The organism is Citrobacter sp. MGH106, from assembly GCF_001037495.1.
In the GTDB taxonomy this organism is placed as follows: Bacteria; Pseudomonadota; Gammaproteobacteria; order Enterobacterales; family Enterobacteriaceae; genus Citrobacter; species Citrobacter murliniae.
This window is the reverse complement of sequence record NZ_KQ089822.1, coordinates 3,852,352-4,083,037: the sequence shown is the minus strand read 5'-3', so window position 1 is coordinate 4,083,037 and position 230,686 is coordinate 3,852,352. Positions and strand designations below refer to the sequence as shown.

General features: G+C 50.6%; 208 protein-coding genes, 5 tRNA genes, 3 rRNA genes and 2 pseudogenes (2 of these 218 running past the window's edge). 116 read left to right on the top strand and 102 right to left on the bottom strand.

Going from position 1 to position 230,686, the window contains the following annotated elements; genetic code table 11:
• From phnL to SK36_RS18980, 12 genes are all read right to left on the bottom strand, one after another.
• Positions 1–172, bottom strand: the start of a protein-coding gene (phnL, locus tag SK36_RS19035) for a phosphonate C-P lyase system protein PhnL (RefSeq protein ID WP_045438722.1). 509 nt of this gene lie to the left of the window's left edge; the window shows 172 of its 681 coding nt (coding positions 1–172); it begins with the start codon at positions 170–172; its stop codon lies beyond the left edge, outside the window.
• Between the two features lie 9 nt (positions 173–181).
• Positions 182–940 carry a phosphonate C-P lyase system protein PhnK gene (phnK, locus tag SK36_RS19030; RefSeq protein WP_048222381.1) on the bottom strand — a complete coding sequence of 253 codons (759 nt, stop codon included), beginning with the start codon at positions 938–940 and terminating at the stop codon, positions 182–184.
• Positions 937–1,728 carry an alpha-D-ribose 1-methylphosphonate 5-phosphate C-P-lyase PhnJ gene (gene phnJ / locus SK36_RS19025; protein WP_231593097.1) on the bottom strand — a complete coding sequence of 264 codons (792 nt, stop codon included), beginning with the start codon at positions 1,726–1,728 and terminating at the stop codon, positions 937–939. Before phnJ ends, phnK begins: the two co-directional genes overlap by 4 nt.
• Before the next feature lie 46 nt (positions 1,729–1,774).
• On the bottom strand, positions 1,775–2,842 hold the full coding sequence (locus SK36_RS19020; protein ID WP_048222378.1) for a carbon-phosphorus lyase complex subunit: 1,068 nt from the start codon (positions 2,840–2,842) through the stop codon (positions 1,775–1,777).
• Positions 2,842–3,426: a phosphonate C-P lyase system protein PhnH gene (gene phnH / locus SK36_RS19015; RefSeq protein WP_045438734.1), complete on the bottom strand. Its 585-nt coding sequence runs from the start codon at positions 3,424–3,426 to the stop codon at positions 2,842–2,844. Before phnH ends, SK36_RS19020 begins: the two co-directional genes overlap by 1 nt.
• A complete protein-coding gene (gene phnG, locus SK36_RS19010) occupies positions 3,423–3,875 on the bottom strand; it encodes a phosphonate C-P lyase system protein PhnG (protein ID WP_045438737.1) in 453 nt (150 codons plus the stop codon). Before phnG ends, phnH begins: the two co-directional genes overlap by 4 nt.
• A 4-nt stretch (positions 3,876–3,879) precedes the next feature.
• A complete protein-coding gene (gene phnF, locus SK36_RS19005; protein ID WP_045438740.1) occupies positions 3,880–4,605 on the bottom strand; it encodes a phosphonate metabolism transcriptional regulator PhnF in 726 nt (241 codons plus the stop codon).
• A gap of 20 nt (positions 4,606–4,625) precedes the next feature.
• A complete protein-coding gene (phnE, locus tag SK36_RS19000; RefSeq protein ID WP_045438742.1) occupies positions 4,626–5,405 on the bottom strand; it encodes a phosphonate ABC transporter, permease protein PhnE in 780 nt (259 codons plus the stop codon).
• A 95-nt stretch (positions 5,406–5,500) separates the two neighbouring features.
• Positions 5,501–6,517 (bottom strand): phosphonate ABC transporter substrate-binding protein, encoded by a 1,017-nt coding sequence (gene phnD / locus SK36_RS18995; protein ID WP_045438745.1) that lies wholly within the window; start codon positions 6,515–6,517, stop codon positions 5,501–5,503.
• 65 nt (positions 6,518–6,582) lie between these two features.
• Positions 6,583–7,371, bottom strand: a complete 789-nt coding sequence (phnC, locus tag SK36_RS18990) for a phosphonate ABC transporter ATP-binding protein (RefSeq protein WP_048222374.1) — start codon at positions 7,369–7,371, stop codon at positions 6,583–6,585.
• 132 nt (positions 7,372–7,503) lie between these two features.
• Positions 7,504–7,950, bottom strand: a complete 447-nt coding sequence (gene yjdN, locus SK36_RS18985) for a VOC family metalloprotein YjdN (protein WP_045438759.1) — start codon at positions 7,948–7,950, stop codon at positions 7,504–7,506.
• A gap of 79 nt (positions 7,951–8,029) precedes the next feature.
• Positions 8,030–8,365 carry a zinc ribbon domain-containing protein YjdM gene (locus SK36_RS18980; RefSeq protein WP_003031835.1) on the bottom strand — a complete coding sequence of 112 codons (336 nt, stop codon included), beginning with the start codon at positions 8,363–8,365 and terminating at the stop codon, positions 8,030–8,032.
• A gap of 553 nt (positions 8,366–8,918) precedes the next feature.
• On the opposite strand from SK36_RS18980, the gene crfC reads away from it, so the two are divergent.
• Positions 8,919–11,273, top strand: a complete 2,355-nt coding sequence (gene crfC / locus SK36_RS18975) for a clamp-binding protein CrfC (protein ID WP_045438762.1) — start codon at positions 8,919–8,921, stop codon at positions 11,271–11,273.
• The gene (locus SK36_RS18970) at positions 11,270–12,163 is read left to right on the top strand and encodes a diguanylate cyclase regulator RdcB family protein (protein ID WP_045438764.1); all 894 of its coding nucleotides are present in this window, start codon (positions 11,270–11,272) and stop codon (positions 12,161–12,163) included. Before crfC ends, SK36_RS18970 begins: the two co-directional genes overlap by 4 nt.
• Before the next feature lie 29 nt (positions 12,164–12,192).
• Here the strand turns inward: SK36_RS18970 and kdgT are convergent, their stop codons facing one another.
• Positions 12,193–13,191, bottom strand: coding sequence for a 2-keto-3-deoxygluconate transporter (gene kdgT / locus SK36_RS18965; RefSeq protein ID WP_045438773.1), 999 nt, complete (start codon positions 13,189–13,191; stop codon positions 12,193–12,195).
• A gap of 699 nt (positions 13,192–13,890) precedes the next feature.
• On the opposite strand from kdgT, the gene proP reads away from it, so the two are divergent.
• Complete coding sequence (gene proP, locus SK36_RS18960; RefSeq protein ID WP_045438776.1) at positions 13,891–15,393, top strand: glycine betaine/L-proline transporter ProP; 1,503 nt, start codon at positions 13,891–13,893, stop codon at positions 15,391–15,393.
• Between the two features lie 104 nt (positions 15,394–15,497).
• A complete protein-coding gene (gene pmrR, locus SK36_RS25290; RefSeq protein WP_003826741.1) occupies positions 15,498–15,587 on the top strand; it encodes an LpxT activity modulator PmrR in 90 nt (29 codons plus the stop codon).
• Here pmrR and pmrB read toward each other — a convergent pair.
• The 7 genes from pmrB to melR form a co-directional block, all read right to left on the bottom strand.
• A complete protein-coding gene (pmrB, locus tag SK36_RS18950) occupies positions 15,581–16,654 on the bottom strand; it encodes a two-component system sensor histidine kinase PmrB (RefSeq protein ID WP_167493969.1) in 1,074 nt (357 codons plus the stop codon). The two genes, pmrR and pmrB, sit on opposite strands and share 7 nt — an antisense overlap.
• A gap of 9 nt (positions 16,655–16,663) precedes the next feature.
• The gene (pmrA, locus tag SK36_RS18945; RefSeq protein ID WP_048222371.1) at positions 16,664–17,332 is read right to left on the bottom strand and encodes a two-component system response regulator PmrA; all 669 of its coding nucleotides are present in this window, start codon (positions 17,330–17,332) and stop codon (positions 16,664–16,666) included.
• A gap of 4 nt (positions 17,333–17,336) precedes the next feature.
• Entirely contained in the window at positions 17,337–18,974 is a 1,638-nt protein-coding gene (gene eptA / locus SK36_RS18940; protein WP_048222369.1) for a phosphoethanolamine transferase EptA, read from the bottom strand.
• Between the two features lie 147 nt (positions 18,975–19,121).
• Positions 19,122–20,459: an arginine/agmatine antiporter gene (gene adiC, locus SK36_RS18935; protein ID WP_045438795.1), complete on the bottom strand. Its 1,338-nt coding sequence runs from the start codon at positions 20,457–20,459 to the stop codon at positions 19,122–19,124.
• Between the two features lie 127 nt (positions 20,460–20,586).
• Positions 20,587–21,348, bottom strand: a complete 762-nt coding sequence (locus SK36_RS18930) for an AraC family transcriptional regulator (protein WP_048222366.1) — start codon at positions 21,346–21,348, stop codon at positions 20,587–20,589.
• Positions 21,349–21,668: 320 nt separating this feature from the next.
• Positions 21,669–23,936 carry an arginine decarboxylase gene (gene adiA / locus SK36_RS18925; protein ID WP_048222363.1) on the bottom strand — a complete coding sequence of 756 codons (2,268 nt, stop codon included), beginning with the start codon at positions 23,934–23,936 and terminating at the stop codon, positions 21,669–21,671.
• Between the two features lie 200 nt (positions 23,937–24,136).
• Positions 24,137–25,069 carry a transcriptional regulator MelR gene (gene melR, locus SK36_RS18920; RefSeq protein WP_045438806.1) on the bottom strand — a complete coding sequence of 311 codons (933 nt, stop codon included), beginning with the start codon at positions 25,067–25,069 and terminating at the stop codon, positions 24,137–24,139.
• Between the two features lie 268 nt (positions 25,070–25,337).
• Between melR and melA the strand changes: the two genes are divergently transcribed.
• The gene (gene melA, locus SK36_RS18915; protein WP_156184452.1) at positions 25,338–26,693 is read left to right on the top strand and encodes an alpha-galactosidase; all 1,356 of its coding nucleotides are present in this window, start codon (positions 25,338–25,340) and stop codon (positions 26,691–26,693) included.
• A 54-nt stretch (positions 26,694–26,747) separates the two neighbouring features.
• On the opposite strand, the gene SK36_RS18910 is transcribed toward melA, so the two are convergent.
• The 5 genes from SK36_RS18910 to SK36_RS18890 form a co-directional block, all read right to left on the bottom strand.
• The gene (locus SK36_RS18910; protein ID WP_048222358.1) at positions 26,748–27,380 is read right to left on the bottom strand and encodes a DUF2238 domain-containing protein; all 633 of its coding nucleotides are present in this window, start codon (positions 27,378–27,380) and stop codon (positions 26,748–26,750) included.
• 160 nt (positions 27,381–27,540) lie between these two features.
• Complete coding sequence (gene fumA, locus SK36_RS18905; RefSeq protein ID WP_045438812.1) at positions 27,541–29,187, bottom strand: class I fumarate hydratase FumA; 1,647 nt, start codon at positions 29,185–29,187, stop codon at positions 27,541–27,543.
• A 96-nt stretch (positions 29,188–29,283) separates the two neighbouring features.
• Entirely contained in the window at positions 29,284–30,624 is a 1,341-nt protein-coding gene (dcuB, locus tag SK36_RS18900; protein WP_045438818.1) for an anaerobic C4-dicarboxylate transporter DcuB, read from the bottom strand.
• Between the two features lie 750 nt (positions 30,625–31,374).
• Positions 31,375–32,094: a two-component system response regulator DcuR gene (dcuR, locus tag SK36_RS18895; protein WP_045438821.1), complete on the bottom strand. Its 720-nt coding sequence runs from the start codon at positions 32,092–32,094 to the stop codon at positions 31,375–31,377.
• Positions 32,091–33,722 carry a sensor histidine kinase gene (locus tag SK36_RS18890; protein WP_045438823.1) on the bottom strand — a complete coding sequence of 544 codons (1,632 nt, stop codon included), beginning with the start codon at positions 33,720–33,722 and terminating at the stop codon, positions 32,091–32,093. Before SK36_RS18890 ends, dcuR begins: the two co-directional genes overlap by 4 nt.
• 617 nt (positions 33,723–34,339) lie before the next feature.
• Here SK36_RS18890 and SK36_RS18880 point away from each other — a divergent pair.
• The 4 genes from SK36_RS18880 (at position 34,340) to rrf (ending at position 39,373) form a co-directional block, all read left to right on the top strand.
• Positions 34,340–35,881, top strand: a 16S ribosomal RNA gene (locus SK36_RS18880).
• Positions 35,882–35,966: 85 nt separating this feature from the next.
• Positions 35,967–36,042, top strand: a tRNA-Glu gene (locus SK36_RS18875).
• A gap of 217 nt (positions 36,043–36,259) precedes the next feature.
• Positions 36,260–39,166 (top strand): 23S ribosomal RNA (locus SK36_RS18870).
• Positions 39,167–39,257: 91 nt separating this feature from the next.
• Positions 39,258–39,373, top strand: a 5S ribosomal RNA gene (gene rrf, locus SK36_RS18865).
• The 16S, 23S and 5S rRNA genes sit together here with 1 tRNA gene alongside, the layout of an rRNA operon.
• A 397-nt stretch (positions 39,374–39,770) precedes the next feature.
• On the opposite strand, the gene SK36_RS18860 is transcribed toward rrf, so the two are convergent.
• From SK36_RS18860 to aspA, 6 genes are all read right to left on the bottom strand, one after another.
• A tRNA-Phe gene (locus SK36_RS18860) sits at positions 39,771–39,846 on the bottom strand.
• Positions 39,847–40,049: 203 nt separating this feature from the next.
• Positions 40,050–40,625, bottom strand: a complete 576-nt coding sequence (locus tag SK36_RS18855; RefSeq protein ID WP_048222352.1) for a transcriptional regulator — start codon at positions 40,623–40,625, stop codon at positions 40,050–40,052.
• A 35-nt stretch (positions 40,626–40,660) separates the two neighbouring features.
• Complete coding sequence (locus SK36_RS18850; protein WP_045438829.1) at positions 40,661–42,364, bottom strand: protein-disulfide reductase DsbD; 1,704 nt, start codon at positions 42,362–42,364, stop codon at positions 40,661–40,663.
• Positions 42,340–42,687, bottom strand: a complete 348-nt coding sequence (gene cutA, locus SK36_RS18845; RefSeq protein ID WP_045438833.1) for a divalent cation tolerance protein CutA — start codon at positions 42,685–42,687, stop codon at positions 42,340–42,342. Before cutA ends, SK36_RS18850 begins: the two co-directional genes overlap by 25 nt.
• 128 nt (positions 42,688–42,815) lie before the next feature.
• Positions 42,816–44,117: an anaerobic C4-dicarboxylate transporter gene (locus SK36_RS18840; RefSeq protein ID WP_045438837.1), complete on the bottom strand. Its 1,302-nt coding sequence runs from the start codon at positions 44,115–44,117 to the stop codon at positions 42,816–42,818.
• Between the two features lie 115 nt (positions 44,118–44,232).
• Entirely contained in the window at positions 44,233–45,669 is a 1,437-nt protein-coding gene (gene aspA, locus SK36_RS18835; protein ID WP_040232935.1) for an aspartate ammonia-lyase, read from the bottom strand.
• Between the two features lie 337 nt (positions 45,670–46,006).
• Here aspA and SK36_RS18830 point away from each other — a divergent pair, with 337 nt between their 5' ends.
• Positions 46,007–46,486, top strand: coding sequence for an FxsA family protein (locus SK36_RS18830; RefSeq protein WP_045438843.1), 480 nt, complete (start codon positions 46,007–46,009; stop codon positions 46,484–46,486).
• 32 nt (positions 46,487–46,518) lie between these two features.
• On the opposite strand, the gene yjeH is transcribed toward SK36_RS18830, so the two are convergent.
• Positions 46,519–47,766: an L-methionine/branched-chain amino acid transporter gene (gene yjeH, locus SK36_RS18825; protein WP_048222349.1), complete on the bottom strand. Its 1,248-nt coding sequence runs from the start codon at positions 47,764–47,766 to the stop codon at positions 46,519–46,521.
• Between the two features lie 278 nt (positions 47,767–48,044).
• Between yjeH and SK36_RS18820 the strand changes: the two genes are divergently transcribed.
• From SK36_RS18820 to SK36_RS18810, 3 genes are all read left to right on the top strand, one after another.
• Positions 48,045–48,338, top strand: a complete 294-nt coding sequence (locus SK36_RS18820; protein ID WP_000027827.1) for a co-chaperone GroES — start codon at positions 48,045–48,047, stop codon at positions 48,336–48,338.
• Positions 48,339–48,381: 43 nt separating this feature from the next.
• A complete protein-coding gene (groL, locus tag SK36_RS18815; protein WP_045438854.1) occupies positions 48,382–50,028 on the top strand; it encodes a chaperonin GroEL in 1,647 nt (548 codons plus the stop codon).
• Positions 50,029–50,280: 252 nt separating this feature from the next.
• A complete protein-coding gene (locus SK36_RS18810) occupies positions 50,281–50,634 on the top strand; it encodes a DUF4156 domain-containing protein (RefSeq protein WP_045438856.1) in 354 nt (117 codons plus the stop codon).
• A 99-nt stretch (positions 50,635–50,733) separates the two neighbouring features.
• Here SK36_RS18810 and epmB read toward each other — a convergent pair whose 3' ends face one another.
• Positions 50,734–51,762, bottom strand: coding sequence for an EF-P beta-lysylation protein EpmB (gene epmB / locus SK36_RS18805; RefSeq protein WP_045438859.1), 1,029 nt, complete (start codon positions 51,760–51,762; stop codon positions 50,734–50,736).
• A 41-nt stretch (positions 51,763–51,803) separates the two neighbouring features.
• Between epmB and efp the strand changes: the two genes are divergently transcribed.
• The 3 genes from efp to ecnB all read left to right on the top strand — a co-directional run bounded on the left by efp (position 51,804) and on the right by ecnB (position 52,816).
• Positions 51,804–52,370, top strand: a complete 567-nt coding sequence (gene efp, locus SK36_RS18800; protein WP_005120972.1) for an elongation factor P — start codon at positions 51,804–51,806, stop codon at positions 52,368–52,370.
• A gap of 57 nt (positions 52,371–52,427) precedes the next feature.
• The gene (gene ecnA, locus SK36_RS18795) at positions 52,428–52,562 is read left to right on the top strand and encodes a lipoprotein antitoxin entericidin A (RefSeq protein ID WP_045438864.1); all 135 of its coding nucleotides are present in this window, start codon (positions 52,428–52,430) and stop codon (positions 52,560–52,562) included.
• Between the two features lie 107 nt (positions 52,563–52,669).
• A complete protein-coding gene (ecnB, locus tag SK36_RS18790; protein ID WP_003025482.1) occupies positions 52,670–52,816 on the top strand; it encodes a lipoprotein toxin entericidin B in 147 nt (48 codons plus the stop codon).
• A gap of 30 nt (positions 52,817–52,846) precedes the next feature.
• On the opposite strand, the gene SK36_RS18785 is transcribed toward ecnB, so the two are convergent.
• Positions 52,847–53,446, bottom strand: a complete 600-nt coding sequence (locus tag SK36_RS18785; protein WP_045438869.1) for a helix-turn-helix transcriptional regulator — start codon at positions 53,444–53,446, stop codon at positions 52,847–52,849.
• A 256-nt stretch (positions 53,447–53,702) separates the two neighbouring features.
• Here SK36_RS18785 and sugE point away from each other — a divergent pair, with 256 nt between their 5' ends.
• On the top strand, positions 53,703–54,020 hold the full coding sequence (gene sugE / locus SK36_RS18780; protein WP_045438872.1) for a quaternary ammonium compound efflux SMR transporter SugE: 318 nt from the start codon (positions 53,703–53,705) through the stop codon (positions 54,018–54,020).
• Here the strand turns inward: sugE and SK36_RS18775 are convergent.
• Both SK36_RS18775 and blaCMY read right to left on the bottom strand, forming a co-directional pair.
• Positions 54,017–54,550, bottom strand: coding sequence for a lipocalin family protein (locus tag SK36_RS18775; protein ID WP_045438873.1), 534 nt, complete (start codon positions 54,548–54,550; stop codon positions 54,017–54,019). The genes sugE and SK36_RS18775 overlap by 4 nt on opposite strands.
• 94 nt (positions 54,551–54,644) lie before the next feature.
• On the bottom strand, positions 54,645–55,790 hold the full coding sequence (gene blaCMY / locus SK36_RS18770; protein ID WP_048222344.1) for a CMY-2 family class C beta-lactamase: 1,146 nt from the start codon (positions 55,788–55,790) through the stop codon (positions 54,645–54,647).
• Between the two features lie 134 nt (positions 55,791–55,924).
• Here blaCMY and ampR point away from each other — a divergent pair, with 134 nt between their 5' ends.
• Positions 55,925–56,797: a LysR family transcriptional regulator AmpR gene (gene ampR / locus SK36_RS18765; protein ID WP_370637011.1), complete on the top strand. Its 873-nt coding sequence runs from the start codon at positions 55,925–55,927 to the stop codon at positions 56,795–56,797.
• A gap of 41 nt (positions 56,798–56,838) precedes the next feature.
• Here the strand turns inward: ampR and frdD are convergent, their stop codons facing one another.
• From frdD to frdA, 4 genes are read right to left on the bottom strand one after another with little or no spacing between them, the layout of a single operon-like run.
• Positions 56,839–57,198: a fumarate reductase subunit FrdD gene (frdD, locus tag SK36_RS18760; RefSeq protein WP_045438887.1), complete on the bottom strand. Its 360-nt coding sequence runs from the start codon at positions 57,196–57,198 to the stop codon at positions 56,839–56,841.
• Between the two features lie 10 nt (positions 57,199–57,208).
• Entirely contained in the window at positions 57,209–57,604 is a 396-nt protein-coding gene (gene frdC / locus SK36_RS18755; RefSeq protein WP_045438890.1) for a fumarate reductase subunit FrdC, read from the bottom strand.
• A 10-nt stretch (positions 57,605–57,614) separates the two neighbouring features.
• On the bottom strand, positions 57,615–58,349 hold the full coding sequence (frdB, locus tag SK36_RS18750; RefSeq protein ID WP_045438893.1) for a fumarate reductase iron-sulfur protein: 735 nt from the start codon (positions 58,347–58,349) through the stop codon (positions 57,615–57,617).
• Positions 58,342–60,132, bottom strand: coding sequence for a fumarate reductase (quinol) flavoprotein subunit (frdA, locus tag SK36_RS18745; protein ID WP_045438896.1), 1,791 nt, complete (start codon positions 60,130–60,132; stop codon positions 58,342–58,344). Before frdA ends, frdB begins: the two co-directional genes overlap by 8 nt.
• Positions 60,133–60,455: 323 nt before the next feature.
• Here frdA and epmA point away from each other — a divergent pair, with 323 nt between their 5' ends.
• Positions 60,456–61,433: an elongation factor P--(R)-beta-lysine ligase gene (epmA, locus tag SK36_RS18740; protein ID WP_045438899.1), complete on the top strand. Its 978-nt coding sequence runs from the start codon at positions 60,456–60,458 to the stop codon at positions 61,431–61,433.
• 221 nt (positions 61,434–61,654) lie between these two features.
• The gene (yjeM, locus tag SK36_RS18735; RefSeq protein ID WP_045438901.1) at positions 61,655–63,157 is read left to right on the top strand and encodes a glutamate/gamma-aminobutyrate family transporter YjeM; all 1,503 of its coding nucleotides are present in this window, start codon (positions 61,655–61,657) and stop codon (positions 63,155–63,157) included.
• A 49-nt stretch (positions 63,158–63,206) separates the two neighbouring features.
• On the opposite strand, the gene mscM is transcribed toward yjeM, so the two are convergent.
• The 3 genes from mscM to rsgA form a co-directional block, all read right to left on the bottom strand.
• Positions 63,207–66,521: a miniconductance mechanosensitive channel MscM gene (mscM, locus tag SK36_RS18730; protein WP_048222338.1), complete on the bottom strand. Its 3,315-nt coding sequence runs from the start codon at positions 66,519–66,521 to the stop codon at positions 63,207–63,209.
• 17 nt (positions 66,522–66,538) lie between these two features.
• Positions 66,539–67,507, bottom strand: coding sequence for an archaetidylserine decarboxylase (gene asd / locus SK36_RS18725; protein WP_045438907.1), 969 nt, complete (start codon positions 67,505–67,507; stop codon positions 66,539–66,541).
• Between the two features lie 92 nt (positions 67,508–67,599).
• Positions 67,600–68,652 carry a small ribosomal subunit biogenesis GTPase RsgA gene (rsgA, locus tag SK36_RS18720; RefSeq protein ID WP_197086133.1) on the bottom strand — a complete coding sequence of 351 codons (1,053 nt, stop codon included), beginning with the start codon at positions 68,650–68,652 and terminating at the stop codon, positions 67,600–67,602.
• A 218-nt stretch (positions 68,653–68,870) separates the two neighbouring features.
• On the opposite strand from rsgA, the gene orn reads away from it, so the two are divergent.
• From orn to SK36_RS18700, 3 genes are all read left to right on the top strand, one after another.
• Entirely contained in the window at positions 68,871–69,416 is a 546-nt protein-coding gene (orn, locus tag SK36_RS18710) for an oligoribonuclease (protein WP_048222334.1), read from the top strand.
• A 199-nt stretch (positions 69,417–69,615) separates the two neighbouring features.
• Positions 69,616–69,691: transfer RNA gene (locus SK36_RS18705), tRNA-Gly, on the top strand.
• Positions 69,692–69,728: 37 nt separating this feature from the next.
• Positions 69,729–69,804, top strand: a tRNA-Gly gene (locus SK36_RS18700).
• A gap of 269 nt (positions 69,805–70,073) precedes the next feature.
• On the opposite strand, the gene queG is transcribed toward SK36_RS18700, so the two are convergent.
• Positions 70,074–71,213 carry a tRNA epoxyqueuosine(34) reductase QueG gene (gene queG / locus SK36_RS18695; RefSeq protein ID WP_045438931.1) on the bottom strand — a complete coding sequence of 380 codons (1,140 nt, stop codon included), beginning with the start codon at positions 71,211–71,213 and terminating at the stop codon, positions 70,074–70,076.
• Here queG and nnr point away from each other — a divergent pair.
• The 15 genes from nnr to SK36_RS18620 all read left to right on the top strand — a co-directional run bounded on the left by nnr (position 71,212) and on the right by SK36_RS18620 (position 88,873).
• Positions 71,212–72,759, top strand: a complete 1,548-nt coding sequence (nnr, locus tag SK36_RS18690) for a bifunctional ADP-dependent NAD(P)H-hydrate dehydratase/NAD(P)H-hydrate epimerase (protein WP_048222332.1) — start codon at positions 71,212–71,214, stop codon at positions 72,757–72,759. The genes queG and nnr overlap by 2 nt on opposite strands.
• Positions 72,731–73,192 (top strand): tRNA (adenosine(37)-N6)-threonylcarbamoyltransferase complex ATPase subunit type 1 TsaE, encoded by a 462-nt coding sequence (gene tsaE / locus SK36_RS18685; protein ID WP_045438937.1) that lies wholly within the window; start codon positions 72,731–72,733, stop codon positions 73,190–73,192. Before nnr ends, tsaE begins: the two co-directional genes overlap by 29 nt.
• Positions 73,193–73,208: 16 nt before the next feature.
• Entirely contained in the window at positions 73,209–74,537 is a 1,329-nt protein-coding gene (amiB, locus tag SK36_RS18680; RefSeq protein WP_048222329.1) for an N-acetylmuramoyl-L-alanine amidase AmiB, read from the top strand.
• Between the two features lie 9 nt (positions 74,538–74,546).
• Positions 74,547–76,409 carry a DNA mismatch repair endonuclease MutL gene (gene mutL, locus SK36_RS18675; RefSeq protein ID WP_048222327.1) on the top strand — a complete coding sequence of 621 codons (1,863 nt, stop codon included), beginning with the start codon at positions 74,547–74,549 and terminating at the stop codon, positions 76,407–76,409.
• Positions 76,402–77,352 (top strand): tRNA (adenosine(37)-N6)-dimethylallyltransferase MiaA, encoded by a 951-nt coding sequence (gene miaA, locus SK36_RS18670; protein ID WP_048222323.1) that lies wholly within the window; start codon positions 76,402–76,404, stop codon positions 77,350–77,352. The genes mutL and miaA overlap by 8 nt, the downstream gene beginning before the upstream one ends.
• Before the next feature lie 84 nt (positions 77,353–77,436).
• Complete coding sequence (gene hfq, locus SK36_RS18665) at positions 77,437–77,745, top strand: RNA chaperone Hfq (protein ID WP_045438949.1); 309 nt, start codon at positions 77,437–77,439, stop codon at positions 77,743–77,745.
• Positions 77,746–77,818: 73 nt separating this feature from the next.
• A complete protein-coding gene (hflX, locus tag SK36_RS18660; protein ID WP_045438953.1) occupies positions 77,819–79,099 on the top strand; it encodes a ribosome rescue GTPase HflX in 1,281 nt (426 codons plus the stop codon).
• A 126-nt stretch (positions 79,100–79,225) separates the two neighbouring features.
• On the top strand, positions 79,226–80,479 hold the full coding sequence (gene hflK, locus SK36_RS18655; RefSeq protein WP_048222322.1) for an FtsH protease activity modulator HflK: 1,254 nt from the start codon (positions 79,226–79,228) through the stop codon (positions 80,477–80,479).
• Positions 80,480–80,481: 2 nt separating this feature from the next.
• The gene (gene hflC / locus SK36_RS18650) at positions 80,482–81,486 is read left to right on the top strand and encodes a protease modulator HflC (RefSeq protein ID WP_045438957.1); all 1,005 of its coding nucleotides are present in this window, start codon (positions 80,482–80,484) and stop codon (positions 81,484–81,486) included.
• A gap of 81 nt (positions 81,487–81,567) precedes the next feature.
• Entirely contained in the window at positions 81,568–81,765 is a 198-nt protein-coding gene (locus tag SK36_RS18645) for a DUF2065 domain-containing protein (protein WP_003025602.1), read from the top strand.
• 102 nt (positions 81,766–81,867) lie between these two features.
• Positions 81,868–83,166 (top strand): adenylosuccinate synthase, encoded by a 1,299-nt coding sequence (gene purA / locus SK36_RS18640; RefSeq protein WP_045438961.1) that lies wholly within the window; start codon positions 81,868–81,870, stop codon positions 83,164–83,166.
• A gap of 232 nt (positions 83,167–83,398) precedes the next feature.
• Positions 83,399–83,824 (top strand): nitric oxide-sensing transcriptional repressor NsrR, encoded by a 426-nt coding sequence (nsrR, locus tag SK36_RS18635; RefSeq protein ID WP_045438964.1) that lies wholly within the window; start codon positions 83,399–83,401, stop codon positions 83,822–83,824.
• A 38-nt stretch (positions 83,825–83,862) separates the two neighbouring features.
• A complete protein-coding gene (gene rnr / locus SK36_RS18630; protein ID WP_045438967.1) occupies positions 83,863–86,325 on the top strand; it encodes a ribonuclease R in 2,463 nt (820 codons plus the stop codon).
• A gap of 72 nt (positions 86,326–86,397) precedes the next feature.
• Positions 86,398–87,129 (top strand): 23S rRNA (guanosine(2251)-2'-O)-methyltransferase RlmB, encoded by a 732-nt coding sequence (gene rlmB, locus SK36_RS18625; RefSeq protein ID WP_048222319.1) that lies wholly within the window; start codon positions 86,398–86,400, stop codon positions 87,127–87,129.
• A gap of 121 nt (positions 87,130–87,250) precedes the next feature.
• Positions 87,251–88,873, top strand: a complete 1,623-nt coding sequence (locus tag SK36_RS18620; RefSeq protein WP_045438971.1) for an isovaleryl-CoA dehydrogenase — start codon at positions 87,251–87,253, stop codon at positions 88,871–88,873.
• Positions 88,874–88,966: 93 nt separating this feature from the next.
• Here SK36_RS18620 and yjfN read toward each other — a convergent pair whose 3' ends face one another.
• Together yjfN and bsmA are read right to left on the bottom strand one after the other, a co-directional pair.
• Positions 88,967–89,242 (bottom strand): DUF1471 family protease activator YjfN, encoded by a 276-nt coding sequence (gene yjfN / locus SK36_RS18615; RefSeq protein ID WP_136345327.1) that lies wholly within the window; start codon positions 89,240–89,242, stop codon positions 88,967–88,969.
• A 147-nt stretch (positions 89,243–89,389) separates the two neighbouring features.
• Positions 89,390–89,719: a biofilm peroxide resistance protein BsmA gene (bsmA, locus tag SK36_RS18610; RefSeq protein WP_071828881.1), complete on the bottom strand. Its 330-nt coding sequence runs from the start codon at positions 89,717–89,719 to the stop codon at positions 89,390–89,392.
• Between the two features lie 181 nt (positions 89,720–89,900).
• On the opposite strand from bsmA, the gene yjfP reads away from it, so the two are divergent.
• On the top strand, positions 89,901–90,650 hold the full coding sequence (yjfP, locus tag SK36_RS18605) for an esterase (protein WP_048222316.1): 750 nt from the start codon (positions 89,901–89,903) through the stop codon (positions 90,648–90,650).
• Here the strand turns inward: yjfP and ulaR are convergent.
• Both ulaR and ulaG read right to left on the bottom strand, forming a co-directional pair.
• Positions 90,647–91,402: an HTH-type transcriptional regulator UlaR gene (ulaR, locus tag SK36_RS18600; RefSeq protein WP_045438991.1), complete on the bottom strand. Its 756-nt coding sequence runs from the start codon at positions 91,400–91,402 to the stop codon at positions 90,647–90,649. The two genes, yjfP and ulaR, sit on opposite strands and share 4 nt — an antisense overlap.
• A gap of 105 nt (positions 91,403–91,507) precedes the next feature.
• Positions 91,508–92,572, bottom strand: a complete 1,065-nt coding sequence (ulaG, locus tag SK36_RS18595) for an L-ascorbate 6-phosphate lactonase (RefSeq protein ID WP_045438994.1) — start codon at positions 92,570–92,572, stop codon at positions 91,508–91,510.
• A gap of 363 nt (positions 92,573–92,935) precedes the next feature.
• On the opposite strand from ulaG, the gene ulaA reads away from it, so the two are divergent.
• From ulaA to SK36_RS18565, 6 genes are read left to right on the top strand one after another with little or no spacing between them, the layout of a single operon-like run.
• A complete protein-coding gene (gene ulaA / locus SK36_RS18590; protein ID WP_045438997.1) occupies positions 92,936–94,333 on the top strand; it encodes a PTS ascorbate transporter subunit IIC in 1,398 nt (465 codons plus the stop codon).
• 15 nt (positions 94,334–94,348) lie between these two features.
• Positions 94,349–94,654, top strand: a complete 306-nt coding sequence (gene ulaB, locus SK36_RS18585) for a PTS ascorbate transporter subunit IIB (protein ID WP_045439008.1) — start codon at positions 94,349–94,351, stop codon at positions 94,652–94,654.
• Between the two features lie 9 nt (positions 94,655–94,663).
• Positions 94,664–95,131: a PTS ascorbate transporter subunit IIA gene (ulaC, locus tag SK36_RS18580; protein ID WP_045439010.1), complete on the top strand. Its 468-nt coding sequence runs from the start codon at positions 94,664–94,666 to the stop codon at positions 95,129–95,131.
• Between the two features lie 13 nt (positions 95,132–95,144).
• Complete coding sequence (gene ulaD, locus SK36_RS18575; protein WP_045439012.1) at positions 95,145–95,795, top strand: 3-keto-L-gulonate-6-phosphate decarboxylase UlaD; 651 nt, start codon at positions 95,145–95,147, stop codon at positions 95,793–95,795.
• A gap of 9 nt (positions 95,796–95,804) precedes the next feature.
• A complete protein-coding gene (locus SK36_RS18570) occupies positions 95,805–96,659 on the top strand; it encodes an L-ribulose-5-phosphate 3-epimerase (RefSeq protein ID WP_048222313.1) in 855 nt (284 codons plus the stop codon).
• Positions 96,659–97,345, top strand: coding sequence for an L-ribulose-5-phosphate 4-epimerase (locus SK36_RS18565; protein ID WP_048222311.1), 687 nt, complete (start codon positions 96,659–96,661; stop codon positions 97,343–97,345). The genes SK36_RS18570 and SK36_RS18565 overlap by 1 nt, the downstream gene beginning before the upstream one ends.
• 134 nt (positions 97,346–97,479) lie before the next feature.
• Here the strand turns inward: SK36_RS18565 and yjfY are convergent, their stop codons facing one another.
• Entirely contained in the window at positions 97,480–97,755 is a 276-nt protein-coding gene (gene yjfY, locus SK36_RS18560) for a DUF1471 family protein YjfY (RefSeq protein WP_045439020.1), read from the bottom strand.
• A 298-nt stretch (positions 97,756–98,053) separates the two neighbouring features.
• Between yjfY and SK36_RS18555 the strand changes: the two genes are divergently transcribed.
• The 6 genes from SK36_RS18555 (at position 98,054) to SK36_RS18530 (ending at position 101,508) form a co-directional block, all read left to right on the top strand.
• On the top strand, positions 98,054–98,818 hold the full coding sequence (locus SK36_RS18555; protein WP_045439023.1) for a TSUP family transporter: 765 nt from the start codon (positions 98,054–98,056) through the stop codon (positions 98,816–98,818).
• A 159-nt stretch (positions 98,819–98,977) separates the two neighbouring features.
• Entirely contained in the window at positions 98,978–99,373 is a 396-nt protein-coding gene (gene rpsF, locus SK36_RS18550) for a 30S ribosomal protein S6 (protein ID WP_006686337.1), read from the top strand.
• A gap of 6 nt (positions 99,374–99,379) precedes the next feature.
• A complete protein-coding gene (gene priB / locus SK36_RS18545) occupies positions 99,380–99,694 on the top strand; it encodes a primosomal replication protein N (RefSeq protein WP_006686338.1) in 315 nt (104 codons plus the stop codon).
• Positions 99,695–99,698: 4 nt separating this feature from the next.
• On the top strand, positions 99,699–99,926 hold the full coding sequence (rpsR, locus tag SK36_RS18540) for a 30S ribosomal protein S18 (RefSeq protein WP_000135199.1): 228 nt from the start codon (positions 99,699–99,701) through the stop codon (positions 99,924–99,926).
• Between the two features lie 41 nt (positions 99,927–99,967).
• Positions 99,968–100,417: a 50S ribosomal protein L9 gene (rplI, locus tag SK36_RS18535; RefSeq protein WP_003025676.1), complete on the top strand. Its 450-nt coding sequence runs from the start codon at positions 99,968–99,970 to the stop codon at positions 100,415–100,417.
• Between the two features lie 143 nt (positions 100,418–100,560).
• Positions 100,561–101,508 (top strand): DMT family transporter, encoded by a 948-nt coding sequence (locus SK36_RS18530; RefSeq protein WP_045439029.1) that lies wholly within the window; start codon positions 100,561–100,563, stop codon positions 101,506–101,508.
• 67 nt (positions 101,509–101,575) lie between these two features.
• On the opposite strand, the gene SK36_RS18525 is transcribed toward SK36_RS18530, so the two are convergent.
• A complete protein-coding gene (locus SK36_RS18525; protein ID WP_045439032.1) occupies positions 101,576–102,226 on the bottom strand; it encodes an OapA family protein in 651 nt (216 codons plus the stop codon).
• A 336-nt stretch (positions 102,227–102,562) separates the two neighbouring features.
• Between SK36_RS18525 and fklB the strand changes: the two genes are divergently transcribed.
• Both fklB and cycA read left to right on the top strand, forming a co-directional pair.
• Entirely contained in the window at positions 102,563–103,183 is a 621-nt protein-coding gene (fklB, locus tag SK36_RS18520; RefSeq protein ID WP_045449404.1) for a BamJ family beta-barrel-assembly machinery protein, read from the top strand.
• Between the two features lie 309 nt (positions 103,184–103,492).
• Entirely contained in the window at positions 103,493–104,902 is a 1,410-nt protein-coding gene (cycA, locus tag SK36_RS18515) for a D-serine/D-alanine/glycine transporter (protein WP_045439035.1), read from the top strand.
• A 63-nt stretch (positions 104,903–104,965) separates the two neighbouring features.
• On the opposite strand, the gene ytfE is transcribed toward cycA, so the two are convergent.
• Positions 104,966–105,628 (bottom strand): iron-sulfur cluster repair protein YtfE, encoded by a 663-nt coding sequence (gene ytfE / locus SK36_RS18510; protein WP_045439037.1) that lies wholly within the window; start codon positions 105,626–105,628, stop codon positions 104,966–104,968.
• A gap of 245 nt (positions 105,629–105,873) precedes the next feature.
• Here ytfE and SK36_RS18505 point away from each other — a divergent pair, with 245 nt between their 5' ends.
• Entirely contained in the window at positions 105,874–107,427 is a 1,554-nt protein-coding gene (locus SK36_RS18505) for a methyl-accepting chemotaxis protein (protein WP_045439045.1), read from the top strand.
• 63 nt (positions 107,428–107,490) lie between these two features.
• Here SK36_RS18505 and SK36_RS18500 read toward each other — a convergent pair whose 3' ends face one another.
• The 3 genes from SK36_RS18500 to SK36_RS18490 form a co-directional block, all read right to left on the bottom strand.
• Positions 107,491–108,456 (bottom strand): DMT family transporter, encoded by a 966-nt coding sequence (locus SK36_RS18500; protein ID WP_048222307.1) that lies wholly within the window; start codon positions 108,454–108,456, stop codon positions 107,491–107,493.
• A gap of 76 nt (positions 108,457–108,532) precedes the next feature.
• Positions 108,533–109,357: an AraC family transcriptional regulator gene (locus tag SK36_RS18495; protein WP_048222305.1), complete on the bottom strand. Its 825-nt coding sequence runs from the start codon at positions 109,355–109,357 to the stop codon at positions 108,533–108,535.
• Positions 109,358–109,437: 80 nt separating this feature from the next.
• The gene (locus SK36_RS18490) at positions 109,438–110,286 is read right to left on the bottom strand and encodes an SDR family oxidoreductase (protein WP_048222302.1); all 849 of its coding nucleotides are present in this window, start codon (positions 110,284–110,286) and stop codon (positions 109,438–109,440) included.
• Positions 110,287–110,375: 89 nt separating this feature from the next.
• Here SK36_RS18490 and SK36_RS18485 point away from each other — a divergent pair, with 89 nt between their 5' ends.
• Positions 110,376–110,756 carry a winged helix-turn-helix transcriptional regulator gene (locus tag SK36_RS18485; RefSeq protein ID WP_045439054.1) on the top strand — a complete coding sequence of 127 codons (381 nt, stop codon included), beginning with the start codon at positions 110,376–110,378 and terminating at the stop codon, positions 110,754–110,756.
• Between the two features lie 91 nt (positions 110,757–110,847).
• Here SK36_RS18485 and SK36_RS18480 read toward each other — a convergent pair whose 3' ends face one another.
• Positions 110,848–112,791 (bottom strand): bifunctional 2',3'-cyclic-nucleotide 2'-phosphodiesterase/3'-nucleotidase, encoded by a 1,944-nt coding sequence (locus tag SK36_RS18480; protein ID WP_048222299.1) that lies wholly within the window; start codon positions 112,789–112,791, stop codon positions 110,848–110,850.
• A 256-nt stretch (positions 112,792–113,047) separates the two neighbouring features.
• Here SK36_RS18480 and cysQ point away from each other — a divergent pair, with 256 nt between their 5' ends.
• Entirely contained in the window at positions 113,048–113,788 is a 741-nt protein-coding gene (gene cysQ / locus SK36_RS18475; protein ID WP_045439058.1) for a 3'(2'),5'-bisphosphate nucleotidase CysQ, read from the top strand.
• Here cysQ and SK36_RS18470 read toward each other — a convergent pair.
• Positions 113,778–114,335: a YtfJ family protein gene (locus SK36_RS18470; protein ID WP_045439061.1), complete on the bottom strand. Its 558-nt coding sequence runs from the start codon at positions 114,333–114,335 to the stop codon at positions 113,778–113,780. The genes cysQ and SK36_RS18470 overlap by 11 nt on opposite strands.
• 329 nt (positions 114,336–114,664) lie before the next feature.
• Between SK36_RS18470 and SK36_RS18465 the strand changes: the two genes are divergently transcribed.
• Complete coding sequence (locus SK36_RS18465) at positions 114,665–114,871, top strand: DUF1107 domain-containing protein (protein WP_041143739.1); 207 nt, start codon at positions 114,665–114,667, stop codon at positions 114,869–114,871.
• 85 nt (positions 114,872–114,956) lie between these two features.
• On the opposite strand, the gene SK36_RS18460 is transcribed toward SK36_RS18465, so the two are convergent.
• The gene (locus SK36_RS18460; RefSeq protein WP_045439075.1) at positions 114,957–116,294 is read right to left on the bottom strand and encodes a polyamine export protein PaeA; all 1,338 of its coding nucleotides are present in this window, start codon (positions 116,292–116,294) and stop codon (positions 114,957–114,959) included.
• A gap of 273 nt (positions 116,295–116,567) precedes the next feature.
• Positions 116,568–117,206: a peptide-methionine (S)-S-oxide reductase MsrA gene (gene msrA, locus SK36_RS18455; protein WP_045439078.1), complete on the bottom strand. Its 639-nt coding sequence runs from the start codon at positions 117,204–117,206 to the stop codon at positions 116,568–116,570.
• A gap of 212 nt (positions 117,207–117,418) precedes the next feature.
• Between msrA and tamA the strand changes: the two genes are divergently transcribed.
• Genes tamA through SK36_RS18440 form a run of 3 tightly spaced genes read left to right on the top strand, consistent with a single transcriptional unit; the run spans position 117,419 to position 123,272 of the window.
• Positions 117,419–119,152, top strand: coding sequence for an autotransporter assembly complex protein TamA (gene tamA / locus SK36_RS18450; RefSeq protein ID WP_048222294.1), 1,734 nt, complete (start codon positions 117,419–117,421; stop codon positions 119,150–119,152).
• On the top strand, positions 119,149–122,925 hold the full coding sequence (gene tamB, locus SK36_RS18445) for an autotransporter assembly complex protein TamB (protein WP_045439084.1): 3,777 nt from the start codon (positions 119,149–119,151) through the stop codon (positions 122,923–122,925). Before tamA ends, tamB begins: the two co-directional genes overlap by 4 nt.
• A gap of 2 nt (positions 122,926–122,927) precedes the next feature.
• Positions 122,928–123,272, top strand: coding sequence for a gamma-glutamylcyclotransferase family protein (locus SK36_RS18440; RefSeq protein WP_045439093.1), 345 nt, complete (start codon positions 122,928–122,930; stop codon positions 123,270–123,272).
• A gap of 43 nt (positions 123,273–123,315) precedes the next feature.
• On the opposite strand, the gene SK36_RS18435 is transcribed toward SK36_RS18440, so the two are convergent.
• From SK36_RS18435 to ppa, 3 genes are all read right to left on the bottom strand, one after another.
• Positions 123,316–125,325, bottom strand: a complete 2,010-nt coding sequence (locus SK36_RS18435) for a TonB-dependent receptor domain-containing protein (RefSeq protein WP_048222291.1) — start codon at positions 125,323–125,325, stop codon at positions 123,316–123,318.
• An 83-nt stretch (positions 125,326–125,408) separates the two neighbouring features.
• Positions 125,409–126,479, bottom strand: coding sequence for a 7-bladed beta-propeller protein YncE (gene yncE / locus SK36_RS18430; protein WP_048222289.1), 1,071 nt, complete (start codon positions 126,477–126,479; stop codon positions 125,409–125,411).
• Positions 126,480–126,688: 209 nt separating this feature from the next.
• A complete protein-coding gene (ppa, locus tag SK36_RS18425) occupies positions 126,689–127,219 on the bottom strand; it encodes an inorganic diphosphatase (protein WP_045439097.1) in 531 nt (176 codons plus the stop codon).
• Positions 127,220–127,529: 310 nt separating this feature from the next.
• Between ppa and ytfQ the strand changes: the two genes are divergently transcribed.
• From ytfQ to SK36_RS18400, 5 genes are all read left to right on the top strand, one after another.
• Entirely contained in the window at positions 127,530–128,486 is a 957-nt protein-coding gene (gene ytfQ / locus SK36_RS18420) for a galactofuranose ABC transporter substrate-binding protein YtfQ (protein WP_048222286.1), read from the top strand.
• 106 nt (positions 128,487–128,592) lie between these two features.
• The gene (ytfR, locus tag SK36_RS18415; RefSeq protein ID WP_048222284.1) at positions 128,593–130,095 is read left to right on the top strand and encodes a galactofuranose ABC transporter, ATP-binding protein YtfR; all 1,503 of its coding nucleotides are present in this window, start codon (positions 128,593–128,595) and stop codon (positions 130,093–130,095) included.
• A 13-nt stretch (positions 130,096–130,108) separates the two neighbouring features.
• The gene (gene ytfT, locus SK36_RS18410; RefSeq protein WP_045439107.1) at positions 130,109–131,131 is read left to right on the top strand and encodes a galactofuranose ABC transporter, ATP-binding protein YtfT; all 1,023 of its coding nucleotides are present in this window, start codon (positions 130,109–130,111) and stop codon (positions 131,129–131,131) included.
• Entirely contained in the window at positions 131,118–132,119 is a 1,002-nt protein-coding gene (yjfF, locus tag SK36_RS18405) for a galactofuranose ABC transporter, permease protein YjfF (protein ID WP_048222282.1), read from the top strand. The genes ytfT and yjfF overlap by 14 nt, the downstream gene beginning before the upstream one ends.
• A 103-nt stretch (positions 132,120–132,222) precedes the next feature.
• Positions 132,223–133,284 (top strand): methyl-accepting chemotaxis protein, encoded by a 1,062-nt coding sequence (locus tag SK36_RS18400; protein WP_075261802.1) that lies wholly within the window; start codon positions 132,223–132,225, stop codon positions 133,282–133,284.
• Between the two features lie 176 nt (positions 133,285–133,460).
• On the opposite strand, the gene fbp is transcribed toward SK36_RS18400, so the two are convergent.
• Positions 133,461–134,459: a class 1 fructose-bisphosphatase gene (fbp, locus tag SK36_RS18395; protein WP_045439113.1), complete on the bottom strand. Its 999-nt coding sequence runs from the start codon at positions 134,457–134,459 to the stop codon at positions 133,461–133,463.
• A gap of 175 nt (positions 134,460–134,634) precedes the next feature.
• On the opposite strand from fbp, the gene mpl reads away from it, so the two are divergent.
• Complete coding sequence (mpl, locus tag SK36_RS18390) at positions 134,635–136,014, top strand: UDP-N-acetylmuramate:L-alanyl-gamma-D-glutamyl-meso-diaminopimelate ligase (RefSeq protein WP_048222279.1); 1,380 nt, start codon at positions 134,635–134,637, stop codon at positions 136,012–136,014.
• 97 nt (positions 136,015–136,111) lie between these two features.
• On the opposite strand, the gene yjgA is transcribed toward mpl, so the two are convergent.
• Entirely contained in the window at positions 136,112–136,663 is a 552-nt protein-coding gene (gene yjgA, locus SK36_RS18385) for a ribosome biogenesis factor YjgA (RefSeq protein ID WP_045439118.1), read from the bottom strand.
• A gap of 93 nt (positions 136,664–136,756) precedes the next feature.
• Here yjgA and pmbA point away from each other — a divergent pair, with 93 nt between their 5' ends.
• The 11 genes from pmbA (at position 136,757) to SK36_RS18330 (ending at position 146,409) form a co-directional block, all read left to right on the top strand.
• On the top strand, positions 136,757–138,109 hold the full coding sequence (pmbA, locus tag SK36_RS18380; protein ID WP_045439120.1) for a metalloprotease PmbA: 1,353 nt from the start codon (positions 136,757–136,759) through the stop codon (positions 138,107–138,109).
• A gap of 160 nt (positions 138,110–138,269) precedes the next feature.
• Positions 138,270–138,656 carry a cytochrome b562 gene (gene cybC, locus SK36_RS18375; protein WP_045439122.1) on the top strand — a complete coding sequence of 129 codons (387 nt, stop codon included), beginning with the start codon at positions 138,270–138,272 and terminating at the stop codon, positions 138,654–138,656.
• 314 nt (positions 138,657–138,970) lie between these two features.
• Positions 138,971–139,309, top strand: coding sequence for a glycine dehydrogenase (locus SK36_RS18370; RefSeq protein ID WP_223306970.1), 339 nt, complete (start codon positions 138,971–138,973; stop codon positions 139,307–139,309).
• A 10-nt stretch (positions 139,310–139,319) separates the two neighbouring features.
• Positions 139,320–139,682 (top strand): SFCGS family glycine-rich protein, encoded by a 363-nt coding sequence (locus SK36_RS18365; protein ID WP_008786042.1) that lies wholly within the window; start codon positions 139,320–139,322, stop codon positions 139,680–139,682.
• Positions 139,683–139,684: 2 nt separating this feature from the next.
• The gene (locus tag SK36_RS18360; RefSeq protein ID WP_045439135.1) at positions 139,685–139,984 is read left to right on the top strand and encodes a DUF4312 family protein; all 300 of its coding nucleotides are present in this window, start codon (positions 139,685–139,687) and stop codon (positions 139,982–139,984) included.
• A gap of 22 nt (positions 139,985–140,006) precedes the next feature.
• Positions 140,007–140,783 carry a DUF4311 domain-containing protein gene (locus SK36_RS18355; protein WP_045439140.1) on the top strand — a complete coding sequence of 259 codons (777 nt, stop codon included), beginning with the start codon at positions 140,007–140,009 and terminating at the stop codon, positions 140,781–140,783.
• Between the two features lie 11 nt (positions 140,784–140,794).
• Positions 140,795–141,439, top strand: coding sequence for a DUF4310 family protein (locus SK36_RS18350; RefSeq protein WP_003830379.1), 645 nt, complete (start codon positions 140,795–140,797; stop codon positions 141,437–141,439).
• Positions 141,440–141,501: 62 nt separating this feature from the next.
• Positions 141,502–142,635, top strand: coding sequence for an amidohydrolase/deacetylase family metallohydrolase (locus SK36_RS18345; protein ID WP_048222276.1), 1,134 nt, complete (start codon positions 141,502–141,504; stop codon positions 142,633–142,635).
• Positions 142,619–143,737: a DgaE family pyridoxal phosphate-dependent ammonia lyase gene (locus tag SK36_RS18340; protein WP_048222274.1), complete on the top strand. Its 1,119-nt coding sequence runs from the start codon at positions 142,619–142,621 to the stop codon at positions 143,735–143,737. The genes SK36_RS18345 and SK36_RS18340 overlap by 17 nt, the downstream gene beginning before the upstream one ends.
• Complete coding sequence (dagF, locus tag SK36_RS18335; protein WP_048222271.1) at positions 143,734–144,474, top strand: 2-dehydro-3-deoxy-phosphogluconate aldolase; 741 nt, start codon at positions 143,734–143,736, stop codon at positions 144,472–144,474. The genes SK36_RS18340 and dagF overlap by 4 nt, the downstream gene beginning before the upstream one ends.
• A 21-nt stretch (positions 144,475–144,495) precedes the next feature.
• The gene (locus tag SK36_RS18330) at positions 144,496–146,409 is read left to right on the top strand and encodes a BglG family transcription antiterminator (protein WP_048222268.1); all 1,914 of its coding nucleotides are present in this window, start codon (positions 144,496–144,498) and stop codon (positions 146,407–146,409) included.
• Between the two features lie 34 nt (positions 146,410–146,443).
• Here SK36_RS18330 and nrdG read toward each other — a convergent pair whose 3' ends face one another.
• From nrdG to treR, 5 genes are all read right to left on the bottom strand, one after another.
• Positions 146,444–146,908 (bottom strand): anaerobic ribonucleoside-triphosphate reductase-activating protein, encoded by a 465-nt coding sequence (gene nrdG / locus SK36_RS18325; RefSeq protein ID WP_048222265.1) that lies wholly within the window; start codon positions 146,906–146,908, stop codon positions 146,444–146,446.
• Between the two features lie 105 nt (positions 146,909–147,013).
• Complete coding sequence (nrdD, locus tag SK36_RS18320; RefSeq protein WP_048222263.1) at positions 147,014–149,152, bottom strand: anaerobic ribonucleoside-triphosphate reductase; 2,139 nt, start codon at positions 149,150–149,152, stop codon at positions 147,014–147,016.
• Positions 149,153–149,560: 408 nt separating this feature from the next.
• Positions 149,561–151,213, bottom strand: coding sequence for an alpha,alpha-phosphotrehalase (gene treC, locus SK36_RS18315; RefSeq protein ID WP_048222260.1), 1,653 nt, complete (start codon positions 151,211–151,213; stop codon positions 149,561–149,563).
• 49 nt (positions 151,214–151,262) lie between these two features.
• Positions 151,263–152,681, bottom strand: coding sequence for a PTS trehalose transporter subunit IIBC (gene treB, locus SK36_RS18310; RefSeq protein WP_045439168.1), 1,419 nt, complete (start codon positions 152,679–152,681; stop codon positions 151,263–151,265).
• 110 nt (positions 152,682–152,791) lie between these two features.
• The gene (gene treR / locus SK36_RS18305) at positions 152,792–153,763 is read right to left on the bottom strand and encodes a trehalose operon repressor TreR (protein ID WP_255351280.1); all 972 of its coding nucleotides are present in this window, start codon (positions 153,761–153,763) and stop codon (positions 152,792–152,794) included.
• A gap of 156 nt (positions 153,764–153,919) precedes the next feature.
• On the opposite strand from treR, the gene mgtL reads away from it, so the two are divergent.
• From mgtL to SK36_RS18285, 5 genes are all read left to right on the top strand, one after another.
• A complete protein-coding gene (gene mgtL / locus SK36_RS25285; protein ID WP_404979418.1) occupies positions 153,920–154,009 on the top strand; it encodes a mgtA regulatory leader peptide MgtL in 90 nt (29 codons plus the stop codon).
• A 142-nt stretch (positions 154,010–154,151) separates the two neighbouring features.
• Positions 154,152–156,860, top strand: coding sequence for a magnesium-translocating P-type ATPase (gene mgtA / locus SK36_RS18300; RefSeq protein ID WP_045439174.1), 2,709 nt, complete (start codon positions 154,152–154,154; stop codon positions 156,858–156,860).
• A 377-nt stretch (positions 156,861–157,237) separates the two neighbouring features.
• Positions 157,238–158,215, top strand: a complete 978-nt coding sequence (locus SK36_RS18295) for a TRAP transporter substrate-binding protein (protein ID WP_045439178.1) — start codon at positions 157,238–157,240, stop codon at positions 158,213–158,215.
• A 62-nt stretch (positions 158,216–158,277) separates the two neighbouring features.
• The gene (locus SK36_RS18290) at positions 158,278–158,787 is read left to right on the top strand and encodes a TRAP transporter small permease (protein ID WP_045439181.1); all 510 of its coding nucleotides are present in this window, start codon (positions 158,278–158,280) and stop codon (positions 158,785–158,787) included.
• 30 nt (positions 158,788–158,817) lie between these two features.
• Positions 158,818–160,104: a TRAP transporter large permease gene (locus SK36_RS18285; RefSeq protein WP_045439183.1), complete on the top strand. Its 1,287-nt coding sequence runs from the start codon at positions 158,818–158,820 to the stop codon at positions 160,102–160,104.
• 52 nt (positions 160,105–160,156) lie between these two features.
• On the opposite strand, the gene ridA is transcribed toward SK36_RS18285, so the two are convergent.
• The 4 genes and pseudogenes from ridA to pyrL all read right to left on the bottom strand — a co-directional run bounded on the left by ridA (position 160,157) and on the right by pyrL (position 162,167).
• Complete coding sequence (gene ridA / locus SK36_RS18280) at positions 160,157–160,543, bottom strand: 2-iminobutanoate/2-iminopropanoate deaminase (protein ID WP_042321681.1); 387 nt, start codon at positions 160,541–160,543, stop codon at positions 160,157–160,159.
• 76 nt (positions 160,544–160,619) lie between these two features.
• A complete protein-coding gene (pyrI, locus tag SK36_RS18275; RefSeq protein ID WP_003025816.1) occupies positions 160,620–161,081 on the bottom strand; it encodes an aspartate carbamoyltransferase regulatory subunit in 462 nt (153 codons plus the stop codon).
• 12 nt (positions 161,082–161,093) lie between these two features.
• Positions 161,094–162,029 carry an aspartate carbamoyltransferase gene (gene pyrB / locus SK36_RS18270; RefSeq protein WP_048222256.1) on the bottom strand — a complete coding sequence of 312 codons (936 nt, stop codon included), beginning with the start codon at positions 162,027–162,029 and terminating at the stop codon, positions 161,094–161,096.
• 2 nt (positions 162,030–162,031) lie between these two features.
• Positions 162,032–162,167 (bottom strand): annotated as a pseudogene (gene pyrL / locus SK36_RS23995) (pyr operon leader peptide).
• On the opposite strand from pyrL, the gene SK36_RS24765 reads away from it, so the two are divergent.
• Positions 162,147–162,269: a hypothetical protein gene (locus SK36_RS24765; protein WP_136345326.1), complete on the top strand. Its 123-nt coding sequence runs from the start codon at positions 162,147–162,149 to the stop codon at positions 162,267–162,269. The pseudogene pyrL and the gene SK36_RS24765 sit on opposite strands and share 21 nt — an antisense overlap.
• On the opposite strand, the gene SK36_RS18265 is transcribed toward SK36_RS24765, so the two are convergent.
• The 5 genes from SK36_RS18265 to arcA all read right to left on the bottom strand — a co-directional run bounded on the left by SK36_RS18265 (position 162,266) and on the right by arcA (position 167,592).
• Positions 162,266–162,745 carry an arginine repressor gene (locus tag SK36_RS18265; RefSeq protein ID WP_048222253.1) on the bottom strand — a complete coding sequence of 160 codons (480 nt, stop codon included), beginning with the start codon at positions 162,743–162,745 and terminating at the stop codon, positions 162,266–162,268. The genes SK36_RS24765 and SK36_RS18265 overlap by 4 nt on opposite strands.
• 143 nt (positions 162,746–162,888) lie before the next feature.
• Positions 162,889–164,292 (bottom strand): YfcC family protein, encoded by a 1,404-nt coding sequence (locus SK36_RS18260; RefSeq protein WP_045439193.1) that lies wholly within the window; start codon positions 164,290–164,292, stop codon positions 162,889–162,891.
• A gap of 55 nt (positions 164,293–164,347) precedes the next feature.
• Complete coding sequence (gene argF / locus SK36_RS18255) at positions 164,348–165,352, bottom strand: ornithine carbamoyltransferase (protein WP_048222251.1); 1,005 nt, start codon at positions 165,350–165,352, stop codon at positions 164,348–164,350.
• A gap of 83 nt (positions 165,353–165,435) precedes the next feature.
• The gene (arcC, locus tag SK36_RS18250) at positions 165,436–166,362 is read right to left on the bottom strand and encodes a carbamate kinase (RefSeq protein ID WP_048222249.1); all 927 of its coding nucleotides are present in this window, start codon (positions 166,360–166,362) and stop codon (positions 165,436–165,438) included.
• A gap of 9 nt (positions 166,363–166,371) precedes the next feature.
• Positions 166,372–167,592: an arginine deiminase gene (arcA, locus tag SK36_RS18245; protein WP_048222247.1), complete on the bottom strand. Its 1,221-nt coding sequence runs from the start codon at positions 167,590–167,592 to the stop codon at positions 166,372–166,374.
• A gap of 671 nt (positions 167,593–168,263) precedes the next feature.
• Between arcA and SK36_RS18240 the strand changes: the two genes are divergently transcribed.
• Positions 168,264–168,716 carry a YhcH/YjgK/YiaL family protein gene (locus SK36_RS18240; RefSeq protein ID WP_045439205.1) on the top strand — a complete coding sequence of 151 codons (453 nt, stop codon included), beginning with the start codon at positions 168,264–168,266 and terminating at the stop codon, positions 168,714–168,716.
• Between the two features lie 55 nt (positions 168,717–168,771).
• Here SK36_RS18240 and argF (SK36_RS18235) read toward each other — a convergent pair whose 3' ends face one another.
• Positions 168,772–169,776 (bottom strand): ornithine carbamoyltransferase, encoded by a 1,005-nt coding sequence (gene argF, locus SK36_RS18235; RefSeq protein WP_045439209.1) that lies wholly within the window; start codon positions 169,774–169,776, stop codon positions 168,772–168,774.
• Positions 169,746–169,820: a hypothetical protein gene (locus SK36_RS25280; protein ID WP_404979420.1), complete on the bottom strand. Its 75-nt coding sequence runs from the start codon at positions 169,818–169,820 to the stop codon at positions 169,746–169,748. Before SK36_RS25280 ends, argF (SK36_RS18235) begins: the two co-directional genes overlap by 31 nt.
• A gap of 119 nt (positions 169,821–169,939) precedes the next feature.
• Here SK36_RS25280 and rraB point away from each other — a divergent pair, with 119 nt between their 5' ends.
• From rraB to SK36_RS18220, 3 genes are all read left to right on the top strand, one after another.
• Positions 169,940–170,365: a ribonuclease E inhibitor RraB gene (gene rraB / locus SK36_RS18230; RefSeq protein ID WP_045439213.1), complete on the top strand. Its 426-nt coding sequence runs from the start codon at positions 169,940–169,942 to the stop codon at positions 170,363–170,365.
• Positions 170,366–170,416: 51 nt separating this feature from the next.
• On the top strand, positions 170,417–171,190 hold the full coding sequence (gene miaE / locus SK36_RS18225) for a tRNA isopentenyl-2-thiomethyl-A-37 hydroxylase MiaE (RefSeq protein ID WP_045439216.1): 774 nt from the start codon (positions 170,417–170,419) through the stop codon (positions 171,188–171,190).
• 71 nt (positions 171,191–171,261) lie between these two features.
• The gene (locus SK36_RS18220) at positions 171,262–172,092 is read left to right on the top strand and encodes a hypothetical protein (protein ID WP_045439217.1); all 831 of its coding nucleotides are present in this window, start codon (positions 171,262–171,264) and stop codon (positions 172,090–172,092) included.
• A 3-nt stretch (positions 172,093–172,095) separates the two neighbouring features.
• Here the strand turns inward: SK36_RS18220 and SK36_RS18215 are convergent, their stop codons facing one another.
• The 4 genes from SK36_RS18215 to pepA all read right to left on the bottom strand — a co-directional run bounded on the left by SK36_RS18215 (position 172,096) and on the right by pepA (position 177,677).
• A complete protein-coding gene (locus SK36_RS18215) occupies positions 172,096–172,599 on the bottom strand; it encodes a GNAT family N-acetyltransferase (RefSeq protein WP_045439219.1) in 504 nt (167 codons plus the stop codon).
• 175 nt (positions 172,600–172,774) lie between these two features.
• Positions 172,775–175,630: a valine--tRNA ligase gene (locus tag SK36_RS18210; RefSeq protein WP_048222242.1), complete on the bottom strand. Its 2,856-nt coding sequence runs from the start codon at positions 175,628–175,630 to the stop codon at positions 172,775–172,777.
• Entirely contained in the window at positions 175,630–176,073 is a 444-nt protein-coding gene (gene holC / locus SK36_RS18205; protein WP_045439226.1) for a DNA polymerase III subunit chi, read from the bottom strand. Before holC ends, SK36_RS18210 begins: the two co-directional genes overlap by 1 nt.
• A gap of 92 nt (positions 176,074–176,165) precedes the next feature.
• Positions 176,166–177,677 (bottom strand): leucyl aminopeptidase, encoded by a 1,512-nt coding sequence (gene pepA / locus SK36_RS18200; protein ID WP_048222240.1) that lies wholly within the window; start codon positions 177,675–177,677, stop codon positions 176,166–176,168.
• A 153-nt stretch (positions 177,678–177,830) separates the two neighbouring features.
• Here pepA and SK36_RS25090 point away from each other — a divergent pair, with 153 nt between their 5' ends.
• From SK36_RS25090 to lptG, 3 genes are all read left to right on the top strand, one after another.
• A complete protein-coding gene (locus SK36_RS25090; RefSeq protein ID WP_223307023.1) occupies positions 177,831–177,881 on the top strand; it encodes a hypothetical protein in 51 nt (16 codons plus the stop codon).
• A 62-nt stretch (positions 177,882–177,943) separates the two neighbouring features.
• Complete coding sequence (lptF, locus tag SK36_RS18195; RefSeq protein ID WP_045439231.1) at positions 177,944–179,044, top strand: LPS export ABC transporter permease LptF; 1,101 nt, start codon at positions 177,944–177,946, stop codon at positions 179,042–179,044.
• Complete coding sequence (gene lptG, locus SK36_RS18190; protein ID WP_045439235.1) at positions 179,044–180,126, top strand: LPS export ABC transporter permease LptG; 1,083 nt, start codon at positions 179,044–179,046, stop codon at positions 180,124–180,126. The genes lptF and lptG overlap by 1 nt, the downstream gene beginning before the upstream one ends.
• 39 nt (positions 180,127–180,165) lie before the next feature.
• Here the strand turns inward: lptG and SK36_RS18185 are convergent, their stop codons facing one another.
• The 5 genes from SK36_RS18185 to idnD all read right to left on the bottom strand — a co-directional run bounded on the left by SK36_RS18185 (position 180,166) and on the right by idnD (position 186,009).
• Positions 180,166–181,668 carry a helicase HerA-like C-terminal domain-containing protein gene (locus SK36_RS18185; RefSeq protein WP_048222808.1) on the bottom strand — a complete coding sequence of 501 codons (1,503 nt, stop codon included), beginning with the start codon at positions 181,666–181,668 and terminating at the stop codon, positions 180,166–180,168.
• A 79-nt stretch (positions 181,669–181,747) separates the two neighbouring features.
• Positions 181,748–182,746 carry a DNA-binding transcriptional regulator IdnR gene (idnR, locus tag SK36_RS18180; RefSeq protein ID WP_045439240.1) on the bottom strand — a complete coding sequence of 333 codons (999 nt, stop codon included), beginning with the start codon at positions 182,744–182,746 and terminating at the stop codon, positions 181,748–181,750.
• 52 nt (positions 182,747–182,798) lie between these two features.
• Positions 182,799–184,118, bottom strand: a complete 1,320-nt coding sequence (idnT, locus tag SK36_RS18175; protein WP_048222237.1) for a gnt-II system L-idonate transporter — start codon at positions 184,116–184,118, stop codon at positions 182,799–182,801.
• Positions 184,119–184,189: 71 nt separating this feature from the next.
• Positions 184,190–184,954 (bottom strand): gluconate 5-dehydrogenase, encoded by a 765-nt coding sequence (idnO, locus tag SK36_RS18170; RefSeq protein WP_048222234.1) that lies wholly within the window; start codon positions 184,952–184,954, stop codon positions 184,190–184,192.
• A gap of 11 nt (positions 184,955–184,965) precedes the next feature.
• The gene (gene idnD / locus SK36_RS18165) at positions 184,966–186,009 is read right to left on the bottom strand and encodes an L-idonate 5-dehydrogenase (protein ID WP_045439253.1); all 1,044 of its coding nucleotides are present in this window, start codon (positions 186,007–186,009) and stop codon (positions 184,966–184,968) included.
• A 218-nt stretch (positions 186,010–186,227) separates the two neighbouring features.
• Here idnD and idnK point away from each other — a divergent pair, with 218 nt between their 5' ends.
• Positions 186,228–186,749 carry a gluconokinase gene (idnK, locus tag SK36_RS18160; RefSeq protein ID WP_048222231.1) on the top strand — a complete coding sequence of 174 codons (522 nt, stop codon included), beginning with the start codon at positions 186,228–186,230 and terminating at the stop codon, positions 186,747–186,749.
• Positions 186,750–186,780: 31 nt separating this feature from the next.
• Here idnK and ahr read toward each other — a convergent pair whose 3' ends face one another.
• Positions 186,781–187,800, bottom strand: coding sequence for an NADPH-dependent aldehyde reductase Ahr (ahr, locus tag SK36_RS18155; RefSeq protein ID WP_048222228.1), 1,020 nt, complete (start codon positions 187,798–187,800; stop codon positions 186,781–186,783).
• Positions 187,801–188,029: 229 nt separating this feature from the next.
• On the opposite strand from ahr, the gene SK36_RS18150 reads away from it, so the two are divergent.
• The 4 genes from SK36_RS18150 (at position 188,030) to SK36_RS18135 (ending at position 191,145) form a co-directional block, all read left to right on the top strand.
• Positions 188,030–188,114 (top strand) — tRNA-Leu (locus tag SK36_RS18150).
• 199 nt (positions 188,115–188,313) lie between these two features.
• Entirely contained in the window at positions 188,314–189,582 is a 1,269-nt protein-coding gene (locus tag SK36_RS18145) for a tyrosine-type recombinase/integrase (RefSeq protein ID WP_048222226.1), read from the top strand.
• Positions 189,583–189,605: 23 nt separating this feature from the next.
• A complete protein-coding gene (locus SK36_RS18140; protein WP_048222224.1) occupies positions 189,606–189,851 on the top strand; it encodes a ribbon-helix-helix domain-containing protein in 246 nt (81 codons plus the stop codon).
• A complete protein-coding gene (locus SK36_RS18135) occupies positions 189,841–191,145 on the top strand; it encodes a DNA cytosine methyltransferase (protein WP_048222221.1) in 1,305 nt (434 codons plus the stop codon). The genes SK36_RS18140 and SK36_RS18135 overlap by 11 nt, the downstream gene beginning before the upstream one ends.
• Here SK36_RS18135 and SK36_RS18130 read toward each other — a convergent pair.
• The 9 genes from SK36_RS18130 to SK36_RS18095 form a co-directional block, all read right to left on the bottom strand.
• A complete protein-coding gene (locus tag SK36_RS18130) occupies positions 191,134–192,426 on the bottom strand; it encodes a 5-methylcytosine restriction system specificity protein McrC (protein ID WP_048222219.1) in 1,293 nt (430 codons plus the stop codon). The two genes, SK36_RS18135 and SK36_RS18130, sit on opposite strands and share 12 nt — an antisense overlap.
• A complete protein-coding gene (locus tag SK36_RS18125) occupies positions 192,419–194,089 on the bottom strand; it encodes an McrB family protein (protein ID WP_156184451.1) in 1,671 nt (556 codons plus the stop codon). Before SK36_RS18125 ends, SK36_RS18130 begins: the two co-directional genes overlap by 8 nt.
• A 315-nt stretch (positions 194,090–194,404) precedes the next feature.
• Positions 194,405–196,327, bottom strand: coding sequence for a UvrD-helicase domain-containing protein (locus SK36_RS18120; RefSeq protein ID WP_048222213.1), 1,923 nt, complete (start codon positions 196,325–196,327; stop codon positions 194,405–194,407).
• A gap of 10 nt (positions 196,328–196,337) precedes the next feature.
• Positions 196,338–198,407, bottom strand: a complete 2,070-nt coding sequence (locus SK36_RS18115) for an ATP-dependent nuclease (protein ID WP_048222210.1) — start codon at positions 198,405–198,407, stop codon at positions 196,338–196,340.
• 82 nt (positions 198,408–198,489) lie between these two features.
• A complete protein-coding gene (locus tag SK36_RS18110) occupies positions 198,490–199,242 on the bottom strand; it encodes an HNH endonuclease (RefSeq protein WP_231593086.1) in 753 nt (250 codons plus the stop codon).
• A gap of 514 nt (positions 199,243–199,756) precedes the next feature.
• A complete protein-coding gene (locus SK36_RS18105) occupies positions 199,757–201,109 on the bottom strand; it encodes a DUF1173 family protein (protein ID WP_048222205.1) in 1,353 nt (450 codons plus the stop codon).
• A 129-nt stretch (positions 201,110–201,238) separates the two neighbouring features.
• Positions 201,239–201,661: a putative zinc ribbon protein gene (locus tag SK36_RS23985; protein WP_075261801.1), complete on the bottom strand. Its 423-nt coding sequence runs from the start codon at positions 201,659–201,661 to the stop codon at positions 201,239–201,241.
• An 82-nt stretch (positions 201,662–201,743) separates the two neighbouring features.
• Complete coding sequence (locus tag SK36_RS25085) at positions 201,744–202,409, bottom strand: YagK/YfjJ domain-containing protein (protein ID WP_231593085.1); 666 nt, start codon at positions 202,407–202,409, stop codon at positions 201,744–201,746.
• Positions 202,410–203,059: 650 nt separating this feature from the next.
• Positions 203,060–203,266 (bottom strand): helix-turn-helix transcriptional regulator, encoded by a 207-nt coding sequence (locus tag SK36_RS18095; RefSeq protein ID WP_048222199.1) that lies wholly within the window; start codon positions 203,264–203,266, stop codon positions 203,060–203,062.
• Positions 203,267–203,630: 364 nt separating this feature from the next.
• Between SK36_RS18095 and SK36_RS18090 the strand changes: the two genes are divergently transcribed.
• The 10 genes from SK36_RS18090 (at position 203,631) to SK36_RS18045 (ending at position 210,529) form a co-directional block, all read left to right on the top strand.
• Positions 203,631–204,842, top strand: coding sequence for a hypothetical protein (locus tag SK36_RS18090; RefSeq protein ID WP_048222197.1), 1,212 nt, complete (start codon positions 203,631–203,633; stop codon positions 204,840–204,842).
• Between the two features lie 373 nt (positions 204,843–205,215).
• Entirely contained in the window at positions 205,216–205,650 is a 435-nt protein-coding gene (locus SK36_RS18085; RefSeq protein ID WP_048222195.1) for a hypothetical protein, read from the top strand.
• A 19-nt stretch (positions 205,651–205,669) separates the two neighbouring features.
• Positions 205,670–206,473: a hypothetical protein gene (locus SK36_RS18080; RefSeq protein WP_048222193.1), complete on the top strand. Its 804-nt coding sequence runs from the start codon at positions 205,670–205,672 to the stop codon at positions 206,471–206,473.
• Between the two features lie 243 nt (positions 206,474–206,716).
• A complete protein-coding gene (locus tag SK36_RS18075; protein WP_048222191.1) occupies positions 206,717–207,166 on the top strand; it encodes a hypothetical protein in 450 nt (149 codons plus the stop codon).
• 71 nt (positions 207,167–207,237) lie between these two features.
• Positions 207,238–208,059, top strand: coding sequence for a DUF932 domain-containing protein (locus SK36_RS18070; RefSeq protein ID WP_048222189.1), 822 nt, complete (start codon positions 207,238–207,240; stop codon positions 208,057–208,059).
• Between the two features lie 69 nt (positions 208,060–208,128).
• Entirely contained in the window at positions 208,129–208,599 is a 471-nt protein-coding gene (gene radC / locus SK36_RS18065) for a RadC family protein (RefSeq protein WP_038636854.1), read from the top strand.
• An 8-nt stretch (positions 208,600–208,607) separates the two neighbouring features.
• Positions 208,608–208,829, top strand: a complete 222-nt coding sequence (locus SK36_RS18060; RefSeq protein WP_048222188.1) for a DUF987 family protein — start codon at positions 208,608–208,610, stop codon at positions 208,827–208,829.
• Between the two features lie 31 nt (positions 208,830–208,860).
• Positions 208,861–209,217 carry a type IV toxin-antitoxin system YeeU family antitoxin gene (locus tag SK36_RS18055; RefSeq protein WP_048222186.1) on the top strand — a complete coding sequence of 119 codons (357 nt, stop codon included), beginning with the start codon at positions 208,861–208,863 and terminating at the stop codon, positions 209,215–209,217.
• A 41-nt stretch (positions 209,218–209,258) separates the two neighbouring features.
• Positions 209,259–209,579, top strand: coding sequence for a TA system toxin CbtA family protein (locus tag SK36_RS18050; protein ID WP_048222184.1), 321 nt, complete (start codon positions 209,259–209,261; stop codon positions 209,577–209,579).
• Positions 209,580–209,692: 113 nt separating this feature from the next.
• A complete protein-coding gene (locus SK36_RS18045) occupies positions 209,693–210,529 on the top strand; it encodes a DUF4942 domain-containing protein (protein WP_048222183.1) in 837 nt (278 codons plus the stop codon).
• Between the two features lie 200 nt (positions 210,530–210,729).
• Here SK36_RS18045 and SK36_RS18040 read toward each other — a convergent pair whose 3' ends face one another.
• Entirely contained in the window at positions 210,730–211,602 is an 873-nt protein-coding gene (locus SK36_RS18040) for a phosphorothioated DNA-binding restriction endonuclease (RefSeq protein WP_082138890.1), read from the bottom strand.
• Positions 211,603–211,742: 140 nt separating this feature from the next.
• On the opposite strand from SK36_RS18040, the pseudogene SK36_RS18035 reads away from it, so the two are divergent.
• The 4 genes and pseudogenes from SK36_RS18035 to pdxY all read left to right on the top strand — a co-directional run bounded on the left by SK36_RS18035 (position 211,743) and on the right by pdxY (position 216,982).
• Positions 211,743–212,367, top strand: a pseudogene (locus SK36_RS18035) (HNH endonuclease).
• Positions 212,368–213,288: 921 nt separating this feature from the next.
• Complete coding sequence (locus SK36_RS18030; protein WP_045439318.1) at positions 213,289–214,659, top strand: tyrosine phenol-lyase; 1,371 nt, start codon at positions 213,289–213,291, stop codon at positions 214,657–214,659.
• 188 nt (positions 214,660–214,847) lie between these two features.
• Positions 214,848–216,113 carry an aromatic amino acid transporter gene (locus SK36_RS18025; RefSeq protein ID WP_045439321.1) on the top strand — a complete coding sequence of 422 codons (1,266 nt, stop codon included), beginning with the start codon at positions 214,848–214,850 and terminating at the stop codon, positions 216,111–216,113.
• Positions 216,114–216,124: 11 nt separating this feature from the next.
• Positions 216,125–216,982: a pyridoxal kinase PdxY gene (pdxY, locus tag SK36_RS18020; protein ID WP_048222178.1), complete on the top strand. Its 858-nt coding sequence runs from the start codon at positions 216,125–216,127 to the stop codon at positions 216,980–216,982.
• 458 nt (positions 216,983–217,440) lie between these two features.
• On the opposite strand, the gene SK36_RS18015 is transcribed toward pdxY, so the two are convergent.
• The gene (locus SK36_RS18015) at positions 217,441–218,994 is read right to left on the bottom strand and encodes an L-lactate permease (protein ID WP_048222176.1); all 1,554 of its coding nucleotides are present in this window, start codon (positions 218,992–218,994) and stop codon (positions 217,441–217,443) included.
• Between the two features lie 581 nt (positions 218,995–219,575).
• Here SK36_RS18015 and SK36_RS18010 point away from each other — a divergent pair.
• The 3 genes from SK36_RS18010 to SK36_RS18000 are packed head-to-tail and all read left to right on the top strand — an operon-like array spanning position 219,576 to position 222,421.
• A complete protein-coding gene (locus SK36_RS18010) occupies positions 219,576–220,295 on the top strand; it encodes a (Fe-S)-binding protein (RefSeq protein WP_048222174.1) in 720 nt (239 codons plus the stop codon).
• A 10-nt stretch (positions 220,296–220,305) separates the two neighbouring features.
• On the top strand, positions 220,306–221,733 hold the full coding sequence (locus tag SK36_RS18005) for a LutB/LldF family L-lactate oxidation iron-sulfur protein (protein ID WP_048222173.1): 1,428 nt from the start codon (positions 220,306–220,308) through the stop codon (positions 221,731–221,733).
• A complete protein-coding gene (locus tag SK36_RS18000) occupies positions 221,726–222,421 on the top strand; it encodes a LutC/YkgG family protein (RefSeq protein ID WP_048222170.1) in 696 nt (231 codons plus the stop codon). The genes SK36_RS18005 and SK36_RS18000 overlap by 8 nt, the downstream gene beginning before the upstream one ends.
• A gap of 52 nt (positions 222,422–222,473) precedes the next feature.
• On the opposite strand, the gene gntP is transcribed toward SK36_RS18000, so the two are convergent.
• Positions 222,474–223,817, bottom strand: coding sequence for a gluconate permease GntP (gene gntP / locus SK36_RS17995; RefSeq protein WP_038636883.1), 1,344 nt, complete (start codon positions 223,815–223,817; stop codon positions 222,474–222,476).
• A gap of 261 nt (positions 223,818–224,078) precedes the next feature.
• Between gntP and uxuA the strand changes: the two genes are divergently transcribed.
• From uxuA to SK36_RS17970, 4 genes are all read left to right on the top strand, one after another.
• Entirely contained in the window at positions 224,079–225,263 is a 1,185-nt protein-coding gene (gene uxuA, locus SK36_RS17990) for a mannonate dehydratase (protein WP_045439339.1), read from the top strand.
• Positions 225,264–225,346: 83 nt separating this feature from the next.
• Entirely contained in the window at positions 225,347–226,822 is a 1,476-nt protein-coding gene (locus SK36_RS17985; RefSeq protein WP_048222168.1) for a fructuronate reductase, read from the top strand.
• Positions 226,823–226,953: 131 nt separating this feature from the next.
• Positions 226,954–227,727 (top strand): Uxu operon transcriptional regulator, encoded by a 774-nt coding sequence (gene uxuR, locus SK36_RS17980; RefSeq protein WP_048222166.1) that lies wholly within the window; start codon positions 226,954–226,956, stop codon positions 227,725–227,727.
• A 1,043-nt stretch (positions 227,728–228,770) separates the two neighbouring features.
• The gene (locus SK36_RS17970; RefSeq protein ID WP_048222161.1) at positions 228,771–229,778 is read left to right on the top strand and encodes a porin; all 1,008 of its coding nucleotides are present in this window, start codon (positions 228,771–228,773) and stop codon (positions 229,776–229,778) included.
• 700 nt (positions 229,779–230,478) lie between these two features.
• Here SK36_RS17970 and SK36_RS17965 read toward each other — a convergent pair.
• Positions 230,479–230,686, bottom strand: partial view of a putative Se/S carrier protein gene (locus SK36_RS17965; RefSeq protein WP_045439354.1) — the 3' portion only. The gene runs 44 nt beyond the window's last position; 208 of the gene's 252 nt are visible here — the last part of the coding sequence; the start codon falls outside the window, past its right edge — the gene reads right to left on this strand; its stop codon occupies positions 230,479–230,481.

The window sequence follows — 230,686 nt, the reverse complement described above, 5'->3', positions numbered from 1 at the left end:
AGTTGGCGTACAGCGAGCGCAGCAGCGTTGATTTTCCGCTACCGGAATGGCCGTGCAGTACCACGCATTCCCCGTTTTTAACTTCCAGAGTGGCGTTTTGCAGCACCGGCAGACGTACACCGTTTTGCTGGTGGAGTACAAAAGTCTTACTGACATTTTCAACGCGAATCATGTTGGCCTCTTAATTCTGCAGTACGGACGACACCAGCAGTTGGGTATAGGGGTGATGTGGATCATCGAGCACGCGGTCAGTTAATCCACTTTCCACCACCTGACCTTGCTTCATCACCAGCAAACGGTCTGCCAGCAGACGCGCCACGCCTAAATCATGGGTGACAATCACCACAGCCAGATCCAGTTCCACCACCAGGCCGCGTAGCAGGTCCAGCAGTTTGGCCTGTACCGAGACGTCCAGCCCGCCGGTGGGTTCATCCATAAACACCAGTTTGGGATGGGTGACGAGGTTACGGGCGATCTGTAAACGTTGCTGCATGCCGCCGGAAAAGGTGGTCGGCAGGTCGTCAATACGTGAGGCGGGGATCTCGACCTCCTCCAGCCAGCGCATCGCGGTGGCTCGGATGTCACCATAATGGCGCGCGCCGGTAGCCATCAGGCGTTCGCCGATATTGCCACCCGCCGAAACCTGGCGGCGCAGACCGTCCATCGGATGCTGATGCACCACGCCCCATTCGGTACGCAGCAGGCGCCGGCGGTCGGCTTCACTCATGCCGTACAGCGAATGGTTCTGATACAAAATCTCACCGCTCTGCGGCGTCAGACGTGAGGAGATCGATTTCAGCAGCGTAGTTTTGCCGGAGCCGGACTCGCCGACGATGCCCAGCACTTCGCCAGGCCACAGGTCGAAAGAGACATCGCTGAAGCCCTTGCCCGGCGCGTAGAGGTGGGTCAGGTTGTTGACCGAAAGCAGCGGTTGCGTCATTTGCTGAGAGCCTCACTCTGTTGGCGGCAGTAATCGGTGTCGGAGCAGACAAACATCCGTTTGCCGGTGTCATCGAGCACCACTTCGTCGAGATAACTGTGGGTTGAACCGCAGATGGCGCAGGGCTCATCCCAGCTCTGCACCGTGAACGGGTGATCGTCAAAATCGAGGCTTTCCACCCTGGTATAGGGCGGAACGGCGTAGATCCGTTTTTCACGGCCTGCGCCAAACAGTTGCAGGGCTGGCATCATATCCATCTTCGGGTTGTCGAATTTTGGAATGGGTGATGGGTCCATCACGTAGCGCCCGTTAACCTTCACCGGATAGGCATAAGTGGTGGCGATATGGCCGAAGCGGGCGATATCTTCATACAGCTTCACCTGCATCACGCCGTACTCTTCCAGCGCGTGCATGGTGCGGGTTTCCGTTTCGCGAGGTTCGATAAAGCGCAGCGGCTCCGGGATCGGTACCTGAAAGATCAGGATCTGATCTTCAGTCAGGGGTGTTTCCGGGATCCGATGACGAGTCTGGATCAGCGTGGCGTCTTCTGTTCGCTCAGTGGTATTTACCCCAGTAATGCGTTTGAAGAAGTTGCGGATCGACACGGCGTTGGTAGTGTCATCTGCACCCTGGTCAATCACCTTCAGCACATCCGGCTCGCCAATCACGCTGGCAGTCAGTTGAATACCACCAGTTCCCCAGCCGTAGGGCATCGGCATTTCACGGCCGCCGAACGGCACCTGATAGCCGGGAATGGCGACCGCTTTCAAAATGGCGCGGCGGATCATGCGTTTGGTCTGCTCATCAAGATAAGCAAAGTTGTAACCGGAGAGGTTAGTGGTCACGAGAGGCCTCCTGTTGCAGACGTTTGAGCAGTTCCAGCTCGGCCTGGAAATCGACGTAATGGGGGAGCTTGAGGTGCGAAACAAAACCCGCCGCCTCGACATTATCCGCATGCGCCAGCACGAACTCTTCGTCCTGCGCGGGTCCCGTGACCGTTTCATCGTATTCGGGTGCCTGTAGGGCTCTGTCCACCAGTGCCATTGCCATCGCTTTACGTTCACTCATGCCGAACACCAGCCCGTAACCGCGGGTAAAATGGGGCGCTTCGTTCTCTGGCGCGACAAAACCGTTGACCATTTCGCATTCGGTCATCAACAGTTCGCCGACATTGACCGCAAATCCCAGCTCTTCCGGTACAGTTTCCAGTTCCACATAGCCGCTGCGGATCTCTGCCGCAAACGGATGGTTACGCCCGTAACCGCGTTGAGTGGAGTAGGCGAGTGCCAGCAGATAACCTTCATCACCACGCATTAGCTGTTGCAGGCGTGAGGCGCGTGAGCAGGGGTAAACTGGCGGTGTGCGGGTGATGTCATCGGGCGTTGCCCCGTTATCTTCTTCACGCTTTGCCAGTCCCTGGTTTGCCAGCAGAGAGAAGACGTGTGGGGAGGCCTCCTGTGCGCTATCAGCGGTTCGCAGTGGCGGCGTTTCGCCATTGGCCAGCAGGGTAAAATCCAGCAGGCGGTGGGTGTAGTCGTAAGTAGGGCCTAACAGCTGTCCACCGGGAATGTCCTTGTAGACGGCGGAGATACGGCGTTCCAGGCGCATCTCTGCACTGTTTAGCGGCTCGCTCACCGCCAGCTTTGCCAGCGTTGTGCGGTAGGCGCGCAGCAGAAAGATGGCTTCGACGTTATCACCACTGGCTTGTTTCAGTGCCAGCGCGGCCAGTTCACGGTCAGCAATCCCGCCCTCAGTCATCACGCGATCGACCGCCAGGTTCATCTGCTGTTCGATTTGCGTCACGCTCAGTTCGGCAATGTCATCATCGCCCCGGCGTCGGTTTTCTTGCAGTGCGTGGGCGTTGGCTATCGCCTTTTCACCCCCTTTGACGGCGACGTACATCAGCACACCTCCACATGGGTGGTTCGCGGAATAGCCAGCAACCGCTCGCCGCAGGTCAGGATCAGATCGACTCCCAACGGGAACGGGTGCGGGCGTTCGGTGAGTTCATGAATAATGCATTCAGGCAGTTGTGGCGCAATCATCCGTTCTTCTGCAATGCCCGCACCCGTCAGGCGCAGCATTCGGCCACCGCTTAAACCTGCGACCTGCACAATCAGGGTGGCACTGGTCTCTGGCGCAACGGCGGAGCCGGAGGAGAGTGCGTTTAGTTGTTCGCTGCTGATGCGTTCGTCGGCAACGGCAAATGCCGCCAGTTGTGGCTGATCCACCAGCGACGCGTTAGTGTGAAAACGCAGGTTCTGGCTGGCAATGTCATTATTCATGGAAGGTGCCAGCCAGACCGGTGTGTCGCCATCGACCAGTGTCAGTAACACGCTGGTGGTCGCGAGATTCAGCGGCTGCCAGCCGTGTTTCAGTTGATGCAAGGCGACAATCACCCCCGGTTCGCTCATTGCTTTCAGCAGACGACGAAAGCTTTGTTGCGCGTCCTGGACGGGTAGGTTAAAGGCTGTTTGTAAGGTCATGCGTTATCTCCGCGTACCAGCGTGAAGAAGTCGACCCGGCTGGCGTTAACTTCGGCACGGCGAGCGCTAATCAGTGCATCGCGTTCCGCTTCCAGCGGGGTAATAAGGGTTTCCATTAGGCTCTGGAAATGCGTCTGTTCCTGGAGCAGCGCGTCAATGACGGCGCACTGCTCAGCATGGTGTTTATTACGTCCGAGCAGATAGCTGTAGCCCAGCGTGCCGCTTTTAAGGCGTACTACTGCGCGGGTGAGCGTGGTGTCGCCAGCAAAGAAACGGTTGCCGGTGCCGCCCATACGGGCCTGAATCTGCATCAGTCCGGTTTCTGGTGCGCGGATCAGTTCATATTCCGGCGTCAGCTTCAGTGCCTGCAGACGCGCATTCAGGGTTTCAGCGTTGCTGTAAGCCAGCACGCGCATCCAGTGCTGGCGGGTGGCGATATCGACGTGCATTCAGTCAGTGCTCCATGGTGAATTCGATCATGTCGGCGCGGGTCAGGCTGACGGAGTATTCCGCTGCATGCTCTTCGCCATCACGGTGGTTCAGGGTACGCACGCACAGCAGCGGCGCCATGTTGGGGATTTCCAGTATCTTGCTCTCTTTGGCCTGCGCGCGGCGGGCGCTGATACGCGTCTGCGTGCGCTGTAATGTCAGACCAGATTGCTCGCGCAGATAGTCGTGCAATGAGCCGCTGTTAAAGCCCTGCAACAGCGGCCAGAGGGTGAGGTCGGAAAAGTAGTGGTCAATCTGACACAGAGCGATACCGTTCACCCGGCGCAGGGTGCGCAGATGAATGACGTTGTCGCCCTCTTTGACGCTCAATGCGTCGGCAATGTGGCTGGACGCCGGGCGCAGCACCGCCAGCAGTTTTTCGCTGGTAGGGTGGCTACCCTGGTCCAGCAGGTTCTGGCTGAAGCGCGCCTGAGCATTGAGTGGGTAATCGAACGGGCGCATCAGCACCAGTACGCCCACGCCCTGACGACGCTGCACCCAGCCGCGTTCAACCAGTTGGTCGATGGCACGGCGCAATGTATGGCGGTTCACCTCGTAGCGCGCGGCAAGCTGATGCTCCGCGGGAAGGTAGTCGCCGCAGCGATAATGTTGACGAAGCTCCTGCTCAAGTCTCGCGGCAATCTCCTGATAACGCGTCGGATAACTGGTCGGATGTGTAGACAAGTGCATAGCAATCAATGCCTCGCTAATCAGATAAAGTGCTTACGTAAACGCTGGGAGAGGAAATCCAGCAGGCTGACGGTGACGATGATTAACACCATCAGGGCGCAGGTTTGCTGGAACTGAAAGCCGCGAATCGCCTCCCATAGCGTTACGCCGATCCCGCCTGCGCCGACCATCCCAACCACCGTGGCGGAGCGGACGTTGGACTCAAAACGGTACAGCGAGTAGGAGATGAGTAGCGGCATGACCTGCGGCAGAACGCCGTAGAGGATCTCTTCAATCTTGTTAGCACCGGTAGCGCGAATCCCTTCTACCGGACCGGGTTCAATGGCTTCTACTGCTTCGGAAAGCAGCTTGGAGAGCACCCCGGTGGTATGGATGAACAGCGCCATGACGCCTGCAAACGGACCCAGGCCGACGGCGACGACAAACAGCATGGCGAAGACCATTTCGTTGATGGCGCGACAGGCGTCCATCGCCCTTCGCATCGGCTGGTAAATCCACCACGGCACGAGGTTATCGGCGCACATCAGGCCAAAAGGAATCGATAAAACAACAGCGAGGGCGGTACCCCAGACGGCGATTTGCAGAGTGACGGCCATTTCGCCCAAATAGTCCCGCCACTGGCTGAAGTCCGGCGGGAAGAAGTCGGCGGCGAAAGTCGCCATATTGCCGGAATCCTCGATCAGCGTGAGCGGGGCCATTTCGGCACCTTTCCACGAGACAACCAGCACGGCGAGAAGGATGGCCCAGCTCAGTAGCGAGAACCAGCTGCGCTTGGGTGGGGCGACGGTGATGGTTTGCATATTTGGCTCCGTTATTCTGTATTGCCGGATGGCAGCTTTGCCTGATCCGGCCTACGTTCGTAGGCCCGGTAAGCATCGCGCCACCGGGCAATCCGTTACTGCACCGCTTTGGTGACGCTGGTCATCGCACCCAGTGCAGCAGTCAGGCGGTCGAGGTCGTCGAGCTGTGCTTTCAGCGCTGAGGTTTTGCTGGTTTTCTCTTCTGCATTCAGCCCTTTGTTGTCCTTCACGCCCTGCATCTCTTTAAACAACGCCAACTGACGAATCGGCACCAGTTGCAGATCGCTGGAGGCGCGGAATGGCGCCCAGCCCAGACGTTCCAGAGTGGCTTTCTCTTCTGGTGTTTTGCCGTAGTTCATAAAGAAGTCGTACACCTTGTCCTTGGTGTTTTCGGAGAGGTTCTTACGCCAGACGATCGGATCGCCCGGGATCAGCGGTGACTTCCAGATCACCTTCAGTTCTTTTAGTTTGTCTGGCGCGGAGGTTTTCAGTTTGTCGAGGTTTTCGGTGTTGTTGGTTGCCACATCCACCTGCTTGTTGGCGACCGCCAGGGCGTTAGTTTCGTGCCCGGCGTTAACCGTGCGTTTGAAGTCGCTGGCAGAAATATTGTTTTTGGCGAAGACGTAGTAACCAGGAACAAGGAAGCCTGAAGTGGAGTTAGGATCGCCGTTGCCGAAAGTCAGATCTTTGCGTTTGGCGATCAGTTCGTTCAGGTTGTTGATCGGGCTGTCTTTGTTAACGATCAGCACGCTCCAGTAACCCGGCGATCCATCTGCGGCAACGGTCTGTGCAAAGACCTGTCCGTTGGCGCGGTCCACCGCTTCCATGGCGGAGAGGTTGCCGTACCAGGCGATATCGACTTTGTTAAAACGCATTCCCTGGATGATCCCGGCATAGTCCGGGGCAAAGAAGGCGTTCACTTTTACGCCCAGTGATTTTTCCATGTCCTTCAGGAACGGTTCCCACTGTGGCTTCAGGTTTTGCTGTGATTCAGTCGAAATAATGCCAAAGTTCAGCGCTTTTTCCTGCTCTTCGGCATGCGCCGGGCTTAACAAGGTACTGATGCTGAACATGCTGGTGAACGCCAGCGCGGCAACGGCCTTATAGCTCATGTTTTTTCCTCAACGAGTCATTGTTCCAGGCTATTTCACTTGTCAGCCTGGTCTTTTCAGTCCAATTAAGCAGCCTGCGCGTTCTGTTCGACGCGGTTCATGCTGCGGTAGAGATGATCAAATCGATCGTTATCGAAGTGCTGGCTGCTGCCATCAAAGAAGACGTTCCCCTGACGCAGTGCGACAATGCGTTCGCAGTAACGCAGGGCGTAATCCACCTGATGCAGCGTGACAACCACGGTGATGCCGTCGGTCTGGTTAATGTCGCGCAGGGTGTCCATCACGATGCGCGCAGATTCCGGGTCCAGCGAGGCAATCGGCTCATCGGCGAGGATCACTTTTGCCTGCTGCATCAGCGCGCGGGCGATGGCGACGCGTTGCTGCTGCCCGCCTGAAAGCGTGGAAACGCGCTGATATGCAAAGTGCGCCATGCCAACGCGGGTTAGCGCCTGTAACGCACGTTGTTTCTGTTCTGACGTAAACCAGCTAAAACAAGTGCGCCAGAACGGTGTGCTGCCGAGCGCACCAATCAGCACGTTCTCCAGCACGGTCAGACGGTTCACCAGATTGAACTGCTGGAAGATGTAGCCGGTGTGAGCGCGGCTTTTGCGAATGTCGCGCGCCAGCCGGCCTTCACGCTGTACGGTGCGACCTAACAGTTCGACGCGACTGCCTGGTGATTTATCACCAGTAATCAAACCGCTTAAATGGCGTAAAAGGGTGGATTTGCCGGAGCCAGACGGCCCAAGCAGAGCGACCATCTCACCGGCACCGATATTGAGATCAACCGCGTTTAGCGCCTGATGTTGATTGAAGGATTTGGAGAGTTTTTCGACGCGAATAATCGTTTGCATGATGCGGCCTCCCTAAAAAAGTGGCCCCATCGTGGCGGATTAATGTGACATTTTCGTTAAAGGAAGGTTACCTGGCGATGAAGAGTTGAGCGAGATTTGATGACAGTACGGGAGGGCGAGCCTCCCGTCAGGTTACTCGGTTGGCTGCGGTTGCTTCACGACGTTAATCATCCATGGCACACCGTATTGATCGGTGACTTTACCGAATCCGTGCGCCCAGAAGGTTTCCTGCCAGTCCATTTCGATTTGGCCTTTGGCGGCAAGTTTGTCAAACCAGCGCTTCCCTTCGTCGACATGTTGCGTATCAAGAACCAGCGTGAAACCGGAATAATGTGCGTTTCCTGATGAAACAGCATCACTCATCATGATATCGCTGCCCGCGATACGCAGATTAGCGTGGGCTATTGCAGTATCGGGGAATTTCATACCTGAAGGGCAACCCTCTTCGCTGTCCTGTGCCGATTTGGGCATTTCACCAAAGTTGATTTTGTAGAGCAGCTCTGCGCCCAATGTCTGTTGGTAGTATGCGATGGCGTCGGCGCAATTGCCGGCAAAAGAGATGTAGGGACTTAATGGCATAATTTTTACCTCAGTAAAAGAAGCCAGTTAAGTGTAGTTAGCGTAAGCCCGGTAAGCGAAGCGCCACCGGGCATAATCATTAGTTCTTTTTCACGAACTCGGATTTCAGTTTCATTGGGCCAAATCCATCGATCTTGCAATCAATGTTGTGGTCGCCTTCAACCAGACGGATGTTTTTCACTTTGGTCCCAATCTTCAGCATTGAAGAGCTACCTTTTACCTTCAGATCTTTCACGACGGTAACGCTGTCGCCGTCGGCCAGCAGGTTGCCGTTAGCGTCTTTCACGATCAGTTCGTCGCTGTCCTGAGCCGGTTCAGCATCGTTCCATTCGTGGGCGCATTCCGGGCAAATGAACATGCCGTTATCTTCGTAAGTGTATTCGGAGTTGCATTGTGGGCAGTGTGGTAATGACATGTAGATTTCCTCAAAAGTCAGCAGGGGCAAAAGCGCCCAAAAATGGCAGATTGCCGAAAAAGGCCGCAATTATACATAAAATCCCTGCTTTTGTCGGGACTACTGTCCGATTAAGAAAAATGGCAGGCTGCAGTTAAACACCACAATTCCTTTGCTTTCCAGTACCTGAAATCCGGACTGAATATTTTTTAAGGGAAATTGCTACGCTTTGTTATTTAAGATAAGGTGAGGCAAACCACCTGATATTCATAGGTCACACGACTTTCAGTATCACTTAGCCATTGTATGTGAATGCTTCACGACCCCTTAATTTAGGTAGGGGAATTAAGCTGGCATTTTTTAAAACTGAACTACTCTCTTTATCTTTCTTACTTAATACAGTAAGTGAGAGGCCTCAGGCCAACGGTTATACATTGAATTCTATATTAAAAATATCAATTGGTTGTTTTGATTTTTAATTATTTCCACACGTAATTATAAAAGCCGAAAGTCTATAAATAAAACGATTTGGCTAAATAAAAGCACTGCTATTTGCGTTAAGGAAAAATTTTCCATGTACACACAGACAATATATGAATTAAGTCAGGAAGCTGAACGCTTGCTGATGCTCTCTCAGGAACATCTCAAGCAATTACAAAAATTGCCCGCGACATCGTTGGATAACGTCACGCAGAAAGAAGGAGAGCATAGCGGACAGGTACAGCCCCTGCATTTCAGTGCGCGTGGCATGGATGTCCAGCAGGCAACGCTCAACAATGAGCTGCGAAAGATAACGCGTCTGGAGATGGTGCTGGCTATTGTCGGCACCATGAAGGCGGGTAAATCGACGACAATAAACGCGATTGTGGGTACGGAGGTTCTGCCTAATCGTAATCGCCCGATGACGGCGCTGCCGACGCTTATCCGCCATACGCCAGGTCAGAAAGAGCCGGTGCTGCATTTTTCTCATGTTGCACCGATTGATGCCTTGATGAATTTATTACAGCAGCGCGTGCGGGAGTGCGATCGCCAGCTTCTGACTCAGACGCTGGAAATTGATAAGGATATGAATGCCCTGCTTCAGCGTATTGAAACCGGCGTGGCATTTGAACGGTATTATCTTGGCGCAGAACCTATTTTCCACTGTCTCAAAAGTCTGAACGATCTTGTGCGTCTGTCAAAAGCGCTGGAGGTCGATTTTCCTTTTTCCGCTTACGCCGCGATTGAGCATATTCCGGTTATTGAAGTTGAGTTTGTGCATTTGGCCGGGCTGGCGAGCTATCCGGGGCAATTGACCCTGCTGGATACGCCGGGGCCAAATGAGGCGGGGCAGCCGCACTTACAAAAGATGCTTAATGAACAGCTGGCTCGGGCTTCAGCGGTGCTGGCGGTGATGGATTATACCCAACTGAAATCTATTTCGGATGAGGAAGTCCGTCAGGCCATTACAGCGGTTGGAAAGTCGGTGCCGTTGTACGCTCTGGTGAATAAATTCGATCAGAAAGACCGCAATAGTGATGATGAAGAGCAGGTGCGGGCGTTGATTTCCGGTACCTTGATGAAAGGCGCTATTACACCTGAACGTATTTATCCGGTTTCTTCAATGTGGGGATATCTGGCGAACAGGGCGCGTCATGAGTTGACGACTAACGGGCGGTTGCCGGATCACCATAAACAACGCTGGGTACAGGATTTTGCCGAAGCGGCGCTCGGCAGGCGCTGGCGAACCACCGATCTTGATGATACGGAGCATATTAGGCATGCCGCCGATTTGCTTTGGGAAGATTCATTGTTTGAGCAGCCGATTCAAAAATTGATCCATGCTGCCTACGCTAATGCTTCGCTCTATGCACTACGCTCTGCGTCACATAAGTTATTGAACTATGCGCAAAGCGCGCATGAATACCTGGAGTTTCGCTATCACGGCTTAACAGTAGCGTATGAAAAGCTGCAGCTGAATGTCAGCCATATTGAAGAAGATATGCAGCAGCTTCAGGTGAGCCAGGAGCGGGTGAGTGATGAAGTTAACCACGAGGTTGAGCTGGCACTGGAATCTGCCACGGCGTTTCTCAATCAACAGCAAGCCGATATTCTTTTTAGAATTAATGCGTTCTTTGCAAAAGAAAACGTGTTGAGGATCTCACAACACGGTATGGGAGCGTCCATTGCAGCGGCGGAAATGGCGGGTGAAATGCTGGTGCTGCATGACGAAGGGCAAGCGAAGATTGTATTAGATAAAATTCGGTCGTCCTGTGAAGTCGTCCTGCTGGCAGCGCAGGAGAATATCAGTCGCGATTTGGCGTTGCGTTTTGAGCAACTGGAGTCGACGCTGTCGCGGACGTTAAACGAGGCTATGAGGCCAATTGAGCTGCGGGTGAAAGAGGAACTGAGCCATACCGGATTTCGTGCGCGGATCCGTTTTCCGGCATTTCATGCGGCGATGTTCAACTTCAATACTCGCCAGTTGTTTAACGAAGCCATTGAACAGGATATGCCGTCGGAAAATACCACCTCCACGGTGGGAGGCGTGCGGGACACCTTCTCCCGCTGGCTGAACCAGCCAAACTGGGGATGGAATGATTACGTTGAAACCAAAACGCGTTACCTGATTGATATGAGCGTACTGCACAAGAGCCTGGTGCAGTACGTCACCCTGTTTTGCCAACAAATCCGTAAAGCTTTAGTGGCGCAGGTCGATATTTCCGTTACGGCAGGTATGGCAACGTTTTTTGCCGATTTTTCACTGAGCCTGACGCAATTACAGGCGAGCCTGCGTGAGAGTTTGGCCCTGCGTCAGCAAAATGAATCTGCAGTGAATGCCCTGAGTGAGCAATTACAGCATCGTATTGCGACTGCGGCATGGATTTATGAAGATTCTCGCTTGCTACGTGACGATATTCACACCCTTTTTGCAGTAGAGCATACATGACTAACGTGTTACTGGAAGGCCCAGGGCGGACGCTGGAGTGTGTCTACCCGAAGTTTATGGTCGATCTGGTTCAGGGAGATGAAACCAAACGTTCCGGCGGTTTTCTGCAACAGCAGAAGCGACTGCGCGCGCGCCTGACGCAAGAAGTGTTATCCCAGACTCAGCTTCGGGCGTGGGTTATGGCGGGAGTGTCCAGCGAGCACCTGGTTATGCGTCTTAAGCTGGTGGAGAAACTGGCGGGAATGATCGATCCGGGGCATCTGGCGCTGATGCGTATTGCTGAACGACTGTTGTTTATGCATCAAATGGAAAATCCGCGCGGTCAGGCCACCCAGGGCGTAATGCTGCAGATAAGCGCACTCTCCGACTGGTTTACACAACGCAGCGCTTATAAAAAGAAGGCGCTTGTCCAACGAGGGCTGACTGTCCAGGCAGGTGAACATAGCGAACAAATTTTTACTCGCTGGCGTGCTGGCGCTTATGACGGCTGGTCATTGCCGGGGCGCTGCTTCATCGCGCTGGAGGAGCTACGTTGGGGAGCCTTTGGAGATGCCTGTCGGCTGGGGAATGCCGATGTGGTATCGATGCTAAAAGACAATCTGCGCACGATGGCTACCCAGGCGCTGGCACATAGCGTAAATGCTGCACCTACTACGCGTCATTATTATCACCAATGGCTCAGTACACCTGCTGTCGGCGGATCAAGTGAACACAACGATATGCTGAGCTGGCTTGGTGACTGGTGTGATGCAGAGCGGCATCCGGTGAGCTGGTCGGTAACGCAGCGTTGGCAAAATGTGGCGTTGGGAATGCCGAGGCTGTGTTCGGCAAAGCGGTTAGTTGATGCGATGGTTGAAGAGATTTTTGCACCGTCCTCTCTCATGGGTTGAGAGGGGACGGTGAGTACGTTGGGGCAAACTTAGTGGTGCAGAGAATCCGCTGGTGTGGCCGCAGTCTCTGTGACGACCGGCTGTTTGTTAAAACGTTTGGCGTACAGCGCGGTGATAATTGGTACCAGAATCGCAGTGACAATAACGCTGGCGGCAACCAATGCCGTCGCTGAGGCGGCAACGGGTTCAAATGCCGGGTTAATCTGAGCGATGATCACCGGATTTGCCACCGCAGCACCTGCCGCAGAAGAGGCTGCGACGCCCGCAGTACCGTTCCCTCCGCCAATGACACGGTCGGCAATAATCAGCGGGATACCAGTAATAACGATTACCGCGACACCCAGCAGGATACCCAGCAGACCGGTATCAACAATGACGCTCAGGTTAATGGTGTTACCCAGCGCGAAGCCGAAGAACGGAATCAGCACCGGCGTCGCTTTGCTGAAGAAGGAACGCAGGTCGTGATCCAGGTTACCCAGCGCAAAGCCAATCAGGAACGGTAAGACTGCACCGACGAAATGGTGCGGTTCGAAGGAAGCGAGACCTGCAGAACCCAGGATGACCATAGTCATTAACGGGCCAGACTCCAGTGACATCAGAACGAATGCGCCGGACTCTTCTTTAGTACCGTACTGATTCATCAGGCTGGCGTACAGACCACCGTTGGTCATGTCCATTGCCGAGACAATCGCCAGAACGGAAAGACCCGCAAAGAAACCAGTTTGAATACCTGTGTCAGGGATAAATGAAGCGGCAATCATTGCCACTGCCCAGGCCACGGCTATTTTGGTTAATACCAGCGTACCGGATTTGCGTAATACCGTTCCGGTTGCGCGTAAATCAATAGATGCGCCAATACAAAAAAACCACACAGCCAGAATCGGAACGGTGCCGCTGATCATTCCTTTTGTAAATGAACCGAAATAAGCACCGGTATCGGGAGCTAACGTATTTAATACTGCGCCTAATAACAGTGGAATCAACATCATTCCGCCGGGGATGCGTTCAATCGTGGCTTTAATTTTCATAAACGTCCTCATGTCTTGTCGCTGGTATCAAACGCGCAAGAAATTAAAAATTATTTAAATTCAAATGGTTACTTAAAAATAACAACAAAGAAAACGGCTATCTCTTTGTTTTATAAAATCTAACGCGGCATACGTTGAGCATCTAACTGCTCCCAGGGATATTGCGTCTGGAATTAGTGTGCATTCATGAGAACGATGATTCAATCAAAATAAAACGGTGTTTTAGTTATCTTCATCACATATTCCGAGCAAAAATTCCTAAAGCTTCCGGCTATTAAAAAATCTGTGAATTTTTTGTGAAGGGATTAGATGTTTTTTTCGCTAGCAGAATAATAATGACTGCGGTGATTGTTGGTGCGACAGGGCGATTCTCTTGTAGATAATTGCCAATAAATCGCAACGACTTTATGTAAAAAAGCTGACTAAGAATGACCTTATTTACGCATGTTGACGAAATGAAAAACTATGTGTGAAGTTGATCACAAATTTAAACACTGTTAGGGTAAAGAGGTCATTAACCGCCCAATCAGGCGTCAACAGGTTCGGTTGTACTGCACACTTCAGGTCAGTGTAAGTAAACCTGCTACGCTTGTTACAGGGATTGCGCCAGTGCATTCCCCGCAAGGCCGATGACCTTAGCGCATGCTGCGTTGAGTGATTCGTTCTGTGCGCGACAGGGCTAAGTCTAAGAGGACAGGTATGCTAAAAAGGAAAAAAATAAAACCTATCACGCTTCGCGACGTCACCATTATCGATGACGGTAAACTGCGAAAAGCCATTACCGCTGCGTCGTTAGGTAATGCAATGGAGTGGTTTGATTTTGGTGTTTATGGGTTTGTAGCTTACGCATTAGGTAAAGTGTTTTTCCCGGGGGCTGACCCCAGCGTGCAGATGGTTGCTGCACTTGCCACCTTCTCCGTTCCCTTTCTGATTCGACCGCTTGGCGGATTGTTCTTCGGTATGCTCGGCGATAAATATGGTCGCCAGAAGATACTTGCTATCACGATTGTGATTATGTCGATAAGTACGTTCTGTATCGGACTTATCCCTTCGTATGCCTCCATTGGTATCTGGGCGCCAATACTGCTGCTGCTGTGTAAGATGGCGCAGGGCTTCTCAGTGGGTGGGGAGTACACCGGCGCATCAATTTTCGTCGCGGAATACTCTCCCGACCGTAAGCGTGGGTTTATGGGGAGCTGGCTGGATTTCGGCTCCATCGCGGGATTTGTGCTGGGTGCGGGCGTCGTGGTGTTGATCTCCACCGTCGTCGGTGAGGAGAATTTCCTTGACTGGGGCTGGCGTATTCCGTTCTTCCTCGCGTTGCCGTTAGGGTTGATTGGTCTGTATCTGCGTCACGCTTTGGAAGAGACTCCGGCGTTTCAACAGCACGTTGATAAGCTGGAGCAGGGCGACCGTCAGGGTTTGCAGGAAGGGCCGAAAGTCTCCTTTAAGGAAATTGCGACCAAGCACTGGCGTAGCCTGCTGGCGTGTACTGGTCTGGTGATTGCGACAAACGTCACCTATTACATGCTGCTCACTTATATGCCGAGCTACCTGTCGCATAACCTGCATTATTCTGAAGATCACGGTGTGCTGATTATTATCGCCATCATGATCGGGATGCTGTTTGTACAACCGGTGATGGGGCTGCTCAGCGACCGTTTCGGGCGTCGTCCGTTTATTATTATGGGCAGTATTGCGCTGTTTGTGCTGGCGATCCCGGCATTCATTTTGATTAACAGCAACATTATCGGCCTGATTTTCGCTGGTTTATTGATGCTGGCGGTGATCCTCAACTGCTTTACCGGGGTAATGGCATCATCGTTACCGGCGATGTTCCCGACGCACATTCGTTACAGTGCGCTGGCTGCGGCGTTTAATATTTCGGTATTGATTGCCGGTTTGACCCCAACGCTGGCCGCCTGGCTGGTGGAAAGTTCGCAGAATCTGATGATGCCTGCTTACTATCTGATGGTGATTGCGGTGGTGGGTTTAATTACCGGCGTGACCATGAAAGAGACCGCTAATCAGCCACTGAAAGGAGCGACCCCTGCGGCTTCGGATATACAGGAAGCGAAAGAAATCCTCGGTGAGCACTACGATAACATCGAGCAGAAGATTGAAGATATCGATCAGGAAATTGCTGAATTGCAGGTCAAGCGTTCGCGACTGGTACAGCAGCACCCGCGTATTGATGAGTAATCTTTTCCTGTAAGCCAGGGGTTAGAGCCTAATAGGGCAGGCTCTTAAGGTTGGCTTAATCTCTGTCAGGCAAACTCTCCTCCAGATTATTGGAGGAGAGTGTCATGAAAACCCGTATTTATGAAAGTTTAACCACCGTATGCAGCGTGCTGATCGTGAGCAGCTTTTTGTACGTATGGGTGAGCTCTTACTGATCTTTCTCCAGCACCACCCAGGCTCGGGTGCCGGTAGTTCCGACGCGATTCTGCAAGAAGAACTGGCCATGGTGGAGCTGGGTTATACGGCTAACAATACTCAATCCCAGGCCAATGCCGCCGAAACGACTGTCCATGCGTACAAACGCCTGGCTTAACTCCCCGCATTTACTTTCATCAATTCCTGGCCCTTCATCCTCGACGGCCATCAACGCATCGTGTTCTGTGTTTAGGACAATCGTAATATTAGTGCCTTCCGGGCTGTAACGATGTGCGTTTTCCACCAGGTTTCGCAGCAGCATACGCAGCAGCGTGACGTCACCCCGGACGACGACATCCGTGGCGCTCTCTGGTAGTAATAGCGTCTGTTGCCGCTGGTCCAGCATAGTGCTGAGCTCATCGTAGGAAGGCAATATCACGTCTTCCAGCAGTTTCACATGCTGGTAATTCCCGGCGGAAAACGACTGACCCACACGGGCGAGCTGCAGTAGCTGCGACACGCTGTCCATCATTTGGTCAAGACGGGCAATCAACGGCGAAACGTCAACGTTGTGGGCTTTTGACAGCAGTTCCAGGTGCAGGCGAACGCCGGATAACGGCGTTCGAAGCTCGTGGGCGACATCGGCGGTAAACAGACGTTCGTTTTCGATGGTGGTGGTCAGTCGCGTCACCAGTTGATTGAGGGCCGAGACTACCGCCTGGATCTCAATGGTCGAGCTGCGAATAGCGATAGGAGTCAGGTTATCTGCCGTACGTGCTTCTAACTCTTTTTGTAAATCAGCAAGGGGACGGGTAATACGCCGTACTGCCTGATAGCAAATAATCAGCGTCAGGCTGACCATAAAGATACCGGGGACGATCAGGCTGGCGATGGCCTCGCGGATCTCATGCATGATGTGGCGATCGTTGTTACGGTTTTCGCGTAACGCCTGCTCGAACAGCTGTATTTGTTCAGTGCTTTCGTGCCATAGCCAGAAGGTACTAATCAGCTGAAAGACCAGCAGAATAAGGCCAATCGTCAGCATCAGGCGGTGACGAAGCGGGAGCGGTTGTTTTAAAAAATGTATCAGCTTCACTTAGCTTTCCCCGGTAGCAGCCAGCATGTAGCCAAATCCTCTGACCGTGCGGATGCGTGATTTCCCGACTTTGTCGCGCAGATTGTGAATGTGGACTTCAAGCGTATTTGTCGACGGCTCGTTATCCCAACTGTAGATGTCGTTATACAGAATTTCCCGGTGTACCGGGCTGCCCGCTTTGAGCATCAACCGCGACAGTAGCGCGTACTCTTTGGGCGTTAAGATAACCTCTTGTCCGTCCAACCACACCTGGCGACGACCAATATTCAGCGTCAGGTTACCGATAATAAGTTCACTCTCACCCTGGTTGTTATGACGACGTAATAGCGCCCGGATGCGGGCGTGCAGTTCCTCCAGAGCGAAGGGTTTTACCAGATAGTCATCGGCACCGACGTCCAGTCCGTTGATACGATCTTTGAGCGTGTCACGAGCGGTGAGGATCAGTACCGGTAGGGTATATTTCTTCTGCCTGATACGGTTCAGAAAATGCAGACCGTCTTCATCGGGTAAACCGAGATCCAGAACTACCAGACTATAATGTCCGGTCTCCAGGCAATGCTCTGCTGCACGAGCGGTTGACACGCCATCGCAGGCGTAACCTTCCGTTTGCGCGGCGAGTATCAGCCCCTGTAGCAACAGCGTATCGTCTTCAACAATCAAAATTTTCATTCGGTTAGCCTCCCCTGCATGGTTGCAGAATATCATCTGCGCCCTGGTAATAGGTTGTCTGTACGCCTGTTAATCCCAGCAGGGTTGAGAAGAGATTATCCTGTGAGAAATCTTCAGCGTTTGCCCGTTTTTGCAAACATGTCTGAGAGATCTGGTAGCGCTGCTGGTAATCCTCTGACAACCAAAGCAGCATCGGTACATGCTTTTGTGTGTCCGGTGCAATCGAATACGGCAGGCCGTGCAAATAGACGCCATTTTCCCCTAAGGATTCACCGTGATCGGAAAGATAGACCAGACTGGTGGTGAAATTATCCTGATGCGCTTTCAGTATATTAATTGCTTTATCAACAATATAGTCGACGTACAGGATGGTGTTGTCGTAGGTATTCACCAGTTGTTGCTGTGAGCAGGTCTGGATTTCGTTCGTGTCGCAGGTGGGGGTAAATTTCTTAAACTGTGGCGGATAGCGATTGTAATAGGTCGGACCGTGACTGCCGATAGTGTGCAGTACAATCACGCCATCACCCTGCAACTGATTAATGTACTCTTCCAGCCCGTGGAACAGGACTTCGTCATAGCATTCACCATCAATACACTGCCCCGACAGGTTCAGCTCGGTCATATTCTGATGCGGTACGCGGTCACATGCACCTTTACAGCCGCCGTCATTATCATTCCACAGCACGTTAACCCCCGCCCGTTGAATGATGTCGAGTACGCCTTCCTGGTGGTGCGCCAGCTCTTCATCATAATGTGCGCGCGGCATGTCGGAGAACATGCAGGGTACGGAAACGGCTGTCGCCGTACCGCAGGAGGTGGTGCGCGGGAAATAGACCACGTTATCTTTTTCCAGCAGAGGATTGGTCTGGCGCGAATAACCCGACAGCGAGAAGTTATCGGCGCGCGAGGTTTCGCCGAGAACCACAATGGTGAGGTTTTTACGTTTTTCTTTTGTCATCAATGGATTGCGATGAGCATCTTCACCGATGCGTACCAGTGGCAGATTAGCCAGCCGTTGGTGGGAATACCAGGACGACGTAGCCACAATGCTGTTAGACGGGCTGAGGGACTTAACCAACTCTTTGTTATTGCGAAACAGCGAAGCGTAATCTTTATAGAAGAAGGCGGCGACCAGCACGATCAGCAGAGCGGATACCAGTATATTGGCCCCTCGATACAACACGCTACGCAATACTGGCGCTGCCGGTTTGATTTTGATCCAGCAAGCGATTACCGCTGCCATGATGCCGCTGAATCCAAGCGTCACGATCATTTGCGGCGTCAGCAGGGCGAAGGTTTCCGCTGGTGTGGTATCCATCATATTGGCGATCATCGAGCGGTCGATGATGATGCCGTAAGTCATAATGAAATACTGGGCAGATGCGCCTGCCAGAATGAAAATGCAGGCCAGCAGGCGGTTAAGCCACAGGAAAGAGGCCAGCGTCAGTACAATGTTCATAACGCTGAAGGCAACTACCGGCATTGATAAAAATACCAGTACGTTGCGCAGGGAATCCAGCGGCAGGTCTTGTAGTACCTGTTTGTAGAACGCAATGTTCAGGAAGGTCGCAAGATAAAATGAGATCAGCAGAAGCCAGCTGATTTGCCCGAAAGTCGGTCTTTTAAACAGGAGCTTTAACATTAAGGGGGTTCCATCAACTAAGTGGGGCAGATCCTCTCAAAGTAAAATTAAGCCAACCTTAAGTTCTTAATGTTTGCATTTACCGGCTGGTTGCGTGATGAGTAAGCCCGATGAGCTGGTGCTATCGGGCTTCAGTGAGCATCGAAATTAATTACGGTTAACCGGAGCATCTAACGGATACGGGTTTTTATGGATCCGGTTGTAATTGAGGGCATACAGCGCGGTGATGATCATCAGCATCACGAACGACCACATTACCTCTTTGGCACCAGAGCCAACCACGGCCCAGATGCAGTAGACAAATGCCACGAAGGTCACCACTAAGTACAGTGGACGCGCTTTACCAAAGTGTCCGTGGCCCAGCAGCAACAGGGCGGCGCAGGTATAAAGATACGGGACCAGCGTGAAGATGACGGATACCGAAGAGACCAGACCAAACTCTTTTGCGGCATTCGGCGACATGCTACTGAACTGGAAGATAGTCATCAGGATACCGACGATAATTAACCCGGCAACCGGGGTACCGGCTTTGTTAACGCGGGCGAAAATCGGCGGGAACAGACCATCATCAGCTGCTGCTTTTGCTGTCTGTCCAGCAAGTAGCGTCCAGCCGCCCAGTGACCCCAGGCACCCTGCAGCCGCACAGAATGAGACGATCGCCCCGGCGGTGTTACCCAGCGCCATTCGTGCTGCATCACCGAACGGAGAGGCAGAGACGCGCAGTGCTGCGTTAGGGATCATACCCATAATCGCCGTTGTGGAGAGAACGTAGCAGACGGCAGCAATTAGCACCCCGCCAATAGTGGCGATAGGAACGTTACGTTTGGGGTTTTTGACTACGCCTGCTGCCACAGAGGCACTTTCCACCCCGATAAATGACCACAGAGTGACGTTTAAAGTGCTTTGGATTGCGCCGAAGGTGTTCATGCCGCTGACGTTCCAGGCTGCCATATAGGTTTCACCACGGAACCAGAACCAGCCGAAGACCGCAATCCCGACAATAGGCACCAGCGCCAGCACGGTCGCCACGGCCTGCACGCGGGTGATCATTTTCGGCCCGACGATATTCAGCAAAACGAAGATCCACAGTACGGCCACGCAGGTTAGCGTTAAGACCAGTGGGTCTTTTAAGACAGGAAAGAAGTAGCTCAGGTAACCAACGCCAATCACCACCATTGCGATGTTACCGATCCAGCAGGCCAGCCAGTACAGCACGTTGGTCTGGTAGCCTAAAAAAGGTCCGAAGCAACGGCGTGCATAAGCGTATGAACCACCGGGACTGGAGTCTAAGGACGACATTTTGGCGTATACCATCGACAGTGCCAGAGCACCGATAATAGTGACCAACCATCCGTAGATTGCAATCCCGCCAGTTGACGCAAGGTTTGCGGGTAGCAGGAATACACCGGAACCCATAATATTCCCCGACACCATAAGGGTGACGGGGATTAAGCCCACTTTGTGAGCATCAGCATCCGTCGACATATTTTTTTACTCCTGATAAGGATAAATGACGACGTATCATACCTCTTCACACGGCTATTTTATGATGTCGGAAAAGGGGTATCGCTAATGCTGATATTATTGTGGCTTATCGCTTAATGGTTAAAAATCAGGCAGCCGAACGTTCCCGATAATGACTTACATAATGCAGTGGCGTCATGCCATAGAACTCTTTGAATACGGAAATAAAATATGACGTGCTGTTATATCCGCACAACTGAGATACCTGTGAAATATTTTTTCCGTCCATCATTAATTGATTAACTGCATATCGCATTCGACAGGTGGTAATTATTTGACTGTAACTTGTATTTTCACTTTTAAGCTTTTTCTTTAACAAACTGGGGCTCAGGCATAAGCAACTGGCGACCATGCTTAAATTCCAGTCTTTATGAATATCGCTCTCAATGATGTGGTAAACGCAGTCGCTGATACGGTTGCGTAGCATATGCATGAGGAGGGAGATAAACTTTTTACTGTCGAGAAAACGTGATAACACAGTGAATAACAACGAGCGTTTACGTTCGGATTCACTTTCATTCTGGCTATCCATCACGCTGTGTTGAGCGGTGACCCGAAAGACATCCGGCGTCAGGCAGACGGCGGTCATTACCGGGTTGGCACTGCGTTGCCAGAGGGGGATCTGTGACAGATCTTTATTTAAGAACCGTAAGTAATCTTTAATGATACTGCGGCTGATATGGACAACCAGCGCATTATTGAGTGAAGAGAAGTCGATAATATTATTTTCACAAGCTAATAACGCCATATGGTTAGCTTTTAAACTGATGGCTTCTTTTCCGTTAATCCTTAACCAAACATCTTTCTCCGTTAATACAACAACACAAGCTTCTTTGCTGCAAACCCTCATACCCGAACTCCTGGAATATGAACATAAAATACCGTTGCTCACCAAGGGGTGAACAATACCGGTTAAATGGAATTGTATGATGAATCAAGACCTGCGTTAAAATAGCGTGATTTAAAGTAATTACAATATTTTTAGGAATTATCGCGGTGTACATAATTATTTACGCAAGTGGCAATACGTTTTTTTTGTATAAAAAAAGCGCGGGGTGGTCCCGCGCAAAAAGGTATGACAATGTTATTGTTTTGCAGCAATACTCAGGAATTACTCAATTATCATGTGTCAACCTTGAAAGCAGAAAAGCAGACTAAGCAAAAAAAGACTTATGCTTTCACGCACATGACGTGATACACACCGTCAATAATTTCCGTTCCTTCGGTTTCATGTTCAAAGCCAGGGAAGTGATGGTCCCAGGACTGCAACGAACGCAGGTATCCGATCTGCGGGCTGTTGGCGTCGCCAAAATTTTCACCGGACAGCAGCATAGGAATTCCCGGTGGGTAAGGAATTACGGAATTTGCTGCGATACGGCCCTGCAGATTTTCGATGGCCACCATCTCAACGTTGTCGCTTACTATCGCGTTATAAGCTTCACGCGGGGTGATTTCCGCGACAGGCAGGCCGGAGTAGGCCGCATTGAGTTTGCTGCCAGGGTTGTTTTCTTTCAGCCATGCAAACATGGTGTCGCCCAGGTCGTGAATGCCCATGTTTGCGTAAGTGTCGGGATGTTCCTCTACCAGTTCAGGCATAACCTGCGACAGCGGAGTATTGGCATCGTAGTGGTGTTTGAAAGAGCACAGTGTGTTGATTAATGTGCCCCATTTTCCACGGGTGATACCCATTGAGAACAGGAACATAATCTGGAAATCGGTAGTACGTGTTGGCACGATACCGTGACGTCCAAGCCAGGCTGTGACCAGAGCTGCCGGTACGCCGGACTCTTCCAGTTCGCCATCGTCGCCCATACCCGGTGCCAGAATGCTGACTTTAATCGGGTCCAGCATGCTCCAGTTATCCGGCAGGTCTTTAAAACCGTGCCAGGATTCACCCGGCCGCATCACCCAGCAATTTTGGTCAGTGGTCAGGAGTTGGGTTGGCGCGTCAGCAAAGTCATAGGTTTTGCCGGTCTGCGGATCGGTTACGACCTCTTTGTTCCACGGTTTGAAGAACCAGTCTCCCTCGGTAGTGAACTCTTTGTATAACCGCGCCATGGCTTGACGGAAGTCGACTGCTTCGTCGATCACTTCCTGAGTCAGCGACAGGCCGCTGTTGCCGTCCATCATGGAGACTGCCACGTCGTTCGATGCGCAGATGGCATATAACGGCGAGGTGGTGGCGTGCATCATATACGCCTGGTTAAAGCGGGAGAAATTGACGGCACCGCGACCTTCACGAACGTGAATGTAAGAGGCCTGAGAGAGAGCATTCAGCAGTTTATGGGTCGAGTGGGTGGCAAAAACGGTTGGGCCGTTATGGTCGCCAGGCTCGCCACGCATTGCGTAGTGATCGGAATAGATCGGGTTGAAGCGGGCATAGCCGTACCAGGCTTCATCGAAGTGAATGCGATCGCTGGTTTGCGCTAACAGATCCTGCGCTTCTTTCGCGTTGTAGCACACACCGTCGTAGGTGCAGTTGGTTACAACGCTGTATGACGGTTTTTGTCCTGCTTTACCTTTAGTCAGCGGGCTTTCGCTGATTTTTTTCTGCAGAGTTTCTGGCTGCATTTCCTGCGGGTAGATAGGCCCGATAATGCCGTAGCGGTTGCGGCTTGGCACCATATACACCGGTTTTGCTCCGGTGAGGATTAACCCCTGTTCGATAGATTTATGGCAGTTACGGTCCAGCACCACCACATCGTTATCGGTCATGCATGCCTGCATGATAGTACGGTTAGAGCCGGAGGTTCCGACTACCACGGACCAGGAACGGTCTGCGCCGAACACGCGGGCGGCATTTTTTTCGCTTTCACCAAATGCGCCTGTGTGGTCGAGTAAAGACCCGAGATTGGTACGTTCAATCCCCATGTCGGTACGGAACAGATTCTCACCGTAGTAGTCATGGTACAGGCGACCAGCAGGCGTTTTGGTGAAACCGACACCGCCCTGGTGACCGGGCGCTGCCCAGGAATATTCATGGACATTGCTGTATTTCATCAGGGCGTCGAACAGCGGTGGTAATAACTGTTGACGGTAACGGGTCATCGCCGCCATGGCGCGACCCGCGATAAAGTCAGCGCTGTCTTCAAGAATCCAGGCGAATTCATCGACAAGCTCCAGCAGGTCGCGATCCAGTGACGCGGTGGCCTTTTCCCGATCGCCCAACAGGAAAACAGGGACGTTTTGTTGGCGTTCGTGAAGCTTACCGATCAATTGCCTGACATTCAGGTGTTCATCTTGTTGTTCCATTTGATAGCTGAACATCAGGCAATCAATGGCTTCATTCGCGGCGAGGATGGCGTAACCGTCGTCGAATGAGGTGGACTTAATGACGGTAACATTTTGCCGACTTAAAGCATCAGCCAGACGTTCGACAGCGCTACCGACCCAGGTGTCCTGATGCAGAAATTCACTTTCAACAATTAATACTTTCATCGTCTTTTCCCGTAGTGGAGGATGTGTGACGAGGGCAAGTATTTACCTGATAAATAAGTGAGTAAAGCGGTCAATAAACAGACTGTTTGAGTTTTTTATCCTTTATAAACAATTTATTAGATAAAGGATTGAGCCGTTTCTGTCCCCTGTTTATCGACAGGGGAATTATTTTTTTGGCTGATAGTGATATTGCCAGGTGCTCAGGTCGTTGAGGATTGCCGCCGTTGTTGGCTCAGCTTGCGGTATTGCTGTGGCGACATACCAACGAACTTGTTGAAGGTGTCGTAAAAGCGGCTGCTGGAGCGAAATCCAGCGGTGAGTGCGACATCCAGAATTGTTTTATCGGTATCGCTAAGTAGTGCGCGGACGTGGTTGATACGCATTGCGGTAATGTATTGCTTCATGGTGAGTTGCATTACGCGCTGGAAAATCCCCATCGCATAATTGGCATTGAGTTTTACGTGTTCCGCAACATCGTTGATGGTGAGTGCTTGATCGTAGTTGTCAGCGATAAAGCTCAGCATCTGGCTTACGTAAAACTGGGCGTGCCGGGATACGCTGTTTTTGTGTGTGCGCGAGGTTTTATTGACCAGGATTGGCTGCCAGCCAGAAAGGTTAAACCGCTTAAGCATCAGGCCAATTTCATCGATGGCAAGCTGGCGGATTTGTTCGTTCGGGCTGCTCAGTTCCTGCTGCCAGCGCTGAACTTCAAAAGTGCTCAACTGCTGTGTGGCCAGTGATTTTATCACCATGCCGTGGGTGACGTGATTGATCAGCTCGCGGTCCAGTGGCCAGGAGAGAAACAGGTGCATAGGTAAATTGAATATCGCCATGTTCTGGCAGGTGCCGATACGCGTCAACTGATGCGGTGTACAGGCCCAGAATAGCGTGATATGGCCCTGTTTTATCTGCACCACTTCGTTATTGATCAGATACTCAACATCACCATCGAACGGGACGTTGACCTCCACCTGGCCATGCCAGTGGCTGGTGGTCATGGCTTGCGGCGGGCGCAGTTCGATATCCATACGTTGATATTCAGAGTACAGCGTTAGCGGGCTACGAGTCTGCGGTTCATCACTATTGCACATGTGCGGATCAAGGGGGAGGTGTGGCGTTGGCAGCGTATTCATGGTTGCTCCATTTCCTGAATTATCAGAATCATGCCATTTGCCGATGGATAAGACTGAGAATTGAGGCGCAAATCGCTCCACTGCGAGTGTAGATAGTCAGATTTTTGGGTCGCATACTCTGCTTTTTGGTCAATTTTATCCCATAAACTCAGATTGTTCGTTGACGGAAGGGGGATCTGAGTTTTTGGGAGTGCTCATTACAGAAGCCGGAAGTTTTCATGGAAACCCCGTGCCACCATGACGATATTCAACAACGTTCTGGAGAGTGATGATGTCTGCACCTAAAATTACCTTTATCGGCGCCGGTTCCACGATCTTTGTAAAAAATATTCTCGGGGATGTCTTTCATCGTGAGGCGCTGAAATCGGCGCATATTGCCTTAATGGATATCGATGCGACCCGCCTTGAAGAGTCGCATATTGTGGTGCGTAAGCTGATGGATTCAGCTGGCGCTTCCGGTCACATCACTTGCCATACTGAACAAAAACCGGCATTGCAGGATGCCGATTTTGTGGTTGTCGCGTTCCAGATTGGTGGTTATGAGCCGTGTACCGTCACCGATTTTGCGGTTTGTAAGCGTCACGGGCTCGAGCAAACTATTGCTGACACGTTAGGGCCCGGCGGCATTATGCGTGCGCTGCGCACCATTCCACATTTATGGCAGATTTGTGAAGACATGACCGAAGTCTGCCCGCATGCCACTCTGCTTAATTACGTCAACCCCATGGCGATGAACACCTGGGCAATGTATGCCCGTTATCCGCATATTAAGCAGGTGGGGTTGTGCCATTCAGTACAGGGAACGGCGGAGGAGCTGGCCCGCGATGTGAATATCGACCCAGCCTCTTTGCGCTATCGCAGCGCCGGGATCAACCATATGGCGTTTTATCTGGAGCTGGAACGCAAAACTGCCGATGGCAGCTATGTGGATCTTTACCCGGAACTGCTGGCAGCCTATGAAGCAGGGCAGGCTCCGAAACCGAATATTCACGGTAATACGCGTTGTCAGAACATTGTGCGTTATGAAATGTTCAAAAAATTAGGGTATTTCGTCACCGAGTCGTCTGAACACTTTGCCGAATATACACCGTGGTTTATCAAACCGGGACGCGAGGATCTAATTGAGCGCTACAGGGTTCCGTTGGATGAATACCCGAAACGTTGCGTGGAACAACTGGCTAACTGGCATCAAGAGCTGGAAGAGTACAAAACGGCTGCGCGTATTGATATTAAAGCGTCGCGAGAATATGCCAGCACTATCATGAACGCTCTCTGGACTGGTGAACCGAGCGTAATTTATGGCAACGTTCGTAATGACAACCTGATCGATAATCTGCCTTCAGGTTGCTGTGTTGAAGTGGCTTGTCTGGTCGATGCTAACGGCATTCAGCCGACAAAAGTTGGTACCCTCCCGTCGCATTTGGCGGCAATGATGCAAACCAATATCAATGTGCAGACACTGCTGACGGAAGCCATCCTGACGGAAAATCGCGATCGTGTTTATCACGCGGCAATGATGGATCCGCACACCGCTGCGGTATTGGGGATTGAGGAAATTTATGCGCTGGTGGATGACCTGATCGCAGCACACGGTGACTGGTTACCGGGCTGGTTACATCGATAAGGTCATTTACATCAGTCATGCACAGGCCGGATTAGCGTGAGCAACATCCGGCAATCAGTTGGTGGCAATTAATGCATAACGCCGCAGCTGTCGACAATGAATACGCGCCAGAAAAATTACTGTAGTCAATGCTCCGAGCAGGGCGCAGAACATATCCGACTGGGTGTCCCACGGATCTCCCTGTGTGCCAAGGAAGTCATCAGCACCCTGACCCATCGCCAGCGCTGCCCACCATTCAATCAGTTCATAGGTAGCGCTAATCGCCAGGGCCACGCAGCAGACTAAAAATGCCAGCATCTTACGCCCATGGACAATATTGCCGCGCACTAAAATTTCTCTCGCCGTCAGTGCAGGGACCAGTCCCTGGAAGAAGTGCCCCAGTTTGTCGTAAGGGTTGCGGCTCAGATTCAGCCACTCCTGAACTTCAAAACCGATGGGAACTTTGGCGTAGGTATACATGCCGCCCACCATCAGAATGATGGCGTGAAAGAAAATCAGCGTGTAGAGCAGTGGTGTTAATGGATAGCGCTTTACCGTGGCAAGTAACAGCGGCACGACAATAATGACCGGCGTAACTTCCATCAACCAGGTGATTTTTTCTGTGGCACTAAAACCGGTGTAGATAAGGATAAGCGCCAGCAGCAATGCGCCAGCGTTGAGCTGCGATGTGTTGAGTGTGCGGTTCATGGTGACTTTTCAACGAGTGGAAAAGCCTACTATTTACCGGGAACGATAAAATTTCAATGCCAGTAATTAAGGGGAAAAGTTGGCCCGGGGGGATCACCGGACTGACCCCAATGGTTGAGTATCCAACTATTGGGAGCAGTCCAGTGCCGGGCCGAATGGCTTATTTCGCGCAGTTAGCGCATTGTTTGCTCACGATTTGCTGGAAGAAATCGTTACCTTTGTCATCAACCAGGATGAAGGCCGGGAAATCTTCGACTTCGATTTTCCAGATGGCTTCCATCCCCAGCTCAGGGTACTCCACGCATTCCAGATGCTTGATGCTCTGCTGCGCCAACACCGCTGCCGGACCGCCGATGCTACCTAAGTAAAAACCACCGTGTTTGTGGCAGGCGTCTGTCACTTGCTGACTACGGTTACCTTTCGCCAGCATGATCATGCTACCGCCGTGGGACTGCAGCAGATCGACATAAGAGTCCATACGACCTGCAGTAGTTGGGCCTAAGGAGCCTGATGGATAACCCGCTGGCGTTTTTGCCGGCCCTGCGTAGTAGATTGGGTGATCTTTCACGTACTGTGGCAGACCTTCACCGGAATCAATACGTTCTTTCAGCTTAGCGTGGGCGATGTCACGACCCACAATGATGGTGCCGCTCAGAGACAGGCGGGTAGAAACCGGGTATTGAGAAAGCTGGGCGAGGATCTCTTTCATCGGACGGTTAAGGTTGACCTTAACCACTTCGCCTTCGCCCGCCTGACGCAGTGATTCTGGAATGTACTGGGCTGGGTTATGTTCCAGCTTTTCAATCCAGATGCCTTCGCGGTTAATCTTAGCCTTGATGTTACGGTCAGCGGAGCAGGAGACCCCCATACCTACAGGGCAGGATGCCCCGTGGCGAGGCAGGCGGATTACGCGGATATCATGAGCGAAATATTTTCCGCCAAACTGTGCACCGAGGCCAAGTTTCTGGGCTTCTTCCAGCAGTTCCTGTTCCAGTTGAATATCGCGGAATGCCTGACCATGGGCATTACCTTCAGTCGGCAGCGCGTCGTAATAGTGCGTGCTGGCCAGTTTTACTGTTTTGAGCGTGCTTTCCGCTGAAGTACCGCCAATTACAAATGCGATGTGGTACGGCGGGCAAGCGGCAGTTCCGAGTGTGCGCATCTTCTCTACCAGGAAATTCTTCAGCTTCCCGGGAGTCAGCAGCGCTTTGGTTTCCTGATACAGATAGGTTTTGTTGGCAGAGCCGCCGCCTTTGGCGACACAGAGGAATTTGTATTCGTCACCGTCCACGCTGTACAAATCAATTTGTGCAGGCAGGTTGGTGCCGGTATTCACCTCTTTGTACATATCCAGCGCCGCGTTTTGTGAATAGCGCAGGTTATCTTCAATATAGGTATTAAATACGCCTTTGGAGAGTGCAGCTTCGTCACCGCCGCCAGTCCAGACGCGTTGGCCTTTTTTGCCCATGATAATTGCCGTGCCGGTATCCTGGCAGGTTGGCAATACGCCTTTGGCGGCAATTTCGGAGTTTCTCAGGAATTGCAGCGCAACGTACTTATCATTTTCGCTGGCTTCTGGGTCATGGAGAATGGAGGCGACTTGCTGTTGGTGTTCGGGGCGGAGCATGAAGGAGGCATCGTGGAAGGCTTGCTGAGCCAGTAGCGTAAGTGCTTCAGGTGCTACTTTCAGGATTGATTCGCCTTCAAACTCGCCGACGCTGACGTGATCGGATGTCAGCAGGTAGTACTCAGTTTTGTCTTCCCCCAGCGGGAAAGGCGCCTGGTAAGTGAATTCAACTTTTGACATTTGCTTCCAGCCTTTTCATTTTTATCAGGAATTTAAAAATTCTCTGTATCTTAAAGGTGGCGTGCCGTACAAAACTGGACGGCACGCGAAGTGTGGTTACAGGAAACCGTACATTGCGGCGAATACCCAGCCAAAGACACAGGATACGCTTACGCCGATCAAACCAGGCAGAATGAAGCTGTGGTTGATAACGAAGCGGCCAATGTGGGTAGTGCCGGAACGGTCAAACTGAATGGCCGCCAGATCGCTCGGGTAGGTCGGCAGAATGTAGTAACCGTAGCATGCCGGAGCAGAGGCAACGATGTACGCTGGATCTACCCCGATTGCCAGCGCAACCGGAACAATAGCCGCCAGCGCTGCAGCCTGGGAGTTTACAAACTTAGAGACCAATAACAGAACAACCGCATAGGCCCATGGATACTCTTTCACCATGTCGCCCAGTACGCCCTGAATTTCAGACATATGCGCGCCGAACATGGTTTCCGCCATCCAGGCAATACCGTACACCGCTACAATCGCGATCATACCTGAACGGAAGACTTCATTTTTTGAGATAGATGCGGGATTGGTTTTCGTCAGAATGATAATCAGTGCGCCAGTCAGCAGCATGAACATCTGAATAACCAGAACCATCGACAGCGGTTTGCCGCCAAAAGAAGGACGCAGTTCAGATACTGCGCCGAGCACGGCAACAACGGCGATAGCGGCCAGGAAGATCCACATTGCCAGCCAGTTGCTCTTCGGCAGCTTTTTGTCTAACAGAGTCGCGGTGTCGCCATACACATAATGGTGGTTTTCCGGTACAGAGATAAACTTCTGGAACTCTTCATCTTTATCCAGATCTTTACCACGGAACCAGCTGAAGATACCGATAGCCAGGATACCCAACAGGGTAGACGGAATAGTGATGCCGAGCAGGTCGAGGAACTCAAGATGCTTGCCTTCAAACGTCACGTTGCCCAGCATTGCGACCAGTGACACAACGGCTACGGAAACCGGGCTGGCGATAATCCCCATTTGTGCGCCAATAGAACTCGCTGCCATCGGACGTTCCGGGCGAATATTGTTCTTAATGGCTACGTCATAAATGATTGGCAGAATGGTGTATACCACATGGCCTGTACCACAAAGAATGGTCAGGGTGCAGGTAACAAACGGTGCCAGGATGGAAACGTATTTTGGGTTACGGCGCAGCAGCTTTTCAGCAATTTGCAGCATAACGTCAAGACCGCCGGAGGCTTGCAAGGTTGCAGACGCGGCCACTACGGCAATAATAACCAGCATAACGTCTACAGGTGGTTTACCTGGCTGGAGATGGAAAACAAAAACCAGGATGACCAGACCGATACCGCCTAACAAACCCAACGCGATACCGCCCTTTCTGGCGCCATAAAACAAACATATTAATATTATGAGAAGTTGTATACTAAATAACATTTTATTTACCCTCGCGAAAAAACCAGTCAATTTTTAAAAAATGGATCTGCACCACATTCTTTTGTGCTGGAATAAGCATCAGAAAATGGTCAATATTCGGTATGTCCGTATTTGCGATTAATGTTCAAATGTCTGGTTAAAATGTTTCTTTATGATTATTAGAAATATTAAACTTTCTTTCTGTGGCTTTGTTCAGAGGAGAGAATCCTCAGGCGATGGGAAGCAGGGCTTGTTATGAAGAGCAGTGGCTGACGCTGTACAGTCTGTATTTTGTCCTGGTTATCCAGGCGCTTATCATCAGCTTTATGTTTTCCGCTATTACGTGAACCACCGGCACAATGGGTGAGAGGATTATTTGTGTGATCACGCTCACGCCAGTTCATGATGTAATGAGGTTGGCTCGCGGATACTTTTATTTGCTCACAAAAATGTACGGTGTCCATAGTACGTAGCATGTTCTCCATTGCTACCAGCTAGATTTTTATGTCTGGTTAATTTCAGACTAATCCTTTATGGGTAAAAATACACACTCTGTGAGTTAGATAATACTTAATTAACTTTTGTTAGCGATTTTGAAATTAAAAACAGTGTGACGTTTGTCAATATTAAAATAATGCATTAACATATCATATACAAATATATTTGATCTAACGCAAATCACTATTTTACTGCGTCAGCAAACAAAAAAGGGATTTTTCATTATCTTAATAATTGTTACTTTTATATAACGAATAATCCCAGATATGTGTTTTATTGGCAATATTGTTTAAGCAATGAGTAATGCTCGGCTTGAACACGATAACGATAAACTGGTCTGCCAGTAACGCCATAATGGATGCTGGTAAATAAGATGTGACAATTGACTAACCAGATGAGGTATTTACGACAAGAGACGCGGGAGATATTGACCTCGTTTGCCAGTTCATCCGTAGAAAACTCTTGATCCTGGTGCTCATCAATCCACTGGCATAGCGTACGTAACGTCTGGGGGGTTAACCCTTTGGGCAAGCGCCGCGTTTCCTGTTCGCTGGAAGAGTTGCCATGGATCAGTTGGTCAAGCTCTGACTGTTCATAGTACTGGTGTTTTTCCATCTCCGTCTTCTTGTGCAGCCAACTGGTAAGCGCTTCTTCAAAACGGGATGCCTGAAACGGTTTGATCAGATAGTCAACCACACCGTAGTGGAGTGAGTCTTTGATGGTTGTGGCATCGGCGGCGGAGGAGATGACAATGACATCACACTTGCAGCCTTCACTATGCAGAACGGGCAACAGGTCCAGACCGTTTTCTTTCTGCATATAAATATCAAGTAAAATCAGATCAATGTGGTGCTCGCCTTGAAAAATTATCTCTTTGGCTTTCTCCAGCGTAGAGGCGGTCCCACAGCAATGAAAACCGGAGAGTTGCGCCACATATCGACGGTTTAATTCCGCTACCATTGCATCGTCATCGACAATTAAGACATTGATCATCTGCTGGCCCTCTCACCATTCCACGGTAACTGTACAAAAAATTGGGTGAAGATCCCTGGTTCAGACTCGACGGAAATATTGCCGCCAACGCTTTCAATCTGCTGTTTAACAAGCGCTAAACCTACTCCCCGTTCGGTTCCTTTTGACGAAACGCCCTTCTCAAAGATGTGATCAATATGCTCGGGGGCGATCCCCGGGCCATCGTCATTCACTTCACAATGCAACCAGCCGTGTCGATAGTGTAAGGATACGCTGATCTCCCCACCCGGTTCTTGACCTAGCGCCTCCAGAGCGTTTTCAATCAAATTCCCCAGAACGGTAATCAGTACAGCCACCTGATCTTCATTACTGTTTTCCGGCAATTGGCTTTCATTACTAATAACCAGGGAATGGCCTAAATCTGATGTGCGATTAATCTTACTGAGTAAAAAACCCGCGATCACCGGGGATTTTATTTTGCCTAACAGTGAGCCGATCTCTTCCTGATAATTGTTCGCAGTCTTAATGATATAATTCTCCAACTGCTTATAACTTTTCAGGTGCAATAAGCCCAGAATCACGTGCAACTTATTCATGAATTCGTGGGATCGTTCACGAAGTGCATCGGCATAGTTGACCATACCATCCAGACGTTGCATGAGCTTACGGACTTCCGTCTTATCTCTGAACGTTGAAATGGCCCCGATGATCTTACCGTTACTGAGTACCGGTACGGTGTTGATTAAGAGTAGCCGATCTTTTACCGTGATCTCCTCATCACGGCGTGGCGTCCCATCACGTAATACTTCTGAAAGATCGACCACTTGCGACCACGCATGGCTGAGCGTTGAGAGCTGCTCATCGTCTTGTGATTTACGGTAATCAAGAAGCTCCTGCGCTGCCTGGTTTATCAGTGTCACTTCACCACTTTCGTCAACGGCAATAACGCCTTCCTTTATAGAGTGCAACATTGCCTGGCGTTGTTCGAACAGGTTGGATATTTCATAAGGCTCCAGGCCAAACAGAATGCGCTTAAGGACCTTAACCAACACCCATGTGCCCAACAACCCAACCAGAACACCAAATAAGATGGACCAAATGATGCTACCGCGACTGTCATTGATCTGTTCGGTGACCCTGCTTAGCTCCAGGCCGATCGACACGACGCCAATCTGCCGGTGATTTTCATCATAGATAGGAGTAAAGACGCGTAGTGCTTTAGCCAGAAAGCCGCGATTAATGGCGACGTTCTCTTTCCCTTGTAGCGCCAGTAAAATGTCGTCACCTTTAAACGGTTGACCGATTCGCTGCGCTTCAGGGTGCGAATAACGGATGCTTTGCATATTAGTGACAACGATGAACAAGAAATCGTTGCTCTTATTTACCGCCAGGGCAATTTCCTGAATACCACTCTCTTTGGGCTTTTTTGCCAGACCGCGGCGGATCTCTGGAGAGTCTGCCAGTGTTCGCGCGACAGCCAGCGCTTTGCTTGCTAACGCATCACGCGTCATATTGCTGATTTGTGAGAAGTAAATCAGATGAACGACAAGCAGCACGGAAAAGAGTACGGCACTGACCATGAGAATCACGGTTGTACCGAGTTTCATTGGGCGTTTACGTATAGCGTAGCGTTGCAGAGTGTGTCTCATCGTGGTCCAGGAATCACTGTTTGTATGGGTATTATCGCTTTATGAAGTACGTAATTCAAAGATGGAACCGGGATTATGAGGGCTGAAGCCAGCACTGCTTATATAGAGTAGTAGAAACGGAGATGCATAAATCTGAACGATATGGCTGACGTTGAGGGTTATTTACGTCAGATTTGGTCTTTCTTCCTGGGGAGAGAACAGGAAATACCAGCATCTTTGTGGATAACTCTGTGTGTAAACAGGTATAAGGCAGGGTTTTGCTGTGGAATGCAGCAGTCAGTCATTTTTCTGACATTTAAGGGTTGCGGGCGCCGGAGAACTCCCTATAATGCGCCTCCATCGACACGGCGGATGTGAATCACTTCACACAAACAGCCGGTCCGGTTGAAGAGAAAACCTGAAAATAAGAGGTTGACTCTGAAAGAGGAAAGCGTAATATACGCCACCTCGCGATAGAGCGCTAAAGCGCGTCGCAACTGCTCTTTAACAATTTATCAGACAATCTGTGTGGGCACTCAATGATACGGATTCTTAACGTCGCAAGACGAAAAATGAATACCAAGTCTCTGAGTGAACACGTAATTCATTACGAAGTTTAATTCACGAGCATCAAACTTAAATTGAAGAGTTTGATCATGGCTCAGATTGAACGCTGGCGGCAGGCCTAACACATGCAAGTCGAACGGTAGCACAGAGGAGCTTGCTCCTTGGGTGACGAGTGGCGGACGGGTGAGTAATGTCTGGGAAACTGCCCGATGGAGGGGGATAACTACTGGAAACGGTAGCTAATACCGCATAACGTCGCAAGACCAAAGAGGGGGACCTTCGGGCCTCTTGCCATCGGATGTGCCCAGATGGGATTAGCTAGTAGGTGGGGTAACGGCTCACCTAGGCGACGATCCCTAGCTGGTCTGAGAGGATGACCAGCCACACTGGAACTGAGACACGGTCCAGACTCCTACGGGAGGCAGCAGTGGGGAATATTGCACAATGGGCGCAAGCCTGATGCAGCCATGCCGCGTGTATGAAGAAGGCCTTCGGGTTGTAAAGTACTTTCAGCGAGGAGGAAGGTGTTGAGGTTAATAACCTCAGCAATTGACGTTACTCGCAGAAGAAGCACCGGCTAACTCCGTGCCAGCAGCCGCGGTAATACGGAGGGTGCAAGCGTTAATCGGAATTACTGGGCGTAAAGCGCACGCAGGCGGTCTGTCAAGTCGGATGTGAAATCCCCGGGCTCAACCTGGGAACTGCATCCGAAACTGGCAGGCTAGAGTCTTGTAGAGGGGGGTAGAATTCCAGGTGTAGCGGTGAAATGCGTAGAGATCTGGAGGAATACCGGTGGCGAAGGCGGCCCCCTGGACAAAGACTGACGCTCAGGTGCGAAAGCGTGGGGAGCAAACAGGATTAGATACCCTGGTAGTCCACGCCGTAAACGATGTCGACTTGGAGGTTGTGCCCTTGAGGCGTGGCTTCCGGAGCTAACGCGTTAAGTCGACCGCCTGGGGAGTACGGCCGCAAGGTTAAAACTCAAATGAATTGACGGGGGCCCGCACAAGCGGTGGAGCATGTGGTTTAATTCGATGCAACGCGAAGAACCTTACCTACTCTTGACATCCAGAGAACTTAGCAGAGATGCTTTGGTGCCTTCGGGAACTCTGAGACAGGTGCTGCATGGCTGTCGTCAGCTCGTGTTGTGAAATGTTGGGTTAAGTCCCGCAACGAGCGCAACCCTTATCCTTTGTTGCCAGCGGTCCGGCCGGGAACTCAAAGGAGACTGCCAGTGATAAACTGGAGGAAGGTGGGGATGACGTCAAGTCATCATGGCCCTTACGAGTAGGGCTACACACGTGCTACAATGGCATATACAAAGAGAAGCGACCTCGCGAGAGCAAGCGGACCTCATAAAGTATGTCGTAGTCCGGATTGGAGTCTGCAACTCGACTCCATGAAGTCGGAATCGCTAGTAATCGTGGATCAGAATGCCACGGTGAATACGTTCCCGGGCCTTGTACACACCGCCCGTCACACCATGGGAGTGGGTTGCAAAAGAAGTAGGTAGCTTAACCTTCGGGAGGGCGCTTACCACTTTGTGATTCATGACTGGGGTGAAGTCGTAACAAGGTAACCGTAGGGGAACCTGCGGTTGGATCACCTCCTTACCTTAAAGAACCGTTCCTTGTAGTGTCCACACAGATTGTCTGATGAAAAGTAAATAGCAAGGCGTCTTGCGATTGAGACTTATACGTCCCCTTCGTCTAGAGGCCCAGGACACCGCCCTTTCACGGCGGTAACAGGGGTTCGAATCCCCTAGGGGACGCCACTTGCTGGTTCGTGAGTGAAAGTCACCGGCCGTTATATCTCAAAACTCATCTTCGGGTGACGTTTGAGATATTTGCTCTTTAAAAATCTGGATCAAGCTGAAAATTGAAACGACACACTGTGTCTGTTCTCCGTAATAAGAGCAGATAAATGGTGTGTTCGAGTCTCTCAAATTTTCGCAACACGATGGTGTTTTACGAAACATCTTCGGGTTGTGAGGTTAAGCGACTAAGCGTACACGGTGGATGCCCTGGCAGTCAGAGGCGATGAAGGACGTGCTAATCTGCGATAAGCGTCGGTAAGGTGATATGAACCGTTATAGCCGGCGATTTCCGAATGGGGAAACCCAGTGTGATTCGTCACACTATCATTACGTGAATACATAGCGTAATGAAGCGAACCGGGGGAACTGAAACATCTAAGTACCCCGAGGAAAAGAAATCAACCGAGATTCCCCCAGTAGCGGCGAGCGAACGGGGAGCAGCCCAGAGTCTGAATCAGCATGTGTGGTAGTGGAACGGTCTGGAAAGTCCGACGGTACAGGGTGATAGTCCCGTACACAAAATCACACATGTTGTGAACTCGAAGAGTAGGGCGGGACACGTGGTATCCTGTCTGAATATGGGGGGACCATCCTCCAAGGCTAAATACTCCTGACTGACCGATAGTGAACCAGTACCGTGAGGGAAAGGCGAAAAGAACCCCGGCGAGGGGAGTGAAAAAGAACCTGAAACCGTGTACGTACAAGCAGTGGGAGCCTCTTTATGGGGTGACTGCGTACCTTTTGTATAATGGGTCAGCGACTTATATTCTGTAGCAAGGTTAACCGAATAGGGGAGCCGAAGGGAAACCGAGTCTTAACTGGGCGTTAAGTTGCAGGGTATAGACCCGAAACCCGGTGATCTAGCCATGGGCAGGTTGAAGGTTGGGTAACACTAACTGGAGGACCGAACCGACTAATGTTGAAAAATTAGCGGATGACTTGTGGCTGGGGGTGAAAGGCCAATCAAACCGGGAGATAGCTGGTTCTCCCCGAAAGCTATTTAGGTAGCGCCTCGTGAACTCATCTTCGGGGGTAGAGCACTGTTTCGGCTAGGGGGTCATCCCGACTTACCAACCCGATGCAAACTGCGAATACCGAAGAATGTTATCACGGGAGACACACGGCGGGTGCTAACGTCCGTCGTGAAGAGGGAAACAACCCAGACCGCCAGCTAAGGTCCCAAAGTCATGGTTAAGTGGGAAACGATGTGGGAAGGCACAGACAGCCAGGATGTTGGCTTAGAAGCAGCCATCATTTAAAGAAAGCGTAATAGCTCACTGGTCGAGTCGGCCTGCGCGGAAGATGTAACGGGGCTAAACCATGCACCGAAGCTGCGGCAGCGACACTATGTGTTGTTGGGTAGGGGAGCGTTCTGTAAGCCGTTGAAGGTGTCCTGTGAGGGGTGCTGGAGGTATCAGAAGTGCGAATGCTGACATAAGTAACGATAATGCGGGTGAAAAACCCGCACGCCGGAAGACCAAGGGTTCCTGTCCAACGTTAATCGGGGCAGGGTGAGTCGACCCCTAAGGCGAGGCCGAAAGGCGTAGTCGATGGGAAACAGGTTAATATTCCTGTACTTGGTGTTACTGCGAAGGGGGGACGGAGAAGGCTATGTTAGCCGGGCGACGGTTGTCCCGGTTTAAGCATGTAGGCGGAGGTTCCAGGTAAATCCGGTACCTTATTAACGCTGAGGTGTGATGACGAGGCACTACGGTGCTGAAGTAACAAATGCCCTGCTTCCAGGAAAAGCCTCTAAGCATCAGGTAACACAAAATCGTACCCCAAACCGACACAGGTGGTCAGGTAGAGAATACCAAGGCGCTTGAGAGAACTCGGGTGAAGGAACTAGGCAAAATGGTGCCGTAACTTCGGGAGAAGGCACGCTGATATGTAGGTGAAGTGATTTACTCATGGAGCTGAAATCAGTCGAAGATACCAGCTGGCTGCAACTGTTTATTAAAAACACAGCACTGTGCAAACACGAAAGTGGACGTATACGGTGTGACGCCTGCCCGGTGCCGGAAGGTTAATTGATGGGGTTATCCGTAAGGAGAAGCTCTTGATCGAAGCCCCGGTAAACGGCGGCCGTAACTATAACGGTCCTAAGGTAGCGAAATTCCTTGTCGGGTAAGTTCCGACCTGCACGAATGGCGTAATGATGGCCAGGCTGTCTCCACCCGAGACTCAGTGAAATTGAACTCGCTGTGAAGATGCAGTGTACCCGCGGCAAGACGGAAAGACCCCGTGAACCTTTACTATAGCTTGACACTGAACACTGGTCCTTGATGTGTAGGATAGGTGGGAGGCTTTGAAGTGTGGACGCCAGTCTGCATGGAGCCAACCTTGAAATACCACCCTTTAATGGCTGGTGTTCTAACGTAGACCCGTGATCCGGGTTGCGGACAGTGTCTGGTGGGTAGTTTGACTGGGGCGGTCTCCTCCTAAAGAGTAACGGAGGAGCACGAAGGTTAGCTAATCCTGGTCGGACATCAGGAGGTTAGTGCAAAGGCATAAGCTAGCTTGACTGCGAGAGTGACGGCTCGAGCAGGTGCGAAAGCAGGTCTTAGTGATCCGGTGGTTCTGAATGGAAGGGCCATCGCTCAACGGATAAAAGGTACTCCGGGGATAACAGGCTGATACCGCCCAAGAGTTCATATCGACGGCGGTGTTTGGCACCTCGATGTCGGCTCATCACATCCTGGGGCTGAAGTAGGTCCCAAGGGTATGGCTGTTCGCCATTTAAAGTGGTACGCGAGCTGGGTTTAGAACGTCGTGAGACAGTTCGGTCCCTATCTGCCGTGGGCGCTGGAGAATTGAGGGGGGCTGCTCCTAGTACGAGAGGACCGGAGTGGACGCATCACTGGTGTTCGGGTTGTCATGCCAATGGCATTGCCCGGTAGCTAAATGCGGAAGAGATAAGTGCTGAAAGCATCTAAGCACGAAACTTGCCCCGAGATGAGTTCTCCCTGAGACTATAAGTCTCCTGAAGGAACGTTGAAGACGACGACGTTGATAGGTCGGGTGTGTAAGTGTAGCGATACATTGAGCTAACCGATACTAATGAACCGTGAGGCTTAACCTTACAACGCCGAAGCTGTTTTGGCGAAGAGACGAAATTTCAGCTTGATACAGATTAAATTGACATGCGAAAGCGTGTTGATAAACAGAATTTGCCTGGCGGCTGTAGCGCGGTGGTCCCACCTGACCCCATGCCGAACTCAGAAGTGAAACGCCGTAGCGCCGATGGTAGTGTGGGGTCTCCCCATGCGAGAGTAGGGAACTGCCAGGCATCAAACCAGTGAAGAAGCCCATCCTGCCGGATGGGCTTTTTTGCGTCTGCGGACTGCAGGAAATACTGCCGTCCGGCACTGTTTTGCCCCTCTTTATCCCGCCGGGATCGATAAAACCGTCTCTTTTTCCTCTACCGTACTACCCTACAGACAGATATCAGTGCGCGTAAATACACATATCTTTCTGATATCCGTCATGTATGTACCCGTATTGCTGTGCAGGGACAGTTACACTTGTTTTTATAGATCTCTACAGCTGCTTATCATGTCGTAGGGTAACTGTATCGGCAAAATTTGCGCGTTAGTTGCGCTGGTTGAAGGGGGAAGCATGACGGATAAATATCAGGGATATGCTGAAAAGCAAAAACCCAGCCATAGGCTGGGTTCTTTAAATAGTGGTGCCCGGACTCGGAATCGAACCAAGGACACGGGGATTTTCAATCCCCTGCTCTACCGACTGAGCTATCCGGGCAACGGGGCGCATTAAACCGTATTCACGTCTGCCAGTCAATCAAATTTCAGGAAAAGCTGTTCAACCGCTTAATATTACGGCAATCTGTGCGTTTTTGCCTGAAGTTTGCACAAATCCACCGGTCTGATGCGATTTAAACCGTGTCTGCACTTTTTTCCCAATGCGCAATACCCGTTTATTTCATCGTAGACAGGAATGCACGCTTAAGTCAGCGCACCACCCTGGCGGCATTGGGCGAAGCGCAGGATATCTTCAGCCAGGCGGTGTGCCGTTTCCACGTCCGCATGGCTACGATTGACCAGCATGCGGCTGAGACACCCTTCCAGCACCAGCTCCATCTGCCTGGCAACCATCGCCGGGTCGTCAACTTCCAGCATAGTCAGCAGTTCGTGGGTAAAGTCATGTGCCGCTTTTTTTTGCTGTCCAGCTAACTGATGGATAGGATGCTCTGGGTCGGGGTAAAACGTACAGGCAGCAATGAACAGGCAGCCTGGATAGCGATTGTTGCTCACGCATTCGGCAAGGGCGTTGTAGCGTGCCAGGAGTTTCTGCTCAGCACTCAGGGTATCATCCAGCAGAAGCTGACGTCGCCAGATATCCACTCGTTGACTGAGGTAACGTAGCGCGTCATACAAAATGGCTTCTTTATCGGGCCAAAAACGCTGTAGCTCATCAAGGGGATAATCAATGTGTTCAGCCACCATTTCCAGTGTGGTATTGGCTATACCTTGAACCTCAAGTAATTTCAGGGCTTCTCCCAGGACATCTTCACGTTGCACGGTATTCTCCTCCGTTTTCCTTTTGCAAGTGTTGCTCACGGTTGGTGATTGTGCAAATGCGCACTGAAGGTTGCGGCATCCATAAAGCCGGTAACGCGGGCGTCCGGATGTTCTTTACCCTGCGCATCAAAAAACAAGATCGTTGGCAATCCTAATACCTGTAGATGTTTTAGCAGAGCGATATCCTGCGCACTGTTTGCTGTGACATCTGCTTGCAACAGTACCGTATCGCCTAAGGCTTGTTGAACCTGCGGATTACTGAAGGTGTACTTCTCAAATTCTTTACAGGCAACGCACCAGTCTGCGTACAGATCCAACATGACCGGGCGACCTTTAGCTTGCTCCAGAGCCTGATTTAATTCTTCCACCGATGCTACTTTAGTGAAGTTCAAATGTGTCTGAGTTTGCGCATGTGGAGCACCAAACGTCCAGTCCTGTAACGGACGCACGCTCACCAGAGCGCCAGCTAACAGAATAATTTGGACGATACGCATCCACGTACGCTTCGCCTGTAGACTGGTGATAAATGCCCAGCCAAAGAATGCGACGCCCAGCAGTGACCATAAGCGTATTCCCCACTCGTCGCCGGTAATGCGTTCAAGCAAAAATATGGGGAGCGCAAGGATGACAAACCCAAAGGCTGTTTTAACATGTTCCATCCATGGGCCGCTTTTGGGCAGAAGTCGGTTACCAAATACGGTAATTAGCATCAGGGGTAACCCCATCCCCAGTGCATACAGGTACAACGTGCCGCCTCCCAGCCACATGTTTCCGCTCTGGGCGATGTAAAGCAAAATTGCGCTCAGTGGTGCGGTGGTGCAAGGAGAACAGATCAGCCCTGCAATCGCTCCCATCGCAAGCACGCTTCCGGGAGAGCCGCCTTGCTGGCGATTGCTCATCAGCGTGAGCCGCGTTTGCAGTGAAGAAGGTAGCTGCAGCGTGAACAGACCAAACATCGACAGAGCCAGCAGCGTAAAGATGACGGCAAGGCCAATCAGTACATAAGGATGCTGTAGTGCAGCCTGGAACTGTAGGCCTGCCGCTGCAACGACCAGACCCAGCGCGGTGTAGGTGAGCGCCATTCCCTGCACGTAGATGAAGGTCAGCAGCAGCGCTCTCCCGGTTGATAAGCGTTGCTTCCCACCCAGTACTATGCCGGATATCAGCGGATACATCGGTAGTACGCAAGGCGTAAAGGCGATGCCAATTCCGATCAACAATGCCCACAGGGCGGAAAAGGGAAGCTCGGTCTCTGGCTCTGGCTGTGATTTTTCTTCCGGCAATACCGTGACTGGTGTTGTATCTGTAAGAGCGACAACTTCGCTTAACGGTATGGTTTTGGTCTCCGGCGGATAGCAAAATCCGGCGTCGGCACAACCCTGATAAGTGACCGTGATTGTAGCGCCAGATGTGGCCTGATTTACCGTAACCGGAATGTTCAACTGCTGGCGGTAAATTTCACTCTTGCCGTAAAACTCATCTTCATGCCAAATACCTGGCGGTAGTTTTACTTCGGCAATACTGGCCTGAGATGGCGTAATGCTTACCTGTTTACGATAGAGATAGTAGCCGTCCTTGACCTGCCAGGAGAGGTTCAGGTCGTGTTGGTTTTGCTGGAAATCAAAAACAAATGCCCGATCGGCAGGGACGAACTGCGAGCGGCCAGGCGAGTCGAATAATCCGGCAAAGGTGGATGTGCTGCACAGCAGCAGGATCAGCGTAAGGATGCGTTGAGCCATGAGCGGTAATCAAAGTCTCCATGAGTGACGGGTAAAACCAGAAGCTCAGGGGTTTGGTACGGGTGATGAGACTTCAGGCAATCGAGAAGGGCTTGCTGATGCGTTACTGCGGTTTTTAAAATCATCTGGACTTCATATTCCTGCTCAAGCTTGCCTTCCCAATAATAGAGGGAGGTCGCGCCAGGCAGAAGTGTTACGCAGGCGGCCAGTTTTTCAGCCAGCACTTTAGCGGCCAGATCCTGGGCTGTTGCTTCGTCCGGGGCGGTGCAGAGCACCACAACGGTATCGGGGATGGGGATATCCTGACTCTTTACATCAAGCATAAACACCTCGAAAGAACAGAGTAACCAGCAAGAGAAGGGTCACTATACAACGGACGAGGGAAGGATGTTAGTTAAAGCGAGGTGAGGGGAAAGAACTGCAGGGCGCTTGCACGCCCTGCAGGTAAAACTTAAAGCATGAAGCTGCCCAGCAAGAAGCCGAAGCAAACCGCCAGAACCACACCCAGAGTACCTGGGATGAAGAACGGATGGTTAAAGACGAATTTACCGATGCGGGTTGTACCGGTGTCATCCATCTGAACCGCAGCAACCAGCGTTGGGTAAGTTGGCAGAATGAACAGGCCAGAAACGGCGGCGAAAGATGCTACAGCCGTCAGCGGAGAAACGTTCAGTGCCAGAGCCATCGGCATCAGTGCTTTAGCCGTTGCTGCCTGAGAGTACAGCAGTGCAGAAGCAAAGAAGAAGATGACGGCCAGCAGCCACGGATGACCCTGAATCACGCTACCTGCAGTATCTTTGATCCAGTCGATGTTGTGAGATACGAAGGTATCACCCAGCCATGCCACACCCAGGATACAAATACAGGCGCTCATACCGGCTTTGAAGGTACTGGAGTTCAGGATGGCGTCAGTTTCAACGCGGCAGATAATCGTGGTCAGCGTCGCGACGCTCAGCATGATGATCAGAATTGCGTTAGTGGTGTTCATCAGCGGTTTAGCGACCAGGCCGAGGCTTGGGCTGTTGACGATGGCATAAACGACTACACAAACTACACCCAGCAGGAACAACCATACGGAGGTCTTCGCACCTGCTTTGATTTCAACTTGTCTTTCGCCGCGCAGTTCGACCAAACCTTCTTCCAGACGTTTACGGTAAACCGGGTCGTCAGACAGTTTGGAGTTGAACAGTGCGGTGATCAGGAAAGACATCACCAGAACCGCCAGCAGGGTGGATGGAATGACCACAGACAGCAGGTGGATGTAGCTGATTCCATGACCTTCCATTACGGAAGACATATAAACCACGGCTGCGGAGATAGGTGATGCGGTAATCGCAATCTGTGCAGAAACCACCGCAGTAGACAGAGGACGGCAAGGTTTGATCCCTTGTTCCTTCGCCACTTCAGCGATAACCGGCAGCGTTGCCAGAGAGATGTTGCCTGTACCAGCAAAGATAGTCAGGAAATAGGTCACGATAGGAGCAAGGATCGTGATGTATTTCGGGTTTTTGCGCAGCAGTTTTTCAGTCTGATGAACCAGATAGTCCAGACCACCGGCAATCTGCATGGCTGAAATGGCTGCGATAACCGCCATGATAATGGAAATAACGTCGAACGGAATTGTACCCGGTTTTACGCCGATAGCGGCGAGAACCAGAACACCCAGCCCACCTGCGAATCCAATACCGATACCCCCAAGTCTGGCACCCAAAAAGATTGCCAGCAAAACGATGATAAGTTCTAAAACTATCATATTAGCCTTCCTTGTTGTTTAACAAGTTGATATTAAATTGTTGTTTTTAAGTAACTTCGAGTAAGAAAAAAGGCACGTCATCATGACGTGCCTTCTCTGGTACTACCCTACACGATTACTGTTCGCTTTCATCAGTATAACGTTTTGCTTTATAAGCAGGGTGCATCAGGTTTTGTGCAGAGAAGATATCGTCCAGTTCTGCTTCGGTCAACAGGCCGCGCTCCAGGACAACTTCACGTACGCTCTTACCTGTTTCGGCACAAATTTTACCGACGATGTCGCCGTTGTGGTGACCGATGAACGGGTTGAGGTAGGTGACGATACCGATGGAGTTGTATACGAATGCTTCACACACTTCTTTGTTAGCGGTGATGCCGCTAACGCATTTTTCCAGCAGGTTGTAGCAAGCGTTGCTCAGAATATGGATAGATTCGAACATTGCCTGGCCGATTACCGGTTCCATTACGTTCAGCTGCAGCTGACCTGCTTCAGACGCCATGGTGACGGTGACATCGTTACCGATGACTTTAAAGCATACCTGGTTTACGACTTCCGGAACAACCGGGTTCACTTTTGCCGGCATGATGGAAGAGCCAGCCTGCAATTCCGGCAGGTTGATCTCGTTCAGACCAGCACGTGGGCCAGAGGAGAGCAAACGCAGGTCGTTACAGATTTTGGACATCTTCACAGCCAGACGTTTCAGTGCACTATGCACCATAACGTATGCGCCGCAGTCGGAGGTTGCTTCAATCAGGTCTTCAGCCGGAACGCAGGCAAAACCAGTAACTTCAGCCAGTTTTTGCACTGCCAGCGGAGAGTACTCTTTCGGTGTGTTCAGACCAGTACCGATTGCTGTTGCGCCGAGGTTAACTTCCAGCAGCAGCTCTGCGGTACGACCAATGTTTTTCACTTCTTCTTTCAGCAGTACGCTGAAAGCACGGAATTCCTGACCGAGGGTCATCGGTACAGCATCCTGCAACTGGGTACGGCCCATTTTCAGGATGTCCTGGAATTCAACGGCTTTTTGTTCGAAGCCTTCGCGCAACTGGTTCAGAGCATCAATCAGTTTGATGATAGATGCGTAAACAGCGATACGGAAACCGGTCGGATAAGCATCGTTGGTGGACTGACATTTGTTCACGTGGTCGTTCGGGTTCAGGTACTGATATTCACCTTTCTGGTGACCCATCAGTTCCAGACCGATATTGGCCAGCACTTCGTTGGTATTCATGTTGACGGAGGTACCCGCACCGCCCTGGTAAACGTCTACCGGGAACTGATCCATGCATTTTCCGTTATTCAGGACTTCATCACACGCTGCGATAATGGCATTTGCCACACTCTTAGGAATGGTTTGCAGCTCTTTGTTGGCCAGGGCCGCTGCCTTTTTAACCATTACCATACCGCGAACAAATTCAGGAATATCACTGATTTTGTTATTGCTAATGTAGAAGTTTTCAATCGCTCTCAGAGTATGAACACCGTAGTAGGCGTCCGCTGGAACTTCCCTGGTACCCAACAAATCTTCTTCGATACGAATGTTGTTTAACATGTGAACCTTCTTTTTCAAGCTGCCAATGATTTTACTAAACACACAGGATATATGTGATTTCGATTGTTTCTCGACCGACGATTATCCCCTGCATCGGTCTGATACCCGAGATCATATGCTGCTTCAGGATTTCTACCGTAATCTGGATCACTTAAAGTGTGGAATTTACCCCTTATTTATTATTATGTGAAATAGATCACCCCTTTAGGATTAATACCAAATATAAGTGTACAAACAGCTTGAAATTTTGCTAACGACCTCAACATCTGACTAATGCGAGTCGCACAACCATTCAGACAGGCGTTGCGAAAACGGCTGTTATTTACAGGAGAGTCCTTTGCGCTGGATACCATTACTTGCCATCTTTCTTTATGTTTACATTGAGATTTCTATCTTTATCCAGGTCGCCCATGTGTTAGGCGTTCTGATGACCCTGCTCCTGGTTATCTTCACTTCGGTCATCGGGATGTCGCTGGTACGCAACCAAGGGTTCAAGAATTTTCTGCTGATGCAGCAAAAGATGGCGGCAGGTGAAAGCCCCGCTGCAGAAATGATTAAAAGCGTGTCGCTGATTATTGCTGGCTTGCTGCTGGTGCTTCCTGGCTTCTTCACCGACTTCCTTGGTCTTCTTCTTTTATTACCTCCAGTACAGAAGCATCTGACCATGAAGCTCCTGCCGCACCTGCGTTTTTCTCGTATGCCTGGTGGCGGTTTTGGCGCCGGAACCGGCGGTGGTGAGACGTTTGACGGGGAATTTCAACGCAAAGACGACGATCGCAACCGTCTTGACCATAAAGACGATGATCGTCGGGATTAACCCTCTGAAATGATCGCCCGGTAGCGCTAAGCTTACCGGGCTTCAGCCTGCTTCCGCTTGGGTAAAAACAGCCACAGTGCTGCCAGCATAATCAACGCATACATACTCTTCCAACCGACCATAGCCAGCAACAGCAGGCACAGCAGACAACCAATAACCGCTAAAGCGCGATAGTGTCCTTTCAGTAATCGACATCCTGCCAGCATGCACAGTAGATAGATCATAATAAAGATGCCGTTAGCGTAGACGATTAATGCGTCGAGATTGATTTGCAGCACATAAATGCACAATGTACTGACCACGCAGCAGCCCAACACTGCGTTCAGCGCATTGCGCGGAAGATGACGAGGGGACAGGCGAGCCAGATAGTGGTTCGGTTTATATTGTGCTTGTGACCACACCAGTCTGGCGAAACTCTGAATATAAATATTCAGGCTGGCAAAACAGGCCAGATAACCAATGACACAGGCTACCCACAGCGCTTGCACGCCAAACAGCTGCACGACAATTTCGGGCAGTGAAGCCGCCGCAGCCATCTGCTCACCGTAAGCACCGAAATGGAGTACTACCACCGTACACGCCCAGTAAACGGTACCGGCCAGCAGCAGGCCAGTCATCAGCGCGCGTGGGAAATCTCTCTCGGGGTTTTTGAATTCGGACGCCAGGTGTGCAAACGCTTCAAGGCCGACAAAACACCAGAACATTACCGACAGCGCCGCGAACAATCCGGGAAGTTCAATGTTACTGACAGAAGGGAAGGGGATTTCGCCCGGCCTTAGCTCTCCAGCCCACCAGATAGCGACAATAAGAGCAACAATCAGCCCGGCAATCACCGTTTGCAGGTTAGCGCTGGAGCTGGCACCGCGTGAACCGATGTACCACACCAGGACCAACGTACCGAGTTCTGCCAGCAACAGTTGCCAACCATGCCAGCCAAACATCGCCTGACCGAATCCGGCAGCAATATGGAGTGCAGCAGGGAGGCCAACGGGAATAACCGATAAAAATAGCCAGCCGGTGACGCGTTCCAGACGTGGGCCAAAAGCCATTCCGACGAAATGCGCCACACCACCCGCGCTGGGGAAATGGCGACCGAGTACGGCAAAGACAATGGCGATGGGAAAGACTAAAACGATGAGAACTGGCCATGCCCACAGGCTGTTATTGCCAGCGACTAACGCGGCCAGTGCGGGAACGGCAAATACGCCCGTACCGAGTAATGATGTCGATAACAAGCCGATACCCTGAGCCAGCCCCAGTTCTTGTTTCAGTCCACTCATAATTAGTTATTGTCCGGTTATGCCTGAAAGTCAGGCAACTACGCAGTTTTTCGATGTTATCACAATCGGATTTGCTTATGACGAGATGGCAGAAATCGTTATGAAATGTGAGGTGCGTCGGTGTTTTGACGGGATTTTATCCTGATATAAATTTTTTTTCGCTTGCCCCCTTGAAGGCACAAATTCTCATCCCCATCTCTCTGGGCACTAGCCGGGAAACCGTTTACGGGCCGGCGTCACCCATAACTGATAAAGACTTTCTCAAAGGAGAGCTATCAATGAGTATTCGTCCGTTACATGATCGTGTGATCGTCAAACGTAAAGAAGTTGAATCCAAATCTGCTGGCGGCATCGTACTGACCGGTTCTGCAGCGGGTAAATCAACTCGTGGCGAAATCATCGCTGTCGGTAAGGGTCGCATCCTGGACAACGGTACTGTACAGCCGCTGGACGTAAAAGTCGGCGATATCGTAATTTTCAACGATGGCTACGGTGTTAAATCTGAGAAGATCGACAATGAAGAAGTGTTGATCATGTCTGAAAGCGACATTCTGGCGATTGTTGAAGCTTAATCCGCGAACGACACTGAACATACGAATTTAAGGGAAAGAGAAAATGGCAGCTAAAGACGTAAAATTCGGTAACGACGCTCGTGTGAAAATGCTGCGCGGCGTAAACGTACTGGCAGACGCAGTGAAAGTTACCCTCGGCCCGAAAGGTCGTAACGTAGTTCTGGATAAATCTTTCGGTGCACCAACCATTACTAAAGATGGTGTTTCTGTAGCACGTGAAATCGAGCTGGAAGACAAGTTCGAAAACATGGGCGCACAGATGGTGAAAGAAGTTGCCTCTAAAGCGAACGACGCTGCAGGCGACGGTACCACCACCGCGACCGTTCTGGCTCAGTCTATCATCACTGAAGGCCTGAAAGCTGTTGCTGCGGGTATGAACCCGATGGATCTGAAACGTGGTATCGACAAAGCTGTTGCTGCTGCGGTTGAAGAGCTGAAAGCACTGTCCGTACCGTGCTCCGACTCTAAAGCTATTGCTCAGGTTGGTACTATTTCCGCTAACTCCGACGAAACCGTAGGTAAGCTGATCGCAGAAGCGATGGATAAAGTCGGTAAAGAAGGCGTGATCACCGTTGAAGACGGTACCGGTCTGCAGGACGAACTGGACGTGGTTGAAGGTATGCAGTTTGACCGCGGCTACCTGTCCCCTTACTTCATCAACAAGCCGGAAACAGGTGCTGTAGAGCTGGAAAGCCCGTTCATCCTGCTGGCTGATAAGAAAATCTCCAACATCCGCGAAATGCTGCCGGTTCTGGAAGCCGTTGCTAAAGCTGGCAAACCGCTGCTGATCATCGCTGAAGATGTTGAAGGCGAAGCGCTGGCTACGCTGGTTGTGAACACCATGCGTGGTATCGTGAAAGTGGCTGCAGTTAAAGCTCCTGGCTTCGGCGATCGCCGTAAAGCGATGCTGCAGGATATCGCTACTCTGACTGGTGGTACCGTTATCTCTGAAGAGATCGGTATGGAGCTGGAAAAAGCGACCCTGGAAGACCTGGGCCAGGCAAAACGCGTTGTGATCAACAAAGACACCACCACCATCATTGATGGCGTGGGTGAAGAAGCGGCAATCCAGGGTCGTGTGACTCAGATTCGCCAGCAGATCGAAGAAGCAACTTCCGACTACGACCGTGAAAAACTGCAGGAGCGCGTAGCGAAACTGGCAGGCGGTGTTGCAGTTATCAAAGTAGGTGCTGCTACCGAAGTTGAAATGAAAGAGAAGAAAGCACGCGTTGAAGATGCCCTGCACGCTACCCGTGCTGCGGTAGAAGAAGGTGTTGTTGCTGGTGGTGGTGTAGCGCTGATTCGCGTAGCGTCCAAACTGAGCGAACTGCGTGGCCAGAACGAAGACCAGAACGTGGGTATCAAAGTTGCGCTGCGCGCAATGGAAGCTCCGCTGCGTCAGATCGTTCTGAACTGCGGTGAAGAGCCGTCTGTTGTGGCTAACACTGTGAAAGCAGGCGACGGTAACTACGGTTACAACGCTGCAACTGAAGAATACGGCAACATGATCGACATGGGTATCCTGGATCCGACCAAAGTAACCCGTTCTGCTCTGCAGTACGCGGCTTCTGTTGCGGGTCTGATGATCACCACCGAGTGCATGGTTACCGACCTGCCGAAAGGCGATGCACCTGACTTAGGTGCTGCTGGTGGAATGGGCGGCATGGGTGGAATGGGCGGCATGATGTAATTGCCCACACCCTGCATCCTTCAGGTTGCAGATGTGTTGGCTGCGTTTGCTAACCCCTGTTGCTTACTCTAGTAAGCTCCTGGGGATAAACAAACTTGCCGCCTTGCTGCAACCAGAATGATTTGGGTGTTCATCTCCCATAAATGAAAAACCCCCAGACAGAAATGTCCGGGGGTTTTTCTTTTGGTCATCTTTTTAGTATATGATTCAGCTACGGACAAAAGGTCCAGCTCATTGATTATGGGGAATAACATGCACGTGAAATATTTAGCAGGGATCGTTGGTGCCGCGCTACTGATGGCGGGTTGTAGCTCCAGCAACGAACTGAGTTCAGCCGGACAAAGCGTACGCTTTGTCGAAGAGAAGCCTGGCGCAGAGTGTCAACTGGTTGGTACTGCGACCGGTAAACAAAGCAACTGGCTTTCTGGTCAGCATGGCGAAGAAGGTGGCTCTATGCGCGGTGCGGCAAATGACCTGCGTAATCAGGCTGCGGCAATGGGCGGTAACGTGATTTATGGTGTCAGCAGCCCATCGCAAGGGATGCTATCCAGTTTTGTCCCGACTGCCAGTGAGATGATTGGTCAGGTTTATAAGTGCCCTAACTGATAAACGCTGGCGTTGCCGGATGGCGACGCTAAAGCGTCTTATCAGGCCTACAGGTGCAAGTGACCGTAGGCCTGATAAGCGAAGCCTCGACGGGTATTATCAGTTTTGTCGTAATTGCAAATCCAGCGGTGTCTTGCTTGGCTCCCCGCCAATTTCGCGTGCCAGTTTGGGCACCATATAACCTGACACCAGCGTCAACAGTTCGCGCATGATTTGCCGCGCTTCATCGTCACTGACTATAAAGTGGGCAGCTCCCTGTACCTTATCCAGTACGTGCAGATAATAAGGCATCACTCCCGCATCAAACAGCGCATTGCTGAGATCGGCCAGCGTTTGCGCGTTATCATTTACACCACGCAACAATACGCTTTGGTTGAGCAGCGTGACGTTCGCTTTGCGCAATCGGGTCATCGCCTGACGAAATTCTTCATCGATTTCGTTAGCGTGGTTAATATGATTTACCAGCAGAACTTGCAGACGTGATTGTTCGAACCGGGTTGCCAGCTTTTCCGTGATACGTGCCGGGATAACAATCGGCAGACGGCTGTGAATACGCAGACGTTTTATATGCGAAATGGCTTCCAGTTGCGTTAGCAACCAGTCCAGTTCATGATCCTTGGCCATTAGCGGATCGCCACCAGAAAAGATAATTTCATCGAGTTCCGGGTGGGTGGCGATGTAATCTAATGCGACCTGCCAGTTACGCTTATTCCCTTGATTATCGGCATAAGGGAAATGGCGACGGAAACAGTAGCGGCAGTTTACCGCGCAGCCGCCTTTTACCAGCAGTAACGCCCGATTGCGGTATTTATGCAGCAATCCTGGCACGACGCTGTGTTGTTCATCCAGCGGGTCAGTAGAGAATCCAGGTGCGGCGACGAATTCATCCTGTGAGGTGAGTACCTGACGCAGCAGGGGATCGTTGGGGTTACCTTTCTCCATACGAGCGATAAACGATCGCGGTACGCGTAGAGCAAAAAGACGTTTTGCCTCGCGACCTGCGAGCAAGTTTTCATCAGCGTCTATATTCAAAAGACGTAATAGTTCATCCGGATCGGTGAGAACATCGGCAAGTTGTACTAACCAATCTTCTCTGGATGGGGTGTTTAGGGTTACAATATGCGCCATTTTGTGGCTTAGCTACCAGTTAACAATTTTCAGAGGGCCTTATGGCGACTTACTATAGCAACGATTTTCGTGCCGGTCTTAAAATCATGATGGACGGCGAACCTTATGCGGTTGAAGCCAGTGAATTCGTTAAACCGGGTAAAGGCCAGGCTTTCGCGCGCGTTAAGCTGCGCCGTCTGCTGACCGGTACTCGTGTAGAGAAAACTTTCAAATCTACTGACTCCGCTGAAGGCGCAGACGTTGTAGATATGAACCTGACTTACCTGTACAACGATGGTGAATTCTACCATTTCATGAACAACTCTACTTTCGAACAGCTTGCAGCTGACGCGAAAGCGGTAGGTGACAGCGCTAAATGGTTGCTGGATCAGGCTGAGTGCATCGTGACCCTGTGGAATGGTCAGCCTATCTCTGTGACCCCGCCGAACTTCGTTGAGCTGGAAATCATCGAAACTGATCCAGGTCTGAAAGGCGACACCGCAGGTACTGGTGGCAAACCGGCTACTCTGTCCACTGGTGCTGTAGTTAAAGTTCCGCTGTTCGTACAGATCGGCGAAGTGATCAAAGTGGATACGCGTTCAGGCGAATACGTTTCCCGCGTTAAGTAATACATCCTATTTGATCTATGGCGCAGATTGCTGCGCCATACTTTTTCCAGGGCAGGAATGATGAAACGTCTTCTCGGTCTTGTAATGTTCATCCTTTTCACCAGCACTCTCCTGACGGGCTGTAACACTGCGCGTGGCTTCGGTGAAGATATCAAACACCTTGGTAATTCAATCTCTCACGCCGCTAGCTGATCTTCTCATATTGTCTTAAAAACGCCCGTTTATCCGTCAACCTTTCGGATCTTGTCTATCATTAAGTAGCTATACACAAACAATATTGGCTAGAAAAGGAAGACGTTATGGTTAAAAAGACAATTGCTGCGATCTTTTCTGTGTTGGTACTTTCTTCTGTATTAACCGCGTGTAATACCACGCGAGGCGTAGGGCAGGATATTTCTGAAGGTGGTAGTGCCATTTCTGGTGCAGCGACCAAAGCCCAGCAATAACCATGAACGGTACGACGTTGTGTCGTACCGTTAATTCATTTTCTCCGGCAGTGACAGAAACGGTGAGAAACGGTTTCCCAAATGCAGTTTCATTCGGATATTGCGTTTATAGGTGTAGACCGTCTTGCCATGAATACAAAGTGCTGCTGCTATCTCATTGTTACCCACGCCATCCATCCACATCGACAATACTTTTTCCTCCTGCGGCGTAAGCAATGGTGTAACGTTTTTTGCTGTCTCTAACGTGGGGCGAACATGTAATGCATCCTGAATGTTGTCTGACAATTCGGCCAGCGTGGCGCGTTTGGATAATACCGAGTGGACTGAATATTGAGGGTTGTGGGCGGGTATGTGCTCTCGATCTCCTGGTCGCAGCAGGATCAGGGGGATCATGCCACAACTCATAAAAAAAGGTGCTATCGGCGGACTGGAATGAGCATCGCTGAGAAAACTGTATAAATCGGCGATCACCAGATGTGGCTTCCACTGCAAAATATGCTCTTTTGCCAGCAGGAGATTATTAATTCCTGACACCAGAAATGAAGAGTTGAACATCCCAGAATGATTGAGCAAAGCCTCTAACCCTGTACGGGTGTAGTGGCATCGGTCAATCACTAAAATTTTAAGCATAAACTTTTCGCATTCAGAAGAGGGGCACACGGCTTCCTGAATTCAGAAAGCCCTTCATCATAGAGAAATCCAATGTGAGCCAAATGCGCGAACTACGCTGCTAATTGTGCTTAATTCTTGCTTTAAGTAGGCGGTTAATAAAAAGGTTGAAATTCATTTTCTCTCAGGCAAAAATGCCTTTTCATACTTCTGCTTTGCAGGACGGCCTGCAAACGCTTCTTTCACCGGGGACGGCCCCATTGTTCTGGAGCCTTATATGTCCTGGATCATTTTACTCATTGCTGGACTGCTCGAAGTTGTATGGGCGATTGGCTTGAAGTATACCCATAGTTTTACCCGCCTGACGCCGAGCATCATTACCGTGGTGGCAATGATCGTCAGTATCGCCATGCTTTCGTGGGCGATGAGAACACTGCCGGTTGGGACGGCCTATGCCGTCTGGACCGGTATTGGTGCGGTGGGGGCTGCTATTACCGGTATTCTGTTACTCGGTGAATCCGCCAGCCCGGCGCGTTTGTTGAGTCTTGGGTTGATTGTTGCCGGAATTGTTGGTCTGAAGCTCAGCACCCATTAAGCGCCAGGTTGTTTTACCCAAATCAGTTTATTCACATCGAACCCTTCTCGGGTTGCGATTGCCAGCATCTGCTGTTTCATCTCATCTGAAATAGTAGGGGTACGCGAAAGGATCCACAGGTAGTCGCGATCCGGACCACAGACCAGCGCATGCCGATACTCTCTGTCGAGAGCAATTACGTTATACCCTCCGTAAAACGGGCCGAAGAATGAGACTTTGAGTGCGGCACGTGAAGGTTCCCCGGTAAAATAAGCTTTACCTTCCGTTTTTTGCCACATACCCCGGTCTGCGTTGTAGCCCTTGTTGATCACGTTGATACCACCATCATCACGCAAACTGTAGGTCGCGGTGACTTTATCCAGCCCTCGCTCAAAACGATGGTCGAAGCGCGCGATTTCATACCAGGTTCCGAGATAGCGTTTGGCATCAAAGTTGTTCACAACGGTAACGCCTTTTGGCGGAGTGGGGGTACTGCAAGCAACAACCAGAAATGCAGCCGCGACCGCAGCAACGACAGGCAGAATGCGCATGGGATTTTCCTTGCTGTATTTTTTGTTAAGTGTAGATGACGGCAGGAAAAGTAGAGGAAGAAAGGAGGCCCGAAGATTCGGACCTCAAACTCAGTTATTGCAGTTTTTCGAGGATGCGCCAGGCAGCATCTACGCGGGCAGGGTTAGGATAACTTTTGTTTGCCAGCATCACGATGCCAAGATTTTTTTTCGGGATGAAGGCAACATAGCTACCAAATCCGCCAGTCGAACCCGTTTTATGTACCCACGAGGCTTTTACTACAGGTGCGGGTGGGTTTACCTCAACGGCCGGAAGCGCAGCCAAAGCGACTTTGCTGTCGCTGCCGTTGATAACTATGTCGGCTTTCACTGGCCAGTTCAGCATCTCCCAGCCTAACCCCTGGTACATCTCGCCAATACGCCAGTAACGTGACTGCGCAAGCTCGATGCCCTGTTGGAGGGTTTTCTCCTGCACGTGGCTGGCGTCCATATTGACCTGAACCCAGCGAGCCATATCCATAATACTGGATTTTACACCATACGCTTCGGCATCAAGTTGACCCGGAGAAACATGCACGGGCTTGCCTTCGCGATAGCCCCATGCGTAATCCTTTTGCTCACTCTGAGGAACAGTAATCCAGGTATGCTTTAGTTTTAATGGTTGTAGGATGCGGTTGATCATCGCCTCTTCATAACCCATTCCCGAAGGTTTTACAGCCAGTGCGCCAAACAGGCCAATACTGGAGTTGGCGTAGAGACGCTTAGCTCCCGGAGCCCATTGTGGCTGCCAGTTTTGATAGAAGTGCAGCAATGCGGCCTTATCAGTCACTTCGTCGGGTATTTGAAGCGGCAGGCCACCTGCTGTGTAAGTAGCCAGGTGCAGCAAGCTGATACCCTGCCACTGTTTGCCTGTCAGTTCGGGCCAGTATCGGGTGACTGGATCGTTAAGTTTGATTTCACCGCGAGCGATAGCGTCGCCACCCAGCACACCATTGAAGGTTTTACTGACCGATCCGAGTTCAAACAGCGTTTGCTGTGTAACAGGGCGATTATTGGCAATATCAGCTTTACCCCAGGTAAAATAATACGGTTTTCCCTGGTAGATGATTGCCACGGCCATACCCGGAATCGCTTGTTCTTTCATCAGTGGTGTGATGGTGCGATTAACGATATCGGTAATCTGTTGTTCTGTTTTCGAGGCGGCAAGCGTTGAGAAAGATGCTGTCAGTAGCAGCACACAGCATAACGATTTTTTCATCATGAAATTATTTCCGTAATAAAAAGCGAAAGGGTGTCCGGGCCCATCAGACGCGCTCAGTTTGTTTGATTTGTACTGTGTTGACAAACGGTTAAATTTAGCAGCAGATATAAGTTTTTCTAACGGGAACAATGACCATGCGTAGCTATATCCCACTTAATTCGCTGCGGGCTTTTGAAGCGGCCGCCAGACATCTCAGTTTTACCCGCGCAGCGATTGAGCTGAACGTTACGCATTCCGCCATCAGCCAGCATGTGAAAGCGCTGGAGAAACAACTAAATTGTCAGCTTTTTGTTCGAGTTTCACGGGGGTTGATGCTGACAACAGAAGGTGAAAGTCTGTTACCTGTACTTAATGACTCTTTTGATCGTATTGCGGGGACGCTGGACCGTTTTGCCCGCAATCAGATCCAGGAAAAGCTTAAGATTGGTGTGGTGGGTACCTTTGCGGTTGGTTGCCTTTTTCCTTTACTGGCCGATTTTAAGCGGAGTTGCCCGCATATTGATTTGCATCTTTCCACCCACAATAATCGCGTGGATCCTGCCGCTGAGGGACTGGATTACACTATTCGCTACGGTGGTGGTGCCTGGCACGATACTGATGCGCAATACTTATGTAGTGCCCCGATGTCTCCGCTTTGCTCACCTGAATTGGCATCTCAGATTCAGGTCCCTACGGATGTCCTGAAATTTCCGCTATTACGATCTTACCGCCGTGATGAATGGGCCCTTTGGATGCAGGCTGCGGGGGAACTTCCCCCTTCACCAACGCATAACGTGATAGTGTTTGATTCGTCTGTCACGATGCTGGAAGCGGCGCAGGCAGGGATGGGCGTTGCTATTGCCCCCGTAAGAATGTTCACTCATTTGCTGAACAGTGAACGTATAGTACAGCCGTTTTCAACGCAGATTGATCTGGGGAGTTACTGGATAACGCGTTTACAATCCCGCCCGGAGACGCCTGCCATGTGCGAGTTTTCCCGTTGGTTAACCGGTGTTGTGCACAAATAAAAAGGCCCGCCAGTGGCGGGCCTGATAAGTCACGCATGCGATTAGATAGTCAGAATACCGATCGCTGTTACTACCGTCAGGATTGCAGCCAGACCGTAGAATACCCACTTGCCAGCTGGCACGTGGATTTTCAGGTCATGCATGGCATGGTGCATACGGTGTAAACCGCACCACAGCGGCAGAACGATCATCAGGAACAGAAATGCCCGTCCGATGAAGCTCTGGGCAAATGCCAGCACGCGCTCATAGCTCAGCGCATCGCCCGGGAAAAGCCCCAGCGGCAGCATAATGCCAACCAGCAGAACCACTACCGGCGCAATGATTGCGCCCCACATACCACCTGCACCGAACAGGCCCCAAAATACGGGTTCGTCAGAGCGTTTTGGATTTGGATTAATCATCCCGGACTCCTTACCAGTACAGGGCAACATACAGAATGACTACGGTCGCAACCGCAGTAACTACCCAGAGACCTTTGATGATCGGCTCCGGCCCCATTTTTTCGTCTTTTACGATGATGTTGGCAGCTTTCGGTGCCAGTTCAAACCAGGTTTTGGTATGCAACAGCGCTGCTGCCAGAACAACCAGATTGAGGATCACCACTACCGGGTTTTGCAAAAAGCCGACAAAGCCCATCCAGGATTCAGCACCATGCTTGAGAGCAAACAGACCGAAAATCAGTTCAATACTGAACCAGACTGCCGGAACCGCTGTACCTTCGCGCAGCATGTAAAAGCGATAAAATGGCAGCTTTTTCCACCAGGTGGACGTCATTGGCCGCACATAGGGTTTGCGTTTAGTCGTCATCTTGCACTCCTTAGCGTGGTTTCAGGGTTGCGATAAGAAAGTCTTTTGAACTTTCTACTTTACCCTGCTGAATGGCCGCAGCCGGATCGACGTGTTTCGGGCAGACTTCGGAGCAATAGCCCACGAAAGTACAGGTCCAAACGCCGTTCGGGCTGTTCAACTGAGCCATACGCTCCTTCTTACCGTGGTCGCGGCTATCTTCGTTATAACGATGTGCCAGCGTAATCGCGGCCGGTCCAATGAACTCAGGGTTCAGGCCGAACTGCGGGCACGCTGCGTAGCACAGACCACAGTTGATGCAACCGGAGAACTGATGATACTTCGCCATCTGTGCCGGAGTCTGGGTGTTTGGACCCTGATCCGGTGTACGCGGGTTACCAATGATGTACGGCTTGATAGCTTCCAGACTTTCGATAAAGTGCGTCATATCGACGACCAGATCGCGTTCAATCGGGAAGTTAGCCAGCGCTTCAATCTTCATGCCGTTGGTGTATTCACGCAGGAAGGTTTTGCACGCCAGTTTAGGCACGTTGTTGACCATCATGCCGCAGGAGCCGCAGATAGCCATACGGCAAGACCAGCGATAGCTCAGGTCCGGTGCCAGGTTATCTTTGATGTAGTTCAACGCATCCAGCAGTGACGTTGTTTCATCATAAGGAACTTCATAGAAAGCACTGTGCGGTGCGGTGTCCACTTCCGGGTTATAGCGCACCACCTCAACTTTCAGGTTTTTCATCTCAGCCATTCGCCTTCTCCTTCTTATCGGCTGCTTCCGCTTCGCCACCGTACATACGTTTAGCTGGCGGCAGAGTGGTGATTTTCACGTCGCTGTATTCCAGGCGAGTTGTGCCATCAGCATCGCGGAAGGCGAGGGTATGTTTAAGGAAGTTGACGTCGTCACGCTCGGTGCAGCCTTCATCCAGACGCTGATGCGCGCCGCGTGATTCTTTACGCGCCAGAGCAGAGTGCGCCATACATTCAGCAACGTTCAGACCATGACCCAGTTCGATGGTGTACAGCAGGTCAGTGTTGAAGACGCTGGAAGTGTCGGTGATACGTACGCGTTTGAAGCGTTCCTGCAGTTCAGCCAGCTTATCAACGGTTTTCTGCATGAGTTCTGGTGTACGGTAGATACCGCAACCTTCTTCCATGGAGATGCCCATTTCGTCGCGGATCTTCGACCAGTTCTCGTTACCTTCTTGGTTAACCAGATCTTTCAGACGTTGTTCAACGGAGGCAACCTGCGCATTCAGTGCTGCATCGTTAGCGGTGCTCGCTGTAGACGCACGTTCCATCGCTTGTTCACCGGCCAGACGACCAAAGACCACCAGTTCAGCCAGGGAGTTAGAGCCCAGACGGTTAGCACCATGCAGACCTACAGATGAACATTCACCGACAGCGAACAGACCTTTAATGCGAGTTTCGCAGTTCTGATCGGTTTCGATACCGCCCATGGTGTAGTGTGCGGTCGGACGTACCGGGATCGGTTCTTTTACCGGATCGACACCCACGTAGGCTTTCGCCAGTTCGCAGATAAACGGTAAGCGTTCGAGCAGTTTTTTCTCGCCGAGGTGACGCAGGTCGAGGTGAACGACATCGCCACGCGGAGTGGAGATAGTGTTGCCTTTGCGCCATTCATGCCAGAAAGCCTGAGAAACTTTGTCGCGCGGACCCAGTTCCATATATTTGTTCTTCGGCTCACCCAGCGGAGTTTCCGGGCCCATGCCGTAGTCCTGCAGATAACGGTAGCCATCTTTGTTGACCAGAATACCGCCTTCACCACGGCAGCCTTCGGTCATCAGGATACCGGATCCTGGCAGACCAGTCGGGTGATACTGAACGAACTCCATATCGCGCAGCGGAACGCCGTGGTTCAGCGCCATACCCATACCGTCACCAGTTACGATGCCGCCGTTGGTGTTGTAACGGTATACACGGCCTGCGCCGCCCGTTGCCATCACCACTGCGTTAGCACGGATTTGTACCAGAGTGCCTTCCATCATGTTCATGGCAACCAGGCCGCGAACATGACCGTCATCAACCAGGATATCCAGAACGAAATGTTCGTCAAAACGCTGAATTTGAGGGAACTGCAAAGAAGTTTGGAACAGAGTATGCAGCATATGGAAGCCGGTTTTATCCGCGGCAAACCAGGTACGCTCAATTTTCATGCCGCCGAAGCGACGTACGTTGACGCTACCGTCTTCACGGCGGCTCCATGGGCAACCCCATTGTTCCAGTTGCGTCATTTCAGTTGGGCAGTGGTGGACAAAGTAATCCACGACATCCTGCTCACACAGCCAGTCTCCGCCTGCTACCGTATCGTGAAAATGGTAGTCAAAGCTGTCATGATCCTGCGCGACAGCAGCAGAGCCGCCTTCGGCAGCAACGGTATGGCTGCGCATTGGGTACACTTTTGAGATCAGTGCGATTTTAGCGTTGGGATTTGCTTGCGCAGCAGCAATTGCAGCACGTAATCCCGCGCCACCGGCGCCTATAATGGCAAGATCGGCTTGAAAGGTTTGCACGACATTCCTCCAGATTGTTGTTATTTCATCCCTGTCTGAATCAGATGCTTAATCTGATTCAGACAGGTTATGAACGCGTTTCCACTGCTCCTTTATAGGTACAATAGTATAGTCTTAGGGATGTGAGGGAAATTTGACGTGTTCGATTTTTTTAGCGTATCAGAGGGCTGAATTATCATTGAATTTGATTAATTTAATTACTAAACCACCCAATGTTGCTTTTTTTACCCGCCAGCCAGTGTTTATTATTCCCGCGTGAAATTTGTCTCGCTAACGCGATACGAGTAGACTTCGTGCCCTTGTCTTAAATCGGAGAAATAACCATGAGCGAAACGGCAACCTGGCAGCCGAGCGCGTCCATCCCCAATCTGTTAAAACGAGCTGCAATTATAGCGGAGATTCGTCGCTTTTTTGCCGATCGTGGCGTGCTTGAGGTTGAGACACCTTGTATGAGTCAGGCGACGGTTACGGACATTCACCTGTTCCCGTTCGAAACGCGTTTCGTTGGCCCTGGACATTCTCAGGGGATGAACCTCTATTTAATGACCAGCCCGGAATACCATATGAAGCGCCTGCTGGTGGCAGGATGCGGCCCGGTATATCAACTGTGCAGAAGCTTTCGTAATGAAGAGATGGGACGTCATCACAACCCTGAATTCACCATGCTCGAGTGGTATCGTCCCCATTACGACATGTATCGCCTGATGAATGAAGTGGATGATTTACTCCAGCAAGTGCTGGATTGTTCCCCTGCGGAAAGCCTCTCATACCAGCAAGCCTTCCAGCGTCATCTGGAAATCGATCCACTGTCAGCGGATAAGACCCAATTGCGTGAAGTGGCGGCTAAATTGGATCTCAGCAACATCGCTGATACTGAAGAAGACCGGGATACCCTGTTACAGTTGCTGTTTACGATGGGGGTTGAGCCACATATTGGGAAAGACAAACCGGCGTTTGTGTATCACTTCCCGGCCAGCCAGGCATCGCTGGCACAAATTAGTACCGAAGATCACCGCGTTGCTGAACGTTTTGAGGTTTACTACAAGGGTATTGAACTGGCGAATGGTTTCCATGAGCTGACCGATGCGCGTGAGCAGCAGCAACGCTTCGAGCAGGATAATCGCAAACGTGCCGCTCGTGGCTTGCCGCAGCAGCCAATCGACAACAACCTGCTTGAAGCGCTCAAGGTCGGTATGCCGGATTGTTCCGGTGTGGCGCTTGGGGTTGATCGTCTGGTGATGCTGGCGCTGGGTGCTGATAGCCTGGCCGATGTTATCGCCTTTACCGTCGATAGGGCGTGAATCTGAAAATCTCCCCGCAGTAAAATAAATGGCGCGTAATGCGCCATTTTGTAGCTTTTTTTTTCAATTTCATCTTTATAGACACAGTTTAAATCTGGATATTTGCCGTTATTCAGGTATCAATTCTGGTTTGATTTTTTGATGGCTGACCTCCGCCTGGAGGACAGTGTAAACATGTGGACGCGGTTTAACCTGCGCGTTCCAGAGTAAGGGATAGTTTAATGACCCAAACAATAAAGAAGATGAGCCTGTCAGGCCTCATCCTTATGATATTCACGTCAGTTTTCGGATTTGCAAATAGCCCTTCAGCTTTTTATTTAATGGGTTATAGCGCCATTCCATGGTATGTATTTTCTGCATTATTATTCTTTATTCCATTTGCCTTAATGATGGCGGAAATGGGATCTGCCTATCGTAAAGAAGAAGGGGGGATCTATTCGTGGATGAATAATAGCGTTGGACCGCGCTATGCGTTTATCGGTACGTTTATGTGGTTCTCCTCTTATGTGATTTGGATGGTGAGCACCGCGGCAAAAGTCTGGGTGCCTTTTTCCACCTTTTTATTCGGCGCAGATATGACGCAGCAATGGCGTATCGCGGGACTTGAGCCAACGCAGGTTGTTGGGTTGCTCGCCGTAGGCTGGATGATTTTGGTGACGGGTGTCGCTTCCAAAGGTATTAATAAAATTGCCCGTATTACGGCTGTGGGCGGAATTGCCGTAATGTGTCTTAATTTAGTTTTGTTGTTAGCGAGTATCGCTATTTTGTTATTAACAGGTGGTCACTTTGCGCAGGATATTAATTTTGTCTCCTCACCTAATCCGGGATATCAGTCCGGTCTGGCCATGTTGTCATTTGTTGTATTTGCTATTTTTGCTTATGGTGGAATTGAAGCTGTGGGTGGGCTGGTTGATAAAACGGATAAACCAGAAAAGAATTTTGCAAAAGGAATTGTTTTTGCCGCAATAGTGATTTCAATTGGTTATTCGCTGGCCATATTTTTATGGGGCGTTAGCACCAACTGGCAGCAGGTATTAAGTAATAGCTCGGTTAACCTTGGCAATATTACTTATATCCTGATGAAAAGTCTGGGGGTGACATTGGGTAATGCATTGCATTTGTCTCCTGAATCTGCGATGACCATGGGCATTTGGTTTGCGCGTATCACTGGGCTTTCCATGTTCCTCGCTTATACCGGTGCTTTCTTTACGCTCAGCTACTCGCCATTGAAAGCAATTATTCAGGGAACGCCAAAAGCATTGTGGCCTGCGCCAATGACGAAGCTCAATACCATGGGTATGCCGACGATGGCAATGTGGATGCAGTGTCTGCTGGTGAGCCTGTTTATTCTGTTGGTTTCATTTGGTGGCGATACTGCTTCCGCGTTTTATAACAAACTGACGCTGATGGCGAACGTATCAATGACGTTGCCGTATCTGTTCCTTGCACTGGCTTTCCCTTTCTTTAAATCCCGTGAGGGGCTGGAAAGGCCGTTTGTGATTTTTAAAACCCGGGCCGCAACGTTGCTGGCAACGAGCGTGGTGGTGCTGGTGGTAACGTTTGCCAACGTATTTACCATCATCCAGCCAGTGATTGAAGCCGGAGACTGGAATAGTGCGCTGTGGATGATAGGTGGCCCGATATTCTTCTCACTGCTGGCCATGGCGATTTATCAGAACTACAGTCGTCGCATGGCCTGTGAGCCAGAGTGGGCGGCTGAGTAATCATCTTGCCGGATAGACGCGTTAGCGCTGCCATCCGGCAAGACACCCATTACAAGCTTCCTGCCGGACGACTGCCTCTGCCCGCAGAACTTAACGTTCTCCCTGTTTGCTTACCATTCAGGCTTTCCAGACGCATCTGGAATGGTGGGAATGGCATATCAATGCCATGCTCACGGAAGCCCGCCAGAATCAACTGATGGATCTCATGGCGCAATGGCATGCGGTGCCCCATTTCTGCGGCATAGATACGCAATTCGAAGATCTGAATCCCTTGCTGAAGATCAACCAGGAAGACTTCCGGTGCCGGGGTGTCGATAACCAGCGAACAGCGATGCGCGGCGGTAAGCAGGATTTGCGTGACCTCCTCGCTGTTGGCCTCCGACGGTGCCGGAATAGTTAACACCACACGAGTGACCGAGTCGGATAGCGACCAGTTGATGAACTGTTCGGTGATGAACGCTTTGTTGGGCACGATGATTTCTTTACGGTCCCAGTCGCTGATTGTGGTGGCGCGGGTGTTAATTTTCGTCACGCTACCGGTAAGATCGCGAATTGTCACCGTATCGCCAATGCGGATGGGTTTTTCAAACAGGATGATCAGGCCGGAAATAAAGTTGGCGAAGATCTCCTGCAAACCGAAACCCAACCCCACACCGAGCGCGGCAACCAGCCATTGCAGTTTGGACCACTCAATACCAATCATTGAGAAGCCAACCAGGCCACCAATCAGCATCAGCAGGTATTTGGTAATGGTGGTGATGGCATAACCCGTGCCGGGTGTTAAATCCAGATGCTGTAACAGTGCCAACTCCAGCAGCGCGGGCAAGTTACGTACTAACTGAGTGGTGATGATAAACACCAGAATCGCAATTAATACCGCGCCCAGCGTTATCGGCTCTAAGCTTTCTACGCCTTGTACCGTGGAGGTGACATCCCATAATGAGATGTTCTCCAGGAAGCCGAAGGCAGAGTGAATTTCTGACCACAGCACGATAACCGAAAGCAGGGCGATCAGCATCAGGATAGAACGTACCAGGCGCAGTGATTGTGCGCTGATAGCGTCAAGGTCCACTTCGCTTTCATCGACATCAATCGCCCCTTCAAGGCTGGTGGAATGCGGCGGTTCTTCTTCGCCACGTGCGCGTTGTGCCAGCATTTCTGCCCGTCGATGTTTGGCGCGATCGAATGCCAGACGGCGGCGCTGAATCAGCATCCAGCGGCGAATGACGTGATAAATCACCAACAATAAGAACCAGATAGCTACAGATGTTTCCAGACGAGCCAGCAGTGCTTGCGCCGTTGCCAGGTAGCCTACGGCAGCCGCGAGAATCGCAATGAGTGGTGCGCCCATCAGCATATTCCACAGCATACTGTTGACCATGTTGTCACCGTTGCCCTCTTTATCGAGATATAACGGTATTCCGGCGCGTTTCAGACTCAGGGTCACGAGCGCCAGTGCCCCACAAATCAAAATAAAGCACAGGCGCCCCAGAGAGGCGGAGAATTCCCGGTCATTGAGATTATCAAACATGATCACCGCCATGATGAGCGGGACAATCAGTCCGATGCTCATCAGGTAATAGTGCATTGCCTTAGCGACACGGTTACGCGGCCAGCCAAAGTGGGCAATGAACAAACCGTTAGGGCGTGCGAAGGTAGCGCAAATCATCACTACCCACAGCATTGGTACCGTTGCTGTAACGCCATCGCCTATCGCGACGGCCAGAGGATAGGGCCAGGCTTCCTGCAAACCATAACCCAGAGTTGCCCACAGTACCGGCAATGGGGAAGCGACGAGTATCGACCAAAACACTGTGCGCAACGTCAGCCAAAAATGATCCTGGGTTACTTTTCCCACCCGCGCTGACGATCGTTCGAGAAAGCGAGTGAAGTGCTTACGCGAATAGAGGCTAAACCCAACCAACACCAGCGCTGCGAAAAGCGGCAGCAGCGTTTCCTTGCTGGTCAACATCATAATGCTGGCTTTGCCAAGTTGATTAAACGTGTCTAATGAGATAAGACGACGCAGATCCTGGACTAAGTCGACAGGCCAGGAAAGTGATATTGGGCTGACGTCAGACGTCCAGAACAGATAGCGGTGAGTTGCCTCATTGACCTCTTTCAGCGCATCTTCCAGTTGGCTGTTGGAGACTTTCAGCTTGGTCAATTCGAGGATCAGCGTATCGCCGCCCTGTAACAGGGAGTTCAGTAGTTCACGCTGAGTACGCAGTTGGGCGTTGAGGATACGCTCTTGCTCTGCGGTAAGTGGTTGTCCATCGGCCTGATGGATCTGGCGCAACTGCGGCTGTTTATTAAGGAGATCTTCATAGCGCATTCGGTGTACGCGAAGTTGCGCCATTTCTGTATCTAGCTGTTGAGGCTTAGGCATTTCTGGCAGGCGGGAGACTTGCGCGCGCAGGGCTTCTCCCAGCATATTCGAGGCACCAAGCCACTGTGACTGCTCCCGCAACGTATTTAATGCCTGTCGCACCTGCAGCGTTTGGCTGGTGGCCTGCCGCTGTTGAGAGGCGACCAGGTCCATACGCTGCGCCTGCTGGTTTAAGGCCTGAGACAGCTCACGGTTAACCTTGAACTGGTCAACAATGCCTTCTGGCAGCCCCGCACTGTTCTCTGCCAGTAGTTCGGTGCTTTCCAGCGCCCGCTCGGCTTCACGCTGACGCTGACTATTGAGTTGATTACGTAATGCCTGCAGGTACGCGTCGAGTTGTTGGCTCTGTTTTTCTGCCAGTTCGGAGCGCATGCGCGCCAGTTCCTGGCGGTTGTTCGCGGAAAGCTGTGCCAGTTCCAGCTCATCGACCTGGGCTTTGAGTTTGGCCGATTCAGCCTGCATCGCCTGATTCAGTGGAGAGTTGCTGCTGGCTGCCCCCAGACGTCGCTCAATATCATTTAACTGACGGCGCGCATCGGTTTGCTGTTGCGGAAGCTGGCTTAATGAGTCGGCGATTTCGCGTGCGCGATCTTGTTCCTGCTGGGCCTGGCGGCTTTTTTCCAACAACTGGCTGCTGACCTGGAGGATCTCCTGGTTTAACGCATCAGTAGTCAGGCCAGTCGGCACGCTGCGCGGTTCGTCACGCAGATTGCTAAGCTGCGCGCGTAACGTTGCGGACAGTTTGGGGAAGTTATCAATAACCTGCTGATACTGTTCGGCACGCTCAAGGGAGCCTTTACGCTCCTCAAGGGCATTCAGCGCGGACTGGAGCGCCTCAACGGCTTCTGGCTGAGCGGGCTTAGCCGCTTTGGCCTGCTCCAGTTCCTGAGTGATTTGTTTGGCATCGGGGGCCGTCGCAGAGTGCGCCCCCAGGCTGAGGCACCAGGCCATCAGTAAAGTGATAATCAGGCGCACAGCAGCGATTCCTATGTTTAACCTTCGTCTTTTTTGTCATCAACCAGCGGGCTGACGTCGTGTTCTGCTTCGATCTCTTCCTTCGGCAGTGGGTTAGGTTCAGCTTCTGGCGTTACGAAAGACTCGGTAGAAATTGCCATCGGTTGACCGATTTTAGTGACCGAAAGATCCTGCAACTGCTCAACCAGGTTAACTTTGCCTGGTGCAAACAGGTTAATAACGGTTGAACCGAGCTTAAAGCGGCCCATTTCCTGACCTTTTAGCAGTGCCACGGAACCTTCGCTTTCACCGGCAGGCCATGTCCAGCGTTTAATGACTCCTTCACGCGGCGGAGTAATGGTGCCGGCCCAAACCGTTTCAATACTACCGACGATGGTTGCGCCAACCAGAATCTGTACCATCGGGCCGAATTCAGTATCAAACAGACAAATAACGCGCTCGTTACGGGCAAACAGGTTTGGTACGTTTTGCGCGGTCAGGATATTTACTGAGAAAAGGTCGCCAGGCACATACAGCATTTCCCGCAGGATACCGTTACACGGCATATGTACGCGGTGGTAATCACGCGGCGAGAGGTAAGTGGTTACAAACGTACCATTGCGGAATTTGTCCGCCATCTGGTAGTTGCCTGCCAGCAGCGCTTCAAGGCTATAGCTATGCCCTTTGGCCTGCAGAAGTTTATCTTCTTCGATGTTTCCCAGTTGATTAATCACGCCATCAGCCGGCATGACCAGAACATTTGGATCGGTATTAATAGGGCGTACATCGTCACGTAATGGGCGGACAAAGAAGTCATTGAAGGTGCGATAGCTGGCGGTGTCCGGCTTTTGCGCCTCTGTCATATCGACCTTGTAGTATTTCACGAACAGATCGATAACCAGCTTAGTTAGCCATCCTGCTCGTTTGCTCGCACCCCAACCCGCCAGGCGAGTGAGCCATAGTTTTGGCAGAATGTATTGTAGCGAAAGCTTAAATGAGTTTAACAAGGTAGCCTCCAGGCCATAATTTGTTCCTGATCCAGCGTGTGGGCCGGATCCTGGAAAAAAGGGGACGATTCTAGCGATGCTTAGCTTAGTTGTCAGTTGTCTGTATCAGAAAAGTTTTTACGCGTTTTTACCTGAGCCATGCTTTCGAGGATACGGTGATAATTCTCAAAGCGAACTTCGGCTATCGCCCCTTTCTCTACAGCTTCACGGATAGCGCAGCCTGGATCTGCATCATGTTTGCAGTCGCGGTATTTGCAATGGCCCAGGTAATCATGGAATTCGACAAAGCCGTGCGTGATTTGTTCCGGTTCAAGGTGCCACAGCCCAAACTCACGTACGCCGGGGGAGTCGATGACGTCACCGCCGTGCGGGAAGTGGTACAGGCGAGAAGCGGTAGTCGTGTGTTGTCCAAGGCCGGAGTTGTCGGAGACATCATTGGTCAGGATTTCTTCCTGCAGGCCAAGCAGGTTGTTGAGTAGGCTGGATTTACCTACGCCAGACTGACCGGCGAAAATGCTGATACGATCGGTCAATGCCTCTTCAAGCGGTTTCAGACCGTCTTTTGTGCGGCTTGATACCAACAATACGCGATAGCCAATATTGCGATAGATATCCATCTGCTCATTTACGAAAGCCATGCTTTCGTCGTCCAGCAGATCGATTTTGTTGAGTACGATAATTGGCTCAACCTGTAACGTTTCGCAGGCCACCAGATACCTGTCGATAATATTTAATGACAGTTCAGGTAAGATGGCTGAGACAATAACGATTTGGTCAATGTTGGCAGCAATGGGCTTCACGCCGTCATAAAAATCCGGGCGTGTGAGAACGGAAGTGCGCTCATGTACCGCTTCAACGATCCCTTTAACATTGACACCTTCGGCTGCCGTTTTACCCGGACGCCAGACCACGCGATCGCCGGTAACCAGCGAACGAATTGTACGGCGGATGTTGCAGCGGTGAATTTCACCATCAGCAGATTCCACGTCGGCATGCATACCAAAACGGCTGATAACAATGCCTTCAGCGGTTTCGCCAAACAAGTTGTCGTCGTAGTCGGGTTTCTCCGTGGACGTTTTAAGACGACGCTGGTGATTTGCGTTCACGCGGCGCTGTTGGCCTTTGGAGAGTTTATTTTTACTCAATCGTACTGGCTCCTGATCGCCCATTATGGGCAAAACATCTATGATACACGCAATTTTAGATGAATATATACGCTTCATCCTTCACGCTGCCCCAGCACTGGCTATGCTCAGAAACCCAGGCCACATAGTTTTCTACGCCCTCAGGGTTTCTTTCCTTGCCGCCTTGATGCAGCATGAATGGTTTCGCGTATCGTCACGTAAGAAGGGTGGAAAATAGCATGAGTGCCAATGAAAACAACCTGATTTGGATCGATCTGGAGATGACCGGTCTGGATCCCGAGCGCGATCGCATCATTGAGATCGCTACCCTGGTGACTGACGCCAATCTGAATATTCTGGCTGAAGGACCAACAATTGCGGTACATCAGTCTGATGAACAGCTGGCATTAATGGATGACTGGAACGTCAGAACGCATACAGGTAGTGGGTTGGTGGAGCGCGTAAAGGCGAGCACGATGGGTGATCGTGAAGCTGAGCTTGCGACGTTAGCATTTTTAAAAGAGTGGGTTCCGGAAGGGAAATCACCTATTTGCGGCAACAGTATCGGTCAGGATCGCCGCTTCCTGTTTAAATACATGCCGGAACTGGAAGCGTATTTCCATTATCGTTATCTGGACGTTAGTACTCTGAAAGAGCTGGCCCGTCGCTGGAAGCCAGAGATCCTTGATGGTTTAACAAAGCAGGGAACGCATCAGGCGATGGACGATATCCGCGAGTCGGTTGCTGAGCTTGCTTACTATCGCGAGCATTTTATTAAGCTTTGATTTCTATGCCCGGTGCGCTTGCGTAACCGGGTATTTGACGTTAAATTGTTCAGCTTGACTGCAAAGTAATCACTTGAACGAGTTTTTAAAAAAAACGTATTCAGGGGGGTTGCAGCTAAACGGATTTCTCGTATAATGCGCCTCCCGTAACGACGCAGAAATGCGAATTACGACAGCAACAAATTTCATCGAAGATTGTGCGGGAATAGCTCAGTTGGTAGAGCACGACCTTGCCAAGGTCGGGGTCGCGAGTTCGAGTCTCGTTTCCCGCTCCAAAATTTGAAAGTGCTTATCAGGCACAGACACACCCAAGCGGGAATAGCTCAGTTGGTAGAGCACGACCTTGCCAAGGTCGGGGTCGCGAGTTCGAGTCTCGTTTCCCGCTCCAAATTCTTATCTCAATAAACATATCCACAACGAATTATCGCGTTGGGGCTGTTTTCTTTTGTCTTTGACATACTCTTGTAAACAGACTTATCCACAGGTTCGGATATTATTCCTGGAATGCAAAAAACTTAGCCGGGTGAATAGTATCTTTGTAATTAATTGAATACGTTGAATTAATTATCATTTCAAACTGTTAATGCGATCACTTGACGATTTTTTCCCTCTTGAATATCAATGTGTTTTTATTTTTATACACAAGCTGTGGATGACTTAAGCGTCACGTGGCAAGCCTTTTTCAATGACCCTGACCAGGCGCTGCTTCTTCGGCAGTTGCACTTCAACCACGCAGGCATTTCGCTTCTCAATTTGCTGCGCAATCGCCCATTCTATGTGCTCATCGAGAAGTGGGTGCTCACCTCGGCGATTTTCCAGCGCATTGATAACAGCCCCATCCCAGGGGGCATTACCCAGCGCGACGGCGATATTTCGTAGCCAGCGCAAGTGACCAATACGACGAATGGCAGAACCTTCTGTGACTTTTAAAAACCACGCTTCGCTCCAGCTAAACAGTTCAATTAACTCTGGGGCGTGGAGTTGTTTGCGTGGGCTAAAGTCGTCTTCGACGGTTAACTGCGAATAGCGATTCCAGGGACAAATGAGCTGGCAGTCATCGCAGCCATAGATCCTATTTCCCAGCAGTGGGCGAAATTCTTGCGGAATTGCACCCTCCAGCTCAATGGTGAGATAAGAAATGCAGCGGCGGGCATCTACGGTGTACGGCTCAACGATCGCACCAGTCGGGCAGATGGTCATGCAGGCGACACACTTCCCACATCCTTCTTCTGCTGGCAGATCCACTGGCAAAGGTAAATCAACCAGTAACTCACCCAAAAAGAAAAATGAACCGGCTTCACGGTTAAGGATAAGTGAGTGCTTACCTGTCCATCCAAGCCCGGCTTTTTCCGCCAGTGGACGCTCAAGAATAGGCGCAGAATCAACAAAAGGTCTAAAATTCAGCGAAACACAGTGTTGCTGAATCATCTCTCCCAGTTTTTTTAAGCGGTTACGCAGTAGTTTATGGTAGTCACGCCCCAGTGCGTATCGACTGACGTAGCCCAGGGTCGGATTCTTTAAGGTGCTGGCAAAGGCCGCGTTGGCAGGGAGATAGTTCATTCGTACGCTAATGACGCGTAAAGTCCCGGGCAATAACTCCTGGGGACGAGCACGCATCATGCCGTGACGGGCCATCCAGTCCATCTCGCCGTGATAGTGTTTATCCAGCCATGCCTGCAGTTTGGGTTCGGCTTCGCTAAGGTTGGTATCGGCAATACCGACCTGCTGAAAGCCAAGTTCCAGCCCCCACTGCTTAATATTTTGCGCTAACTGATTGAGATCGAGGGGCTCTGACATGACGGACCATACAATGAAGAAAAACCCCGCAAGTATACCACACTCCATCTGGCACGCCGATGACATCAAGAGAGCGGAACGTGAGGCTGCAGACAGTCTTGGGCTGACTCTTTATGAACTGATGCTACGAGCGGGAGAGGCAACATTTAAGGTTACCTGCGACGCGTACCCGGACTCCCGGCACTGGCTGGTGCTCTGTGGCCACGGAAATAATGGTGGGGATGGCTATGTGGTCGCAAGGCTTGCCAAAGCGGTGGGTATTAACGTCACGTTACTGGCGCAGGAGAGTGACAAGCCTCTTCCTGAAGAGGCGCAGCAGGCGCGTGACGCCTGGCTGAATGCAGGGGGCGTTATCCATGCTCCAGATATTATCTGGCCGGAAAAGGTGGATGTCATTATTGATGGGCTGCTCGGTACCGGCTTACAACATGCACCGCGCGCCCCTCTGGCTGCATTGATCGAATTGGCTAATTCGCACCCTGCTCCCGTGGTGGCGATAGATATTCCGTCCGGTCTGCTGGCGCAGACAGGAGCGACGCCAGGTGCGGTGATGAGTGCCGCGCATACCGTCACTTTTATTGCGTTAAAACCGGGACTGTTAACCGGTAAAGCGCGTGATGTCACTGGGCATCTTCATTTTAATGCTCTTGGGCTGGAGACCTGGCTTGCAGGGCAGGAAGTGCCTGTTCAGCGTTTTGATGCTTCGCAACTTGCCCACTGGTTAACGCCGCGCCGACCGACATCGCATAAAGGCTCCCATGGGCGACTGGTGATTATTGGTGGCGACCATGGCACTGCTGGTGCAATACGTATGGCCGGTGAAGCCGCACTTCGCGCAGGTGCCGGGCTGGTTAAAGTTCTGACCCGCAGCGAAAACATTGCGCCAATCCTGACTGCCCGTCCGGAGTTGATGGTGGATACGCTAACGCCGCATGCGCTGGAGGAAAATCTGGAATGGGCGGATGTGGTGGTCATTGGTCCTGGGCTTGGGCAGCAGGAGTGGGGCAAAAAAGCGCTGCAAAAAGTGGAGAATTTTCGTAAACCAATGCTCTGGGACGCTGATGCGCTTAACCTGCTGGCAATCAACCCCGATAAACGTCACAATCGCGTGATCACGCCGCATCCAGGTGAGGCCGCGCGACTACTGGGCTGTTCCATAGCAGAAATTGAAGACGATCGCTTACTTTCTGCACAACGTCTGGTAAAACGGTACGGAGGTGTAGTGGTGCTGAAAGGTGCGGGTACGGTTGTGGCCTCCGAACAAAATGCGTTGGGTATTATTGATGCCGGCAATGCAGGAATGGCCAGCGGCGGTATGGGCGATGTGCTCTCCGGTATTATTGGTGCATTGCTCGGACAGAAGCTTACCCCGTATGATGCAGCGTGTGCAGGATGTGTCGCGCACGGTGCGGCGGCGGATGTGCTGGCAGCGCGTTTTGGAACTCGCGGCATGCTGGCGACAGATCTCTTTACCACGCTACAGCGTATTGTTAACCCTGATGTGATTGACGTTTATCATGATGAATCGAGTAATTCCGCTACCTGATGAACAGGCGACTTTAGACCTGGGACTGCGGGTAGCCAACGCCTGTGACGGCGCAACTGTTATTTATTTGTACGGCGATCTGGGTGCGGGTAAAACCACCTTTAGCCGGGGATTCCTGCAGGCGTTGGGTCACAAAGGCAATGTAAAAAGCCCCACCTACACACTGGTTGAACCCTATTCACTCGATAACCTGATGGTGTATCACTTCGATCTGTATCGACTTGCGGACCCGGAAGAATTGGAGTTTATGGGGATCCGAGATTATTTTGCCAATGATGCAATTTGCCTGGTGGAATGGCCGCAACAAGGTAAAGGTGTGCTTCCTGACCCGGACGTCGAAATACACATTGAGTACCAGGCGCAAGGTCGGGAGGCGCGCGTAAGTGCCGTCTCCTCATCGGGTGATTTATTGCTGGCGCGTTTAGCCGATTAATCTTAAGGGTGGCGGGATGATTTATCGCATCAGAAACTGGCTGATGGCAACCCTGGTCCTGCTGTGCGCGCAGGCAGGGGCCGCCAGCCTCTCGGATCTTCAGGTTTCCAACGGCGACCAACAGGCGCGGATCACGTTAAGTTTTATTGGCGATCCTGAATACAGCGTATCGCAGGACGGGAAACGAACTGTCGCGCTGGATATCAAACAATCCGGTGTGATTCAGGGATTACCGCTGCTGTTTAGTGGCAATAATCTGGTGAAGGCGATCCGCTCCGGCACGCCGAATGACGCGCAGTCTCTGCGGCTGGTCGTCGATTTAACCGAAAACGGGAAAGCTGAAGCCGTGAAACGGCAAAACGGTGGTAACTATACTGTCGTGTTTACGATCAAAGCCGATGCTCCACCGCCTCCACCTCCACCAGTGGTCGTGAAGCGTGTTGAAGCGCCGGTTGTTGCCCCGCGTTCGGTTGAGCCTGCACGCAATCCGTTTAAAACGGAAAGCAATCGTACAACTGCCGTGACCAACAGCAATACGGTCACGCGACCTGCCGCCCGGGCGACCAACAACAATGGCGATAAAGTCGTTATCGCTATCGATGCAGGACACGGTGGGCAAGATCCCGGCGCTATCGGGCCTGGCGGTACGCGGGAGAAAAACGTCACTATCGCGGTTGTGCGTAAGCTGCGTAGCTTGCTGAATGACGACCCGATGTTTAAAGGCGTGCTTACCCGTGATGGCGATTACTTCATTTCGGTGATGGGGCGTTCTGACGTCGCTCGTAAACAAAATGCCAATTTCCTGGTCTCTATTCATGCGGATGCTGCACCAAACCGGGATGCCACCGGCGCTTCCGTGTGGGTACTGTCAAACCGTCGTGCCAACAGTGAAATGGCCGGCTGGCTGGAACAGCATGAGAAGCAATCTGAGCTGTTGGGTGGTGCGGGGGATGTGCTGGCAAACAGTCAGTCCGATCCGTACTTAAGCCAGGCGGTGCTGGACCTGCAGTTCGGTCATTCACAGCGCGTAGGGTATGATGTGGCGACCAGTATGATCGGCCAGTTAGAGCGTATTGGTTCGATGCACAAACGTCGACCAGAGCACGCCAGCCTTGGCGTATTACGCTCGCCTGATATCCCGTCAGTACTGGTTGAAACCGGTTTTATCAGTAACAACAGTGAAGAGCGCCTGCTGGCGAGCGATGATTATCAGCAGCAACTGGCAGAGGCGATTTATAAAGGGTTGCGTAACTACTTCCTGGCGCACCCTATGCAAACGGGGCCGCAGGGCGCACCGTCACAAACAGCCAGCGCTGTATCACCGGGTGATACGTTAACAAATTAAGGATTAGCCATGCCGATTCAGGTTCTACCGCCACAGCTGGCGAACCAGATTGCCGCAGGTGAGGTGGTAGAACGGCCTGCGTCGGTAGTAAAAGAACTGGTGGAAAACAGCCTTGATGCGGGTGCTACACGTATTGATATTGATATCGAACGCGGTGGTGCAAAGCTTATCCGCATTCGTGACAATGGCTGTGGTATCAAAAAAGACGAGCTGGCGCTGGCGCTGGCTCGCCATGCCACCAGTAAAATAGCCTCACTTGACGATCTCGAGGCTATCGTTAGTCTCGGGTTTCGCGGGGAGGCGCTGGCAAGTATCAGCTCTGTCTCACGTTTAACCCTGACGTCCCGTACACAAGAACAACCCGAAGCCTGGCAGGCGTATGCTGAAGGGCGCGATATGGACGTGACGGTTAAACCTGCTGCGCATCCGGTGGGTACTACGCTGGAAGTGCTGGATTTATTCTACAACACGCCAGCGCGGCGCAAGTTCATGCGCACCGAGAAAACCGAGTTTAATCATATTGACGAAATCATCCGACGCATTGCGCTGGCGCGTTTTGACGTGACGATTAATTTGTCACACAACGGTAAAATAATGCGCCAGTACCGCGCGGTGACAGCCGATGGGCAAAAAGAGCGTCGACTGGGCGCTATTTGTGGCACGCCATTTCTGGAGCAGGCGCTGGCTATTGAGTGGCAGCATGGCGATTTGACGTTGCGGGGCTGGGTAGCTGACCCGAATCACACCACTGCGGCATTGGCAGAAATTCAGTACTGCTACGTGAATGGTCGTATGATGCGTGACCGGCTGATTAACCACGCTATCCGCCAGGCCTGCGAAGACAAGTTAGGGGCCGATCAACAACCCGCATTTGTCTTGTATCTGGAAATTGACCCGCATCAGGTGGATGTAAATGTGCATCCTGCCAAACATGAAGTCCGCTTCCATCAGTCCCGCCTGGTGCATGATTTTATCTATCAGGGGGTGCTGAGCGTACTGCAACAACAGCTTGAAACATCGCTTCCGTTGGAGGGTGATGAAGATCCTCTACCAAGGCATATCCCGGAAAACCGGGTTGCGGCGGGACGTAATCACTTTGCAGAACCTGCGCCAGCACGTGAACCCACTACGCCGCGTTATTCCGTATCGGCAGGGAGTGGTGGCGGTCGCCAGGCATCTGCCAGTTGGCCGCATGCTCAGCCTGGGTATCAAAAGCAACAGGGTGAAGTTTACCAACAACTACTTCAGACACCTGCTCCGGTTCCAACGCACAAATCCGCTGTACCCAACGTGGCAGAGTCTTCTCTTGCCGGACACAGCCAAAGTTTTGGCCGAGTCCTGACAATCGTCGGTGCAGACTGTGCGTTACTCGAATGTGACGGACATATCCGGCTGTTGGCGCTACCGGTAGCTGAACGTTGGTTGCGTCAGGCGCAGTTGACGCCGGGACAGGGACCTGTTTGTGCTCAGCCATTGCTGATCCCGTTGCGTTTGAAAGTGAGCGCAGATGAAAAGGCGGCTTTGCAAAAAGCGCAAAGCCAGTTGGCGGATTTGGGCATTGAATTTCAGTTGGATGCGCAGCATGTGACCATCCGAGCAGTGCCTTTACCCTTACGCCAACAAAATTTACAAATCTTGATTCCTGAACTGATAGGCTACCTGGCGCAGCAGTCCGTATTCGAACATGGCAACATTGCACAGTGGATTGCGCGTAACCTGATGAGTGAACATCCGCAGTGGAGCATGGCTCAGGCTATTACGCTGTTGGCGGATGTTGAGCGGCTCTGTCCGCAGCTTGTGAAGGCGCCGCCGGGTGGTCTGTTACAACCTGTTGATTTACATTCGGTAATGAACGCCCTGAAACATGAGTGATATCAGTAAGGCGAGCCTGCCAAAGGCAATTTTTTTAATGGGGCCAACGGCCTCTGGTAAAACGGCATTAGCAATTGAATTGCGTAAAGTTTTGCCTGTAGAGTTGATAAGCGTTGATTCCGCCCTTATTTACAAGGGGATGGATATCGGTACCGCCAAGCCCGATGCTGAAGAGCTAAAGGCTGCACCGCACCGATTGCTGGATATTCGCGATCCGGCACAGGCGTATTCTGCTGCGGATTTTCGTCGAGATGCGCTAGCCGAGATGGCTGATATTACTGCAGCGGGGCGTATCCCGCTGTTAGTAGGCGGCACAATGTTATATTTCAAAGCCTTGCTTGAGGGGTTGTCGCCGTTACCGTCGGCGGATCCGGAGGTCAGGGCCAGAATTGAACAGCAGGCGGCAGAGCTTGGGTGGGACGCGTTACATCGGCAGCTTCAGGAGATTGATCCTGTTGCCGCAGCGCGGATTCATCCAAATGATCCGCAAAGACTTTCCCGGGCACTGGAAGTTTTTTTCATTTCGGGTAAAACTTTAACGGAGCTGACGCAAACGTCAGGAGATGCTTTGCCGTATCAGGTGCATCAGTTTGCTATCGCCCCGGCGAGCCGTGAACTGCTCCATCAGCGAATTGAGCAGCGTTTTCATCAGATGTTAGCTTCAGGTTTTGAAGCAGAAGTCCGGGCGCTTTTTGCCCGAGGAGATTTGCATACGGATTTGCCTTCCATTCGTTGTGTTGGGTATCGCCAGATGTGGTCATACATTGAAGGTGAAATCTCATATGATGAAATGGTTTATAGAGGTGTTTGCGCCACGAGGCAGTTGGCGAAGCGGCAGGTAACCTGGTTGCGTGGTTGGGATGGGGTGCACTGGCTTGACAGTGAAAAGCCTGACCAGGCGCGAAACGAAGTATTACAGGTTGTTGGTGCTATCGCGAACTGAATGTGTACAATTGAAACGTATCGTGCGCAATTTTTCAGAATCGAAAGGTTCAAAGTACAAATAAGCATATAAGGAAAAGAGAGAATGGCTAAGGGGCAATCTTTACAAGATCCGTTCCTGAACGCACTGCGTCGGGAACGTGTTCCAGTTTCTATTTATTTGGTGAATGGTATTAAGCTGCAAGGTCAAATCGAGTCTTTTGATCAGTTCGTGATCCTGTTGAAAAACACGGTCAGCCAGATGGTTTATAAGCACGCGATTTCTACTGTTGTCCCGTCTCGCCCGGTTTCTCATCACAGCAATAACGCCACCGGCGGCACCAGCAGTAACTACCATCACGGTAGCAACGCGCAGGGTTCATCTGCGCAACAGGACAGCGAAGAAACCGAATAAGGTTTTGGCTGTTTTACACACGGGGAGCCAGAGATCCTGCGTTCCCCGTTGATATATATTAAGGGGTTGACGCTTGTTTGACCGTTATGATGCCGGTGAGCAGGCGGTACTGGTACACATCTATTTTTCGCAAGACAAAGATATGGAAGATCTCCAGGAGTTTGAATCTCTGGTTTCTTCCGCCGGTGTCGAAGCAATGCAGGTGATTACCGGGAGCCGTAAAGCACCGCACCCGAAGTTTTTTGTTGGTGAAGGTAAGGCAATCGAAATTGCGGAAGCCGTGAAAGCGACAGGCGCTGCGGTGGTGATTTTTGATCATGCTCTAAGCCCTGCCCAGGAACGTAACCTGGAACAGTTATGCCAGTGTCTTGTCATCGACAGGACTGGCCTCATTTTAGATATTTTTGCCCAGCGTGCACGTACCCATGAGGGTAAGTTGCAGGTTGAACTGGCGCAGTTGCGTCATATGGCTACACGCCTGGTCCGTGGCTGGACTCACCTTGAAAGGCAAAAGGGCGGTATTGGTTTGCGTGGTCCGGGTGAAACCCAGCTCGAAACCGACCGTCGTTTGCTGCGTAATCGCATTTTGCAGATACAGTCGCGCCTGGAAAAAGTTGAAAAGCAACGTGAGCAGGGGCGGCAGTCGCGCAAGAAAGCGGATGTCCCAACCGTATCACTGGTGGGATATACCAACGCCGGAAAATCCACCTTGTTCAACCAGATAACCGAAGCCCGGGTCTACGCAGCAGATCAACTGTTTGCGACCCTGGATCCTACACTACGTCGTATAGACGTAGCGGATGTCGGTGAAACTGTGCTGGCGGATACCGTCGGGTTTATACGTCATTTGCCGCACGACCTGGTGGCGGCGTTTAAAGCCACCTTGCAGGAGACGCGTCAGGCGACATTGCTGCTGCACGTTATTGATGCGGCAGATTTCCGTGTGCAGGAAAATATTCAGGCTGTGGATACGGTTCTCGAAGAGATCGACGCGCACGAGATCCCGACCCTGCTGGTGATGAATAAAATCGATATGCTGGATGATTTTGAACCGCGTATCGACAGAGATGAAGAGAATAAACCAATCCGCGTTTGGGTTTCTGCGCAAACTGGCATTGGTATACCACAACTTTTTCAGGCTTTGACAGAGCGGCTTTCCGGTGAGGTTGCGCAGCATACGTTGCGTTTACCGCCGCAGGAAGGGCGTCTGAGAAGCCGGTTTTACCAACTTCAGGCAATAGAAAAAGAGTGGATGGAGGAGGATGGCAGCGTAGGTCTGCAAGTTCGTATGCCGATCGTTGACTGGCGTCGCCTCTGTAAACAAGAACCGACCCTGGCAGATTACATCGTCTGACCGGGAGGAAATGCCTGGGGATTTTTTGCCCAATACTCATCGAATTTTGGGTTGCAGGAAGGCGGTAACGCTCCTGTAGTGCAAAAAACGGGGTATATCACCGCATAACAAATATGGAGCACAAACATGGCGTGGAATCAGCCCGGTAATAACGGACAAGACCGCGACCCCTGGGGAAGCAGCAAACCTGGCGGCAACCCTGAGGGAAATGGAAACAAAGGTGGTCGTGAGCAGGGACCTCCCGATCTTGATGATATCTTCCGCAAACTGAGTAAAAAACTCGGTGGTCTGGGTGGCGGTAAAGGTACAGGTTCTGGTGGCGGTAGTTCATCGCAAGGCCCGCGTCCACAACTGGGAGGACGGGTCTTTACTATCGCAGCAGCGGCAATTGTCATTATCTGGGCAGCCAGCGGTTTCTATACCATTAAAGAAGCGGAGCGCGGCGTGGTGACACGCTTCGGTAAATTCAGCCATCTGGTTGAGCCGGGTCTGAACTGGAAACCGACATTTATCGACGAAGTTACTCCGGTAAACGTCGAAGCTGTGCGTGAGCTTGCTGCATCCGGCGTGATGCTGACATCTGACGAAAACGTCGTGCGCGTTGAAATGAACGTGCAGTACCGTGTTACCGATCCGCAGCGTTACCTGTTTAGCGTAACCAGTGCTGATGACAGTCTGCGCCAGGCTACCGACAGCGCCTTGCGTGGGGTTATCGGCAAATACACCATGGATCGTATTCTGACCGAAGGGCGTACTGTTATTCGTAGCGACACCCAGCGTGAACTGGAAGAGACCATTCGTCCATACAACATGGGTATTACTCTGCTGGACGTCAACTTCCAGGCTGCACGTCCGCCGGAAGAGGTGAAAGCCGCGTTTGACGATGCCATCGCAGCACGTGAAAACGAGCAGCAATACATCCGTGAAGCTGAAGCGTACACCAACGAAGTTCAGCCACGCGCAAATGGTCAGGCGCAGCGTATTCTTGAAGAAGCGCGTGCATATAAAACGCGAACCATCCTGGAAGCACAGGGTGAAGTGGCTCGCTTTGCAAAAATTCTGCCGGAATATAAAGCCGCACCGCAAATTACTCGCGAGCGTCTGTATATTGAAACCATGGAAAAAGTGCTGAGCCATACCCGCAAAGTTCTGGTTAACGATAAGGGCGGCAATCTGATGGTTCTGCCGTTAGATCAGATGCTTAAAGGCGGAAATGCTCCAGCAGCAAAATCTGACAGCAGCTCAAACCTGTTGCGTCTGCCACCGGCATCAACCTCCAGTACTGGAGCAAGCAGCACTTCGTCCACCAGTCAGGGTGATATTATGGACCAACGCCGCGCGAACGCGCAGCGTAACGACTACCAGCGTCAGGGGGAATAACGATGCGTAAGTCAGTTATTGCGATTATTATCATCGTTCTGGTAGTTCTGTTCATGTCTGTCTTTGTCGTCAAAGAAGGCGAGCGTGGTATTACGCTGCGCTTTGGTAAAGTTCTGCGCGACGATGACAACAAGCCGCTGGTTTTTGCACCGGGTTTGCACTTTAAGATCCCGTTTATTGAATCAGTGAAAATGCTTGATGCGCGTATTCAGACCATGGACAACCAGGCCGATCGCTTTGTTACCAAAGAGAAGAAAGACCTGATCGTTGACTCCTACATTAAATGGCGTATCAGCGATTTTAGCCGTTACTACCTGGCAACGGGCGGTGGTGATGTTTCTCAGGCAGAAGTTCTGTTGAAACGTAAGTTCTCTGACCGTCTGCGTTCTGAAATCGGTCGTCTGGATGTAAAAGACATCGTTACCGATTCTCGAGGTCGTCTGACCCTGGAAGTCCGTGACGCGCTGAACTCCGGATCTGCTGGCACGGAAGATGAAGTAGCGACCCCTGCGGCGGATAGTGCAATTGCCGAAGCAGCTGAACGTGTTCAGGCTGAAACGAACGGTAAAGTACCGGTCATCAACCCGAACAGTATGGCGGCGTTGGGTATCGAAGTGGTCGACGTGCGTATCAAGCAAATCAACCTGCCGGCCGAAGTGTCCGAGGCTATCTACAACCGTATGCGCGCTGAGCGTGAAGCGGTAGCGCGTCGCCATCGTTCACAAGGTCAGGAAGAAGCGGAAAAACTGCGCGCAACAGCGGACTATGAAGTTACTAAAACGCTGGCAGAATCTGAGCGCCAGGGCCGTATTATGCGTGGTGAAGGTGATGCGGAGGCCGCTAAACTGTTTGCCGACGCATTTAGTCAGGATCCTGACTTCTACGCCTTCATCCGTAGCCTGCGTGCTTACGAGAAGAGCTTCGAAGGTAATCAGGACGTGATGATTATGAGTCCGGACAGCGATTTCTTCCGTTACATGAAGACACCGAATTCCGCGACACGCTAAAATAGCCCAGCGGTTTTAGACCAGTAAAACCACCGGCGTCCTCAGGGATGCGGTGGTTTTCTTTTTATATAAGGACAGCGGATGAACTCAACAATTTTGCTGGCGCTCGCGCTGGTTTTGGTGCTGGAAGGTCTTGGTCCGATGCTGTATCCCAGTGCCTGGAAGAAAATGATCTCTGCGATGGCACAACTGCCGGAAAATATTTTACGTCGTTTTGGCGGCGGTCTTGTGGTTGCGGGCGTTGTGGTCTACTACATGTTGAGGAAAACGATTGGCTGATTAATAAGTAGACTAATTTACGAATTTTTGGATGCAAAAAGTGCTGTATATCTGAAAAAGCGGTGGTAGAATCCATTTTTAAGCAAACGGTGATTTTGAAAAATGGGTAACAACGTCGTCGTACTGGGCACCCAATGGGGTGACGAAGGTAAAGGGAAGATCGTCGATCTTCTGACTGAACGGGCTAAATATGTTGTGCGCTACCAGGGTGGTCACAACGCAGGCCATACTCTCGTAATCAACGGTGAAAAAACCGTCCTCCATCTTATTCCATCAGGTATTCTTCGCGAGAATGTCATCAGCATCATCGGTAACGGTGTTGTGCTGTCTCCGTCCGCGCTGATGAAAGAGATGAAAGGACTGGAAGATCGTGGTATCCCTGTCCGTGAGCGCCTGCTGCTGTCTGAAGCTTGTCCTCTGATCCTTGATTATCATGTCGCGTTGGATAACGCACGTGAGAAAGCGCGTGGCGCGAAAGCGATCGGCACCACCGGTCGTGGCATCGGTCCGGCTTATGAAGACAAAGTAGCTCGTCGCGGTCTGCGCGTTGGCGATCTGTTTGATAAAGCAACCTTCGCTGAAAAACTGAAAGAAGTGATGGAATATCACAACTTCCAGCTGGTGAATTTCTATAAAGTTGAAGCAGTTGACTACCAAAAAGTGCTGGATGATGTGATGGCGATTGCCGACATCCTGACCTCTATGGTTGTTGATGTTTCCGATCTGCTGGACCAGGCGCGTAAACGTGGCGATTTTGTCATGTTCGAAGGTGCGCAGGGTACACTGCTGGATATCGACCATGGTACCTATCCGTACGTAACCTCCTCCAACACCACTGCTGGTGGCGTGGCAACTGGCTCCGGCCTGGGCCCACGTTATGTGGACTACGTGCTGGGTATCATTAAAGCCTACTCTACTCGTGTAGGTGCAGGTCCGTTCCCGACTGAACTGTTTGATGATGTCGGCGAGTTCCTGTGCAAGCAGGGTAACGAATATGGCGCGACCACGGGTCGTCGTCGTCGTACCGGCTGGCTGGACTCCGTTGCTGTGCGTCGCGCAGTACAGATTAACTCCCTGTCTGGCTTCTGCCTGACCAAACTGGACGTACTGGACGGTTTGAAAGAGGTGAAAATCTGTGTGGCGTACCGTATGCCGGATGGTCGTGAAGTCACGACTACCCCGCTGGCAGCAGACGACTGGAAAGGTATCGAGCCGATTTACGAAACCATGCCTGGCTGGTCTGAATCTACCTTTGGTGTAAAAGAACGTAGTGGTCTGCCGCAGGCTGCTCTGAACTACATCAAGCGTATTGAAGAACTGACCGGTGTACCAATTGATATTATCTCAACTGGTCCAGACCGTACTGAAACTATGATCCTGCGCGACCCGTTCGACGCATAATTATGGTTGTTGCATAGCGCCTGTGGCGCTATGCTTGTCGGGCCTACAGTGAGTGGGCATTTGTAGGCCGGATAAGGCGTTTTACGCTGGTATCCGGCTTAAAATCTTGTAAGTTCCTCGCTTTTTTCCTTCCCGAACTGAAATAAATTAGCGACCTGGCTGGTGGCTGGTTTATCATCAATATAATTAATACTACCAGGCTTATCCGTTTTCCCTTTTTCCTGAGGTTGATGTGCAGTTAACAAGTTTCACCGATTACGGATTACGTGCGCTAATCTACATGGCGTCGCTTCCCGAAGGACGTATGACCAGTATTTCTGAGGTGACAGAAGTCTACGGCGTGTCCCGTAATCATATGGTCAAAATAATCAATCAACTTAGCCGGGCGGGCTTCGTTACTGCTATTCGAGGAAAAAACGGCGGTATCCGCCTGGGCAAACCAGCTAAGGCTATTGGTATTGGCGATGTGGTTCGCGAGCTGGAACCTTTATCGCTGGTCAACTGTAGCAGCGAGTTTTGCCACATAACCCCTGCCTGTCGACTCAAACAGGCGCTTTCTAAAGCAGTGCAAAGTTTTCTGACGGAACTGGACAACTACACACTTGCCGATTTGGTTGAAAATAATCAACCGCTTTATAAATTATTGCTGGTGGAGTGACGAAAATCTTCATCAGAGATGACAACGGAGGAACCGAGATGTCACATGATCCTTTCCAGGAACGCGAAGCTGAAAAATACGCGAACCCTATCCCGAGCCGGGAATTTATCCTCGAACATTTAACCAAACGTGAAAAACCGGCCAACCGCGATGAGCTGGCTGTTGAACTCAACATTGAAGGTGAAGAGCAGTTAGAAGCGCTACGTCGCCGTCTGCGCGCTATGGAGCGTGATGGGCAACTGGTCTTCACTCGCCGTCAGTGCTATGCGCTGCCGGAACGTCTTGACCTGCTGAAAGGTACCGTTATTGGCCACCGTGATGGCTACGGCTTTCTGCGCGTTGAAGGACGTAAAGACGACCTGTACCTTTCCAGCGAACAGATGAAAACCTGCATCCATGGCGATCAGGTTCTGGCACAGCCGCTGGGCGCGGATCGTAAAGGCCGTCGCGAGGCACGTATTGTGCGCATACTGGTGCCAAAAACCAGCCAGATTGTCGGTCGCTACTTCACCGACGCCGGCGTAGGGTTTGTGGTACCAGATGATAGCCGCCTGAGCTTCGATATCCTTATCCCACCTGAAGAGGTAATGGGCGCCCGCATGGGATTTGTGGTAGTGGTTGAACTTACCCAGCGCCCAACCCGACGCACCAAAGCGGTAGGTAAAATTGTTGAAGTGTTGGGCGATAACATGGGCACTAGCATGGCCGTTGATATGGCTTTGCGTACTCATGAAATCCCTTATATCTGGCCGCAGGCGGTAGAGAAGCAGGTCGCCGGGCTTAAAGAAGAAGTACCGGAAGAGGCCAAAATTGGCCGCGTTGACCTGCGTGATTTACCGCTGGTGACAATTGACGGTGAAGATGCGCGTGACTTCGATGATGCCGTTTATTGTGAGAAGAAGCGCGGTGGCGGCTGGCGTTTATGGGTGGCTATCGCTGACGTAAGCTATTATGTTCGACCACCAACACCGCTGGACCAGGAAGCTCGCAATCGTGGTACGTCCGTCTACTTCCCGTCGCAGGTCGTACCGATGCTGCCGGAAGTGCTTTCCAATGGCTTGTGTTCGCTGAACCCGCAGGTGGATCGTCTGTGCATGGTGTGCGAAATGACCATTTCGTCGAAAGGTCGTTTAACCGGCTTTAAATTCTACGAAGCGGTAATGAGCTCCCATGCTCGTTTGACCTATACCAAAGTCTGGCACATGCTGCAGGGCGATCAGGAGCTGCGTGAGCAATACGCGCCGCTGGTTAAACACATTGAAGAGCTGCACAATCTGTACAAAGTGCTGGATAAAGCCCGTGAAGAACGTGGCGGTATCTCGTTTGAAAGTGAAGAAGCCAAATTTATCTTCAACGCTGAACGCCGCATTGAACGTATTGAACAGACCCAGCGTAATGACGCGCACAAACTGATTGAAGAGTGCATGATTATGGCTAACATCTCAGCGGCACGATTCGTTGAGAAAGCCAAAGAGCCTGCACTGTTCCGTATCCACGACAAGCCGACCACTGAAGCAATCACCTCCTTCCGTTCCGTACTGGCAGAGCTGGGACTGGAACTGCCTGGTGGTAACAAACCAGAGCCACGCGATTATGCCGAGTTGCTGGAATCAATTGCCGACAGACCTGACGCGGAAATGCTGCAAACTATGCTGCTGCGTTCAATGAAGCAGGCGATTTACGATCCAGAAAACCGCGGACACTTTGGTCTGGCGCTGCAGTCTTATGCACACTTTACCTCACCGATTCGTCGCTATCCGGATCTGTCTTTGCACCGTGCAATTAAGTATTTGCTGGCACAGGAGCAGGGCCACAAAGGTAACACCACGGAAACGGGGGGCTACCATTATTCGATGGAAGAGATGTTGCAACTGGGCCAGCACTGTTCCATGGCGGAGCGCCGTGCTGACGAAGCTACGCGGGACGTTTCTGACTGGCTGAAGTGCGACTTTATGCTGGATCAGGTCGGTAATGTCTTTAAAGGCGTGATTGCCAGCGTGACCGGTTTTGGTTTCTTTGTTCGTCTTGATGAGCTGTTTATTGACGGTCTGGTGCATGTCTCCTCACTGGATAATGACTATTACCGCTTTGATCAGGTTGGACAACGCCTGACGGGGGAATCCAGCGGTCAGATGTATCGCCTGGGCGATCGTGTGGAAGTTCGTGTGGAAGCCGTCAACATGGACGAGCGTAAAATCGACTTTAGCCTGATCTCCAGTGAACGCGCACCGCGTAATGAGGGTAAAACCGCGCGCGAAAAAGCGAAAAAAGGTGATGCAGGTAAAAACACCGGCAGACGTCGTCAGATGGGCAAAAAGGTGAATTTCGAGCCGGATAGTGCTTTCCGTGGCGAGAAGAAAGGCAGAGCTAAACCTCAGGCGGATAAAAAAGCGACTGAGAAAAAAGGCGACAAAAAAGCGAAAAAGCCATCGGCGAAAACGCTTAAAATCGCTGCTGCCACCAAAGCTAAACGCGCGGCGAAAAAGAAAGTCGCGGAATAACGGCCATAAACAGTAAGCCGGGTGAGCTAAGTACTGCCCGGCATTACACATAAACTATTAACGAGTACATTCATGAGTGAAATGATTTACGGCATCCATGCGGTGCAGGCTCTGCTGGAGCGTGCGCCTGAGCGCTTTCAGGACGTCTTTATTCTCAAAGGTCGTGAAGATAAACGCCTGCTGCCGCTGATCCATGCTCTGGAAGCGCAGGGCGTTGTCATCCAGTTGGCTAACCGCCAGTTTCTGGATGAGAAAAGTGAGGGTGCGGTACATCAGGGAATTATTGCCCGCGTGAAGCCGGGCCGCCAGTATCAGGAAAACGATCTGCCGGATCTGCTCGCCTCTCTCGATCAGCCGTTTTTTTTGATCCTGGATGGCGTTACCGATCCGCATAACCTGGGCGCTTGCTTGCGAAGCGCAGACGCGGCTGGTGTGCATGCTGTTATCGTCCCGAAAGATCGTTCTGCGCAGTTGAATGCGACGGCGAAAAAAGTCGCCTGTGGCGCGGCAGAAAGCGTGCCACTGATCCGTGTGACCAACCTGGCGCGCACGATGCGTATGCTGCAGGAAGAGAACATCTGGATTGTTGGGACGGCAGGTGAAGCTGACCACACTCTGTATCAGAGCAAAATGACTGGCCGCCTGGCGCTGGTCATGGGAGCTGAAGGTGAAGGTATGCGTCGTCTGACTCGCGAACACTGTGATGAGCTGATCAGTATTCCGATGGCTGGTAGCGTCTCATCGTTGAACGTCTCTGTTGCAACGGGGATCTGCCTGTTTGAGGCCGTTCGTCAGCGCGGGTAACTGAGCTCTCCATTTCCATCAAGCCATCCTCCGGGATGGCTTTTTTGTGACCGCTATCCCAGGCACCCTCTTCTGTGAGTGACCATACTTATGGTCACTGCCATTGACGGAGGGAAACACAATGCACTGGCAAACGCATACCGTTTTTAACCAACCTGTACCGCTCAATAACAGCAATTTATACCTGTCCGATGGTGCACTGTGTGAAGCGGTGAATCGTGAGGGGGCTGGCTGGGACAGCGATCTTCTTGCCAGTATTGGCCAGCAATTAGGAACGGCGGAATCGCTCGAACTGGGACGGTTGGCCAACGCTTATCCGCCAGAACTATTGCGATACGATCCGCAGGGGCAGCGACTGGATGACGTGCGTTTTCATCCCGCCTGGCATTTACTGATGCAGGGGCTGTGTGCCAACCGGGTACATAATCTTGCCTGGGAAGAAGATGCAAGACAGGGGGCATTTGTTGCCCGGGCCGCACGTTTTATGTTGCATGCGCAGGTGGAGGCAGGCACGTTATGCCCTGTTACCATGACGTTTGCCGCCACGCCGCTGTTACTTGATATGTTACCTCCACAATTTCATGACTGGTTCACACCGCTATGCAGCGATCGTTATGATTCACATCTGCTGCCCGGCGGGAAAAAGCGCGGTCTGCTGATTGGCATGGGAATGACGGAGAAACAGGGGGGATCAGATGTGCTGAGCAATACCACTCAGGCAGACCGCCTTGAGGATGGCACGTATCGGCTAATTGGGCATAAATGGTTTTTCTCCGTACCGCAAAGCGATGCTCATCTGGTGCTGGCACAGGCTAAAGGAGGGTTGTCCTGCTTCTTTGTCCCGCGATTTTTACCTGATGGGCGGCGTAACGCTATCCGTCTTGAACGGCTGAAGGATAAGTTAGGCAACCGCTCTAACGCCAGCTGCGAAGTTGAATTTCAGGATGCGATTGGCTGGCTACTGGGTGAGGAGGGAGAAGGTGTTCGTCATATCCTGAAAATGGGCGGTATGACACGTTTTGACTGTGCGCTTGGTAGCCACAGTATGATGCGGCGCGCTTTTTCCGTGGCAATTTATCATGCGCATCAGCGGCAGGTATTTGGCAAACCACTGATTGAGCAGCCGATGATGCGACAGGTATTGAGCCGGATGGCTCTCCAGTTGGAAGGCCAAACAGCGTTGTTGTTTCGGCTGGCGCGAGCCTGGGATCGTCGCAACGATGTGAAAGAAGCACTGTGGGCCAGATTATTTACGCCAGCGGCAAAGTTCGCCATCTGTAAAAGCGGTATGCCATTCGTTGCAGAGGCCATGGAAGTGCTTGGTGGCACGGGGTATTGTGAGGAGAGTGAACTGCCGCGTTTGTACCGCGAGATGCCGGTAAACAGTATCTGGGAAGGATCCGGAAACATTATGTGCCTTGATGTATTGCGAGTGTTAACGAAACAACCGGGTATGTACGATATGCTCAGTGAAGCTTTTGCTGAAGTAAAAGGGCAAGACCGACATTACGACAGAATGGTACGTCAGCTACAACAGCACTTACGTAAACCCAGTGAGGAGCTGGGACGGGAGATTACGCAGCAGCTTTTCCTGCTCGGCTGTGGGGCGCAGATGTTGCGCTATGCATCTCCGCCAGTGGCGCAGGCCTGGTGTCAGATGATGTTGGATACGCGTGGTGGTCGGCGTTTGTCTGAACAGGTGCAGAATGACTTGTTATTACGGGCTACGGGTGGCTTGTGTTAATGACTTGCCTGGCGGCTGTGCAGGAGGATCTTATCAGGCCTACACTCATACTTTCGATGTAGGCCAGATAAGTGAGCGACACCTGGCAGTATGCTATGCATAGAGTATGGCCTGTACACGCCAGTTATCAGGCTGTTGTTCTTCATACATTTGAATGATCCGATACCATGAGGCACCTTGTTCATCCGCTTTTAACGCCACAACGCGTTCCACATCCTGTGGATTTCCTGCAATGTTGCTGACAGAGATCAGTCCTATTTCGTTCAGACCCGTAACACAGTCAGCACTGGCGAACTCGGCAGGCTGTGCCGTGGTATCCACCAGTCCGGCAGAAAGCAGCAGTGAGGATAAGGCAAGTGATTGTTTCATCGTCAGCTCCATTATTCGTACCCCTACACGTGGCAGGGCATTCCATCGCGATAATAAACCTCAAGCTCCCTGCTGTTGGTTTATTGTGCACAGGTAAACGCATAGGGGCGCAAAGCAATGTAAAGCTGACTAAATTTCAATCCCGTGTTATTTACGATATAAAATGGCTTGTGAATACCATTGGCCCGTTACCACGGTTTCATCAACCAGTAATACAACGTAATAATCAGCTTTAGCCGCGGCAGCTTTGGCACGAATTTCTGCCAGCGCATCATCTGGAGAGCCTCTCACCAGAGCATTGACTGTCCCCATTCGCTGTAACCCCTGGCTCTGGTCACGGCGGATTTCTTGCGGATGGTCTGCGACAGGTGGCGCGGGTTGTGGCGTCCCCTGTAGCACGCTACAGGCGCTTAAAAACATAACCAGCATCAAAGAGGCAAACCGACGCATAACTCTATCTCGTTTCCTGATAGCCATAGTGTAGTGCCTTATTAATTTCCCTTTAGGGGAATGTTCCCGAAATGTTATCTCTCGCGCGATTTTCGAATGAAAATGTTGCGAAAGCGTAACCTAGTTCTCAACATTATGAATCATTGCCGAACACATTCACTTGCGTTAAGTATTTCTCCATGGCATACCGGAAAGAAAGAGGCGACAAATGATAGAAATTGAAACACGGCAACTGGCTGGTATTCCTGTCCTGCACGCATTTCCTGCTGGTCAACACGACCTTTCACTTCCCTGCATTATCTTTTATCACGGGTTCACTTCTTCCAGCCTGGTTTACAGCTATTTTGCCGTCGCTCTGGCACAGGCCGGGTTCCGGGTTGTTATGCCCGAAGCACCCGATCATGGTGCGCGGTTCAGTGGTGATACGCAGGGTAGAATGTACCGCTTCTGGCAGATTTTGCAGCAAAACATGCAGGAATTTACGGCGTTACGTGCGGCGCTGGTGGCAGAGAATTGGATATTAGATGAACGTCTTGCTATCGCGGGCGCCTCAATGGGTGGTATGACGGCACTGGGTATTATGGCGCGATATCCCGAGGTTAAATGTGCAGCCAGCCTGATGGGTTCGGGCTATTTTACCCACCTTGCCCATACGCTTTTTCCACCTTTATTCGTGCAGACGCCAGAGCAGCAGACGGAATTCGATACGATAATAGCTCCGCTCGCTGAGTGGGATGTGACGCATCAGTTGGACCGACTGGCCGACAGACCGCTTTTATTGTGGCATGGACAGGATGACGATGTGGTCCCGGCCGTTGAAACCTTCCGCTTACAACAGGCGTTGATTCAGGCAGGTCTGGATAAAAATCTGACCTGCCTGTGGGAAGCTGGCGTGCGCCACCGTATCACGCCAGAAGCGCTGGCAGCGACGGTATCATTTTTCCGCCAACATCTCTAAACGCGCAAAATGTTTACACCCTGCGCTTCGAGCTGTTGCAAGATCTCAGGGTTCGCATTTTTACCGGTAATCAGCATATCGATTTGATCGGCACGGCTGAATAACATACCTGCACGTTCACCCACTTTACTGCTATCGACCAGTACTACCAGTTTGCCGACTACGCTAAGCATCTTCTGTTCTGCCATCGCGGTCAGCATGTCAGTTTTATACAGCCCGTCAGCGGTAAGTCCTTTGCCGCTGGTAAACATCCAGTGCCCGGCGTACAGGCTATTCTCGCTGCCCTGCGGGCTAAGTGTGATGGACTGGCTCTTGTTATATTGCCCGCCCATGATGATTACGCTCTCATGCTCCTGGTCGATCAGATAATTTGCCAGCGGCAGATAATTAGTAATGATCTGCACCGGCTTGCCACACATTTCCCGCCCAAGCAGGAATGCAGTGGATCCACAGTTGATCACCACGCTTTCGCCAGGATTGATCAGTTGTGACGCTGCCTTGGCTATGCGTACCTTCTCGTCATGATTCTGTGCCTGGTGCAGATTCATCGGCGTCCAGCGTGGCCGCTGTTGAGTAATGGCTTCTGCGCCGTTACGAACTTTTTTAAGCTTGCCGTTTTCGTCAAGTTTGTTGATATCCCGACGTGCCGTAGCGGGTGAGATTCCTAAGCGTTCTACGACATTTTCAACGGTCACAAAGCCCAGCTGTGCCAGCATATCGAGTAGAATTTGATGTCTTTGTGCTTCAGTCATGAGCTATTCCGATACAAAATGATTTTTTAAGATGATATTTGAAATAGCCTGAAAATACTAAAGTAAATATTGAAAAATGCCGGGAAAAACCCGGCATCATAGCGATTAGAGGAAGGATTTAAACGGCAGATCCGGCTCGATTGTAAAACAGTCGTCAAAACCGCGTGGATAGTGATATTCAAAGTTATCTTTATCCAGCGGCCAGGTGAACTTGCCGCCAACCTGCCAGATAAACGGCTTGAAGCCATACTTCAACCGATCTTTTTTCATCTCCCACAGAACACGGATCTCTTGCGGATCGGCCTGGAAGTTTGACCAGATATCATGGTGGAACGGGATCACCACTTTGGTATTTAACGCTTCCGCCATGCGCAGCATGTCGGAGCTGGTCATCTTGTCGGTAATGCCGCGCGGGTTTTCGCCATAGGAACCCAGTGCCACATCTATCTGATGTTCATTGCCGTGTTTTGCGTAGTAGTTGGAGTAGTGGGAGTCTCCGCTGTGATACAGCGTACCGCCCGGCGTTTTGAACAGGTAGTTAACGGCACGCATATCCATGCCGTCTGGAAGGACACCGGCCGCTTTTTGCTCGACTGGCAGTGTGATCAGCGCTGTGCGGTCAAATGCATCAAGAGCATGAATTTCAATGTCTTTTATTTTAACAACGTCACCCGGTTTCACTACGATGCAGCGTTCTTTTGGCACACCCCAGCCGATCCACAGATCCACGCAGGTTTGCGGCCCGATGAATGGTACATCGTCGGCACAGTTCTGCATGACGGCCGCAGCAACGTTAACGTCAATGTGATCGTTATGATCGTGAGTGGCCAGTACAGCGTCGATCTGGCGAATAGCGAAAGGATCGAGCACAAATGGCGTGGTGCGCAGGTTTGGCTGCAATTTCTTTACTCCGGCCATACGCTGCATCTGATGCCCGGTTTTCATCAGCGGATTACCGTGGCTCTGCTTACCTGTCCCGCACCAAAAATCGACACAGACGTTAGCCCCACCTTCTGATTTCAGCCAGATCCCGGTACAACCTAGCCACCACATGGCAAAGGTGCCTGGTGCAACCTGCTCCTGTTCGATCTCTTCATTCAGCCAGCTTCCCCACTCCGGGAACGTGCTCAGGATCCATGATTCACGCGTGATGCTTTTTACTTTACTCATCGCATTTACCTTCATGTTTGTTCAAGTTGAATCAAAGTGTGATTTGTTTTGATTAATCCTGACACTATTTTTTCACGTTGGCAATGACTTGTTTTTCGCGACCAGCATCTCGGACAGAGTGTAATTACGAGGGAATTACGCGAGGTTTTATTTGGGGTATTTTATTATTTATTTGATTTTATTGCACTTAATCGTGATTTGAGTTGATGATGATTAATCCTTTCCTGATCTATAGGAATTATTTGCGTGGTGCGTCACATTTAATCAAATTCAATCTTGTTGTGATTACTTTTGAAAATTAGAGTGAGGGTACAACATTCGGGTATCAACAAAACCCGGCAACTTCGTTTACTGGAGATCGTTATGGAGATCCTCTACAACATCTTTACCGTCTTTTTTAATCAGGTAATGACCAATGCTCCGCTGCTGTTGGGTATTGTGACCTGTCTTGGCTACATCCTGCTGCGTAAGAGCGTCAGCGTGATTATCAAAGGCACGATCAAAACAATCATCGGTTTTATGTTGTTGCAGGCGGGGTCCGGCATCCTGACCAGCACCTTTAAACCAGTGGTGGCGAAGATGTCTGAGGTTTATGGCATCAACGGCGCGATTTCAGATACCTACGCCTCAATGATGGCGACCATTGAACGTATGGGCGATGCCTATAGTTGGGTAGGCTACGCCGTGTTATTGGCGCTGGCGCTGAACATTTGTTACGTCCTGCTGCGGCGTATTACCGGTATCCGCACTATCATGTTGACCGGCCACATCATGTTCCAGCAAGCGGGGCTGATTGCGGTCTCTTTCTACATCTTCGGTTACCCGATGTGGACCACCATTATCTGTACCGCGGTGCTGGTGTCGCTCTACTGGGGCATTACCTCCAACATGATGTACAAGCCGACCCAGGAAGTCACCGACGGTTGCGGCTTCTCCATTGGTCACCAGCAGCAATTCGCTTCGTGGATGGCTTACAAACTCGCGCCATATCTGGGTAAAAAAGAAGAGAGCGTCGAAGATCTTAAGCTGCCTGGCTGGCTGAATATCTTCCATGACAACATCGTTTCTACAGCCATTGTGATGACCATTTTCTTTGGAGCGATCCTGCTTTCCTTCGGTATTGATGTTGTCCAGGCGATGGCGGGTAAAACCCACTGGACTATCTATATCCTGCAAACTGGTTTCTCGTTCGCGGTCGCGATCTTCATCATCACCCAGGGCGTACGTATGTTCGTTGCTGAACTTTCAGAAGCGTTCAATGGTATTTCTCAACGCCTTATTCCCGGCGCAGTACTGGCGATTGACTGTGCGGCGATTTATAGCTTTGCACCAAATGCGGTGGTCTGGGGTTTTATGTGGGGCACCATCGGCCAGTTGATCGCCGTCGGTATCCTGGTGGGTTTCGGCTCATCCATTCTGATAATCCCTGGCTTTATCCCAATGTTCTTCTCTAACGCCACTATTGGTGTGTTTGCTAACCACTTTGGCGGCTGGCGTGCGGCGCTCAAAATTTGTCTGGTGATGGGGATGATCGAAATCTTTGGCTGCGTCTGGGCGGTGAAACTCACCGGCATGAGCGCCTGGATGGGGATGGCGGATTGGTCGATTCTGGCTCCACCGATGATGCAGGGCTTTGCCTCACTCGGACTGATTTTTATGGCCGTCATGATTCTGATTTCACTGGCTTATATGTTTTTCGCAGGGCGCACATTGCGCGCTGAGGAAGATGCAGAAAAACAACTGGCAGGGCAATCTGCCTAATAAGGAGTTCCGATTATGACCGTACGTATTCTGGCTGTGTGTGGCAATGGGCAAGGCAGTTCCATGATCATGAAAATGAAAGTGGATCAGTTTTTAACCCAGTCAAATATTGACCATACGGTGAACAGTTGCGCGGTGGGCGAATACAAAAGCGAGCTGAGCGGCGCAGATATCATCATCGCCTCTACCCATATCGCCGGTGAAATCACTGTTTCCGGCAACAAATATGTCGTTGGCGTACGCAATATGCTATCGCCAGCCGATTTTGGTCCAAAGCTGCTGGAAGTGATCAAAGAACATTTTCCGCAGGATGTGAAGTAAGGACGCCATATGAAATTACGTGATTCATTAGCGGACAATAACGCCATCCTTTTGCAGGCTGATGCCAGCACCTGGCAGGAAGCCGTAAAGCTGGGCGTCGATCTGCTGGTTAAGGCCGATGTTGTCGAACCGCGTTACTACCAGGCGATTCTCGACGGCGTAGAGCAGTTTGGCCCGTATTTTGTGATAGCACCTGGTCTGGCTATGCCTCATGGCCGCCCGGAGGAAGGTGTGAAGAAAACCGGGTTTGCCCTGGTTACGCTGAAAACACCGCTGGTGTTTAACCATGAAGATAACGACCCGGTTGATATTCTGATCACCATGGCGGCAGTGGATGCCAACACGCATCAGGAGGTTGGCATCATGCAGATTGTTAATCTGTTTGAAGATGAAGCTAATTTTGATCGTTTACGTGCCTGCCGCACCGCGCAGGAAGTACTGGATTTAATTGATAACGCCACTGCGGCGGCTGCTTAAAAGGAACACTAAAATGTCATTACCTATGTTGCAGGTAGCGCTGGATAATCAAACGATGGCTTCCGCGTATGAAACAACACGCCTGATTGCAGATGAAGTGGACATCATTGAAGTTGGTACGATTCTCTGTGTCGCTGAAGGCGTGCGTGCGGTTCGCGATCTTAAAGCGCTGTATCCGCATAAAATCGTACTGGCGGATGCCAAAATTGCCGATGCAGGCAAAATTCTTTCTCGTATGTGCTTTGAAGCCAACGCTGACTGGGTGACTGTGATCTGCTGTGCGGATATCAACACCACCAAAGGTGCGCTGGATGTGGCGAAAGAATTCAATGGCGATGTACAGATTGAACTGACCGGTTACTGGACCTGGGAACAGGCGCAGGAATGGCGTGACGCGGGCATTGGACAGGTTGTGTATCACCGTAGTCGCGATGCACAGGCCGCAGGTGTGGCGTGGGGGGACGCAGATATCAGTGCCATCAAACGTCTGGCCGATATGGGCTTCAAAGTCACCGTTACCGGCGGTCTGGCGCTGGAGGATCTACCGTTGTTCAAAGGCATTCCAATCCATGTTTTTATCGCCGGTCGCAGCATTCGTGATGCAGCCTCACCGGTAGAAGCTGCTCGTCAGTTCAAACGTTCCATCGCCCAACTTTGGGGCTAAGGAGCGGTTATGTTGTCGAAACAGATCCCGCTCGGTATCTATGAAAAAGCGCTTCCCGTCGGGGAGTGCTGGCAAACGCGGCTGAAGCTTGCCAGAGAACTGGGTTTTGATTTTGTTGAGATGTCTGTTGATGAAACAGACGACCGCCTGGCGCGCCTGGACTGGAGCAGTGAGCAGCGTCTGGCGCTGGTAAGTGCGATTGCCGAAACCGGTGTGCGTGTCCCTTCCATGTGCCTGAGTGCGCATCGTCGTTTTCCGCTCGGTAGCGAAGATGACGCGGTGCGTGACCAGGGACTGGAGATCATGCGTAAAGCGATCCGATTTGCTCAGGATATTGGCATTCGCGTGATCCAACTGGCGGGTTACGACGTTTACTACCAGAAGGCCAATAACGAAACGCGTCGTCGTTTTCGCGATGGGCTGAAAGAGAGCGTGGAAATGGCGAGTCGTGCTCAGGTGACGCTGGCGATGGAGATTATGGATTATCCCCTGATGAACTCGATCAGCAAGGCGCTGGGTTATGCGCACTACCTGAACAATCCTTGGTTCCAGCTTTATCCTGATATTGGCAATCTGTCGGCGTGGGATAACGACGTGCAGATGGAATTACAGGCCGGGATAGGACATATCGTGGCGGTACACGTTAAAGACACCAAACCCGGTGTGTTCAAAAACGTGCCGTTTGGCGAGGGCGTGGTGGATTTCGAACGTTGTTTTGCGACACTCAAGCAGAGTGGGTATTGCGGGCCATACCTGATTGAGATGTGGAGTGAAACGGCAGATGATCCGGCACGAGAAGTGGCGAAAGCGCGTGATTGGGTGAAAGCGCGTATGGCAAGCGTTGGTCTGGTGGAGGCGGCGTAATGCAAAAGCTTAAACAGCAGGTGTTCGATGCCAACATGGATTTGCCGCGCTACGGACTGGTGACTTTTACCTGGGGTAACGTGAGTAGCATCGACCGCGAACGCGGGTGGGTAGTGATCAAACCCAGCGGTGTTGCTTATGAGGCCATGACCGCAGACGATATGGTTGTGGTCGATATGACAGGGAACGTGGTGGAAGGGCGTTATCGTCCTTCCTCTGATACTGCGACGCATTTGGCACTGTACCGCCGCTATCCGTCGCTCGGCGGCGTGGTGCATACCCACTCAACCCATGCGACGGCATGGGCGCAGGCGGGGCTGGCGATCCCAGCACTTGGCACTACGCATGCGGATTATTTCTTTGGCGATATTCCCTGCACCCGGGCGTTAAACGAAGAAGAGGTACAGAGCGAATATGAGCTGAACACCGGCAAGGTCATCATTGAAACTCTGGGGGACGTTGAACCGCTGCATACCCCAGGTGTGGTGGTGTATCAGCACGGTCCGTTTGCGTGGGGGAAAACTGCCCATGAGGCGGTACATAACGCAGTGGTGATGGAAGAGGTGGCGAAGATGGCGTGGATTGCGCGCGGCATCAACCCATGCCTCAATCCCATTGATGACTACCTGATGAACAAACACTTCATGCGTAAGCACGGCCCGAACGCCTATTACGGACAGAAATAAACAAAACGCTCCGGAGCTAACGCTTTCAGGGGATGTTATCGATCAGCTCCGGATGCGTTTTACTGCAAAAAAAGCCCCCAATGAAGGGGGCAAGTCAAACTGTGGCAATGTTCTCGTTGGTTATTTCTGGATAGCTAGCGATAAATATCCGCGCTGGCGCGCATATTTCCGTTACTACCTGGCTCCCTGGTGAGGATTACGTGGTAGTAGGTAGCGCCTTGAGCATCTGTTTCTTCATTCAGGGCCTGATTGGCTTCACTTTCAGTGGCGAAGTTATGGTTTATGTAAATTACGCCTAAGCTCTGCACATCATCCATATTTCTGGCCTGATGATTGTCAATCTTGATGGCTGCTGTTGCACTTGCACTGAGCAAAAGTACAGCCAGAAGGGTCAAAACACGGGCTCGCATATGTACCTCCTCGACTGCGGTCTCTGGTTCGCTTTCTCCTGTGAGTAGATAACTTCTGATTTAATTTTAACCGTTACCGACGGAGTCGATAGCGACCATTTCTGATGCAGTTGTTCAAAAAATTACCGCATGCCTGTCTTTCCTTTAATTAACAGTTAGCTGATGTCTACCGCTGTGGTTAAAAATTCCTGTTTTCCAGGCATAACCTCTTACCAAATGGTCAATTTAACCGAATGAGTACGCCGTCTATAGTGAGCTGAAAAAATAATATAACTTTATGATTATAAGGCAAAAACTTATGGATACTTCATTCATGGATTTCAGCTATTTCCTGATTATGTTTATGGTTGCGCTGGTAGCTGGTTTTATTAACGTAGTGTCGGGGGGCGGTGGGTTTCTCTCTATTGGCGCATTGTTGATTTCCGGTTTGCCGCCGGCCAACGCATTGGCGACCAATAAAATTCAGGCGTTGGGCAGTTCGCTCACCTCCGGGATTTATTTTTTACGCCGAGGGCATATCAATGTTCAGGAACACAAATATGTATTTTTATCTGCCTTTATTGGTTCTGCGCTGGGCACCACATTAATCCAGTTTATTGAGCCGGACCTGCTAAAAAAGTTGCTGCCGGTACTGATTATCGCCGTCGCCATCTATTTCATATTTGCCCCTAATCTCAGTGAACCGAAAAGAAAACAGCAGGTGTCACTGCTTCTTTTTTCACTTATCGGCGGCGGGTGCGTGGGTTTTTATGATGGGTTTCTTGGCGCTGGGGCCGGCTCTTTCTATACGCTCTGCTATATCCTGCTTTGGGGATACAGCATCGATAAGGCGCAAATCCACTCTAACTTTATTAATCTGGCATCGAACATCGCCTCGATTTTGTTTTTTATCTTCGGCGGTAAAATGATCTGGTCGCTGGGGCTGGTCATGTTCGTGGGACAATCCCTCGGTGCGCGTCTGGGGGCCACGGTGGTGCTGACGCGAGGAAAGAAAGTCATCAGACCGATGATTGTGATTGTCTCCATTTGCATCAGCGTCAAAATGCTGCTGGATATGTATTAATGACGCCATGATAAATAATCGAACAATCGCCTTGTGTTTGGCGGTAGGCGCAAGTATGATTACGCGTCAATTTTTCAGCCGACCTTTAACACGTTCCTTGCCTCCCCGGGCCTCGGCTGACCCAGACAGGAGGCTGAATAATCCGTAAGGAGCAATTCGATGCGTCATTACGAAATCGTTTTTATGGTCCATCCTGACCAGAGCGAACAGGTTCCGGGTATGATCGAACGCTACACTGGTGCAATCACTGCAGCAGAAGGCACGATCCACCGTCTGGAAGACTGGGGCCGCCGTCAGCTGGCTTACCCGATCAACAAACTGCACAAAGCTCACTACGTTCTGCTGAACGTTGAAGCGCCGCAGGAAGTTATCGATGAGCTGGAAACAAACTTCCGCTTCAACGATGCCGTTATCCGTAGCATGGTAATGCGTACTAAGCACGCTGTTACCGAAGCATCTCCGATGGTTAAAGCGAAAGACGAGCGTCGTGAACGTCGCGATGATTTCGCAAACGAAACCGCAGATGATGCAGATGCTGGGGATTCTGAAGAGTAATTTCTGATGACCAACCGTCTGGCGTTGTCCGGCACCGTGTGCAGGGCTCCCCTTCGAAAGGTCAGTCCATCAGGAATTCCTCATTGCCAGTTCGTGCTTGAGCATCGTTCTGTGCAGGAGGAAGCCGGTTTTCACCGGCAGGCATGGTGCCAAATGCCCGTTATTGTTAGCGGACACGAAAACCAGGCCATTACTCACAGTATAACGGTCGGTAGCGCAGTGACCGTTCAGGGGTTCATTTCTTGCCATAAGGCAAAGAACGGCCTGAGCAAAATGGTTCTGCATGCCGAGCAGATTGAATTGATAGATTCTGGAGACTAGCCATATGGCACGTTATTTCCGTCGTCGCAAGTTCTGCCGTTTCACCGCGGAAGGCGTTCAAGAGATCGACTATAAAGATATCGCTACGCTGAAAAACTACATCACCGAAAGCGGTAAGATTGTCCCAAGCCGTATCACCGGTACCCGTGCAAAATACCAGCGTCAGCTGGCTCGCGCTATCAAACGCGCTCGCTACCTGTCCCTGCTGCCGTACACTGATCGTCATCAGTAATCGGTCACGGTCCATTAATACGACTTTGAGAGGATAAGGTAATGCAAGTTATTCTGCTTGATAAAGTAGCAAACCTGGGTAGCCTGGGTGATCAGGTTAACGTTAAAGCGGGCTATGCTCGTAACTTCCTGGTACCACAGGGTAAAGCTGTTCCTGCTACCAAGAAAAACGTTGAATTTTTCGAAGCGCGTCGCGCTGAACTGGAAGCCAAACTGGCTGACGTTCTGTCTGCTGCTGAAGCTCGTGCTGAGAAAATCAACGCACTGGAAACCGTAACCATCGCGTCCAAAGCGGGCGATGAAGGTAAACTGTTCGGTTCCATCGGTACTCGCGACATCGCTGACGCTGTAACTGCAGCTGGCGTTGAAGTGGCTAAGAGCGAAGTTCGTCTGCCGAACGGTGTTCTGCGTACCACTGGTGAGCATGAAGTGAGCTTCCAGGTTCACAGCGAAGTGTTTGCTAAGCTGACTGTAAACGTAGTTGCAGAATAAGTTTTTATTCTGAAAACCGCGTAAAAGCGCCGGCCCTGTGCCGGCGTTTTGCTTTTCTCCCCCTCCTGTTTTTCGCTCTGGCTATTCTCTATCCTTTTCGGGATAATCGTAAAAATAAAACATTATTTCAAAGTGGTGATGGAATGGAAACAACGCACCAACCTCTGTTTGCGCGTAAAAACGTAGTCTATCTGAGCGCGGCGTTCTGCTGCCTGCTCTGGGGAAGTGCCTATCCGGCGATAAAAAGCGGGTATGAGATCTTCCAGATTGCCACGGATGACATTCCGTCGAAAATTGTCTTTGCTGGATACCGCTTCTTGTTTGCGGGATTATTACTACTGTTGCTGGCTATGATGCAGCGTAAACCTATCGGCAGGTTAAGCCCACGCCAGTTTGGACAGCTCACGCTGCTGGGACTGACGCAGACCTCACTGCAATACATCTTCTTTTACATCGGTCTGGCGTTCACGACGGGTGTGAAAGGCTCAATCATGAACGCCACTGGCACGTTCTTTAGCGTACTGCTGGCCCACTTTATCTACCAGAACGACAAGCTGAGCTACAACAAGGCGCTGGGCTGTATCCTGGGCTTTACCGGTGTGATGGTGGTGAACTTTAACAGTGGCCTGATGGACTTTAGCTTTAGTCTGTTAGGTGATGGCTCGGTGGTGCTGGCAGCCTTTATTCTCTCTGCCGCCACGCTTTACGGTAAACGTATTTCTCAGACAGTGGATCCGACGGTGATGACAGGCTATCAACTGGGGATAGGCGGTCTGGCATTGGTTATCGGGGGCTATGCTTTCGGTGGGACGCTGACCGTACACGGTTCGTCTTCGGTGGCGATTCTTGGCTACCTGACGCTGCTCTCTTCGGTGGCGTTCGCATTGTGGAGCATCTTGCTCAAGTACAATCGTGTAGGGATGATCGCTCCGTTTAACTTTCTTATTCCCGTTTCGGGAGCGGTGCTGTCGGCGATCTTCCTCGGCGAGAATATTCTGGAGTGGAAATACGCGGTTGCGCTGGTGCTGGTCTGTTCGGGGATTTGGTGGGTGAATAAGGTCAGTAAAGTGCGCAAACCACAGAATGCCTGATAACGTGGCGCTTATCAGGCCGATGCCAGTCCGGGTGAGGCATTGACGTCGCCACCCGGACTAAAAATTACCGTGCGCGAATAAAGCTGCCGTTGGGTTGGCGGGTAAACAGCACCTGCTGACCATTACCGGTATCGATAGTTAAACCCGTCACCACTCCATTGGCATTCTGCCTGATCTGTATCATCTGACCATTTTTCAGATTACTCAGCGGTTTTCCTGCCCCCTCGACCTGTGCCATAGCATACACATCGGTTGGTGGAAGGTTATGATCGCGGAATACCTGCGCCAGCGTTTTGCCTGAATCTACGCGATAGGTGCGCCATTGCTGGTCAATCCCGCTATCCTGCTGAAAAGGCTGCGTCTGGGGCTGAGATTGTTGAGCCTGCGGCTGTACGTCTGGTTCTCCTTCCTGGATCGGTTCCGGCGCAACCGGAGCGACCTGGCCAGGATCGTTTTGCGGGGCAACCAGCTGTGCCTGAAGCTGAGCCTCAGTCGGCGGCTGTGATTGCGACTGGAAATCCAGTTGTGCATCACGTGTGACCACTGGAGTATCGCTGGAGTCATTAGAAGGGAGCAGGAAACCTATCACCAGCACGATTGCAGCAGCAATGATGCCACGGCGATGCATAGGCGGTAGCGGGTCCATAATGCGAAAATTGTCCGGTGCATGCCAGATTTTCGCCAGGGTTGGTTTTAATTCAAAGCGCCCGGGCATGGCTTTCCTCCTGCTCCGCTTATCGTTCCTCGATCATAGAGTATAGATGGCTAACGCTATGATGTTCGTCATAATACCCTTCATGCTTCGCGTTGCCGGTGTGTTGGCTGCTCTCACTCACCCTAATTACTTATAAATGTAAGCTCATCGGGATTCGTTCGCCTGCCTGCACTCGAATTTTTCAGGGTATACATCCGCTTTCGTGATATTGATGCGGAATATAGCCATTGTTTCTTTTTCCTCGCGATTTGTCATCTCTTCCTGATACAAAGTTTTACCGGATGCGGCATGGCTGATATGCTGCCCGCTACTTTACATCCGATGAAAGGAAATATGATGGCCACCCCGACTTTTGACACTATCGAAGCGCAAGCAAGCTACGGCATTGGTTTGCAGGTTGGACAGCAACTGAGCGAATCCGGTCTGGAAGGGCTGTTACCTGAAGCGCTGGTCGCTGGTATTGCTGATGCGCTGGAAGGCAAACACCCAGCTGTGCCTGTTGACGTTGTGCACCGCGCACTGCGTGAAATCCACGAACGTGCAGATGCGGTACGTCGTGAACGTTTCCAGGCTATGGCCGCCGATGGCGTCAAATATCTGGAAGAAAACCGTGAGAAAGACGGTGTGAACAGCACTGAATCTGGTCTGCAGTTCCGTGTTCTGACTCAGGGTGAAGGTGCAATTCCGGCGCGTACCGACCGCGTACGTGTGCACTATACCGGTAAACTGATTGACGGTACTGTGTTTGACAGTTCTGTCGCTCGTGGTGAGCCGGCTGAATTCCCGGTTAATGGCGTGATCCCAGGCTGGATTGAAGCGCTGACCCTGATGCCGGTGGGTTCCAAATGGGAACTGACTATTCCTCAGGAACTGGCTTATGGCGAGCGTGGCGCTGGCGCGTCCATTCCTCCGTTCAGCACGCTGGTGTTCGAGGTTGAGCTGCTCGAGATCCTGTAAGCAGTGACTTCTGTTCCCCTCAGGGTTGAGGGGAGCGGAAAATTAGTTTTAAAACCTATAGTTGTAACAGTATCGATATTTTATCTTGCAAATGACGTTCTTGCGTGTATTTTTGTGAGCTAATTCGCGGTATCAGAGTGATATGACACTCACTTTAAACATTAAATTAACATTATATCTAAATCTTAGTATTCATCCCGCCGATTCTTACCTAATATCGATGAGTCCTGCTAACGGGATCGTCGTATCATAGACACATTAAAGGCCGTAGAGCCTGAACAACACAGACAGGTACAGGAAGAAAAAAACATGGTAGATCAGGTAAAAGTCGTTGCCGACGAAGAGGGTTCGTCTGAACAGTCGCTACGGCGCAATCTCACAAACCGTCATATTCAACTTATTGCAATCGGTGGTGCCATCGGCACGGGCCTGTTTATGGGCTCCGGAAAAACCATCAGTCTCGCCGGACCGTCGATCATCTTTGTATATATGATCATCGGTTTCATGTTGTTTTTCGTGATGCGGGCAATGGGAGAACTGTTGCTTTCAAATCTCGAATACAAATCCTTCAGCGATTTCGCCTCTGACCTTCTCGGGCCATGGGCTGGGTATTTTACCGGCTGGACCTACTGGTTTTGCTGGGTAGTTACCGGGATGGCGGACGTTGTCGCCATTACGGCTTATGCGCAATTCTGGTTCCCTGGACTCTCTGACTGGGTTGCTTCACTGGCAGTGATCATTCTGCTGCTGAGTCTCAACCTCGCCACCGTTAAAATGTTCGGTGAGATGGAGTTCTGGTTTGCCATGATCAAGATCGTCGCCATTGTTGGACTGATTGTTGTCGGTCTGGTGATGGTACTGACGCACTTCCAGTCGCCAACCGGCGTTGAAGCGTCGTTTACGCACTTATGGAATGATGGTGGCTGGTTCCCGAAAGGTCTGAGTGGTTTCTTTGCTGGCTTCCAGATAGCGGTGTTCGCGTTTGTGGGTATCGAGCTGGTGGGAACGACAGCTGCGGAAACCAAAGACCCGGAGAAATCTCTGCCGCGAGCAATTAACTCGATTCCGATCCGTATTATCATGTTCTATGTTTTCGCGCTGATCGTGATTATGTCTGTAACACCGTGGAGCTCGGTTGTTCCAAGCAAAAGCCCGTTCGTTGAGCTGTTTGTGCTGGTAGGGCTACCGGCAGCGGCGAGCCTGATTAACTTTGTGGTTCTGACTTCTGCTGCGTCTTCTGCGAACAGCGGTGTGTTCTCAACCAGTCGTATGCTGTTTGGTCTGGCGCAGGAAGGCGTAGCGCCTAAAGCGTTCGCCAAGCTGTCTAAACGTGCAGTACCGGCGAAAGGTTTGACGTTCTCCTGTATCTGCCTGCTGGGCGGCGTAGTGATGCTGTATGTTAACCCGAGTGTGATTGGCGCATTCACCATGATCACCACCGTATCAGCGATTCTGTTCATGTTTGTCTGGACCATTATTCTTTGCTCGTACCTGGTGTACCGCAAACAGCGTCCGCATCTGCATGAGAAATCGATCTACAAGATGCCGTTAGGCAAGCTGATGTGCTGGGTGTGCATGGCGTTCTTCGTGTTTGTACTGGTACTGCTGACGCTGGAAGAGGATACCCGACAGGCACTGATCGTAACGCCGCTGTGGTTCATTGCTCTGGGGCTGGGCTGGCTGTTTATCGGTAAGAAACGCATGGCTGGCGTACGCTAATAAAAAAAGAGCCGCGATGCGGCTCTAATATTCCGTAAAACAGGGCGCTCTCAGGCGCCCTTTTTATTCACCAGCGAGGGCACGCGGGAACAACACATTGTTTTCCAGACTGATGTGCTCCATCAGGTCGTCGATCAACTCGTTAATGCCGTTATACATGGCTTTCCAGGTGGTGCAGGCTTCTGGCGGAGGCGTCACATTGTTGGTGATGTGCTTGATCACTTCTACCAGTTCACCGGCATCGTCGTGCTCGCTTTCCATCACGCTGATAGGTCCCATCGCCTGGCTACCCATTCCCTGTTTAATCATCGGGAACAGGATCTGTTCTTCTTTCATCATGTGGCTGGACAGTTCTTCATGCAGCATGGTCAGGTTCTTTGCCAGACCGCGTGGTACGTTAGGTTTGTCTGCATGAACGCGTTCAACTTTAGTGGCTTGCAGGATCAGTTCCGGCAGTTGTTCGCGGTGGCGGTCGTGATAACGAACGATGATATGGTCGATGATTTCTGCCAGCGCTACGGTGCGCCAGTCTTTCTCCAGCGGTTGTTCTGCCAACTGTGCGAGCTGTGCTTCGATAGTTTCTACATCCAGCTCTTTACGTGCGGCAGCGCGTGCCAGCGTTTGCTTACCGCCACAGCAGTAATCCATATCGTATTTACGAAACAGTGCCGAAGCGCGAGGAATAGAGAGCGCCAGTTCACCTAAAGGTTGATCGCGATAAGACATAGCCGTTACCTCATTCTCAATAATATAAGGTGCATTTTAAATGCAACTTATAGAGAAGGATATAACCCTTTCGGGGCAGAGGATTATGTGATGGTTGTCACGAAAATTTCTTATCTCTTTAACATGCTGAATCTTATTGAAAAGGGGAAAAACGGCGAAAAAAACCGCGTCACAAGATTAAATAAGCGGACGCTGCTGCCGATAGTTAGACCTCAGACAATACCTGCATAATAAAAAGGCAACAGATGTTCAAACGAATCAAAGTGATAACCTTACTTATCACCGTGTTACTCGCCCTGGGTGCAATGCAGCTCATTTCCGCAGGCGTTTTTATTGGCGCGCTCAATAACGACAAGCAAAACTTTAACGTGTCTCAGCTTTCCAGCCAGAATGTGGCCGAGTTTACTGATGCCTGGATTAGCCTGAACCAGGCTCGCGTCACGCTCAATCGGGGTATGCTGCGTTTGCAAGGGACGATGGCGAATGAAATTAACGGTGGCCAGTTGAAGGAACTGGTGAATACAGCAAATCGCCTGCTGAATGATGCCAAAGATCATTACGATAAATACTATGCCTTGCCGGAAACGCCGGGTCTGGATGAGCATCTGGCTGACCGGCTCGAAGAGCAGTACGGCATCTATTCTGCAACGCTGGCAAAAATGAATGCGCTGCTCGCTGAAGGCAAACTGGAGGAGATGTTTAAACAGAATGCTGAGCAAAAGCAGACGGCGATGCAGGGGGTTTATCAGGAATGGCGCGCTGCGCAATCTGCTCTGGCAAATGCTGGTGTACAGGATAACGAGAAGGACTATCAGAAGATTATCTGGCTATTGTCCGCGGTGATGCTGATCGTGATAACCGTTATTGTCGTCAGCTGGATAGCCATGCAACGCGTACTGCTGAGGCCACTCCATGAGGTAATTGGGCACATCCGCCATATTGCCGCTGGCGATCTGACCCACGGTATCAGCGCCGAGGGCAGTAATGAAATGGCGCTACTGGCGCGTAATGTCCGTGATATGCAACAGGCGCTGGCAAACACGGTTGGCGTCGTACGCGATGGGGCAGATACCATCTATACCGGCGCGGGGGAAATCGCTGCGGGTAGTAATGATCTCTCTTCCCGTACTGAACAACAGGCCGCCTCTCTGGAAGAGACGGCTGCCAGTATGGAGCAGCTTACCGCTACCGTGAAACAGAATGCGGACAATGCGCGGCAGGCAACCAGTCTGGCAAAAAATGCCTCACAGACGGCGCAGAAAGGTGGCGCTGTGGTCGATGGTGTGGTGCGCACTATGGATGAGATCGCCACCAGTTCGAGTAAAATTGCGCAAATTACCAATGTTATCGACGGTATTGCCTTCCAGACCAATATTCTTGCACTGAACGCGGCGGTAGAAGCGGCGCGAGCCGGTGAGCAGGGGCGCGGTTTTGCTGTGGTAGCAGGAGAAGTGCGTACGCTGGCGCAGCGCAGCGCCCAGGCGGCGAAAGAAATTAAGGCGCTGATTGATGATTCCGGTAACCGGGTCAACGCCGGTACTGCGCTGGTGCATGAAGCCGGTGAAACGATGGCGGAAATAGTCAGTGCCGTCAGCCGGGTGACTGACATCATGGGTGAGATTGCATCCGCCTCAGATGAACAGAGTCGGGGTATTGATCAGGTAGGTCAGGCGGTTGCTGAGATGGACCGCGTGACGCAGCAAAATGCCTCGCTGGTGGAAGAGTCTGCTTCTGCCGCTGCCGCGCTAGAAGAGCAGGCTGCACGCCTGAATCAGACGGTGGCGGTGTTTAAAGTTTAACGTCTGCTCCGGCCTACAAGAAAATATCCTGTAGGCCGGATTAGCGCAGTACTATCCAGCACATTATGATGGTGAAACCGCGACGACACTTGGTTTTTCCGGTTTGGCCCTGACGGCGACCACCACACCCACAGCCAGCAGCACGATGCCACTCAGGGTCAGCAGCGGCGGCATCTCCTGGCGCAAAATAAAGGTGTAGAGCAGGCCCGCCAGCGTTTCAAAGACAATCAGCGGCCCGAGGATCACCGTTGGTAACTTCTGACTGGCGACGTTCCAGCACAATGCTCCCACCCACGAACACAGTACCGCAATGGCGACCATCAGACCGATAAACACGCCCGGACGTGGGCCGAAGGGCAGAGAGAAATCTGGTGTTTGTCCATTTAGCCACAGACAGGCCGCAACGTATCCCAGCAGGGAGACGGGAAGCGTTACCAGTGCCTGCGCTGTTGCCCACATCATTGGATGCTTATCGGGATTCTCTCGCAGCCAGCGGGCATTACGTAGCGCATACCACGCCCAGCACACTACGGAAACCAGCGCCAGCGCGATACCGGAACCGTATCTCCAACCGCTAAAATCAGGCAGTCCCTGATTCAGCTCAGAAATATTCACGCACAGCAGACCAATGCCGATTAGCACCAGGGCAGGGGCTAAGCGCCACCACGATAATTTGCCATCACGTTGACTGTAGAGCAGGTTGGCGAATACCGGGATCACCACCGGTAATGTGCCAATGATCATTGTTGAGACCGGCGCGCCGGTGCGCTGGATCGCACTGGCCAGGCAAACGTAATAAATCAGGTTACCCATCATCGTCAGCGTCAGTGCGGTCATCCAGTCTTTACGCGCCAGCTGGCGCAGACGTCCGCGGCCCAGCCAGGCGATCGGCAGGGCGATCAGTCCCAGCGCCAGATAGCGTCCCATCGACTGCAATACCGCCGGATAATCCGGCACGATCAGCGGCCCGACAAAAATTAATCCCCACATCAGCCCGGCCAGCAGGGCATACAACACACCGCTAATCATTTTTGACATCCACATCGCTTAACATTGCGAGCAGTGTAGGCAGGCAAAATGGCCACGTATTGTATGAGATTGCGCATTAGCGCGAAAAAACCTGTTTCTGGTAGCGTACAGGCGTAATGCCGTAACGATGAGTAAATGCGCGGGTGAGATGCGACTGGTCGGTCAGGCCAGTCGCTGCGGCGACATCTGCAGCGGGCATGCCGTGAGTAAGAAAACATTTGGCACGCCACAGGCGGATCGCCATCAGCATCTGGTGTGGCGTGACGTGGAAATGAGATTTGAACTGGCGCTGAAAATGCCAGGGACTCAGCGAGGCAACGCGGGCCAGTTCGTCGAGCGTCACCGGGTGCATGTAGTTGTCGTGTAGATATTCGCGTACGCGCTCAAAGCGATGGGCGCCTTCCAGTTGTACCGGCGCATGACGGGCCAGAGGCTGGAATGTATCAATCAGATCGAGCAGTAACCCTTTTTGCGCCAGCGGATCCTCGGTATTCCACAGGCCGTGGATAAGTGAACAGATCTGGTACGAGCGTAGCGGATCGTGGCGCGTAACATCATGAAACCACCAGTGGCGGATCCCGGTGACGTCTTCCAGAAGGTCAGGTTCGAGGTAGACCATCCGATAGCGCCAGCCGTCGGCGGTTGCCGCCTCACCGGTATGCAGCTCATCGGGATTCATGGTGACGACGGAGTGGGCAGGAGCAACGTGCTGCGTACCGCGATAGCGAAACCGTTCTGCACCCGCTTCAATCGCGCCTATGCCAAAGGCTTCGTGGGTATGTGGTTCAAAGGCATAACGGGAGATGTGCGCATGATACAACTCAACGCCCGGAACCTGCGCCAGATGGCGAAAGCGGGCGCTGTCTTTCTCATCAATGAACTGCTCAGGTACACCTTGCACGTTTTCTCTCCCCACGCATCGTCTTTCATTATCAGAGAGGATACGCGGGGATGCCACCATAATTAACCGATTTTTAACACTTACACGATGCCTTTGACGCTGTCCGCCAGAGAAGTTGTCGGGTGACCGGTTAATTGGCTCAGGGTGTGGCTGTCGTCGAACAGACCACCTTTTGAGGCACCGATGTCAGAGTCGGCGAGCATATCCGCCAGTCCGGCAGGCAAACCAAAACCTTTCAGCGCAGCGGCAAAATCGGCTTCACTCAGGTTTTGATACACCACTTTTTTGCCACTCTGTTTTGCCAGTTCGGCGGCAAGTTGGCTCAGGGTCCAGCCCTCATCGCCCGCCAGCTCGTAGATCTTACCGGCGTGACCGTCTTCACTGATGACGCGTGCGGCAGCGGCAGCATAGTCGGCACGGGTCGCTGAGGCGATTTTGCCTTCGCCCGCAGCACCAATAAACACGCCGTGCTCCAGCGCGGCTGGCGCGCTGGCCAGATAGTTTTCGGTATACCAGCCGTTACGCAGCAGGGTATAAGCAATGCCGGAGTCAGCCAGCATTTTCTCGGTTTCCACGTGTTCAGCTGCCAGCCCCAGCGGAGAGCTGTCGGCATGCAACAGACTGGTATAGGCAATAAATTTCACATTGGCGGCTTTTGCCGCGTTAATCACGTTGCGATGCTGTGGGGTACGTTGCCCAACTTCGCTGGACGAGATCAGCAGCAGCTTGTCGATCCCCTGCAATGCTGTAGTGAAAGCGGCCTCGTCGATGTAATCCGCCTGACGGACGGTAATACCCTGTTGGCTGAGTGCAGTAGCTTTGGCTGGGTTACGCACAATGGCCACAATCTGGCTGGCGGGTACGGTTTTCAGCAGGGCTTCAATAACGTGTTGGCCCAGTTGACCAGTGGCACCGGTAATCGCAATCATGGGGAACTCCTTGGTGTTTGTCTTGTGTTTAGTAAAGCTAGCACTTAAACTTACTTTTAGTAAGTACGTACAAAAAGGTAAGTATGAATATGACAACTTCGACACTTTCTCAGCAATTGCGTGACGGCAACTTATTTGCCGAACAGTGTCCCTCCCGCGAGGTGTTAAAACACGTCACCAGCCGCTGGGGCGTGTTGATTCTGGTGGCGCTGCGTGATGGTACGCACCGGTTCAGTGATTTACGTCGCAAGATGGGCGGCGTTAGTGAAAAAATGCTGGCGCAATCCCTGCAGGCGCTGGAGCAGGACGGGTTTATCAACCGGGTGTCGTATCCGGTGGTTCCGCCGCATGTGGAGTACAGTCTCACGCCGTTGGGTGAGCAGGTGAGTGATAAAGTTGCTGCACTGGCGGACTGGATTGAAATGAATTTACCTCAGGTTCTGGCGCTGAGGGAAGAGCGGGTTGCATGATATGTTGCCGGATGGCGTTTCGCTTATCCGGCCTGTGTGCGTACACAATTTTTAAGCCGGACAAGGCGTTAGCCGTCATCCGGCATTATCATTACTTACTCAAATCCAACTGATAAATCGCGAAGCCGATATCATCAGTGGCGACCTTATTCATTGGATACTGTTTTTTCTCTTTGATAAACGCAGCTGCCTTATCGGACGGTGACGTTTCAAAGCGAATATACAGCTTCGTATCGCTGTGAATCGGTGCCAGACGCCAGTTGTTATCCGCCGCCGGGTGAATTTCACCTGCACTCTTCGTCTGGGCACCTATCCATGCCGCCAGCACTGAGCGGTTTTCATCCGGTGAAGCAAACGCGATATGGCTGTCGCCGGTACCGGCGAACTTGCCACCGTAGGCGCGATAGTTGTTGGTTGCTACCAGGAAGGTCGCGTCAGGATCGATAGGTTTACCGTTAAAGGTCAGATTTTTAATACGCTCTGCTTTGGCGTTCACGGTCTGGCACTCGCCGTCGTAGCGGGCGGGTTGTGAAACATCAATCTGATAATCCACGCCGTCAATCACGTCGAAGTTGTAGGTACGGAAGCCGTCCCAGTTAATTAACGACTGGGGTTTGTTGCTGTGAATATCAATCTGATTAAATTGCCCGGCGGAACATTCCAGCCACTCTTTCACTTCTTTACCGCTGGCTTTTACCACCACCAGGGTATTCGGATACAGATAGAGATCGGCGGCATTACGGAAAGTCAGCTGGCCTTTTTCGACTTCTACAAAGCTTGCCGGATCGTTTTTACGTCCGCCGACCTTAAACGGCGCAGCGGCAGAAAGTACCGGCAGTTTTGCCAGGTCTGGATCACCCTGAATAAAGTGTTCAACGTAGGCCTTTTGCGCGTTATTCACGACCTGTACGGTCGGATCGTCCTGCACTAATGCCAGATAGCTATACATGTTATCGGCAGATTTTCCGATTGGCTTACTGACAAACTCACGCGTGGCGTCGTGATCGGCTTTCAGGATCTCAACTATCTTGCTGTCCTCGGCAGCCAGGGATTTTTTAGCCGCCGCGTCATAAATGGGACGCGCCTCGGCTTTCGCCTGGGTGACCTGCCATTTACCACTGTCGTCGTTCAGTACCAGATCCACCACGCCCAGATGATCGCCCCACATGCCTGGCATTACTGCAGGAATACCGTTTAACGTGCCTTTGGTAATATCTGCGCCTTTGATACTGGCAAAGTCTTTACCCGGGAAAACGGCGTGAGCGTGGCCAAACATAATCGCATCCACGCCCGGGACTTCGCTGAGGTAATAAACAGAGTTTTCCGCCATGGTCTGGTATGGGTCGGCAGAGAGACCGGAGTGAGCAATCACTACCACCACATCAGCGCCTTTTTCGCGCATTTCCGGCACATACTTACGTGCGGTTTCGGTAATGTCATTCACCGTCACTTTACCGCTGAGATTAGCCTTGTCCCAGGTCATGATTTGTGGTGGTACAAAGCCGATATAGCCAATCTTCAGTGTCTGCTTTTTGCCCTCATTATCGACAACTTCAGTGTCTTTAATCAGGTAAGGGGTAAACAGCGGCTTTTGGGTCTTAACGTCGATGATATTGGCGTTAACGTAGGGAAATTTTGCGCCAGCGAGCGCTTTATGCAGATACTCCAGCCCATAGTTAAACTCATGGTTGCCGAGGTTGCCCACCGCGTAATCGAGAGTATTGAGCGCCTTATAGACCGGGTGAGTCTCGCCAGTTTTAAGCCCTTTGGACGCCATGTAATCACCGAGAGGGCTGCCCTGAATCAGATCGCCGTTATCGACCAGAACGCTGTTTTTTACTTCACCCCTGGCGGCATTAATCAAACTTGCCGTACGCACCAGACCGAATTTTTCAGTTGGTGTATCTTTGTAATAATCGAAATCCATCATGTTGCTATGCAAATCAGTGGTTTCCATTATGCGGAGATCGACGGTTGCAGCATTCACGCTGGCTGCAATCAGCGTGGCCAGAAGCGTTGCACTAAACTTAATCATCAGGGGCATCCTTTTTAAGATCTAAGCCACAAAAGAAAATGTATATAAATCTTCTTGCTTACAGAACTGTGAATCATGACATGAAGTTAGCGTTTAAAACCGCAGACGCTATCACAGTTGGCGGATCCCCTGACGATCGGGTATAAGTAAAACAACGAGTTAACATCACTGATATATACTCTAAATAATTCGAGTTGCAGGAACGCAGCCAACGTACATGCAACTTGAAGTATGACGGGTGTAAACGAGGTGGAGAATGCTAGAACATGTATGCCAGCTTGCACGGAACGCGGGCGATGCCATTATGCAGGTCTACGATGGAATCAAACCGATAGAGATCACCAGCAAGCAGGATGATTCTCCGGTCACTGCGGCGGATATTGCCGCGCACATGGTGATCCTCGAAGGATTACAGGCCCTGACGCCAGATATTCCGGTTTTATCAGAAGAGGCTCCCCCGGGCTGGGATATACGTCAGCACTGGCAGCGCTACTGGCTGGTTGATCCTCTGGACGGAACGAAAGAGTTCATCAAACGTAACGGCGAATTCACCGTGAATATTGCGCTAATTGAGAAGGGAAAACCGGTTCTGGGCGTGGTGTATGCGCCGGTGATGAACGTGATGTACAGCGCGGCGGAAGGTAAGGCGTGGAAAGAAGAGTACGGCGTGCGCAAACAAATCCGGGTACGCGACGCGCGTCCACCGCTGGTGGTGATCAGCCGTTCGCATGCTGACAATGAGCTAAAAGAGTATCTGCAACAATTAGGTGAGCATCAGACCACGTCGATTGGATCGTCGCTGAAGTTTTGTCTGGTCGCTGAAGGGCAGGCACAGCTGTACCCGCGCTTTGGGCCAACCAATGTTTGGGATACTGCCGCAGGCCACGCTGTTGCCGCAGCAGCCGGGGCGCACGTTCACGACTGGCAGGGGAAACCCCTGGATTACACTCCGCGTGAATCGTTTCTCAACCCCGGCTTCCGGGTCTCTATTTACTGAGCAACTTATGCAGCAGGGCAATAACCTGCTGCACCTCTTCCTGCGTCAATGCGCCATCTTTTGCCCACTGAATACGGCCATCCTTGTCGAGTACCGCGATGGCTGAACTTTCTTCATCCAGTTGCCAGGCTTTACGCGCAACACCGTTACTGTCGACAATAAACTGTGACCAGGGATAGAGCTTCTTATTACTCTCAAGGCTGCTGCGAACGAACATGCCGGAGCCTGGAATGGCGTCGTCTGTATTGACGATAGTGGTGGTCTGGTATTTATCGTGCGGCAGATTTGCCGCTTTGATTGCCTCGATTAACGTCGCGTTTTTCTCTTTGGCAGAAGTGCGTCCGGCAATGTGTTGCACAATGCGTACCTTCCCTGGCAACTGCGCGCTATTCCAGCTTTTATAACTAAACTTATCGTTATCAAGCACCAGTTCACCGCGATCGGTAATCCCCACCGGCGGCACGCGCTGGTTGGTTTCAAACTTATGTGCGGAGGCCATCATGGGTAGCAGCAGGCATGATACCGCCAGCAGTTTTTGTAAGGTCATGGTGTTTCCTTCTTTCTTTATATTTTGCAGGTGATCCGACCACTTGGGTCTGGAATTTAATCATATGTGCGAATGATGCTTTTTCCCGCAAGTGCGATGCCAGTTTGCGGACGGGCGCACAAATCCTGTGAAAAATGAAGGCTTATACTGAAGACAGCGAATGGATGAAAAGATAATTCTGAATAATTGTAACCTGAAGGTAAATAAACTTATACACGCTGGAAACATCGTAGAGATAGTCTATAGTCATAGGGCATTAAAATTTGCGCCTGAGTATTGTCGGACCGATTGTGGTACCGCAAAGGCGTAATGCTCAGCAGGAGACAACAATGAAAATTTTCCAACGATACAACCCGCTGCAGGTGGCGAAGTACGTGAAGATCCTGTTTCGTGGACGGTTATATATCAAGGATGTAGGCGCTTTTGAATTTGATAAGGGTAAGATTCTTATCCCAAAAGTGAAGGACAAACAGCATTTTTCTGTGATGTCCGAAGTTAACCGTCAGGTTTTGCGTCTGCAAACTGAGATGGCTTGACCAAAGTGCTATGCAGTAGTGTAAGTGGTATATAAAAAAACGGCTCCTTAAACAGGAGCCGTTGATGTTTTTACACTCAGGACATTCAGGCTTTGCTTTCTTCTTTTGCATCCGGCAGTTTCGGCACCAGGACGCTGGGTTTGCTGTCCAGTCGCGTCACCAGCAGCTGATCGATCTTGTAGTTATCGATATCCACCACTTCAAATTTATAGCCTGAGAACTTCACCGAGTCGGTGCGTTTCGGGATTTTACGCAGCATAAACATCATGAAACCGCCGATAGTTTCATAGTTGCCAGACTGTGGAAACTCGTCGATATCCAGCACGCGCATCACGTCATCAATCGGCGTACCGCCGTCAATCAGCCAGGAATTCTCATCACGTGCTACGATCTGTTCTTCAAGGCCTTGACCGACTAAGTCACCCATCAACGTGGTCATTACGTCGTTAAGCGTGATAATCCCTACTACCAGCGCGTACTCGTTCATGATGACGGCAAAGTCTTCACCTGCAGTTTTGAAGCTTTCCAGCGCTTCTGAGAGCGTCAGCGTATCCGGTACAATCAGTGTATTGCGGATCTGCACGCCGCTGTTTAGCGCCATGCTCTGGTTTGCCAGTACGCGGTTAAGCAGATCTTTGGAGTCCACATAGCCAATGATGTGGTCGATATCTTCATTACACACCAGAAACTTGGAGTGCGGATGTTCCGCAACTTTGTTCTTCAGGCTCTGCTCGTCTTCGTGCAGATCGAACCAGATGACGTTTTCACGTGATGTCATGGAAGACGGGACGGTACGGGATTCCAGCTCGAACACATTTTCAATCAGCTCATGTTCCTGTTTACGCAGTACACCCGCCAGCGCGCCAGCTTCTACCACGGCGTAAATATCGTCTGAGGTGATGTCATCTTTGCGCACCATTGGGATCTTAAACAGGCGGAAAATGTTATTTGCCAGGCCGTTAAAGAACCACACCAGCGGGCGGAACACGAACAGGCAGAAGCGCATCGGGTTGATGATACGCAAAGCCACAGCTTCTGGCGCAATCATACCGATGCGTTTCGGGGTTAAATCCGCGAACAGGATGAACAGGCCAGTTACCAGTGAGAACGAGAGGATAAAGCTCAACTGTTCAGACAGCTCTGGAGCGAAGTATTGCGAGAACAAGCCGTAAAAAGCCGGAGAAAACGCAGCATCCCCCACGATACCGCCAAGAATGGCGACGGCGTTAAGACCAATTTGCACCACGGTGAAGAACATGCCGGGATTTTCCTGCATCTTCATAACGCGTTGTGCATTGATATTGCCTTCATCGGCAAGCAGCTTAAGTTTAATTTTGCGTGATGCGGCAAGCGAGATCTCGGATATCGAGAAGAACGCACTCACGGCGATCAGGCAGAGAATGACTAAAATACTGTTTAACATATCTTATCCGACCGTTAAGGCCAGATCCTCGGAAGGGAGAAGTTGATACTCGTCGTCTTTCAAGCCGCAGATGCGTTGGCTGCACTCATTCACCCCAGTCACATAGTTATCTATGCTCCTGGGGATTCACGAGTTTGCCGCCTTTCTGCAACTCGAAATCCATAGAGTATAAATCCAATGGAATATTCATTGAAAACCGGCTCGCGGAAGTGAGCCGGTAAATTCAGAAGCTAGTATAGCGTAAGCGACTGTAAAGTCGCCAGAGGCTGATATTTATCCTTGTGGCGGCAGGCAAACCCCAATGCCGCCAATGCCGCAATATCCATAAGGATTTTTGTGCAGGTACTGCTGGTGATCGTCTTCGGCATAGTAGAACGGGGTTGCCGTTTTGATTTCCGTTGTAATAGGGCGATCATCACCGGCTGCGGTCATCGCTGCCTGAAAGCGTTCAAGGCTGGCCTGGGCTGCGGTATTTTGCTCCGGAGTTAATGGATAAATTGCGGAACGATACTGAGTACCCTGATCGTTGCCCTGACGCATACCTTGCGCCGGGTCGTGATTTTCCCAGAATACCTGCAGTAGCTGTTCGTAGCTGATAACATGCGGATCATAGACGATACGTACTGCTTCAGCATGGCCCGTATCACCAGAACAAACCTCCCGATAGGTTGGATTGGGGGTATAGCCGCCAGTGTATCCGGCTGCAGTGCTGTACACGCCGGGGAGTGACCAGAACAAACGTTCTACGCCCCAGAAACAGCCCATGGCGAAAAGGGCGATCTCCATACCGTCGGGCACGTTGGTCATTGAATGTTGGTTAACCGCATGCAGCGTTGCCACTGGCATCGGGGTGTTGCGTCCAGGTAATGCATCTGCTTGAGTAACAAGATGCTTTTTATCAAATAAACTCATGGCCGTTCTCCCGAAATCAGTCATTTGGGTTAAGGTTGTAACAAGACGCGTCTTTGCCCACAATAAACGGTGTGAATACGTCTAGAGTTAAACATAAGAAATATTTGGGTTGTCGTCTGTTTTTCAACTCTTATTGTTGATTTTTTGTTAAGCCCAGGAACGGCATAGTATTTTTTTCCAGGGGTGGGAAAAAAGGATATTCAGGAGAAAATGTGCCACATATCCGTCAGTTATGTTGGGTGGGGTTACTGTGCTTAAGTGGCTCAGCCGCCGCTGCGAATGTTCGCTTACAGGTCGAGGGATTATCGGGACCGCTGGAAAAAAACGTCCGTGCGCAGTTATCCACGATTCAGAGTGATGAAGTCACGCCTGACCGCCGTTTTCGTGCGCGCGTCGATGATGCTATTCGCGAAGGGCTAAAAGCGCTGGGCTATTTTGAGCCGACCATTGATTTTGAATTGCGTCCACCACCGGCGAAGGGACGTCAGGTGTTGATTGCCAAAGTGACACCCGGTGAACCGGTACTGATCGGCGGAACCGACGTCATTTTACGCGGTGGGGCGCGCACTGACAGAGATTATCTGGACCTGCTAAAAACGCGTCCAGCCATCGGCACTGTGCTGAATCAAGGCGACTATGACAGCTTCAAAAAGTCGCTAACCAGCGTGGCGCTGCGTAAGGGCTATTTCGACAGTGAATTTAATAAAAGCCAACTCGGGATCGCGCTCGATCGTCGCCAGGCATTCTGGGATATCGATTACAACAGCGGAGAGCGTTATCGTTTTGGACATGTCACCTTTGAAGGATCGCAGATTCGCGATGAGTATCTGCAAAATCTGGTGCCGTTCAAAGAAGGCAAAGAGTACGAATCGAAAGATCTGGCGGAGCTGAACCGTCGTCTCTCGGCAACCGGTTGGTTTAATTCTGTAGTGGTCGCGCCGGAATTCGACAAAGCCCGCAAAACCAAAGTGTTGCCGCTGAAAGGCGTGGTCTCGCCACGCACGGAAAACACCATTGAAACCGGGGTCGGCTATTCCACCGACGTCGGGCCACGGTTAAAAACCACGTGGAAAAAACCGTGGATGAACTCGTACGGTCACAGTCTGGCGACCAGCGTCAGCGTTTCTGCGCCTGAACAGGTTCTTGATTTCAGTTATAAAATGCCGCTGTTAAAGAACCCACTGGAGCAGTACTACCTGGTTCAGGGGGGATTTAAACGTACCGATTTGAACGATACCGAGCAGGACTCCACCACGCTTGCCGTCTCTCGCTACTGGGATCTCTCCAGCGGCTGGCAGCGCGCAATTAACCTGCGCTGGAGCCTCGACCACTTTACCCAGGGTAATGTCACCAATACCACTATGCTGCTCTATCCTGGTGTGATGATTAGCCGGACGCGCTCGCGCGGCGGTCTGATGCCCGTCTGGGGGGATTCTCAGCGCTATTCCATCGATTACTCGAATACCGCCTGGGGTTCAGATGTCGATTTCTCCGTCTTCCAGGCACAGAACGTCTGGATCCGCACGTTGTACGACCGTCATCGCTTTGTGATGCGCGGTAACCTCGGCTGGATTGAAACCGGAGACTTCGACAAAGTACCACCGGATCTGCGTTTCTTCGCCGGGGGCGACCGCAGTATTCGCGGTTACAAATACAAATCTATTGCGCCTGAAGGCAGCGACGGCAAACTGAAAGGGGCCTCGAAACTGGCGACAGGATCGCTGGAATACCAGTACAACGTGACCGGAAAATGGTGGGGTGCGATGTTTGTTGATAGCGGTGAAGCGGTCAGCGATATCCGCAGAAGTGATTTTAAAACCGGTGCCGGGGTTGGTGTGCGCTGGCAGTCACCGGTAGGACCTATCAAGCTCGATTTTGCTGTACCTGTCGACGACAAAGATGAGCATGGTTTACAGTTTTACATCGGTCTGGGGCCTGAATTATGAGTTTATGGAAGAAGATAAGCCTCGGCGTTCTGATTTTTATCCTGCTGTTGTTAGGCACCGTAGCGTTTCTCGTGGGTACAACCTCGGGTCTGCATCTGCTCTTTAAGGCGGCTAATCGCTGGGTTCCGGGGCTGGAGATAGGCCAGGTCACTGGCGGCTGGCGGGATTTATCGCTGAAAAATATCCGCTACGATCAGCCTGGCGTGGCGGTGAATGCGGGTGAAGTGCATCTGGCCGTCGGCCTCAACTGTCTGTGGAACAGCAGTCTGTGCGTCAATGATCTGTCGCTAAAAGATATTAACGTGGCTATCGACAGTAAAAAAATGCCGCCTTCTGCTCCGGTGGAGGAAGAGGATAGCGGCCCGCTTAATCTGTCAACGCCTTATCCCATCACGCTTTCACGCGTGGCGCTTAACAACATCAATATCAAAATTGATGACACCACCGTTTCCGTGCTGGATTTTACTTCCGGCCTGAACTGGCAGGAAAAAACGCTGACCCTGAAGCCAACGTCATTACAGGGCCTGCTGATTGCACTGCCTAAAGTGGCGGAAGTCGCCCAGGAAGAGGTTGTTGAGCCGAAGATCCAGAATCCGCAGCCGGATGAGAAACCGTTGGGTGAAACGCTCAAAGATCTGTTCTCAAAACCGGTCCTACCGGAAATGACCGATGTTCACCTGCCGCTGAATCTCAATATTGAAGAATTCCGCGGCGAGCAACTGCGCGTGACTGGGGATACCGATCTGACAGTACACAACATGTTGCTGAAAGTGAGCAGCATTGACGGCAATATGAAGCTCGATGCGCTGGATATCGACTCCAGCCAGGGGACGGTGAACGCCAGCGGGACGGCGCAACTGACCGATGCGTGGCCAGTCGATATTACGCTGAACAGCACGCTGAACATTGACCCGTTAAAAGGCGAAAAGGTGAAGCTGAAGGTTGGTGGCGCGCTGCGCGAACAACTGGAAGTGGGTGTTAATCTATCCGGCCCGGTGGATATGGATCTGCGCGCACAGACGCGCCTGGCGGAAGCAGGATTACCGCTCAATCTGGACGTCGTCAGCAAACAGGTTTACTGGCCGTTTACTGGCGATAAGCAATTCCAGGCCGATGATATCAAGCTCAAACTGACCGGCAAAATGACGGACTATACGCTGTCGATGCGCACAGCAGTGAAGGGACAGGACATTCCTCCGGCAACCATTACGCTGGATGCTAAAGGCAACGAACAGCAGATTAATCTCGACAAACTTACCGTGGCGGCGCTGGAGGGGAAAACCGAACTCAAAGCGTTGCTTGACTGGCAGCAGGCTATAAGCTGGCGTGGAGAACTGACGCTGGATGGTATTAACACTGCGAAAGAGCTTCCGGACTGGCCGTCAAAACTGAATGGTTTGGTGAAAACCCGAGGTAGCCTGTATGGCGGAACCTGGCAGATGGAGGTTCCGGAGCTAAAGCTGACCGGTAACGTTAAACAGAACAAGGTTAATGTGAATGGCTCACTGAAAGGGAACAGTTACCTGCAGTGGACAATTCCAGGCCTGCACCTGGAACTGGGGCGTAACAGCGCCGAGGTGAAAGGTGAACTGGGGGTAAAAGATCTCAATCTCGACGCGATGATTGATGCTCCGGGCCTGGATAACGCGCTACCGGGGTTAGGCGGTACGGCGAAAGGTCTGGTCAAAATTCGCGGTACGGTGGAAGCGCCGCAACTGTTGGCGGATATCACAGCCCGTGGCCTGCGCTGGCAGGAACTCTCCGTTGCCCAGGTGCGTGTTGAAGGCGATGTGAAATCGGCTGAACAAATCGCCGGTAGCCTCAACGTGCGCGTAGAGCGGATTGTGCAACCTGATGTGAATATCAATCTCGTAACCCTGAATGCCAAAGGCAGCGAAAAGCAACATGAGCTGCAGCTGCGTATTCAGGGGGAGCCGGTCTCCGGGCAGCTTGACCTGGCAGGGAGTTTTGATCGCAAAGAACAGCGCTGGAAAGGAGCCTTGAGCAATACCCGCTTCCAGACGCCGGTTGGTCCGTGGTCGCTGAACCGCGCGATAGCGCTGGATTACCGTAATCAGGAACAGAAAATCAGCATCGGACCGCACTGCTGGAACAATCCAAACGCTGAGCTGTGCGTGCCGCAGACGATTGATGCCGGTGCTGAAGGACGTGCAGTGGTTAATCTGAACCGCTTCGATCTGGCGATGCTGAAACCGTTTATGCCAGATACCACGCAGGCGAGCGGCGTGTTCAGCGGTAAAGCCGATGTAAGCTGGGACACGACTAAAGAAGGGTTGCCACAGGGAAAGGTAACGCTAAGCGGGCGTAACGTGAAGGTCACACAAAGCGTCAATGATGCACCGTTGCCGGTGGCATTTGAAACGCTGAATATGACCGCTGACCTGCATAATAACCGTGCCGAACTGGGATGGCTGATTCGCCTGACCAATAACGGACAGTTTGACGGGCAGGTGCAGGTTACCGATCCGCAAGGGCGACGCAACCTTGGCGGTAACGTCAATATCCGTAACTTTAATCTGGCGATGGTCAATCCCATCTTCTCGCGTGGTGAAAAAGCTGCGGGGATGCTAAACGCTAACCTGCGCCTCGGCGGCGATGTACAAAGCCCGCAGTTGCTCGGACAGCTACAGCTTAGTGGTCTGGACATTGACGGCAACTTTATGCCATTTGACATGCAGCCAAGCCAGCTGGCGATTAATTTCACGGGGTCACGTTCGACGATTGCGGGCGTGGTGCGCACGCAGCAGGGACAGATTAACCTGAGTGGTGACGCCGACTGGACTCAGATAGACAACTGGCGGGCGCGTATCGCGGCTAAAGGCAGCCGCGTTCGTATCACCGTGCCGCCAATGGTTCGTCTGGATGTATCTCCGGATGTGGTCTTCGAAGCCACGCCAAGTTTATTCACGCTGGATGGTAGCGTTGATGTACCGTGGGCGCGTATTGTGGTGCATGACCTGCCGGAAAGCGCGGTGGGTGTCTCCAGCGATATGGTAATGCTCAATAACGATCTTCAGCCTGAGAAGCCACAGAGTGCGGGTATTCCGATCAACAGCAATCTGATCGTGCATGTAGGCAACAACGTGCGCATCGATGCGTTTGGTCTGAAAGCAAGACTGACAGGCGATCTGAAAGTGGCGCAGGACAAGCAGGGGCTGGGGCTTAACGGGCAGATTAACATCCCGAGCGGTCGCTTCCATGCTTATGGTCAGGATCTTATTGTGCGCAAAGGCGAGCTGTTGTTCTCCGGCCCGCCGGACCAGCCGTTGCTCAACATCGAGGCGATTCGTAACCCGGATGCCACTGAAGACGACGTCATTGCCGGTGTTCGCGTTACAGGTACTGCTGATGAACCAAAAGCGGAGATCTTCTCTGACCCGGCGATGTCACAGCAAATGGCGCTTTCCTACCTGCTTCGTGGGCAAGGACTGGACAGCGAGCAGAGCGACAGTGCGGCAATGACATCAATGCTTATTGGTCTGGGGGTTGCACAAAGTGGTCAGGTTGTGGGTAAAATCGGGGAGACATTTGGCGTAAGCAATCTGGCACTGGACACACAAGGGGTGGGCGACTCATCTCAGGTGGTTGTCAGCGGATACGTACTGCCAGGTCTGCAGGTGAAATATGGTGTGGGTATATTTGACTCCTTAGCGACACTCACGCTACGTTATCGTCTGATGCCTAAGCTATATCTGGAAGCCGTGTCTGGCGTAGATCAGGCACTTGATTTGCTCTATCAGTTTGAGTTTTAGCAATGCGAATATTTGTCTACGGTAGTTTACGACGCAAACAGGGCAACAGCCACTGGATGACCAACGCCCAGTTGCTGGGTGATTTCAATATCGAGAACTACCAGTTGTATAGTCTGGGCCACTATCCAGGCGCAGTTCCGGGAAACGGATCGGTACACGGGGAAGTTTATCGTATTGACAACGCTACGCTGGCAGAGCTTGACGCTCTGCGTACGCGAGGCGGCGAGTATGCACGCCAGTTAATTCAGACGCCGTACGGAAGTGCATGGATGTACGTGTACCAACGTCCGGTCGAGGGGTTAACGCTGATTGAAAGCGGTAACTGGTTAGACAGAGACCAGTACTAATATGAACACGCCACCCTCGGGTGGCGTTGTTTTATTACAGGGCTTAAAACTCCACTCGCGCGCCGAGGTTATAGCGACGTCCTTCCACCTGAGCGGACTCATTCCACGCGGTAGTCAGCTTCGGATCCTCATCCAGCAGGTTGTAGATACCCGCCATCAGCTGTGTATTTTTATTGAGTTTATAGCGTACGCCTACGTCTACCATCGTGTAGTCATCGTACTTATAGTTGTTGCCACTGTTGCGGTTACTGCTGCGATAATTCACCGTACTCCATACGTCCAGACTTTGTGTTGCCGTCCAGTTCAGTGACAGATTTGCCATATGGCGTGGGTAATCGTTCAGCGCGTAGCCTTTATTTACCCCACTTTTCTGCTCGCTGTGGTTCCAGGTGTAGTTGGCGTTAGCTTTAATATCCGCGCTGATTTGCCAGTCGGCGTTGAGCTCCACACCGTATACATCCGCCTCGCTAACGTTGAAGTACTTACTGACGGAATCTGCCTTGTAACCATTTACGGAGCATTGATTTGTCGCCGTGGTTTCGCAAATGGTTTGCTCGGCAATTTTATCTTTGAATTGGGTATAGAAGACGGTGCTATCCAGCGACAATGTATTGCCTGTCCAGTAGAGACCCAGCTCAGAGTTAACGCTTTTCTCCGGTTTCAGGTCGTCATTACCCACCGTCAGGAACGGATAAGGCACAGTTGAGCCGTAAGGCGTGACGAAGTCGCTGGAGGTCGCGCGCAGCTCTGGTTTTTTATACCCTGCGGAAACGCCGCCTTTCAGCGCCCAGGCATCGCTGAATGCCCAGTTGCCGTACATTTTTGGCGTAATATGTGTCCCAAAATTATCATCCTGATCCATACGCGCTGACGTAGTCAGGATAAAATCATCAATACTCCAACCGTCCTCAGCAAACAGCGCCCAACCGTTGCGGCTGACTTTGGTCACGGGTTCTGAACCCGGCAGCGTTTTGTTTGCCACATCAAAGCGGTCGTTTAACTCTTCACGGGTAAAATTCGCCCCGACGGTCAGCTTGTGGTTGTCGAGAGTGATGGTGGTTTGCGAGTTGGCGACGTAGTTTTCCATCTGCACATACTGCGGTGATTGCCCGTCGTAAACGTATTTTGACCGGCCTTTTTCGTAGTTAATGTAATTGGTTGTCGCGACGGTATCTTCTGCGTACCAGCCGGTATGAGTGAGGGTGACGGCGTTACGATCGAACAGCCATGACCACGGCGCGCCACGTTTCTGGGTGCGGTTTTTCTCTTGTTCACCGGTGACGACGTTGAGGTCGAACAGGTTATTTTCGCTGGCGGCCAGACCCAGCGTCATATCCACGGATTTACGGTTATGCTTGCCAAAGTAATTGTTGCGATCGTCATCGCGTCGGTCGAGCCAGTCTGCCGCCACGCTTAATCCCAGAACATCAGGGATAATGGGACCCATAGTGAACAGATTCATCTGGCTGGTATTGCCCAGATACTGGTGTTCCTGAAGCCAGGTATTGGCGGCAATTGCCGTCGTCCAGTCCTTTGTACCGTAAGGCTTTTTAGTGATAACGTTCACCACGCCGCCGATGGCATCTGATCCGTACAGCGATGACATCGGCCCGCGAATAACCTCGATACGCTCAATGGCCTCCATCGGCGGTAAGAAGTTGGCTTCGGTACCAATATCGTGTCCGTACGGGCGTGACTCGCCGGTGTTTTGTTTGACGCTGTTGACCATGAATGCGGTATAGGACGGGTCCATCCCGCGGATCATAATGCTGCCAGCATTCATACCGCTGCTGTTGGTAACTGAAACGCCGGGAATATTTTTTATTGCTTCACCGATGTTACGGTCGGGTTGAATATCCAGTGTTTTACGATCGATAACGGAAATGGTCGCCGGGGCTTCACGTTTTTGTTGTGAGAAACCGGATGCGGTGATTACCATTTCATCTTCGTTGTTGCGAGAAGTTTCACTTAATTCCTCGGCCTGTGAGGGGAATATAACACCGCCAGAGAGTGCAACGATCCCTGTCAGCGTAATAAGTTGACGCGTTTTCATAATATAAGACACCTGAAAAGTAAAAATAACAACGTCACCTTGTCGTCGTTTTGGCGACAAGGTGAAAGAATGATTTTTGATTATTAATATTTAGAGAGATCGATTTTCAGCACATAGTCGGGCTTCACGCCAATCATTTTTTCTGGCTGTTTTACGCTGACATACAAGGAGCTAGCATCTGTCGATAGCGCAAGACTGTTTGGTAATGCATTGGTTTCAATGCTTTGTTTCACCTGATAGGTCTTGCTGTCCACAATACTGACTTGTTTTGCATTGCGGTGGGTAATGTAAACTTCCTGACGTTTTTCGTTATATAACACGGCAAGAGAATTAATTACCTTAATTGGCGCAATGACTTTGCCGTTATTAATATCGACAACCAGTACGTCCGCGAGATCAGGATCGGTGAGGAATGCACGATTATTTTTCGCATCAAGAGCGATATTCAGGAAGAAATGTTTTTTGGCAGGTTCAATGGTAAAGCGGTTAATAATTTTATGGCTGGTGGTATCCAGAGTAATCAACTCGTTTCTGCCATTAACGACATACAGGCGATCTTTATCGGCATCAACAGCCATGCCGGTCGGGTATTCACCCATATTTTCAATAGTGGCAATTTTTTCAAGCTTTTGCGTATCTACTACCCAGACAATTCCTTTTTCTGCGACGCCGGAAATGTACAGACGGTGATGCTGCTTATCGAGCACCATTTCACGGGTATGGACAATGTCTTTCGGGCTTTTGGTCTCGCTCAGTTGTAGTATCGCCAGCTCTTTACCGCTGCGGGTATCGATTAGCGTTACTGAACCTTCCAGCGTATTTCCGACATACAGAACATGATTTTCTGCATCCAGCGCGGTAGCAAAAGCGCGACGGCTGGTAGTAATAACTTCCGTAGTGGTGAGTTTCTCCAGATCGAGTTTATAGATCAGCCCACTGGTTTTATCCTTATCAAACGACGGCGACGAGGCAGCAAAAAGTGCATTCTGTTGGCCATCAACCGCCAGTTCATACACGCCGTTACCGACATCGCGGGTCAGAAAATCTTTCTCAGGCAGCGTACCTGCGTAACCGGACAGAGTGGTAAATAGCAGCGCTGTGGCGAAGGCCACACCGGAATAGCATTTCAGGGACTTCACATTGTGGAGGTTCATTGACGTTTATTCACATTTATTTACGTGTTGCGAATGATAATGATATCGAATCTTATTCGCAAATAAGATAAATGAAATGTGACTACCCGATTTGGTAGGTCAAAAAGGAACCAGCAGGTTGCGTGAGGAAACGGAAGGGGGAAAGCACAGACATAAAAAAGCCCTTACTAACCAGAGTATGGTGTTCAGGGCTATCAGCACAAGCGAACTTATTTCTTCGCGGCGCGCTCGAAGGATGCAACGATTTCAGCTTTAGCAGCTTCTGCGTTGTCCCAACCGTCAACTTTCACCCATTTGCCCGCTTCGAGGTCTTTATAGTGCTCGAAGAAGTGAGTGATCTGCGCTTTCAGCAGGTCCGGCAGGTCGTTCACATCTTTGATGTGATCGTATTCTTTGCTCAGTTTGGTGTGCGGTACTGCAACCAGTTTCGCATCTTCACCGGATTCGTCGGTCATTTTCAGTACGCCAACCGGACGGCAGCGGATGACTGAACCTGGCTCCAGCGGGTACGGGGTCGGGACCAGAACGTCTACCGGATCACCATCCAGAGACAGGGTGTGGTTGATGTAACCGTAGTTGCATGGGTAGAACATCGCAGTGGACATGAAGCGGTCAACGAACAGGGCGCCGCTCTCTTTGTCAACTTCGTATTTGATCGGATCTGCGTTCGCAGGGATCTCGATAACAACGTAGATATCTTCCGGCAGATCTTTACCGGCAGGGACGTTGAGTAAGCTCATGTCTGTTTCCTTTAAATATGCTATGGCAAACAAGTGGCGGGTATTATAGCCAACTCGCGCTGAATGTCTCCGCTTGTTTTTCGATTTAGTTCCTCTGAATTTCTCTTTTTCACACTGTTTGTATGACAGAAAAATCCATAAGTTCAGTCGCATTTTTCATAGGGTAATGAAAGCGATTACAAACTTGTGATTAACGTTTTATTTACTTTTTTGAAGTGTGATGTAACTCAATTCGTTACATGCTCGATTGTCTATAGTTTTTTCGCGACTGTTTATTAATCAACAATAATCACCCTACGAGGACGCACTTATGTGGAAGCGCTTACTTTTAGTCACAGCAGTTTCAGCAGCCATGTCGTCTATGGCAATGGCAGCCCCTTTAACCGTAGGATTTTCGCAGGTCGGGTCTGAGTCCGGCTGGCGCGCCGCAGAAACCAACGTGGCGAAAAGCGAGGCCGAGAAGCGCGGTATTACGCTGAAAATCGCCGACGGTCAGCAAAAGCAGGAAAACCAGATTAAAGCAGTACGTTCATTCGTTGCCCAGGGCGTGGATGCCATCTTCATTGCACCGGTCGTGGCAACGGGTTGGGAGCCAGTATTAAAAGAAGCTAAAGATGCCGAAATTCCAGTCTTTTTGCTCGATCGTTCCATCGATGTAAAAGACAAATCTCTCTATATGACCACTGTCACCGCCGATAACGTGCTGGAAGGTAAATTAATCGGCGACTGGTTGATTAAAGAAGTGAACGGCAAGCCATGTAACGTCGTTGAGCTGCAAGGGACCGTCGGTGCCAGCGTGGCAATCGACCGTAAAAAAGGCTTTGCTGAAGCCATTGCCAACGCGCCAAATATCAAAATTATTCGCTCCCAGTCCGGAGACTTTACCCGCAGTAAAGGTAAAGAAGTTATGGAAAGTTTTATCAAAGCGGAAAACAACGGCAAGAACATCTGCATGGTTTACGCCCATAACGATGACATGGTGATTGGGGCTATTCAGGCGATTAAAGAAGCAGGCCTGAAGCCGGGCAAAGATATTCTCACCGGTTCAATTGACGGCGTACCGGATATCTATAAAGCGATGATTGACGGCGAAGCCAACGCCAGCGTCGAGCTGACGCCAAATATGGCTGGTCCGGCATTCGACGCGCTGGAGAAATTCAAAAAAGACGGCACGATGCCCGAGAAGCTGACCATTACCAAATCAATCCTCTATCTGCCTGATACCGCCAAAGAAGAGTTAGAGAAGAAGAAAAACATGGGCTACTAAGTCGTTAGCGTGAGGAACAATGCTGGATGGCCGGCCTACAGGCGAGTGTATTGTAGGCCGGATAAGATGCGAGCGTCGCCATCCGGCAGTTGATATAGGGGGAACCATGACCACCGAACAGCACCAGGAAATCCTCCGAACCGAAGGATTAAGTAAATTCTTTCCCGGCGTCAAAGCGCTGGATAACGTGGATTTCAGCTTGCGTCGTGGCGAGATTATGGCGCTGTTGGGAGAAAACGGAGCCGGAAAATCGACGCTGATCAAAGCGCTGACCGGCGTTTACCATGCCGATCGTGGCACTATCTGGCTCGAAGGCCAGACGATTTCACCCAAAAATACCGCCCACGCCCAGCAACTGGGGATTGGCACCGTTTATCAGGAAGTGAACCTGCTGCCCAATATGTCGGTAGCGGATAATCTGTTTATTGGCCGTGAGCCGCGGCGCTTTGGCCTGTTGCAACGTAAACAGATGGAAAAGCGTGCGACAGAGCTGATGGCCTCTTACGGTTTTTCTCTCGACGTTCGCGAACCGCTTAACCGCTTTTCCGTGGCGATGCAGCAGATAGTCGCCATCTGCCGGGCGATCGATCTCTCCGCAAAAGTGTTGATCCTCGATGAGCCCACCGCCAGCCTGGATACCCAGGAAGTTGAAATGCTGTTTGGACTAATGCGTCATCTGCGCGATCGCGGCGTCAGCCTGATTTTCGTCACCCATTTTCTCGATCAGGTTTATCAGGTCAGCGATCGGATCACCGTTCTGCGTAACGGCGGCTTCGTTGGGTGCCGTGAAACACGAGAACTACCACAGATCGAACTGGTGAAAATGATGCTGGGTCGTGAGCTGGATACCCATGCGTTACAGCGCGCAGGTCGCACGCTGTTGAGTGATAAGCCGGTGGCGGCATTCAGTAATTTTGGCAAGAAAGGCACGATCGCACCTTTTGATTTGCAGGTTCGGCCCGGCGAGATCGTTGGCCTGGCGGGGTTGCTGGGTTCGGGGCGGACAGAAACGGCGGAAGTGATCTTCGGTATTAAACCTGCCGACAGTGGCAGTGCGCTGATCAAAGGTAAACCGCAGACCCTGCGATCGCCGCATCAGGCCTCGTGCCTGGGGATCGGCTTTTGCCCGGAAGACAGGAAAACGGATGGCATTATTGCCGCTGCTTCGGTGCGGGAAAATATCATTCTGGCCCTGCAGGCGCAGCGAGGCTGGCTGCGGCCCATTCCCCGTAAAGAACAAAACGAGATCGCCGAGCGCTTTATCCGCCAGCTCGGCATTCGTACGCCGAACGCCGAACAGCCGATCGAATTTCTCTCCGGCGGTAATCAGCAAAAAGTACTGTTGTCACGCTGGCTACTGACTAAACCACAGTTCTTGATCCTTGATGAACCGACGCGTGGGATCGACGTCGGTGCGCATGCAGAGATCATTCGCTTGATCGAAACGCTGTGTGCTGATGGCCTCGCTCTGCTGGTTATTTCGTCCGAACTGGAAGAGCTGGTGGGTTATGCCGATCGGGTCATTATTATGCGCGATCGCAAACAGGTGGCAGAGATCCCACTGGCTGAACTGTCCGTACTGGCAATTATGAACGCCATTGCGGCCTAAGGAGATTATTGTGATGCCTCAATCTCTCCCCCAATCTACTCCGCCTAAACGACGGTTTCGCTGGCCAAAAGGAATGCCACAGCTGGTAGCGCTGCTGTTGGTGTTGCTGGTGGATAGCCTGGTAGCACCGCACTTCTATCAGGTGATTTTGCAGGACGGCCGCCTGTTCGGTAGCCCTATTGATATTCTCAACCGCGCTGCGCCCGTAGCGCTGCTGGCGATTGGCATGACGCTGGTGATTGCCACCGGCGGTATCGATCTTTCTGTTGGTGCGGTGATGGCCATTGCAGGCGCCACCACCGCTGCGATGACAGTCGCAGGACACAGTTTACCTATTGTCCTGCTCGCTGCGTTAGGCTCCGGTATTCTGGCAGGATTGTGGAACGGTATTCTGGTGGCGATCCTCAAGATCCAACCGTTTGTCGCGACGCTTATCCTGATGGTGGCCGGGCGTGGAGTTGCGCAATTGATCACCTCAGGGCAGATCGTCACCTTCAATTCCCCCGATCTGTCGTGGTTCGGCAGCGGCTCGTTGTTACTGTTCCCTACGCCGGTGATCATCGCGCTGCTGACGTTGGTTGCATTCTGGCTGTTGACCCGCAAAACGGCGCTGGGCATGTTTATTGAAGCGGTAGGTATCAATATTCGCGCGGCGAAAAACGCCGGAGTAAACACCCGCATCATTGTAATGCTCACCTATGTACTGAGCGGCCTGTGCGCAGCGATTGCCGGAATTATCGTCACTGCGGATATTCGTGGGGCAGATGCTAATAATGCCGGATTATGGCTGGAGTTAGATGCCATTCTGGCGGTGGTCATTGGCGGCGGCTCGTTGATGGGAGGGCGTTTCAACCTGCTGTTGTCGGTAGTCGGAGCCCTCATTATTCAGGGGATGAACACCGGGATTTTACTCTCGGGCTTCCAGCCGGAGCTGAACCAGGTGGTCAAAGCCATTGTCGTGTTGTGTGTTCTGGTCGTGCAGTCACAACGCTTTATCAGCCTGATAAAAGGAGTGCGCGGTCATGATAAAACGTAATTTACCGTTGATGATCACACTCGGTGTTTTTGTGCTGGGCTATCTCTACTGTCTGACGCAATTCCCGGCTTTTGCCTCTACCCGAGTGATGTGCAATATCCTGACTGATAACGCTTTTTTAGGGATCATTGCTGTTGGTATGACCTTCGTCATTCTCTCTGGCGGGATCGATCTTTCCGTCGGCTCAGTGATTGCTTTTACTGGCGTATTTCTGGCAAAGGCCATTGGCTACTGGGGAATTTCTCCTCTGCTGGCGTTCCCCCTGATTCTGTTGATGGGCTGCGCATTCGGCGCGTTTATGGGGTTGCTAATTGATGCGCTGAAGATCCCGGCATTCATCATTACTCTGGCGGGGATGTTCTTCCTGCGCGGCGTCAGCTATCTGGTCTCCGAAGAATCAATCCCGATTAACCATCCTGTTTATGACACGCTCTCCAGCCTGGCATGGAAGATTCCCGGCGGTGGTCGCCTAAGCGCGATGGGATTGCTGATGCTGGCTGTGGTGGTGATCGGCATATTCCTTGCGCACCGTACGCGGTTTGGCAATCAGGTTTACGCTATCGGCGGTAATGCCACCTCTGCCAACCTGATGGGGATCTCAACCCGCAGTACGACAATCCGCATCTATATGTTGTCTACCGGGTTGGCGACGCTGGCCGGAATTGTTTTTTCAATTTATACCCAGGCAGGTTATGCACTGGCAGGTGTCGGCGTAGAACTGGATGCTATTGCCTCGGTGGTGATTGGCGGTACGCTGCTGAGCGGCGGAGTGGGAACGGTTTTAGGAACCCTGTTTGGCGTAGCCATTCAGGGGCTGATTCAGACCTACATTAATTTTGATGGAACATTAAGTTCATGGTGGACAAAAATCGCCATTGGCATTTTATTGTTTATTTTTATTGCCTTGCAACGGGGTCTTACCGTGTTGTGGGAGAACCGTCAGAGTTCACCGGTAACCAGAGTTACCACGTCTGCGGCACCAAAGTAACATCATGATTTTATAGAAAACATTTAAATACCTAAACTTTTTCCGGTTGTAGTCGATAGGTTCTGTACAGGTCTGTTTTATCCCTACAACCGGAAATATAACGATGCCAAAATCCCTTTCAATTCGATCAAGTTTGTTGGTGTTATTGTCTCTGCTGACTTTTCTTCTGTTGCTGACTGGAGGGATGGGGCTTTATGCCGCAACCCGTGTAATTACTTCATTGATTTATCACGGTATTATGGGGATATCCATGTTGGCTGCCATTGCTTTGCTGGCGGTTATTTGGTTTATGCTGCGAAATAAGTTTCTGCAGCCTCTGGATAACATTGTGGAACAGCTCGAGCGTTTGGCGACGGGCGATTTGTCACCCGTTACTGCCTTGTCAGCCAGTGCCGAATTCAACCGCCTTAATACTGCAATGGATGAAATGCGTCATGCATTGGGTGATTCTGTGCAACGCGTACGTGATGCCAGCTCGCAAATTGATCTCGGCAGTCGCGAACTGACCGCAGGTAACCAACACCTGGCACAACGTACAGAATCCACCGCAACCTCGCTGGAACAGACCGCCGCCAGTATGGAAGAGCTAACGGCGACCGTGAAACAGAATGCGGAAAACGCGGAACAGGCGCATCAGATGGCAAAATCTGTATCGGATACCGCCGATCGGGGCAGTGAAATGGTGTGCTACGTTATTGAAAAAATGCGTGATATTTCCGGGAGTTCCAGTCGTATCGCCGACATCCTCAGCGTAATCGATGGCATTGCTTTTCAGACCAATATCCTGGCGCTGAATGCTTCTGTTGAAGCGGCGCGTGCTGGCGAGCAAGGGCGTGGTTTCGCGGTGGTAGCAGGAGAAGTGCGCAATCTTGCCAGCCGCAGTGCCGAAGCGGCAAAAGAGATCCGTACCTTAATCAGCGACTCGCACACGCATGTGGGAGAAGGAAGTGAGCTGGCGCAGCAAGCGGGCGAAACCATGGATGAGATTGCGACTGAAGTTATGCGTATGACTAAACTAATGCGTGAAATTGCCAGCGCTTCCCAGGAACAGAGCCGCGGGATTGAACAGGTGAACATTGCAGTGAGTCAGATGGATGAAACGGCGCAGCAGAATGCAGCGTTGGTACAGCAATCTTCGGCGGCTACTCGCTCACTGGAAGAGTAGTCACATGCGCTGTTGGAGGCGATGGCGGCGTTCCGGTTGCAAGTGTCGTAATCGGGCTATGGATTTTGTAGGCCGGATAAAGGCGTTTACGCCGCCATCCGGCAATATTACCGTATCGTACCGGATGGCGCTTCGCTTATCCGGCCTACAACGTGGTGTAGACCGGGATGTTGCGCTTACGCGTCCGGGAACTCACGGATAAAGCGTTCTACATCTTCAACCATATGGTCGTTACCTACGAAGAACGAGCGACGCTGGTGCAGGCTTTCTGGGGTGATATCCAGAATACGATCTTTGCCATCGCTCGCCTTGCCGCCCGCTTGCTCGGCCAGGAAGGCCATTGGGTTGCATTCGTACAGCAGACGCAGTTTCCCTTGCGGGTGGCTGGCGGTGCTTGGATACAGGTAGATCCCGCCTTTCAGCAGGTTGCGGTGGAAATCTGCGACCAGAGATCCAATATAGCGCGAGGTGTACGGGCGCTGAGTGGCCTTATCTTCTTCCTGGCAGAATTTAATATACTTCTTCACGCCATTCGGGAATTTGATGTAGTTGCCTTCGTTAATGGAGTAGGTGCTTCCTTTTGCCGGGAAGCGCATACGTTCCTGGCTGAGGCAAAATACGCCCAGAGAAGGATCGTAGGTGAAGGCGTGTACGCCACAACCGGTGGTGTACACCAGCATGGTGGATGAACCATAAACAACATAGCCCGCAGCAACTTGCTTGTTACCCGGCTGCAGGAAATCCTCTTCCGTGACCGGTGTGCCGACAGGAGTTACGCGGCGGTAAATAGAGAAAATCGTACCGACGGAGACGTTAACATCGATGTTGGATGAGCCATCCAGCGGATCCATTAGCACGACATATTTTGCGTGTTCACAACCTTCAAAGACGACGATTTCATCTTCTTCTTCGGAGGCGATGCCTGCGACAATATCACGAGCCTTCAGTGCTGCTTTCAGTTTTTCGTTCGCAAACAGATCGAGTTTTTGCTGTACCTCTCCCTGCACGTTTTCTGCACCGCTGGCACCCAGGATATCGACCAGACCGGCCTTATTGATATCGCGGTGGATGATCTTGGCGCCCAGCTTTATTGCCGACAACAAAGCAGTGAGTTCACCGGTAGCATGAGAAAACTCGTGCTGCTTTTCGACAATAAATTCACCTAACGTTTTCATAACACTTTCCCTGCAATTTATGTGGAGTAAAGCGACCGCAACAATATTAACAAATATTTCAGCTATCGCGCTCAGGTGAATCGCGCCAGCAAACTACGGAATATCCTGAAATGCGTTTCTCACTTGCCAGACATGTGCGTAAAATGGCTCCCAGATTAAAAAAGGATAGTGACGTATGCGCATTCATATTTTGGGAATTTGTGGCACCTTCATGGGCGGTCTGGCGATGCTGGCGCGTTCGCTCGGCCATGAAGTAACGGGTTCGGACGCCAATGTGTATCCGCCGATGAGTACTTTACTTGAGAAGCAGGGCATTGACCTGATTCAGGGTTACGATGCCAGCCAGCTCGACCCACAGCCGGATTTGGTGATCATCGGTAACGCCATGACTCGTGGCAATCCGTGCGTGGAAGCGGTGCTTGAGAAGAATATTCCGTACATGTCCGGACCGCAGTGGCTGCATGACTTTGTTCTGCGCGAACGCTGGGTACTGGCGGTGGCGGGGACACACGGTAAAACCACCACGGCAGGGATGGCGACCTGGATTCTGGAAGCCTGCGGTTATAAGCCGGGGTTTGTCATTGGTGGCGTACCCGGTAATTTTGAGGTTTCTGCTCGTCTGGGCGAAAGCGACTTTTTTGTCATTGAAGCGGATGAGTACGACTGCGCGTTCTTTGATAAGCGTTCCAAGTTTGTGCATTACTGCCCGCGAACGCTGATCCTCAACAACCTTGAGTTTGATCACGCAGACATCTTTGACGATCTGAAAGCGATTCAGAAACAGTTCCACCATCTGGTGCGTATTGTGCCGGGTCAGGGTCGCATCATCTTCCCGGAAAACGACATCAATCTGAAACAGACGATGGCGATGGGATGCTGGAGTGAACAGGAACTGGTCGGCGAGCAGGGACACTGGCAGGCGAAAAAACTGACTACTGATGCTTCCGAGTGGGAAGTGTGGCTGGACGGTGAAAAAGCCGGTGTTGTGAAATGGGGCCTGGTGGGTGAGCACAACATGCACAACGGCCTGATGGCGATTGCGGCGGCCCGTCACGTTGGTGTGACGCCAGCGGATGCGGCCAACGCACTGGGATCGTTCATCAATGCCCGCCGTCGTCTTGAGCTACGCGGTGAAGCTAATGGCGTGACGGTGTATGACGATTTCGCCCATCACCCAACGGCGATTCTGGCTACCCTCGCGGCACTGCGCGGTAAAGTCGGCGGTACGGCGCGTATCATTGCTGTGCTGGAACCTCGGTCTAACACCATGAAAATGGGGTTGTGCAAAGACGATCTGGCACCTTCGTTAGGACGTGCGGACGAAGTATTCCTGCTGCAACCACCACATATTCCGTGGTTGGTCTCTGAAGTAGCAGAAGCCTGTGTCCAGCCTGCTCACTGGAGCGGAGATGTTGATACGCTGGCTGATATGGTGGTGAAAACCGCGCAGCCTGGCGATCACATTCTGGTGATGAGCAACGGCGGGTTTGGCGGCATCCATCAAAAACTGTTGGATGGTCTGGCGAAGAAAGCACAAGCAGAAGAGGAAGAGTAAGAGAATGCCCGGTAGCGTGGCCGCTTACCGGGCATGTAATTGACTGTAGGCCAGATAAGGCATTGACGCAGTTATCTGGCACTTTCAACGCATGAAATTATGCTTCGTTTTCAGCCAGCTCACGCAGATACTGGAAGATCTGACGCGCTGATTTCGGCGGTTTATTGCCTTCTTTCTCTTTCTTCGCATTGCGAACCAGAGAACGAAGCTGCTGACGGTCGGCGTTTGGCCACAGGCTCAGTACTTCTGCTACCGCGTCATCACCTTCAACGATCAAACGATCGCGCAACTGTTCAAGTTTGTGAAACAGCACAACCTGTTGGTTATGACGGTTTTTCAGCTTATCCAGCGCCTGGCGAATAGGATCGACATCCCGCTGGCGCAGCATTTTACCAATCAGCTGCAACTGGCGGCGACGGCCTTCCATCTTGATACGCTGCGCCAGTTCAATGGCGGCACGCAGATCCGCATCGAGCGGGATTTTATCCAGCGCGTTTTTCCCCAGTTCTACCAGTTCTACGCCCAGGCGCTTTAACTCCTCGGCGTCACGCTTAATTTCACTTTTACTGACCCAGATAATTTCATCGTCTTCGTCTTCGATGTCATCACCGGGAACGTCGTCGAGCCAGTCTTCGGGCTGCTTAGTCATGTCAGGCTCCTTAAAAAAAGAGGCTAATGTTACCAGTTAAGATGCGCACTGAAAAACGGTTCTCTGTTAGACTTCAGAGAAACTCTCTACATTATGGCATTTGCGATGAAAGTAATCTCACAAGTTGAAGCGCAGCGTAAGATTCTGGAAGAAGCGGTCTCGACAGCACTGGAGCTAGCGTCAGGTCAGTCGGATGGCGCGGAAGTCGCTGTAAGCAAGACCACGGGTATTAGCGTCAGCACCCGTTATGGTGAAGTGGAGAACGTAGAATTCAATAGTGATGGTGCTCTTGGCATTACGGTTTATCACCAGAACCGTAAAGGGAGCGCATCATCCACTGATTTAAGCCCGCAGGCTATCGCACGTACCGTGCAGGCCGCGCTGGATATCGCCCGTTACACCTCGCCGGACCCGTGCGCGGGCGTGGCAGATAAAGAGCTGCTGGCATTTGATGCGCCAGATTTAGATCTGTTCCACCCGGCAGAAGTGTCGCCTGATGAAGCTATTGAATTGGCCGCGCGTGCTGAACAGGCTGCGTTACAGGCCGATAAGCGCATTACTAACACCGAAGGCGGCAGTTTTAATAGCCACTATGGCATCAAAGTTTTTGGTAACAGCCATGGCATGCTACAGGGTTACTGCTCCACGCGTCATTCACTTTCCAGCTGCGTTATCGCTGAAGAGAACGGCGATATGGAACGCGATTATGCCTATACCATTGGCCGTGCAATTGGCGATCTGCAAACGCCGGAGTGGGTCGGCGCAGACTGTGCCCGTCGCACCTTATCTCGCCTGTCGCCGCGTAAGCTGTCCACCATGAAAGCACCGGTTATTTTTGCGAACGAAGTAGCGACCGGACTGTTTGGACATCTGGTCGGCGCTATTGCAGGCGGCTCGGTGTATCGTAAATCCACCTTCCTGCTGGATTCACTGGGCAAACAGATCCTGCCGGAATGGCTGACCATTGAAGAACACCCGCATCTGTTGAAAGGACTGGCATCCTCACCGTTCGACAGTGAAGGCGTGCGTACCGAGCGTCGTGACATTATCAAAGATGGTGTACTGACTCAGTGGCTGTTGACCAACTATTCTGCCCGTAAACTGGGGCTGAAAAGCACCGGTCATGCTGGCGGCATTCACAACTGGCGTATTCCCGGACAAGGGCTAAGCTTCGAGCAGTTGCTCAAAGAGATGGGCACTGGCCTGGTTGTTACCGAACTGATGGGGCAGGGCGTGAGTGGTATTACCGGCGATTACTCTCGCGGTGCGGCTGGCTTCTGGGTCGAAAACGGTGAAATTCAGTATCCGGTAAGTGAAATTACCATTGCCGGTAACTTAAAAGAGATGTGGCGCAATATTGTGACCGTAGGGAACGATATTGAAACGCGCAGTAATATACAGTGTGGTTCTGTACTGTTGCCGGAGATGAAGATCGCCGGTCAATAATACCCTTCATACTTCAAGCTGCAGGTGTGTTGGTTTTACGCGTTCATCCCAGTCACTTACTTATGTAAATGGCCGGGATTCACACGCTTGCCGCTTGCCTGCAACTCGGATTATTTAGGGTATCGGGCGTTATTTTTTAATAATAAAAAGGAAGTGAGCAATGCGTAAACACCTGTTAGCGATCATCGCGGCTTCAACGCTGGTTCTTGGCTCTTCTGCGTTTGCTGCCGATCTCGAAGACGACATGGGGATCCTCAACGATAACCTGAAGATCGTCGAAAAAACGGATAATGCGACTGAACTCAAAGGTGCGTTAACCAAAATGCGTGCAGCCGCACAGGACGCACAAAAAGGAACGCCGCCGAAGCTGGAAAGCAAATCCCCGGACAGCCCGGAGATGAAAGATTTCCGCCACGGTTTTGACACGTTGATCGGTCAGATTGACGGTGCGTTAAAACTGGCGAACGAAGGTAAAGTCAAAGAGGCGAAGGCAGTAGCGGAAGAGCTGAAATCCACCCGCAATGCTTACCATAAGAAGTACCGTTGATTTATTTATCCGGCCTACAGACTACGTAGGTCGGGTAAGACATACCCATCAGATTCCCTCCATAAGTAAACGTTATGCCCATCACATTTTTTAACTTTTAACGTCAGACCGTTATTCCTTCCGCTTGTGCTTTACCTGCAATCTCCTGCGATCCCCATCACGTTATGCTGGTTATTAATCGCCAATTCCGTCTTTTCTGTGGCACAGATCACTATCGCTGCTCGCCTTTCCACTTCGAAGTGGAAAACAACTCGCTACAAACTTTTAACCTCCACCGCTAGTTTACCCTCATAGCCATGAGTGGGGTGAAACGAGTGAATAACGGAGTTGCAATGAATGACATGGGGGAACCGGTGACACCGTCTGGTGAACTGGCCGATCGCATGCTGGCGCAGGTATATGCCCTGTTGCGTGAACGCCACATCATCCCCAACGCCGTACAGGAACAAATGCTGACGTCGCATGTTCGCGCCATGGCGCACCGCTCGGTGACGGGGGAGCCCTTGCCAGACGTTGATGCCAGCCTATTTGATGAAATTTCTGCCGAATCAATGGCGCTTGCCCGCGACGTCGTAGCTGAGTTTGGCAATCTTCCAGAAGAAGAGGCCTGGCTGCTGTCGGTACATTTCGAAGTCGCGAAAGATAACCTTTAAGGAGCAAAAGATGGAACAGATTACTGTGGTGATTGGCGATCGTCTGGGTAAGGGCCAGAAAGTGGCGGCAGGCGTTGAGAAAGCTGGTGGTCGTGCGGTCGTGGTGCCGGGTGTGGCGGCAGATATGAAACTGGGCGACGTTATGAAAGCGGAAAACGCCACCTTTGGCATCTCTTTTTGTGGCAGCGGCGGCGCGGGAGCCATCACTGCGCAGACCAAATATGGCTACAAAGCAAAATACGGCATGCGCTCAGTGGATGAGGGTGTGACCGCCATTAACGAAGGCTGCAACGTGCTGGGCTTTGGCTTTATGGATAAGGAAGAACTGGGCGAGCGTCTGGTACAGGCGTGGCAAAAGAAATACGGCGCTTGAGTATGAAAGAGCAATTCACCACGACGGTGAGAGTTACCGGCAAAGGCGACACTAAAGCACGCGCCTTTGCTGATGCCCTGAATCATGTTCAGGCTGCGGTGATGAAGGCATCGCCGCATATCTTACTGCGTATTGAGCCACAGGATGTGCAGGTTGTTCAAGCGCGTGAATCGGTGCGTAAAGAGGCATTTTTATTCTTCTTTATGCGCCGGGAAAGACGCACTTTCAGCGTGGAGCTGGATGTGACCGTCAACGTGACTGCCATCAATCTCGACAAGGTGGATTTCGTCACGCAACGCTGATTTACTATTAAAAGGCATAAATATGTTCCTGATAATATTAATAAAATCGCTCATCATCGGCGCGCTGGTTGGCGTGGGTGTCGGCGCTGGGGCTGCACGCATGTTTCATGCGCCTACCACTCAGGGGATGGGCGCATTTCGTACCCTGGGAGAACTGAATTCCTGCGAAGGGGATCCGGCTTCTCACTTCTCATTTGGTCTGGGTTTCTTCTTCAACGCCTGGGCATCATCCGTGGCGGCCGGCGCGTTCACTCAGGATGTCGATCACCGCATCATTCCTAACTGGGGCGCGGCGGCGTTGATGCTGAAAAACCGTAATGTCGGTGAAACGCTGCATGACCCTAAACGCATGGCGATTGCCTGTGGCGTTATCGGCATGATCGTCGTGACCTTTCTGAACTTGACCGCTTCATCCGTACCGGAAGCATTGCAGGTTACCGCTGTTAAGGTGTTGGTTCCTGCGGCAAACCTGCTGGTCAATACCGTGATGCCGGTGATCTTCTGGCTGGCGGCTATTGATGCCGGTAAGAAATCCGGTTTCTGGGCGACAGTCTTTGGTGGTGCAGCACAGCTCATTATGGGTAATGCGGTACCGGGTCTGGTACTCGGTATTCTGATTGGTAAAGGCGTAGAAGAGAGCGGCTGGAACCACGTCACCAAAGTGATGATGGTCGCTATCGTCGCGTTGTTCGTCCTGAGCGGCTTCTTCCGCGGCTTCGATATGAAGATGATCGAATCCTTCCATCTGACCGTGCCGAACTGGCTCGAACTGATCCACAACTCGCTCAGCGGCAAATAACGGAGGTCATCATGGAACAGAATAAAGGTTTTTGGTTTGCCGACTGGTCGTTCCCGATCTTCGTTGGCCTGCTCTCCTCCGGTGTCTTTGCCGGAACGCACATGTACTACCTGTACGGCATCGGCGCATTTAACGAAGTCGCATTTGTGGCGATGCTGAAAGCGGGAATGGACACCGGATCCTACGGCGCGGTTGCGGCGTTTGGCGCAAGTTTCCTGTTTGCCCGAATCATTGAAGGTTCGCTGGTAGGGATCCTTGATATCGGTGGGGCGATTCAGACCGGTGTTGGCCTGGGCGTCCCGGCATTGTTGCTGGGCGCGGGCATTATTTTCCCGGTAGCGAACTTTGCCGCCTCGTTGGTCACGGGTCTGGTGATTGGCCTGGCGATTGGTTACATCATCATTCTGGCGCGTAAGTTCACCATCAATCAGAGCGACTCGACCTATGGCGCTGACGTAATGATGGGGGCCGGTAACGCCTCTGGTCGCTTCCTTGGGCCGTTGATCATTCTCAGTGCGATGACTGCCTCCATCCCTATCGGTATCGGCTCTCTGGCGGGTGCGCTGCTGTTTTACCTGTGGCAAAAACCGATCACTGGCGGGGCGATCCTCGGTGCGATGATTTTGGGATCAATCTTCCCGATTGCGATTAGCTAACACTGCTGTTTTGTAGGCCGGACAGCGCGATTACTCAGCCCTGTCCGGCAAAGGAGAGAACGATGTTTGATTTACTCCTGCGCCATGCGCGTCTGGTTGACGATACGGTGAGCGATATTGCGCTCAAAGACGGCAAAATTGCGGCGCTGGGCGACGTTGATAGCCCGGCGGCGAAAACCATCGACTTACGCGGCGAGTGCTACGTCAGCGCAGGCTGGATTGATTCTCACGTCCACTGCTACCCGAAATCCCCGATTTATCATGACCAGCCAGACAGCGTCGGTATTGCCACCGGCGTCACCACGGTGGTCGATGCGGGTAGTACCGGGGCTGATGATATTGACGATTTTTACACGCTGACTCGTGAAGCGATCACTGATGTTTATGCGCTACTGAATATCTCTCGCGTTGGACTTATCGCCCAAAATGAACTGGCGAACATGGCCAACATTGATGCCGATGCGGTGCGACAGGCGGTCAACCGCTACCCTGATTTTATCGTCGGCCTGAAGGCGCGGATGAGCAGCAGCGTGGTCGGTGAAAACGGCATTACGCCGCTGGAGCATGCCAAAGTGATGCAGGCCGAAAACGGCGACTTGCCGTTGATGGTACATATTGGTAATAACCCGCCGGATCTGGATGAAATTGCCGAACGCCTGGCGGCGGGCGATATAATTACCCACTGTTACAACGGCAAACCGAACCGCATTCTGACGCCAGAAGGCGAGCTGCGAGCCTCGGTGTCGCAGGCTCTCGCGCGTGGTATTCGCCTTGATGTCGGGCACGGCACCGCCAGCTTGAGCTTTGCGGTCGCGAAGCGCGCCATCAGTTTAGGCATTCTGCCGCATACCATCAGCTCAGACATCTATTGCCGTAATCGCATCAGCGGCCCGGTGTATTCGCTTGCTAATGTGATGTCCAAGTTTCTCGCCATCGGCATGTCGCTACCGCAGGTTATTGACTGCGTGACCGCCAATGCTGCTGACGGTCTGCGTTTGAAAAACAAAGGCCGACTTCAGGTCGGTCAGGATGCTGATCTCACCCTCTTTATGCTTAAACGCCAGCCAGCCGTGCTGGTCGATGCAGAAAACGACAGCTTACAGGCAGATCAACTGCTGGTGCCGCTTGCCGCAATACGTGCGGGCAAGGGTTATATGACCGAACAAGGGAGCGCAGAACATGTCTTCGATTTTTGAAAAATACGATTTAAAACAGGTGATTAACACTTCAGGTCGCATGACGGCGCTCGGTGTTTCCACGCCGCGCCCGGAGGTAGTACAGGCCGCGATGGAAGGGATGAATCAGTACTTTGAGATGAAAGATCTGGTCAACAAAACAGGAGACTACATCGCAAAGCTACTGGAAGTAGAGGGGGCTACGGTCGTCTCCTGCGCTTCGGCAGGGATTGCCCTGTCGGTTGCAGCTGTGTTGGTTAAGGACAGTGACTGGCTGCTGGAAAATCTGCACGTTACGCCAATCGACAACAATGAAATCGTGCTGCCAAGAGGACACAACGTCAACTTTGGCGCACCGGTTGGCAGCATGGTGGCGCTTGGCGGCGGTAAGTTGGTGGAGGCGGGTTACGCTAACGAATGCTCTGCGGCACAACTGGCAGCCGCTATTACACCACGCACGGCGGCCATTCTGTATATCAAATCCCACCACTGTGTGCAGAAAAGCATGCTCAGTGTGGAGCAGGCCGCAGTGGTAGCGCGTACGCATAACTTGCCGCTGATTGTCGATGCGGCGGCGGAAGAAGATTTGCAATGCTATTACCGTGTTGGCGCGGACCTGGTGATTTATAGCGGTGCGAAAGCCATTGAAGGGCCAACCAGCGGTCTGGTGATCGGCAAAACTCAGTATGTCGAGTGGGTAAAACGCCAGACAGCGGGTATTGGGAGGGCAATGAAGGTCGGCAAAGAAGGCATTCTCGGTCTGACCTGCGCCATTGAACTCTATCTGAACGCGCAGAAAGAGAGCGGCGCGGAAATGGTGGAAAAAATGACACCATTTATCAATACGCTGAATACTTTTAATGGCGTTAGCGCCCGCGTGGTATGGGATAGCGCAGGACGCGACATCGCCCGTGCAGAGATTAAGTTTGACGAAGCGGTGACCGGTATTGCCACGGGTGAACTGGTTGATGCGCTTAAACAGGGTGAGTACGCGATTTATTTCCGTGGCTATAAAGCCAACGAAGGGATTATTGAAGCGGATGTGCGCAGCGTCGATCGCGCACAACTGGAGATTGTGGCGCGTCGTATTGGTGACGTGACCCGGCAGGAGAAAAGAGCATGAAACTGACCCCTAACTTTTATCGCGATCGCGTTTGCCTGAACGTGCTGGCGGGTTCCAAAGAGAATGCCCGGGATATTTATGCGGCGGCTGAAGGTCATGTGCTGGTCGGCGTGCTCTCTAAAAATTACCCGGATGTTGAAAGCGCTGTGGCGGATATGCGCGAATATGCGGCGCTTATCGACAATGCGCTCTCTGTGGGCCTGGGAGCCGGTGATCCCAACCAGTCGGCGATGGTCAGTGAAATCTCCCGCCAGGTACAGCCACAGCACGTAAACCAGGTTTTTACCGGCGTCGCAACCAGCCGTGCGCTGCTGGGGCAGAATGAGACGGTGGTCAATGGTCTTGTGTCACCTACCGGAACGCCTGGTATGGTCAAAATCTCCACCGGGCCGCTGAGCAGCCAGTCTCCGGATGGCATTGTTCCACTAGAAACAGCTATCGCCCTGCTCAAAGACATGGGCGGCAGTTCGATTAAATACTTCCCGATGGGCGGTCTCAAGTGCCGTAACGAGTACAAGGCTGTGGCCGAAGCCTGCGCCCGTCATGACTTCTGGCTGGAGCCAACTGGCGGTATTGACCTGGATAACTTCGCGGAAATCCTGCAGATAGCGCTTGATGCAGGCGTGAGCAAAATCATTCCTCACATTTATAGTTCTATTATTGATAGGGTGAATGGAAACACTCGCCCGGATGATGTACGCCAGCTGCTGGCGATCACCAGGGCCTGTGTAGGTTAACTGACTGATGAGGAAAAAGACGTGCGATTCCCCAACCAACGTTTAGCACAGCTGTTTGACATGCTGCAAAACGAGGCGCTGCCGCAGGATGAGCTGGCGCAGCGGTTGTCGGTTTCCACACGTACTGTACGAGCGGATATCACCGCGCTGAATACGCTACTCACCCAGTATGGCGCACAGTTTGTTCTCAGTCGGGGCAACGGCTACCAGCTTAAAATTGACGATCCGGCAAGTTATCACGCGTTGCAAACGCAGCAACCAGAGCAGCTGTTGCGTATACCGCGTACCAGCCGGGAACGGGTTCACTGGCTGGTGGTCCGTTTTCTGACATCGGCTTTTTCGCTAAAGTTGGAAGATTTAGCTGATGAATGGTTCATCAGTCGGGCGACGCTGCAGAATGACATGGCGGAGGTGCGTGAACACCTGCAACGTTATCATCTGACGCTGGAAACGCGCCCCCGGCATGGAATGAAGCTGTTCGGTAGCGAGATGGCGATTCGGGCCTGTTTGACCGATCTTCTGTGGACGCTGGCACAGCAAGATCCTGCCCATCCGCTGGTAATGGAAGAGGCGCTCAATGCTGGCGTACCGCAGCAGTTGCAACCTGTTTTACAGGATATTTTTTCCCGTTTTCATATCAGCCTGACCGATGAGGGCGAGCTTTTTCTGCGCTTATATTGTGCGGTGGCGGTACGCAGGATTAGCGAGGGGTATCCACTTCCTGAGTTCGCCGCAGAAGAAGTCGAACATGCGGTGTGCCTTGCTACGCGGGAAATTGCGGCGGTATTGCACCAGTTGGCAGATAAACCGCTTTCCGTTTTTGAAGAAAACTGGCTGAAGGTGCATATTGCTGCCCGTCAGGTTCAGGAGATCGCCCCCAGTGCCATCAATGCTGACGATGATGAGGCGCTGGTTAATTACATCCTGCGTTTTATCAACACCCAGTACAACTATAACCTGCTGAATGACCAGCAACTGCATGCCGATCTGCTAACGCATATTAAGACGATGATCACCCGGGTACGCTACCAGATCATGATCCCTAATCCGCTGCTGGAAAATATTAAACAGCACTATCCAATGGCATGGGACATGACACTTGCTGCCGTGTCGGGATGGGGGAAATACACCCCGTATACGATCAGTGAAAATGAGATTGGCTTCCTTGTCCTGCATATTGGTGTTGGGCTGGAACGTAGTTACAACATCGGTTACCAACGACAGCCCCGTGTACTTCTGGTCTGTGATGCGGGAAATGCGATGGCAAGGATGATTGAAGCGGTGCTGGCGCGTAAGTATTCACAGATTGAAATTGTAAGTACCGTGACGCTGCGAGACTATGAACAACGGGACAGTATTAGCGAAGACTTTGTTATCTCTACTGCGCGAATTAGCGAAAAAGATAAGCCCGTAGTGATGATTGCGCCGTTTCCAACAGATTATCAACTGGAGCAAATTGGTAAACTGGTGCTGGTGGACAGGACCCGCCCATGGATGCTGGACAAATACTTCGATGCGACGCATTTTCGTATTGTCGACGGGCAAATGGATCAACAGACGCTGTTCAACACACTATGCCATCAGTTGCAGGATGAAGGTTTTGTGGATGCGGAGTTTGTCAGTTCGGTGGTGGAACGTGAGGCCATCGTTAGCACCATGCTGGGTGACGGCATTGCACTACCGCACGCGCTCGGTTTGCTGGCCAAGAAAACGGTGGTCTACACGGTCCTCGCTCCGCAGGGCATTGCCTGGGGAGATGAAACCGCACACGTGATCTTTTTACTCGCCATCAGCAAAAGCGAGTACGAAGAGGCGATGGCAATCTACGATATTTTCGTTACTTTTCTGCGCGAACGCGCCATGGCAAGACTCTGTACCTGCCGTGACTTTAACGAATTCAAAGCAGTTGCGATGGAGTGTGTGAGCCGGTTTTGACAGGCGGAAAACAGAACATCATCCGCCTGAAGTGTTAGCGCAAATGATGCACAACCTGGTTGCTGCTACCGCGCCAGATAAGCGCCGGGTCTTTGAGATCCTGAACAAATTTACCATCGACCAGCACGTTGATGAGATCCACCACCTGCATTTGCTCGGCATTGAGCTCATCGAGTTTGTAGCCAGTCCACACCCAGATATCTTTTCCCGGACACTCAGCGTGAATGCGCTGTACCAGTTTCAGAATATCCGGCACGTTTTGCGGATGAAGTGGATCGCCGCCCGACAGCGAGATCCCCTGACGATGGATCCGTGTATCGTTCAGATCGGCAATGATCTTGTCTTCCATCTCTGTGGTAAACGGCTGGCCGGAGTTTAGCCGCCAGGTGCTTTTGTTATAGCAGCCGGGGCATTCGTGCACGCACCCTGAAACAAACAGGGTACAGCGAGTGCCGGGACCGTTGACGATGTCGACAGGGTAATACTGGTGATAATTCATTTCGCTTAACCATGCCGGATGGCGTTTTGCTTATCCGGCCTACAATGTATGCACAGTTTGTAGGCCCGGTAAGCGTAGCGCCACCGGGCATAAAACCGTGAGGGATTAACCGAGTTGCCCATTACCTAAATGCTTAACGCGGCGCTTCACTTCTTCTTGCTTACCGGCATTAAACGGGCGTGCGTCCGGGCTGCCTAAATAACCGCATACACGGCGGGTCACCGACACGCGGGCTGCATCATGATTACCACATTTCGGGCAGGTGAAGCCTTTGCTGGTGCACTCAAACTCACCGGTAAAGCCGCACTCATAGCACTCATCGATAGGCGTGTTAGTACCGTAATACGGCACATGCTGGTAGCTGTAATCCCAGACGTCTTCCAGCGCTTTCAGGTTATGCTGAATGTTCGGATACTCGCCGTAGCAAATGAAGCCGCCATTCGCCAGCGGCGGGTACGGTGCTTCGAAATCGATCTTGTCGTAAGGATTAACCTTTTTCTCCACGTCGAGGTGGAAGCTGTTGGTGTAGTAACCCTTGTCGGTCACGCCCGGCACGACACCAAACTCGGCGGTATCCAGACGGCAGAAACGATCGCACAGGTTTTCACTCGGTGTGCTGTACAGGCTGAAGCCGTAACCGGTCTCGTCTTTCCACTGATCGACTGCCTTACGCAGACGTTCGACAATGGCAATGCCCTTGGCACGAAGCTCTTCGCTGTCGTACAAGTGCGTATCACCAAATAGCGCATTGATGGTCTCGTGAATACCGATATAGCCCAGAGAGATTGATGCACGGCCATTTTTGAAGATTTCAGACACGTCATCATCCGCTTTCAGGCGCACACCGCAGGCACCTTCCATATACAGGATTGGCGCTACGCGGGCTTTTACGCCTTCCAGACGAGCGATGCGGGTCATCAGCGCTTTACGCGCCAGCACCAGGCGATCGTCCAGCAACTTCCAGAAAGTGGCTTCGTCGCCGTGGGCTTCCAGCGCAATACGTGGCAGGTTGAGGCTGATCACGCCGAGGTTGTTACGACCGTCATGGATCTGCTCGCCGTTCTCGTTTTCCCAAACACCGAGGAAACTACGACAGCCCATCGGGGTTTTGAACGAACCGGTGACTTTTACGACCTGATCGTAGTTCAGGATGTCCGGGTACATACGCTTGCTCGCGCACTCCAGCGCCAGCTGTTTGATGTCATAGTTCGGATCGCCAAACTTATGGTTCAGACCGTCACGGATAGCGAACACCAGTTTCGGGAAGACGGCAGTTTTACGATTTTTACCCAGACCGGCAATACGGTTACGCAGGATGGACTGCTGAATCAAACGAGATTCCCAACTGGTACCCAGGCCAAAACCAAAGGTGACGAACGGCGTCTGACCATTGGCGGTATGCAGCGTGTTCACTTCATACTCGAGTGACTGGAATGCGTCATAGCACTCTTTCTCGGTACGGGAATGCGCATAACCGTCTGCATCCGGGATCTGCCACTCTTCAGCAGTTTTGCGGTGTTTGTTAAAGCTCTCGGTCACGAACGGTGCCAGGACTTCATCAATACGGTTAATGGTGGTGCCACCGTAAATATGGCTGGCAACCTGCGCGATGATTTGTGCCGTAACGGCGGTTGCAGTCGAGATAGATTTTGGCGGCTCAATCTCCGCGTTACCCATCTTAAAGCCCTGCGTCAGCATGCCTTTCAGGTCGATCAGCATGCAGTTAAACATCGGGAAGAATGGCGAGTAGTCGAGATCGTGATAGTGAATATCACCACGCTCGTGTGCCTGGACGACATCACGCGGCAGCAGGTGCTGACGTGCATAGTGTTTGGCGACGATACCGGCCAGCAGGTCGCGCTGGGTCGGGATCACTTTACTGTCTTTATTGGCGTTTTCGTTCAGCAGAGCTGAGTTGGTTTGTTCAACCAGACCACGAATTTCCTGGTTCAGACGGCCACGTTTTTCACGCTGTATATCACGATCGTGGCGGTATTCGATGTACGCACGGGCGAGTTGTTTGTACGGACCAGACATCAGCTGGTTTTCTACCGCTGTCTGGATCTCGTTGATATCGACCTGGCTGCGCTCATTCATCTGGCTGCTAACGACTTCTGCGACGGTGGCACAGTAATCTGCGTCATCGACTCCCGCTGCTTTAGCTGCACGCAGAATGGCTTCTTTGATGCGCTCTGATTTAAACGGCACTTTACAGCCATCTCGTTTCATCACATGCGGTGTCATGATCACTCCATATTTATAAGAACAGGTTATCCACAGAGGTTAGTGAGCGTTCATCGGTTTATTCATCTTTCTATCCAATGACTTCTCGCAATCCAGACCTCTTTTATCCACATTTCCACTGCTATGAAGGGAAATGTTGTTGTAGCAATTGTAGTCGATTAATACAACATATTGGGTCGGAGTGCATTTTAAGTTCTATATGTAGTGATTTGCATCAAGGATGTTTACGTTTTTATTGACGTAGCTCAAAGTAAAAACTGGAGCGTACAGATGACGGGCACTGCAGCCGATTGTAAATTGTGGTGAGAAAAATCTGATTAATTATTCAACAAAAACAGAAGGGTAGGCTGGATGCATGCAGAGAAGCCCGGCAGCGCTATACGCACCGGGCTTAAAACCAATTGCAAGCTATTTTTGCAGCCACCAGATAGCTTCAAAAGGACGCAATGTCATGTCCCCGGGCTGGCTGGCGACCTCGGCATAGTTGTGCATCAGCACCCGCCAGTTTCCACCGGTATGGATCGGTTGCCAGGGTTGGAAGGTCTCGCTCAGGTTGGCAATGACCAGCAGCCGCTGTCCTTGCCATTCTCGCTGATAGCACCACAGATGCGGGCTTTCCGGTAACAGATCCTCGTAGTCGCCCCAGGTGATAACTGGTTCAGTTTTGCGTAAGGCGATCAGTTTCTGATAGGCGTAAAATACCGAATCGGCATCATCAAGCGCTGCTGAGACATTGATATCAGCCGCGTTGTCGCACAGATTGATCCACGGCTCCCCCTGCGTAAAACCGGCATGTTTGCTACGATCCCAGTGCATCGGCGTGCGGCTGTTATCGCGGGATTTACTGGCGAGGATCGCCAGCAGCTCATCGGCATCACGCCCAGCGGCATTCAGTTCGGCAAACATATTGTGGCTTTCCACATCGCGATAATCGGTAATCTGTCGAAAATGCGGGTTGGTCATGCCAATCTCTTCGCCCTGGTAGATATAGGGTGTGCCCTGCATACCGTGCAGCACCATTGCCAGCATTTTGGCCGCAGGTATGCGGTATTTCCCTTCATCACCAAAGCGTGAAACGATGCGCGGCTGATCGTGGTTACACCAGAACAGTGCGTTCCAGGCGGTGTCGTGCATACCCTGCTGCCAGTGGCGAAACAGGGCTTTCAACGCCACATAATCTGGCTTTGCCAGTGTCCACTTTTCACCATTGGGGTAGTCTACTTTCAGGTGGTGGAAGTTGAAGGTCATCGACAATTCGCTGCCGTCCTGTGCGGCGTATTGCTGACAATGAGCAAGCGAAGTAGAGGACATCTCGCCCACCGTCATCAGATTACGTGGCGTGAAGACGTCACGGTTCATTTCGCGTAAAAATTCATGCACGCGTGGGCCATCGGTATAAAAACGGCGTCCATCACCGTCAGGATCGCTCGGGAAGTCCTGCTCTTTGGAGATAAGGTTCACGACGTCGAGGCGCAGTCCATCTACGCCGCGATCGGCCCAGAATTCACAGACTTTTTTCAGCTCCGCGCGCACTGCCGGGTTTTCCCAGTTCAGGTCAGCCTGCTCCTGGGCAAAGAGGTGCAGATAATACTGCTCGCTTTCAGCGTGCCAGCCCCAGGCGCTGCCACCGAATTTTGAACGCCAGTTATTCGGGCATGCGTCCGGTGTACCATCGCGCCAGATATAAAACTGACGATACGGACTGTCTTTATCCAGCGACTCGCGAAACCAGGCGTGTTGCGTCGAAGTATGGTTAAACACCATATCCAGAATAATACGGATGCCGCGCGTTTTCGCCTGCGCCACCAGTTCGTCAAAATCATCCAGCGTACCGTAGGCCGGGTCGACGGAAATGTAATCAGCGACATCGTAGCCGTTATCAACCTGCGGCGAAATGTAGAATGGCGTCAGCCAGATGGCATCTATCCCCAGTTTTTGCAGATAGTCGAGACGTTGTGTCACACCGCGTAAATCGCCAGTGCCGCTACCGGTTGTGTCCTGAAAACTCTTGGGGTAAATCTGATAGATAACGCCGTTTTGCCACCAGTGGGGAATATTCATCGTTATTTCCTGCAAATGCGATGGGGCGCAACTGCGCCCCGAAAAAAAGTCAGACAATCTGTAATGTGCCCTGACGGTATTTACGCTGGTAGATGAACGAGGTCAGTACCATCGGGATAACAATCGATATAACCATTGCCAGGCCAAATACCTGCCAGTAGGTTGGCTGGATGGAAAGGATGCCCGGCAAGCCGCCGACGCCAATACCATTCGCCATCACGCCGTTCAGACCGCACAGCAGTCCGGCAAGGCCGGAGCCGATCATCGCGCATAGCATCGGGAAACGGTATTTCAGGTTGATGCCGTACATTGCCGGTTCAGTCACTCCCAGATAAGCGGAGATCGCAGCAGGAACGGAAATTTCCCGCTCGTTATGTTTACGACTGGAGATAATGATGCCGACCACTGCAGAGGCCTGAGCGATATTCGACAGCGCAATGAGCGGCCACACAGGCGTTCCGCCCATGCTTTGAATCATCTGCATGTCGATAGCGAGCGTGGTCTGATGCACTCCGGTGATCACCAGTGGGGCGTACAGGAAGCCGAACAGCGCTGCGCCAATCGGAGCAAAACTGCCGGTCATCAGATGACGCACAGCAAAGGCGACACCATCGCCAATCCAGCGGCCAAACGGACCAATAAACGCATGGGCGAGGAACACCGCGAGGATCAGTGAGCACACCGGAACCACCACCAGATACAGGTAGTCCGGGACGATGCGTTTCAGGCGCGTTTCAATCAATCCAAGTGCCAGACCTGCCAGCAGAGCTGGAATGACCTGTGCCTGATAACCGACTTTTTCGATAGTAAACAGGCCGAAATTCCATACTTCCGGCACTTGCTGACCCAGCAGGTAGGCGTTCATCAGTTGCGGGGAAACCAGCGTGACGCCGAGCACAATGCCAAGGATCGGCGTACCGCCCATTTTCTTCACCGCAGACCAGCAGATCCCGACCGGCAGATAGAAGAAAATCGCCTCGCCAATCAGCCACAGAAAGTCATAAAGTGTTTTCAGTGAGGGATACATCTGCGCCAGCGTCTGGCCGTTGCTCATCGGCAGATCGCCGATCACGTTACGAAACCCTAAGATCAAGCCTCCGCTAATCAACGCCGGCAGCAGCGGGAAGAAGATCTCTGCGAAATGAGAAATCATCTGCTCGTGCCATTTCATGTTCTGCCGCGCGGCTTTTTTCGCCTGCTCTTTGTCGGCACTGGCCTGTCCGGTGGTCGCCAGCAGCGCTTTGTAGTAATCGCCCACCTCGGTGCCAATCACCACCTGGAACTGCCCGGCGTTGGTGAAACAGCCTTTGACCATCGGAAGTTGTTCGATCTCTTTCGGCCTGGCGTTCGCAGGCTGATTCAGCACAAAACGCAGGCGCGTGATGCAATGACTCACCGTGGCGATATTGTCGCGCCCGCCCACCAGCTCAATCAGCCGATCGATGTCTGCTTGTTTTATTTTGCTCATTATTAAGCCCTGTTGTTGACCTGGCGTCAGAGTATATCTTCGTTGAATATTTAAAAATGGGAACGTTCCCGAAACGTAGCGAAGATCACAAATTAACGCTCAGAAAGCGATCAGGAAAGGGTGGATGGGATGATGATTTGGCGCGGCTCGCTGCGGCCGTTGATCTGTTCGATCAGCTGTAAAGCCGCCTGTCGTCCGGCTTCGGCGTAACCGGGATCGACAGTGATGATCTCCGGATGGAGGAATTTCATCAGTGGTGTATTCCCCACACTCGCCAGTTGCAGATTATCGATCCGCTGCTCCTGCAAATATTTGCTGACCCCAAGGGCAAGGGTATCCGTCGCGCATACCAGGGCCGTGGTTTCCGGAGTAATGACATCTGCGGCATGCTCATAACCCTGCTTCATGGCGAGACCTGGCAGAGCAGCAACAGGATGCAGTTTATGTTTCTTGCAGAATGCAAGGTAAGCCTCATGGCGGCGCTTACCGGTGGTCACATCGCTATGGGGAACACCAAGAAAACTGATCTGGCGATGTTCACGGCCGTACAGACGTTGCATCAGAGTATGGATTGCACCCTCATCGTCATAACAGACGGAGGCGAAACCTTTGGCATCTCTTGCCAGTAGCACCAGAGAGTCCTGCCAGGAAGCGATCATGACTTCTGTAATACCGGTAAAACCAAACAGTACCACGCCGTCAATATTGCGACGTCTGAGCATGCCCAAATGCTCTTCTACCAGTTCAGGTGAAAACTGGCTTTCCATCATAATAGGATCGTAACCCTGCTCATAGAAGGCGGGCAGCATGGTCTGGACGGCGAGATTTTCTGAAAGTGAATCCAGGCGCGTGACGATAATTGCTACCACTTTGTCACTTTGCCCACGCATGGCGCGTGCGGAGCGGGAAGGGGAAAAACCGTGCTGATTCATTACCGCTTCAACACGTTCACGGGTGCGTTCGCTGACACCGCTTTCATTGTTGAGAACGCGGGAAACTGTTGATTTTCCCACGCCGCTTAAGCGGGCGATGTCTTTAATAGTCAGCCGATTCTGCATCCTGTTTTCCCGTAGCGCATTCAGTTTTAATTAAGAGGGTAACTTTACTCAAGTGGAGTGCAATGGGCAAAGTCTGCTTTATTTACTTTGTTATTCAGGCAATGTGTATACGTTTGGTTTAGTTACTGTGGTTTATCATACCGCCATAATTGCCACGAACCTTATGGTTTTCTGCGTATAATGCGCCGCGCAACTCACTCACTTACCGGAGGCTGTATGGATCCCGATCCCACCCCTCTCCCGAAACGGAGAAATAAACCTTTCCGGTAAGCCTGCTTTCACTGTCTTACCGGATATGTAAGACAGTGACGTTCTGACGTCCCTGTTGTGATTTTAGATTGCCATCAGGCAAGGCTTTGCTGTGCCTGATGTATTCACTGCGCCTGTGTTTACTGGCGCAGGGGGACTGCCTATGTTTAAAAATATTACCCGCCAGCTGTTTGCCCGGCTCAATCGTCATTTGCCGCATCGTCTGGTGCATCGCGATCCATTGCCCAATGCCCAGGCCGTTGCCAGCGCGCCGATCCCACCTTCCCTGAGCGAACATTGCCTGAAAATGGCGCTGATGGAAGAGGAAGCACTGTGGAAAACGTTTGATGCGCATCCTGAAGGCTTGAACGCCGCTGAAGTGGAAAGTGCCCGTGAGAAACACGGTGAAAACCAGTTGCCGGCACAGAAACCGTTGCCGTGGTGGGTGCATCTGTGGGTCTGTTACCGTAACCCATTTAATATTTTGCTCACCATTCTGGGCGGCATTTCCTATGCCACTGAGGATCTGTTTGCTGCAGGCGTAATTGCCCTGATGGTTGCTATCTCTACGTTACTGAATTTTGTGCAGGAGGCGCGTTCAACCAAAGCGGCAGATGCGCTGAAAGCGATGGTCAGCAACACCGCCACGGTACTGCGGGTGATCAACGAGAAAGGAGAAAACGGCTGGGTAGAGTTGCCGATCGACCAGCTTGTTCCTGGCGACATTATCAAACTGGCGGCAGGCGATATGATCCCGGCTGACTTACGCATCGTTCAGGCGCGTGACCTGTTTGTGGCGCAAGCCTCGCTTACCGGAGAATCACTGCCGGTTGAGAAAGTGGCGAACAGCCGAGACCCGCAGCAAAGCAACCCGCTGGAGTGCGATACCCTGTGCTTTATGGGCACCAACGTGGTGAGCGGTACGGCGCAGGCTATCGTCATTTCTACCGGGGCCAATACCTGGTTTGGACAACTGGCGGGTCGGGTTACTGAGCAGGAAAGCGAGCAGAATGCGTTCCAGAAAGGGATCAGCCGCGTCAGCATGCTGTTGATCCGTTTTATGCTGGTGATGGCACCTGTTGTGCTTATCATCAACGGTTATACCAAAGGGGACTGGTGGGAAGCGGCGCTGTTTGCTCTTTCTGTGGCGGTGGGACTGACGCCGGAAATGCTGCCCATGATCGTCACTTCCACGCTGGCGCGTGGTGCGGTGAAACTGTCGAAGCAAAAAGTTATCGTTAAGCACCTTGATGCCATCCAGAACTTTGGCGCGATGGATATTCTGTGCACCGATAAAACCGGTACGCTAACCCAGGACAAAATCGTGCTGGAGAATCATACCGATATCTCCGGTAAGCCCAGTGAGCATGTGCTGCATTCCGCGTGGCTGAACAGCCATTACCAGACCGGGCTGAAAAACCTGCTGGATACCGCGGTGCTGGAAGGTGTTGATGAAGAATCGGCCCGCCTGCTCTCTACCCGCTGGCAGAAAATCGATGAGATCCCGTTTGATTTCGAGCGCCGCCGGATGTCGGTGGTAGTGGCGGAAGAAACTGATGTGCATCAGCTGGTGTGCAAAGGGGCACTACAGGAGATCCTCAGTGTCTGTACCCAGGTGCGTCACAATGGCGAGATTGTTCCGCTGGATGACAATATGCTGCGTCGGGTTAAGCGCGTTACCGATACGCTTAACCGCCAGGGATTGCGCGTGGTGGCGGTGGCGACCAAATACCTGCCTGCACGTGAGGGAGATTATCAGCGTATTGATGAGTCCGACCTGATCCTCGAAGGATACATTGCGTTCCTCGATCCGCCGAAAGAGACCACCGCTCCGGCTCTGAAGGCGCTGAAGGCCAGCGGTATTACGGTGAAAATCCTCACCGGAGACAGCGAACTGGTGGCGGCAAAAGTCTGTCACGAAGTAGGTCTGGATGCGGGCGATGTGGTTATTGGTAGCAGCATTGAAGGGCTAAGCGATGACGAGCTGGCACAACTGGCCCAGAGCACGACGCTGTTTGCCCGTCTTACGCCGATGCACAAAGAGCGCATTGTCACGTTGCTGAAACGCGAAGGTCATGTGGTTGGATTTATGGGCGATGGCATTAACGATGCCCCGGCACTGCGTGCGGCGGATATTGGCATCTCCGTTGATGGTGCGGTCGATATTGCCCGTGAAGCGGCAGATATCATCCTGCTGGAAAAGAGCCTGATGGTACTGGAAGAAGGGGTCATCGAGGGGCGTCGTACCTTCTCGAATATGCTTAAGTATATCAAAATGACCGCCAGCTCTAACTTTGGTAACGTTTTTAGCGTGCTGGTGGCGAGCGCATTTCTGCCTTTCCTGCCAATGTTGCCGCTGCACTTACTGATTCAGAACCTGCTGTATGATGTATCCCAGGTTGCTATTCCTTTTGATAACGTTGATGAAGAGCAGATCAAAAAACCGCAGCGCTGGAATCCTGCCGAACTGGGCCGCTTTATGTTGTTCTTTGGGCCAATCAGCTCCATCTTCGATATTCTGACATTTTGTCTGATGTGGTTCGTCTTCCATGCCAATACGCCAGAACATCAGACGTTGTTCCAGTCTGGCTGGTTTGTGGTGGGTCTGCTGTCGCAAACGCTGATTGTGCATATGATCCGTACCCGCCGTGTACCGTTTATCCAGAGCCGTGCTGCATGGCCGTTAATGCTGATGACGCTGGTGGTCATGGTGGTGGGGATTGCGCTGCCATTCTCACCGTTGGCCAGCTACTTACAATTACAGGCTCTGCCGCTGAGCTACTTCCCGTGGCTGATTGCGATTCTGGCTGGTTACATGACATTGACCCAATTAGTGAAAGGTTTTTATAGCCGTCGCTACGGCTGGCAATAATCTTTTAGTTCTCTGCCGGATAGTGCTTGGGTCACTATCCGGCATTTTTTTATTTCATTCGAAGATATTACTCGACGATATTTCTGTTTTATTTTTATTGAAATACTAACAGGGCAAATTGGTAACAATCCCTTCCTCTCTCTTTGTTTTCTTATCAATAAAACGATCTGCGTTGCAAAAATGAAACACTGTGCTAAAAATTATTAGCGTTGACGTTTTTTTGTGAAGGCAGTCAGTGAAATAAATTGTTACACCAGTTAGTCTGCACAGGTAACGTCGTAAAGAAAGTTTCTCGCTGCCCATTTCTAATTCCGGCAGTCATTTGCTCTGCAAGCTATTCCTGTTAATGGATATTATGAACTTCTGGAGAAGGACAAATGAAACTGACAAAAAACCTGTTAAGTCTGTGCATTGGTGTATCAGTATTACTGACCAGCCATTCAACGTTGGCCCAAACTTTTCGCGCCGCAGATGTTCACCCGGCTGATTACCCGAACGTTGTGGCAGTGAAGCACATGGGAGAGAAGCTGAGTGCTGCAACGGATGGTCGTCTGGAGATTAAAACATTTCCGGGTGGCGTGTTGGGCGACGAAAAACAGATGATTGAGCAGGCACAATTAGGCGCTATCGATATTATTCGTGTCTCGATGACGCCAGTAGCAGCAATACTCCCTGAGATTAACGTGTTTACACTGCCGTATATTTTCCGCGATGAAAACCATATGCATCAGGTGCTTGACGGTATGATTGGCCAGGAAATTGGCGATCGCCTGACGGCAAACAGTAAATCACGTCTGGTGTTTCTCGGCTGGATGGATGCCGGAACACGTAACCTGATTACCAAAAACCCGGTGGTTAAACCGGAAGATTTGCACGGTATGAAAATCCGCGTTCAGGCGAGCCCGATCGCGCTGGATACTTTAAAAGCAATGGGCGCTAACTCCATTGTAATGGGCGTCAGCGAAGTGTTTAGCGGAATGCAGACTGGCGTCATTGACGGAACGGAAAATAACCCGCCAACGTTTGTTGCGCACAACTATTTGCCTGTCGTTAAAAACTATACCTGGAGTAAACATTTTATTATCCCGGAGCTATTTCTTTTCTCGAAGGCTAAATGGGATAAATTGAAAAAAGAGGACCAGGATCTCATCATTAAACTCGCTAAAGAAGCGCAAGTAGAACAGCGCAAGCTCTGGGCTGCCTATAATGAGAAGTCTCTGGAAACCATGAAAGCTAATGGCGTTCAGTTCCATGATATTGATACCGATTATTTCTTTAAAGCCACGCAATCGGTAAGGGATAATTACGGTAAAGAACACCAGGATTTGATCAAACGTATTCAGGATGTGAAGTAATTTATTGGGCGGGTGGGATTAACCATCCGTCTGAATCTTTTGATTAATTCGAGGTGATGATGATGGGTGAATGCTATTCATCAGTAATGGATTTTCTTTACCGGATCTCAATGTGGATTGCCGGAGTCGCATTATTGGTTATGGTCGCCATTATTCCTGTCGGGATATTTGCACGTTATGTTCTGAATAATGCACTGTCATGGCCTGAGCCAGTCGCCATTCTCTGTATGGTGACATTCACCTTTATTGGCGCGGCGGTAAGCTATCGCGCAGGTTCCCATATCGCGGTGAGTATGGTCACTGATCGCCTGGGAGATTCCGCCCGTCGCTACTGCTCGATTGTCGCTGATCTCATGCTGATTGCGATAAGCCTGTTCATTCTCTGGTACGGAACCACGCTGTGTCTTGAATTGTGGGATCAAGCCGTCGCGGAATTCCCGCTTCTCAGTGCCGGGCAAAACTATCTCCCGCTGCCCATTGGTTCTGCCATCACGCTACTTTTTATTGCTGAAAAGATTTGTCGTGGTCCGCAGTATCAGCGTCCTGTTGTCATGCTGGGATCGACCAGCTAGTTACCGCCCCCATTTCATAAAGGAAAGCAGATGGATGCATTTATTCTCGTCTTTACGCTCGGCATTATGCTGGCGATTGGGGTACCGGTAGCGTACGCGGTTGGTATTAGCGCCATCATTGGGGCCTGGTATATTGATATCCCGCTGGAAGCGGTGATGATCCAACTGACCAGCGGCGTGAACAAATTTTCATTGCTGGCTATCCCGTTCTTTATTCTGGCCGGAGCGATTATGGCCGAAGGCGGGATTGCTCGTCGGCTGGTGAATTTTGCCTATATTTTCGTTGGCTTCATTCGCGGTGGGCTGTCGCTGGTTAACATTGTGGCTTCCACCTTTTTTGGCGCGATTTCCGGATCATCCGTGGCAGACACCGCCTCCATCGGTTCGGTGATGATCCCGGAGATGGACAAAAAAGGTTACCCACGTGACTTTGCTGCGGCGGTGACCGCCAGTGGATCGGTACAGGCGATCCTTACGCCACCCAGCCATAACTCCGTTATTTACTCGCTGGCGACCGGCGGTACGGTTTCGATTGCTGCGCTGTTCATCGCCGGGATCCTGCCTGGTTTGTTGTTAAGCTTTAGCCTGATGGTGATGTGCGTGGCGTTTGCGCACAAGCGTGGTTATCCGAAAGGCGAGCGCGTACCGTTTCGTCAGGCATTGAAGATTTTTGTTGATACGCTGTGGGGCCTGATGACGGTGGTTATCATCATGGGTGGCATCCTATCAGGTATCTTTACCGCGACGGAGTCAGCGGCGATTGCCTGCCTGTGGGCCTTCTTTGTCACGATGTTTATCTATCGCGACTATAAGTGGTCTGAGCTACCGAAACTGATGTTCCGCACGGTGAAAACGGTCACTATCGTCATGATTTTGATTGGTTTTGCTGCCGCGTTCGGCGCGGTGATGACCTATATGCAGTTGCCGATGCGCATCACCGAAGCCTTTACCAGCATCTCGGATAACAAATACGTCATCCTGATGTGTATTAACATTATGCTGCTACTGATCGGTACATTGATGGATATGGCACCGCTGATCCTGATCCTGACGCCGGTCCTGTTGCCTGTAACCAACGCGCTCGGTATTGATCCGGTCCATTTTGGTATGATCATGCTGGTTAACTTAGGGATTGGGCTAATTACGCCGCCGGTAGGATCGGTGTTGTTTGTTGCCAGTGCGGTGAGTAAGCAGAAGATTGAACAAGTGGTGAAGGCGATGCTGCCGTTCTACGCCGTACTTTTTCTGGTACTGATGTTAGTGACGTATATTCCGGCGATTTCGTTATTCCTGCCGAAATTGTTTGGCGTGCTGTGATTGCCATGCAGTGACAAAAATCCGGGCTTTCGCGCCCGGATTTCTTCATTGTTTAGCGACGAACGGCGATCGCTTCAATCTCGATTTTCACGTCTTTCGGCAGACGGGCAACTTCCACGCAAGAGCGCGCAGGGAAGGTGGCGTTGTGCTCGGTGAAGAACGCTTCGTAGGTGGCGTTAACGGTGGCGAAATCGTTCAGGTCTTTAACGAACACGGTTGTTTTTACGATGTCGCCGACTTTCAGGCCTGCAGCTTCTACGATTGCCTTCACGTTTTCCAGCGACTGACGCGCCTGAGCGGACACGTCTTCCGATACGCTACCGGTTTTTGGATCGACCGGGATCTGACCGGAAGTGATGATCATGCTACCCAGGTCTACGCCCTGAACGTATGGGCCGATTGCTGCTGGTGCATTTTCCGTCGCGATAGTCTTGCTCATGATTTCTCCTGAATTACAGCGGTAATAGAATGTTCCCGGTCATTATAGGGAGCCGGGAATTCATTACCAACCCCAATTAGTTGGCCAGCACCACATAATGCGAAAACTCTTTTTCACAGTATTTGCATTTGAGTGCGATGTCATCGGCGCGCTTTTTCACTGCAAAACTGGATGAAACCGGCTCAGCATGGCTGATGCAGTTGCTGTTCGGGCATACCAGCACATTATCGATACGCTCCGGCAGGCTGGGGCGCGATTTACCCACGACGTCATAGTCGTCAATGCGATTTACCGTCGCTTGTGGAGCGTACAGGGACAACTGGTTAACCTGCTCGTCGGTCAGGAAGGTATTTTCAATTTTAATCAGGTCCTTACGGCCCATCTCGCCAGACGGCAGGTTCAGACCGATAGTGATACGCTGGTCGGTCTCTGTCAGTTTGAACAGCGTCAGCAGCTTGAAACCAACCTGTGCGGGAATATGGTCAATCACAGTGCCACGTTTGATGGCTTCTACTTGCAGTTTGTTATCGTGTGTCATCGTCATTTCCCCTTACAGTGCCAGATCGCGGTTCAGAACCAGTGCCAGTAACGCCTGGCGAGCGAATATCCCGTTGCCTGCCTGCTGGAAATACCAGGCATGTGGCGTCTTATCAACGTCGGTAGTGATCTCATCGATACGCGGCAGCGGATGCAGAACTTTCATATTCTCTCTCGCACCATTCAGATCGCTGGCGCGCAGAACAAACTGTGCTTTCACGTTGGCGTATTCAGACGGGTCCAGACGTTCTTTCTGTACGCGGGTCATATAGAGAATGTCCACTTCCGCCATCACCTCTTCGATAGTGCCATGCAGGCTCCAGGCGATACCTTTTTCATTCAGCATATCCAGAATGTATTGCGGCATTGCCAGCGCATCCGGGGCGATAAAGTAGAAGCGGTTGCCCTCAAATTTCGCCAGTGCCTGGGTCAGGGAGTGGACGGTACGACCATATTTCAGGTCGCCTACCATCGCTATCTGCAGATTGTCCAGGCGGCCCTGAGTTTCCTGAATGGTGAACAGATCCAGCAGGGTTTGCGTCGGATGCTGGTTGGAGCCGTCACCCGCATTCAGTACCGGCACATTGCCGGAGAATTCAGTTGCCAGACGCGCGGCGCCTTCCTGCGGATGACGCATCACAATGGCATCAACATAGGTGCTGATGACGGAAATGGTGTCGGCCAGCGTTTCACCTTTTTTGCCCAGGGATGTGTTGCTGCTGTCGGAGAACCCAACCACGCTGGCACCCAGACGGTGCATCGAGGTTTCAAATGATAAACGGGTACGGGTTGACGCCTCGAAGAAGCAACTGGCGATTACCTTATGTTTTAACAGTTCCGGTTGCGGGTTTGCTTTGAGTTTCGCCGCCGTCGCGAGGACCAGATTCAGATCATCGCGGCTGAGGTCGTTTATGGAAATGATGTGTTTTTGATAGAGCGGGTTAGCCATGTTTATCTCCTGACGCCTGGGCAAAAAAAAAGCCCCTCAATTGAGGGGCTTGGAATAGGTGATCAACGGGAAGAAAAACGGCAGGCCAGCGTCTTTTTTCAGACGCGGTAAGACAAAATGTCGTACACACTGAACCATACATCCTCCCGGCAAATTGTCCGCGATTATACTCAGCTACGTTATGGGATCAAGCAAATAATGCACAAATTATTCATCGCAAACGGTTCTTATGAATTTTAATTCATCTTTAGTAAATAATTAATCTGCTTGTGGACTAGCGCAGTTCGCTGAACTACCCGAGGTGCGACCCAGACAATACTGCTGCCGGCAACGACTCCCAGAACTTCCGGCAATGCGTGATAATCGAGGATTCTGGCAACGGCCCGGCCATATCCCGCTGCGGTGTGGATAAGGATAAATTCGCTATTGTGCTCTATGCTGACCACCATTTCAGAAATAGAGCGGGCGGCATCCGGCGCAGGGCGCAACTGGGGATTTGTAGAATAAATTTTTTGCCCTTTTGTATTTCTTATTTTTATAGCTCCGAGCAATTTCAGCAGGCGTGAGACAGTAGACTGGCTGATGCCGGCAAACCCCTGGTTTTGCAGTTCACAGCGGATGGCTTCCTGTGACAGGTAGCGTTTTTCTGTAATCAGGCGCTGACAAACCGCCAGCAGCAGTTGCTCTTTGGCAGAGTAATCATCGTATTCCTTCATAAAGACACCTTATATTTATTATTTATATCAATGCGATGGCGAAATTCACCATATTTTCCGTATCGATAACGGATCAAACGGGCGGTTGGGCAGAAAAACGAGAGAGTGCTCAAAAAAGCCGTCGATATCCGACGGCAAAAGGGCTACAGCATGGCGCCTATGCTTAAGACCGCCATGTTCAGCAGCGTGAGAATGAGCAGTAATGGGGCGACCCATTTCAGGTATCGCACGTAAGGTACGCGAGCAATGGCCAGTCCCCCCATTACCACCGCAGAGGTAGGGGTAACCAGATTCACAATGCCGGAAGCGGACTGGTACGCAGTGACAACCAGATCTCTTTGCACATGGGCGAAGTCTGCCAGCGGAGCCATTATTGGCATGGTAAGTACTGCAAGCCCGGAGGAGGAAGGCACCAGGAAGGACAGCAAAACTTCCAACCAGTAGGTAACATTGATGAAAATGGTGGTAGAAAGGCCAGAGACTAAATTCTCGGCGCTGTGCAGAATCGTGTGGGTAATCATGCCGTTATCCATCACCACGACGATGCCGCGGGCAATACCGATAATTAGCGCGACACCAAGCAGATCCCGCGCGCCGTCGATGAACGTGCTGGTAAATGCTTCTTCGCTCATTCTGGCTATCACGCCCACGATAATTGCAGCAGCCAGAAAGACGCCGGATATTTCCGCCATCCACCACCCGAGTACAGCGACCCCATAAATCATCACCGCAAAGGCGGCAGCGAAAATAAACAGGATTGCTTTACGCGTAGCCGTGAACTCAAGGTTGGTATCGGCGCGATTACCGAGAAAATGAGCGCGGTTTTCCTCCAGTTTGTCCGCTACGATAGACAGCTCTGGATGACTGCGAACTTTTCGGGCATAGCGCATCACCCACACGACGCAGATAACATACCCGACGAGCAGTAGCAGAATGCGCATCAACATCCCCTGGGTAAAAGGGATCCCGGCTGCGTTAGCAGCGATGACTGTCGCAAAGGGGTTAATCGTCGAACCGAGTGTGCCAATACCAGCGCCGAGCAGAACGGTAGCGGCGGCAACTAACGGATCGAAGCGGGCGGCCATCATTACCGGAACTAATAATGTGTAGAAAGGGAGTGACTCTTCTGCCATCCCGTAAATCGTTCCTCCGGCAGCAAAAAGTCCCATCAGGATGGGGATCATCCACTCCTCTTTACCGTTAAGTCTCACCGTCACGCGTTCAATTCCGGCGTCGATGGCACCTGTTTTATTCACAACCCCCAAAAAACCGCCGATGATCAGGACAAACAACGCCACATCAATTGCACCGGCGGTGTAGGTTTCATGGTTATAAAGACCGTCGATTGGTGCCAGTAATACTGCGGTAAAACCTTGTGGATGGGCCTCTGTGGGGGCGTAAGTGCCAGCAACCGGTACTTCTTTGCCCAGTGTGTCATTCATCGCCATCTGGTATTTCCCTGCCGGGACTATCCAGGTCATGACGGCGACAAGTGCAATGAGAATAAACAGGATGGTATATGCGCTGGGAAATTTGAATTTGCCCATGATGTTCTCCGGATAGCTCGGGCATACATCGCCTGGCGACATATGCCCTGAGGGATTAGTCGCCGAGTGTCGCTACCATGACCGCTTTGATGCTATGCATCCGGTTCTCTGCTTCGTCGAAGACGATCGAGTGAACTGACTCGAATACTTCTTCTGTGACTTCCAGCCCTTTCAGGCCGTAAGCCGCTTCGATTTCACGTCCTACTTTGGTGTGCTCGTTATGGAAGGCCGGCAGGCAGTGCATAAATTTCACATTAGGGTTGCCGGTGGCCTTGATGACCTGTTGGTTAACCTGGTAGGGCGTCATCAGGCTGACGCGTTCCGCCCATGCTTCTTTTGGCTCGCCCATTGAGACCCAGACATCGGTATAGAGGAAATCCACGTCGTAGACGCCTTCAGCGACATCGTCGGTGAGCGTAATGCGCGCACCAGTAACACTGGCGATTTCACGGCATTCGGCGACCAGAGCTTCATCTGGCCAGAAGGATTTTGGTGCGACCAGGCGAATATCCATGCCCATTTTTGCCGCGCCGACCATCAGCGAATTGCCCATGTTGTTACGGGCATCCCCGAGGTAAGCAAAACTCAGTTCAGGTAGAGTTCTACCCGGTGCGTGTTCCAGCATTGTCATCAGATCGGCGAGGATCTGCGTAGGGTGAAATTCATTCGTCAGCCCATTCCATACCGGAACACCGGCGTACTCACCCAGCTCCTCAACGATGTCCTGGCCATAGCCACGGTATTCGATGCCGTCATACATACGACCCAAAACGCGGGCGGTATCTTTCATCGACTCTTTATGACCAATCTGCGAGCCGCTTGGGCCGAGATAGGTCACTTGCGCACCCTGGTCGAAAGCGCCGACTTCAAAGGCGCAACGGGTGCGAGTAGAGGTTTTTTCAAAGATCAGCGCGATGTTCTTGCCGATTAGTGTTTGTCTTTCACGCCCGGCTTTTTTCGCGGTTTTTAGCTCGATAGCCAGATCGATGAGGTACTGGATCTCGGTGGGGGTGTAGTCGAGAAGTTTTAGAAAGTTGCGATTTTTCAGTGAAATAGCCATAAATAGGTCCTTAAGTCGTAGCAGGCAGGATGGCAACTTCGCCTTATCCGGCCTGCGGGTTCGTGCCATCAGGTAAAAGGGGTTTATGCGTCGACGGTTTCGCTGCGAATCAGCGTGCCTTTGTCTCCGCTGAGAATGGACGTGCCGTCAGCCAGCGAACCGATGCCCGCAATGCCGTGGCAGCGGCTGACAAACTCGGCGCAGGCCGTGACTTTGGGCCCCATTGAACCGGCGTCGAATTGCATTTCGCTGAGTAGCTCCGGAGTGACCTGAGCCAGCGGGCGTTGAGTGGGTTTGCCCCAGTCGAGGTATACGGCGTCGGCATCTGTCAGGATCAGCAGCGCATTGGCATGGATTTGGCTGGCGAGGAGGGCTGCGGAGAGATCTTTGTCGATCACCGCTTCAATACCGTGGTAGCCATCGGCCTTCTCCACCACGGGCACACCACCGCCACCGTTGCAAATAACCAGATGATCGCGGGCGATCAGGGTACGAATCGCGTCGCTTTCAACAATGCGCTTGGGTTGTGGAGAGGGGACCACCCGGCGGAATGCTTTACCGTCGGCTTTGAAAACCCAGCCCTTTTCCGCCTGTAATGTCCTGGCCTGGATGTCGTCGTAAATCGGTCCGATATATTTGGTTGGGTTGCTGAATGCCGGATCGCTGGCATCGACTTCAACCTGCGTCAGCAGGACGCTAATTTCACGCTGCGGAAGCTGATTTTTCAGCGCCTGCTGTAGCATGTAGCCGATCATGCCCTGGCTCTCCGCGCCGAGAATGTCGAGCGGATAGGGGGTGACGCTGGCGTAGGCACTGTTTTGTAACGCCAGCAGTCCGACCTGCGGGCCGTTGCCATGCACCAGGATCACGCGCCACTGCTGCGTGAGCTGGGCGATGGTTTTTGCTGCCAGCTCAATATTTTTACGTTGAATATCTGCTTCCAGCGGCTCGCCACGTTTGAGCAGCGCGTTGCCACCGAGGGCGACAACCAGAGTAGGTTTGTTTTCCATGACGTCCCCTTAAATACCGTCGCGTTCCAGCGGGCAACTCATGCAGCGCGCACCGCCGCGACCTCGTCCAAGTTCGTCGCCTGGAATGGGTAAAACGGTGATTCCGGCTTTATCGTATTTTTCGTTGGTCCAGATGTTGCGCTCATAACCCACTACGACGCCGGGGCGCAGAGTGAGGACGTTGTTCGCATCATTCCACTGCTCACGTTCGGCTTCGAAAGCGTCACCACCGGTGGTGATTAAGCGAATTTGATCAAGGCCCAGGGCTTTTTCGAGGGCATGTACCAGGGTGTTTTCCTGAGTTCGTTTCAGGCCGCCGCGTCCATCTGGCGTCAGGGTCCAGCACTGAACGTCAGGGCGAACGACTTCCGGGTAGACGGAGAAGGTATTGATATCGATATGGGTCATAACGGTATCGAGATGCATACAGGAGCGATGTTTTGGCAGTTCTACGGCGATCACGCGTTCAGCCTGGCGATGCCTGAATAGCGACTGGGCAAGAAACTCGATTCCCTGTGGGGTTGTCCGTTCAGACATGCCGATCAGCACTGCGCCACGGCCAATGACCAGCACATCACCACCTTCTAACGTGGCATGGTCATAATTAATATTTTCATCACCGAAATATTTAATAAAATCACCATCGGCAAATTGCGGATGCCAGCGATAAATTGCCCGGAGATTATTGGTTTCCCGCTGACGGGCTGTTTTGGCCATCGGATTAATAGACACACCGTTATATATCCAGCATGAAGTGTCGCGAGTAAATAAGTGATTCGGTAATGGCTTCATAATAAAATCATTAATATCATGAGTGTCGACTACCATATTTTTGATTGAAGCGGGGATTTCTCCGTAGGTCAGACCGCCGCTTAAATGCCGGGCGAGTTCCCGGTGCGACATATCTGCCAGCCAGGCGCGAATATCGGTAGCGAAAGCGGGGCCAAGGCGGTAATCAGAAATTTGCGTATCCAGTAACCAGCTTTTTGCGTCAGGGATATCAAGAGTTTGTGTCAATAAATCAGTGAGTAACAGAACTTCAATTCCCTGCTGACGCAGTGTGTCGGCGAAAATGTCATGTTCTTCACCCGCACGTTCTACTGAAAGAACATCATCAAAAAGCAGCTCCTGACAGTTCGATGGCGTCAGCCTTTTTAAACTGAGATTAGGACGATGTAGCATCACGCTACGTAATTGACCGATTTCGGAACCGACATAATGCTTTTCCATCATTATCCCTTTAACGTGATTGTAAAAAATAAAGAGGAGGTGCCTGCAAATAATATTTTTGCAGTCATGATTTTTCAGCTAATTGCGGGATCTATATTTAGACCTTATCTGACATAGAAATGTGATTTCTTTCACAGTAGAGCGGACGTTTTATTTTTCTTTTTTAATATATGACAGAGTTCTGAGAAATTAAAAAATAATAGGGTGTTGAATTGAATTAATACGCAGGAATATGTCTTGTTATTTGTTCGTGTTAATTGTTTGTGTGTTTTCTTAAATATAGTGAATTTAATAATTTGTTGATTTTTAATGGTTTATTTTTCATCTTTGAATGGTTATGCGATTTTTTAATTTTATTATTTGTGGTTTAACTTTTATTTTCAAATAAATATGAGGATATACAGGCATTATGAAGGGAGAGTGAAATGTGACCTGTTGCGGGTTTTTCTAATAAAATTTTGTAAAACAGTAGGTTACATAACATCAGGGAAAGAGGGGATCATGAGTTATGCATAGTTTATGCATAACTCATCCTGGATATTAACAACTGACCAACATCATCAGCGATAAACATGCGTTGACGCAAAATATCAGTAACCAGGAGTTGTATGGCAGACGGTTTTTTCGTATAACAACCAAAATGAAACGTTGTTTTAGTTGAGGGTTTTGAAATGATTATTGGCAATATTCACCACCTGGAAGCATGGCTGCCAGAAGAGTTGCGACAGGCGATTGAGCACATTAAAGCGCATGTGACGGATGAAACTGAAAAAGGTAAGCATGACATCGATGGCAATCGCCTGTTTTATCTGATTGCAGAAGATATGACCGAGCCGTTCGAGCAGCGCCGTGCCGAGTACCATGCCCGTTATCTTGATATTCAGATCCTGCTCAAAGGCCAGGAAGGGATGACTTTCAGCACATTGCCTGCGGGTGCGCCGGAGACCGACTGGCTGGAGGATAAAGATATCGCCTTTTTACCGGAAGGGGCTGAGGAGAAAACGGTTGTACTGAATGAAGGTGACTTTGTGGTGTTCTATCCAGGAGAGGTTCATAAGCCGCTGTGTGCGGTGGGTAAGCCTGCGCTGGTACGCAAAGCTGTGGTGAAAATGCTGGTGGCGTAGAATATATTGTGATGCCGGATGAGACGCCATCCGGCACTTCCGTCATGTAATATAGTCACTTCGCTAACGTCGCGACCATCACCGCTTTGATTGTGTGCATGCGGTTTTCTGCCTGATCGAATACCACACTGGCGGGTGACTCGAAGACCTCGTCTGTCACTTCCATACCGCCATGCAGACCGTACTCTTCCGCCATTTTTTTGCCAAGCGTGGTCTGATCGTCATGAAATGCAGGCAAGCAGTGCAAGAATTTCACCTGCGGGTTGCCGGTCAGCTCCATCATGCTGCTGTTGACCTGATATTTACGCAGTAACGCAATACGCTCGGCCCATTTCTCTTTCGCTTCACCCATTGATACCCAAACGTCGGTATAGATGAAATCTGCACCTTTAACGCCTGTGGCAACATCTTCAGTCAGCGTTATATTACCGCCGTTTTTCTGTGCCAGGGCTTTGCATTCCGCAACCAGATTTTCTTCAGGCCAGCAGGCTTGTGGCGCAACCAGACGCAAATCCAGCCCCGTTAACGCTGCTGCTTCCAGCATCGAGTTCCCCATATTGTTGCGGGCATCGCCGGTATATACCAGCGTCATCTCATTAAACGCTTTACCCGGCAGATGTTCTTGCATAGTTAACAGATCGGCCAGTAACTGAGTGGGGTGAAATTCGTTAGTTAACCCATTCCATACCGGAACCCCGGCATACTCCGCCAGTGTCTCAACGACCTCCTGTCCGTGGCCCCGGTACTGAATACCGTCGTACATGCGACCGAGCACTCGGGCGGTATCTTTAATCGACTCTTTATGACCAATCTGACTGCCGCTTGGCCCGAGATACGTTACGCGAGCGCCCTGATCGTATGCGGCAACTTCGAAAGAGCAACGGGTACGGGTCGAGTCTTTTTCGAAGATGAGCGCGATGTTTTTGCCGGTCAGTTTGGCGATCTCTGTGCCGTTTTTCTTATCCACCTTTAGTTGTGCGGCGAGTTGTAGCAGTGATGCGAGTTCAGCAGAGGTGAAATCAAGCAGTTTCAAAAAATGCTTCTGATAAAGTGCAGACATGGTTCCCTCACATGGCTTAAGCCATTTATTGAATTAAAATTCAATTTATATGGATATTTATTCGTTTGCAACCTTGTTTAACAAATCTTTCCTGGAAAGGTGGAGGCAATGTCAGCGGTATGTGACAATAAGAGTATCGGCAGGACATTATGAGGAACGAGCCATGGCAAACCCGGAACACCTGGAAGAACAGCGTGAAGAAACACGCTTGATTATTGAAGAATTACTTGAAGATGGCAGCGATCCTGATGCGCTGTATACCATCGAGCATCACCTTTCCGCAGATGATTTTGAAACCCTGGAAAAAGCAGCAGTAGAAGCCTTCAAACTGGGTTATGAAGTGACCGAGCCGGAAGAGCTGGAAGTGGAAGAGGGCGACACGGTAATTTGCTGTGACATCCTCAGCGAATGTGCTCTGAACGCCGAGCTGATTGACTCCCAGGTTGAGCAACTGATGAACCTGGCTGAAAAATTTGATGTGGAGTACGACGGGTGGGGTACTTATTTTGAAGACCCTAACGGCGAAGAAGGTGAAGACGGCGACGATGAAGATTTCGTCGACGAAGATGATGATGGCGTGCGTCACTAAATCATCTGCTGACCTACGGCAGCGTTTGCTGTCGTAGGGCAAGGACAACGTATGGATTACCCGCAAATACTCTCCCCGATCCTGAACTTCCTGCACTGCAAAACACCCCAGGCATGGCTTGATAAAGCGCGAGACCCGGAACATCTACCTCTGTTACTGACCGACCACCTCATTTGTGAACTGAAAGCGGCGCAAACCGCGATGTTGCTGGTGCGTAAATATGTCGCTGATAAGCAGGGAGCGCAGGCGCTGCTGGAGTGGCTGAAACCCTATGAGGCCTTTGCCTTCCGGGAAGGGGAAGAACCTGATTTCATCTCACTGAATAAGCAGATCGGCAAAAGTGTGATGCCGCAAACTGACGACCCATGGGGACGACAGCTTATCGACAGCATGGTTTTGTTGATCAAAGAAGAGTTACACCACTTCTGGCAGGTGCGGGAGGCGATGATGAGTCGCAATATTCCGTATATCAAAATTACTGCCAGCCGTTATGCCAAAGGCATGCTCAAAGAGGTGCGAACCCATGAGCCGTTAACGCTGATTGATAAGCTCATTTGCGGCGCGTATATCGAGGCGCGTTCCTGCGAACGTTTCGCTGCTCTGGCACCGTATCTGGATGACGAGTTACAGGCATTTTATCTGTCGTTGCTCCGTTCAGAGGCGCGCCATTATCAGGATTATCTGGCGCTGGCACAGCAGGTTTCTGCACACGATATCAGTGAAAGAGTACGATTTTTTGGTGAAGTAGAAGCTTCGCTGATCTTATCCCCGGACGATGAGTTCCGTTTTCACAGTGGCGTACCGGTCATCTCTAAAATTCGGTAGTTTTTGCTGTTGCCCAGTGACAGGATGTCTGCAGACGTTAAGAATGTCTCTTTTTGGGACAAGGATTACCAATGAACTGGACACATGTATTACTCGCTGCTTACGTAGGCGTGGTTATCGCCATCGTGGTGGGCATCTTTCGCAAAAAAGGCTGGGTGGGGAAAATCTCCGGCGCGGTTTTCATGGTGATAGCGATCATTGCGTGGAACGTTTTTGACGTGCATTACCTGATCCCCCGGGAAAATGCAGCCTCAGGTCAGACCGAAGAACAAAAATTTGATGCCGCGATGGCAACCCTGCCAACGATGATCGTGCTAAAAGAGCAGGAACCCGCATTATGGCAGCGTATTCGCATGCAGGCCCTGCAGATGCGAAAAGAGGGTAAAAGCGAGCAGGAGATGATTGATGCGGTACAACCGCAGATATTGCAGATTCAGATGGCACGCTTACAGAATGCGCCGGACGAGAACGTCACGGCCTATATGAAAATCAACCTTGAACAGATTGCGGCAGTGCAAAAGAAAGGGGATGACGAGTGCTTCCGTTTTCTGTTTCCGGCGGTGAAAGGTGGAATTAACCCGGTCCATTTGATTGCGAAGGATATTATTCAGCGGCGGATGGAGAGCGATGCTGCAATGATGCGTGCTGCCTATGGGCCAAACCGACACACGGTTACGGAAACTGAACGTCAGCAGGCAACACAGGATGTGCAGACAGTCGTGCCACCGTTAGTGCAGCGTTATGGCCATGATATTGAAATCATGGCTGATCCACAGAAAGGCGTTGGTAAAGAGAAGATTGCCTGCGATCTGGTGCAGGACTTCTGGTCGCAGGTACTGAAACTGCCTGCGGCAAATGCGGCCGGCGTTATTCGCCTGTCGGTCGCACCTGACATGCAGTAAAACTTAAAGGGGTTTGAGCATCCGCACTTCACAATCGACGTGCCCGGTACAGCCCAATGGTTCGCTGATGTGCTCAAACCCTAAATGTTCATACAGGCCAATCGCCTCACGCAAAAAGGCAGTGGTTTCCAGATAACAGCGCTTAAAGCCCTGTTCACGGGCATGGTCCAGCGCCATCAACGCCAGTTTCTTTGCCATCCCCTGTCCACGTATTGTGGGTAAAAAATACATTTTTTGCAGTTCACAAATATCAGGTTCGCTACAGGAAAGTGGTGCGATGCCGCCACCGCCCACAACCTTTCCGTTCTGCTCGACAACCCAATATGCATATCCTGGCTGATTGTAGAGCTGATATAGCTCATCGAGATTAGGGTCGGCGACGGTATAGCCTTTATCGGCGGTCAGGCCGTATTCAGCGGAAACCTGACGGATCACGCTGGCAACGGCTGAATTATCGTCAGCGGTGATAAGGCGCAGGGTGGCCGCGACCGGTGAAATAACATTCATAGCAAAACTCGTGACATGTAGTGGCGGATATACGCAGTTAATAACACTGTGGGACGGGGATGTGCAAGAGAGGAAAATTCAGGAACGGATGTATTGCGCGCCCCAGGAAGCGCGCAATACATTGATATTAAAGATATAACAGGCCGGGTAAGCGATATGCCTCCCGGCTTTCAGATTACAGCGCGCTAATAACCGCCTGCTGCTCAATCAGTTTAGCTTTCGCTTCTGCATAACCGTCCAGCTTCTCGCGCTCTTTGGCGATCACCGCTTCTGGTGCTCGCGCCACAAAGCCTTCGTTAGACAGTTTATTTTCGATGCGGCTGATTTCACCTTCGATTTTCGCCACTTCTTTCGCCAGACGTGCCAGTTCATCTTCTTTATTGATGAGGCCAGCCATCGGGATCAGCAGCTCAGCACCGTCGATGATTTTGGTCACAGATACCGGACCTTTATCGTCGGCAGGCAGCACGGTGATGCTTTCCAGACGCGCCAGATTCAGCAGGAAGCTACGGTTGTTGTTGACGCGACGAATCGCGGCTTCACTGCAACCACGCAGCAGCAATTCCAGTGGTTTGCCTGGGGCAATGTTCATTTCCGCACGGATGTTACGCACGGCAACGATCGCCTGCTTCAGCCATTCGGTATCAGACAGTGCCGCTTCATCAACCTGAGCCGCATCGTATTCCGGGAACGGTTGCAGCATGATGGTGTCTGCGGTGATACCGCAAATCACTTTCACACGCTGCCAGATGGTTTCGGTGATGAATGGAATAATCGGGTGCGCCAGGCGCAGCAGACCTTCCAGAACCGTCACCAGCGTGTGGCGGGTACCGCGCAGTTCAGACTCTGAACCACCGTTCATTACCGGCTTGGTCAGCTCCAGATACCAATCGCAGAACTGGTTCCAGGTGAATTCGTACAGGATGCCTGCGGCGATATCGAAGCGGAAGTTATCCAGTGCTTCGCGGTACGCTTTCACGGTCTGGTTGAATTCTGCGAGGATCCAGCGGTCCGCCAGCGACAGCGTCATTTCGCCGCCGTTAAAGCCGCAATCCTGGTCTTCGGTATTCATCAGCACAAAGCGGCTGGCGTTCCACAGCTTGTTACAGAAGTTACGGTAACCTTCCAGACGCTTCATATCCCAGTTGATATCGCGACCGGTAGACGCGAGTGCTGCCAGGGTAAAACGCAGGGCGTCAGTACCGTGTGGCTCGATGCCGTTCGGGAACTGCTTCTCGGTGCGTTTGGCGATTTTCTCTGCCAGCTGCGGCTGCATCATATTGCCGGTACGTTTTTCCAGCAACTCAGGCAGGGCGATTCCGTCAACCATATCCAGCGGGTCGATAACGTTCCCCTTGGATTTGGACATCTTCTGGCCTTCGTCGTCACGGATCAGGCCAGTCATGTAGACGGTCTTGAACGGAACCTGCGGCTTGCCGTTTTCATCTTTGATGAAATGCATGGTCATCATGATCATGCGGGCAATCCAGAAGAAGATGATGTCGAAGCCGGAAACCATCACGCTGGTCGGGTGGAACTGACGCAGAGCGTCGGTGTTTTCCGGCCAGCCGAGGGTCGAGAAGGTCCACAGTGCGGAGGAGAACCAGGTATCGAGAACGTCTTCGTCCTGACGCAGGGCAACGTCGGCGCCCAGGTTGTTTTCCTGACGTACTTCGTCTTCGTTACGGCCAACGTAGACATTACCGTCGTTGTCGTACCATGCCGGAATACGGTGACCCCACCACAGTTGACGGGAGATACACCAGTCCTGAATATCGCGCATCCAGGAGAAGTACATGTTTTCGTATTGTTTCGGTACAAACTGAATGTCGCCATTCTCAACCGCTTCAACGGCCGGTTTTGCCAGCACATCGGCACGAACGTACCACTGGTCGGTCAGCATCGGTTCAATAACCACGCCGCCACGGTCGCCGTAAGGAACAGTCAGATCGTGCGGTTTAATCTCTTCCAGCAGGCCCAGTGCGTCGACAGCGGCAACCACGGCTTTACGTGCGGCAAAACGCTCCAGCTTCTGGAATTCAGCCGGGATCTCATTGGAGTAAACGTCGGACTCTTCACCTTTGGTGTCGTACACTTCTGCACTTTCACGGATATCGCCGTCAAAGGTCAGAATGTTGATCATCGGCAGGCCGTGACGTTTACCCACTTCATAGTCATTGAAGTCGTGGGCCGGGGTGATTTTCACGCAACCGGTGCCTTTTTCCATATCGGCGTGTTCATCGCCAACAATTGGAATGCGGCGGTTAACCAGCGGCAGGATCACGAATTTGCCGATCAGGTCTTTATAGCGCGGATCTTCCGGGTTAACGGCCACGCCGGTATCACCCAGTACGGTTTCCGGACGGGTTGTCGCAACGACCAGGTAATCTTTACCGTCGGCGGTTTTTGCACCATCGGCGAGCGGATAGCGGATGTGCCACATCGAGCCTTTGGACTCGCGGTTTTCCACTTCCAGATCAGAAATAGCAGTACGCAGTTTTGGATCCCAGTTTACCAGGCGTTTGCCACGGTAAATCAGGTCTTCTTTGTACAAGCGAACAAAGACTTCTTTCACGGCATTGGAAAGGCCTTCATCCATGGTAAAGCGCTCGCGCTCCCAGTCCACAGAGTTGCCCAGACGGCGCATCTGACGGGTAATCGTACCGCCGGACTCCGCTTTCCACTGCCAGATTTTATCGATAAAAGCATCGCGACCATAGTCGTGACGGGTTTTACCTTCTTCGGCAGCAATCTTACGTTCAACCACCATCTGGGTTGCGATACCCGCATGGTCAGTACCTGCCTGCCACAGGGTGTTTTTACCCTGCATGCGCTGGTAACGGATCATGGTGTCCATGATGGTCTGCTGGAAAGCATGACCCATATGCAAACTGCCGGTAACGTTCGGCGGCGGGATCATGATGCAGAAGGACTCTTTGCTTTCATCGCCGTTAGGTTTGAAATAGCCCTGCTTTTCCCAGTGCTCGTAAAGCGGCTGTTCGATATCTTGTGGGTTGTATGTCTTTTCCATTATTTCCAGGTTGCCGTATTCAGGTTAAAACCAGCCACGCGATATGCTTTGTAGCGCTCGCGTGCCGATTGTTTCAAAGAATCTTCGTAAGGGACAAAGTCTATCACTTCTGTGAAAGCGGTGGCAAAATCTACAAAGCCAACGCGCAAACTGATCAGCAGATCGCGTGGGCTACTATTGCGCTTTTCCGGCCAGGCAATTTCAACTGGTGCACCGCCGCGCGGGCCTTCACCCGCCAGATTATGCGGCACAAAGCTTTCTGCCGGTCTCGCCCACAGCGCTTCATCCAGCCGAATAGCTTGTCTTTCATCTTCACAGGCAATCAGTACACGCTTGCCCGCGCGCCAACGTTCTGCGGCAATTTCACACACCAGTTGCTCGACGGCGCTTAAGCCATCAATGACGGTGTCATTGTCCAGAAGGTAGAACGTTGCATTCTTCATATATGGGGCTTCTTGTGGTGGATTTAAATGCGTTGCCATGATGCACACCGTAGGCCGGATGGCGCTATCTGGCCTACGGGACAATCTCAAACTTACTCTTCGCCGTTAAAACCAGCACGATTGAGCAGGAACTGCGACAGCAGCGCGACCGGACGACCGGTTGCTCCTTTGGCTTTTCCTGAACGCCATGCGGTACCGGCGATGTCCAGATGCGCCCAGTTGTACTTACGGGTAAAGCGTGACAGGAAGCAGCCCGCAGTAATTGCCCCGCCAGGACGTCCGCCAATATTGGCCATATCCGCAAAGTTGGATTCCAGTTGTTCCTGGAATTCATCGCCCAGCGGTAAACGCCACGCGCGATCGCCTGCTTGTTCAGAAGCACCAATCAGCTCGTGCGCCAGCGGGTTATGGTTCGACATCAGGCCGGTGATGTGATGGCCCAGCGCAATGACGCACGCACCGGTTAACGTCGCCACATCAATGACCGTTTCTGGTTCAAAACGCTCAACGTAGGTTAACACGTCACACAGCACCAGGCGGCCTTCGGCATCAGTATTGAGCACTTCAACAGTCTGGCCGGACATGGTAGTCAGCACATCACCCGGACGATACGCGCGACCACCTGGCATGTTTTCACAACCAGCCAGCACACCGACGACGTTAATCGGCAATTGCAGCTCCGCCACCATACGCATCACGCCATACACTGCCGCTGCGCCGCACATGTCGTATTTCATCTCGTCCATGCCTTCGGCAGGCTTGATGGAAATACCACCGGAGTCAAAGGTTAGTCCTTTGCCGACCAGAACAATCGGACGGACATCTTCTGACGGATTGCCTTTGTACTCGATAACGGACATCAGCGACTCGTTCTGCGACCCGTGGCCAACGGCGAGGTAAGAGTGCATGCCCAGCTCTTTCATCTGTTGCTCGCCAATCACGCGCGTCACCACATTTTTGCTGTAGCTGTCAGCCAGCTGACGTGCCTGAGACGCCAGGTACGCTGCATTACAGATGTTCGGCGGCATGTTGCCGAGATCTTTCGCGGCTTTAATACCGGCGGCAATAGCCAGACCGTGCTGAATAGCACGTTCACCGCTGGTCAGCTCACGGCGGGTAGGTACGTTGAAGACCATTTTACGCAGCGGGCGACGCGGCTCGCTTTTGTTGCTCTTTAGCTGATCAAAGCTGTACAGCGTTTCCTGCGCGGTCTCTACAGCCTGACGCACTTTCCAGTAGTTGTTACGGCATTTCACATGCAGCTCAGTCAGAAAGCAGACTGCTTCCATCGAGCCAGTGTCATTCAGGGTGTTGATGGTTTTCTGAATAACTTGCTTGTACTGGCGCTCATCAAGCTCACGCTCTTTGCCACAACCAATGAGGAGAATTCGCTCAGACAGAACGTTAGGAACATGGTGCAGCAACAGGGTTTGACCCGGTTTGCCTTCCAGTTCGCCACGACGCAGCAGTGCGCTGATGTACCCGTCGCTGATCTTGTCGAGCTGCTCTGCAATCGGAGAGAGGCGGCGTGGTTCAAAGACGCCCACGACGATGCAGGCACTCCGCTGTTTCTCCGGGCTACCGCTTTTTACACTGAACTCCATGCACTACGCTCCTGAATCTTAAAGACAACGGCGGTGGCTACGGATAGAATTGCAAGCTTTCGTAACTCATACCCGCTGTTGCGGTGACTTCGTGTTAATCTTAACGTTATTACGGCATTGGCACGTCAGAACAATTTCTGAGAGGTGAATCCGTTGAGTATAATAGTCTTAGCGACGATTTCGACGACTCAAGAGAATAAATGACGTATAAGCCATGAAACAAGCTAAATTCCGGCAAAAGACGAGTTTTTACGGGCGTATTTAAAGTGATAATCATAAGATATCTGGTACGGGAAACGCTCAAAAGCCAACTTGCGATCCTTTTCATTCTACTTTTGATCTTCTTTTGTCAAAAGCTAGTCAGGATCCTCGGTGCGGCGGTTGACGGTGATATCCCGGCAAATCTGGTGCTCTCGCTTCTGGGGCTGGGCGTGCCAGAAATGGCGCAACTTATCTTGCCATTAAGCCTGTTCCTCGGGCTGCTAATGACGCTGGGTAAACTGTATACCGAAAGTGAAATTACGGTCATGCACGCCTGCGGTCTGAGCAAAGCGGTGCTGGTGAAAGCGGCGATGGTGCTGGCGTTGTTTACCAGTATTATTGCGGCGGTGAACGTCATGTGGGCTGGACCCTGGTCCTCAAAACATCAGGATGAAGTGCTGGCGGAAGCGAAAGCGAATCCTGGCATGGCTGCACTCGCGCAGGGGCAATTCCAGCAGGCCACCAACGGCAGTTCGGTACTGTTTATCGAAAGCGTCGATGGTAACAACTTCAAAGATGTCTTCCTCGCGCAAATCCGCCCGAAAGGTAACGCCCGTCCTTCGGTCGTGGTGGCTGATTCAGGACATTTGACCCAGTTGCGCGATGGCTCTCAGGTGGTGGTGCTGAACAAAGGTACGCGCTTTGAAGGTACTGCACTGTTACGCGATTTCCGTATTACCGACTTCCAGGATTATCAGGGAATTATCGGTCATCAGGCTGTGGCGCTGGATCCCAACGATACCGACCAGATGGATATGCGCACATTGTGGACGACCGATACCGATCGTGCCCGTGCGGAACTGCACTGGCGTATCACATTGGTATTCACCGTATTTATGATGGCGCTGATGGTTGTGCCGCTGAGCGTGGTTAACCCGCGTCAGGGGCGTGTGCTTTCCATGCTGCCAGCAATGCTGTTGTATCTGATGTTCTTCCTGATCCAGACTTCCCTGAAGTCGAACGGTGGCAAAGGTAAGCTTGATCCAGCGCTCTGGATGTGGACGGTTAACCTGCTTTATCTGGCACTGGCGATTGCGCTTAACCTGTGGGATACGTTGCCAGTGCGCCGCTTGCGTGCCCGTTTTCTGCGTAAAGGAGCGGTATAATGCAGCCCTTTGGTGTACTTGACCGCTATATCGGTAAAACGATTTTCACCACCATCATGATGACGTTGTTCATGCTGGTGTCGCTCTCCGGCATCATCAAGTTTGTAGACCAGCTCAAAAAAGCCGGGCAGGGGAGCTACGATGCGATGGGCGCAGGGCTGTATACCCTGCTCAGCGCACCGAAAGATATTCAGATCTTCTTCCCTATGGCCGCGCTGCTCGGCGCGTTGTTGGGGCTGGGCATGCTGGCCCAGCGTAGTGAACTGGTAGTGATGCAGGCTTCTGGTTTTACCCGTATGCAGGTCGCATTGTCGGTGATGAAAACCGCTATTCCGCTGGTGCTGTTGACGATGGCTATCGGTGAATGGGTTGCGCCTCAGGGCGAACAGATGGCGCGTAACTACCGTGCGCAGCAGATGTATGGCGGCTCGCTGCTCTCAACCCAACAGGGGCTGTGGGCGAAAGATGGTGACAGCTTTGTCTACATCGAGCGGGTGAAAGGTGACGAAGAGCTGGGTGGTATCAGTATCTACACCTTTAACGATCAGCGTCGCCTGTTGTCTGTGCGTTACGCCGCGAATGCAAAATTCGATGCCGATAATAAAGTCTGGCGCCTGTCGCAGGTTGATGAATCTAACCTGCAGGATCCGAAACAAATCACCGGTTCGCAAACTGTGAGTGGAACCTGGAAAACCAACCTTACGCCAGACAAACTTGGTGTGGTGGCATTGGATCCAGATGCGCTCTCCATCAGCGGTCTGCATAACTACGTGAAGTACCTGAAGTCGAGCGGCCAGGATGCCGGACGCTACCAGCTCAATATGTGGAGCAAAGTCTTCCAGCCGTTATCGGTAGCGGTAATGATGCTGATGGCGCTGTCGTTTATCTTTGGCCCGCTGCGTAGCGTGCCGATGGGTGTGCGCGTGGTGACAGGGATTAGCTTTGGTTTCGTGTTCTACGTGCTGGACCAGATCTTTGGCCCACTGACGCTGGTGTACGGTATTCCACCGATCATCGGCGCGTTGCTGCCAAGTGCATCGTTCTTCCTGATCAGCCTCTGGCTGATGCTGCGTAAGTCATAACATCCGCCCCTCTCGTTGTTCGGGAGGGGCGTCTTCCTGCTAGCGTTTTCTGCCGCCCATTAAACTTCCCAACATGCCACGGATTATCTGGTTAGTGACCTGACGCGCCGCGCTTTTCGCCACGCTTTGTACCACACCATCGCGCTTGCCACCGCGCGGTCCGGTGCTGCCAAACAGGATATCCTTTAGCCCGCCAAGAATACCGTCGTCCACCTCGACCGCTTTGCCGTTGGCTGGGGGGGTATTTTGCTGTTCGGTACTGGCCTGAACCCCTTTCTGTAAGCGTTCATAGGCGGATTCACGATCGACCTCTTCTTCATATTTGCCGTACAGAGAAGAGTGATTAATTAACCTGTTACGTTCATCGTCCGTCACCGGACCCATCCGCGAACACGGTGCAATCACCATTGCCCGTTCAACCACTGAGGGACTGCCTTTGGCGTCGAGAAATGAAACCAGCGCTTCGCCGGTGCCCAACTCCTGAATGGCTTTTTCGGTATCAAATGCCGGATTGGCGCGCATGGTTTGCGCAGCTGCTTTCACCGCTTTCTGATCTTTGGGCGTGAACGCGCGCAGGGCGTGCTGCACACGGTTGCCCAATTGGCCGAGTACGTTGTCAGGAATATCAGACGGGTTTTGCGAAACAAACCACACGCCGACACCTTTCGAGCGGATCAGACGAATCACCTGCTCGATTTTATCCAATAGCACCTGCGGAGCGTCATTGAACAACAGATGGGCCTCGTCGAAGAAGAATACCAGCTTCGGTTTCTCCAGATCGCCCGCTTCCGGTAATTGTTCGTACAGCTCGGAGAGCATCCATAGCAGGCTGGCAGCATACAGTTTGGGCATCTGGTAGAGCTTTTCGGCGCTGAGGATGTTGATCATCCCTTTACCACTGGTGTCGGTGCGCATCCAGTCTTTAATCTCCAGCATCGGCTCGCCAAAGAAATGCGCTGCGCCCTGTTGCTCCAGCGACAGTAATCCGCGCTGGATAGCCCCCACCGAGGCGCTGCTGATATTGCCGTACTGATTCTGGAAGGATTTGGCGTTATCGCCGATGTACTGGGTAATCGCCCGCAGATCTTTGAAATCGAGCAGGAGCAGCCCCTGATCATCAGCAATGCGGAAGATAATATCTAATACGCCAGACTGTACGTCGTTCAGGTTCAGCAGCCGGGCAAGAAGCAGTGGCCCGAGATCAGAAACAGTGGCGCGAACGGGATGACCTTTCTCGCCAAAGATATCCCATACCGTTACCGGATTGGCATGTGGCTGCCAGTCGGTAATACCGATATTTTTCAGGCGAGCGAGCAGTTTTTCTGACGCTTGTCCTTCCTGTGCCACACCGGTTAAGTCACCTTTCACATCAGCCATAAATACCGGCACACCAATCTCAGACAGCGATTCGGCAAGCTTTTGTAACGTGACGGTTTTGCCGGTCCCGGTTGCGCCGGTAATCAGCCCGTGACGGTTGGCCATGCCTGGCAGTAAAAACAGTTCGGTGTCCGGTGTGCGGGCAATTAACAGGGGTGTGCTCATTAAGATTTCCTCCATTTATCCTGCCTGGAGTATAGGCAATGTGAATGAAAGAAAGTATGCGACAGGGAGAGAAAATGACTTAAAGCGTATTGCCGTGATAAATCTGATACCCCAAATCAACCGTGTTGTGGTTATGGTCGTTGTTCTTGATTTTGCTCAGTAACATTTGCGCCGCCATGCGCCCAATGTCAAAACGCGGAGTAATGACGCTGGCGAGGCTTGGGATCATCTGCCTGCCCATTTCCAGTCCGTGGAACCCGGCAATGGAGATCTGCTCCGGTACGGCAAGGTTGTGTTCGCGACACAACAGCAACGCACCCATCGCAATATCGTCATTGGTACAAAAGACGCCGTCTACGTCAGGGTGTGCCGTGAGGGCATCACGCATCATTTGCGTTCCCAGGTGGATGGATGAAATCGCGCGCGGATTGACGCGCAGCGGCTCCAGTCCACGACGCGTCATGGCATCGCAGTAACCGCGGTAGCGCTGCTCATCGCGGATATCATCTTTCGACCCCAGATAGAGAATTTTGTGACGCTGGCGTTTATCCAGCATGGTGCTGACCATATCAAACGCCGCCTGACGGTTATCAAAGCCCACTTCCATATCCAGGCGATCGCCCTGAATATCCATCAGCTCAACCACCGGAATGGTGGCTGATCGCAGAAACTTCACGGTGCGCAGAGTGTGATATTTCTCGGAAAGAATAATACCGTCGATATTGTACGAGAGCAGGTTAATCACTGACTCTTCTTCGGATTCCCGGTCATAATTGTAGTTAGCGATCAACGTCTGATAGTTATGGTCCGAGGTCACCGATTCAATACCTGCAAGGATGTCGGCGAACAGTTGGTTTTGAAAAGAGGGGATCAGCACACCGAGCGTATAGCTTTGCGCATTCAATAGCATTGCGGGCGCACGGTTAGGGATGTAATTAATCTCCTCCATAATCTGCGCGATACGTTCACCGGTTTCCTTTGCGACCTTTTTCGGCGAACGGATGTAGCGGCTCACCGTCATTTTGGTCACACCCGCCAGGGTGGCGATGTCTTGCAAAGAAATTCTGTGGTTCCTCATTTTCTCTCCAGTGCCGGGGAGCACTGACTTTCGCTCCCCGGTAAATACCGTATTAATGCAGGATGGCGTTCAGCGCCAGAACCCCCAACAGTCCCATAATGGAAATCAGCGTTTCCATTACCGTCCAGGTACGTAACGTTTCCCCGACGCTGAGATTAAAATAGCCTTTAAACAACCAGAATCCCGGATCGTTAACGTGTGAGGCAATCACGCTGCCCGCGCCGGTTGCCAGCACCATCAGCGCCGGGTCAGCATGGGTGACGTTAATAATCGGCAGCACCACACCCGCAGTGGTAATAGCGGCAACGGTCGCTGAACCGAGCGCGATGCGCAGCAAGGCGGCTACCGTCCAGCACATCAGTAGCGGAGAGAGCGAGGTGCCGGTCATCAGGTGCGAGATATACTGCCCCACGCCGCTGTCCACCAGAACCTGCTTAAACGCACCACCACCGGCGATGATAAACACAATCATCGCAATCGCGCCGATAGAGTCGCCAATGATATCCATAATTTGCTCAATCGTACGTCCGTTACGTCGACCAAGGGTAAAAATAGCGAGCACGATGGCGATAAACAACGCGACCGCAGGGTTACCGATAAATTCAAAAAACACCCGCACGCTGTTGGTTTTTGGCAGCGTAATTTCGCATACCGCCGCTACTGCCATCAGTATTACCGGGATAACCGCCGCAAAGATACTGTTCCAGAATGATGGCATCTCTTCTTCGGTGAACAAATGTGGGTTGAATAAACCTTCCGGTGGCGCTTTCTCAAAACGGGTCAGCAGCTTGGAAAACAGTGGTCCGGCGACAATCACCGTCGGGATAGTAATGATAAATCCGTACAGCAGCGTGGTCCCCAGGTTCGCCTCGAAAATCGTGGCGATCGCCGTTGGTCCCGGATGCGGCGGCAGAAAACAGTGAGTAACAGAAAGGGCGGCAACCATTGGCACGCCGACATACAGCAGCGGCAGGCCAGATGAGGCAACCACTGTAAATACCAGCGGTAGCAGCAGAACAAAACCGACTTCGAAGAACATCGCCAGACCGACGACCAGCCCGGTGATTACCAGCGCCCACTGCACGCGCTTTTTCCCGAACGTACTAATCAGCGTGGTGGCGATGCGTTGGGCCGCACCAGTATCGGAAATTAGCTTCCCGAGCATTGCGCCGAAACCCAGGATCATCGCCAGTCCGCCAAGCGTCCCGCCGATGCCGTTTTGTATTGAGTGCAGAACGGCCTGTGCATCCATCCCTTCGGCAAAACCGACAACAGCCGCAACCAGTACAAGGGCAATAAAACCGTTAACTTTAAAGCCAATCATCAGGACCAGAAGCAGCGCGACGCCTGCCGCAATTATTATTAATGGCATAATCGTTTCTCTTACTTATAAGTGCCAATAAAGCAGCGCCTGGGCGCTGCGTGATGTTGCGTTGTGTTGTATCAGACGGCGACCAGCATGCCGCCATCGACAAACAACAGGTGTCCGTTAACAAAATCCGATGCTTTGGAAGAAAGGAATACCGCTGCGCCAATCAGCTCCTGCGGATCGCCCCAGCGTGCGGCTGGCGTACGTTTGCACAGCCAGGAGGTGAAGGCTTCGTCCTCGACCAACGCTTTGGTCATTTCGGTTTTGAAGTAGCCAGGCGCGATACCGTTCACCTGAATATTGTGGCGCGCCAGCTCAACGCACATCCCGCGGGTGAGCATTTTCACCGCGCCTTTCGATGCGGCATACGGCGTAATGGTGTCACGCCCCAGTTCGCTCTGCATGGAGCAGATATTGATGACTTTCCCGGCCTGGCGTTCAACCATGCGACGGGTCACCGCTTGTGATACCAGGAATACCGCCGTCTGGTTAACGGCAATGACGTCGTTCCAGTCCTGCTCCGGGAACTCGGTGAACGGATGGCGGCGCTGGATACCGGCGTTATTCACCAGTACGTCGATCGGACCAATATCTTTTTCGATATGTTCGATGGCAACATCAATATCCTGTTTATGCGTAACATTAAAAGGTGCAGCAACGGCGCGAATACCTTCCTGCTGCAGTTTCGTAACAGCGGCTTCTGCGCGTTCTGGCGTAATATCATTGACGATAATCTGCGCGCCATATTTACCGAGCCCAGTCGCCAGTAAATAACCAATTCCCTGAGCCGAACCGGTGATCAGAATATTTTTGCCGTCCAGTGAAAAAAGATCGTTCATCATGCTATTCCTTATTGTCTGTCTTCGAATACGAGCTGGACTTTTGCCGCCTGGGTTTTATCCCCGGCGAAAATCAGCGCTTGTTCGAGGTCGGTAAACGGATATTCGGCGCTCAGTAATGGCAGCGGATCGATAACGTTATTCGCCAACCACGACACCGCCGTGTTGAATTCAGTGGTAAAGCGGAAGGAGCCTTTGAGAGAGATTTCTTTGCCGATCAGCATCATCATCGGGAACTCCGGCACGGCGCCGCCCATGCCAACCTGTACCATCACACCTTTCGCGCGGGTGACTTCCAGGCAGGTGGTAATCGAGGAGGGATGCCCGGAGACTTCGAAACTGACGTCGAAATAGCCTTTCTCTTTTTTCCATTCGTCGAGAGAGTCCTGCTGCGGATTAATGAGCGTATCCGCTCCCATCTGCTGTGCCAGCGTGAGTGAACGCGGACTAATGTCAGCACAAACAATCTCTGCCGCGCCAAGCGTTTTCACCGCGCTGACGATCAGACAGCCGATAGGGCCAACACCGGAAATAAATACGCGCTTGCCCTGCAGATCGCCCGCTTCATGTGCGGCGTGGATCGCCACAGCCAGCGGTTCGGCAAAGGCCATGACTTTTTCATCTGCCTGCTGCGGGTAGGGAATACATTGCGCAGTATCGACGGTTTTAAACTGAGTAAAGCCGCCGTCAACGTGGGGAAAATACATGGCGCTGCCAAAAAAGCGCATTTCCGTGCACTGGTTTTCTTCATGCTGCAAACAGTATTTACAGTGACCACAAGGCTTAGACGGATTAATAGCAATCGACTGACCTTCATGTAATTCTTTTGAATCACTATGGACGACTTTACCAATGACTTCATGGCCTAAAATCATCGGCGCTTTTACGGTAAAGTTACCAACTTTACCTTCCTGATAATAATGTAAATCGGAACCGCAAATACCACCTCGGGTAATTTGTACCAATGTTCCTTTATTATTCCATTCAATATTTTGGTCTGTAATGGCAACAGTTTTCTTACCCGCGACAACGCAGGATTGTGTTTTGACTTGCATAAATGCCTCACTGGTCAGGTAGTAACCTCGGCAGCATTTAAACGGTTTTATTTGTTATTATTTGTGACATAGATCACGCTGGAAAATTGTTACACTACAATGTTACGCATAACGTGATACGCCTTGTAATTCTCAGCAGCAGCGCTAAAAAAGCGTGAAATTCCTAATGTGGGAAGCGTAGTATCGCGGCATGGAAACAGGAATCTGGAGTTTTTTTGATGGCCGGGGAAAGTTATATTTTGATGGGCGTTTCGGGTAGCGGTAAATCATTAATTGGCAGTAAGATTGCCGCTGTATTATCGGCTAAATTCATTGATGGTGATGATCTCCATCCAGCTAAAAATATTGATAAAATGTCTGAAGGTATTCCGCTAACCGATGAAGACCGACTCCCCTGGTTAGCGCGATTAAATGACGCCTCATACAGCCTGTATAAAAAAAATGAGACCGGCTTTATTGTCTGCTCGTCATTAAAAAAACAGTATCGCGATATATTGCGCCAGGGTAGTCCTAATGTGCATTTCCTGTGGCTGGACGGCGATTACGAGACCATTCTGGCGCGCATGCAGCGTCGGGCAGGACATTTTATGCCAGTGGGTTTGCTGAAAAGTCAGTTTGATGCGCTGGAGTGCCCCCAGGATGATGAACGCGATATTGCCCGTATTGACGTGAACCACGACATCGAACATGTGACGGAACAGTGCCGCCAGGCGGTACTCGCTTTTCGACATGGACAATAAGCTCAGCCCCGGATGGGACTGAGCCAGATCATCAGAAGTCGGCTTTCAGCACTACGCGGTAGCGGGCTTTGCCGTCACGCACGTGCTGGATAGCTTCATTAATTTGCGACATCGGGTACAGCTCGGTGGTTGGAGATACTTTACTGCGCCCGGCAAACTTCATCAGCTTGCGCAGCTCAAAAGGTGTGCCGGTCGCTGAACCGGAGATACTGCGATCGCCGGCAATTAAAGTGAACGCCGGAACCGGCAGCGGCTTCAGCACGGCACCGACGGTATGGAAGTTACCGCCGTAAGCCAGCGCTTCAAAATAGGGCTGCCAGTCGAGATCGACGTTAACCGTATTGATAATCAGATCGAACTGGCCCGCCAGCGCTTTTAATGCCTGCGGGTCACGGCTGTTGACCACTTTATCCGCTCCCATCGCCAGCACTTCCTGCTCTTTAGCCGGGTTTGAACTGAACGCCGTCACTTCACAACCCATCGCGTGCAGCAACTTAATAGCGATATGCCCCAGACCGCCGATACCGATCACCCCGACGCGGCTGGTCGCTGTAATGTGATGCATCAGCAGCGGTTTGAATACCGTGATGCCGCCGCACAACAGAGGTCCCGCCGCCGCAATATCGATGCTCTCCGGCAGCGGGATCACCCATTGCCAGTCGGCACGCAGCTTCTCGGCAAAACCACCGTGATTGAGAATGGTGGGAACAGAACCTTCCAGACAGTTAATCTGATTGCCGCTGATACAGGCATCGCAGTGCCCGCAGCTACGTGCCGTCCAGCCAATGCCAACGCGTTGACCGATCTTCAGCCCTTTATCCTGCGCCGCACTGCCGAGCGCGGCCACGCGACCAATGACCTCATGTCCGGCAACCAGCGGATACTGAGAGAATCCCCATTCGTTGTCGATCATCGACAAATCGGAATGGCAGATACCGCAATAGTCGACATGCACTTCGACATCTTCTGGCTTTAACTCACCCGCATCATATTCGTAGAGTTCGAGTTCGCTGCCCGCCGCTTTTGCGGCGTAGCTTTTTATCATCGACATCATGTTCCCCTCATGTGGTGTTGAACTGGAAGTGTAGAGCATGGGGTAACGGGGCGCTTCGCAGAAGGGGGGATTAAGGTGGTTGTTGCGGGGGATAAACTGTGATGGTGATTGCAGGCGCGTAACGTAATGCTGAAATTTTCAACACTTAGCGCGCAAGGTACACGCTGACGCTTGCATGGTGGCGCATGACAGGTATAATCCACAACGTTTTCCGCATCCCTTCCGTGCCGGAGTGGCGAAATCGGTAGACGCAGTTGATTCAAAATCAACCGTAGAAATACGTGCCGGTTCGAGTCCGGCCTTCGGCACCATCGGAACATCAATAGACGTCAATGGACGTCTTTTTTTGTGCCTGAAATCCAGTCGCCGTAAGGCTTAGCCCCGCTTTTCAGTCAACCGACGTCAATCTGAGTTACCCCACATCAACATGCTTGTGAGTATAGAACCGAGTATATATGCTGGTTCGATAATGCTTATATACTCACGGCAGCATATGGAAGGAATACCATCATGGCCCTGACTGATACCAAGGTACGTTCGGCAAAAACTGAAGCAAAGGAATACTCGCTAGTAGACGGTGATGGCATGTTTTTGTTGATACACCCTAATGGCTCCAAATATTGGCGTTTCCGCTTTCGCTTTGGCGGCAAGCAACATCTGATGGCATTTGGTGTTTACCCCGAAACGTCACTGGCTGATGCTCGTCAAAAGAGGGAAGAGGCCAGGAGGCTTGTTGCTGCCGGTGTCGATCCTCGTGAGCATAGGCGTGCAGTAAAAGAAGAACAGGCTAAAGAGGTCATCACATTTGAATCTGTTGCCAGAGACTGGCATGCCAGCAATCAAAAGTGGTCTGAGTCGCATAGTGGGCGTGTTCTTAAAAGTCTGGAAGATAATCTGTTCGATGCGATTGGTAAGCGGAATATCGCTGAGTTAAAAACCAGAGATTTACTTATTCCCATCAAAGCAGTAGAGATATCTGGACGTCTTGAGGTGGCGGCGCGTTTACAGCAACGAACAACAGCAATTATGCGATTTGCGGTGCAAAGTGGTTTAATCGATTACAACCCCGCACAAGAGATCGCTGGAGCGGTTGCTACAGCAAAACGGCAACATCGCGCTGCGCTAGAACTTAATCGTATTCCTGAACTACTTCATCGTATCGACACATATACTGGCAGACCACTAACACGCTTAGCTGTGGAGCTGACTTTGTTGGTCTTTATTCGATCTAGTGAACTGCGTTTTGCACGCTGGTCAGAAGTCGATTTTGAAACTGCTATGTGGACGATTCCGGGGGAACGTGAACCACTGGAAGGTGTGAAGCATTCACATCGAGGATCAAAGATGCGTACTCCTCATCTTGTTCCTTTATCACGTCAGGCTCTGGTCATTCTGGAAAAGATCAAAAGCATGAGTGGAAATCGTGAGCTGATTTTCGTAGGTGATCACGATCCGCGTAAGCCGATGAGTGAAAATACGGTGAATAAAGCTTTGCGGGTGATGGGCTATGATACGAAGGTTGAGGTTTGCGGGCATGGTTTCAGGACTATGGCCTGTAGTTCATTGATTGAGTCAGGATTGTGGTCGAAGGATGCGGTAGAGCGGCAGATGAGTCACCAGGAACGTAACTCTGTGCGTGCGGCATATATTCATAAGGCCGAGCATCTGGGGGAGCGCAGGCTAATGCTGCAGTGGTGGGCTGATTATTTGGACGCAAACCGTAGCAAACTTATATCACCGTTTGATTATTCGAGGGGTCATGCACCTCATCTCTATTGACTTATCAAACCTAGAGCAGCACCATGCAGCATGGTGCTGCTCTAAAGCTAGGAGTGATTATGGCTGTGTCGATGGATAAAACAAGAATCTCCGTAACGATCGATAAGATGACATATTCTTTATTATCAGAAATAGGAAGGCAAAAAGATCGCCCAATGTCATATATTGTTCAACAGGCAGTATCTTTTTATTTAATGAAACATCCGGATGCTCGTTTAATTACGGGGACGGGGATGTTCGAAATTATTGAGGCGTTAGATGATTGCTAAGCAAAAAAATGCCATTGAATTATTTTGTGGTGCAGGAGGAACTTCTTTAGGGTTCCAAATGTCTGGTTCATACAAAATCTCGCTAGGTATGGATATAGATCCTGATGCAATGGCGACTTATAAAGCAAACCATGAAAATGCAGATTGCTTAATAGGTGATATTACTAAAATCGCTCCTTCTGACGTTGCCAAAAGGATTACTGACTCAAATATTGATATTATTATTGGTGGCCCGAGTTGCCAAGGTTACAGTACTATCGGAAAGCGAATCGCTGAAGATCCTCGAAACTCCCTTTTTTCTCAATATCTAAATTATGTTGATGAGTTTAGACCAAAGTGGATTGTATTTGAGAATGTTCGGGGATTTATTCACAGCGGTAAGGGGCAGTTTTATCATGAGTTACAAGACTCCTTAGCTAGACTAGGATATGATATTTCAGCTGGGGTTTTGAATGCAGCTGATTATGGTGTCCCTCAAAGAAGAGAGCGAGTGATTATAGTTGGTACAAATACAGGGTTAACGCCTTCATTACCTCTACCAACGCATGAAGATCCAAGGTGCCCAGTTTGTTCTCGTCCTGATAAAAGTAACAGGATAAGGTCTCGTATTAAACCTAGCGAATGTTCATTTTGTAATGGTACCGGTCACTGGCATAGTTTGAATATGAAACCTTGGGTATCTCTTAAGGATGCTATTGGCGACCTCCCTTGGCTGGATGGGCAGTTAGGTACGCAAGATTTTATTGAATATCAAGTTAGTGCATCAAGTAATTATCAAGAATTCGTTCGTGAGTTATCTGACGGATATACACTGCATAAAGCTAAAAAAGTATCTGATTTTGCATTGAGTATTATAAAAAATATACCACCAGGTGGTGGGATACGGAGTATCCCAGAAGATGATCTGCCTGAACGATTTAGAATCATGCGAACCGTTAAGGACGGTAAGTTAAGGAAGGATTGCACCACACTTTATGGTCGTTTAGGATGGGATATGCCATCTTATACAATAACTTGTTATTTTGGTAATGTTTCATCAGGAGCTTTTACACACCCAGAAGTTAATCGATCATTAACTCTTCGTGAGGCAGCAAGGCTACAGTCGTTTCCAGATCGATACACTATTTGTGCTAAAAATGCGATGCGTCAGATTGGAAATGCAGTTCCACCGTTGCTTGCTAAAGCTATAGCAGATCATATTGAAAAGATTGAACTTGATAATTTTAATGTCAAAACCATCAACCCCTTGAAGGGAGAAAAGGATGACTTTGAGCAAATAAGTCTATTGCCTTAAAATTTTACTCAATATGAACTGTAGGCCTTTGACTACTTTTTCAGGATGAAAGCATAGGCCTACAGTAACTACATGAATCTTATTACAAGAAATGTTAAAACCGCCTATTGTGCCAATAAGTTTAGCCGCTTCATCTGAATTTTCACATGGGAAAAGCATAAGTGCCATTTCAGGATCGACATCTGAGTGGCTGCAATAAGCAACAGTCTGATATATATCCGGTCGTTTTACATCCTTTAAAGTATTGATGATTTTGTATTTGCATTCAATTAGTATTTTCCTATTGTTTTTACTATAAAGCCCGTCAAGGCGGATAGGTTCATCAATTCCTTCAATAGGAAATAATAACTCCTCACATGGTTTGTAATTTTTTTCGAAAAGTACTATTGACATAAGTTTATGACAATAATTTTCGAACAAATGGGCCATATTTATAGCATAGCTGAAGAAATTTCGTGAATGCCCGGGGTGAGGGCTAATTGATAAATTGCAAATTATGTCTCTACATGCCAATAAAGCTGAGGCATCACGAGGGTTTTCTCTCGCTATTTTCTCTATTTCTAGCTGTGTAAATTCCTGTTCTTTAACAGACGTCAATGAAAAAAGAATCATGCGCAGGGTATTAAATATCCTATTGTTTTCCTTTCCTGCTATGACTCTTGAGCTTTTCACTAGAGCAAGACGAAAAACTCGATTTCTAGGAGTGTCAATGGTCAATTCTGAATAGTTGCATTCGATTTCTTTATGGTGAGACCAATTGTTTAGGAGATAATCGCAATAATTTGCCCGTCCTTTAATATAAGGTAACTTTTTCGATAAGGACTTATATCCCCTAATTGACCCAGAAGCTAATGATTTGGATACTAATTGTATACACCGCAAAATTTGCAGAGTCAGTATATCAGTTTGTCCGCTGTAGCTTTCCGACTCTTCATTTGAAAAAAAACTGTCATTCTGGAGGAATTCAATTATTGAAACTAGTCTAGCTGCTGAAACTTTGGGCTCAATAATTATTGAAACTGCTCCAAGATCTGATGTCAAGTGTGCTGAGCCAATAATGTTACCAGTAACAACATTTTGTATGATATCTTGATTTTCAATGTCAGCGCTGAGTGAAAGGCCCAGTCGATCTAATTCATTTATGTTTATTGACTTAAGAGTTTTTAAAATAGTATCGCTTTTAACTGGTGCTTTACTTTGCTCTTGTAATGACATGGAATCAAATGCAAAAGATCTTCTTGCCATGATCCTTTCAAGAATATTTTCTACTGAGCTATTCATATGTTTTAGCCCATGACATCAACGTTTCAATAAGCACGTCAGGTCGGCTTGGTCGGGTGGAAATGGGTTCAGCATCCCAACCGCTTAAATAAACTGCCATCTCTTCTGAAATCACACCATTTTCTTGATATGATCTTAACACAGGAAGTACTTGATAGACAAAGCTGTTAACTAACCCAGCCAAATCAGCATGTAAAAAATAAGAATGTCCAATTGAAAATCGTGGATGATTGTTACAAGCTGCATTTGTTGCTTTAAAAAGCTCAATAGCTACTTTTTTGGTTTGTTCGTCTTCTATTGACTGGCTAATAACTTGCGAGTCAGGAGGAACATCGAAGAATACGAATCGTCTTCTGATAGCATAGTCTACTTGAACGACGGATGAGTCAGCAGTATTCATTGTTCCAATTACATATAAATTATCAGGAATTAGTAATGGTTCGCGAGAATATTGCAAAGTCAATGGTTCCTCTCTGTATTCGAGAGCATACATTAATTCACCGAATACTTTCTGTAAATCAGCCCGGTTCATTTCATCAACTATTAATACAAATGGCTTTGGTTTGATAGATTCAGCTGTTTTACATGCGATAATAAAAGGCATATCTACGATTTCAATATGCATCGCCTCACCAGTTTTTTGCTGAGGGACCATTCTCTGTATGAAATCTTCATACCCATAAGACGGGTGAAATTGTAATATACCCCAATATTTATCAGGAGCCACTGATGATAGATTAGATCTGCAGGTTGTTAGGTCAGTTTGAATAATCTGCATCGCAGTTTGTTTTGCCAAATATGTTTTTCCAGTCCCAGGTGGACCTTGAAGAACAACCTGCTTGCAATTTAGCTTATGCATTGCATCAATAATTTGATCAGGGCTTACTATTGGCATTTCTTCAACCTCTCTAATAGCCATTAATGTATTATAAATGTTAAATCCGTCAACATCTCTAGTCAATATATCAATAATGACATTGGAATCGTTTTTGTTATTGTATTTGACCCATTGTTCTAACTTACTCGACGTCACAGCATTTTTATCTGCAAATAAAGCCTGCCACTCTTCCTCATCGAAATTGAAATCAGATTTCATCTTTGAGACAACATTGTCAATGTCATCGTCATTTTCAAAATCATATTCTCGGTAGAGCCAGCAGGCTAATTCCTCTGGGTTAATTTTAGTAAAACGCCCCTGTTTTGCCATGTTTTTAGTAAGAATGGAAATATAATCATCTTCAAATTGAAAATATTCATTACCATCTTTTTTGGTGAAAACACCAGCTTTCCATTTATCTGAGAAGGTTTTCTTCCTAGCTGTTGCTACATTGCTATGAGGATGTGTACTTATTCGATGGCTCATTCCTAATGGGTCAAAGTATGGAGTGTTACTATTGTTGACTCGTAAGAATTTATCACAAAAATTAAAATCAACGGAGTTCTCAGTATATAAAATCGGAGTGCCTTTTTTTGCGCCAGCGAATTTTGCAGCAAGGAAGTGAATGAGATGCATTGTTCCTTGGGAATCGTTGGACTCCCGCCAACGACGAAGCCCTAATGCAGCGGTACGTATACTTTGAACTGATAATTGCTTCTTCGAAACCATTGCTTCTGCCCAAATAGAGTATTTGATGATGATACTGCTAGAAAGAGTTGTTGGCAACTAGCTAATTACTTGAATTTACTGCAAGATTAGAAATGGCTATCACCATATTCGCAATTTATGTTCCATGATTGTGCTTTGTAAGGGGGGGGGGAAGTATCGAAAGTTTAGGTTCTTTAGCGTCGACTCAGTGAGCACTACTTGACCTTGCGCTCTCATTCTTAAGGGCATTAAATCACTTAGTTTCTGCCTCCTCCATACCGCCAAATTGCTTACGCCACGTATAAATCTCGTCATTGTAAATGAGATAATTATGGTAAATTGTCCGGGATTTCTTAAGCAATGGGATTGATTCGTCATTTAGGTACGTGCTTTTCAAGTTACTTCCTCGATAATCCATCCTTTAGATACAAGCGCATCACGTAGTTCATGTGAAACTCGATTTTCGTTCGCTGCAAGGCATAATAATTTCGTTGGCCTAGACATTGCTACGTAAAGGTTGCGCATTTGTGCCTGCTGAGTTTTTGGAAGCTTCGAAATGTTTTTGGTCGCCGTCCCTGCCAAATACTCGAGTCCAAGAGCAACATCGAACTTACGACTGGTCCCGCCATAGGATTCCAGTATCAAAGATGCAGCATGAGTTTCGCCTTTCATCCCTGCAACCGTACCGAGCCCAATGTCGAGGGTCCTTCCCTCAAAACTAATTTCACATCTCGCTGAGGTAGAAGTGTTCAGTATCTGCTTCTCACCTGCTTCTTTAAAAATGCCCAGTCCTTTGAATATTTCAAGGCTTAGCTCATCGGGAAAGTATGGCTTTAGTTGCGTGTAAAGCAGCTTTATTAGTGCATCTTGATGGCCATCTGAACAAAGTTCTTCTCCGGACAATGCGAGCTGCCGTGTTAACTTATCAATTGTCCCTGCGGGCGTAATAGTTTTTGCCGCTCGTGGAAGCATTCGTGCATCACGAATGTCTTGCACAAACGATGCTCCAGCTGCGCGCAGAACAAGCAATAATGCTCTGCGAACGTCAGAAACTCTGGAACTCAACGATGTTTCTTTCAAAGTTCCTTTACTGTCTCCGACAAGACTCCAGAAACTTTCGGAACGTATTCCCGCAGTTAGTTTGTCTCCGCCATATGTTGGACAGTAATCAAGAAGGTGACGACCTGCATCAACGTTGCTCTCACCGGTTTTGCGAGCGCTCATCGCCTTAACCTCTCGTTCACCAATGTTGTCTTCGCTCAAATGGCCAATAACGATTCGACCGAAGCGTTCAACCACTTTGATTGCACTATCCGTTTTGTACAGGATGAGGACGGGAGCATGGGCATCTTCGCCCTCACCAACAACAGCCTCGCCACTGACGCGGACACACCCTACAGCATCGGAAATTGCTTTACCAAACCGTTTGCTGGTACTTATGCATCCATATCCCGCCCTAGGGAATGTGAGTAATTCAGCCTGTTCTTCATCGGAAAGAATCTTCTGATCGATGTCCCCAAAACGCTGCATCACTGACCGGCTATCGAAAATACTATTTAACAATGACTCTTGATCCCAAGAGGTATCTTGCATTTCGTCGATGAACACCATCGGGAAGCGACGATGGACAACATCAAGAAGCCTCGGGCAGGTCTGGAGCGCTAGGTCAGCAAATGCAAACATGTCACGATGACGAAAAATACCCTGAGCAGAAAGAATATTCTTCAGCTCTATCAGTGAGTTGTAAGACTTTGTATGCGATGCAGGAAGGTTGCCACTTTCAACATGCACGCTAAGCGCCGCCGTTCGATAGAAAAGCGTAGTGGCGATACCTTCCCCATTCCTCTGGTTTTCCAGATAAGTGCGAAGGCCTGCAAATTTTCTAGTCAGCAATAGAGAACGAGCTTTATCCGCGAACACCAGATCATCAATAACATCAATTTTCTCTCCCAAGCTACGCAGTAAGGGCATAGCAAAGAAATGATTGACGAAACTATGGATAGTACCAATGAAATGGGGGTAGTTCAGAAGCTGAGATCCTTCGACCGTTCCCGCCAGGCGATGTGCTATCTCATTACGAGCAACGTTAGTATGACTTAGGACACATATGCCTCTTCTTGCATGAGGCCATTTCCTAGCCAGCAACAAAAGTTTTGCAGCAAGCAGCGATGTCTTCCCACTCCCAGGTACTGCATTAAAATCACGCGATCCGTTTTCAAGTAGGGCAGAACGACGCTCAGCATCGTCGAAGTTCAGGTCTTTGGCTAGTGTCGTCAATTCGGCTAAGTCGTTTGGAGATAGATGGACAGCACTCATTTCTGGTCTCCTAATTACCGTTTATAGTTACGTTAGACAGAACGGTAGAGCTTGCCTGCATGGTTGTTGTTACTGTCGCCGCAGTTGCACCTGTTGCACCTGTCGATATGGAAGCTCCGGATACAGCCCCCGGCCTCGCTGAGGATTTGGATGTGGATTTGGATTTGGGATCTATCGTCAGGTGCGATAGAGCAGTTTGCAAATATGGCGGTAGTTTATTGAACAGTTCGTCATCCGTGCCATATGCGCCTGTACAAACCAGATAAGCCGCATACTGAGCTGCTATGGCTTTCGAAGCTTTTTTCTCTTGAAGAGGCTGATAAATAATTGCAGCGAGAGCCTCATTGGAGTGACCCGCAGCCTCCAGTGCTAGCCAGTTTTTCTCTTCCGCCGCAAGTGTCTCAACTTCGTCGTCTTCTTCTAATCTTTCATCGCGAGACTTTGCTTTTACGGCAAGGGAAATGGCGAGGTACATCAGCTTGGCACAACCATAGTGTGCAAGATCATATTCTAGTGTCCAACGATCAGATACGCAGACGATCGTATTTCCACCTTCCGCACGGTCCTTCTTGCTTTGAACTACTTGCTTCATTTCATCGGAGTCATAATCAGAATCGAAGCGCTTACCCTTATCGGGTTTTGAGACATAGCTTTTAGCAACGTCAGGTACAATGTCCCGGTCTGTCAGACATACGACCGGAATTGGGATATCCGGGCCGGTTCCTTCCCGTTGGAGAATACGGGCGTAATGGTAAAGCCCTGTATTTCCCACATTAACAAGTGAGACACCATGTTTCGAGAATGAGCGACCGCACATCTCTGCAATAGCTGGTAGCAAGATTGCCTCAGCAGGACCTTCCACCATCATGACGCCTCGTGCAAAAAAGAGGTTCGCCTTGGTTGCATCGATAAAACGGCGAAGAAAAGAGTAATCTGTTCGTTTGAGTTTCGTCCTGCCGACAGCTAAGGGAAAAGTATGTGCCTTGTGCACCAGTGTCATGTCTTCAATGCGAGCAGTTGATACCAAAGATGGGCTGTGCGTCGTCATAATGACCTGAACGCGCTTATGTGCCTGATCATCGTTAGAGTGCTCTTTCAGGAGATTCATCACGCGCTCTTGCAATTGAGGGTGGAGGTGCGCCTCCGGTTCCTCAACGAGAAGGAGGCCCAGTTCTTCGCCATCTCGTAGCAGCACCAGTTCAGTGGCCATAAACAATGCATTGTTGTACCCAAGACCGCGAGCACACCGATTATCAGGATCAATGTGTGCTCCGGGAAGCAGCGATAGTTCGAACTTCTCCAGAATAGGTGCGAGTGCTAAATTGGGGGCGATACGGATGCGAGACTGAATTACATCCCCTGAAAACGCAAATTGGCTCAAGTAGTTGTCATTAATGTCCTTTTCCACGCTTTTAATGACTTGATGCTGACCAAGGTGGTGCTGGGTGAATGCCATCAAACCGACCAGTTTCGTAGGGATGTTAGTTGGCATTGTCTGATCAAAGTCGTTTACTTCTTGGCCAGCAATCTGGTTATGTGCACTAAGAATCTGTGACAGACGTGATTGGCGACCTGAACTCAACTCCGCTTCAGCGTCGCGTAAGGGTTTTAAGTAGGTTGCCCGCACCAGTTCTCTTACCGCGTAACCCACTTCTGGACCACTGCCATTTATTCCAGTTCGAACAATTGTTTCAACACGCGGACGCTTAGTGGCCTGGGGGGGATGAAAGCGTGCCTCAAGATGTAGAATGAGCGAGCAAGTTCCATCTTCACCAAGTGTCAACCATTCAAGAACTGAGGCTTCCTGGTCGGTACTTAGCCCACATAGAGTAGCTTGGATACAAAGGTTATTAGAACGAGTTAAACCGTGAATATGAAAATCCTGCTCGAAGAGCCGAATGTTTTCATAACTGGTCGTCAGCAATATCTGACGGATAGCATCAACGATACAGGTCTTTCCTGCATCATTTTCTCCCACAAGAATGTTGAGTCCCGGATTAAGCTCCCAGTCTAGTTCAGGTGCGGATACACTATCTCCAAAGGCACGATAGTTGCGTGCGCTGATGTGCTTCAAATACACGTTCTCTCCTTAGTCGCATTCTCTCATTTCATGCATCGTGGATTTAACGAAAGGATGGCATTACGTTTTGAGTTCAAACTCGTTAAAGTGCCGGGAAATGAACTTTGACGCGCGGGACTCGCAGCAAAGAACCTTCCAAAGTTACGTAGCGGAGATCGTCTTTTGCTTCATCCGACAGGTGGATAATGCCATCAAGAATAAGCAGGTGGCCAGAATCCAGCAGTGTATGCAAATCCGCAGCAAGGCAGATGCCGTTTTCCACACTCGCAGTGCCGCCGCTTGCGTGACTTACGATATGTGCAGCCTCAAGAGCAAGTCGTGTACCAGTAATGGCACACTGATTTTCCCAGTTTGACATCACTTCGCGTCTGAAACGCCCTTGTGCCGGGCGGATCTCCACTCGAGAGTACTTTTTTTCATAACCAGAAAAATGCGGTACCAATAACCGCTCGCGCTCTAACTCGCTTTTATATTGCGAATAAAGCTCGCCATTTTCCATCTCGTCAAGCTCATCGTCGCGCCAGCCAGCATTCAACAACTTCCTGCGCGCGGCGTTGTAATCACGGACAGATTTATCCGACAGGTCACCCCGACGCTCCAGCACAACGGTATGATTGCCGCGCCTGACAGACTTTGTTTTGTCACCGATCTGCATCGCCTCTCCGCCGGATTCAGCAATAAGGTCGGCACGCCACGCGGCATGAAAAATGTTTTCACCCACGTATTTGTTCGCTGCCGCTGCGCTGCTGAAACGCTCGCTATCCACGTATACCCAATATCGCCTTTTTTTCATCCGTTCGGCTTGTTCCGGCGTATACCGTTGCGTCATTAACATATACCTTTTTGGTTACTTCTCAGTCGACGAGACGTAACACGATAAAATGACATATTGATTAGCCCCTTGCGGCTGCATATTTACCGAATATTTCCTGCAAACTACACTGGCAACTTAGCAATGAATAATTTAACGTTTTATTGAAGCCCGATTCTGGGCTTATTCTCACAATGTTTTATTAACATAACCTGATAATGCATAAATCCAGTTGAAACAAACAGGACATTGTTTAGTGCCATGCCAGCAAATCTTGCACCAAACACAACATCAGCTTTACATCACTGTGGATGGGTGCAATTGATGTGGTATGGGCAGATTAAGATGCAGTTATGATTCATGCTGAACCTGTGGTTTTTCAGCTGTATGTACAAGCTCTTAATTGTGAAAGGTTATGAATGCGGCTCCAGATTGCTGTACTCAGTAAATCTTCATAGGACTGAAAAACAGTTCACCAGCTTTGCTGGCACACCTCCATTTAGCGTTATTCTGCCCGCTTTCCCCTTCAGAATGGCATTTAACACTTGGTTTCCATTTTTTCTACTGGATACTTGGATTCGTAATGTTTTTTTCGTTGTGGGAAGGTCGGTATTTCATCGCTTCTCGGATGCCTTACAGCGTCCCATGACCACCAAGTATCATCAAACTCCTGTTGATACCATTTTTCTTTCACGGTCCTGTGCTGTAAATAATCTTCAGTATCCAGCCCCCATACTTCGAGGGGAACGAAGTCTGAACCATTGACATCGGTGAGTATGAAGTCGGGATGGTATTGATCTTCTGCAGAATCATAAATCAATGGCTTGATAAACTCGCGTCGTTCCTTAGCTAGCTTTTCTTCAATGATCCCTTCGTAAGCTGAATCGAGTGGAATCCACTGTTCACTCACCATCATTAAAACAACCTGACGAACACTTGCGGAAAAATATTCCTGGCCAGACTTTTCAGCTATTTTTTTTACAGGTACGTCGGTGACAGCAATAGCAATGATTTTACCACCACGCTGCCACCATGCTACATCACGTGGAAATCTGGCTAAGGACCTTTCCCAACGTGAACTATCGATGGTGAGATAAGGCATCCCGGCAGGAGGGCTGCTCTTCGTTGTTCCTGCTAGAGGCAGATTATTGCCAACATTCATAGTTGGAGACCATGCATTAAGTTCTGAGATAGCGATCAGACGGCGACTTTTCGCACAGGCGTAATTCACAGCCTTCTTATTGGCGTGCTCGTTTCCTTGTCGCAATAGAACATCGGCCAGAATTGTGCGGCTTTGTTTAATGCTACTGGCTTCCTTATACAAACGGTTCATTACTGTTGTCAGTTTTCTCTTTCCTTCCAGATATGGAGCCCATTCGTTTAGCCCTGTATTTTCCCAAAGCAAATGAAGAAGACCTAACATCTTCATTTTCCTAAGACGTTCGACTTGCTTTCTTTCCCTTGGAGGATGTATTGCAGCCGGAGCTGCGCGTTCAGGGTCCGACGTCGATACGCGTAACGAAAAATCTAATCCGATACGAAGGGTTCCGTCCTCTTCTTCCCTGACAGCCGCTGATGAATATGCTTTTGCACCACTATCAGTATTTATACGAGAGTAGTATGAGCAGGATGGTTTGTGCCGAGGACCGGTGTTTGGGTTACGACAGAGAGTGAATGGGCCGGAGCCTTTGTTGCTTCTGACATAAAGCTTAAGTTCCTGAGCTGGATCACAGCAGCAGGTCGCAATGTAATTGCGGTTATCCCTGGCAAGTTTAAGTGAGTGCTGGAAAAAGTTGGGTGGCGCGGATTTTTGTTGCTCAGGCGAAAAGTAATACGGTTTTTCTTTATCAAGAAGATGTACGCAGACCTTTGGCTGTTGCTTCCTTTCCATTGACTTCACCTTTGTGATTGTCTTCCAGTTGATGTTTTATCGCATTCGCCAAGATTGTTCAAATATCCCACATTTAAATAATGGGTTATAGATCTGCAAGTCGCAGCGCCAAAACTCAGGTGGTAAGAACTAGGCACTAATTGCATAGATCCAATCTTCACATTGCGGGCATAACTTTTCACCATTCCAACAGATATGGCACCAGCTACAACGCCATTTTTGCTTAGTCGTTTTGCAGGGAAGGCGACGGGAGTTCCCTGGTCGTAGAGGAGCGAACGTTACGCGTAGCGTCTGTTTTGGAGGTTTACTCCCGATGGCTAAATTTTTTGCAGATTTGCTGTAAGGGCAGGCGGCGAGTTTGCTTACCGTTTCCCGGCGCAGTGGTGTATGAACAAAACTTTTTATGCCAGTGAGACCATCAATAATAACGCTAATTTTCACTCTACAGAATTCGCAGAACAGGCTATCGTAATCTTCCTGCATCACAGTGTCAGGCGCGACCCGCTCGCCATGATGGGTAACAGCAAAAGGCGCATAAACAGGCTTATACATAATTAACTCCGGAATGAATGAAAGATGCCCGTGAGAACACAGGCATCCAGGGGAATGCTGACGCTTTTGACTGGAAGTGGAGTTACGGTGGCTGAGTCCGTTTCCTGCCACGTTTGCTCTTCGTGTTAACGGCTTTAATTTCACCTCGCCCAAAGGTTCTGGCGTTGCCGGGTAAGGCCAGGCGCGCGAACGTATCTATCTTGGTCAGATAGGCCACAGCACGCTGTAGCCCTTCCTGCTTCAAGATGTCGCCATACTTCACCATCCCTGTACCAGGCTTCTCATAACGTTCATGTTGTGCATTACAGTTGAAGTACGTACCTTTGCCTTTAGTAATCACTTTTGCCCAGTACTCACCAAACTGAGTACAGATAGAGATATCACTGCGGGTTTTATTGCCATCAAGAAAGAATAAGGTGTGATAATGGAAGCCTCTGTCTGGCCCGTATTCCAGTTTCCATACCATACCCAGGACATGTTTGAATAACCGGTTGCGTTTCATATTGCGTAACAGTTGCTGGCGTTGTTGTCTCGCTATCTCAGGCGTAATACTGCCTGAATGCACTTTTGCCCATGACAGGTCCAAACGTATTGCCAGCAGTCGTGCACGCTGGTTAAAGAGATGTTGAATATAGTTTTTTATTCCTTTCAGATTCTTTACTGAATTACGCTGGTATTTCCGTAGTTCCTGCCTGAACTCTGGTTTAATCACTTCATCACGATATTCACCTACCAGCTTATTCAGCATTATGGCAGTGTTCGTTGCATCACCTTTGGTAATGGCACCGTTATGTATTCTGCAATAAAAATTATACCGTTTGAGAGTTTGTTGGAAATAAGTGATTAGCGGGTGGAGCTTACGTATTTCAAGAAATACATCAGGTATCTGGTCAAGCAGATGGATGATATCCAGCACTTCAACAATATGACAAGTCTGATTATAACCTGAGTGGTTAGCCAGTATGTTAAAGGGAAGTGATTTCTTTCTGACAAGCTTTTGCAATAACGTATAAATGCGATGAAGCTTTTCTGTGTGAATGCTGCTGTCTGATAATGTAATCACTGTAGAGTGATTACCATTATGTATCTCAGCACAGTTAAGGAGAATGTCAGTTGACTGACTCATATAGCTTGCTCTCATAAAACAGCTACAATACTTTTAGGTCATTGTGGCTTTGATGGTTTAAAGTATTTATACATGTCTGTGTTGTCGTTGACTAATGGTAATTATCATAATCAGATAAGTAATTCTGTGTGTTGGTGATTAATTGATAATGTTAATACCAATAACATAAGAACCTTTATTGGAAAGGTATGCTTATTCAGGCAGGGTAAGCTGTGAGGACTTAAAAGACATGTATAAAGTTAGTGGCGATATTTGAAGAAAAGTACAACGTTTTATTCAGCCCGTGATTCTTTAATTCTTTCATTAAGCCAGGTGATAATTTCACTTTCAAACCAGCGAGAACTGCGACCCAGTTTAATCGGTTTTGGGAATTTTCCTTCCTGAATCAGTTTATAAACCCACTTATCGGTCATTTTAGTGAAATCGACTATGAACGCCATATCAACCATCTGGTCATTGTGAATATCAATCATGTTCATGAAATGAAGTCTCCGAAAATGCTCAGGGGACACCAGTGCGGCATCTTTCATTTCATTGGGCGTATATGTATGGTTTTACTTTTTTACAGAGAGTCTCCATAGTGGGGGAAAGTCATTACTGAAAGCATGCAGGGTCAGGTTATGGCCTTTAACTATTGCGAAAAGAAAACTATCCTTACACCCCTTTCTAAAATCGAGGTGTTTTTAGATGAATTGTCAGTTGTGAAGGACAGTGCATCAAGAAAAACACTACAGAAAAACTACGAAAAAACCACCAATTGACTATGTAATGCACTACATCTATTATCAATATAAAAATAATGAAGATGCTGTAAAGTGAGTCCGGAATTCGAAGAGGTAAAATATGAATTTAAGCAAAGGAAAGAATGAGAGTTACAGGCTAAAAATAAAAACAAAAAGAGAACTGTCCGTTTTCTATTGGTTTGTAATGGAAAACAAACCCATGACCGGTTACTACCTGTCCTCACCTCTAAAAAACATGAAAAGAATAAACTCAATTTACCGAATGAGCATGGGGGATGCCTCCGGATTATTGTCTGAAATTATCAGTCATTATCATTCAGGTGCACTTGATGTTATTGTTTATTATGAAAGAAAAATAGAGTTGTTTCTTGACTCACTTCTTCCGGAGTCAGAGTTTGAATGGTTCAGGAAAAATGAGCATGCCTGTTATTTTGTGTGGTTAAGCATTAAAAAATATTGTCCTCAACTATCTTCTGAAATGCTCAATATCCAAAAGGAGGTTGTGCCACAAAAATTTAGTCATGTTCGCTCTCTGGCTGATCTATCAGTTTATGGTAATTTCAACCCAAATACTCAGCATGTAATTGCGTTAGAACCTTTTCTTTCAGAAATAAAATCGCTGCATACATATCCCACATCCCATAAAGAACGTTATAACTCCATTCTGTATTTTATGGATTTAGTTCCAGCATACTTCATTGATAAACTCTCATTTATAAAAAACATAAGATCCCAATGGGATAGCAAGTTTAAAGCAAAACGTAAGTTAAACATTCCCATGGACAATACAGAGTTATGCCAGTGGGCCTGGGAATATATGAAAAATAAACCGTCCAGGCGAATGCGTATTTACGACCAAAGCACAGACACCCCGGAGAAGAGTGCTGCATTATCTGGTGAAGATGATACCAGCCCAACATATTCTGCTGACAACAAAGATGACAACTGTAATAAGCATATGTCAGAAAGTACTTCGCAGGAAGACTACAATAAATCACCCCGCAATGACGCAGCTAATGACAAGAATTCAAAGTATAAAAGTGGCAAGAAAAAGGTAAGTTACAGAACCATAGATCTTTCTCCGGAAGGCGGCAGTACACTTTCCAAAGTTAACAGGATTGGCTGGCATGATGCATTTGAAATTATTCAGCCATCAACATCAAAAGAAATATATTTAGCTATCCATGCAGTCTGGACTTTCTATGTTGGAGGAACATTATCAGAACCAGAACTGTATCACCAGTTTAAGCGTGCCAGGGATACATACCTTACCCGTAAAAGGAAAAAAATAAAAAGAATCAGAAACAAATAACAGGGGATGAATTATCCTGTGTGGGCTGGTGAGCTTATTGTTCAGGATAAATCCTCCCCCATCAAAGCACCTTGAAAATATTCCAGATATTTTGACTCCTATATTACCCACATGAAGCCGCGCCGGTATGTATTACTGGTGTGGCTTCTGTTCATTGATCTGTCGTAACGATCGATATGCACATGCATGATAGCCAGTAGCTATCAATAATACATTATTGATCGTTTTTACGATAGATAATAACGATCAATTTACTCAAACTGATCTGTATTAACGATTATCCGCTAGCTCATTTAATCAATACGATCAGCCTGCTCTCCTTAAAACGGAAGCGGGCTTTTTTGTATCTAAATCATCAGGAAAGGAAACCAGAATGCTCAGAAACTATTATGCAACTCTGGCTGGATTACTGCTGCTTAGCCACAGTGCTAGCGCCGTACAGGCTGACCAGCAATGGGGTGACTGGTACGGGAACATCAGTGCCATGGAGTTTGAACTCAATACTCAAAATGCTTCAGGCGAAGTGCTCACACTGACCTGCACAAGCGGAAAGCTGGCTGCTGCTTACAGCGTACCTGCGGAGGATTACCGCGTCTCGTCACAAACAGGGCTTTCTGATCCTGGAGTCAGTATCAATGGTACAAACCATCCTCTGGATGAAACGACCTTTACTGCGCTAAAAGCGACAAGTCAAAAAGACGTAATAAAAATGACCTCTATGAATGCCGCTATCTCTAAAAAATTCAGCGCCAAAGGGCTGAATGAGGCACTGGCTGATGCCACATGGCAGGACTGTATTAATCATTAATTAACTGAAAGGAAACCTTATGCGTAAACTCGTTGTTTTATCTCTCAGCTCTGCAGCACTGTTTATTCCATTGGTCTCGTCTGCAATGACAATTCACGGCGACATACATCCCGAACGTTATACCTTTTTCCTGACCCAGGAAGGCAGTAGCCAACTAAAACAGGCGAATGATCGACTAGCCAAGAATCCACAGGCCTACACGCTTGACGTGAACCATACAGGCATTCAGCCCTTTGATGCAGTCCGGTGGGATGGTAAGCCTGTAAAGGCCGTCACCTGTGTGCTGGTAGACGGCATTATGATGGGGAAAAAAGCTACCTGGTCACAATGCAAAGATGAAAGTGGTGCGGAATATTTCGGTAATGCCGGATGGCCTGTTCGTGATTACGTCGCAAAAGCCTGTGAAGTCGGAAAATCAGATTGTCCTGTTTATCTTGTGCTTCAGACAGATCCGCCAACCATGCGCAGCGATATGGCGAATTTCGTACCTGCTCCTAAAAACTTTAATGCTTCTGCAAACCTGACGGATGAAATTAAAAACGACGGATGTCAGATGGCTAACAATTCTTTTGAATATGCGAAAAGCAGTATTCGTTGTTCTGCAATCAATACCGTGCGTTTTATTCGCAAACAAAATACCGAAGCCAAATATGAGGCTGATCTCACCACAACTTCAGGAGAAAACCTGACAATGACTGTCGGGTACACCTATGGGAATGCATCCAGCAAAGAACCAGGCTGGCGTACCATTTCTGTCAAAGAGGGGGGTATTATTACTGATATCCGCAAACAGGGCCAATGGCTCCCTAATGGCTACAAGTAGAGGTGTTTTCCGTGCATAGTCAAAGTGAAGTGGTTACGAACATGCCGGTTAATGAGCCCCTATGGCCCGATTGTACGTGGCAACTTGTCCTGTGCGTAGCGGGGATTACGTTGATGCGAAGCCATTCGGTCACGGTCAAGGCTCTGGGTGCAGGTTTGACAACCTTTAGCCTGATAAAAGCGATAAAAAAACTCGCCGTACTTGCCTGATGGCAAGATGCGGAGGTCACAGGATAAAAATACCATGTCTGAAAATAGCACAGGAAAACTTCGTAGCCTTACAGAAAAGCTGAATTTCCCACGCGGAAAAGCACCTGCAGAAAATCATGACACACCTTCTGAACGCTTACCGGAAAACACGGTAAAACCTTCGATAATTGGTTCTGACAAATACAGGCTGTTACTGGAAAATATTGTCATCAATGGTCTGTTGAATATTGCCGAGGATAAACTTAGTGACGATGCTTTTGTTGAAGTTATTTTCAACAAAGCATATGAGCTTTTGCCTGTCCCGGTCAGGATGGTCCTTAAGCGGGAATGGTGCCTGAGTTACCTTCAGTCGCAAAAAGCGCCGATTCTGGTGAAACTGCAACTTTACCGCGCAGGAAAGCTTAGTTCTGCCGAACTATCTGCATTGCCGTTACCAGATTCAGAAAAGGCAACATCGCAGATACAACCTTCGATTTTGCCTTAATAATCCTGCCTTTCAATCCAGGCCATCCTTCGGGGTGGCCTTTTTTATGCCGATTTTTCACAGGAGTTTTTATGACCCGTTTAGCCAGCCGCTTTGGTGCGGTGAATCTCGTTCGTCGCGACCGTCCGTTAACTCGCGACGAACTGGCGCATTATGTGCCGAGTGTGTTTAGCGAAGAAAAGCATGAATCCCGCAGTAACAGGTACACCTATATCCCGACTATTTCCCTGCTCGATAACCTACAATGTGAAGGCTTCCAGCCATTCTTTGCCTGCCAGACTCGAGTTCGAGACCAGAGCAAACGAGAGCATACGAAGCACATGCTGCGCCTGCGTCGTGAAGGTCAGATTACTGGCAAACAGGTTCCAGAAATTATTCTACTAAACAGCCACGACGGCTCCAGCTCATATCAGATGTTACCGGGGTTATTCAGAGCCGTTTGCCAAAATGGGCTGATTTGCGGTGAGTCGTTCGGGGAGGTGCGAGTACCGCATAAAGGCAACATAGTCGAGAAAGTCATTGAAGGAGCCTACGAAGTACTGGGGATATTTGACCGCGTAGAAGAGAAACGCGATGCCATGCAGTCGCTTTTATTGCCGCCACCCGCACAGCAGGCAATGGCGAAAGCCGCATTAACCTATCGCTTTGGAGAAGAGCATCAGCCGGTGACGGAGTCGCAGATACTTTCACCACGCCGCTGGCAGGACGAAAGTAACGACCTGTGGACCACTTATCAGCGCATTCAGGAAAACCTGATCAAAGGCGGGCTATCGGGGAGAACAACCAAAGGAAAGCGCGCCCATACCCGAGCAGTGAAAGGTATTGACGGTGATGTGAAGCTCAACCGTGCCCTCTGGGTGATGGCTGAGAATATGCTGCAGCTTGCTTCATGATCTCTTCCACTATTTTCCCTTAACGCCTTTCCGAAGATTCGGAAGGGCTTTTCTTTCTAAGGAACAACCATGTCTACGATCAACTTATCTCCGGTATTTCCTGCAAACGAGCAGCGAGTCATCCAGCGAGCATTACGTCTGCTGGATAAATACCAGCGTCAACCAAGTGAGTCATTTACCTCAACCAGCCTCACAAAAACATGGCTGAAACTGCAGATGGCTCACCTGGAGCGGGAAGTCTTCATCGTGATGTATCTCGACAATCAGCATTGCCTGCTGGAGCGAGAAACACTGTTTACCGGCACGCTCAGTCATACCGAAGTGCATCCCCGCGAAGTGGTTAAATCAGCCCTGAAACATAACGCCGCTGCGGTCATTCTGGCACACAACCATCCGTCCGGCACGACAGAAATCAGCCAGCAGGATAAACATGTCACTCAGCGGATTGCTAAAGCCTTGGCTCTGGTGGAAGTGCGTGTGCTGGATCATCTTGTAGTCGGGAATGAAGTGGTTTCTTTTGCTGAATGTGGCTTGTTGTGAGGTGGAGAATGAAAATTATCAGTAAGCGCCAGGCGATGCATATTTATCGTCAGTATGCCGAATCCAGGCTATCTGCCTTCTGTACAGGTCACTACCAGTGGCATGGCAGTGTATGCCATTACTATGGACGTGAAGTTCAGGATATCAGCGGCGTACTCGCTGTTTTTGTTGAACGTCGTCAGGACCGGGCAGGCCCGTACGCTATTCTTCGCTGCGTGACGGTGAACTAATCATCCCACTCAATCATTAAGGAATATATTAATGCAGTCGACCACCATATCCGGCACATCGGCGGAGGACACATCCTGCCTTCAGTGGGGATTAAAACGTAATATCACGCCGTGCTTCGGCGCTCGTCTGGTACACGAAGGCAACCGCCTATACTTTTTGGCCGACCGGGCAGGATTTAATGGCTCATTCAGTGACGATGAAGCATTGCGCCTAGATCAGGCGTTTCCACTAATAATGAAACAGCTAGAGCGGATGCTCACCACTGGAGAGCTTGATCCCCGCAGTCAGCACTCTGTCACTCTGCATCACAACGGACTCACTAGTGAAGCTGACACTCTCGGCTCTCATGGCTACGTTTACATCGCTATTTACCCCAGTCAGCCGTAACCAGGTAACACCTTCCTCTTCCTTTATCAGGGACTCAACTCATGCATATTTCAACTGTACCGGTCACGGTGCCAGTTTCGTCACGCCTGTCGCCAGTGCAGGTCTGGCAGCAACTATTAACTTATCTGCTGGAACACCATTACGGTCTAACGCTAAACGACACACCATTCCATGATGATTTCGCCATCCAGGAACATATCGAAGCGGGAATAACACTGGCTGATGCGGTGAACTTTCTGGTGGAACGCTATGAACTGATACGCACTGACCGCAAAGGGTTTACATGGCAAGATCAGACACCATTTCTGACCGCTATCGATATTCTCAGAGCCAGGCGAGCTACCGGATTAATGAATATATAAATTCTTCGAGCATCATTCCTGATTTTTACCTCTGAACTTCCCACCTTATTTATTCATCGCATAATGCGCCTGCCATTTCCGGCAGGCATGTTTGCTTTTATGGATGATTGACGATGCAAACAGAACCCGTTGTATTAACGGAACACAATGAACTCATCTGTTCGACCAGTATCGAACGAGTAGTTTCTGGCCGCGATGCTGCACTGCTGCAAATTGAACAGCTCATCCAGCAGCTTGATGCCATTTCACGGTTAACCTCTGAAGTTGGCGGTGGTACGGCGCAAGACTGGGCGATGAAAGCCGGGCACCGCTACGATAGTTGGCTGACTGAAACTGTGGATAAAGCGATCCCTGCTGTCACCCGCAATATTGACCGTAGTATCTGGCGTGATTTGATGTTGAAGTCTGGCATGATGGCATTGATGGATGCTCAGGCGCGCGACCAATGGCATAAGAACCTGGAGCAGGGTGATCTACCTGCTATCAGCGAGGTGAATATACTCAGTACTTTTGAGCAGTTACATCTGAATAAAATGGATGTATTTGAGCGTGGGATCATCAATGTGTTCAAAGGTCTGTCATGGGATTATAAGACCAATAGCCCTTGTAGCTTTGGTAAGAAGATCATCATTAACAATCTGGTGACGCATAACCGCTGGGGATTTAGTCTGAACTGGGGCTGGAGGCGGGATCAACTAGCGGATCTGGAGCGGATGCTGTTTTTACTCGATGGCAAACCGATTCCCGACAACCGTGGTGATATCTCTACCCGGTTGATGGAACATATTCGGGATAACCCTGCTAAGGATATGTACGAGGATGAGTTCTTCAGTATTCGTTACTTTCAAAAGGGAACAGCCCATCTGACGTTCAAGCGTTTGGAGTTGATAGAAAGGATGAATGACATTATTGCGAAACACTATCCGGGGATGTTAGCTAAGCCTCGTTGAAGCGGAGAGTTTCAGTTGTTTCCTGCTGGTAAAAATGGCTCAAAACTGAGACTATATACATTGCTCTAACTCGTTGATTTATAATGATAGCAAACTAAAATAAATTGAGTATACAAGTGAGTATATAACGAAGATTTAAATTTTTTAATATTTATGTAATTCAGATGTTTATATTGATTTGGCGAGTCCGGCCTTCGCACTCACCCCCGAAACACCTCCTTCCTGTGCCACTCCAAAAAACCTTCTTTTGGGTAGTTTTCGCGCACCATCGGTAGTGCTATCGGCTTAGCGTCGAAATCCCAGAACAGTCTGCCCACCATGCCGCTGCCATTCACTGCGGGTGACACCTGAACCCGCATACTTTCATCCAGCCCAATCGAACCTTTATCAAAGGCTTTATGATGAATTGCGCACAGCGCCAGGCCGTTTGAAATCTCGCACGGGCCGCCGTGCTGTTTCCATTTGATATGGGCGGCTTCAAGCGCAACTGAAGTGCTATCGTGGCGCATATTGAAGCCACAAATGGCGCATTCATAGTTATAAGCGCGCAGAACTTGCTGGCGGAACAACGGGTCCCGCTGTTTGCGGATTTGCAGGATATTAAATCGCAGTTCATCCGCGATCTCTTCCTGAATGCTTTCGGTGAAGTGTGCCTCAAGAATTTGTTGTGCCAGGGTGTTGATGAGGTTTTTGCTCTTTTTCAGCAGGGAAAAATGTTGTTCATCAAAGCCTCCGGCAACGTTGTGTGCCACCAATTCTCCGGCAGGGGGCTGTTTGTTGCTACCGGATGTTGAGCATTGCTCGGCATTTTGTAGCTCCCAGAATCCATCTCCCTGTAAGCGCCAGAAGGGCATATCCGGACGGTACTGCGCGCGCTGTGGTCCAAATCGCTCCAGTAGGCTATGCAACGGGTCGCGAACTTCCGAACCGTAGTCAAACAGGCGGCCGTGGCCCTGCTGATAACCCGCCAGCACATGAAGCAGCAGCAGAGGCTTGTGCGGCGCACGCTGCTCGCCTTTACGCCAGATGGTGATGTCGGCAACTGCCTGTTGCAGGGTTTTACTGGAAGTCATTGATTTCATTATCAGGTAAATAATTGCGATGATGCTCGCAAAATATCACCTGATCAAGAGGAGTGAGGCCGATACACTATCGACGTCACTTTATCGCTTGCCGTTATTTCAGAAAGCCTTTGGTTAAAGGAACCTGACCCATGAATGAACTCCCTGACACGCTGCCGCGCGAGTACATTATCAAGGCCATTCACGCCTATGACTCGGGCTTTTCGCACCGTTTCAAATTACGAGCTGGAATTTCAGGGGCGTCGCTATCCATCAAAAACCATTGCCGGAATTGCAGCGACGCTTTTGACGGGCAAAGCGTTTACCCCTCAGGATTTCTCCGGCGGTATTAGTTCGAAATGCGTCAGATTATTGACTGAGCAAGGTTTTTATATTGTTCAGGATAAAAATCGTGCTGCGGCGGTGAGTGACACGATCTTCCCTGAAGAACTCGAGGCGCAAACTGAATATATAGAGGGGGCAGCGACTCAGGTGACCGTGAATCGCTATGAGCGCGACCGCAATGCCCGACAGGTGGCGCTTCGCCATCACGGCTGTCAGTGCAAAGTGTGTAGCATCGATATGTCAAAGGTCTACGGCAAGATTGCCGAAGGGTTTATCCATGTTCATCACCTGGTACCCTTATCGGCAATTAAAGAAAACTACCGCTTTGACCCCATCAATGACCTGATCCCCGAGTGTCCAAACTGTCATGCCATGCTGCACCGTCGCATGCCGCCGTATACCCCAGAAGAACTGAAAAATATGCTGTGCTAAAGGCTCAATAAAGGCGCCCGCAGGCGCTTTTACCAGCTCATCCCCTTTTAACGCTTCCCCGCAATCACTCCTATAAACCCCGCACTTGCTTTTTTTATGCACCGACAACTTTTCCACTGCGCGCATTCAGACGTTTCGGGTTTGAGTCCGCAGATGGTCAACACGATGCAACCTTCTATTATCCGCATCTTCGCATCGCCCTAATAAAAACACCTGTAAATTACTTCAGTGAAAAGGATAAAATCCAGGTGAAAATAAGATCTAATAAGAGTCATTAACTCGTTATTAAGAATAAGAGAAAACCCTTCCCATCCCAATAAATATGCGGATATACGGTATTGTTCATCCGATAACTCCATCTCCATTTGCCTGCCCAAGCAGAATCACGTTCCAGAAAACAACACCTGTCTGCATCAGGTATAAAATGAGATCTAAATCACTGAAGTAAATAGCAAACTATGAAACTACAGTGTTTTGTACACTTTGCTTTACACTTTTAGTGATGTGAATCACAATTATAATCCTGTGAAGTGATCCGACTCTCACAAAACGGGGTGTACTCATTCGCCAATACATTATGAGAACAGCCTGGAAAGTTAAGTTTTCAGTATTTCCCCTCTTCGACGACATCTGATGGCAAACTGCAAATCAAAAGGCAAAAAAAAACTTGTTGAATATGAATGGGTAAAAAAAATATATGTGATTTTCATCACTCATATTTACAGCTTTTTAAATTATTGCCAGTGATTAATGTTGACCTGACTATTTCCATAATCAATCAAATCTTGCATAGTGCCTCCACATTATTTCTCCCCCTGAATCAGGAGGCGAATAGTTATATTTCATCAGATTCTGTTGATGAGCCAGGTATGCTTTACTTCACATTAATACGTACATGACCACTGTTACTGGAGAAACAAAATGAATTATCCGGCAGAACCCTTCCGTATTAAAAGCGTTGAAACTGTATCTATGATCCCGCGTGATGAGCGCCTTAAAAAAATGCAGGAAGCGGGTTACAATACATTCCTGTTAAATTCAAAAGATATTTATATTGACCTGCTGACTGACAGTGGCACCAACGCAATGAGCGATAAGCAGTGGGCCGGAATGATGATGGGTGATGAAGCATACGCGGGCAGCGAAAACTTCTATCATCTGGAAAGAACGGTGCAGGAACTTTTTGGCTTTAAACATATTGTTCCTACTCACCAGGGCCGCGGCGCGGAAAACCTGTTATCGCAACTGGCAATTAAGCCGGGGCAGTATGTTGCCGGTAATATGTATTTCACTACCACTCGTTATCACCAGGAAAAAAATGGAGCGGTGTTTGTTGATATCGTTCGTGACGAAGCGCACGATGCCGGTCTGAATATTGCTTTTAAAGGTGATATCGATCTTAAAAAATTACAAAAACTGATTGACGAAAAAGGCGCAGAGAATATTGCCTATATCTGTCTGGCGGTAACGGTTAACCTCGCGGGCGGGCAGCCGGTCTCAATGGCCAATATGCGTGCGGTGCGTGAACTGACTCAGACACATGGCATTAAAGTGTTCTACGACGCAACCCGCTGCGTAGAAAATGCCTACTTTATCAAAGAGCAAGAGCAGGGCTTTGAGAACAAGAGCATCGCAGAAATCGTGCATGAGATGTTCAGCTATGCCGACGGTTGTACCATGAGTGGTAAAAAAGACTGTCTGGTGAACATCGGCGGCTTCCTGTGCATGAACGATGACGAAATGTTCTCTTCTGCCAAAGAGTTAGTCGTGGTTTATGAAGGAATGCCATCCTACGGTGGTCTGGCCGGACGCGACATGGAAGCGATGGCGATTGGCCTGCGTGAAGCCATGCAGTATGAGTATATTGAGCATCGCGTGAAGCAGGTTCGCTACCTGGGTGACAAACTGAAAGCAGCCGGTGTACCGATTGTTGAACCAGTGGGCGGCCATGCGGTATTCCTTGATGCGCGTCGCTTCTGTGAGCATCTGACGCAGGACGAATTCCCGGCACAAAGCCTTGCCGCAAGCATCTATGTAGAGACCGGGGTGCGTAGTATGGAACGCGGTATTATCTCTGCGGGCCGTAATAATGTGACTGGTGAACACCACAGACCGAAACTGGAAACAGTACGCCTGACTATTCCGCGCCGTGTTTATACTTACGCGCATATGGATGTGGTAGCTGACGGCATCATTAAACTTTACCAGCATAAAGAAGATATTCGCGGGCTGAAGTTTATTTATGAGCCGAAGCAGCTTCGCTTCTTTACTGCACGTTTTGATTATATCTAAATCTTTTTCTGGCCCCATCTTTTGATGGGGCTTTTTTGTATTCATTTTCCATGAACAGGAAGCCTTTGCGGTGCCCGTTACCGTGACAGACATAAAAAAAGCAAACCCTGACTCCAACATTTTTATTATCCGCATGATGTACAAATGACAGCTGTAATTATAACTAATAGTCTACAGGAACATTTATCATGGATATTAACGCCATTGAGCGACAAAGTAGTACCCCCGGACTGATTAGCGGAACCATGTTGGTTATCGCGACCGTAGTGGGTGGTGGGATGTTTTCCCTGCCGATTGCGATGGCAGGCGTATGGTTCCCCGGTGCCTCTGTTATTCTTCTTTTTATTGCCATCATGATGTTATTAACCGGGTTGATGCTGGTAGAAGTTAATCTGCATTATGGCGCTGGTGCCAGTTTCAATACATTTACTCAGGATTTATTAGGCCGCAAGTGGAATATCGTGGTGGGTATCGCTTTTGGCTTTGTACTCTATATTCTGACCTATGCCTATATCTCCGGGTCATCGGCAGTGATGGCGCAAACCGTATTTAAATATAGTGGCGTGCGATTTCCGGCGAATATATCGGTGGTGATCGTCAGTATGTTAGTTGGCGCAATCGCATGGTACAGCTCATTGCTGGTCGGGCGGATCACTACCGTGTTGATTATCGGTAAATTTGTGGCGTTCTTTGCCACTTTCTCCGGACTGGTCGGCCATATCGAAGTGGCGAAGCTCATCGATAGCGTAGCGGTGGCAATACCGGGCTCGCAGTACATTCCTTATATTCTGATGACGCTGCCATTCTGCATTATTTCGTTTGGTTTCCATGGCAACGTGCCGAGCCTGGTTAAGCTGTATGGCACAGGAGGGGTTCGCAATATTACGCGCTCCATCATCATTGGAACGCTATTTGCTCTGCTACTGTATATTTTCTGGCTGGGTGTAACGATGGGCAATATCAGCCGCGCTGAGTTCCCGCCGATTATTGCCAAAGGTGGAAATATTGATGTGTTTGTCGAGGCTATCAGCGGATTGTTTACCAGCCGCTATATGGATCTGATCCTGACATTCTTCGGCAACTTTGCCGTAGCCAGCTCCCTGCTGGCGGCGACGCTCGGCCTGTTTGATTATATCGCGGATCTGTTTCACTTCCCGGATAACGGCGTCGGTCGTCTTAAAACCGCGCTGGTGACCTATTTCCCGCCAGCGGCTGTTTGCTTCTTCTTTCCGAATGGTTTTGTACATGCGATTGGCTACGCCGGTCTGGCCTTCACCATCTGGAGCGTGATCCTGCCACCTTTCCTGGTGAAGGCTGCACGTAAACGTTTTCCGACTGCCAGCTATACCGCGCCCTGCAATAACACGGTGCTCAACCTTGTGATTGTTTGCGGGGGAATTGTTTATCTGACGGTTGTTCTGGACGTATTTGGTCTGCTGCCAACGTTTCGTTAGACGGAGTGAAAATGAAAAACGTGTTGTCTGTTCAGTCGTCAGTCGTTTACGGCTATGCCGGCAATAAAGCCGCGGTGTTGCCAATGCAGCTCTCCGGCATTGATGTCTGGCCGTTTTACACCGTGCAATTTTCTAACCATACCCAGTACGGGATGTGGCAGGGGATGGCAATGCCGCACGGTGAATTGAGTGCGATCATCAGCGGACTGGATGACCTGCAAAAGCTCGCGCAGTGCGATGCCGTGCTGTCTGGTTATCTCGGCGATAAAAGGCATTGCGAAGAGGTGAAGCACGCGGTGACGACCATCCGCCAGCGCAATCCGCAGGCGCTCTATTTTTGCGATCCGGTAATGGGTGATCCGCAAAAAGGCTGCATTGTGGCCCAGGGTGTCGAGTCCTTTTTTGTTGATGACGCCATTCAACTGGCCGACATAATGGGACCGAATCTCTATGAGCTGGGTGTGCTGACGGGCAGACAACTACGCAGCTTTGACGAGGTGGTTGCAGCGGCGCAGCAACTGGTGGCGTGGGGCGTGAAGAAGGTTCTGGTGAAGCATCTCGGTGATTGCTCGTGCGACAAACAGGCGTTTGAAATGTTGCTGGTCACACCGGAACAGACATTACATACAGCCAGACCGCTGTATACCTTTGCCAAAATGCCCGTCGGCGTTGGGGATCTGATATGCAGCGTCATGCTGGCCTCGTTGCTCAACGGTTTTGAGGATAAAGAGGCGCTGGAGCGAACCACCAGTATTGTGGATTCGGTGATGCATCTGACCAAAGAGCGTGGCTCGTATGAACTGCGGCTGATAGAAGCACGTTATCAGATAATGGATCCACAGGTTCGTTATCGGGCGACGGTGCTATAGCGCATCGCGAGCGCCGAAGGGAGGCTCTATGTTTCTGACATTGCTCAGGTTTCAGCATCCGCTGGTCTACCGTTTTGCGTGGCTGCGGATGCGGGTAGTGGTGTTAAGAAAATGCGGGCTGCGCAAGAAGAAAACAGGGAGAAAGACTCAGGCCTGTCGTTGACAGGCCTGCCTGGCTTTACACCCGGAAGTAGCGTGGTGGAATCAACGCAGAGAAGGCGTCGAACTTCTTCACCATCTTTTTCCAGAACAACATAACAACTATCCTCAATTTGAAACATCGGCGCTATTTTAGTCAGCGCCAACAAATCGTAAAGCCAGCCGCTTCGTTCTTATCGCGAAGGCGGTGTAAACCTTTTGGTTCACTGGGCGGTCAGGTTGATGAACAACAAACCGCCAGACCCTCGATGGGGTTGACAAGAGGATAGATTGTGAACAACGCCAGCCTTCAACAGAATTCAGGCCATAAACCAGTAATAAAAGAGGCCGACCTTTAATCCCAGGATCACAATGTAGGCACAGCAGTATTTCATCGTGCCGGACATTATCTGGTTAGCCTGTCCTTCCATTTTGGTCGCGGAAACCGCGATGGCGATGCTTTGCGGCGAAATCATTTTCCCGCCGGTTGCACCGGAAGTATTGGCCGCAGCCAGCCAGTTAGGATCAATATTCAGTTTACTGGCAGCAATGGTTTGCAATTTGCCAAACAGAATATTCGAGTTGGTGTCGCTGCCGGTGACAAATGTTCCCAGTGCGCCAATCACCGGTGCAATAAAGACATAAGAGCTGCCGGTCAGATCGACAATGGACTGGGCAAGTGTGGAGATAATACCGCTGAGATCCATCACCGTTGCCAGCGCGACGATCGCCATAATGGCGACGATGGAGTTCCTGAGCTGGAACACGGTTTTGCCAAAGACTTCCAGCATACCGCGAGCGGATGCCCCCTGAATAAAACCACCAATAATGGTCGCAAAGATGATCAGCATTCCGGGTGTTGTGATCCATTCGATTTTTAGCGCCAGAGATTTACCGTCAGCCAGCGTGAAATGCAGTACTGAAGCCAGTTGAGAAGCCGCCGATTTTACCGCCGGGGATAATGGAGAGCACAGCAGGATAAAGATAAAAATCAACATGTAGATAGAACCGACCCGAAACAGCACCTTTGCCGAGCGCGGAGTCGTTTCACGGGTATGGCTGACCTCAATACGCCACTCGGGATCTGTTTTCCCGTTACGCAATCGACCCGCGATGGCGACGGCGAAAAGACTGACCAGACTGCCGGCAAAAGCGGGTAATTCTGCGCCAAGATGTATCGCGACAAAATATTGTGGGATAAGCGTAGTGATGCCGCATATCAGAGTGATAAGGAATACGCCGCGGAGGGCTTTCAAGCCACCGCCAATAATGCAGACAATGACAAACGGCAGCAGAATATTAAACAGGGCTAACTGCAGAATAATCGTCCCGCCTAAAGTATAAACCGACAGGTTAACCTGTTCAGCGAGGATAGAGACCGGAATACCGACCGCACCGAAAGCCGTCGGTACGGTATTCGCCACGAGGGAGGCAATGGCTGCTTTCAGCGGATTGAATCCCAGTGCGATGAGAATGCCGATAGGGATTGCGACCGCCGTGCCGTAACCTGCCGCAGCTTCAAGAAATCCCCCAAAGCACCACGAAATAAGCAGTACCTGAATTCGCTTATCTTCGCTGATGCTGGCGAGAATATCGCGGAGAATATCCAGCGCTTTTGTCGCCTGCATCACGTTATAACTGAATATGGCCCCGAGGATCACAATCACTATCGGCCATAATCCCTTCAGTGCGCCATAGCCTATCGCGGCTTTCAGATTCTGTACTGGCATCGCCCAGAATATCGCTGATAGCGCGGCGGTGAATACCAGAGAGATCAACACAGAATAATGGATGGGCATTTTCAATTTCAGTATTAAAAATACCATTAGCAGTAAAGGAGATAGTGCCAGGGCAAACATAAAATATTCGTTCATTATTATTCCTGCTTGGTTCATTAAACCTGATTTATATTTATGGCGGAAAGGCTACATTGGCGTATAAATAAAGTATGCAAACTGAATCGCTTCAGTGAATAAAGTAATTATGATTAATAGTTTTGTAACTATTGTAATCTTTTAATTAAAGGCTGCTGCCAGATAAATACACTTAAGAGTAAGGCAAATACCTATAAGTAGTTATTTAATAACCTTTTTAATAATGATAATGACGAGATTAGTCATCACCTGAAACTGTTTTTAAGGTTTTAATAACGCTATGGTTTCCAATATAAAAATGTGAGCGAGGCCGAAAGAAATAAACATGGGTATTGCATATGCTTGTTGATTAGAGGATTATTTGGTTTTGTCATACAAATGAAAATACAGACGTTTGCGATTGTCCTGATATAAGAAGCGGAGAGTCGCCACCAACGGAAAACGATCCGGGCATCACTATGAACTCAGTCATTAGTAAAACCAAAAAAACCGAAAAACTGGGCGTGATACACGGCTGAACCTTTGCTTGATATAGCGATATCAAGCGCAATAAATAGAAATGAAGCGATGGAGTATTTATTGTGAATGTAAATTTCTTTGTCACCTGTATTGGTGACGCGCTGAAGTCCCGGATGGCACGTGATTCCGTATTGCTGCTGGAAAAACTGGGCTGCCGCGTTAATTTCCCTGAGAAACAAGGGTGCTGCGGCCAGCCAGCCATCAACAGTGGTTATATCAAAGAAGCGATTCCGGGGATGAAAAACCTGATCGCCGCGATGGAAGATAATGATGATCCGATAATCTCTCCGGCAGGCTCTTGTACTTACGCGGTGAAAAGCTATCCGGCGTATCTGGTCGATGAGCCTGAATGGGCGCTACGTGCGGAAAGGGTTGCTGCGCGCATGCAGGATCTCACCTCCTTTATCGTTAACAAGTTGGGGGTAGTTGATGTGGGGGCCAGTTTGCAAGGGAAGGCGGTTTATCATCCGTCCTGCAGCCTGACTCGCAAGCTGGGCGTGAAGGAAGAACCGCTTACGCTACTGAAAAATGTGCGTGGTCTGGAGCTGTTGACGTTTGCCGATCAGGATACCTGCTGCGGCTTTGGCGGTACTTTCTCGGTCAAAATGGCCGAAATATCGGGCGAGATGGTGAAAGAGAAAGTCGTCCACATGATGGATGCCCGTCCGGAATATTTGATTGGTGCTGATGTCAGTTGTCTGCTGAACATCGGTGGCCGTCTGCAGCGAGAAGGCCAGCCGGTCAAAGTGATGCATATTGCTGAAGTGCTGATGAGCCGCTGAGGAGAAAAGTATGTCGATAAAAACCAGCGATGTAGAGTTCAAGATGCGCATTCGTCAGCAAATCGAAGATCCGATTATGCGCAAAGCTGTGGCCAATGCGCAGGAGCGTATCGGTGCGAATCGCCAAAAAATGGTCGACGAATTAGGGCACTGGGAAGCGTGGCGCGACCGGGCCAGCCAGATCCGTGACCATGTTCTGAGTAATCTCGATGCTTATCTGTATCAACTCTCCGAGAAAGTGACCGAAAATGGCGGCCACGTCTATTTCGCGAAGACCAAAGAAGAGGCCACCCGCTACATTTTGCAGGTCGCGCAGAGTAAAAATGCGCGCAAAGTGGTGAAGTCAAAGTCGATGGTGACTGAAGAAATCGGTATCAACCATGTGTTGCAGGATGCCGGAATCCAGGTGATCGAAACCGATCTGGGTGAATATATTCTCCAGTTGGATCAGGATCCTCCTTCGCATGTGGTGGTTCCGGCTATCCATAAAGATCGGTATCAGATCCGCCGCGTGCTAAACGAACGCCTGGGCTACGACGGCCCGGAAACGCCCGAAGCAATGACTTTATTTATCCGTCAGAAGATCCGCGAAGATTTTCTCAGTGCCGAAATCGGGATCACCGGGTGTAATTTCGCCGTGGCGGAGACCGGCTCTGTTTGCCTTGTCACCAACGAAGGTAATGCGCGGATGTGTACCACATTGCCGAAAACGCACATTGCGGTGATGGGAATGGAGCGTATTGCACCGACGTTTGCTGATGTTGATGTGCTCATCACCATGCTGGCGCGTAGTGCTGTTGGCGCACGTCTGACAGGCTACAATACCTGGCTTACCGGTCCGCGTGAGGCGGATAACGTTGACGGGCCAGAAGAGTTTCACCTGGTCATTGTGGATAACGGGCGCTCGCAGGTGCTCGGTTCTGAGTTTCGTGACGTGCTGCGCTGTATACGCTGCGGGGCCTGTATGAACACCTGTCCGGCATATCGCCATATTGGTGGGCACGGGTATGGCTCTATCTATCCAGGTCCTATTGGTGCGGTGATTTCTCCGTTGCTCGGCGGTTATAAGGATTTTAAAGATCTGCCTTACGCCTGTTCATTGTGCACGGCTTGCGACAGCGTATGTCCGGTGCATATCCCTCTTTCTAAACTGATTCTGCGTCATCGCAGAGTGATGGCGGAGCAGGGCATTACCCCGAAAGCGGAGCGGCGGGCGATCAAAATGTTTGCGTATGCTAATAGCCATCCAGGGTTGTGGAAAGTCGGGATGATGGCGGGAGCCCATGCGGCGAGCTGGTTTATTAATGGCGGAAAAACACCGCTTAAGGTGGGAGCCATTAACGACTGGATGGAGTCACGCGATCTTCCTGGTGCTGACGGAGAGAGTTTCCGTAGCTGGTTTAGAAAACATCAGGCGGAGGATAAAAAGAATGGATAACCGTACCGCGTTTTTAAACACTATCGCCGGAGCGTTGGGTCGGCAGGTGCGATTTGTACCGGAACCAGATGCGGCACCGGTTAACAACTATGCGAACGAGCGACTGACTGAACTCAACCAGCAGCAGCGTTGTGATGCCTTTATCCAGTTCGCTACTGATGTCATGCTGGCACGCTGCGAACTGACCAGTGAAGCGCAGGCGGCAGACGCGGCATTACGTCTGTGTGAAGAACTTGGTCAGCAATCGGTGGTGCTTAGCGGCGACAGTCGGCTGGCAGTTCTGGGGATCAGCGAGCGCCTGAAACAGGAATGTAACGCCGTGGTCTGGGACCCGGCCCGTGGCGAGGAGAATATTACCCAGGCCGAGCAGGCGAAAGTCGGGGTGGTGTATGCCGAGTATGGCTTAACGGAGTCGGGCGGTGTGGTCCTCTTTTCTGCACCCGAGCGCGGACGCTCATTAAGCCTGCTGCCGGAGTCTTCTATTTTTGTCCTGCGCAAAAGCACCATCCTGCCGCGTGTGGCGCAGTTGGCAGAAATTCTGCATCAGAAAGCGCTGGCCGGTGAGCGTATGCCGTCGTGCATTAACATCATCAGTGGGCCGAGTTCAACGGCGGATATTGAGCTGATTAAGGTGGTTGGGGTGCATGGTCCGGTGAAGGCGGTGTATCTGATTATTGAGGATTGTTGAGATTTTTGTTGATGAACGCTCTGGCACTGAAGGCCAGAGCGGAATGACAATATTATGCAATCATACTGATGATCAATACGATAATCAGGCCGACCACGGAGTTAACCAGCTCCAGTAAACCCCAGGTCTTCAGCGTGTCCTTCACTGACAGGTCAAAGTAACCTTTGAACAGCCAGAATGAGGCATCGTTGATATGGGTCAGGGTGTTGGAGCCCGCCGCCGTTGCCAGTACCAGTAATGCCGGATCGACGCCAACTAACTGACCCGTTGCGGGATCGAGGATCGCTGCGCTGATAATCCCCGCGGCGGTCATTGCTGACACGACGCCCTGGCCGGTTGCCAGACGGATAAGTACGGTGATGAGCCACGCCATGATGTACGGTGAAATGTTGCCGTGTGACATCAGCATGCCAATCGTATCACCGATACCGGTATCGATAATGGTCTGCTTCAGTACGCCGCCCGCACCGATAATCAGGATCACCATCGCGATGCTTTTCACCGCATTTTCAAAGGCGTTCATTACCCACTGCATGTCATGGCCACGCGCGGTACCGAACAGCACAAAGGCGACAATCATAGCGATGAACATCGCAATCGGAGAAGAACCTAAGAAGTTCACCACTTCCCAGGCCTGAGTCCCTTTAACCAGCCAGATATTGGCGATGGTAGTGGAGATCATAATGATCGCCGGGATCAGCGGCACCAGAATCGACACGCCGAATGACGGCAAATTATTCTGGTCAACCGGCACATCGGCTTTCATAAATGAAGGCGTCGGGCGATCAAGATTACCGAGGAACTTCGGCAGGATCAGCCCTGCACAGATCACGCTTGGGATCGTCACCAGAATACCGTAGATATAAACCATGCCCATATCGGCGCCATAGGCGTTGACCAGCGCTACCGGTCCCGGCTGAGGTGGAAACAGCGAGTGCGCGGTGGTTGCGGCGGCGACGGCAGGGATAGCCAGTTTCAGGAACGGGATCTTCGCTTCGGCGGCAATGACGATCACCAGCGGAGCCAGCATAATAAAGGCCACTTCATAGAACATTGCCAGGCCGAAGATCAGGCCAATAATGATCACCGATAGCTGTACATAGCGCAGACCGAGGCGCGCCAGCAGCGTATGGGCAATCTGATGTGCCGCCCCGGAGTCGACCATCAACTTGCCGATAACCGCACCAAACACCACGATAATCGCCAGTTCCCCCAGCGTACTGCCAAAGCCGGACTTCATGGTGTGCAGCAGTTCCATTAAATCCATGCCCGCCAGCATACCGACGGAGAGCGCCGCCAATAGCAAGGCGACCATTGAGTTTATTTTGAATCTTAAATTGAGAACCAGCATCAGACCGATGCCGAATACTACCCACAGAATATTGAGAACGTGCATAAAACGTCTGCCTTCTTTGGTTGAACTATTATGATTTTGGTTGAGATGTTATATAAATTGGTTAACCATTGATGCGATGAATGTCACATTGCGTTACAGATTTGCACTGCTGATGTAGTTTTGGGTTTTGTCATCACTGGCAAACATCGCCATTATTGTGATTTGGTTAACCAATATTCCCATTTAGGTTGACATGTCATACCAAAAGGAGGAATTTATGTGCCATATTGTCGAGCCCATTACGTAAATGAGGAATAGAGCATGGAACAGACATGGCGCTGGTATGGTCCGAACGATCCGGTCACTTTAGCTGATGTACGTCAGGCGGGGGCGACGGGCGTTGTTACTGCTTTGCACCATATCCCGAACGGGGAAGTATGGTCAGTTGATGAGATCCAGAAGCGTAAAGCCATTGTTGAACAGGCGGGTCTGGTGTGGTCAGTCGTGGAGAGCGTGCCAATCCACGAAGATATCAAAACCCGTTCCGGTAACTATCTTCAGTGGATTGCCAATTACCAGCAGTCACTGCGCAATCTGGCACAGTGTGGCATTCGTACTGTGTGCTACAACTTTATGCCTGTTCTCGACTGGACACGTACCGATCTGGAATATGTTCTGCCGGACGGTTCCAAAGCGTTGCGTTTTGATCAGATTGAATTTGCCGCATTTGAGCTGCATATCCTCAAACGTCCAGGCGCAGAAGCCGACTACAGCGCTGAAGAAATCGCCCAGGCGAATCAACGTTTCACGACCATGAGTGATGAAGATAAGGCCCGTCTGACCCGCAATATCATCGCCGGCCTGCCGGGCGCGGAAGAAGGGTATACCCTCGATCAGTTCCGCCAGCACCTTGAGCGTTATAAAGATATTGATAAAGCCGCGCTACGTGAGAATTTCGCCGTCTTCCTGAAGGCGATTATCCCGGTCGCGGAAGAAGTGGGCGTACGCATGGCGGTACATCCGGACGATCCGCCGCGCCCAATCCTCGGCCTGCCGCGTATTGTTTCCACCGTGGAAGATATGCAATGGATGGTCGATACGGTCAGCAGCATGGCCAACGGTTTCACCATGTGTACCGGCTCTTACGGTGTTCGCGCAGACAACGATCTGGTCGATATGATCAAGCAGTTTGGTCCGCGTATTTACTTCACCCATCTTCGGTCGACACTGCGTGAAGACAACCCGAAAACCTTCCATGAAGCGGCGCATCTCAATGGTGATGTCGACATGTACGAAGTAGTGAAGGCAATCGTGGAAGAAGAGCATCGCCGTAAGGCCCAGGGCCAGGAGGATTTGATCCCGATGCGCCCGGATCATGGTCACCAGATGCTCGACGATCTGAAAAAGAAAACCAACCCTGGCTATTCCGCGATTGGGCGCCTGAAAGGGCTGGCGGAAGTCCGTGGCGTTGAAATGGCTATTCAGCGCGCTTTTTTTAGCCGCTAAACCAGACCGGCAGGGCGACGTGCCGTGCCGGCTTTGTTCTTTTCTCTTCCCGTCGGCATTTCCGATGGGTTATGGAGTTCGCGATGACTACGACAATTGCTAACAGCAACCTGCCGGTTGCACGCCCGGCGTGGGATCATTCTCGTCTGCAATCCCGTATGGTTCACCTGGGATGCGGTGCTTTTCACCGTGCGCATCAGGCGTTGTATACGCACCATTTACTGGAACAAACAGACAGCGACTGGGGCATCTGTGAAGTGAACCTGATGCCGGGTAATGACCGTGTGCTGATCGAAAATCTGAAAAAGCAGCAGCTTCTGTATACCGTGGCGGAGAAAGGGGCTGACGACACCGTGCTGAAAGTCATCGGCTCGATGAAAGAAGCGTTACACCCGGATCTTGATGGTTGTGACGGTATTCTGCAGGCTATGGCGCGACCGCAGACGGCGATTGTCTCTCTGACGGTAACCGAAAAAGGCTACTGCACGGATGCTGCCAGCGGTCAGTTAGATCTCAATAATCCACTGATCCAACATGATCTGGCAAACCCGGCGGCACCGAAATCGGCTATTGGCTACATTGTGCAGGCGCTGCATCTGCGCCGTGAGCAGGGACTGGCGGCCTTTACCGTGATGTCCTGCGACAACGTTCGTGAAAACGGTCATGTGGCAAAAGTCGCGGTGCTGGGGCTGGCACAAGCGCGCGATCCGGAGCTGGCGAAATGGATTGAAACTCACGCTACCTTCCCGTGCACTATGGTGGATCGTATCGTTCCGGCGGCGACCCCTGAGATGTTACAGGAAGTCGCTGATCAACTGGGCGTGTATGATCCGTGTGCTATCGCCTGTGAGCCGTTCCGCCAGTGGGTGATTGAAGATAACTTTGTTAATGGTCGTCCTGACTGGGATAAAGTCGGTGCGCAGTTTGTTGCCGACGTGGTGCCATTTGAAATGATGAAGCTGCGCATGCTTAACGGCAGCCACTCTTTCCTTGCCTATCTGGGCTACCTCGGTGGGTATGAAACCATCGCGGATACCATGACTAATCCGGCATACCGCAAAGCAGCCTTTGCACTGATGATGCAGGAGCAGGCTCCGACGCTCTCTATGCCGGAAGGCACCGATCTTAAAGCCTATGCGACGCTGCTGATTGAGCGCTTCAGTAATCCTTCCCTGCGCCACCGTACATGGCAGATTGCGATGGACGGCAGCCAGAAACTGCCGCAGCGCTTGCTGGATCCAGTACGTCTGCATCTGCAGAACGGCAGCGACTGGCGACACCTGGCGCTGGGTGTGGCGGGCTGGATGCGTTACACCCTGGGTGTGGATGAGCAGGGGCAGGCAATTGACGTTGTCGACCCATTACTGGCGGAATATCAGCGGATCAACCAGCAATATCAGGGAGCCGAACGTGTTACGGCTCTGCTGGGATTAAGCGGGATTTTTGGTCACGATTTAGCGGAAAAGGCCGACTTTGTCGATGCGATTATCGCGAGCTATCAACAGCTGTGTGAGCAGGGCGCGCGTGAGTGCGTTGCGGCGTTAAGCGCTGACGCATAACTTCCCCACGATGACGGGTCAATCAAAAGTCTATTTGGTTGACCCGTTTCCTGTTTTTGGCTCTCCACAAATGCTATAGTTCGATACCGAATCACCGGATCTGAATAAACGTATCTGACGGGCATAACATTATGAAATCGAACACTTCTCAGCAAAGGCCCTACCAGGAAGTGGGCGCAATGATCCGCGATCTAATTGTACAGACGCCGTACAATCCTGGTGAGCGCCTGCCGCCGGAGCGTGAAATTGCCGAGATGCTCAATGTCACCCGAACGGTGGTACGCGAAGCGTTAATCATGCTGGAAATTAAAGGGCTGGTGGACGTGCGGCGTGGAGCCGGGATCTATGTGCTTGATAACGAAGACGCTCAGGCAATGGATAACACCGATGTGAACCATTGTAACGATGCCGGTCCTTTTGAGCTGTTACAGGCTCGTCAGCTACTTGAAAGCAATATTGCTGAATTTGCTGCTCTGCAGGCTACCCGCGAAGATATCGTCAAAATGCGCCAGGCGTTACAACTGGAAGAGCGAGAACTGGCTTCCAGCGAACCGAACGGTACAGAAAGCGGTGATATGCAGTTCCATCTCGCCATTGCTGAGGCGACGCATAACAGTATGTTGGTGGAACTGTTTCGCCAGTCCTGGCAGTGGCGTGAGAACAACCCAATGTGGATCCAGCTACACAGCCATCTCGACGATACGCATTACCGCAAAGAATGGCTGGGTGACCATAAGCAGATCCTGGCGGCGTTGATCAAAAAGGACGCCCGTGCGGCCAAGCTGGCGATGTGGCAGCATCTGGAAAACGTCAAACAGCGTCTGCTGGAGTTTTCTAATGTCGATGACATCGACTTTGATGGCTATCTGTTTGAATCCTGGCCACTGGATAAAGTTAACGCCTGATTTCTCCCGCTGAGTACAACGCGGACTGTTTCAGTCCGCGCTTCACTTTGTTCTGTTGTATTACGATACATTCCCCCATTTTCGCACGTTAAATTCGGCGTAATAAATTGTTTCCATCCTGTCGGATGGTGATTTTCTTGCGCCGTGAGAGCAGAGTAAAAATTGATTTGTATCAATTAAAAATGACTTATTTTTAAAGGCGAAAGAATGCCTTCGTTACCTTAAATTTACCTTTCCGTGCTTATTTTTAGACAAAGCTGACCAATGTTAAGTGAGAATTAAAGTGATTTGCGCAGAAGTTTGAGCCGATTAATCTTGCCTAACATCGCATAAAAAAAGGCGTTTTATGCGAATGTAGACATTAATAACGCTATGTAACCTATTGGCCGGAATGATGTTTTGATTACGTATCGTGATTATCATTTCCAGTACTCAATTTTTTAGTCAGGTGAATAAGAAACAATATACGTAAAGCAATCATTACATATTATTCTATAATAAAGTTATCTTTCATTTGAAATGACGTTCCATTTTTTGGCTGTTTATTAACAGTTTTATTACTATTGTGAGGATATTTTTGCCATTGACATGTTTTTACACTGGCTGCATATTTCATCGCCATAAGCGTGTTATTGCGTTCAGGAGTTGACTATGCCCTCTCGAGATTATCCCGATATTCGAAAAGCAAGGGGTACCCGATCTAAAGATATGGTTCTTTTAAGTGCTCGTGTCGATACCTCTCTGTGGGAATATGTTCGAACGTTGGCATATGAAACACGAAAAAGTAAACAGGATATTATTGCTGAGGCATTAATGTTACATCGTTCTATTAATCAGAGTGAACCCCAGGAATAAAAATAGCCATTCTCTGTCTGGATTTTATTTAAAATCCTGAAAATGAATTATGTCTTGCCACTTCATTATTACCTTTATTGGTATGTTATTGATTTTTCCCCTTACTTGATAGGGGACTTTTTTATGTGGGCACGCTGCCCTCATAACAAAGTTGATAGCAAAATTCACAATTAAAAGTGAGTAAAAATATGAAAAAGACAGCAGTGGCATTAACAGTGATGGCATTAGGGGTAACTTCCGTTCATGCAGCGGAAATTTATAACAAAGATGGCAACAAACTGGATCTGTACGGCAAAGTAAAAGCGGTTCATTCCTGGACTGATGGTACTGATACTGACGGTACCTATGCACGTCTGGGTTTCCGCGGCGAGACACAAATCAACGATCAACTGACCGGTTATGGCCAGTTTGAAAGTCAGTTTGATGCCTCTAAAGCAGAAGGGTCGCAGAATGGCGTTAATACACGTCTGGCGTTTGCTGGCCTGGATTATGGTCACAACATTAGCTTTGACTATGGCCGTAACTACGGTATCGCTTACGATGTGGGAGTTTACACTGACACTCTGTCAGAGTTCGGTGGTGACTCCTATGAAGATACTGACCGTTTCCTTACTACACGCACTTCTGGTGTTGCAACACTCCGTACCAAAAATCTGTTTGGCGCCGTTGATGGCGTAAACGTGGCTGCGCAATACCAGGGTCAGGATGATTCCGACGCTAACCCTGCTAAGCAGCATGGTAACGGCTACGGCTTCTCTCTGGGCTATGACAACATCGCGGATTCTGGTGTGTCTGCTGTTGCAGCCTATTCAACCAGTGCGGTGACTACCGATCAGAAACAACACGGCTGGAATGGGGAAAACGCAGAGTTCTGGGGGGCTGGCCTGAAGTATGACGCTAACGCTATCTACGTTGCGACCATGTATGGCGAATCCCATAACCTGATTCAGGACGCGGACAAAGCGCAGCACTTTGAAGCGATGGCTGCCTATGTGTTTGATTTCGGTCTGCGTCCGAACGTGGCTTATGTGCATGCGCGTGATGACAACAATACTGACCTGACCGAATATGTCGCGCTGGGTACAGACTACTACTTCAATAAAAACATCGTTGCTGATGTTGGTTACAAGATTAACCTCCTCAATGGCACTAACGGTGACAACGAAGTCGTTGCAGGCCTGACCTATCAGTTCTAACTTTTTGTTATGATATGAAAAAGGTATCTTCAGTAAGATACCTTTTTATATTGAGTCTTTCTTCCCGCTATTTTCATATTGATAAAAAAACACAAGCAATGGAGCAGGCTTGTAAAACAAACGCTATCTCCTGCCAAAGAAATACCGTTGTGGATGTCAATATAATAAACGAATCCACGCTGCCAACAATTTCTATAACCCTTTACTATATCAACTAAGCTGAAAAGAACAATTAGACCAATAATGGGGTTTTTAGTCATGGTATAAGCTATTTCCGCGAGCGTTGTTGATGTTGAATTGATATGTCCATTTTTACACATTTTCCGCCAGTTCTTTGTAAAAAGAACTAGAAAATGTCTGGCTGTTATTTGTGTGCTATTAAATTTTGATATTGAATTGCGGAGTCATCTGAACACTATATATATCTGGTGACTTTCTGGCTTAGCGCTTATCCCATTAGGCTATTTTACTTGCCAGTTTGAGCACTGCCCGTGTCCAAACTGACACCAACAATATACGCTTACTGGGATCCTGTTACTCTTTATGAATATACCCGTCATACTTCAAGTTGCCTGTGCGTTGGCTGCACTCGCTAACCCCAGTCACGTACTTGTGTTCGCTCCTTGGTATTCACTCGTTTGCCACCTTCATGCAACTCGAATTATTTTGGTATGTATTATAAACAGACGGGCTTGAGCGGTCAGGAGGCGGCAAACGTGGCAATGCAGCGCCACTCTCCGTCCTCAAAGCGGTAAATAGATTCGGTATGTCCCGGGATCACCCACTGCGCTTCCTCATCCGCAGCACAGTTCACATAGATACACAATCCGCAGCCACCGCGCAGCTGGCGGGGGATATCCGCCACCCGAAAGTTGATCGCTGCAGCCTGTAACGCCTTGCGCATTTTG

Coding starts and splice junctions, on each gene's coding strand:
- phnK (WP_048222381.1), bottom strand. CDS start 940: ATGACGCAACCGCTGCTTTCGGTCAACAACCTGACCCACCTCTACGCG.
- phnJ (WP_231593097.1), bottom strand. CDS start 1,728: ATGATCCGCCGCGCCATTTTGAAAGCGGTCGCCATTCCCGGCTATCAG.
- SK36_RS19020 (WP_048222378.1), bottom strand. CDS start 2,842: ATGTACGTCGCCGTCAAAGGGGGTGAAAAGGCGATAGCCAACGCCCAC.
- phnH (WP_045438734.1), bottom strand. CDS start 3,426: ATGACCTTACAAACAGCCTTTAACCTACCCGTCCAGGACGCGCAACAA.
- phnG (WP_045438737.1), bottom strand. CDS start 3,875: ATGCACGTCGATATCGCCACCCGCCAGCACTGGATGCGCGTGCTGGCT.
- phnF (WP_045438740.1), bottom strand. CDS start 4,605: ATGCACTTGTCTACACATCCGACCAGTTATCCGACGCGTTATCAGGAG.
- phnE (WP_045438742.1), bottom strand. CDS start 5,405: ATGCAAACCATCACCGTCGCCCCACCCAAGCGCAGCTGGTTCTCGCTA.
- phnD (WP_045438745.1), bottom strand. CDS start 6,517: ATGAGCTATAAGGCCGTTGCCGCGCTGGCGTTCACCAGCATGTTCAGC.
- phnC (WP_048222374.1), bottom strand. CDS start 7,371: ATGCAAACGATTATTCGCGTCGAAAAACTCTCCAAATCCTTCAATCAA.
- yjdN (WP_045438759.1), bottom strand. CDS start 7,950: ATGCCATTAAGTCCCTACATCTCTTTTGCCGGCAATTGCGCCGACGCC.
- SK36_RS18980 (WP_003031835.1), bottom strand. CDS start 8,365: ATGTCATTACCACACTGCCCACAATGCAACTCCGAATACACTTACGAA.
- crfC (WP_045438762.1), top strand. CDS start 8,919: ATGTACACACAGACAATATATGAATTAAGTCAGGAAGCTGAACGCTTG.
- SK36_RS18970 (WP_045438764.1), top strand. CDS start 11,270: ATGACTAACGTGTTACTGGAAGGCCCAGGGCGGACGCTGGAGTGTGTC.
- kdgT (WP_045438773.1), bottom strand. CDS start 13,191: ATGAAAATTAAAGCCACGATTGAACGCATCCCCGGCGGAATGATGTTG.
- proP (WP_045438776.1), top strand. CDS start 13,891: ATGCTAAAAAGGAAAAAAATAAAACCTATCACGCTTCGCGACGTCACC.
- pmrR (WP_003826741.1), top strand. CDS start 15,498: ATGAAAACCCGTATTTATGAAAGTTTAACCACCGTATGCAGCGTGCTG.
- pmrA (WP_048222371.1), bottom strand. CDS start 17,332: ATGAAAATTTTGATTGTTGAAGACGATACGCTGTTGCTACAGGGGCTG.
- eptA (WP_048222369.1), bottom strand. CDS start 18,974: ATGTTAAAGCTCCTGTTTAAAAGACCGACTTTCGGGCAAATCAGCTGG.
- adiC (WP_045438795.1), bottom strand. CDS start 20,459: ATGTCGACGGATGCTGATGCTCACAAAGTGGGCTTAATCCCCGTCACC.
- SK36_RS18930 (WP_048222366.1), bottom strand. CDS start 21,348: ATGAGGGTTTGCAGCAAAGAAGCTTGTGTTGTTGTATTAACGGAGAAA.
- adiA (WP_048222363.1), bottom strand. CDS start 23,936: ATGAAAGTATTAATTGTTGAAAGTGAATTTCTGCATCAGGACACCTGG.
- melR (WP_045438806.1), bottom strand. CDS start 25,069: ATGAATACGCTGCCAACGCCACACCTCCCCCTTGATCCGCACATGTGC.
- melA (WP_156184452.1), top strand. CDS start 25,338: ATGATGTCTGCACCTAAAATTACCTTTATCGGCGCCGGTTCCACGATC.
- SK36_RS18910 (WP_048222358.1), bottom strand. CDS start 27,380: ATGAACCGCACACTCAACACATCGCAGCTCAACGCTGGCGCATTGCTG.
- fumA (WP_045438812.1), bottom strand. CDS start 29,187: ATGTCAAAAGTTGAATTCACTTACCAGGCGCCTTTCCCGCTGGGGGAA.
- dcuB (WP_045438818.1), bottom strand. CDS start 30,624: ATGTTATTTAGTATACAACTTCTCATAATATTAATATGTTTGTTTTAT.
- dcuR (WP_045438821.1), bottom strand. CDS start 32,094: ATGATCAATGTCTTAATTGTCGATGACGATGCAATGGTAGCGGAATTA.
- SK36_RS18890 (WP_045438823.1), bottom strand. CDS start 33,722: ATGAGACACACTCTGCAACGCTACGCTATACGTAAACGCCCAATGAAA.
- SK36_RS18850 (WP_045438829.1), bottom strand. CDS start 42,364: ATGGCTCAACGCATCCTTACGCTGATCCTGCTGCTGTGCAGCACATCC.
- cutA (WP_045438833.1), bottom strand. CDS start 42,687: ATGCTTGATGTAAAGAGTCAGGATATCCCCATCCCCGATACCGTTGTG.
- SK36_RS18840 (WP_045438837.1), bottom strand. CDS start 44,117: ATGATAGTTTTAGAACTTATCATCGTTTTGCTGGCAATCTTTTTGGGT.
- aspA (WP_040232935.1), bottom strand. CDS start 45,669: ATGTTAAACAACATTCGTATCGAAGAAGATTTGTTGGGTACCAGGGAA.
- yjeH (WP_048222349.1), bottom strand. CDS start 47,766: ATGAGTGGACTGAAACAAGAACTGGGGCTGGCTCAGGGTATCGGCTTG.
- SK36_RS18820 (WP_000027827.1), top strand. CDS start 48,045: ATGAGTATTCGTCCGTTACATGATCGTGTGATCGTCAAACGTAAAGAA.
- groL (WP_045438854.1), top strand. CDS start 48,382: ATGGCAGCTAAAGACGTAAAATTCGGTAACGACGCTCGTGTGAAAATG.
- SK36_RS18810 (WP_045438856.1), top strand. CDS start 50,281: ATGCACGTGAAATATTTAGCAGGGATCGTTGGTGCCGCGCTACTGATG.
- epmB (WP_045438859.1), bottom strand. CDS start 51,762: ATGGCGCATATTGTAACCCTAAACACCCCATCCAGAGAAGATTGGTTA.
- efp (WP_005120972.1), top strand. CDS start 51,804: ATGGCGACTTACTATAGCAACGATTTTCGTGCCGGTCTTAAAATCATG.
- ecnA (WP_045438864.1), top strand. CDS start 52,428: ATGATGAAACGTCTTCTCGGTCTTGTAATGTTCATCCTTTTCACCAGC.
- ecnB (WP_003025482.1), top strand. CDS start 52,670: ATGGTTAAAAAGACAATTGCTGCGATCTTTTCTGTGTTGGTACTTTCT.
- SK36_RS18785 (WP_045438869.1), bottom strand. CDS start 53,446: ATGCTTAAAATTTTAGTGATTGACCGATGCCACTACACCCGTACAGGG.
- sugE (WP_045438872.1), top strand. CDS start 53,703: ATGTCCTGGATCATTTTACTCATTGCTGGACTGCTCGAAGTTGTATGG.
- SK36_RS18775 (WP_045438873.1), bottom strand. CDS start 54,550: ATGCGCATTCTGCCTGTCGTTGCTGCGGTCGCGGCTGCATTTCTGGTT.
- blaCMY (WP_048222344.1), bottom strand. CDS start 55,790: ATGATGAAAAAATCGTTATGCTGTGTGCTGCTACTGACAGCATCTTTC.
- ampR (WP_370637011.1), top strand. CDS start 55,925: ATGCGTAGCTATATCCCACTTAATTCGCTGCGGGCTTTTGAAGCGGCC.
- frdD (WP_045438887.1), bottom strand. CDS start 57,198: ATGATTAATCCAAATCCAAAACGCTCTGACGAACCCGTATTTTGGGGC.
- frdC (WP_045438890.1), bottom strand. CDS start 57,604: ATGACGACTAAACGCAAACCCTATGTGCGGCCAATGACGTCCACCTGG.
- frdB (WP_045438893.1), bottom strand. CDS start 58,349: ATGGCTGAGATGAAAAACCTGAAAGTTGAGGTGGTGCGCTATAACCCG.
- epmA (WP_045438899.1), top strand. CDS start 60,456: ATGAGCGAAACGGCAACCTGGCAGCCGAGCGCGTCCATCCCCAATCTG.
- yjeM (WP_045438901.1), top strand. CDS start 61,655: ATGACCCAAACAATAAAGAAGATGAGCCTGTCAGGCCTCATCCTTATG.
- orn (WP_048222334.1), top strand. CDS start 68,871: ATGAGTGCCAATGAAAACAACCTGATTTGGATCGATCTGGAGATGACC.
- nnr (WP_048222332.1), top strand. CDS start 71,212: ATGACGGACCATACAATGAAGAAAAACCCCGCAAGTATACCACACTCC.
- queG (WP_045438931.1), bottom strand. CDS start 71,213: ATGTCAGAGCCCCTCGATCTCAATCAGTTAGCGCAAAATATTAAGCAG.
- tsaE (WP_045438937.1), top strand. CDS start 72,731: ATGATGAATCGAGTAATTCCGCTACCTGATGAACAGGCGACTTTAGAC.
- amiB (WP_048222329.1), top strand. CDS start 73,209: ATGATTTATCGCATCAGAAACTGGCTGATGGCAACCCTGGTCCTGCTG.
- mutL (WP_048222327.1), top strand. CDS start 74,547: ATGCCGATTCAGGTTCTACCGCCACAGCTGGCGAACCAGATTGCCGCA.
- miaA (WP_048222323.1), top strand. CDS start 76,402: ATGAGTGATATCAGTAAGGCGAGCCTGCCAAAGGCAATTTTTTTAATG.
- hfq (WP_045438949.1), top strand. CDS start 77,437: ATGGCTAAGGGGCAATCTTTACAAGATCCGTTCCTGAACGCACTGCGT.
- hflK (WP_048222322.1), top strand. CDS start 79,226: ATGGCGTGGAATCAGCCCGGTAATAACGGACAAGACCGCGACCCCTGG.
- hflC (WP_045438957.1), top strand. CDS start 80,482: ATGCGTAAGTCAGTTATTGCGATTATTATCATCGTTCTGGTAGTTCTG.
- SK36_RS18645 (WP_003025602.1), top strand. CDS start 81,568: ATGAACTCAACAATTTTGCTGGCGCTCGCGCTGGTTTTGGTGCTGGAA.
- purA (WP_045438961.1), top strand. CDS start 81,868: ATGGGTAACAACGTCGTCGTACTGGGCACCCAATGGGGTGACGAAGGT.
- rnr (WP_045438967.1), top strand. CDS start 83,863: ATGTCACATGATCCTTTCCAGGAACGCGAAGCTGAAAAATACGCGAAC.
- rlmB (WP_048222319.1), top strand. CDS start 86,398: ATGAGTGAAATGATTTACGGCATCCATGCGGTGCAGGCTCTGCTGGAG.
- SK36_RS18620 (WP_045438971.1), top strand. CDS start 87,251: ATGCACTGGCAAACGCATACCGTTTTTAACCAACCTGTACCGCTCAAT.
- yjfN (WP_136345327.1), bottom strand. CDS start 89,242: ATGAAACAATCACTTGCCTTATCCTCACTGCTGCTTTCTGCCGGACTG.
- bsmA (WP_071828881.1), bottom strand. CDS start 89,719: ATGGCTATCAGGAAACGAGATAGAGTTATGCGTCGGTTTGCCTCTTTG.
- yjfP (WP_048222316.1), top strand. CDS start 89,901: ATGATAGAAATTGAAACACGGCAACTGGCTGGTATTCCTGTCCTGCAC.
- ulaR (WP_045438991.1), bottom strand. CDS start 91,402: ATGACTGAAGCACAAAGACATCAAATTCTACTCGATATGCTGGCACAG.
- ulaG (WP_045438994.1), bottom strand. CDS start 92,572: ATGAGTAAAGTAAAAAGCATCACGCGTGAATCATGGATCCTGAGCACG.
- ulaA (WP_045438997.1), top strand. CDS start 92,936: ATGGAGATCCTCTACAACATCTTTACCGTCTTTTTTAATCAGGTAATG.
- ulaB (WP_045439008.1), top strand. CDS start 94,349: ATGACCGTACGTATTCTGGCTGTGTGTGGCAATGGGCAAGGCAGTTCC.
- ulaC (WP_045439010.1), top strand. CDS start 94,664: ATGAAATTACGTGATTCATTAGCGGACAATAACGCCATCCTTTTGCAG.
- ulaD (WP_045439012.1), top strand. CDS start 95,145: ATGTCATTACCTATGTTGCAGGTAGCGCTGGATAATCAAACGATGGCT.
- SK36_RS18570 (WP_048222313.1), top strand. CDS start 95,805: ATGTTGTCGAAACAGATCCCGCTCGGTATCTATGAAAAAGCGCTTCCC.
- SK36_RS18565 (WP_048222311.1), top strand. CDS start 96,659: ATGCAAAAGCTTAAACAGCAGGTGTTCGATGCCAACATGGATTTGCCG.
- yjfY (WP_045439020.1), bottom strand. CDS start 97,755: ATGCGAGCCCGTGTTTTGACCCTTCTGGCTGTACTTTTGCTCAGTGCA.
- SK36_RS18555 (WP_045439023.1), top strand. CDS start 98,054: ATGGATACTTCATTCATGGATTTCAGCTATTTCCTGATTATGTTTATG.
- rpsF (WP_006686337.1), top strand. CDS start 98,978: ATGCGTCATTACGAAATCGTTTTTATGGTCCATCCTGACCAGAGCGAA.
- priB (WP_006686338.1), top strand. CDS start 99,380: ATGACCAACCGTCTGGCGTTGTCCGGCACCGTGTGCAGGGCTCCCCTT.
- rpsR (WP_000135199.1), top strand. CDS start 99,699: ATGGCACGTTATTTCCGTCGTCGCAAGTTCTGCCGTTTCACCGCGGAA.
- rplI (WP_003025676.1), top strand. CDS start 99,968: ATGCAAGTTATTCTGCTTGATAAAGTAGCAAACCTGGGTAGCCTGGGT.
- SK36_RS18530 (WP_045439029.1), top strand. CDS start 100,561: ATGGAAACAACGCACCAACCTCTGTTTGCGCGTAAAAACGTAGTCTAT.
- SK36_RS18525 (WP_045439032.1), bottom strand. CDS start 102,226: ATGCCCGGGCGCTTTGAATTAAAACCAACCCTGGCGAAAATCTGGCAT.
- fklB (WP_045449404.1), top strand. CDS start 102,563: ATGGCCACCCCGACTTTTGACACTATCGAAGCGCAAGCAAGCTACGGC.
- cycA (WP_045439035.1), top strand. CDS start 103,493: ATGGTAGATCAGGTAAAAGTCGTTGCCGACGAAGAGGGTTCGTCTGAA.
- ytfE (WP_045439037.1), bottom strand. CDS start 105,628: ATGTCTTATCGCGATCAACCTTTAGGTGAACTGGCGCTCTCTATTCCT.
- SK36_RS18505 (WP_045439045.1), top strand. CDS start 105,874: ATGTTCAAACGAATCAAAGTGATAACCTTACTTATCACCGTGTTACTC.
- SK36_RS18500 (WP_048222307.1), bottom strand. CDS start 108,456: ATGATTAGCGGTGTGTTGTATGCCCTGCTGGCCGGGCTGATGTGGGGA.
- SK36_RS18490 (WP_048222302.1), bottom strand. CDS start 110,286: ATGATTGCGATTACCGGTGCCACTGGTCAACTGGGCCAACACGTTATT.
- SK36_RS18485 (WP_045439054.1), top strand. CDS start 110,376: ATGACAACTTCGACACTTTCTCAGCAATTGCGTGACGGCAACTTATTT.
- SK36_RS18480 (WP_048222299.1), bottom strand. CDS start 112,791: ATGATTAAGTTTAGTGCAACGCTTCTGGCCACGCTGATTGCAGCCAGC.
- cysQ (WP_045439058.1), top strand. CDS start 113,048: ATGCTAGAACATGTATGCCAGCTTGCACGGAACGCGGGCGATGCCATT.
- SK36_RS18470 (WP_045439061.1), bottom strand. CDS start 114,335: ATGACCTTACAAAAACTGCTGGCGGTATCATGCCTGCTGCTACCCATG.
- SK36_RS18465 (WP_041143739.1), top strand. CDS start 114,665: ATGAAAATTTTCCAACGATACAACCCGCTGCAGGTGGCGAAGTACGTG.
- SK36_RS18460 (WP_045439075.1), bottom strand. CDS start 116,294: ATGTTAAACAGTATTTTAGTCATTCTCTGCCTGATCGCCGTGAGTGCG.
- msrA (WP_045439078.1), bottom strand. CDS start 117,206: ATGAGTTTATTTGATAAAAAGCATCTTGTTACTCAAGCAGATGCATTA.
- tamB (WP_045439084.1), top strand. CDS start 119,149: ATGAGTTTATGGAAGAAGATAAGCCTCGGCGTTCTGATTTTTATCCTG.
- SK36_RS18440 (WP_045439093.1), top strand. CDS start 122,928: ATGCGAATATTTGTCTACGGTAGTTTACGACGCAAACAGGGCAACAGC.
- SK36_RS18435 (WP_048222291.1), bottom strand. CDS start 125,325: ATGAAAACGCGTCAACTTATTACGCTGACAGGGATCGTTGCACTCTCT.
- yncE (WP_048222289.1), bottom strand. CDS start 126,479: ATGAACCTCCACAATGTGAAGTCCCTGAAATGCTATTCCGGTGTGGCC.
- ppa (WP_045439097.1), bottom strand. CDS start 127,219: ATGAGCTTACTCAACGTCCCTGCCGGTAAAGATCTGCCGGAAGATATC.
- ytfQ (WP_048222286.1), top strand. CDS start 127,530: ATGTGGAAGCGCTTACTTTTAGTCACAGCAGTTTCAGCAGCCATGTCG.
- ytfR (WP_048222284.1), top strand. CDS start 128,593: ATGACCACCGAACAGCACCAGGAAATCCTCCGAACCGAAGGATTAAGT.
- ytfT (WP_045439107.1), top strand. CDS start 130,109: ATGCCTCAATCTCTCCCCCAATCTACTCCGCCTAAACGACGGTTTCGC.
- yjfF (WP_048222282.1), top strand. CDS start 131,118: ATGATAAAACGTAATTTACCGTTGATGATCACACTCGGTGTTTTTGTG.
- SK36_RS18400 (WP_075261802.1), top strand. CDS start 132,223: ATGCCAAAATCCCTTTCAATTCGATCAAGTTTGTTGGTGTTATTGTCT.
- fbp (WP_045439113.1), bottom strand. CDS start 134,459: ATGAAAACGTTAGGTGAATTTATTGTCGAAAAGCAGCACGAGTTTTCT.
- mpl (WP_048222279.1), top strand. CDS start 134,635: ATGCGCATTCATATTTTGGGAATTTGTGGCACCTTCATGGGCGGTCTG.
- yjgA (WP_045439118.1), bottom strand. CDS start 136,663: ATGACTAAGCAGCCCGAAGACTGGCTCGACGACGTTCCCGGTGATGAC.
- pmbA (WP_045439120.1), top strand. CDS start 136,757: ATGGCATTTGCGATGAAAGTAATCTCACAAGTTGAAGCGCAGCGTAAG.
- cybC (WP_045439122.1), top strand. CDS start 138,270: ATGCGTAAACACCTGTTAGCGATCATCGCGGCTTCAACGCTGGTTCTT.
- SK36_RS18365 (WP_008786042.1), top strand. CDS start 139,320: ATGGAACAGATTACTGTGGTGATTGGCGATCGTCTGGGTAAGGGCCAG.
- SK36_RS18360 (WP_045439135.1), top strand. CDS start 139,685: ATGAAAGAGCAATTCACCACGACGGTGAGAGTTACCGGCAAAGGCGAC.
- SK36_RS18355 (WP_045439140.1), top strand. CDS start 140,007: ATGTTCCTGATAATATTAATAAAATCGCTCATCATCGGCGCGCTGGTT.
- SK36_RS18350 (WP_003830379.1), top strand. CDS start 140,795: ATGGAACAGAATAAAGGTTTTTGGTTTGCCGACTGGTCGTTCCCGATC.
- SK36_RS18345 (WP_048222276.1), top strand. CDS start 141,502: ATGTTTGATTTACTCCTGCGCCATGCGCGTCTGGTTGACGATACGGTG.
- SK36_RS18340 (WP_048222274.1), top strand. CDS start 142,619: ATGTCTTCGATTTTTGAAAAATACGATTTAAAACAGGTGATTAACACT.
- dagF (WP_048222271.1), top strand. CDS start 143,734: ATGAAACTGACCCCTAACTTTTATCGCGATCGCGTTTGCCTGAACGTG.
- nrdG (WP_048222265.1), bottom strand. CDS start 146,908: ATGAATTATCACCAGTATTACCCTGTCGACATCGTCAACGGTCCCGGC.
- nrdD (WP_048222263.1), bottom strand. CDS start 149,152: ATGACACCGCATGTGATGAAACGAGATGGCTGTAAAGTGCCGTTTAAA.
- treC (WP_048222260.1), bottom strand. CDS start 151,213: ATGAATATTCCCCACTGGTGGCAAAACGGCGTTATCTATCAGATTTAC.
- treB (WP_045439168.1), bottom strand. CDS start 152,681: ATGAGCAAAATAAAACAAGCAGACATCGATCGGCTGATTGAGCTGGTG.
- mgtL (WP_404979418.1), top strand. CDS start 153,920: ATGCGCCGCGCAACTCACTCACTTACCGGAGGCTGTATGGATCCCGAT.
- mgtA (WP_045439174.1), top strand. CDS start 154,152: ATGTTTAAAAATATTACCCGCCAGCTGTTTGCCCGGCTCAATCGTCAT.
- SK36_RS18295 (WP_045439178.1), top strand. CDS start 157,238: ATGAAACTGACAAAAAACCTGTTAAGTCTGTGCATTGGTGTATCAGTA.
- SK36_RS18290 (WP_045439181.1), top strand. CDS start 158,278: ATGGGTGAATGCTATTCATCAGTAATGGATTTTCTTTACCGGATCTCA.
- SK36_RS18285 (WP_045439183.1), top strand. CDS start 158,818: ATGGATGCATTTATTCTCGTCTTTACGCTCGGCATTATGCTGGCGATT.
- ridA (WP_042321681.1), bottom strand. CDS start 160,543: ATGAGCAAGACTATCGCGACGGAAAATGCACCAGCAGCAATCGGCCCA.
- pyrI (WP_003025816.1), bottom strand. CDS start 161,081: ATGACACACGATAACAAACTGCAAGTAGAAGCCATCAAACGTGGCACT.
- pyrB (WP_048222256.1), bottom strand. CDS start 162,029: ATGGCTAACCCGCTCTATCAAAAACACATCATTTCCATAAACGACCTC.
- SK36_RS24765 (WP_136345326.1), top strand. CDS start 162,147: ATGTCGTACACACTGAACCATACATCCTCCCGGCAAATTGTCCGCGAT.
- SK36_RS18265 (WP_048222253.1), bottom strand. CDS start 162,745: ATGAAGGAATACGATGATTACTCTGCCAAAGAGCAACTGCTGCTGGCG.
- SK36_RS18260 (WP_045439193.1), bottom strand. CDS start 164,292: ATGGGCAAATTCAAATTTCCCAGCGCATATACCATCCTGTTTATTCTC.
- argF (WP_048222251.1), bottom strand. CDS start 165,352: ATGGCTATTTCACTGAAAAATCGCAACTTTCTAAAACTTCTCGACTAC.
- arcC (WP_048222249.1), bottom strand. CDS start 166,362: ATGGAAAACAAACCTACTCTGGTTGTCGCCCTCGGTGGCAACGCGCTG.
- arcA (WP_048222247.1), bottom strand. CDS start 167,592: ATGGAAAAGCATTATGTCGGTTCCGAAATCGGTCAATTACGTAGCGTG.
- SK36_RS18240 (WP_045439205.1), top strand. CDS start 168,264: ATGATTATTGGCAATATTCACCACCTGGAAGCATGGCTGCCAGAAGAG.
- argF (WP_045439209.1), bottom strand. CDS start 169,776: ATGTCTGCACTTTATCAGAAGCATTTTTTGAAACTGCTTGATTTCACC.
- rraB (WP_045439213.1), top strand. CDS start 169,940: ATGGCAAACCCGGAACACCTGGAAGAACAGCGTGAAGAAACACGCTTG.
- miaE (WP_045439216.1), top strand. CDS start 170,417: ATGGATTACCCGCAAATACTCTCCCCGATCCTGAACTTCCTGCACTGC.
- SK36_RS18220 (WP_045439217.1), top strand. CDS start 171,262: ATGAACTGGACACATGTATTACTCGCTGCTTACGTAGGCGTGGTTATC.
- SK36_RS18215 (WP_045439219.1), bottom strand. CDS start 172,599: ATGAATGTTATTTCACCGGTCGCGGCCACCCTGCGCCTTATCACCGCT.
- SK36_RS18210 (WP_048222242.1), bottom strand. CDS start 175,630: ATGGAAAAGACATACAACCCACAAGATATCGAACAGCCGCTTTACGAG.
- holC (WP_045439226.1), bottom strand. CDS start 176,073: ATGAAGAATGCAACGTTCTACCTTCTGGACAATGACACCGTCATTGAT.
- pepA (WP_048222240.1), bottom strand. CDS start 177,677: ATGGAGTTCAGTGTAAAAAGCGGTAGCCCGGAGAAACAGCGGAGTGCC.
- lptG (WP_045439235.1), top strand. CDS start 179,044: ATGCAGCCCTTTGGTGTACTTGACCGCTATATCGGTAAAACGATTTTC.
- SK36_RS18185 (WP_048222808.1), bottom strand. CDS start 181,668: ATGAGCACACCCCTGTTAATTGCCCGCACACCGGACACCGAACTGTTT.
- idnR (WP_045439240.1), bottom strand. CDS start 182,746: ATGAGGAACCACAGAATTTCTTTGCAAGACATCGCCACCCTGGCGGGT.
- idnT (WP_048222237.1), bottom strand. CDS start 184,118: ATGCCATTAATAATAATTGCGGCAGGCGTCGCGCTGCTTCTGGTCCTG.
- idnO (WP_048222234.1), bottom strand. CDS start 184,954: ATGAACGATCTTTTTTCACTGGACGGCAAAAATATTCTGATCACCGGT.
- idnD (WP_045439253.1), bottom strand. CDS start 186,009: ATGCAAGTCAAAACACAATCCTGCGTTGTCGCGGGTAAGAAAACTGTT.
- idnK (WP_048222231.1), top strand. CDS start 186,228: ATGGCCGGGGAAAGTTATATTTTGATGGGCGTTTCGGGTAGCGGTAAA.
- ahr (WP_048222228.1), bottom strand. CDS start 187,800: ATGTCGATGATAAAAAGCTACGCCGCAAAAGCGGCGGGCAGCGAACTC.
- SK36_RS18145 (WP_048222226.1), top strand. CDS start 188,314: ATGGCCCTGACTGATACCAAGGTACGTTCGGCAAAAACTGAAGCAAAG.
- SK36_RS18140 (WP_048222224.1), top strand. CDS start 189,606: ATGCAGCATGGTGCTGCTCTAAAGCTAGGAGTGATTATGGCTGTGTCG.
- SK36_RS18135 (WP_048222221.1), top strand. CDS start 189,841: ATGATTGCTAAGCAAAAAAATGCCATTGAATTATTTTGTGGTGCAGGA.
- SK36_RS18130 (WP_048222219.1), bottom strand. CDS start 192,426: ATGAATAGCTCAGTAGAAAATATTCTTGAAAGGATCATGGCAAGAAGA.
- SK36_RS18120 (WP_048222213.1), bottom strand. CDS start 196,327: ATGAGTGCTGTCCATCTATCTCCAAACGACTTAGCCGAATTGACGACA.
- SK36_RS18110 (WP_231593086.1), bottom strand. CDS start 199,242: ATGTTAATGACGCAACGGTATACGCCGGAACAAGCCGAACGGATGAAA.
- SK36_RS18105 (WP_048222205.1), bottom strand. CDS start 201,109: ATGGAAAGGAAGCAACAGCCAAAGGTCTGCGTACATCTTCTTGATAAA.
- SK36_RS23985 (WP_075261801.1), bottom strand. CDS start 201,661: ATGTATAAGCCTGTTTATGCGCCTTTTGCTGTTACCCATCATGGCGAG.
- SK36_RS25085 (WP_231593085.1), bottom strand. CDS start 202,409: ATGCTGAATAAGCTGGTAGGTGAATATCGTGATGAAGTGATTAAACCA.
- SK36_RS18095 (WP_048222199.1), bottom strand. CDS start 203,266: ATGAACATGATTGATATTCACAATGACCAGATGGTTGATATGGCGTTC.
- SK36_RS18090 (WP_048222197.1), top strand. CDS start 203,631: ATGAATTTAAGCAAAGGAAAGAATGAGAGTTACAGGCTAAAAATAAAA.
- SK36_RS18085 (WP_048222195.1), top strand. CDS start 205,216: ATGCTCAGAAACTATTATGCAACTCTGGCTGGATTACTGCTGCTTAGC.
- SK36_RS18080 (WP_048222193.1), top strand. CDS start 205,670: ATGCGTAAACTCGTTGTTTTATCTCTCAGCTCTGCAGCACTGTTTATT.
- SK36_RS18075 (WP_048222191.1), top strand. CDS start 206,717: ATGTCTGAAAATAGCACAGGAAAACTTCGTAGCCTTACAGAAAAGCTG.
- SK36_RS18070 (WP_048222189.1), top strand. CDS start 207,238: ATGACCCGTTTAGCCAGCCGCTTTGGTGCGGTGAATCTCGTTCGTCGC.
- radC (WP_038636854.1), top strand. CDS start 208,129: ATGTCTACGATCAACTTATCTCCGGTATTTCCTGCAAACGAGCAGCGA.
- SK36_RS18060 (WP_048222188.1), top strand. CDS start 208,608: ATGAAAATTATCAGTAAGCGCCAGGCGATGCATATTTATCGTCAGTAT.
- SK36_RS18055 (WP_048222186.1), top strand. CDS start 208,861: ATGCAGTCGACCACCATATCCGGCACATCGGCGGAGGACACATCCTGC.
- SK36_RS18050 (WP_048222184.1), top strand. CDS start 209,259: ATGCATATTTCAACTGTACCGGTCACGGTGCCAGTTTCGTCACGCCTG.
- SK36_RS18045 (WP_048222183.1), top strand. CDS start 209,693: ATGCAAACAGAACCCGTTGTATTAACGGAACACAATGAACTCATCTGT.
- SK36_RS18040 (WP_082138890.1), bottom strand. CDS start 211,602: ATGACTTCCAGTAAAACCCTGCAACAGGCAGTTGCCGACATCACCATC.
- SK36_RS18030 (WP_045439318.1), top strand. CDS start 213,289: ATGAATTATCCGGCAGAACCCTTCCGTATTAAAAGCGTTGAAACTGTA.
- SK36_RS18025 (WP_045439321.1), top strand. CDS start 214,848: ATGGATATTAACGCCATTGAGCGACAAAGTAGTACCCCCGGACTGATT.
- pdxY (WP_048222178.1), top strand. CDS start 216,125: ATGAAAAACGTGTTGTCTGTTCAGTCGTCAGTCGTTTACGGCTATGCC.
- SK36_RS18015 (WP_048222176.1), bottom strand. CDS start 218,994: ATGAACGAATATTTTATGTTTGCCCTGGCACTATCTCCTTTACTGCTA.
- SK36_RS18005 (WP_048222173.1), top strand. CDS start 220,306: ATGTCGATAAAAACCAGCGATGTAGAGTTCAAGATGCGCATTCGTCAG.
- SK36_RS18000 (WP_048222170.1), top strand. CDS start 221,726: ATGGATAACCGTACCGCGTTTTTAAACACTATCGCCGGAGCGTTGGGT.
- gntP (WP_038636883.1), bottom strand. CDS start 223,817: ATGCACGTTCTCAATATTCTGTGGGTAGTATTCGGCATCGGTCTGATG.
- uxuA (WP_045439339.1), top strand. CDS start 224,079: ATGGAACAGACATGGCGCTGGTATGGTCCGAACGATCCGGTCACTTTA.
- SK36_RS17985 (WP_048222168.1), top strand. CDS start 225,347: ATGACTACGACAATTGCTAACAGCAACCTGCCGGTTGCACGCCCGGCG.
- uxuR (WP_048222166.1), top strand. CDS start 226,954: ATGAAATCGAACACTTCTCAGCAAAGGCCCTACCAGGAAGTGGGCGCA.
- SK36_RS17970 (WP_048222161.1), top strand. CDS start 228,771: ATGAAAAAGACAGCAGTGGCATTAACAGTGATGGCATTAGGGGTAACT.